The sequence below is a fragment of the Bradyrhizobium sp. F1.13.3 genome (assembly GCF_040548265.1).
Taxonomy (GTDB): domain Bacteria; phylum Pseudomonadota; class Alphaproteobacteria; order Rhizobiales; family Xanthobacteraceae; genus Bradyrhizobium.
The window spans coordinates 167104-391526 of the sequence record NZ_JBEPRI010000007.1 but is presented as its reverse complement, the minus strand read 5'-3'; the positions used below and the strand labels follow the sequence as shown (position 1 = coordinate 391526).

The following is a 224423-nucleotide window of genomic DNA, read 5'->3' as shown; positions in this document are numbered from 1 at the left end:
ACCGCCTGTTGCGGCTGCCGCCATTCCTGCGCCAGGGCGAGGTGCACGGCGACCTCACCGACGAGGATCTCCAGGACGGCTTTCGACTGACCGGCCTTTTCCTGCTGCGCCACGTGCTGGAGCCGCGCGGGCAGGGCCATTCCGACGCGCGGGCAGGCTTCATCAACGCGCTGATTCGACAGCAGGCAAAGGCCACAATGCCCGCGCCATGAGCCTGACGCGGCTCTGCATTGTCGCAATATGTCGGTCCGCTGTGGAACGAAACCGGGTTTCCCTGACTTGCCCCCGGGGTTCCAACCGGGGATATCCTGATGCTGATCAAGGGACTTGTGATATCGGCAGCGCTGATCGCGCTGGCGCCGGACGCCCTCGCGGGTGAACAGCCGGGCGTCTTTCGCCGTGCCTCCTGTACCGTCGTCAGATTCTATGTGGCCAAATATTCCGCTGCAGCCGCAGAGGCATGGGCCCGGTCCAAGGGCGCGACGGAGGCCGAGATCGAGACGGCCCGGCGGTGCCTGACCAATGCCCCGGTCACCGCGCAGGCTAAAGCCGCGCCACCCACCCAGACCTTCACCGCAGGCTGGGCCGGCCAGTAGGCCGCCTACAGGGAACCAATCGATCCTTGCCCGATTCGCTTCCACGGTTTAACCGGGCGGCATGGGAAAACGATTGATTCCGCCGGAGGAACCGGCCGAAATTCACGAGGTGCCGCTGCGTGAGGCGCTGGAAGAGCGCTATCTTGCCTACGCGCTCTCCACCATCATGCACCGCGCGCTGCCCGATGCGCGCGACGGCCTGAAGCCGGTGCACCGGCGCATCCTCTACGGCATGCGCCTGCTCCGGCTCGACCCGGGCACGGCGTTCAAGAAATCCGCCAAAATCGTCGGCGACGTGATGGGCTCGTTCCATCCGCACGGCGACCAGGCGATCTACGACGCCATGGTGCGTCTCGCCCAGGATTTCTCCTCGCGATACCCGCTGGTCGACGGCCAGGGCAATTTCGGCAATATCGACGGCGATAATCCCGCCGCCTACCGCTACACCGAAGCGCGCATGACCGACGTCGCGCGGCTTCTGCTCGACGGCATCGATGAGGACGGGGTCGAATTCCGCCCCAATTACGATGGCCAGTCGAAAGAGCCGATCGTCCTGCCCGGCGGCTTCCCGAACCTGCTCGCCAACGGTGCGCAAGGTATCGCGGTCGGCATGGCAACCTCGATCCCGCCGCACAACGCCGCCGAGCTCTGCGACGCCGCGCTGCATCTGATCGAGAAGCCCGACGCAAAATCCAAGGCGCTGCTGAAATGGGTGAAGGGTCCGGATTTCCCGACCGGCGGCATCTGCGTCGATTCAAAGCAGGCGATCGCTGAAGCCTACACCACCGGCCGCGGTTCGTTTCGCGTCCGCTCCCGATGGGAGCAGGAAGAGGGCGCGCGCGGCACCTGGGTCGTCGTCGTCACCGAGATACCCTTTCTGGTGCAGAAGTCGCGGCTGATCGAGAAGATCGCCGAGCTGCTGGACCAGAAGAAGCTGCCGCTGGTCGGCGACATCAGGGACGAGTCGGCCGAAGACGTCCGTATTGTGATCGAGCCGAAATCGAAGAACGTCGATCCCGCGCTGATGATGGAATCGCTGTTCCGGCTGACCGAGCTCGAAAACAAGATTCCGCTGAACCTCAACGTGCTGATCAAGGGCCGCATTCCCAAAGTCGTGGGGCTCGCGGAATGCTTGCGCGAATGGCTCGACCATCTGCGCGACGTGCTGATCCGTCGCACCAATCATCGCAAGGCCGAAATCGAGCGCCGTCTGGAGATTCTCGGCGGCTTGCTGATTGCCTATCTCAACATCGACGAGGTGATCAGGATCATCCGCAATGAGGACGAGCCAAAGCCGGCGCTGATCAAGGCGTTCAAGCTCACCGAGGTGCAGGCCGAAGCCATCCTCAACATGCGGCTGCGAAGCCTGCGCAAGCTCGAGGAGATGGAGATCCGCAGCGAGGACAAGGATCTTCGCAAGGAGCTGAAGGGCATCGAGGGATTGCTGGCGTCCGAACCCGAGCAGTGGAAGAAGGTCGGCGAGCAGGTCGGAAAGGTCCGCGACATGTTCGGACCGAAGACCCCGCTCGGCAAGCGCCGCACCACCTTTGCCGACGCGCCCGAACACGATCTCGCCGCGATCGAAGAGGCTCTGGTCGAGCGCGAGCCGGTGACGGTCGTGGTCTCCGACAAGGGCTGGATCCGCACCCTCAAGGGCCACGTCGAGGATCTCTCGGGCCTGGCTTTCAAGCAGGACGACAAGCTCGGGTTCGCGTTCTTCGCGGAAACGACCTCGAAGCTGCTGCTGTTCGCCACTAACGGCAAGTTCTATTCGCTCGATGTCGCAAAACTTCCGGGCGGCCGCGGTCACGGCGAGCCGATCCGCCAGTTCATCGATCTCGAGCCGGAGGCCGCGCCGGTCACGCTGTTCGTCAACAAGGGCGGACGCAAATTCCTGGTCGCGAGCCACGAGGGCCAGGGCTTTGTGGTCAACGAGGACGATTGCGTCGGCACCACCAAGAAGGGCAAGCAGGTCCTCAATGTCGACATGCCGAACGAGGCGCGCACGGTCACCGAAGTGCTCGGCGATACCGTCGCGGTCATCGGCGAGAACCGCAAGATGCTTGTGTTCCCGCTCGACCAGGTACCGGAGATGGCCCGCGGCCGCGGCGTGCGCTTGCAGAAGTACAAGGACGGCGGCCTCTCGGACATCGTCGTGTTCGACGCCAAGACGGGCCTGACCTGGAAAGACTCCGCAGGACGCGAATTCTCTGCGACCATGAAGGAGCTCGCCGAGTGGAAAGGCTCCCGCGCCGACGCCGGCCGTCTGCCGCCGAAGGGATTCCCGAAGTCGAACAAGTTCGGCAGGGTGATCGGGTAGGGCTGGCCGTCGCCATATCGACAGTGTCATGCCCCCGCGTAGGCGGGGCATCCAGTACGCCGCGACTTCTCGGCTCAATCATAGCTTTTTCTGGAATACTGGATCGCCCGGTCAAGCCGGGCGATGACAGTGAGGGTGTGGCGCGCAAACGCGCGGCAGATAGCCGTGTGCGCATGAGTGCTTTCATCGAACGGGCACGAACATTGCTTTTTCCTGGCGACTGCAAACGTTTCAGTCAAAACGGCAAAGGCACCAATGTCCAAACTGAAGGCTTTTATTCCAGCGCTGTTCGCCTTGGCGCTGACCGCGGCACCGGCGCATGCGGCAGGCAATCTCGTCGCGGTGCTCGAGGCGGAGATCGTCACGCTCGATCCGCATTTCTCCACGGCCTATATTTCGCGCACGTTCGGCTACATGGTGTTCGACACGCTGTTTGCGAAGGATTCCAAAGGCGAGATCAAGCCGCAGATGGTGCAGGACTGGAAGGTCTCCGCCGACGGCTTGACCTACAGTTTCACGCTGCGCGATGGCCTGAAATGGCATGACGTCCAGCCGGTCACCGCCGCCGATTGCGTCGCTTCGCTGCGGCGCTGGGGCACCCGCAGTGCGCTCGGCCGCCGCATCTTCGCGATTACGGCCTCGCTCGAACCGACCGACGCAAAAACCTTCGTGCTGACGCTGAAGGAGCCGTCTGGTCTCGTCATCGACGCACTCGGCAATCCCGTCAGCCCGGTCGCCTTCATGATGCCTGAGCGCATTGCCAAAACGCCCGGCGACCAGCGCATCACCGAGATCGTCGGCTCCGGCCCGTTCGTCTACAGCAAAGCCGGTCACCGCACCGGCGATCGCATGGTCCTGAAGAAGTTCGCCGACTATGTGCCGCGTCCCGAGCCTGCCGACTTCCTCGCCGGCGGCAAGCGCGTCAACCTCGATACGCTCGAGATCCGCGTCATTCCAGATGGCGCGACTGCAGCCTCCGCGCTGCAGGCCGGCGAAGTCGATTTCATGCAATACGCGCCGTTCGATCTGCTGCCGACCATGGAGAAGAACTCACGGGTGAAGCTGGTCAATTTCACCGGCGGCAACATGTTCGCCGGAGCTTATCGCCTCAATGCCGCATCAAAGCCGTTCGACGATCCCGCCATCAGACGCGTGCTGTGGAAGCTGGTCGATCAGCGCGAGGTGCTGGACGCACTCGGCCTGGACGCCAAATACGCGGCACCTTGCGCGACGTACTTCACCTGCGGCACCACCTATGACAGCAAGGCCGGGACTGACGCCGCAGTCAGCCCGTCGATCGAGGCGGCGAGAGCCGCGCTGAAGGCGACAAAATATGCCGGCGAGCCTGTCATCGTGATGGAGGCCAACGATCTTGAAGCCCCGCGCGTCTCGGCGCAGGTGCTGGCCGAGCGGCTGAAACAGGCCGGCTTCACCGTCGACCTCCAGGTGATGGACTGGGCGAGCGTGCTGGCGCGCCGCGCCAAGAAGGAGGGCTGGAGCGTCTATGGCGTTCACGCCGGCGGCTTCGACCTCGGCTCGCCGCTGACCAACGTGATGGTTGCCTTCAATTGCGCCGATTTCACCGGCTGGCAGTGCGATGCGCGCATCACGCCGCTGATGGAAGCCTTTGCCAAGGCGCCCGCCGAGGAGGGTCGCAAGAAGATCGCAGGCGAGATCCAGGCCGTCATGTACGATCAGGCACCCGCAATACCGTGGGGCCAATTCGCCCAGCCCGCCGCCTCTCGCGCCAGTTTGCGCGGTCTGATACCGTCCGCCATCCCGGTGTTCTGGAACGTTGAGAAGTAGCGCGATGTACGATGTCATTGTTGTCGGCGGCGGCTCCGCCGGCGCCGCTGTTGCGGCACGGCTCTCGGAAGATCCCGCACGGCGCGTCCTGCTGCTGGAGGCGGGTCTGGACTGGCGCGCCGACGAGGCGCCCTGGGAGGTGATGACGCCGAATCCCATCCCGATCATCCACAAGCGCGAGTACCAGGAGAAGTGGCAATGGCCTGATATTCTGACGCGCCGTGTGGCCGGCCAGGAGCCGCGCTTCTACTGGCGCGGCAAGGGGCTCGGCGGCTCGTCGATGATGAACGGCCAGATCGCCATCCGCGGCGTCGCCGATGCGTTCGACGAATGGGCCGCCAATGGCTGCACCGGCTGGTCGGCCAAGGACGTGATGCCGTTGTTCTCTGTGATCGAGGATGACCTGGAATTCGGCGACCTCGCAGGCCACGGCCGCGGCGGACCGCTGCCGGTCTATCGGGCGCCGCCGGAAAAATGGGGGCCGATCGATCGCGGCTTGCGCGATGCGGCGCTGGCGAGCGGCTATCCCTGGTGCGCCGACGTCAACGGCCCTGATGGCGAGGGCGTCGCTTGCTATCCCATCAACAGCCGCGACAGCCGCCGCATCACCACCAACGAGGGATATCTCGAGCCCGCGCGCGGTCGCGCCAATCTGGAAATTCGCGGGCATGCGCTGGTCGACCGCGTGCTGATCAGCGACGGAAGGGCGACCGGCCTCCGCGTCCACATCGAGGGGCAGGGCACCAGCGATATCAGCGCGCGCCAGATCGTGCTGTGCGCCGGCGCCATCCACAGCCCGGCGATCCTGCTACGCTCGGGCATCGGACCCGCGGATGAGCTGAAGGCGATGGGCATCGCGGTCGAGCGCGACCTGCCGGTCGGCAAGCACTTCTTCGACCATCCGCTGTTTCGCGCCACGATCCAGCTCCACGAAAACCTGCGGCCCACCGATCCCGACACCCGCCACACCAATTGCTGCGTGACCTATTCGTCGGGCCTCGCCGACGGCGGCAAGCGCGACATGATCCTGATCGCTTTCAACCACCGCGGCATCGGCGTGCCGGGCGCGATCGGCGCCGGGCTGTTCAACGCGTATTCTCGTGGCACGCTCAAGCTGGCCTCGACCGATCCCGCGATCGATCCTGTCGTCGAGGAGAACATGCTGGCCGATCCCCGCGACATGCTGCGCATGATGGATGCGGTGAAGCGGCTGGCCGTGATCACCTCCGAGCCGGCGCTATCAGGCATCGCCGACTGGATCCGGCTCGCCGACACGGATCTGACGCTGCCGCAGGCTGCGGCCTTGCCGGATCACGAGCTCGACGCGCTGCTGCGCCGTGAGACCGGCGATATCCAGCACGCTGCCGGCAGTTGCCGGATGACCGGCGTCAACGACGCCGACGGCGTGGTCAATCCTGATGGTACGGTGAAGGGCATCGCGGGCCTGCGCGTCGCCGACGCCTCGATCATGCCGTCGGATTGCCGGGCCAACACCCACTTCACGACGGTGGTGATCGGGGAAGCGATCGCGCGGATGATGATGCGTTGAGTTCAATCGCCGGTCCCGCCATGACGGTCTGACGAAACAGCGCGCAGACGAAGACCTACCGCTCGACGGCCAGGCCGAACAGCGGTCGGAGCTGTGTCCCCAGAATGTTGCCGACGAAAGCCGCGACCAGCCAGCACCAGCCATGCAGGCTGCCCGATGCGATCCCGCTGAAGTAGGCGCCGATATTGCAGCCATAGGCGAGCCGGGCGCCATACCCGAGCAGCAGGCCGCCGATGATGGCGGCGAGGAGCGAGGATGCGGAGATGCGCCAGGTCGGATGGAATTTGCCGGCGAGGCCAGCGGCCAGCAACGCTCCGAGGATGATGCCGAAATCCATCACGGAGGTGATGTCGGCGAAGACGCTTTGCTGCAGCGACGGAGCGCGCGGGCCCTGCCAATAGGGCCATGACGCGACGTCGACGCCGAGGCTCATCAGGATCTTCGATCCCCAGAGCGCGAAAGCGGAGGTGATGCCCCATGGGCGCCCTGCGAGATACAGCGTGGCGAAATTTCCGATCGCGAGCAGGATCGCGCCCCACAGCAGCGGCCACGGCCCCTGCATGAAGCGGCGTAGGCCTTGCAGCTTCGTCCGCGCTCCCGGCTCGAGTTCGCCGTGCCGGCCGATCTCGGCCCTGACGGTGGTGAGGTAGATCGCAGCCATCACGGCCCAGCAGAGCACGAGCGCCGGCAGCCATCCGAGCCGTTCGATCAACGAGACGGCGCCGATGTTCGGCAGCGCGCTCCACCACGGCAGATGCAACGCACCGAGCGTCGATCCGGCGATGAAGGCCGCCAGTGTCACCAGCATCCGGGTGTTGCCGCCGCCGGCGGTATAAAGCGTTCCCGACGCGCAGCCGCCGCCGAGCTGCATTCCAAGGCCGAACAGGAACGCCCCGGTCAGCATGCCCACGCCCACCGCGCCGAGCTCGCCATGCACGGCGACGCCGAACAGCGTACCTTGCGCGAGGGCCGGAAAGAACAGGGCCGTCGCCAGCGCCAGCATGACCATTTGCGCACGGAGACCGGCGCCCCGTCGCGCCACAATGAAGACGCGCCAGGCCGAGGTGAACCCGAACAGCGCATGATACAGCGTCAGGCCAAGTGCGCCTCCGAGAAGAAACAACAATCCCTGTTGCCACGAGATCGTGCCTGACAAGGCCGCTGCGCCCGCCAGAAGAATTGCCGCCGCGACAACGACGACCGTGAAATTGGCGCCGTGCCGATCATTGTCAGGGGCAAGCAGTCGAGCATCGATAGATAGATCGGTCATGGCACATCCAAGAAGCGGATTTCTTCGGCAGTGGGAGCTAACCGGGGCGAATTCTTCCCGTTCCAATCTTCCACCTTGGAACTGATGCGATGGCGCTAGGAAAGGCTGTCATGCCCCGGCTCGACCGGGGCATCCAGTACGCCGCGGCTTCTCGATCACGATCGTCTCGGAGTACTGGGTCGCCGGTCAAGCCGGGCGATGACACCGAGGGTGAGGTTCGCCCAGCCATCGCTCCGTTACACGTTTCAAACAGCGGACGAGAGTTCGCGATCTCGCGGCGCGTTCCGCCCGAGTTTTGCCCGATCGCATCACCCTCGTTGAGACAAGGGCGCAGGGAAGGCCGGGCGCCGGCTGGCACCCGCAGGTCCGTGCGCGACAGAAATGCACACGGGGTGGACCACAGGTTCGCCGGATCGCCCGGCCTTCCCTGCGCGATGGTTTTAACGTGTCCTTCGTGCTCTCCCCGGGGAGCGATGCACTATTGCCCCCGTCGCCATGCAGATGACTGATGCGCGCGCCCGGTTGGACCGCCACATCACCGCAGGACTTGACGCACAGACCCCGGGCGTCAGGACCACACGACTTGTTCGTCCGCGCACGTCCTCGCATGTCGCTTCGGGAGCTGGCGTGTGCTCGCACCCGAAGCCATGCGAAGACGCTGTCGGCGCCGTGTCGTAGGCACGAATGCCATTGCTCACAGCCGAAGCCGCCCTGCAATGCAATCGCGCCCGACGCCGTCGCGTCCATCGCTACCCAGCCCGCGGTTCGTGACGATCGCGATCCGCCCCTTGTCTCGGGCCAGGGTGTGTCGCTTGTACGTAAAATCCGAATTTCGGTAAAGTGGAATATTTCGCGGGGTGGGCTTGACAGGCGGTGTGGCGGAAATGGTCGCGGCTGTTTTGCCCGACGTGCACGGGGAGGCGAGGGGGACGAGCTTTGGCCCAAAGTGCTGAGAGACGGCAGCTTTTGAGGGCGGAGCGGGAGTTGTTCGGCTCCGACATCATCGACGGCTTGTGACCCGAAGCGGACTCTCGCATCGGCTACTAGTCAGCTTCAACGTAGCGAATGATGCTCTGGTTTTGAACGCTTGCGACCAATTCATCCGCGCGGGACAAAAGACGGCGGAGCAGGGGCGACGGATTGGTCCGATTGTATCCCAACGCTAGATCGACCGTCGGCGTGCCGCCCTCGAGCGCTCTGGCGACGACGTTCGGTGCAAGCATGTTCTGCGCATAGAGCGGAACGAGGCTAATTCCGCCTGTGGAAGCCACGAGCGACATGGCCGATGATATGTTTTCGCCTTCATACTTCGCCTTGAGGGTAATGCCGACCCGAGATGCGTAATTCTGTATGACCTCTTGCAAGACCGGCGATGTTCTTGCCGAGCTGACATAGATCTCGCGGGCGAGATCCTGCGGACGAATCTTCTTCCGTGATGCCAAGCGGTGTTCGGCTGGCAGCACGGCAATCAAGGGCTCCTTCGCTAATATCTTAAAGACGACGCCTTCGTTGTCCTTCTCCGGACGAAGGAAAGCGATGTCCAGCTTTCCCCGCATCAATGCCAGTGCGAGTTCTGGCGAAGATTGCGTGCTGAGCGTCACGTCGACATCCGGGGCTTCCTCGCGGAGGATGCGCAGCAACTGGGGGAGCCACATCACCTCCAGCCCGACGAGAAAGCCCATCGAGAGGACGGGCCTTTGCGGTTGCGCCGTCTGCCGGGCCCCTTCCGTTGCGGCCTCGACCTGCAGCAGCGCTAGCCGCGCATGATCGAGAAACACGCGTCCGGCAGCGGTCAGCGTCACGCCTCGCGCCTGGCGCTCCAATAACTGGACGCCGACTTCGGCTTCCAGATCGCGAATTTGCCGGCTCAAGGACGGCTGGGAAGTGTTCAGTCGCCGTTCGGCGGCGTTCAGCAGGCTGCCTTCTTCGGCGACGGCAACGAAATAGCGCAGGTGCCGGAGCTCCATGATCCCTCGTATATCTTCCAGGCATAGCTTGGAGCCTACAAGGTCTTGGTCAGGAGCCAAAGAGGGATTCCGTTTCGCGGTCTTCAACCAAAAAAGGACAACGAACAATGTCTTCGCCGAAGCGTAGTATCGACTTCAGCAGAGTGATCGCAACACTCCAGGCCGATAGGCACGGCGTGATCGCAATTCAGTACGGCCTCGACAATTCTGCAGCGGGATCGAGAGTGGTGTCCCTCATTTAGCGGGAAACGCGCACGAATGGGCAGGGGCGACGAATAGCGCCGTGCCGGATCCGGCGATAACGCGTCGGCGAACGGTGTCGCCACGGCAAGAGCTCACCGGCGAGGCGGCTGAACATCGTGTCTTTTGGAAAGCCAGGGGGCGCGGTCTGTGGCCTGATCAGCTTGGGCTTGCCTGCTTCTTTAGACCCCCGTCCGCAAACTTTTCAACAAAGATCTAACAGCGCAGATGGAGCGATTCGATGTCGACGATCACGACTAAAGACGGCGTAAGCATCTTCTACAAGGATTGGGGATCAGGTCAGCCGATCGTGTTCAGCCACGGCTGGCCGCTGACAGCGGACGACTGGGATGCCCAGATGATGTTCTTCCTTCATCACGGGTATCGTGTGATTGCCCACGACCGGCGCGGCCACGGCCGGTCCGACCAGCCCGTCACCGGCAACGACATGGACACTTGGGTTGCCGACCTCGCCGCCCTGACTGAACACCTCGACCTGCGCGACGCGATCCACATCGGCCACTCCACGGGCGGCGGTGAGGTGGCTCGCTATGTCGCTCGCCACCAGGAGCGCGTCGCGAAGGCGGCGCTGGTCGCTTCACTGACGCCGAACATGTACCGGAGCGAGGACAACCCGTCCGGTCAGCCGCCGGAGTGGTTCGAAGCGATCCGGGCAGGCGTGCTGGGCAACCGGTCGGAGTTCTACCGTTTCGTCCCTGAGAATCCGTTCTACGGCTACAACCGAGATGGAGCGAAGCCTTCGGAGGCGATCATTGCGAACTGGTGGCGTCAAGGCATGGCGGGCGGTGCCCTCGCTCATTACGCAACCGTCGACTCTTGGCTCGAAGATTATACCGAAGACCTGAAGAAGATCACCGTGCCGGTGCTGGTGATGCATGGCGAGGCTGATCAAGTCGTCCCGTTCGCAAGTTCGGTGCCGCGTGCGGTCGACCTGCTGAAGAAGGGCTCACTGAAGACTTATCCCGGCTATCCCCATGGCATGCTCACCACGCATGCGGATGTCCTCAACCCCGACCTGCTTTCGTTCATCAGGTCTTGACGACATCTCTCATCCACTATCGCCTCCCGCACGAAGGAGATGCCGTTTGCAAGGCGGCCTCTCCTTCCAGTTCAAGAGACGGTGTACGACAGCCGCTTTTTGGCCCATAGCCGCCATGCAATCTGACGGCTTAGTGACGCCTTCAAGGGCACCCCGGACGCAACGAACCACTGAGTTCGCGTCCTAGATCACCCCCGCCAGCCGCAACGCTACGCCCGCCGCGCAACTGCCAGCCAGCACCGTGAGCATCCCCAGCTTGAACCGGAAGATCGCGGTTGCGGCCGCCATCGACAGCAGCAGCGCCGGCACATCGACGCTGGTCAGGACCGGCATGTCGAAGGCAAACGGGAAGGTGTGCACCGGCACGGTCTCGCGGAATAGCGTGTGCAGCGCGAACCAGATCGAGAGGTTGAGGATCACGCCGACGACGGCGGCCGTGATCGCACTGAGCGCACCGCCGAGGCCCTTGTTGCCGCGCAGCCGTTCGACGTAGGGGGCGCCTACGAAAATCCAGAGGAAGCAGGGCGTGAAGGTGACCCAGGTCGCGAGCAATCCGCCCAGCGTGGCCGCAAGAATCGGCGACAGGCCGCTGGGATCGCGGAAGGCGGCCATGAAACCCACGAACTGCAGCACCATGATCAAAGGGCCCGGCGTGGTCTCGGCCATGCCGAGGCCGTCGAGCATCTCGTGCGGCTTGAGCCAGTGATAGTGCTCGACGGCCTGCTGGGCGACATAGGCCAGCACGGCGTAGGCGCCACCGAAAGTGACCAGCGCCATTTTCGAGAAGAACAGCGCGATGTGACTGAAGACACTGTCTTGTCCGACAGCGAGCAACAGCGCGATCACCGGCACCAGCCAGAGCGCCAGCCACAACGCGCCGACCCGGATCGCGCGCGCGGTGTTGGGGCGTACATGCTCGGGCACAGCGTCGCCGAGCATGCTGTCGATCACGGCGCTGCTGCCGGCAGGCCCGTGGCCGGCCGGCGCGAATTCCGGACGGCCCTGCTTGGCGCCGATGTATCCGATGATGCCTGCGGCGATGATGATGACCGGGAAGGGGATCGCGAAGAAGAAAATCGCGACGAAGGCGATCGCGGCGAGCGCGATCATGATGCGGTTCTTCAGCGCGCGCTTGCCGACCCGCACCACCGCCTCGACGACGATGGCGAGCACGGCGGCTTTCAGCCCGAAGAACAGCGCCTCGACGAAGCTGACATTGCCGAAGGCGGCATAGACGTAGCTCAGGCCCATGATGGCGATGATGCCGGGCAGGATGAACAGCCCGCCCGCCATCAGCCCGCCGGCGGTGCGGTGCATCAGCCAGCCGACATAGGTCGCAAGCTGCTGCGCCTCCGGGCCCGGCAGCAGCATGCAGTAATTGAGCGCGTGGAGGAAACGGGCTTCTGAGATCCAGTTCTTCTCCTCGACCAGGATGCGATGCATGACCGCGATCTGGCCCGCGGGCCCGCCAAAACTCAGGCAGGCGACACGGAGCCAGACGCGAAAGGCTTCACTGAAGCTGACGCCGTGGCCGGCATCAGCTCCTGTGTCGGTCGTACGGGTATCCATCAAGCCTTCGCCTTGTTGGTCGGCCAGTTATGGGTCTCAGACGTGGCGTCGCGGCACCAGCGATAGAAGGCGTCGTAGAGCAGCATGCCGGCCTCGAGCTGTTCGAGGTCGTCATCATACATCCGCGACAGCCCGAGCGAAGCTGCGAGCAGGCCGGGGGCCTCCGGCGCAAGGTCGGGGCGCGCGGTGTCGGCGCCGCGCACCAGCGTTGCGAGCCGGAGCAGCGCCGGCGCGGCAATCCCGAACTCCTCGATCATCACGTCGAAGGTGCAGAGCTCGCCACGGTGGCTCCAGAACACGTTCTCGATGTCGAACGGGGCTGCCTTGAAGCGTTCGCCGACGGCAACCACTTCGGACGGAGCCACGAACAGGAACACCGCGTTTGGATCGACGAAGCGTCGGATCAGCCAGGGGCAGGCGATGCGGTCCACCTTGGGCCGCGCCCGCGTCACCCAGACGGTTCGGCCCTTGGCGTCGCGCGGCGGCAGCTTGCGGGTATCCAGCAGCGGCAGCTTTGCGTCCTTCCATCCCTCGAAGCCGCCTTCCAGCGTCTCGGCCTGAACCCCGAGCTGCCTGAGCCAGGCCGCCGTGCCCTGCGCCAGCTTTGCGCCGCGCAGGCAGGAGACGATCGCGGTGCGGCCGGCGAATTCGGCACCCCATTCCGGAACATTGTCGTGGCTGAGCTTGATCGAACCCGGGATCAACCGCCGGTCGGCGGCAAAATCCTCGTCGGTGCGCACGTCGATCAGGGCAGGGGCATTCGCCGTGCCGATCAACCGTGCCAGTTTGTCAGATGATATCGTGGTGTAGGAAGACATGATGCGCCCTCGTGAAAAACAACGGGACGCGATACTTGGGCATGTCGCCTCGTGGGGAGATCGCTCAAATCCCCATGCACTTCATTACATCGAAACGTCACCTATCTGTCAATCGGCTCGTTTCGCCGGATTTTGTCCGGGACCCCCGCAGGTCTATATTGCGGGTCAACGGGCCGGACCTTTCGGAGACGTTGTGATGCATTCCCATTCCATCGAACAATGGACCCATGACCACGCCTTTCTGGGCGAAAAGCACGACGAGAACGAGCGGCGCACCTGGCTCGTCGTCGTCCTGACGCTGGTCATGATGGTCGGCGAGATCGTCGCCGGCTCGCTGTTCGGCTCGATGGCGCTGCTCGCCGACGGCTGGCACATGGGCACGCATGCGGCGGCGCTGGGGATTGCCGCATTCGCGTATCGTTTTGCGCGGCGGCATCTGGGGAGCTCGCATTTCAGCTTCGGCACAGGCAAATTCGGCGATCTCGCCGCCTTCGCTAGCGCGATCATCCTCGGACTGATCGCGGTCGAGATCGCCTATGAGAGCGTGCTGCGGCTGATCACGCCGGTGCCGATCGTCTATGGCGAGGCGATCGCGGTCGCTGCCCTCGGCCTGTGCGTCAATCTCGCCAGTGCCTGGCTGCTCCGTGACAGCCACGATCACCACCATCACGGCCATGCGCATGATGATCACGAGGATCATGAGCATGATCATCACCAGCATCATCACGACAACAATCTTCGCGCGGCCTATGTCCACGTCATGGCGGACGCAGCGACCTCGGTGCTGGCGATCGCCGCGCTCGTGGTCGCCATGTATTCGGGATGGACCTGGGCCGATCCGGCCGTCGGCCTGATTGGCAGTGCCGTGATCGCAAGCTGGGCGTTCGGCCTGATCAAGACATCGGGCGCGGTGCTGCTCGACGTGCGCGCGGACGAGAAGCTGGAGCGTGTGATCCGGGCGCGCATGGAGGTCGGCGACGACCGCGTCACCGATTTGCATCTGTGGCAGGTCGGTCCCGGCCATTGCGCGGTGCTGATCTCGGTGGTGTCGGACACGCCGAAGCAGCCGGCCGTCTACAAGAGGCGGCTCGCCGGGCTCAAGGGGCTGAGCCACGTCACCGTCGAGGTCGAGACCTGCCCGCATTAAATCGGTCTGCGGGAATTCTGCGAACTGGCCGGGGTTGACCCTCGGTCACAGCCGACAATGGCTGCAAGGGAGGAACGAATGACGCCAAAGATCACGCCGAGGATCGCGCGAAGGATCAAGCTCGCTGTCGCCGTCGCTGCACTCGTTCTGTCCGGTCATGCGGCGCTTGCGCAATCCGAAAAGACCGGTGTCGAAAAGCTCTACGTCCTCAATTGCGGGGAGGGCACCGCCGGCGACATCTCGCGCTGGACGCCCGGCCTCAATGAGGGCAAGACGATGGACTTCGTCGACAGCTGCTATCTGGTCAAGCACGCCAAGGGCTGGTTCCTGTGGGACACCGGCATCGCCGACGCAGTCGCCGCGATGCCGAACGGCCTCGCGCCCGCCGATCCCAAGGCGGTGACCTGGCGCCGGCCGAAGACGCTTGCCGCCCAGCTCGAACAGCTCGGCCTCAAGCCGGATGACATCAAGATGATGGCCGTCTCGCACACCCATCCCGACCACACCGGCAATGTCGAGCTGTTCCCGCACGCCACGCTCTACGTGCAGAAGGCCGAGTATGACTGGCCCGGCGCCAACAACGAGCCGCGCTTCAAGCCGTCCCATCCGGTCGAGCTGCTTGCGGGCGACAAGGACGTGTTCGGCGACGGCAGCGTGACCATCCTGTCGACGCCCGGCCATACGCCGGGACATCAATCGCTGCTGGTGAAGCTGCCGAAGACCGGCGCCGTCGTGCTGTCGGGCGACGCCGTGCATTTCAAGGATAATTGGGACAACCGCCGTGTGCCCAGCATGAATGCCAACAAGGACCAGAGCGCGGCCTCGATGCAGAAGATCGCCGACACGCTCGGCAAGGAGAAGGCGCAGCTCTGGATCAACCACGACAAGTCCCAGCGCGACAGCCAGAAGATGTCGCCTGAGTTTTATGACTGACGCGGCTAGCCTTTCGGCGCGGTCACGGCGGGCGGGCTCGCGTCCGGCGCCTTCTTCGGCTTCAGCGAGCCGGCGTAGAAGGAGATCAGCCAGACCAGGATGATGGCGAGGAGATAGACACCCCAGGCCTGCGGCGGCGTGGTCGCCCAGCGCAGGAGGCCTTTGAATGTGCGGGGCGGGCGCGTGTCGTCGGTCATGCTCCGCTTGTGCGCGAAAGCTTCCGCCCGGTCAATCCGGCCGCGGTTGCGCGCGGATCATGAATAGCGCGGCCAGTGCCGAGAGGCTGAGCGCGGACGAGACGATCAGCACCTTGGCGCCCATGACGTCGATGAGCAGGCCAAAGGCCAGCGGCGCCACGGCCTGCGCCATCCGTGCCGGCGCGCCGATGATGCCGAGGCGATAGCCGAAATCCTTGGGACCGAAGATCGACAGCGGCAGCGTGCCGCGCGCGATGGTCAGGATGCCGTTGCCAGAGCCGTGGAATAGCGCAAACGCGCTAGCCGCGGCGCCGCCGAAGATCGCCACGACCACCGCGCCGATCGGGTGGGTGAGGCAGGCGAGCCGCGTCGACCACAGCGGATGAAAGCGGCTGAGGAAGCCCGCTTCCAGAACCCGCGCGGCCACTTGCGCGGGGCCGATCAGCGCACCGGCCGCGATCGCCTCCACCGGCGTCGCGCCGGTGGTCTCCAGGATACGCGGGAAATGCGCGGCCATCGCGCCGGTGACGGTCCAGACCGCGGCGAAAACGAAGGCGAGCAGGATCATGGTGCGGTCGAGCGGCAGATGCGGCTTCTCTGCGGTCGCTGCGGCCTGCCTAGCGCCCTTGATTGTCGGCAGCATGAAGAAATTCAGCGGCAGGCCGATCAGGATATTGGCAGCGGCCCAGGCAAAGCAGGTCTCGCGCCAGCCGAAATGCGACAGGCCCCAGGCGGTGAGCGGCCAGCCGACGGTCGATGCAAAGCCCGCCATCAACGTGATGCCGGTGATCGGCCTGCGCGCCTCGGTGCCGTAGATGCGGCCGAGCGCGGCGAAGGCGGCGTCGTAGAGCCCCATTGCCATGCCGATGCCGAGCACGAGCCAGGCCATCGCCATCACCGCCACGGATTGCGAGAGGCCGAGCAGCATGAGGCCGGCGGCGATCGTCAGGTTCGACACCGAGAGCACCTGCCGGCCGCCGACCAGATCGATCTGTCGCCCGATGCGTGGCCCGAGCAGCGCCGAGATCACCAGCGAGGCCGAGAACGCGCCAAAGACCCAGTTGGAGGAGATGCCGAGATCGCGCGCCATGGGATCGGCGAGCAGCGCCGGCAGATAGTAGCTCGAGGCCCAGGCCAGGGTCTGCGTGGTACCGAGCGCCAGGATGATCGGAAGCTGGCGCTGGCTCATATCCCCGTATTTCTGATCGGCGGTGGCATCACTCGCATTTGCAGCGCGAGGCGGGAGCGCGTCAACAGCGTCCGCGACATATGCGACCTGCCGCGGGCGGGAGCCTCGGCCCTGAGCAGGAGCTTTGGCGACGCAAGGTCCGCGCGCCGCCTTTCGCTCGTCACGAATGCACGGCATAATGGCGCATGCAATTGACCTCGCGCCTTGCTCTGATGAACTGGCTGGCGGGCCAGGGGCTCACCGGCCTGCCCGAACCCGAACTGCTGCGCGGCTTCTGCGAGCGCTGCTGCGCCGAAGGGCTGGAGCTCTCGCGTGGGCTTGTCGTCATTGATACGCTGCACCCGATCTATGAGGGTCGCGCCTTCCGCTGGAGCGATACGCCGACCAACGAGAGCGATGTCGTCGAATACGGCTCGACGGCCGAGGGCGACGCGGCCAACAATTGGCGCCGGTCGGTGTTCTATCATTTGCTCGAGCATGGTCACGACGAGATGGTGATCGACCTCGCCGACGCGCCCTCGCTCGATTTTTCGCAGATCGGCGAGCTCGCCGAAACGGGTCACCGCCATTTCCTGGCCTTCGTGCACCGCTTCGGGGAGACCGGAGCGCTCGGGCAGATGGACTGCCTCTACTCCTCCTGGACAACCCGACGCGACAGCGGCTTCGCCGAAGGCGAGCTCGCGGCGCTGCGCGATCTCGTGCCGGTGCTGGGGCTCGCGATCAAGTCGGCGCAGCAGGTCGACATCGCGCGCACGCTCGGCCGCGTCTATCTCGGACGCGATGCGTCAGAGCAGGTCTTGAGCGGACGCATCTCGCGCGGCGTCACCGAGCGCATCAACGCCGTGCTCTGGTATTCGGATCTGCGCGGCTCGACCGGAATCAGCGAGAGCATCGGCCCCGACGAGATCATCCCGTTCCTCAACGACTATGCGCAGGCCGTGATCGATGCGATCCACGAAGCCGGCGGCGACGTCTTGAAGCTGATCGGCGACGGCGTGCTCGCGATGTTTACCGGCGAGGACATGGCGCACGCTCGGCGCGCGGCGCTGCGGGCGGAGCATCTGTTCCGCAAGAACGTGGCAGCGCTGAACCTGCGGCGGGGCGCCGAGGGCCGTCCCACCACGTCCGCCTATATCGGCCTGCATGTCGGCGAAGTCTTCTACGGCAATATCGGGAGCGAGGACCGGCTTGACTTCACCGTGGTCGGTCCGACCGTGAACGAGGTCAGTCGCATCGCCTCGATGAGCCGTTCGGTCGATCGCGAGCTGCTGGCGTCGGCGGAATTCTACAAGGGCCTCGATGCCGCCGGCCGCCGCTATCTCGTCTCCACCGGTCGCTACGCGCTCCGCGGCATCGGCCGCGCGCAGGATCTCTACACGCTCGATCCGGAAGTGGACGCGAGCGAGCCGGTGACGGGGAGCTACGAGCGGTATCTGGCGAACTAGGCTGGCTGCTCCCACAAACTCCGTCATTGCGAGGAGCTATTGCGACGAAGCAATCCAGACTGTCTCCGCGGAGAGATTCTGGATTGCTTCGCTTCGCTCGCAATGACGGTGCAGCTAACACCGCGCCGCCGCCTCATCGCCCACCATGTCGGGCTGCCGGTCCAGCGTCACCGCAGGCGAGAGCCAGATCACCAGGGCCTGCACGCCGAACACGGCGGCGGCGAGATAAAGGCACGCTTCCGCGCTCCAGAGGCCGCCGACGATCGCTCCCAGTGCCGAGCCGACCGGGCGGGCGCCGTAGCTCATGATGTTGATGGCGGAGACGCGGCCCAGGAGGCGCGGCGGCGTCACCGACTGGCGCAACGTCGTGGTCGAGATCACCCACAGGATCGGCCCGACGCCGAGCAGGAAGAAGCTCAAGGCCGCAAGCCAGGGCGAGGGGACCAGCACCGTCAGCGCCATCACCATTGCCGCGACGAAGCCGGTGACGGGGCCGAGGCCGACCACCGTGCCGAACGCGATGCGCTTCATCACGCGCGTGGCGAACAGCGCGCCGATCACCATGCCGACACCGTACATGGTCAGCACGGTGCCGACGCCGACCGCGTTTAGGCCGAGGTGACGTACGGCGTAAGGCACGAACACCGCGATCTGCAGGAACCATCCGGTATTGAAGATGAACTGGGTGATGAAGACCGGCCGCAGCAGCGGATGGTGAAACACGAAGGCTGCGCCCTCGCGGATGTCCTGGAACGGATGCCGCCGTGGAGCCGGCGTGCGGGCGGGCTCGTAGATGCCGGAGAGCAGCACGACTGCGATCGCGGAGAGCGCGGCCGCAAAGCCGAAGGCCGGGCTCGCGCCCCACCACCCCAACAGCGCGCCGCCGAGCGCCGGCCCGCTGGCGAAGGCGATGGTGCGTGCGAGCTCGATCCGCGCATTGGCCGTCGGCAACAGGTCCGAACTCACCAAGGAGGGCACCAGTGCCGGCGCGGCCACGCTGTAGACGACGGTGCCGCACACGGCGGCAAAGCCGAGCAGCGCCAGCAGCGGCAGATTGAGCGCGCCGAGCGCGAGCAGCAGCACGATCGCCGCAAGGGCCGCGGCCCGCAGCGCCTCGGCGCCTGCCATCAGCGAACGGCGGGAGATGCGGTCGGCCAGCAGGCCGGCCGGAATGGCGAAGAGGACGAAGGGCAGGGTCAGCGCAGTCTGGAGCAGGCCGGTCTGGCCTTCGGCGACGCCCAGCGTCAGCACCGCGACAATGGGGGCCGCGGCCAGCGCGATCTGTTCGGCCGACTGTGCCGCCAAATTGGACCAGGCGAGGCGGTTGAATGTGTCGGGGAGGCGCGGGGGATTTGACATGGCTCATTTCCTGCAAAGTCGGGTGGGCGCCACTATCCGCCTCCGATGACCGCCAAACCCACCCGCTTCCCGACAGGGGCGACACATAGCGACCGCCGAGGCAACGATGCGGTTAGATGCAGTTGCAAATGAGTTGCAATAAGGCTCGACTTCGGTATTCTCGCCCCATGGATGCTCGCTCTCCCGATCTGACCCAAGACGCCGCCGGCTGGCGCTCCGACGCGCCTGCCACCAAGAGCCTGGCCGAGGTGAATGCCTCGGTCGCCCTCCCCATCGCGGGGGTTTGGTGGCGGCGGCTGCTCGCCTTCGTCGGCCCGGGCTATCTGGTCTCGGTCGGCTACATGGACCCCGGCAATTGGGCGACCGACCTCGCCGGTGGGTCCAAGTTCGGCTACACGTTGCTCTCGGTCATTCTGCTCTCGAATTTGATGGCGATCCTGCTGCAATCACTGGCGGCACGGCTCGGCATCGTCACCGACCGCGACCTCGCGCAGGCCTGCCGCGCGACCTATTCGCCGGCGGTCAACTTCATGCTGTGGCTCGCCTGCGAGGCGGCGATCATCGCCTGCGATCTCGCCGAGGTCATCGGCACCGCGATTGCGCTCAAGCTCCTGTTCGGCATTCCCCTGATCGGCGGTGCGCTGATCGCTGCGCTGGATGCCTTTTTGCTGCTCATCCTGATGAACCGTGGCTTCCGTTTCCTCGAAGCCTTTGTCATCGCACTGCTCGTCGTGATCGCAGTCTGCTTCACGGTCCAGCTTGCCGCGGCCGCGCCGCCGGTGGCCGAGATGCTGAGGGGATTTGTGCCGAAGACCGAGATCTTCACCAACCCCGAGATGCTCTACATCGCGATCGGCATCATCGGCGCCACCGTGATGCCGCATAATCTCTATCTGCATTCTTCGATCGTGCAGACGCGCGCTTATGAGCGCAACCACACCGGCCGGCGCGAGGCGATCAAATGGGCGACAACGGACTCGACCATCGCCCTGATGCTGGCGCTGTTCATCAATGCCGCGATCCTCGTGGTGGCGGCCGCAACCTTCCACAAGAGCGGCCATGCCGACGTCGCCGAGATCGGCCAGGCCTTCGAGCTGCTTTCACCGCTGCTCGGTCTCGGCATCGCCTCGACGCTGTTCGCGGTGGCGCTGCTCGCCTCGGGCCTGAATTCAACGGTGACGGCGACGCTCGCCGGCCAGATCGTGATGGAAGGCTTTCTCGATTTGCGCCTGCCGAGCTGGGCGCGCCGGTTGCTGACGCGCGGCATCGCGATCGTTCCCGTGATCGTCGTCACCGCGATCTATGGCGAGCGCGGCACGGCGGATCTCCTGGTATTCAGCCAGGTGGTGCTGTCAATGCAGCTGCCCTTCGCGGTCATCCCGCTGGTCCGCTTCGTCTCCGACCGCCGCAAGATGGGCAAGTTCGCCATACCGGTCTGGGTGGCGGCGATCGCGTGGATCGTTGCCGGCATCATCGTGGTTTTGAACGTGAAGCTGCTGGCGGATACGCTGTTCGGGTGAACGATCAGCGCCTGAGGCGACGTCGCGGCTTGTAGGGGCTGCGCGGGTTCACGTCGATGTCTACGTCTTTCACACATTCCTGGCGTTTGCGGTGGCTAGCGCCCCCGTGCCACTCTCCAGAACGAAGCGCGACATTGCTCATTTCGGCGACGTTCAAACACTTCCATTGCCCTCCAGGCAGCAAACCTTTGCTGGAACTGCCAGCAAACTGAAAAGCGAGCGTGCGTTCCTGCCCATCAGTATGGCCCAGTATTGCGGGGCAGATTTCGCGCACGTGTCCTTGAGAGAAGCAGAGCACCTGGCATCGTTCGACAATCGCTCGCTCGAGTAATTCGTAGGCTTGGCTCGACAAGAATGCCTCCGTATCCACCCGCACGGTGGCAATACAACGACCGATACCGAGCACGGTTGCAGTGCTGGATCAATCCTGCGGCTCGGACGCGGCGTCGCCTTGCGCGTCGATGCGCAGCCAACCTGACGGCGCGAGGCGCTGCTGCGGCAGGAAGCGGGCCTTGTAGTCCATCTTCTTGGAGCCCTCGATCCAGTAGCCGAGATAGACGTAAGGCAACCCTTGCCGGCGGGCGCGGGCGATGTGGTCGAGGATCATGAAGGTGCCCATCGAGCGGCTGACTTCGCCGGGCTCGAAGAACGAATAGACCATCGACAGGCCGTCGCTGAGCACGTCGGTCAGCGCGACCGCGATCAGCTCTTCGCCCCGGCCGGTGATGCCGCTGTCGGGGCCGCGCTTGCGGTACTCGATGATGCGGGTTTCGACGTGGCTGTCCTCGACCATCATGGCGTAGTCGAGCACGGTCATATCGGCCATGCCGCCGTGGCGGTGACGGGAATCGAGATAGGCGCGGAACACCGAATATTGCTCGGAGGTCGGCACTGCGCTGCGCTGCTCGCCGATGATGTCGGCGTTGCGCGCGATCACCTTGCGGAAGTTGCGGGAGGGGCGGAACTCGTTGGCGATCACCCGGACCGAGACGCAGGCGCGACACTGGTCGCAGGCGGGACGGTAGGCGATCGATTGGCTACGACGGAAGCCGCCATGGGTCAGGAGGTCGTTGAGATCACCGGCGCGCTCACCTACGAGGTGCGTAAACACCTTGCGCTCGTGCCGGCCCGGCAGATAGGGGCAGGGGGAGGGCGCCGTGAGGTAAAATTGTGGGGTATCGCGCGAGTGCTGGGTCAAGGGACGTCGTGGGCCTCCAAAATGTGCATCAGCATCGCGCTACGAAAGCCCCCGGTCAATCGGTCTACTCGGCAGGTCAGGTCGGACAGCATAGCGGGTCCAGGTTGATAGGTTCTTGATCCAGGTTGGTTGATCAGTAGGTCCTTTGATCAGTAGGTCCTGGCGCCTTGAGGCACCGGCGCACGAACGGAATTGTTGATCACGACCGTTCCCAGCACGAAATCGTGCAGCAAGCGCCTGCGGCCGTTGAACAGGCCGACCAGGACCACGAAGGGCGACAGGAACGAGAACGTCACCCAGAACAGCACCGCGTGGGTGGCGCCCAGCACGAAATACCCGGGCGCGCCGTACCAGGTGCGGAGCTCCAGATCCATCACGCGCATTCCGATGGTCGCGGACGACGGACCGCCGATGCAGGCGCCGTAATAGACGATGGCCCAGATCACGGAGGCAGGCCAGGCCAGCCAGAACAGCGCCCAGCCGATGCCGAGCGTGACCACGCCGAACACCGCAATGAAGAGGTAGCCGAGGATCACCGGCACCGAGATCACGACCATGTCGATCAGGAAGGCGAACACCCGCCGCGTCGCAACGCCGCGGAACAGTTCCGGGTGCAGATAGGGATCGTAGGCGTGAGCCGCACCATCACTGCGCCAGGCATTGCCCGAGTCCGAATACGACATGACCGTCCTCCCGAGGGGAAACTCCCGTGGCAGCACATGGGAATAGGCCGTCCGCGTGCCAAGGGTGCCGCGATTAACAAGCCGAAATATTCCGGCGATTCGGGGGCGGCGGTAGCCGCGAGGAGAGGGAGCTGACGCCACAGCAACAGTGTCGTCCCGGCGAAGGCCGGGACCCATAACCACGCAGAGCAGTTTGGCGAAGACTTAGGGGTTGATCGCTTCCCCGGTACCAATACTGCGCGCTCTCGTTGGATCACGCGGTATGGGTCCCGGCCTTCGCCGGGACGACATTGGGGCCTACACCTGCGCGCGGAGCTTCTCCGCCGCCTTCGGTGCGAAATAGCTCAGCACACCGTCGGCGCCGGCGCGCTTGAACGCGAGCAGGCTCTCCATCATGGCGCGCTCGCCGTCGAGCCAGCCGTTGGTGGCGGCTGCGGCGATCATCGCGTATTCGCCGGACACCTGGTAGGCGAAGGTCGGCATCGCGAACGTGTCCTTCACGCGGCGGACGACGTCGAGATAGGGCATGCCGGGCTTGACCATCACCATGTCGGCGCCCTCGGCGATGTCGAGCTCGACCTCGCGCAGCGCCTCGTCGGTGTTGGCGCTGTCCATCTGGTAGGTGCGCTTGTCGCCGGTGAGCGTCTTGGCGGAGCCAATGGCATCGCGGAACGGGCCGTAGAAGGCGGAAGCGTATTTTGCGGCATAGGCCATGATCTGCACGTCGAGCAGGCCGGTACGATCCAGGCCCTCGCGGATCGCGGCGACGCGGCCGTCCATCATGTCGGAGGGCGCGATGATGTCGCAGCCGGCTTCGGCCTGCACCAGGGCCTGACGCACCAGCACGGCGACGGTCTCGTCGTTCAGGATCTTGCCGTCGGAGATCAGGCCGTCATGGCCGTGGCTGGTGAAGGGATCGAGTGCAACGTCGCAGAGAATGCCGATCTCCGGAAACTCCTTCTTGATCGCGCGCACCGCCTGGCAGACCAGATTGTTCGGGTTGGTGGCTTCCGAGCCCTCCTCGTCGCGCAGGGACGGATCGGTGTAGGGAAACAGCGCGAGGCAGGGGATGGTGAGCTTCATCGCGCGTTCGGCGTCGCGCACGGCCTGGTCGACGCTGAGACGCTCGACGCCCGGCATCGAGGCGATCTGCTCGCGCTTGTTGTTGCCGTCGATCAGAAACAGCGGCCAGATCAGATCGTCCGTCGTGAGCACGTTCTCGCGCACCATGCGCCGGGCCCATTCGGCCTTGCGGTTGCGGCGCGGGCGGACGGTCAGATCGAGGGCAGGGGAGGCCGCAGTGCCATCCCGGCGCGAGACCTCGCGCAATTCGATCGGACGTCCGTATTTGATCGCCATCACTCTTCCTCCGGCTGGAATTATTCTTATACCAGCTCGCATGGTTCCCGTCACCGCGGCTTGAGCTGCCGCAAGGCAAAGAACTGATTGGGCGCAGCCGATTGATTTTGCGGGGCAAAGCAGCCAGAAGGGGGCATGTCCGAGATCTCCACCCGCGATGCGGCCCGCGACGGCGCCAGGGACGCCGTCCGAGACAATGCCAGAGACAGTGCAATGTCGGTGGCGGCGATCTCGTCCGAGCGAGCCGAGTCCGACGACAATGTCTGGACGCGCCGGCTCGTGCTGTTCCTGCGGGTGATGGCGCTGCTCTCGATCCTCAAGGGTCTCTATCATTGGGCGCAGGTGACGGGCTTCGTCGGCGGCGAGGACGAGGCGTTCGAAAACCAGTCGATGGCCTGGCAGGCCTCGACCATCTACTTCGCCGTGATCGAACTTGTTGCCGCGGTCGGGCTGTGGCTGGCGACGCCCTGGGGCGCCGTGGTGTGGCTGACGACCGTGGTATCGATGGCGGTGATCGAGCTGATGTTCCCGGGCATCTACGGCGGCAGCCTGGTTGTGGTCGGGGTCGAAGCCTTCATGCTGGCCGCCTATCTCGCGCTCGCCTGGATGGCCGCACGCGAACGGCCGCCATAGCAAACTCTCGTGCCCCGGACGCAATGCAGCGCGCCGCACGCGCGGCGTGATGCGTTGCAGAGCCGGGGCCCATTTCTCCGCGATCTCGTCTCTGGCCTTCTGGGTCCCGGCTCTGCGCTCCGCTTCGCTGTGCTGGTCCGGGACACGAGAATGTCGCGCTTGGTTGACGGTTGGTTGCGTAAAATTCGACGTAAGTTTTCGCTAACCAGCGTGTTCCGCCACAGCTCTTACCCGGCCGTTTCGAAACGGGGCGGGGCTGTTCTGGAATGCGACAATCGCGGCGGACGGAGGGTGAACAGGACCTTGCGAGAGTCAACAGACTATTGCGAAAAGTGCTTGTGGCACAGGCTTAATCCGCAATTCACTGTCTTAAATTCATGATCTCTTTATTCTCTTATTTAAGCCGATCTTCAAACGAGCCCCTTAAGTTGCACCTATCAGACGGGACACAAGTTTCGTCGAATGAGTGTCGATAAAAACGACAACAGGGGAAGTGTCATGATGAAAGCCGTCGCAACTGCGGCAGATACCGCAGAGCGCGTCTCCGGCCAGCAGGGTTCGGTGCAGACGCTCTATCTGGAAGCTTTGACTCTGGTGGAGCGGCTGCATCGCCGGCTGCTCGACGTCATCAAGGACGAGTTCGATCGCCGCGGCCGTGCGGACATCAACTCGGTGCAGGCGCTGCTGCTCTACAACATCGGCGACAAGGAGCTGACCGCGGGCGAACTGCGCACGCGCGGTTATTACCTCGGCTCCAACGTCTCCTACAATCTGAAGAAGCTCGTCGAGCTCGGCTTCCTTGATCATCAGCGCTCGCGCGTCGATCGCCGCTCGGTGCGCATCCGCCTGACGCCGCAGGGCCAGGAAGTTCGCCGCATCGTCGACTCGCTCTACCAGAAGCACGTCAAGACGGTGGAGCAGGTCGGCGGCATCTCGGGCGAGGAGTTCTCGACCCTCAACAAGTCGCTGCACCGCCTCGAGCGGTTCTGGACCGACCAGATCCTGTATCGTCTCTGAGCTCTTTCCACGGGATTTGGCCAAGCCGGCCCACAACAAGACCGGCAAGCCTCCCGAACGTGCCTGAGCTTCCCCAAGCGCGCCGGCCCGGCTCTGTCTGGACCGGTGCGTTTTTCCATTTCGCGGTTGCGAAAAAAATCCCCAAGGGCAGGGAACGAGTTCCCGGTTCGGTGCTTATCCCCTTCGATCGGAGGGCGGACGATGCTGGTCGAGCGTGGCGTGGGGGTGATGAACGTGGAACTCGTGAGCGAGGCCTATGCCATCGCCGCGAACTATCTTCGCCGCTCGGGCGCGATCCGGGACACCCTCGTCACCGACGAACGCCTGCTTGAGATCGTCATCAAGCTGCTCCAGCGCGGCGAATTCAACAAGATCAGGCTGGCCAACAAGGCCATCGTCAGGTTCGAGGCGCAGTCCGAGGCCAAAGCAGTTGCCTGATCTCAACTCCCAAACGCGGCAAGAACCAGAGGGTGCCATGGAAGCTGCCATCGACCGGATCATGCATACCTACGATTTGCTCGCCAACCGCACGTCTGCGGCGAGCGCCGAGGCGCGGGAAAAGGTCACCAACTATCTCAATACGTTGATGGAAGCCGGCGAGAAGGACACCCACAGGTTGACGGTTTGCGGGCTGACCTATCTGCGGCAGCTCGACGGCAGCGTGGATCCCGTGAAGGCGGGGTATACCGGGCTGTGAGGGACGCTGGCCTCGGCCAGCGGGTCCAGCCGGAAGTTTGAGGCTCAAAGCGGCCTTATTCCTGAGGGTCGAATAAGGGGCGATTCCATAGAACCGCCCCGATGTCGAAAATCTTCGATCCCCACCATATCTTGCATAAATCTCAGGCCCGACCCGCAAACCCTTGGCCTGTTGCGGGCGATGTGGTAGATCGCGCTCGCCGCTTCCGATCGCCACACCAGACCCGCCCGTAGCCCGCCAAAAGGCTGCGGCGGTGGAGATATTCGCAAGATGACCTTCGCCAAAACCGCCTCCGCACCCGATTCGTTTTTCACCGCCTCGCTCGAGCAGGCTGACCCGGAAATCGCAGCCGCCATCAAGGGCGAGCTCGGCCGCCAGCGTCATGAGGTCGAGCTGATCGCTTCCGAGAACATCGTCAGCCGTGCGGTGCTGGAAGCGCAGGGTTCGGTGATGACCAACAAATATGCCGAAGGCTATCCCGGCGCGCGCTACTACGGCGGTTGTGAGTGGGTCGACGTTGCCGAGAATCTCGCGATCGATCGCGCCAAGAAGCTGTTCGGCGCCAACTTCGCCAACGTGCAGCCGAACTCCGGCAGCCAGATGAACCAGGCGGTGTTTCTGGCACTGCTTCAGCCCGGCGACACCTTCATGGGCCTCGATCTTGCGGCCGGCGGCCATCTCACCCACGGCTCCCCCGTCAACATGAGCGGCAAGTGGTTCAAGGCCGCGCACTACACCGTGCGCCGCGAGGACCAGATCATCGACATGGACGCCGTCGCCAAGCAGGCAGCGGAGGTCAAGCCGAAGCTGATCGTGGCCGGCGGCTCGGCTTATTCGCGCGCCTGGGATTTCAAGCGCTTCCGCGAGATCGCGGACAGCGTCGGCGCGTACCTCCTGGTCGACATGGCGCACTTCGCCGGTCTCGTCGCCGGCGGCGTGCATGCTTCGCCCGTGCCGTATGCCCACATCACCACCACCACGACCCACAAATCGCTGCGCGGTCCGCGTGGCGGCCTGATGCTGTGGAATGACGAGGCGCTGACCAAGAAATTCAACTCGGCGATCTTCCCGGGCCTGCAGGGCGGCCCCCTGATGCATGTGATCGCGGCGAAGGCGGTCGCCTTCGCCGAGGCGCTGCGGCCGGACTTCAAGGTCTATGCGAAGAACGTCGTCGAGAACGCCAAGGCGCTGGCCGAGGCGATGAAGAGCCATGGCTTCGATATCGTCTCCGGCGGCACCGACAATCATCTGATGCTCGTTGACCTCCGGCCGAAGGGCCTGAAGGGCAATGCTTCGGAGAAGGCGCTGGTCCGCGCCGCCATCACCTGCAACAAGAACGGCATTCCTTTCGACCCCGAGTCGCCGTTCGTCACCTCCGGTATTCGTCTGGGCACGCCGGCGGCTACCACCCGCGGCTTTGGTGTTGCTGAATTCCAGCAGGTCGGCGGCATGATCGCCGAGGTGCTGAACGCGATCGCGCAGTCCGACGACGGCAAGGCGCCGCTGGTGGAAGCCGCGATCAAGGAACGGGTCAAGGCGCTCACCGACCGTTTCCCGATCTATCAGTAAGGTTCAAGAAAACCGGTCAAGGTCAACGGATGCGCTGCCCGAACTGCAACAGTCTCGATACGCAGGTGAAGGACTCGCGTCCGACCGAGGACTCTTCCGTGATCCGCAGGCGGCGCGTGTGCGTCGCCTGCAATTTCCGCTTCACCACCTTCGAGCGGGTGCAGCTGCGCGAGCTCACGGTGATCAAGCGCAACGGCCGCCGCGTGCCTTTCGACCGCGACAAGCTGATGCGCTCGGTGTCGATCAGCTTGCGCAAGCGGCAGGTCGAGCCGGAACGGGTGGAGAAGATGGTCTCCACCATCGTGCGCGAGCTTGAGACCGGGGGCGAGGCTGAAATCTCCTCGGAGGTGATCGGCGAGACCGTGATGGAGCATCTGCGCACGCTCGATGACGTCGCCTATGTCCGCTTCGCCTCGGTCTACCGCAATTTCCGCGAGGCCAAGGATTTCGCCGACGTGCTCGGTGAGCTCTCCGGTGAGGAGGAAGCGCGGCTCGCCGCGATCCGCAAATGATCTTCCGCATCCTGGAGGATCAATTCGCGCAGAAGGCGCGCGAGTCCAGGGATGCCGACCGGCGCTTCATGGAGCTTGCGCTGGCGCTCGGCAGGCGCGGGCAGGGACGCGCCTGGCCCAATCCCGCCGTCGGCGCCGTCATCGTCAAGGACGGCGTGATCGTCGGCCGCGGCTGGACTCAGCTTGGCGGACGGCCGCATGGCGAGCCTGAAGCGCTGCGGCGCGCAGGCGAGGCTGCGCGCGGCGCCACGCTCTACGTCACGCTGGAGCCGTGCTCGCATTTCGGCAAGTCGCCACCGTGCGCCGACGCAGTGATCGGCGCCGGCATCAAGCGTGTGGTGGCCGCGATCGAGGATCTCAATCCTGAAGTCGCGGGTCAGGGCCATGCTCGGTTGCGCGCGGCCGGCATCATGGTGGATGTGGGTCTGTGCGCGCGCGAAGCCGCCTTCGACCACGCCGGGCATTTCCGCCGCATCAGGGATCACCGCCCGCATGTGATCCTGAAGCTCGCGGTCTCGCCCGACGGCAAGATCGGCGCGGCCGGAGGCAAGCCGGTCGCGATCACCGGCGAGGCGGCGCGCGGCCGCGTGCATCTTTTGCGCGCCCAGAGCGACGCCATCATGGTCGGCATCGGCACGGTGCTGGCGGACGATCCGCAGCTCGACTGCCGCCTGCCGGGCATGGCCGCGCGCTCACCAGTGCGCGTGGTGCTTGATCAGAGCCTGCGCATTCCCGGCGCGAGCAGGCTCGTGGGCTCCGCGCGCGAGATTCCGCTGTGGGTGGTGGGTTCTGAACTCGCGGAGGCCGCGGCCGCCACGCGGCTTGGTGCTGCCGGCGCCCAGGTGATCCGCGTGCCGCCCGGCAATGCCTCGGGTCTCGATCTTGCGGCGGTGCTGCATGCATTGGCCGGGAAGGGCATCACGCGGCTGATGGTCGAGGGCGGCAGCCGCGTCGCGGCATCCTTTATCGCCGCCGACCTCGTTGACGAGATCTGGCTGTTCCGCGGCGCGGAGGCGGTGGGCGCCGACGGGGTGGATGCGCTCGCTGCATTGCCCCTGTCGAAAATCACGCAGTCGCAGGCCTACAAGGTTCATGCTAGCGAGACCTTCGACAAGGATACTCTCACCATTTACGAGCGCGCGTAATGTTCACCGGCATTGTCACCGATATCGGCGAGATCGTCGGCTTCACGCCGACGGCGCAGGGCCAGTTGCACCGGCTGCGCATCGCCTGCCGCTACGACCAGACCACCATTGCGGACGGCGCCTCGATCGCCTGCAACGGCGTCTGCCTGACCGTGGTTGCTTCCGGCGTCGAAGCCGGCAAAGACTCTGCTCAAAGGACCTGGTTCGACGTTGATGCCGCGGCCGAGACGTTGGCGCTGACGACGGCAAAGCACTGGAGGATCGGCACCAGGCTCAATCTCGAGCGTGCGCTCAAGATCGGCGACGAGCTTGGCGGGCATATCGTCGCCGGCCATGCCGACGGCATCGCGACCCTCGTCAGCCGCGAGGACCTGCCCGACATGGCGCGGTTCGAGCTCTCCACGACGCGGGAGCTGGCACGGTTCATCGCGACCAAGGGCTCGATCACGCTCGACGGCGTCTCGCTGACGGTTAATACGGTGAAGGACGTGACCTTTTCGGTGCTGATCATTCCGCACACCCTGACGGTCACGACGATCGGCGGCTGGAAGGCGGGGGATGAGGTCAATATCGAGGTCGATCTAATGGCCCGCTACGCGGCGCGGCTGACGGAAATGAAGTGACGGTGATGAAACTTCGTCATGCGCGGGCTTGACCCGCGCATCCATGCTCTTAAGAGGTCCTGACCCAGGGATTGCCGGGTCAAGTCCGGCAATGACACAGTAGGCTTATGATGGCAGACGCGCGGCGCGCACCCCTGAAGGACCAGACCGACATCTCCGGCGCACGCGCGCTGATTGTCGAGGCACGGTTTTATGACGATCTCCAGGACGCGATGCTGGAAGGCGCGGTGGCCGAGCTGAAGGCGGCCGGCCTGACCCATGACGTCATCACGGTTCCCGGCGCATTGGAGATTCCTGCGGCGATCGCCATCGCGGTTGATGCCGCGGCCGCCAATGGCAAGCCCTATGATGCCGCGATCGCGCTTGGCTGCGTGATCCGTGGCGACACCATCCATTTCGAGATCGTCTCGCAGGAATCCTCCCGCGCGCTGATGGATCTGGCGGTGGCGCGAAAGCTGCCGCTCGGCAACGGCATCCTCACCGTCAACACCGAGGCGCAGGCCTGGGCGCGGGCGCGCGCCAGCGAGCTGAACAAGGGCGGCGATGCCGCGCGGGCCGCGATTGCGATGCTGCGCATAAAGCGCCGGCTGGCGCGGGCTTGATCATGGCCGATAACAACAAGAAGCCGCCGGCTGGCACGGAGAAGAAAGCGAACCGGCGCGGTGCGGCGCGGCTCGCAGCCGTGCAGGCGCTGTATCAGATGGATATCGGCGGAGCAGGCATCAACGACATTTTTGCGGAGTTCGAGAGCCACTGGCTCGGCAACGAGGTCGAGGGCGACACATATCTCCCGGCGGAAGCGGCGTTCTTCCGCGATGTCGTCTCCGGTGTCGTGCGCGACCAGAAGAAGCTTGATCCGCTGATCGACGAGGCGCTGTCGAAGGGCTGGCCGTTGAAGCGCATCGAAGCGATCCTGCGCGCGGTGCTGCGGGCAGGGGCCTACGAATTGGAACACCGCAAGGACGTGCCGGGCCGCGTCGTCATTTCCGAATATGTCGACGTCGCCAATGCCTTCGTCGACCGCGAGGAGACCGGCATGGTCAACGCGGTGCTCGACCAGATCGGCCGGCAGTTTCGCGGTGACGAGTTCGGGCGGGGGTAGATGGCGCGAGGGCGGTGAATTGATGCGATGTGGCTGCCCCATATTCCGCTGTCATCACCCGCGAAGGCGGGTGATCCAGTACGCCGCGGCCTATCGATGTCACGCGAGCGTCTCTGGAATACTGGATCGCCCGGTCAAGCCGGGCGATGACAGCGGAGTGTGTGGCTGACGCTGATGGCAAACCCACACGATTCCTCCGCCGAAGACTCCCTCATCGCGCGCTATTTCAAGCCGCTGGCGACTGATCCCGGCGCGTTGGGGCTGGTGGACGATGCCGCCATCCTGCAGGCACTCGGCAGCGACATCGTCGTCACCACCGACGCGGTGGTCGAGGGTGTGCATTATTTTGCCACCGATCCCCCCGACACCATCGCGCGCAAGGCGCTGCGGGTGAACCTGTCCGATCTCGCTGCCAAGGGGGCCGTGCCAGCCGGGTTCGTGCTGACACTGGCGCTGCGCAGCCAGGAAGACGCCTGGCTCAGGCCGTTCGCGGACGCGCTCGGCGAGGATGCGAAAACCTTCGCCTGTCCGCTGCTCGGCGGCGATACGGTGTCGACGCCGGGGCCGCAGATGATCTCGATCACCGCCTTTGGCCGCGTACCGCAGGGGCGGATGGTCGGCCGCACCGGCGCCAAGCCGGGCGACCGTATCCTGGTCACCGGGACGATCGGTGACGCCGCGCTTGGCCTCGATGTGCTCACGGGCGGCGCGGTGGCGAATGCGCTGGCCTCCGATCCGCACGCGCGCGAGACGCTGATCTCGCGCTATCGCGTGCCGCAGCCGCGCAATGTTCTCGCGCAGGCCGTGCGTGACCATGCGACGGCTGCGATGGATGTCTCCGACGGGCTTGCCGGAGATCTGACCAAGCTCTGTGCGGCATCAGACGTCTCGGCCACGATCGACGTGATGAGCGTGCCGCTCTCGGCCGCTGCGGCCGGCCTGATCGCGGGCAACGTCGTTTCCGTTGAAACGTTGTTTGCCGGGGGTGACGATTACGAGGTGCTGTGCACCGTTCCGCCGGCGCAAAGCGACGCGCTGATTGCCTTGGGGCGGGCGGCAGGCCTTGCCGTCACGGCCATCGGCACGATCGTCGCGGGCCATGAGCGGCCGCGCTTCCTGGACGGGCAGGGCCAGGAGCTGGTCTTGAAGCGGCTCTCCTACAGCCACTTCTAGGAATTGCTCCAAACCGGCGTCGGGACTCCCAGACCAGCCTAAATACCTGCCGACATCGGCCTTTTCGGCCTCATCTGGCGTTGCACCCTCAATTTGATTTTGGCAAGGTCGTGACCGACTAGGGCCGCGCCTTCGGGCAAGGAGCGGCCTTGTTCAAAATCAAGGCGCCGCACCGCACGACGGAAAAACAAAAGGCGCCGGGGGTACGTTCATCAAGGATCTGAGGCAAAAAATCACATGACAGCATTATGGTTGATTGTGCTCTGCGGAGTGCTTTCCGTCGTCTACGCGATCTGGGCGACCTCTTCGGTTTTGAGCGCGGATGCGGGCTCTCCGCGCATGCAGGAAATCGCGGCAGCGGTGCGCGAAGGCGCACAGGCCTACCTGCGGCGTCAATACACCACGATCGGGATGGTCGGCCTCGTCATCTTCGTGCTGCTTGCCTATTTCCTGGGGCTCTATGTCGCGATCGGTTTTGCCATTGGCGCGATCCTGTCGGGGGCGGCCGGCTTCATCGGCATGAACGTCTCGGTCCGCGCCAATGTGCGCACCGCCCAGGCGGCCACGACGTCGCTCGCGGGTGGTCTCGAGCTTGCCTTCAAGGCGGGCGCCATCACCGGCATGCTGGTGGCGGGTCTCGCGCTGCTCGGCGTGACCCTCTATTTCGGCTTCCTGGTTCATTCGTTGAAGCTTGCGCCTGACAGCCGCGTCGTCATCGACGCCATGGTGGCGCTCGGCTTCGGCGCCTCGCTGATCTCGATCTTCGCCCGTCTCGGCGGCGGCATCTTCACCAAGGGTGCGGACGTCGGCGGCGACCTCGTCGGCAAGGTCGAGGCCGGCATTCCCGAGGACGATCCGCGCAACCCGGCCACGATCGCCGACAACGTGGGCGACAATGTCGGCGACTGCGCCGGCATGGCCGCCGACCTGTTCGAAACCTATGCGGTGACCGCGGTCGCCACCATGGTCCTGGCGGCGATCTTCTTCGCCAAGACGCCGATCCTCGCCGACATGATGACGTTGCCGCTCGCCATCGGCGGCATCTGCATCATCACCTCGATCATCGGCACCTTCTTCGTGAAGCTCGGGCCGAGCCAGTCGATCATGGGCGCGCTCTACAAGGGCCTGATCGCAACCGGCATCCTGTCGCTGGTCGGCATCGCCGGCGTGATCTATTACCTGATCGGGTTCGGCAAGCTCGCCGGCGTCGACTATACCGGCATGGCGCTGTTCGAGTGCGGCGTGGTCGGCCTCGCCGTCACCGCGCTGATCATCTGGATCACCGAGTACTACACCGGCACCGACTATCGTCCGGTGAAGTCGATCGCCCAGGCCTCGGTGACCGGCCACGGCACCAACGTCATCCAGGGCCTCGCCGTCTCGATGGAATCGACCGCGCTGCCCGCGATCGTCATCATCGCTGGCATCCTGGTCACCTACAGCCTCGCCGGCCTGTTCGGCATCGCGATCGCGACCGCCACGATGCTTGCGCTCGCCGGCATGGTCGTCGCGCTCGACGCGTTCGGCCCAGTGACCGACAACGCGGGCGGCATTGCCGAGATGGCGGGCCTGCCGAAGGAGGTTCGCAAGTCGACCGACGCGCTCGATGCGGTCGGCAACACCACCAAGGCGGTGACCAAGGGCTACGCGATCGGCTCCGCCGGTCTCGGCGCCCTGGTGCTGTTCGCGGCCTACAACGAGGATCTCAAGTTCTTCATCGCGGACTCCGCGCACCACGCCTACTTCGCCGGCGTCAAACCGGACTTCTCGCTCAACAACCCCTACGTCGTGGTGGGCCTGTTGTTCGGCGGTCTCTTGCCGTATCTGTTCGGCGCGATGGGCATGACCGCCGTGGGCCGCGCGGCGAGCGCGATCGTCGAGGAGGTCCGCCGACAATTCCGCGAGAAGCCGGGGATCATGCAAGGCACCGACAAGCCGGATTACGGCAAGGCGGTCGACCTTTTGACCAAGGCGGCGATCAAGGAAATGATCATCCCCTCGCTGCTTCCGGTGCTGTCACCGATCTTCGTCTACTTCGTGATCTATGCGATCGCGGGGGGCGGGGCGGCCGGCAAGTCGGCGGCGTTCTCGGCCGTGGGCGCGATGCTGCTCGGCGTGATCGTGACGGGCCTGTTCGTCGCGATCTCCATGACCTCGGGCGGCGGCGCCTGGGACAACGCCAAGAAGTACATCGAGGACGGTCACTTCGGCGGCAAGGGCAGTGACGCCCACAAGGCGGCCGTGACCGGCGACACCGTCGGCGATCCCTACAAGGACACGGCAGGTCCCGCGGTGAACCCGATGATCAAGATCACGAACATCGTGGCGCTGCTGCTGCTGGCGATCCTCGCCCACTGAGGAGCGTCGGCGAGAAACACAAAACCCCGCGGCGAAAGCCGCGGGGTTTTTGTTTGATGGGTTGGACGCCCTCACCACGTCATTGCGAGGAGCTCTCGCGACGAAGCAATCCAGGGTCGTTCCACTGAGGAATTCTGGATTGCTTCGCCGCGCTCGCGATGACGGAAGTAGCGCCTACTGCACGTCCATCTGCAGCCCTTCCTTCTGGATGATGCCGGCGAACTTCTTCGTCTCGGCGTCCACGAAGGCGGCAAACTGGTCGGGCGTGCCGTAGTCGGCACGGGCGCCCATGGCCACGATGTTCTTCTTGATGTCGTCGCGCTCGAGCATCGCCTTCACTTGAAGGTTGAGCGCTTCGAGAACGGCGGGCTGCACACCCTTCGGCAGGAAAACCGAGAACCACGACGAGACGTCGAAAGCCGCAAGCTCGGGCGCGCTCTCGCGCATGGTCGGCAGGTTCGGTGCAAGGTCGCTGCGCTCGGTCGTGGTGACGCAGAGGCCGGTGAGGGTGCCGTTCTGCACCTGCGGCAGGCTCGGATAGAGGTTGTCGAACAGGATCTGGATGTCGCCGGCGAGCGCCGCCTGGAGCGCGGGACCGGCGCCGCGGAACGGGATATGCGTCATCTTCAGCCCGGTGAGCTGCAGGAACCAGGCGCCGGTGAGGTGAGGGCTCTGGCCGACGCCGGAGGAGGCATAGCTGAGCTTGTCCGGATTGGCCTTGAGATACGCGACCAGCTCGGCGATCGACTTGATGCCGGTCTTGGGATGCGCCGAGACGATGTTCGGGATCCGGATCATGTTGGAGACCGGCTGGAGCTGGTCCGGCTTGTAGGTGAGGTTCTTGAAGATGCTGTAGGCGATCGCGTTCGGGCCGGGATTGCCGATTAGGATGGTGTGACCGTCCGGCTTGGCGCGGACCACCTCGGCGGTGCCGATCGTGCCGCCGCCGCCGGAGCGGTTTTCCACCACGGCCGATTGGCCCCAGGCGGTCTGCAGATGCGCGGCCAGAAGCCGCCCCATTACGTCGGTCGAACCGCCGGCGGCTGCCGGCACGACGAGGCGGACGTTTTCGGTGGGCTTCCAGTCCGCCAGGCTCGATCGCGGCAGGATCGCTGCGGCCGAGATGGCGGCAGCGCCGGTGAGCACGCGACGGCGGGACAGCAATTTATTGGGCACGAATCCACTCCCCTGCATCTTGTTTTGCAGGAGCGTATGGAAGCGGATGCGCAACGGCAAGCCGCACGAAGCCGCAGGCTGAAGGCTCAGTTAAAGCTGAGCAGCTTGAAGATCGGCGTGAGGTAGCTCATCTCCTGGCCCGACGTCGGAGTGGTCCGGCTGATGAAGTCGAAGATCTTGCCGTCCTGGAGGCCGTAATTCGCAAGCCGGCGCACGCGTCGGTTCTTGTCGAAATAGACCGCGATGACGCGCTGGTCGACCACCCTCTGGTTCATGAAGGCGACCATGCGCTCGGAGCGCTGCGAGATGTAATAGAACACCTCGCCGTCGAGGGTTGCGACCGTGGAGGGGGTGCCCATCACGATCAGCACTTGGTCCTGGCTCGCACCGATCGGGATCTGCTCGAGCGCGTTGGGCGGCAGGATATAGCCCTTCTGGAACTGCTCGCCGGTGCAGCCCGCAAGCGCAGCGCCAACCAGGGCCGCAGCCGCGAACAGGCGCAAGCCGCGCCAACGTGCATGAAGGCCGCGCCGCTTGTTTGCACGCAGGCTGGTCTGGTTCGTTATCGTCATAGCGGAACTGATTCCGTCCCCTTGCGTCGCGCGAGGCGCTGAAGTACCGGGCGGAGGCTCTGAATGCAACACGCGCGCGCCCGCTTGCGGAAACCACAATGCTTTGGCCGTTCAATCACTTCAGGAAACCCCGCCTCGCCTCGCCGGGCACCATTGAAGCCATCTATGGCATGATCGTGACGCAGGCGCGAGAACCCATATTTTACCGCGACTTGGGCGTGCCGGATACCGTTAACGGGCGTTTCGATCTGTTGCTGCTGCACCTGTGGCTGCTGCTGCGCCGTCTGCGCACGGTTCGGGGCGCCACCGAGCTGTCGCAGGCGCTGTTCGACCGCTTCTGCGAGGACATGGACGACAATCTGCGCGAGATGGGGATAGGCGACCAGACCGTGCCGAAGCGGATGCGGGCCTTCGGCGAGGCGTTTTACGGCCGGGTCCAGGCTTACGATCAGGCCATGGAAAGCGGCGGCGAGGCGCTGGCATCGGCAATCTGCAAGAATATCTTGAATGGGGCCGGCATGGACCAGGCGCAGCGGCTCGCGGCCTATGCCAGGGCTGCCGAGGCCGACCTCGGCCGGACCGGCGAGGCCGCACTGCTGGGTGCGTCCTTCAAGTTTCCCCCAGCGCTCCCTGAGGATGTCACGCCATGAGCCGACCGATACCAGCATCCGGGCCCGATCCCTGGCGGGTGCCCGTCATCGTTGCACAGATCCCGGACACCGGCCTGCATCGCAAGCTCGAGGCCTCGGCCGCCGAGCGGCAAGCCATGGCCGAGACGGCAGGTTTGCGGGAGGTTGTCTCGGTCCAGGCCGATTTCGATGTCGTGCCGAAAAGCGGCGACCGGATCCAGGTCACGGGGCACGTCCGCGCCCGGATCGGCCAGACCTGTGTGGTCACGCTTGACCCCATGGAGAGCGAGATCGACGAGGAGGTGGACCTGATATTTGCCCCCGAGGCCGAGGTCCGCCGCCTGGCCGACCTGATGGAGGAGGGCAAGGACGATCAGGAGCAGGTCGCCGACCCGCCGGAGGCGATCGTCAATGGGATCATCGACCTCGGCCGGCTCGCCACCGACGCTCTGTTCCTGGCGGTCGATCCCTATCCGCGGAAGCCGGGGGTGGTGTTTGAGCCCGAGGTCATCGCCCCCGATCCGGAGGACCATCCCTTTGCGGTCTTGAAGGCACTCCAGGAGAGGAAGAAGGACAAATAGGTGCTGTCTTCCCCGGAGGACCGCTTTGCTACGGGGCGTGAGGTGTTTGCGATGATGGTTTGAAGGGTCAAATTATCTATTTGATTTTCATGTATTTCTTGTGAATTAGTCCGTCCGCAGCCCGATGTTCCCGAATGCAAAAGGCTGGGGGCAAGAGGTTGTTTCGGGGTAGCAAAACGCTATTGTCGCGCCCCGGTCCGGGTGCGGAGTGGCGCTTGACCGACCGCCATGTTCGTGGCGAACCCATTTGCGGCCCCGCTCGTTCAAGACCGCACCAGACCAGGTTTCCAGGACTTTTATGCCAAGCAAGGTTCGCATCGCGCTTGACGCCATGGGGGGCGACGCCGGCGCCGCCGTGGTCATTCCAGGCGCCGCCATCTCGCTCCAGAGGCATCGCGAGATCGAATTCCTGCTGATCGGGGACCGCGCCAAGATTGAGCCCGAACTCGACCGCCACCCCGCGCTGAAGGCCGCGTCGAAGATCATCCATACCGATGTCGCGGTCAGCGGCGAGGAAAAGCCGAGCCAGGCGCTGCGACGCGGCCGCAGGACCTCCTCCATGTGGCTTGCCATCGATGCGGTGAAAAAGGGCGAGGCGGATGTTGCGGTGTCCGCCGGGAATACCGGCGCGCTGATGGCGATGTCGCGCTTCCACCTGCGCACGCTGCCGGGCATCGACCGTCCCGCGATCGCTGGCATGTGGCCGACCAGGCGCGGCGATTCCGTCGTTCTCGACCTCGGCGCCAGCATCGGCGGCGATACGCACCATCTGGTGTCGCTCGCCATCATGGGCGCAGCGATGGCCAGCGTGTTGTTCAACAAGACGCGTCCCACAGTCGGCCTGCTCAATATCGGGGTCGAGGAGATCAAGGGGCACGAGGAGATTCGCGAGGCCGGCGAAATCCTGCGCGCCAGGAACCTGCCCGAGCTCGACTATGTCGGCTTCGTCGAGGGCGACGGCATCGGCAAGGGGGTCGCGGACGTCATCGTGACCGAAGGCTACGCCGGCAACATCGCTTTGAAGGCCGCGGAGGGAACCGCGCGGCAGATGGCGGAATTGCTCCGCAACGAGATGAAGCGGGGCTGGCTGTCAAAGCTCGGCTATCTCTTTGCGCGCAACGCCTTCCAGGCCCTGCGCAACAAGATGGATCCGAACAAATCCAACGGCGGCGTGTTGCTGGGGTTGAACGGGATCGTGGTCAAGAGCCATGGCGGAATCAGCTCCGAAGGCTTTGCCTATGCGATCGATGTTGGCTATGAGATGGTCAAATTCGATCTCCTCAACAAGATCAATCAGATGCTCAACCGCGAAGGTGGTGCACTCAATTCCGTGCAGGCCGCGCAGGAGGCTGTTTCGTGACTCAAATTCGTTCGGTCGTGCTGGGCTGCGGCTCTTATTTGCCGGAGCAGGTGGTGACCAACGCCCAATTGGCGGCGCGCATTGACACGTCCGACGAGTGGATCGTGCAGCGCACCGGCATTCGCGAGCGGCATATCGCAGCCGAGGGCGAGTTCACCTCGCATCTGGCGCTCAAGGCGGCGCAGGCTGCGCTCGCCGATGCCGGCGTGGACGCGCAGTCGATCGACCTGATCGTGCTCGCGACCTCGACGCCCGACAACACCTTCCCCGCAAGCGCGGTCGCCGTGCAGCACGGGCTCGGCATCAACCATGGCGCGGCCTTCGACCTTCAGGCGGTGTGCTCGGGCTTCGTGTTCGGGCTTGCCACCGCCGATAATTTCCTGCGCACGGGTGCCTTCAAGCGCGCGCTGGTGATCGGGGCGGAAACCTTCTCGCGCATCCTCGACTGGACCGACCGTGGCACCTGCGTGCTGTTCGGCGACGGCGCCGGCGCGGTGGTGCTGGAGGCGCAGGAGCAGCCGGGCAATGCCGCGACCGACCGCGGGATCGTGACCACGCATCTGCGCTCCGACGGCCGCCACAAGGCGAAGCTGTTCGTCGACGGCGGCCCGTCCTCGACCCAGACTGTCGGCCATCTGCGCATGGAGGGCCGCGAGGTCTTCAAGCACGCGGTCGGCATGATCACCGACGTGATCGTCGATGCCTTCGAGGCGACCGGGCTCAATGCCGACAGCATCGACTGGTTCGTGCCGCACCAGGCCAATAAGCGAATCATCGACGCGTCCGCGCACAAGCTCCATATCGCGCCGGAGAAGGTGGTGCTGACGGTGGACCTTCACGGCAACACGTCGGCGGCCTCGATCCCGCTGGCGCTGTCGGTGGCGCGCAAGGACGGCCGCATCAAGCGTGGCGACCTGGTTCTGCTCGAGGCCATGGGCGGCGGCTTCACCTGGGGCTCCGCGCTGGTGCGCTGGTAAGCCACAGTCGATAAAATTTTGCCCGAATCAGAGCGGATTATCGATGCGCCTGCATTGATGAGCGCTGTTGACCGCCGTATCGTAAGCTCATAATTTCAGACAACAATTGTTCGCCGTGATGTGGGGCAGGGCGATGACCGATCAAAGTAAAACCGTAACGCGTGTCGATCTGTGCGAAGCCGTCTACCAGAAGGTGGGGCTGTCGCGGACGGAATCGTCCGCCTTCGTGGAACTCGTGCTGAAGGAGATCACCGATTGCCTTGAGAAAGGCGAGACGGTGAAGCTGTCCTCGTTCGGCTCCTTCATGGTCCGCAAGAAGGGTCAGCGCATCGGTCGCAATCCCAAGACCGGCACCGAGGTGCCGATCTCGCCGCGCCGGGTCATGGTGTTCAAGCCGTCGGCGATCCTGAAGCAGCGCATCAACGCCCAGCACCGCACCAATGGCGACGCCAGCAAGGCGCAACCCGAGGCGTAATCCGCCCTCCGGATAAGGATTTGGCATTTGGACAAGGCGCCGGATGCGTTCCGAACCATCAGCGAAGTAGCGCAGGAACTCGACATTCCGCAGCACGTGCTGCGGTTCTGGGAGACGCGTTTCTCCCAGATCAAGCCGATGAAGCGCAGCGGCGGCCGCCGCTATTACCGCCCCGACGACGTCGACCTGCTCAAGGGCATCCGCCGTCTGCTCTACGGGGAGGGCTACACCATCCGCGGGGTGCAGCGGATCCTCAAGGAACACGGCGTCAAATCGGTGCAGGGCCTCGCCGACGGTGCGGCCGCGGTCTCGTTCGGCGCCATCGAGGACGCCGTCGGCGCCAGCCTGATGGAGCCCGAGGAGGAGACCGGCGTCCGCGGCGCCCGCGACAGCGACGATGACGACTACCAGGGCGAGGAGGAGGAGGGCATCGACTTCCGCTTCTCCGAGACCGACGACGAGGAAATCCTCACCACCTTCCGCAAGGGCGGCACCCCCGCCGCGGCCGCCGGCCCCAGCGCCATCGACCGGGAGCGCCTAGGACGGGTGCTCGCCGAGCTCATCGCCTGCCGCGAAATGCTGGATCAGGCGCTGAAGGACGCCTGACGCCGGATCTCCTCGGCTTTGGGGCAGTTCCAGTGCCTTTCGATGGCGACACCAAAATGGTGTCACCTCGCCTTGCGCAAACCGGCGATCCTAGCTAATGGAACGACGTTCGGAGCGTGGCGCAGCCCGGTTAGCGCACTAGTCTGGGAGACTAGGGGTCGGAGGTTCAAATCCTCTCGCTCCGACCATTTTTTTCAAAGCATCTATCGGGTGGATTGAGGGGCGGCGCGGAGCCAGCTGCCGCCGGTGACGCATGCGCCACGATCGGCAGCGGGGGCTGCTGCGGTGGCTGGTCAACCAAAATGCCGAAAACAACCCCATGCACAGTAGCGAAGTCATTGGCGGGGTGATGTTTTTCCGAAGCGGTTTGACGTGTCGGGCAAAACAGGGGTAGGATGTCTTCGTGGCGGCCTGTGGAGCTGGTAGAGCGGCTAGCTCAAATTCCCACCACTGTCCGCTTCGTCCGCACCATCCTCTCCGCGAGCATCTCGATCGGGTTCAGCACCGTGTTGTGCGCGACCGCCTCGATTGCGCTGACGCACATGGAGGCTGCGAGTCTCGGATCGAGCTTGCGCATCTCCTTGCGGCGGCTTCCGATATTGGTGCGCCCCACCTCACCTCAAGATTGGCGTGCCTCCACAGCATCTATCTGTTGAAAGATTCTACAGTAGAGCTTAGAGTTCTCGCTTAAGTTGTGGAATTTATTTTTATCTTTCGACGTTAGGATGTTGATGCGTATCTCGAATCTCAAATTGCTCTCGATCGTTTTTGATGCGCAGGAAGCGCGAAGCGACCGTCAGCGAAGGGCGGCGCATTATCGACTGCGAAAATCCAAAAGGCTCGCTGTTCAACGTTAGCCCGCGGCACGTTATGGATGTAAGCGATACTTGCCGGGCAAATCCGCCCACTGGGACGTGCTCAGAGAAGCACTTTTAGGCGTCCGCTTACTCGATTGATTTTAACTCGCACGCTCGTGGTTCGATGCATGACGAAAGATGCTGCCGTTACAAGAAAGTGGAGCAAGGCCCCCACGGTCCAACAAGCGCGTGGCACAATCGGCGAGGCTGAAGCGCCGGTCCCTGGCTTTCCGATCAAGTATATCTGGCATACCGGACCCTGGTACGACATCTTCGATCTACAGATACAGAAGCTTCGACGGGACATCCTTCGGGCAAAGGCCGAAGACAAGCTTGTTGTCTATCTGAGCTGCCCCATCAGTTCGCGTGGCGGCGGTTATTCGACCACAAACGTTGACGTCGCGCGGCACGTCGAGCGTGTGTTGCTGGAGAGGTGGGGCGAGGGGTTCTGGATACTCAATCCGGCGCAGTACCAGCTTGAGTCGAAGGCCGGCACCGGTTTGATGAACGAGCATGCTGATACGCTCGGAATCGATCTCAATCAGCTCATCAGCACCGCCGGCAGGCCGTTCGGCGGAGATTATATGCGTATGTGGACGACGGTGCTGGTCGAGAACGATACCAAGATCGGTCACCGCGATGTCGACAAGACCCTGGTCAATACGGGCCAGCATTTCGACGCCTTCTATTTCATTGGGCCGCGCGACGTACAATCGTTCTTCCTCAAGGAAGGCGAGACCCTGACAGATGGCATTCAGGCCTACTTCGCGCGCAAGTTCGCTTTCGATCCGGACTTCCGGGAGGAATACAGTGACCCGAATCCGTCTTGGGAGCGTTTGGGACCGCGGACCTCTGTCAACGACGCGCAATACCAATTACGCGACGGCTGGAGCACCAAGCGTCTCGATTTCTTCCGATTTTACAGCCTGAAAGCGGGTGTGAACTTCAGCCTCGGCTCGCACGATGAATGGCTGATCTTTCGCGCGCTCAACGCGGCGCGGCGCGACAGGACCAAGCATCCCGAAAAATTCATGATCGACGGCGATGTCGGGGACCAAATTGCGGGCTTCTTCGATGGCGGCCAGATCGATCCGGCTTCGACCGAAATGTCGGTCGCACGTGGCTACTCTCGTTAAACTTCGCCGGCCCGTGCCGGAGGCCAGTTTGATCAATCCGCGGTCGCGGCTCGCGGCCAATGAAAGATGTGGGAGGGGGCTCATGGATCATCTAGGACAATACGAATTCAGTGCGCTTTCGATAAAGGATCTGATCGAGGCAAGAGACCTTTATCATTTCCATCTCATGAGCAAGGACAACGTCGTCGGCACGGCTGTCGGCTCCTACCTTATCAGGGACACCGATCCGAAGGATGGCTCACCACCGCCCGACGAAAGCAAGGTGGTGCCCCGAACTCTCTTTCAATCGCACGTCCGCTCCTATTCATGGCCCTGCGTTCTGGTCTTCGTTCGCGAATGGTTTAGCGAGAGCGACTTTGGACCAAAAGGGAAAGCCAAGCCCTGGCAGGTCGTGCCTAAGACTTTGTTCTTGCCGGATGGACGTGCCGTACCAGTTTGCACCGTACTGGCGCAGCCTGTGGCCGCATCGCAAAAGGAGGGTCGGGTGGCGGTGCCGCGGCCAACCGAGACGTTCGGCGGAGGCTTGGCGTTGCATGTGGAGGTGCAGGGTGAGGAGCGCTTCGGAACGGCCGGGTGTCTCGTCACTGACGGACACCTGACCTATGCACTGACGGCGCGACATGTCTGCGGCGCGCCCGGAACCGAGCTTTCCGCGGAACTGCGTCAAGGCCAACAGCCGATCGGAGTTAGCGCTGAAAATCAACTGACACGACAGTTGTTCTCGGAAGTGTACCCGGCTTTTCCAATGCGCCAGACCTGGCTAGGGATCGACGCGGGGCTGGTTAAGCTCGAACGCCTTGGGGATTGGACCCCCAACATCTACGGTCTGCCTCCGATTCGGCCGATGCTCGACTTGTATGAGCAGAACCTGTCGTTGAAGATCATCGACAGCGACGTCGTGGCCATCGGCGCCGCCTCGGGGCTGGTGCGTGGCAAAGTCAAGGCGTTGTTCTATCGCTACCGCTCGACCGGCGGCTTCGATTATGTGAGCGATTTCCTGATCAGCCCGGAGGCCGGCGAATTGGGCCCCCGCCATGGCGATAGCGGAATGCTTTGGCAGATCGCAGACCGGCCCGAGGACGAGAAAGACATGCGGCCACCTGAGGCGCGTCCGTTGCGTCCGCTCGCCATCGAATGGGGTGCGCAGGTGTTCGCCAATGGAAACGTCAGATCCAGTTTTTCGGTGGCCTCCGCTCTGAGCACGGTGTGTCGCCTGATGGGCGTCGACCTCGTTGTCCCCGGAGACGACAGTGTTTCCGGTACATGGGGCGCCTTTGGACACTACAGCATCGGCCGGCTCGCCGTAGGTCTGGTCAAAGACGCCAAGCTCAAGCGACTGCTCGAAGCGAACATCGACGCGATCAGCGTTGGTCTCAAGGCGCTTGGCGACAAGGACGCGATCAAGGAGGGCACACTGATCGAATCAGGTTTCGTGCCGCTCGCTGACGTGGCCGATATCGTTTGGAAGAAGTTTCCCGAAGGTCACACCACACAGGCCGGCAAGGAGAACGGGGTCAAGGGCGGACGAGACGTCGCGCAAGCAGGGTTTCGCTCGACCGGCCCGGAGCATCCGCAGCATCATTGCGACGCGGACGGAGCGTTCGCCAACTACAGGACGCTGCGCGAGGCTTGCCTAAAGAATTCTGCATTGCTGTCCACGTCGGCGTGGATTGCCTATTACGAGGGTCGTGGCAAGCGCTCCAAACCCGACTACAAGAGTGGGGTTCTGCCGTTCCGGGTTTGGCAGTATTTCGAAGCGATGCGCGGCTATGCCGCTACGGACCTCGATGCATTTGTTGCAGCGGCAGGCACATTGGCACATTACGTCGGCGACGCGTCGCAGCCGCTACATTGCACGAGTATGCATGACGGTGATGAAGACCGCCTTGTTGACGGACGCATTAGCAAAGCACGTAGCCGTGGCAAGAACACCCCTGTCACATCCTATTGGGGCGAAGGGGTGCACAGTTCATACGAGACCCAGATGATCGGTTACGCCGCCGCAAAAGGCGAACTCTTGCCGGAGATTACCAAGAATTTTGGCGACGATCACGGGCTGGCGCTTGTCACAAGTGGCAAGGATGCGGCCATGGCACTAGTCCAGCTCATGGAGGACGTGGCCGATACCCTGCCGCCGGTCGAGCTCATCAGGATATTTGAGCAAAAGGGTGGTTTCGAGAACGGCACGAATGCGTTTAAGGCCGAATTTTGGAAAGCCACGCGAGACAAGACCGGCAAGGTGATGGCGTTAGGAGCCCGGTATCTGGCAATGATCTGGGATGCGGCCTGGGTGGCAGGCAACGGCCAATCTAACAGGGCATCCGACCTGGTTGAACGAGACAAAGAAGCTATGAAGGCGCTGTACGAGGATACGGATTTTGTACCCTCGTTGACAATTGACCAGATCGGCACCGCGCTTAATGCAGTAGGGAGTTTTTCTGCCAACCAAAAGCCCAATATGATCAAAAACGCAGCAAAAAAAGCTCCGAAGAAATCGGCCAAGAAGACCGCGAAGAAGACGCGCGCCTCGCGACCACGCGGGACCGATGATTGACTTTCTTGTACGAGCGCTGTTGAGGCGGAACTTCATATGCGCAGGGGCAGCGTCGGAGTGCCGCGCCCGATGTCGTGCGCGACGTTTGGTCAACCGTGCCGCCAGCACGCATGTTTGCGTTCGCCTCGAGATCAATCTCCTTCGCCGGATCAATAGTCGCTCAAATACCCCACCACCATCCTAGTCGTCTCGTCCACCAGCGTCCGCACCATCTTCTCCGAGAGCATCTCGGCCTGGTTCAGCACCGTGTTGTGCGCGACCGCTTCGATCGCGCTGACGCATATGAAGGTGGCCAAGCCAAGGTCGATCTTGCGGATCTCCTTGCGGCGGCTTTCGAGATAGGCGCGCACGAGGGTGTGGACTTCGCGGTTGAAGGCTTCGACGTCCTTGAGCTGGCCGGTGCGGGGGATCTGCTCGGCGAGGACCCGATGTAGTTTCGGGTTGATGCGGTGGGCTTCGATCGTGACGGTGACGAGCTTGCGCACGGCTTTCTCGATCGGCAGGTCGGCGACTTCCGCGAGCGCGACGCGGACCAGGCCCATGATCTGCTCGTTGTGACGGTCGATCACGGCGGCAACGAGCGCCTCCTTGCTGGGAAAATATTGATAGAGCGAGCCGACGCTGACGCCGGCGATTTCAGCGATGCGGTTGGTGCTGGCTTTCTCAAAGCCTTCCTTGACGAGAATGCGAGCAGTTGCCTCGACAAGTGCGTCGACGGTAGCGCGGGAACGCTCCTGCGAGGCGTTTTTCCGGGGGCTTGTGGGCGGTTTGCGGGCCACGGCCTTGTGATCTGAATGCGAGTAGGAAAAGCGAGTGAATGCTCGCATTATAGCGGCAAATGGCGGCGGGTCGGCAAGCCTCTTTGTCGCCGTGTCGAAAGAGCCAGATGGGGACGTGGCCATGAGCGTTGCAAGACTTGTGTCGGCCTTGCAGTTCTGTCCGGGCGGCTGCGTTTTCGGTACGCCGGCCCGGCGCGATCCCGCACCAAGCTTGCAAAGCCGTGCCTTCAACCTGCTGCTGCGGCAGCTTCCGTATAAGGAGCAGCTCGCTTCGGCTGAAGCGGTGCGGGCGCATGTGCAGAAGCTCGCGTTGCAGCCGGCCTCGTTTGAGCCGACGGGGCTCGGGCGCGGCGTCGAGGCGACGCTGACCAAGATGGGAGGATGGCCGGTCTATTACACGGCGCCGTCATCGGGTCATGAGGGCTGCAACTACGTCATGTTCCTGCATGGTGGCGGCTACATCAACGAGATCGTGACGGCGCATTGGCGCTTCGTTGGCCAGATGACGCGTGGGGCGCGCGTGTGCTGCGTCGTTCCGATCTATCCGCTTGCACCGCGCGCGACCGAAGGACGTCGTGCCGGCGACGGCCGAGCTGTTGCGGATGTTGCTGGAGGATGCCGGGTCCGCAAAGGTCACGGTGGTCGGCAATTCCGCCGGCGCCGGTCTCGCGCTCGCCGCATGCCAATGGCTGCGCGATCGCGGGTATCGGCAGCCGAACCGGATGGTGCTGATCTCGCCGGCGGCCGATGCATCGGTCAGCCGCCCGGAGCAGGTTGCGATCGCGGCGCGCGATCCGATCCAGGATATTCCGGGGAACCTCGAGGCGGGCCGCCTCTATGCCGGCGAGCTCGATATTGGCCATCGCTTCGTCAGTCCGCTCAATGGCGCGTTCCGCGCGCTTGCGCCTATGACGATCTTCTCGGGCACGCGCGATCTGCTCTTTCCTGATAGCGTCGAGCTCGCGGACCGCGCGACGGCGGCTGGCGTGCCGGTCGAGCTGCATCTGCTCCGTGACCAGCCGCACAATTACGCGCTGATGCCGACGCCGGAAGGGCGGCGTGCGCGTGCGATCATCTTGCGAGCAGTGGCTCAAGGGGGAGGTGTGATCGTTGTCACAAAGAGCGCCGCCGCAATGGGGTCTGGCGCTGTCGATGCCCGCGCGGAAAGACCATGCGGCCCCCGGGGCGTTTCCTCGTTTTTAGTCTTGGTCCGTCGTCTTGGTATCAGTAGTTTTGCGGAGCGTTAGGCGTGGCCCTTGATCTCGTAGTGTCCCGGCACGCATTTGTAGCGATCGAGCCGCCAGTTAGCGTGGTAGATCGGATGTTCGCCCATCCATTTTGCCAATGGGGCCTGTGCGCCGATCGCACACTGCATCATCGACATCTCGGGCGTCATGTTGCTGTCGGTCACGATTTCCTCGATGCAACTGCCTGAGCTGGCTGCACTCAGCCGGCAGAGCACGGCAACGACGGTCACGAACATTCCAGTCACCTCATCGGTAGTTTCTGACCACGAAGAGGATGCAAGCGGAGTGCCAGAGCCTGTGACGCAAACAACACGCTGGCATGGCCGACTCGACCCGGCGTCCGGAGTCCATTTGACGTTTCGGATTGTAAAAAAATTGCCCCTAAACCGAAGCCGGACAAATACGGGGAACCGGCGGGGGTGAGTCGCAGGGATGATCGATTGTGGGGGCAGCGCCGCGCCGGTGGCGCTTCACAGGCCGCGCGCAGCCGGTAGGCTCGCAGGACCGTGGGCACCCGCCAAAAGAGCGGGAGCGCCACAAGGGATATGGAAACGCGAGGGCAGACCATGAAGGCACGACCGACCGGCGTGATCCCGCCGATGACGACGCCGTTCCGCAAGGATGGCGAGATCGACTACACGCTTGTGGCGCCTCAGGTCGACTGGATGATCGGGGCCGGCGCGCATGGCGTCGCGGCCGGCGGCTCGACCGGCGAGGGGCACACGCTCGATCACGAGGAATATCGCGACCTGATGGAGGCGACGGTCGCCGCGGTGAAGGGACGCATTCCCGTGATCGCCGGCATCATCGTCGATTCCACCCGCGATGCGATCCGCCGCGGCAAGCTGGTGCGCGACATGAATGTCGCCGCGCTCCAGGTCACGCCGGTGCACTATCTGTTCAAGCCGGACGACGAGGCGATGGTGGCGCATTTCCGCGCCATGGCGGATGAGACCGGCATGCCCATCATCATCTACAATGTGGTGCCGTGGTCGTATCTTTCGCCGGCGCTGCTGACGCGGATCATGACCGAGGTGCCGCTGGTGGTCGGCGTCAAGCAGAGCGCGGGCGATCTGAAGCTGTTCGCGGATCTCATGATGATGGCGCCTGACAAGCTGATCTACAGTGCGGTCGATGCCCTGATGTATCCGTCCTACACTTTAGGGGCCCATGGCTCGATCGCCGCGATCCTGACCGCGGCGCCGCATGCCTCCGTCGCGCTGTGGGATGCGGTGAAGGCGGGTGACCATCCGCGCGCGCTCGACCTGCACAAGAAGCTGCTGACGCTGTGGAACGCCGTGATCGCCGACAATCTGCCGGCCTGCACGCGCTATGCGCAGACGCTGCAGGGCCTGCCCAGGACTTATCCGCGCGCGCCGATGCCGGAGGCCTCAAGCGCGCAGCAGGCGACGATCCGCAAGGCACTGGACGGGCTCGGCGCGTTGAACGGGCGGCGCGTCGAGGCGGCCGAATAGTCCACGCCCCGAAATTACTGATGAGCACGGCAGCGCCGATCCGCTTTTACCTGCGGATGCGGCGCTGCTACATTTTGCGCGCGCTCCGATGCGCGGCTTAGCCATGAAGAAACATACCGACAAGGGGAGGGGCCGAAAGTCCCATGAAGGATTTTGCAGGAAAGATCGCCGTCATCACCGGCGGCGGCACGGGAATGGGACGCGAGCTCGCGCGGCAGCTCGTCGCCGAGGGCTGCAATGTCGCGATGTGCGACGTCTCGGAAGCCGCGATGGCCGAGACCAAGCGGCTGTGCGAGGTCGAGAAGCTGCCGCAGGGCCTGCGCGTCACGACCCACATCGCCGACGTTTCGATCGAGGATCATCTCAAGCGATTCCGCGACGAGCTCGCCGAGCAGCAGAAGACCGACCGGATCCATCTTCTGTTCAACAACGCCGGCATCGGTGGCGGCGGCAGCCTGTTCACCAACACGCGCGAGCAGTGGGAGCGCACCTTCAACATCTGCTGGGGCGGCGTCTATCTCGGCGTTCGCACCTTCCTGCCGATGCTGGTCGCAGCCGACGAGGCCCACATCGTCAACACCGCGAGCGTCAACGGCTTCTGGGCCTCGATCGGCATGAACCAGTCCCACACCGCCTACAGCTCGGCGAAGTTCGCCGTGAAGGGATTTACCGAAGCGCTGATCAATGATCTCCGCCTGCACGCGCCGCACGTCAAATGTTCGGTGGTGATGCCCGGCCATATCGGCACCTCGATCGTCTCCAATTCGCGCAAGGTGCAGAGCGCCGACGGCTCGGAGCGGCTCAACCCCGACGAGGTCGCGCTGACCCGCAAGCGCATGGTCGCGGCCGGCGTGCCGGATGCCGACAAGATGTCGGACGAGGACATCCAGGCGGTGTTCGCCGAGCGTGCCCGCAGCTTCCTCGAGGATGCGCCGACGACGGCGGCGCAGGCCGCCAGTATCATCCTCGATGGGGTCAAGGCGGAGCAATGGCGCATTCTCGTGGGCGAGGACGCAAAGCGCCTTGACGAGCGCGTTCGTGCTACGCCGGAGCAGGCCTACGAAAGATCCTTCTACGAAAGTTTTACGCAAGAGGTCGGCTGGCGGCTCGGTTGAAGCGGGCGCCGAGCGCGCGCGGATATAGGTATGATGCTCATCATGGCAAGAGGCGCTCGGGCAATTTCGCGTGCCATCTCTTGCCAGTTCGCTGCCGGCGTTTCCTGCCAGTGTCGACCACTCATGACCAATTGGAATGTCACGCATGCGATACGTCCCTTCGTTCAAGCGATGGTGATCTCGAACGGCTCTCATTCGGCGCACGGCAGCTTGGTCAGGGAACCAAAATAGTTTAGTCAATCATGTGTAAGGCGATGACCAGAGCGTAGCTCCCGATGATACCCGCATGCCTCTCCGACGACTGGATCCTTTGCCCGGAGCGAGAGGACATCTCCGCTGAGTTCACGCGGCTCCTGACCGCGGCCCAGGAGGGCGGCGCCACCATCGCGGAATGCCTGATGATCGCGCGGCAGCTGAAGCGGGGCGAAGACCAGTCCTGGCATCGCGAGTGGAAGAATCTGGCGCAAGCCAATCGGCTTCGTGCGGAGGCCGCGTTCGCGGAAGGTCACAGGGCGACGGCGCAGCGCAACTGGCTCCGCGCCATGAATTACTACAGTGCGGCCGCAATGCCGCTCGATCAGGCGGACGAGCGCCGCTGGGTCGCGGTCCTCGCGATGCAGGATTGCGCCCGCCGCTTTCTCGCCGCGCGCGATCCGGCCGGGGAAGTCATGACGATACCCTGGCTCGACGGCCATTCGTTGCAGGGCTATTTCCTGCCCGCGCCGTCGGGACGCGTGCGAGCTCCGACCGTGATCTGCATCGGCGAGCCCGGTCACCGCAAGGAGGAGTTTCTGTTCAAGCTCGCGCCGCATGCGCGCGAGCGCGGCTTCTCGCTGCTGGCGCTGGACCTGTTCGGTGATCAGCGCGACGATTATCTCGACGGGCTGTTGCGGCGCCGGGATCTCGAGAGTGCGATTCCGTGCGTCATGGACTATTTGGAGACGTGCAGCGACGTCGATTTCGGGCGCGTCGCGATCGTCGCCGATGGCTGGGGCTCTTCTTTCGTGGCCCGCGCCGTGCTGCAGGAGCCGCGGCTTGCCGCCGCCGTGTGCGATGGCGGCCTGTGGGACCTGCACGAACGGGCCTTCTTTGCCAGCCGATTCGCGATGAGCGACGTCAGCATCGTTCCGGTGCCGCATGCTCCGCTGATGGCCTCCAGCGCCGACTGTCCGGTGCTGATCACGCTCGGCGAGGACGGCTGGCTCAAGGCCGATCGGGCGCGTCAGATCGTCCAGACGTCCCGGCTCGGCAGCTCGGATGTCATGTTGAAGGTATTCACCGCGGCGGAAACCGGCGCGGCGCAGGCCCATGCGGACAATCCAAGCCTTGCCAATGAATACATTTTCGATTGGCTCGAATCCCGGCTCGGCGCGGCGGGCCGCATCTAAGGACGTCGCCTCAGAAGTCGAGAGTCAGGCGGACGCAGGCCTTTTCGAGACGGGTTTTCAACATCGCGAGCTTGGTGGTGAATTCCGTCAGTTCTTTCTCGTCGAACTCCTGGAAGACGAATTCCTTGATCGTCTTGTACTGCTCGGTGAGGCTGGCCAGGTGCTTCTGGGTCTTCTCGGTCAGGGACAGCCGGACCACCCTTGCGTCGGTCGGCGAGGGGCGGCGGCGCAACAGGCCCTTCTTCTCGAGCAGCTTGGACTGGGTCGTGACGAACGACGGGTCGACGTGGAGGAGTTTTGAGACGACGTTGACCGGAATGCCGTCGTCCTTGTCGAGGTCGGAGATCGCCATCAGGATCAGCCATTGCGGGCCGCTGATGCCGAGCGTTCTCGCCCAGAACTGACGCAGCTCCTCCAGATACATGTTGATCGACGATATCTCCCAGGTGAAGCGCCTGATGATATCCAGATTGCCGATGGGGCGGAGGCGCGCCCCTTCTTTCCTCGTCGCTGACACAGCGTCACTCCCGTGATCTGGTTTGTATGCGGCCGGTGTGGTGCAAGCCATAGTCCACGCAAGCCTGCTCTGACGCAAGTGCAGAGCAGGCTAATTTTGTCACTCAAACTACAAAGATGATTTGCTCACGGATCGCTTCGCCTGAGTGTTGCGTATGGGGTACAGGTTTAGTGAAACCACAAAGCTGACTAAATAAGGTATTTTGATTAGTCAACGGCGCAGGCATATTGCTTCGTGACGGTGGGGGGTTCTCGATCGTCCCGTTGCAGCTGGTTCGCTCACGTCCCTCGCGTCGAAAGCGGGTGTGTCCGAAAGCGCAAAGCGGCCGAACGGATTTGCAAGACGGGGATCTGGGGGGCCTCACGGTCCGGTCTTCGTAAAATGAGCAACTTGGAGGTTTTAATATGAAAGTGGTGAAGAGCCTTTTGCTCGGCACTGCGGCGGGTCTGATCGCCGTCGGTGGAGCTCAGGCGGCTGATCTTCCGGTCAAGGCCAAGGCGGTCGAGTATGTGAAGGTCTGCTCGCTTTACGGTGCGGGTTTCTACTACATCCCGGGCAGCGACACCTGCATCAAGCTGGGCGGTTATCTGCGTGCCGAAGTGGCGCTCAATGCCGGCGGCAACTACAGCGCCCAGTACAACAACGTCTTCGCGGCCAATAACCGCCTGACGAACTATTACTCGATGCGCGCTCGTGAAGATCTCAACATCGACACGCGCACCGCGACCGAGTACGGCGTTGTCCGCACCTATTTCGATGCGGTCTTCACCTGGACGACCGGCAACTATGTCGGCGCCGGTTCGGGAACGGGTGCCACCCAGTACAGCAGCACGCTCGGCCTCAACGCCGCAGGCACGGGTCTGATCGGGTCCAGCGGCGGCGCCGTCAACGGCACCGACGGGGGGATCTCGGGCGGCGCGCTCGGCGTCTACTACGCCTTCATCCAGTTCGCCGGCTTCACCATGGGTAAGGCGGTGTCGCAGTTCGACGCGCCCTGGATCAACTATCCCGGCAACAACTTCGACCAGCTCGTCGGCGGTAGCGGCACCACCAACGGTGTCGCCCAGTTCACCTACACCGCCGATCTGGGCCAAGGCATAACGGCGATCGTCTCGGCGCAGGACCAGACGCAGGTGTTCCAGACCGCGCTGTGGAATACGGCCGGCATGTCCACCACCGGCGTCCTCGGCGGTGCCTACGGCTCCAACGATCTCGGCGGCTCCCGCGCCCCCGATCTCGTCGGTACGCTCCGCGTCGACCAGGCCTGGGGCCTGTTCCAGGCCTCGGTCGCGGCGCACGACAACCACGTCGGCTATTACGGCGCGAGCGAAGCCACGGGTCATCCTGAAGACAAGTGGGGCTGGGCCGTCCAGCTGGCTCTGTCGATCAAGAACATCCCGACCGGTGCAGGCGACGTGATCAACATCTCGGGCGTCTACACCGACGGCGCGAGCCGCTACAACTTCCAGGAGCTGGCAGCGACCAACTACTCGATGTTCGGCGGTTCGGGCGGCGCGTATCAGAGCATCGGCTTCGCCGGCGTGTCTGACGCGGTGTTCGCACCCGGCAGCGGCCTCGAGCTGACCAAGACCTACGGCTTCCGTGGTGCCTACACCCACAACTGGAGCCCGTACTGGAACTCGGCGCTCTATGGTGCGTGGGCTGCCGTCAACTACAGCGGCACGGCCAAGGGCATGATCTGCGGCAGCGCCGCGTTCGCGACCCTGACCGGTACCTGCAACCCGGACTTCAACATCGGCCAGATCGGTGTCATCACCCGCTGGACCCCGGTCAAGAACCTGACCTTCTCGGCTGACTTCACCTACAGCCACCTTGACCAGAAGTACTCGGGCGTGATCACGACGCCGGCGCTCACGAGCGTTGCCAAGCCCGCGGCGACCTATGAGCTGAAGGACCAGGACACCTATAGCCTGCTCGTTCGCGCCCAGCGCAACTGGTAAGCCTTGGTCTTCTTACCTGGGTCTTCAGACGTGGGTCTTCGGATATGACGCAGCCCCGGCGGGACACCGCCGGGGCTTTTTTTACTAAGATCGCTTTCGGAAAATCCAGCAGCCCGTGCGGGCAACGAAGACGAGCCATGCGATTCGACCGGCCCAAGTTTATTTACTTACCTGAGTTACTAAGCTATATAGCTCTCAGCCGATGACGAAAGTTGCGGCTCTGACTTGATGCTAAACCTCCAGGAACCTCCGGCAATGCCCTGCCGGAGGTTTTTCGTTTTGGGACACGGCTTTAGAACGTGGCTCTTGGACATGGCTCTAGCCGCGCATGACGCGCGCGCGGGAATTCGGCCGGTAGGCGATGCGGCTGTGGCCGGCGCAATAGGACTGGCCGTCGGGCGCGGAGTTGCCGCAGAAGCAGAAATCGTCTGCGCCAGGTGTGGATATCGGCCAGCGGCAGCGGTTCTCGGCAAGCTCCAGCAGCGAGCAGCGATTGGCGTCGTCGATCGGACCGGCGACCATCGGCGCACCGGTCTCGCCGTAGATCGTGGCGAGCATCTCGTATTGCAGGCGCGGCACGGTCCGCGGCGCGCGCGAAGGTGCCAAGCCCCTGTCCTGAACCTTGCGGTCGTCGATGGTCCGGCCGCGCGTCAGATTGAGGCGAGACAGCTTGCCGATCACGGCATTGCGGCTGACGCCGATGTCGGCGGCGATCTCGCGGCAGGAGAGGCCGGCCTCGAAGTGCTGCCTCAGCAGTTCAATGCGTTCGTCGGTCCAGGTTTGTGAAGAAGTCGGTGAGAGAACAGGCATTGGTGCGGTCCCAGGTTGCAGATGTCGGCCATCCGCTTCTCGAGATCCGTCCGCCTCACGTTCGGCGCGCGCTCACGTCCTGCCATTGTCGCGAATCGACAAAAGCCCGTCCTTGATGGCGAGACGGATGCCTTCCTCGATCAAGGTACGTGCGACGCCGGGAACGCTGGTGCCGTGGGTGCCCTGTCTCACCAGCTTCTCCAGATAGGTGATGGTCGAGAGCGCCAAGGTTACGGGAATGCGGTCAGTCTCGGCTTTTTCGGTGGCCATGCCTAAACGCTAGCCTCTTACGCAGGTACATAAAAGTGACGATTAAGAGTCTATTTAGGTTTGAAGGCAGAAGTCAATTGCAGGCTGCGGCGCTCGCTCAGCCCGTTGGAATCGCGAAGGAAATTAGGCATGACGAGGCACGCCGCGCGAACAGGCCGGCGGCTGCGTGGCCTCGACAGGTCAGGAGTGGGCGGGTCGGCTCAGCCGTGCACGATCGCCTTGTCGATCATGCAATGGATGCCCTTGGAGCCGTTGACGGTCTGGGTTACCCGCAGATCGGCCGCCAGGCTGCACAGCGTATAGGCGTCCTCGCGCGACAAATTGCGCCTCTCGCCGAGCAGCACGATCATGTCGCGCAGCGCCCGCACCACGCATTGGTCGAGGTCGGGGTCCATCGCCATGGTCATGTAATGCGTCGCCGTCTCGCCGCGGGGATAATCGAGCCTGAGGTCCTTGCGCAGCGTTAGGCGAAAGCGGCCCTGGAGTGCGGTCTCGATCGCGGTGACGCACACCTCGCCGTCGCCCTGCACGCCATGGCCGTCGCCGCAGGAGAACAGCGCGCCCGGGACGAACACGGGCAGGTACAGCGTCGCGCCGGCGCCAAGCTCCTTGTTGTCGAGATTGCCGCCCATGGCGCGCGGGACCAGCGAGGAGATGCGGCCCCAGGCGGGAGGAGGCGAAACGCCCATCACGCCGAAGAACGGCTTGAGCGGCAGGTCCAGCCCCCACGGCATGCGGGCAACCATCCGCGACCGGTCGAGCGGGATGTTCAGGATACGCGTCTCGTGAAAGTCGTCGGGCAGGGTGCCGGACAGGGGCTTGATCATGTTCCAGCCCCAATCCTGCCGGAGCTGGACGTCGAGGATCTCGACCGCGAGCACGTCGCCGGGTTCGGCGCCCTCGAGCGCTATCGGGCCAGTGAGGATATGGCCGGGCAGCATGCGCTCGTTCTTGGCATGAACCTCGAACATCTCGGGCGGAATGTGAAATGTGTCGCGGTCGGGCAGCATGTCCGGACCGCCGCTGATGGTATCGACCGTGACCTCGTCGCCACTCGCGACGGTAAGGACGGGTTTGAGCGCGGCTTCGAAGAAGCCCCAATGGCAGGTCTCGGGGCTGGAATGCAGGTGGTGATGGGTCATGTGGCGTCCGTCCGTTTCACAGGCCCGGGCTTGACCAGGCAATCGATCCTCTTCCAAGAAGCTTTCTGAAGATCGACGGGCGGGTCAAGCCCGCGCGCAACAGGCACGACCATTCCAGCGAGGCTCCCCTGCTTTTTGTCCTGTCAAAGACCCTCGGCACCGCGGTGCTGCCGATCAACTTCATGATCGAGCTCGGAATCGTCTCGGTCGTCCTGATGGCGACGCGCTTTGCCGCATTCGGCCGCAAGCTCGCCGCGGCCACGCTGATCCTGCTGGCGCTCGCCGCGTTCTCGCCGCTCGGCAACCTTTTGCTCTATCCGCTGGAGTCGCGTTTTGCGCCGTGGGATCCGTCGCGGGGTGCGCCCGACGGCATCATCGTGCTCGGCGGCTCCGTCGACACCGATCTGTCGGCGGCGCACCGCACGCCGGTCGTCGCGCACGCGGCCGATCGCCTGTTTGCGCCGGCTGAGCTCGCGCGCCGCTATCCGAGCACGCGTATTGTTTTCACCGGGGGCACCGCGAACCTGGTTTCGACGGACTCGCGGGAGGCCGACTACTCCGCGCCGATCCTGGAGAATCTGGGTATCGCGAAGCAGCGCCTGATCCTCGAGCGGGACTCTCGCAACACCTACGAGAATGCCATCTTCACCAAACAATTGGTGGCGCCCAAACCGGGCGAACGCTGGCTCCTGGTCACCTCGGCCTTTCACATGCCGCGTTCGATGGGGATCTTTCGCAAGGCAGGATTTGACGTCGAAGCCTATCCCGTGGACTGGCGAATGGGCGGGCGTGACGATCTTCTCTCTTTCACCAATGTCGCCACGGACGGGCTCCGCCGAACCGAGGTCGCCGTGCGCGAATGGATCGGGCTCGTCGCCTACCGCCTGATGGGCCGGACCGGCGAGTTGCTCCCGGGGCCGGCGAGGGACTAGAACCGTTCAAGAAACAAGAACAGCGCCGGCGCGCGACTGCCGGCCGGGAGGACGCCATGCAACAGCAGAGTGCAGACCGCATCGATCTTGCCGGCCTCGTCGCCGATCTCAACGGCCTGCTGCGGCTGAAGACCACGGTGATCGGCATGAAGCTGTTCGCGCGGACCGCCGACATGGAGGCAATCCCGAAAATCCGGCGGCCGACCGCGGTCCACACCACCGACCAGATCGTCAGCATGGCGGCGCGTCTGGGCTGGACCGTGGGCATCACCGCCGACGATCTCGTCGGCGCGCAATGCCGCGCGGTGATCGGCCTCGCACCGCAGGACGAGAAATGGCTCGCCGGAGAAAACTATGTCGGGGTCTGGCACGGCACGGCGGAGGACGCACGCAAGCGCCAGGAGGCGCTGGACGTGGTTCCGTTCGGGCAATATCAGGCGCTCGCGGTCAGTCCGCTGGCGAGCGGCCGGCTCGATCCGCCGGACATTTGTCTCGTCTATGCGACGCCGGGGCAGATGATCATCCTGATCAACGGGCTGCAATATACCGGCTACAAGAAGTTCGAATGGGGCGTGGTCGGCGAGACCGCTTGCGCCGATTCCTGGGGCAGGGCGCTCAAGAGCGGTGAGCCCAGCCTGTCCTTGCCATGCTATGCCGAACGGCGCTATGGCGGCGTGCCGGACGAGGAGATGCTGATGGCCCTGAAGCCGGAACATCTCGCCAAGGCGGTTGTGGGCATGAAGGCGCTGGCCAAGAACGGCCTGCGTTATCCGATCCCGCCCTATGGTATTCAAAGCGATGTCCGTGCCGGCATGGGCGTGAGCTACGCGAAGAAGTGAAGTAAAGGCGGACCATGAGCTCTGCGAAATTCGACATCGTCGTCTATGGCGCGACCGGTTTTACCGGCCAGCTCGTCGCCGAATACCTGACCCAGCACTACAAGAGCGACCACGCGCTGAAATGGGCGATGGCAGGCCGCAGCCTCGGCAAGCTGAAATCGGTGCGCGATGCGATCGGCGCGCCCGGGAATACGGAGCTGATTGTCGCGGATGCGTCGGATGCGGCTTCGCTGAAGGCGATGGCGGAGCAGACGATGTCGGTGATCACCACCGTCGGACCGTACCAGCTCTACGGCGAGGAGTTGCTCGCAGCCTGCGTGGCCACGGGCACGGATTATTTCGATCTCTGCGGCGAGCCGATCTGGATGCGCCAGATGATCGACAAGTACGAGGCGGCTGCAAAAGAGAGCGGCGCGCGGATCGTGTTTTCCTGCGGCTACGATTCCGTGCCGTTCGAGCTCGGTACGTTCTTCGTCCAGGAAGAGGCCAAACGTGTCTTCGGCGCGCCGGCCCCGCGCGTGAAGGGCCGCGTGCGCGACATGCGCGGCACGCTCTCGGGCGGCACCGCCGCGAGCGCGAAGGCGACCTTCGATGCCGTGGCGAAAGATCTCAGCCTTGTCGCCATTCTCAACGATCATTTTGCGCTGACGCCCGGCTTCAGCGGCCCGAAGCAGCCGAAAGGCAACAGGGCAGCTTTCGAGGAGGATCTGCAATCCTGGGCGGCGCCGTTCATGATGGCGCTGATCAACACGCGCAACGTTCACCGCTCCAACATGCTGATGGGATTCCCCTACGGCCAGGACTTCGTTTACGACGAGATGGTGCTGACCGGTCCCGGCGAGAAGGGCGAGGCCAACGCCAAGCTCGTGATGGCTGCCAATGCGGGCAAGACCGGCCCCGACGCTCCGAAGCCAGGGGAGGGGCCGTCGAAGGAAGAGCGCGAAAACGGTCTGTTCGATCTGCTCTATATCGCGATCGCACCCGATGGCCGCATGGTACGCGCCGGCGTCACCGGCGACCGCGATCCCGGCTACGGCTCGACCTCGAAGATGATCTCCGAATGCGCCATCTGCATGCTGCGTGACACGACCGACGTCGCAGCCGGCTTCTGGACCCCGGGCGCGGCGATGCAGCACAAGCTGATCAAGCGGCTGGTCGGGAACGCGGGGCTGACGTTCGCGGTGGAGGCCCAGACGTAGCTTCCGTAGGGTGGGCAGAGCGAAGCGTGCCCACCACGTCTGTCGCGATTGCGGGGAGATGGTGGGCACGGCGCGTTGCGCCTTTGCCCACCCTACTGCACCGTGCCACTACACCGCCCGCGCGTCGTACGCGTACATGAAATCCATGCCCTTCGCGCCCAGCGGCAGCAGCCATTTCATCATCTGATTGCGGATCCACGCGCCGGTGGCGCTGAACTCGCGCTTGCTGTTGCCGTTGCGGCGGGCCATGGCGACGATCTTTTCGGTGCGAGGGCGCCGTTCGGCCTCGAAGGCCTGGAAGGTGGCGCCGAGCTCCTGGCCTTGCTGCATCAACCGGGCAAGGCGCATCGCATCCTCCAGCGCGAGCGAGGCGCCCTGGCCGGCATGGGGGCTGGTCGCATGGGCGGCATCGCCGATCAGCAGCGAGCGCTTGCGCGACCAGGTCGGCAGGGTGGCGACGTCGAGCGTGTCGGTGACCACGATGTTCTCGGCTGCCTCGATGATGCCAGGGATTGGATCGTGCCAGCCGCGGTGGAAGCCGCGCAGGTGCTGCTTCAGCGTTGCAGGGTCGAGCGCGCGAAACATCGCCGCGTCCATGCCGTGCGCCGGCTGCGTGCTCCACCACATCACGCCGTCGTCCGGATCGGGGCTGCAATAGCCGTAGCCGAAGAAGCCGCTCTGTCCGAACGTGGTCTCGATGTGCCGGCCAATCGGCCGGCCGTCGAGGACGGCGCGCGGCACGAAGCCGCCGAAGCCGATCAGTCCGGTGTCGAACGGTTGCGGCCCGTCCGGCACCACCTGCCGCCGCGCCACCGAGTGTACGCCGTCGGCGCCGATCAGGAAGTCGCCTTCGGCCGTGGTGCCGTCGGCGAAGTAGGCGATGATCGGCTGGTCGCCGCGATCCTCGATCTTGATCAGGCGCTTTTCGAAATAGAGTGAAACGCACGCGCACCAGGCCTTGTCGATCAGCATCTCGTTCAGCGTGGCGCGGCAGACATTGACCGCGGGCTGGCCGAAGCGTCGCGCCATGTCGCGATTGATCGAGCCGAGCCTCTCTCCGCCTTGCGAATAGAAGTCGAACGATTCCGCGATCGAGCCGCGGCTTATCAGCTCGTTCGAAAGGCCGATCTCGTCCATGATCTGCATGCCGTTCGGCGCGATCTGAAGGCCGCCGCCGATGCCTTTCGAATAAGGCCAGGCCTCGTAAATCGCGGACTCGATGCCGGCACGGCGCAGCAGGACCGCCGCGACGGGCCCGGCGATACCGGCGCCGATGATCAGGGCCTTGCGGGGACGATAGGACATGGCTTGCTCCCGACGTTTCCGTGGTGCTAGGAGAATTACGGTCGCTAAATATCTTAGTGACTAAGATATATATCGACTAAGAGATGAGGTGGGCCTTGTCAAGGACGAAGGCGCGCGTTGCGCTGCTGCAGGAGCTCGAGGAGGCGATGCGCAGGTCGTCCGCGCAGGGCGTGCTCTATGGCCAGACCGTTGCGAACGTTGCCGGAATTGCCAATTCCGACCTCGAATGCATGGACATCCTCTATCTCGAGGGACGTGTCACCGCCGGCCGGCTCGCCGTGGTCACGGGCCTGACGACGGGCGCCATCACCGGCGTGGTCGACCGGCTCGAAAAGGCCGGCCTGGTGCGCCGCGAGCGGGATGAAAACGACCGGCGCAAGGTTTTCATTGCCGTCGTACCGGAAGCAGCCATGAAGATCGGCCAGTTCTACGTTCCGATGCAACGGGCAATGGAGAAGGTGTTCAACACCTATTCCGACCAGGAACTACGCCTGCTGCTGCGTTTCGCGACCGAGGGCTACAAGGGTGTGCTCGCGGCAACCGCGGCGCTGAAGGGCCTGCTCGATACGCCGCCGGAAAAGCGTCCCACTCTCAAGCTGAAGAAGCTTCGTCGCGAGCCCTAGCCTTGTAGATCTGCGCAGCCGCGATCATGCCCCACATCGCGCCCAGCATCATCCAGAAATGCCGCCAGTGGTCGGTGTCGATCACGAAGCTTTCGCCGACGGTGCCGACGAAGGCGGAGAACACCGCGAGATAAGCGCGCTGCCAGGGCACAGGCACGAAGATGTGCCTGACACCCACGATGACGGTCGTGAAGACCAGCGCGGGATAGCAGATGCCGGACAGCCAGCCGCCGGACATGAAGGCGTTGAGATAGGAGTTGTGGGTGTCTTCGGGGAAGAAGCGGTGGAATTGCAGAGGGCCGATGCCGAACGGCAGGTCGAGCGCCATCTCCGCTCCCAGGATGTGCCGGCCGAACCGGCCGAACCTGCCTTCGTCATAGCTCTGGTCGAAGCTCGCGCGCTGCTTGAACATCTCGGCGGTGGAATCGAACGACAGCAGCACCGCGATCAGCGCGAGGCCCAGCACCGCGGCCAGGATCGCCATGACGATGATGCGCGAGCGCTGCGCGTTGGTGCGGCTGGTCAGCACCATCAGCGCGAGCATGAAGGCGGATGTCAGCACCAGCCCGCCCCAGGCGGCGCGGGAGAACGCGAGCAGGATCGCCAGCGACATGATGCCGAAGGCGATGACGTTGCGGAACGCCTTGCCGGCCTTGTCGGAGACGACGCTCTGCAACGAGAACAGCGCCGGCAGGATCAGGAAGGCGCCGAGAACGTTCGGATCCTTGAAGGTGCCGCGCGCGCGTCCGTACAGGGTGAGGAGGTCGTCGCCGCCGGGCACCAAATGGAAGTAGCCGGCGACCGCCAGGAGCGAGGCGCCCATCGCGCCGACCACGAGCCCGCGGCGGAGCATGTCGAGCCGGGCCGCGGTGTCCTCCGACGTGACCATGGCGAAGAACACGACCGTCACCGCCATGTACCAGGAGGTCGCAATCCAGCTGACCACCTCGGACTGCTCGAACAGCGGAATCGCACTGATCATGTAGCCGATATTGAGCAGGACCAGCATCAGCAGCAGCGGCATCAAAGCGAGCCGCAGACGCAGGCCGGTGGCGAAGAAGGTGACGGTGGCCAGCAGCGTCACGATCTCGTAGGGGCTCGGCTCGATGAAGACGATCGCGCCGGAGGCGCCGACCAGCCATACCAGCGCGCGCTGGAGCGCCAGCACGCCGGGCGCAGCCCGAACCGCTGCATTCATCTCCCCGGCTGTTGCCGCATACGCCATCACACGCTCATACGTTTACGCAACTGATACGCCGACAAACACCGCTGTCATCGCCCGGCTTGACCGGGCGATCCAGTATTCCGCGGCAGCGCGGCTGAATCTCAGCGCCGCGGCGTACTGGATACCCCGCCCCAGTGCGCAACTACGCACAAGGCGGGGCATGACCACAAAACTCAATACGCGTTCTCGTTCTTGGTCAGCAGCGAGATCGGCGTCTTCAGCAGAATGACGAGATCGAACAGCACCGACCAGTTCTCGATGTAATAGAGGTCGAACTCGACGCGTTTCTGGATCTTCTCTTCATTGTCGATCTCGCCGCGCCAGCCGTTGATCTGGGCCCAGCCGGTGATGCCGGGCTTGACCCGGTGGCGGGCGAAATAGCCGTCGACGGCTTCGTCGAACAGGCGGCTCTGCAGCTTGCCCTGCACCGCATGTGGACGCGGGCCTACCAGAGAGAGATCGCCGGAAAAGACCACGTTGAAGAGCTGCGGCAGCTCGTCGAGGCTGGTCTTGCGGATGAAGCGGCCGACGCGGGTGACGCGCGAGTCGTTCTTGGTCACGACCTTCGAGGCGGTCGGATCAGCCTGATGATGGTACATCGAGCGGAACTTGTAGACGTCGATGCGCTCGTTGTTGAAGCCGAAGCGCTTTTGGCGGAACAGCACGGGCCCGGGGCTGTCGAGCTTCACGGCCAGCGCCACCAATCCCATCACCGGTAAGGCCACGAGCAGCGCGAGGGCGCCGACGACGCGGTCGAACAGCCATTTCATCACCAGGTCCCAGTCGGTGATCGGCGCCTCGAACACGTCCAGCGTCGGCACCTCGCCGATATAGGAATAGGAGCGGGGGCGGAAGCGCAGCTTGTTGGTGTGTGCGGAGAGGCGGATATCCACCGGCAGCACCCAGAGCTTCTTCAGCATCTCCAGGATACGCGTCTCGGCGGAGATCGGCAGCGCGAACAGCACGAGATCGACGCGGGTGCGGCGGGCGAACTCGACGATGTCGTCGACCTTGCCGAGCTTGCGCGCGCCGGCACAGGTGTCGAGCGCGCGGCTGTCGTTGCGGTCGTCGAACACGCCGAGCACGTGGATGTCGGAATCCTCCTGCTCCTTCAGCGCCTCGACCAATTGCTCGCCGTTGCGGTCGGAGCCGACGATGATGGTGCGGCGGTCGAGCCGGCCCTCGCGCCCCCAGGCGCGCACCAGCGAGCGCAGCACCAGACGCTCGCAGAGGAGCGCGGCGAGCCCGAGGACGTAGAAGGCCGCAAGCCACAGCCGCGATATTTCGCTGCCGAACTTGGCGAAGAAGGAGATGCCGATGAACAGCAGGAAGACGAACGACCAGGACGAGATCATCCGCGTCATCTGCCGGAGCTGACCGCGGAACAGCTGCACCTGATAGATGTCGGCGGCCTGGAAGCAGACCACGGCGGAAACCGCGACGGCGATGATCTGCGCGGGATAGATCCAGCTGAAGGAGCCGGCGTGCGGCATGACATAGCCGAGATAGAGGACGATGCCGACGAGGCTCAGCAGCGCGAAATCGGCGAGGCGTACGAAGCCGGTGATCACGATCGGCGAATAGGCGCGGGCGACCTTCTGGTTGACGACGTCGAGCGCGGCGGGCGAGAGCCGCTGGCGGCGCTCCACAAAGGGCCGGTCAGCCGGCTTCGCCGCAGCGCTGGTCGCGGCATCGAGCATCGAGCGTGCGTTGAGCGGTTCCACGGGCGTCCACGTCCATTCCAAAAACCCGCGGGGCGCATCCTTGCGCCCCGGGCGAGCATCCCCTGGGTCTCGGATTATCGGACAAATCGGAAGATTCTCTAAAGCGGCCTTAAGGATGGTTAATGATTGGCAAATGCGTCGCGATAGCCCGCGAGCACGCCGTCGACCATCGCCTGCTGGGAGAAATGCGCGGAGATGCGCTCGCGAAGGGACGAGGCGCGCTGCGCTGTTCCCAGCGGATTGTCCAGCGCGGCCGCAATTGCCTCCGCCATGGCTTCCGCGTTGCTCGGCGCAAACAGCGCCGGGTTCTCCGCACCGAAAATCTCGGGAATGCCGCCGATCTTGGACGCAATCATCGGAATGCCGGCGGCACCGGCCTCGATCACGACATAGGGCATGGAATCGCCACGCGAGGGAACGACGAGCAGCCGCCCCTTGGAGAAACCGTAGCGTGCCTTGACGTGACCGATGAAGCGGATGGCACCGGAGAGGCCGAGCCTTTCGACCTGCGCTTTCAGCGCCGCGGTCTCCTCGCCGTCGCCGCCGAGCGTCAGTGTGACCTTCCTGCCGCCCTCGTGCAGGCGCGCCACCGCTTCGACCAGCAGATCGGCGCCCTTGATGTGCCTGAACTCACCGACATAAGCGAGGTCGGTGGCGTCGTCGGCGATGACGACAGGTTCGAATTCCTCCGGCGTCACGCCGTTGAAGACGCAATGCACCACGCCCTTCGGCTTGCCGACGATGCGCTGATAGGTGTCGCGGGCAAACGCGCTCTCGAACAGGAACAGGTCGGTCGCGTCCATCAGCGTACGTTCGAGCCGCGCGTAAAACTCGCCCTTGAAGGTGTTGAGGGGATAATGCAACGAGCCGCCATGCGGGGTGTAGATGCGGATGGTATCGTCGGATCGCCGCCGCATGCGGATGAAAGCGCCGGCCTTGGCGCCGTGGCCATGCATGACGTCGGGCTTGAGCGTGGCGATCAGGCGCCGCAAGCGGAACCAGACCAGGACATCGTCAGGCGAGGGTTCGCGGCGGATCGCCATCCGGTGCACGCCGAGTTTCAGCCGCGGTGCGAGCTCGGCAAGGGCCTTGTCGGCGCGCTCACCGCCGGTGAGACTGTCGGCGAGGATGCCGACGTGATGGCCACGATCGACCTGGCCGTTGGCGACGTCGAGGATGTGGCGGAAGATGCCGCCGACCGGAGCGCGCACGGCGTGCAGGATGCGAAGCGGCTGGTCGGGAGAGGGGGGCATGATCAAAACCAGCGCTCGACGGCGAATGCTCGAACAATCTCACGAAATATCGAGACGGATTAAGAGCCTTCGTGGTTAACAAACGGTGACGGACGTGCACGCGCGAGTTGCCGCACGCCGCGATTAACCCAGCGGCAACCTTAATGGAGTGTAATCGCCCCGGTTGAGGTAGGTCGTGGCGTTGCGCCTGCGGGAGTGTTCGATGCGTTTAGCGTTCTGGCGTGCCGGCAAGGACAAGGCGGTGGTCGAGCGGGCTGTCGCGAAGGCCGCAGCCAAGCGGGCCGAAATCGAGCCCCGGATTGAAGCAAAGCCTGCGCCCATCGCTCCGAGGCCGGCGCCGGTCGAATCCGGTGACATCGACCTGCACGCGCTCAGTGCGGCATTGGCGCGCAAGCGTGGCTGGATCATCGTGCCGACGGTGCTGGCGCTCGTCGCATCCATCGCGATCGTCAATCTCATCACGCCACGCTACAAGTCCGAATCCCGCATCCTGATCGACGGCCGCGAGAACGTGTTTCTTCGCCCCAACAGCGACCGCGCCGAGGAGCGGCAGGCGCTCGACGCCGAAGCCGTCACCAGCCAGGTGCAGCTCGTGCTGTCGCGCGATCTCGCGCGCGAGATCATCAAGAAGAACAAGCTTGCGGAACGGCCCGAGTTCGATCCTGTGCTGCAAGGCATTTCGCCACTGAAGTCGCTTGCGGCGCTGGTCGGCATCGGCCGCGATCCGTTCTCGATGACGCCGGAAGAGCGGGTGCTGGACGCCTATTACGAGCGCCTCCAGGCCTACGCCGTCGACAAGTCGCGCGTGATCGTGATCGAATTCCAGTCTGCCGATCCCGATCTCGCCGTGCGCGTCGCCAATTCGATCGCCGACGGCTATCTCCTGCTCCAGCAGGATGCGCGTCAGGATCAGGCCCGGAACGCCAGCCAGTGGTATGCCGGCAGGATCGACGAGCTGCGACGGAATGTCTCCGAGGCCGAAGCGAAGGCCGAGGACTTCCGCTCCAAGTCGAGCCTGTTCGTCGGCACCAACAACACGACGCTGTCGAACCAGCAGATGGGCGAGGTTAACACCCAGCTCAACAATGCACGGGCACTCAAGGCCGATGCGGAGTCGAAAGCGCGCCTGATCCGCGAGATGATCCAGAGCGGCAAACCGATCGAGTCGTCGGAAATTTTGAACTCGGAATCGATGCGCACGCCTTCGCAGCAGCGCGTGGCGTTGCGGGCGCAGCTGGCCGAGCAATCGTCGACGTTGCTCGGCAACCATCCGCGCATCAAGGAATTGAAGGCGCAGCTCGCCGACCTCGACACCCAGATCCGCGACGAGGCCGCCAAGCTCGCCCGCACGCTCGAAAACGACGCGCGTGCCGCCAGCGGGCGTGTCCAGGAATTGTCGGTGAGCCTCGAGCAGCTCAAGAAGCAGGCGACAGCCACCAACGGCCAGGACGTGCAGCTCCGCGCCCTCGAGCGTGAGGCCAAGGCCCAGCGCGACCTGCTCGAAACCTATCTCGCGAAGTACCGTGAAGCCAACACCCGCGAGACCATCGACACCGCGCCGACCGATGGCCGCATCATCTCGCGCGCCATCGTCTCGAACACGCCGGCCTATCCGAAGAAGCTGCCGATCGTGCTGATCGCGACGATCGCGACACTGCTGCTCTCGTCCGGCGTCGTCGTCACCGGAGAGTTGCTGCGCCAGACTGCACCCCGTGCGGTCGCGGTGTTCGCGCCAGCGCTGATGCGGACGTCGGCTCGCCAGGAGCAAATCGTCCAACCGGTGGTCGTCGAGCCCTTCGCCGATCCGGTCGTCGATCCGGTCATGGCAGAACCTGCGCCGCTGCAGCCGGAGATGACGGCTGATGCCGATGTCTCCGAATTCGCGGAGATCGAGCATCTGGCCGACAGCCTGCGCGCCGCCGGAACCATGGCGAAGAAAGTCACGGTGCTCGGCACCGCAAGCGGCGAAGCCATCACGCTGTCGACGCTGACATTGGCCCGGCATCTCGCGCGCGATGCGCGGGTCGTCGTGGTCGATCTCGCCGCGTCCTCGCCGGCCATGGCCGCCGTGTCCGTCGATGCCTCGGCGCCCGGTCTTGCCGAATTGATGCAAGGCGAGGCATCGTTCGCGCAGATCATCACCCGGGACAAGCTCTCGCGGCTGCATCTGGTCATGGCCGGCCGTCCCGGCTTCGATCGCAGCCTGTTGCAGTCGCCCCGCGTGACGCTGGCGATCGACGCGCTGCTGCGCGCCTACGACCACGTGCTGCTCGATGCCGGCAGTGCCTCCGACCTTCCCGCTGAGCTCCTGACGGCGAATGCCCGCGCCGTCGTGGTGCCTGACGCGTCGATGGCGCCGGATGCGCGCGCGCTGATGTGCGAGCAACTCGGCGCCGTCGGCTTCAGCGAAGTGACGATGCTGAACAGGTCCGTGCAGCCGTCGGAAGCGAGAGACGCGCCGCGCGTCGTGGCGGCGTAGGCAAACGCGGATTACCCGAACGCTCGCCGCAGCCGCTGCGCCAGGTCGAACAGCATCTGGTTCTGTTTCACCAGCCGCTTGCCGTGGCTCAGCGAGGACATCGCCATCGCGGCGAGTTTTCCGCGTGACGTTAGCGGAACGAAGCTGTCGAAGATGTCCTGGTCGTCCTTGCAGAACATCCGCTTGTACTCGTCCGAGCCGATGCCGAGGTCGAGCGAGCGGTAGCCGCGCTCGGCGCAGCGGTCGATGATGTAGCGCATCAGGATCAGCCCGGGGCTGTAGCGGGCGTGCTCGGACATCGTGTAGGTGTTGAACATCATCGAGAAGCGCTGGCCGTCGGCGACGCCGGCGAAGATCGCGATCACCTCGTCGTCGCATTCGAGCGCATGGATGTCGATGACGCGGCCGTCACCGCGTGGCGCAAGGCAGGCGCTGCGGACGAATTGCTCGACGCCGGGCTCGGCGAAGACGTTGGGAAGCTTCTGTTCGGCCATCCGCGCCGGCTTGACGCGGAAGAACCAGTCGAGCAGGCGGGTGATGTCCGCGTCGGTGGTCGCCAAATGATAGCGATAGCCGGCGAGCGCCTGCAGCTTCTTCTCCTTGCTCTTGAGGCGGCGACGGAAGGAGTTGCTGATCCGCGATGCCGGCGGGCCGCCCGCTTCCATCGTGAGCAGCGGGCAGCCATTGATCGCGCTCTGGCGCGGCAAATGCGCGAACGGGTTCTGCAGGTCGTTCCAGTGCAGCGGCTGCTGCGTCAGCGCGAGCACGTCGGCATGTTCGCTAAGCGGTGCAAACAAAGCGTCGAGATCGCCGATGGCGATCTGCGCTGCAAATTCGGCGTTCCACAGGCCCATGTTGAAGGTCGTATGCTTGCCGCCCATGAAGCAGGCCGTGCGCACGCCGTGGTTTTGGCGCAGCGAGAGCGGCAGCAGCAGGAGCGGCTGATGCTCGGCGTCGCGGGCAACGACGATGAAAGGGCGGGCGCGTTCGTGCTCGCCGACTAGGCGCTGCCAGGGATTGAGCAGATCAAACCGCTGATAGGGCGTGAAGAGGTGACCGGGCTGCTCGAAGGCGCGCCAGACGGCCTCGGCCGTGCCAAGATCGGTCACGATATCGACATGCGCGATACGGCCCGCTTTCGACCGCGCTGGCAATTCTGCCGTCCGGCTTTGCATCGCCGCAGCCATGGTCATTCGCGAACCTGTCGAGAAACAAAAATATGCGTAATTCGGCCTGTGGCCGACCTTTGCAAAGAAATGTCAACAAAGGGTAATGACTATAAGAAGGGGAACGGCCGCCGACGGACGCGAGGTGGGACATTGGCATCCGACGACAGATGGCTGGAACGGCTGCGCCTCGAGCTGACCTGGTTCACAGGCCAGGCTGCGCTGCGCAGTCGTGGTGCCGGCGCCATCCTGCGCTTTGCGCATGTGCGGCCGCGGCGGCGCGGCGGGTTTCAGCCTTTGCGCGAGAACGAGATCACGCCGCATTTCCTCGATCGCGCCATTCGGGCGCTGAAGCGGTGGAAGTATGATTTTCTCGGCATGGACGAGGTCTGCCGGCGCGCGGTGACGCTGTCGGAACACCGCCGCTTCGTGGCACTCACCTTCGACGGCGCCGGCAAGGATCTGATCGAGTTTGCCTATCCGGTGCTGGCGCGCCACGCCGTGCCCTTCACGATCTATGTGCCCACGGCGTTTCCCGATGGCGTCGGTGAGGCGTGGTGGCTCGGACTCGAACAGGTGATCGCGCGCGAGAGCCGTGTCAGCCTGATGATGGGCGAGAAGGAACAGCGCTTCACTGTGACTGGCAACGCCGAGAAGCAGGCGTTGTTTTCGTTCGTCGAGGCCTGGCTGCGCTCGCTGCCGCCGGCCGATGTGTCGGCTGCGATCGCAGACCTCTGCACGCGCTACCGGGTCGACCTTGCCGCGCTCTCACGCGAGGCATCGATGAATTGGGAGGATCTGGCGAGGCTTGCGGCCGATCCGCTGGTGACGATCGGCAGTGCGACCGTGAACTATCCCGTGCTCGCCAACATGAAGGATGCGGCCGCCCTGCGCGAGATGACGATGGGCAAGGCCGTGGCGGAAGCAGCCTTCCAGCGCGATATCCGCCATCTCGCCTTTCCGTTCGGCGATCGCGCCTCGTTCCGGCGCAGCCATGTCCTCATGGCGGAGGAGGCCGGCTTTGCCAGCGCGGTGACGACGATCCCGGGCGTCGTGGACGCGGAGGGACGCACCAATCTGCGCGCGTTGCCGCGCATTTCCTGGGATGGCCGGGTGCGCTCGCTGCGCATCATGCGGGTGCTGGTGTCGGGGGTTGCTTTTGCGCCGGTGAAGCCAACGGGCGGAATTACGAGCTAGTTTTCGCGCGGTCGGGTCGCTGCATCCAGCTCACAATCGGCATCGCTGGCAGCACCCAGCCCATGCCGACCACCACATAATAGATTGCCTGCCGCCAGCCGGACTCGGCGATCCACGGCATCTGCGCCAGCGCCATGCCAAGCAGGGCCCAGACGGTGGCGAGCACCAGGAGCAGGATGGTGCCGAGGAACTTGCGGGTGCGGATCGTCATGACGGAATATCGTGGCTTTCGCGTAACTTGCGCTGCGGGAGCGGGGGACTATAAGGGGCACGCAGTTTGGTTCAAGCCTTGCCGGTTCAAGCTCTGGTTTTTGCCTCGAATGACGACGATTTCCACCCCGTCCGAGCCGCATCGCGCCGTGCGCTGGTGGCTGATCGCAGTGGCTGCGCTGATCGCGCTGATGGTGCTGGTCGGCGGCGCGACGCGGCTGACGGAATCCGGGCTCTCGATCGTCGAATGGAAGCCGGTCACGGGCAGCGTGCCGCCCCTCTCGGAAGCGCAGTGGACGGCGGCCTTCGAGGCCTACAAGACGATCCCGCAATATCGCGAGCTCAACGCGGGCATGAGCCTGTCCGAGTTCAAGGAGATCTTCTGGTGGGAATGGAGCCATCGGCTGCTTGGCCGTTTCATCGGAGTCGCCTATCTGTTGCCGTTCCTGTTCTTCCTCTGGCGCGGCGGCCTGTCCGGTGAGTTGAAGCGGCGGTTGTGGCTGTTGTTCGGGCTCGGCGGGCTCCAGGGCGCGGTGGGCTGGTGGATGGTGGCCTCAGGGCTGTCTGAACGCGTCGAGGTGTCGCAATATCGGCTGGCGACACATCTTGTGCTCGCGCTCGTGATCTTCGCCGGCATCGTCTGGACGGTACGGCGGCTCGCCGGGCGTGCGCAGATCGCAGCATCGCCGCGGCTGCGCTTCACGAGCGCCTTGCTCCTCGTCGTGACCTTTATCCAGATCTATTTCGGCGCGCTGGTTGCCGGCCTGCGTGCCGGCCGCGCCTACAACACCTGGCCGCAGATCGACGGCGCGTTCATTCCCTCAGGGGAGCGATTGTGGTTCGAGACGCCGTGGTGGCGCAACATGTTTGACAATGTGCTGACGGTGCAGTTCGAGCACCGCATGACGGCCTATGCGCTGTTCGCGCTGGCAGCGTTGCACGCGTTCGATGCGGTGCGTTCACGCGCGGGGTCCGCGGCAAGCGGGGCGCTTTTGCTGTTGGCCGCGGTGAGCCTGCAAGCATTGCTCGGCATCCTTACGCTGCTCAACCAGGTGCCGATCGATCTCGCGCTCGCGCATCAGGCGGTCGCGATCGTGGTGCTGACGCTTGCGGTGTTGCAGACAGAGCGGCTCGCGACGCGTGGCGCAACCGAAGCGCAGCCGCGCGCGGTTCCCGTCGGTCAACCCGGCTGATCACTACCAGCCCGGCTGATCAGCAATAGCCGTAGATGCCGCACGAATAGGGCAGGCGCCAGAAATAATCGACCTGCTTTCCGCCGTAATACGCGCCCTGATAATCGTAGTCCCAGGGACGGCCGTAATAGCCCGGCAGCGTGTGCGAGCCCGGCAGCAGTGGCGTACCCGGCAAATTGCGGATGTAGCTGCCGATGCCGTAGGCCGGCGAGATCAGCGCATCCGGATCGGTCTCGACATAGACCTGCGGCGGCTCCTGTGGCGGAACGGCGGCCCGCCGCCTCGGCGTGGCCGGCAGATCGGCGGCAAACGCAGCTGAGACCGTCAGCATTGCCGCAAGGGCAGGCACTATCCAGCGCAGCATCGTCGGCTCCGAATCAAAGGGGCGGTCCAGTGACGATATATGCGGCAGAGATGGTTAATGACTGTTAACTGACGGCGCCAAAACGGCTGCCGTCATTCCGGGGCGGTGCGAAGCACCGAACCCGGAATCTAGAGCTTATGCTGCGACGTCGAGATTCCGGGTTCGCGCTGTCGCGCGCCCCGGAATGACGGTGATGCTACGTACCCAGCGCCTGTTCCAGATCGGCGATCAAATCTTCCTTGTCCTCGATGCCGATCGAGAGCCGCACTACGTCGGGGCCGGCGCCGGACTTGACCTTGGCGGCGTCGTCGAGCTGGCTGTGCGTAGTCGAGGCCGGATGGATGACCAGCGAGCGGGTGTCGCCGACATTGGCCAGATGCGAGAACAGCTGCAATTTCGACACTAGGCTGACGCCGGCATCGTAGCCGCCCTTCAGGCTGAAGGTGAACACGGCGCCGGCACCCTTCGGTGCGTATTTGCGCGCGAGCTGGTTGTACTTGTCGCTTGCAAGGCCCGCATAGTTCACCGCGGCCACCGCCGGATGGCCGGCGAGGAATTCGGCGACCGCTTTCGCATTGTCGCAGTGCTTCTGCATGCGCAGCGGCAATGTCTCGATGCCGGTGAGGATCATGAAGGCGTTGAACGGCGACAGTGCGGGTCCGAGGTCGCGCAGGCCGAGCACGCGGCAGGCGATCGCGAAGGCGAAATTGCCGAACGTCTCCTGGAGCCGGATGCCGTGATATTCGGGCCGGGGCTCCGACAGCATCGGATATTTGCCGCCGGTCGACCAGTCGAAGGTGCCGGCATCGACGATGATGCCGCCGATCGAATTGCCGTGGCCGCCGAGAAACTTGGTCAGCGAGTGCACGACGATGTCGGCGCCGTGATCGATGGGGCGGATCAGATAGGGCGAGGCCAGCGTGTTGTCGACGATCAGCGGGACGCCCGCCTTGCGCGCCACCGTCGAGATCGCCTCGATGTCGGTGATGCTGCCGGCAGGATTGGCGATGGACTCGATGAAGATGGCCTTGGTGCGCGGCGTGACCGCACGTTCGAAGCTCGCAATGTCGTCGGGATCGGCCCACACCACGTTCCAGCCGAAGCTCTTGAACGCGTGCGTGAACTGGTTGATGGAGCCGCCATAGAGCTTTCGCGCGGCGATGAACTCGTCGCCGGGCTGGAGCAATTGCTGCAACACTACGACCTGCGCGGCATGGCCCGAGGCTACTGCGAGCGCGGCCGTGCCGCCTTCGAGGGCCGCGACGCGCTCTTCCAGCACCGCATTGGTGGGATTGCCGATGCGGGTATAGATGTTGCCGAACGCCTGCAGGCCGAACAGGGAGGCGGCATGGTCGGCGTCGTTGAAGACGAACGACGTCGTTTGATAGATCGGAGTCGCGCGCGCACCGGTGGTGGGATCGGGCTGTGCACCGGCATGCACGGCGAGGGTCGAAAATCCCGGAAGGCGATCGCTCATTGAGGGCGTCCTGTTCTCGTGGTCTGAAATCGCGCGGCATGCTGATTGGCGCCGCGGCTGCCGTCAAGGCGCGGCTTCACATCAGAACGATCGTGCTACGCATTGTCGCGTTCGCGAAATGAAATCTTCGCAACTGCGTCAGCTTTGCTCGCTCTTGTTCTTGGCGGCGCGGTCCGATGCCGCGGTATCGCCGCCGCCGACACTCATCCTATTGAGGGATAGTCGCATGCCCTGCGTCGGCACCGGGGCGCGTTTGGAGCTCAGCGTGCGCGAATTGACGCCCATCCAGGAGATTTCCGACGACAGGCGGCCATATTCGATTTTGGGGCAGCGGTTCATCACCACCTTGATGCCAACCGATTCCGCCTTCAGCGCCGCCGCATCGTCGCGCGCCCCCAGCTGCATCCAGATCACCATCGGCAGCGGATCGAGCGTGAGGGCTTCCTCGACCACCGGCATGATGTGACTGGAGTTGCGGAAAATGTCGATCATGTCGACGGGACGGCCGATGTCGGACAGCGAGGCGACGAAGGGTTTTCCGAGCAGCTCCTTGCCGACATGGCCGGGATTGACCGGAATCATGTCGTAGCCGCGCTGGGCCAGATATTTGAACGCGAAATAGCTCGGCCGCACGTTGACGGGCGAGGCGCCGACCATCGCGATCGTTTTCACGTTGTTGAGGATGCCCCGGATGTAATTGTCGGGATAGGCGTCGTGGTTCATTGGCTCATCTTTTTTGGCTCATCTTCTTGCTGTCATTGCGAGGAGCGAAGCGACGAAGCAATCCAGTCTGTCTCCGAGGAGGGATTCTGGATTGCTTCGCTTCGCTCGCAATGACGAATTACTCATCCCGCCATGTCGGCGTGCGCTTCTCGATGAAAGCGCCGATGCCTTCCTCGGCGTCGCGCGCCATCATGTTCTGGGTCATCACCTCTGCCGCATAGCGATAGGCGTCTGCAAGGCTCATCTCGGCCTGGCGGTAGAACGCCTCCTTGCCGAGCTTGACGGTATAGGCGGATTTCAGCGCAACCTTTTCGGCGAGCGCAATGGCGGCGTCGCGCTCGGTGCCGGCGGCGACGACGCGATTGACGAGCCCGATCTCGCGGGCGCGTGCTGCCGGGATCGGCTCGCCCGTCAGCAGCATTTCCATCGCCTGCTTGCGCGGCACGTTGCGCGACAGCGCCACCATCGGCGTCGAGCAGAACAAGCCGATGTCGACGCCGGGAGTGGCGAAGCTCGCTGCTTCCGAGGCGATCGCGAGATCGCAGCTTGCCACGAGCTGGCAGCCCGCGGCGGTCGCGATGCCCTGGACGGATGCGACCACGGGCTTGGGCAGGAGCACGATTGCCTGCATCATCGCGCTGCAGGCGGTCATCATCTCGGCGAAGAAGGCCCGGCCGCGATCCGGGTCGGTGCGGCGCGCGGTCAGCTCCTTCATGTCGTGGCCGGCGGAGAAGGCGGGACCGTTGGCCGCGATCACGACACCGCGGACGGCCTTGTCGTCGCGGATTTCGTTGAGCTCGGCATGCAGGCTTGCGATCATCGTCTCCGACAGGCTGTTGCGGGCAGCCGGGCGGTTGAGGGTCAGGACCGCGATGGGGCCTATGGTCTCGCGCAGCAGGATTGGCGATTGCGGGGAGGGGGCGCGGGCGGCCTGGACCGACATCAAAGCGTTTCCGGTTGGATTATTGCGATTGGATGACGCAGATAACTTAATGTAACAGGGGACGTGAAGCGAGGGTGAGGGGTAGCATGGCGTTAGCGAAAATGAGCGTGGCGGAGCTCGAGCAGTTCCTCCGCAACGAGTTTCCCCAGGCCTTCAGCGGCGACGACATCACGATCGAGAGCGCGGACGGTCAGGCCTGCCTTTTGCGTCAGCGCTATAGCGAAAAGATGCTGCGGCCGGGCGGAACCGTGTCCGGCCCGACCCTGATGGCGCTCGCCGATTTCGCGATGTACGTAGTGCTGTTGTCCGCGATCGGGCCGATCGGGCTCGCCGTGACCACCAATCTCAACATCAACTTCCTGCGCAAGGGGCAACCCGGGCAGGACGTGCTGGCGGAGGCGCGGCTGCTCAAGCTCGGCAAGCGCCTCGCAGTCGGCGAGGTGAAGCTGTTGTCCGGTACCTCGCCCGATCCGATTGCGCATGTCACCTCGACCTATTCCATTCCAAACGTTTGAGCTTTTTGCGGGTATCTCAATACCATAATTCTAAACCATTGATATTTAACATGTAAATTCCGCCTTTGGGCATTGACCGCGGCGCCGCTGTTCTCTAGAAAACCGCCCAGTCCGGTGCGGTGTTCGCGCCGATGCTCCCCGTCCACGGAAACTCTGACATGAAAACCTTTTCGGCAAAGCCGGCTGAGGTGACGAAGAAGTGGGTATTGATCGACGCCAAGGGTCTGGTCGTCGGCCGTCTCGCCACCATCGTCGCCATGCGCCTGCGCGGCAAGCACCTCCCGACCTACACCCCGCACGTTGATTGCGGCGACAACATCATCATCATCAACGCGCAGTATGCGGTTCTCACCGGCCGCAAGCGCGAGCAGAAGACCTATTACAAGCACACCGGTTACGTCGGCCACGTCAAGGAGCGCACCGCGCGCCAGATCCTCGAGGGCAAGCATCCCGAGCGCGTGCTCGAGAAGGCCGTCGAGCGCATGATCCCGCGTGGTCCGCTCGGTCGCGTCCAGATGGGCAACCTCCGCGTCTATGGCGGCGCCGATCATCCGCACGAGGCCCAGACGCCCGAGAAGATCGACATCGCCAAGTTGAACCGCAAGAACACGAGGGCCGCATAACATGGCCGAATCCATCCAGTCGCTCGACCAGCTCTCGCAGCTCAAGACGGCGGCCGCGCCCGACGCGCCCAAGCACGAGAAGAAGGTCGACAAGTTCAACCGCGCCTACGCCACCGGCAAGCGCAAGGACGCGGTCGCCCGCGTCTGGATCAAGCCGGGCGCCGGCAAGGTCACGGTCAACTCGCGCGAGGTCGATGTCTATTTCGCCCGTCCCGTGCTGCGCATGATGATCGAGCAGCCGTTCTCCGTAGCCGCGCGTTCCGGCCAGTATGACGTGATCTGCACCGTCGCCGGCGGCGGTCTGTCCGGCCAGGCCGGTGCCGTCCGTCACGGCATCTCCAAGGCGCTGACCTATTTCGAGCCGGAGCTGCGCACCGTGCTCAAGAAGGGCGGCTTCCTCACCCGCGACTCCCGCGTGGTCGAGCGCAAGAAGTACGGCAAGGCCAAGGCCCGCCGGTCCTTCCAGTTCTCGAAGCGTTAATCGCTTCGGTCGCATTCGCCGCGAAAGCGGCTTCAATGAGATGCAAAAGGGCGCTGATTTCAGCGCCCTTTTTGCTGTTCGTTTGTATGCAAATTGATGGCGTGTTTCCTGAAAACTTGGGCCCGCATGAAAACCTGAATGGAACCCGCCGGACATAGCGTCGCATTTGGAAGGGCGCGCAAATCGGCTGAGCCGATCGCGTAACTGCTATGTCTAGAAGGGGGCCGACATGATGTCGCTCGATAGCATCACGCTCTATTTGGTCGCCACCATGGTCGCCGCACTGCTCGGCGCCATGATGGTGTTTTTCGGAAGGCAGGAGAACAGCCCTGCGCTGAAATGGTGGGGCACCGCGTATCTGCTCGGCGCCGCATCGGTCGCGCTCTGGACGGCGGCCGGCGACAGATTGGGGCCGCATCTTTACCTTGCGCTGAACGCGGTCGGCTTCGTCGCCTGCGGCATGGTGTGGAATGCGGCGCGTGTCTTCCATGGTCGCAAGCCGAACTGGCCGGGTCTCCTGGTCGGCGCGCTCGCCTGGGCCGCTGCCGCCACGCTGCTCGATCCCACCGCGTCCATGCTGCGCATGATCATCGGCGCCGGCATCGTCTCGGTCTATGCGGCGCTGACCGCGAGCGAGCTCTGGGTCGAGCGGCGCAAGAGCCTGCAACGGCGCTGGCCGGCCGTTGTGGTGCCGGTGATGCACGGCTGCGTCTTGATGCTGCCGATCCTGCTCGGCAGTTTCCTGCGCCCGAACGATGCCGGCTTCTCCACCAGCATCTGGGTCACGGTGTTCGCGGTCGAACTCGTGCTCTATGCCGTCGGCACGGTGTTCGTGATCTTCATGCTGGTATCCGAGCGCACGGTCACCGCGCACCGGACCGCCGCGTCCACCGATCCGCTGACCGGCATGCTCAACCGCCGCGGCTTCTCGGAAGCCTGCGGACGCGTGATCGAGCGCGAGGCCAAGGCCGGCCGTCCCGTGACCGTGATGATCTTCGACATCGATCATTTCAAGTCGATCAACGACCGTTTCGGCCATCCCGCCGGCGACGAGATGCTGAAACTGTTCTCGACCGTCGTCGTCAGCAATCTGCGCATCAGCGACATGTCGGGTCGCATCGGCGGCGAGGAGTTCGCCGCCCTCCTCCCGTGTTCGTTGGAGGAGGGCGTGCTGGTCGCCGAGCGCGTGCGCGAGGCCTTCGAGACCTCCGGCGTCGTCGTCGACGAGGGCCCGGTCGACACCACCGTCAGTATCGGCGTCGCGGGCGGTCCGGCCGGCACCGAGCTCGAAGTGCTGCTGGCCTCGGCCGACACCGCGCTCTACCAGGCCAAGCGCGGCGGCCGTAATCGCGTCGAGGCGGCGGAGGAGCTGCCACTGTCGCTGGAGAATTGGCGCCGCCAGAGCGCCGCGCGGATCGGCGTGCCCAACGCGCAATCCAAAGCGCGGCCGGCGACCGCCTAGGTAAGGGAGGCCTCGCGGTAATCCCCTGTTTACCATTCGATCCCTACCATTGCGGACATGGAATCGATCCATCGACAGAACCCGCAAGCCGCCCTGATATCGCTCGAAGCCGCGGCGGTCTCGGCACGCGGCGGCTTCGCCTGCCTGTTCTCGACCGCTGACGAATACGAGAGCGCGCTGATCACCGAGCGCCGCGCCCAGGGGCGTTACACACAAGGCCGCAATTACTGGCCGCTGGCGCTGTTCGCCGGTTGTGCGCTGACGGTGGCGGGCACCGTTCTGCTGCTCGCCTGAGTGATCTGCATTTTTGGACCGGGCAGGGCGCCGTTTCGGCGCCTTTTTCTTTGGCGCGGGCTGCGGTAGACACGCCCATCGGACAAAAATGGGTGGAAACAGATGATCACCGAGATCGCGCAAATCGACGTCAAGCCGGGCAGCGAGAAGGACTTTGAGGCCGCCGTCACCAAGGCAAAGGCCGCTTTCGGTCGCTCCAAGGGTTTTCACGGTTTCGAGCTGCACAAGTCGATCGAGAAGCCGCAGCGCTATCGTCTGATGGTGAAGTGGGAGACGCTCGAGAACCATACCGTCGATTTTCGCGGCTCCGAGAATTTCGCCGAATGGCGCGGCCTCGTCGGCCAGTATTTTGCGGCACCCCCTGAGGTCGAGCACACCGAGACCGTGCTCACCACCTGAGGCGGCTCAGGCCGCCTCAGCCAGAGGCGGCGCTTCATACGTCTTGAAGTGGTCGATCATGACCTTGGCGATGGCGACCAGTGGCAGCGCCAGCGCCAGGCCCCAGATTCCGAACACGACGCCGAGCAGGATTTGGAACGCGAACAGCGTGGCCGGCGGAATGTCCAGTGCCTGCCGCTGAAGGATCGGCGTCAGCACATAGCTCTCCATCGCGTGCACGCCCATGAAGAGGAGAAAGGCCGACAGCGCCGGTATCCATCCCGAGGCGAGGCTCGCCAGCACGACCACGACGCCGGCTATGATGGCGCCGACGGTCGGGATGAAGGCGAGCAGGCCCGCCTGAATCCCCAGGATGAACGAGCCTGGAATGCCGATGACGGCGAGACCGATCCAGGTCACCACGCCGACCGCAAGCATCACGACGATCTGCGCGATCAGCCAGCGCTCCAGCGTCTCGCCGATTCGGTCGATGATCTGGGCTACGCGAGTACGATGTCTCGCCGGCGCGAGAAATAACAGGCCGTCGTGATAGACGCTGGGCTGGGCGGCGAAGGCGAGCCCCAGGAAAAGCACGATGAAGATGTTGCCGACCGCGCTGATGGTGCCGAGCAGCAGCTTGAAGGTCTGGCTCACGATCGCGCCGCCGCTCGAAGCCAGCGCACCCGCGCCCGGCAATCCGCCGTGCGAGCCCGAGTTCGGCGCGGGTGCCGGCGCCGCATCGCTGGCGGTGGGTGCGGCATTGCCGAGATCGAAGAAGCTGGTGTCGATGCCATGGTTTTCGAGGAAGGATCGGACGTTGGTGATCTGCGACTTGATCGTCTTGCTCAGCAGCGAGGCCTGCTCGGCAATGGTGGCGCCGCCGAGATAGGCAACACCTGCGAGCATCACCGCCAGCGCGGCACAGACGATGGCGAGCCGCACCGCGTGGGGCAAGTGCACGCGGCGGCCAAGCGCGTTGGTCAGCGCGTTCAGGCCAACGCCGAGCAGCATTCCGGTGAAGATCAGGAGCAGGGTAGCGGCAAAATACCAGGTGAAGACCAGCATTGCCGTGAACAGCACGATGCCAATGCCCCCGACCGAGATCGCCCAGGCCAGATCGCCGCGGGTCCGGCGCCGTTCATCTGCGGGAATGGTCACATCGGGTCCTTTTCAGCGCGGTGCGCACCGCACTCTTTCGACAAACGCGATCCGGATCAAGACCGCGTCAACGCGCTGGTTTGACGCTGGCGCGTGAACGGTGCAGAGCGATGAGGAAAGAACAGGTGAGGGCGCTTGAGTTTCATCAGCAAGTGGGCCGGTCTGCTCGGCCTTCTCGCCGTGCTCGTGATAGGCGACCAGATCCGGATCAACCGGCCCGGTCACAAATATCGCCTCGCGGTCGAGGTGACGACGCCTGACGGGATCAAGACCGGGTCGGGCATTCTGTCCGTCGTGCCCGATCGTGGCTATAGCCGGGGCGGCCGCACCACGATGCGCGGCGAGGCTGTGTTCGTCGACCTCGGCCGGGGAAAGAACGTGGTGGCATTGCTCGCGCATCAGCAGGGCGCGAAGCTCGATCTCGACGACATCAACTATGTCGCGCTCCGCGCTTATGGCGCCGCGCGTGGCAACCGCGTCTCGTTCAACGAGCTCAACCGGCAGACCGGCGTCGTCGCGGTGCAGGGGGACCTAATGCCCGTGCTCGTGAGCTTTGGCGATCCCCTCGACCCTGCGACCGCGCGCCTTGTCGCCGGCGACCATGCGGAGGCGGTCCTGGGCGACGGCTATGCACTCCGTGGCCTTACCGCCGAAATGGTGCCCAACGGGCTCTGGCCGATTGATTTCGGTGGCGTGCTCGGGGAGTCCGTGACGCGCGGGATCGAGACGAAACTGCCCTGGCTGGCCGCGCCGGGCGACGCGGCGGCGACCGCGCTGAAGGCCGCCGGCCTGCCCCTCGGCGGCCCGGCCGCGGCCGCGCCATTTGCGCGAAAATAGCATTGCCGTCCCGCGTACCCCTCTGTTGAATTTGTTCCCTCCGAGGGGCATGTTTGGAGAATCTTCTTACGGGAGAGGTCTGAACGGGAGATGAGAAAGCCGGTCGTCGGCGTGATCGGGAACGCCCATCGCGTTGAAAATCGATTTCAGGTCCAGATGGTCGGCGAGCGTAATCTGCGCGCCGTGGCCGAGGTTTCCGGCGGCCTGCCGGTGATGTTCGCGGGCTCGCCCGACATCACCGATATCGTCGCGCTGCTCGATACCGTCGACGGCATCGTGCTCACAGGCGCCCGCGCCAACGTGCACCCGACTCGCTTCAACGTCGATCCGTGTGAGGCGCACGAGCCCTACGACATCCACCGCGACGAGGTGGCGTTGGCGCTCTCGGTCGCATGCGTTGCCCGCGGTATCCCGCTGTTCGGCATCTGCCGGGGCCTCCAGGAGATGAACGTCGCCTTCGGCGGCTCGCTGCATCCCGAGATCCGCGAAATCCCGGGCCGCATGAACCATCGCATGCCCAGGCTTGAGAATGGTGAGATCCATCCTGACCCGACAGTGGTGTTCGCCGATCGTCACGACGTCGATCTGACGCCGGGCGGCGCGTTCGCAGAATTGCTCGGCTGTGACAAGATCCGGGTGAATTCGCTGCACGGCCAGGGCATCCTCGATCCCGGCAAGCGCGTGCTGATCGAGGGCATCGCCGAAGACGGCACCATCGAGGCGATCCGCATCGCGGAAGCCAAGGCCTTTGCGCTCGGGGTGCAATGGCACGCCGAATACGACCCGCAGCACAATCCGATCAACCGAAAGCTGTTCGAGGCTTTTGGCGAAGCGATGGTTGCGCGGCAGAAGGCGGCGGCGTAGGCGGACGCGCTGGAAGAAGGCAGGCACGCCCGCGCCACACCGTCATTGCGCTGGTGAATGGGCGCTGGTGGCGACGGAGATCGGGTGAACTTTCCGGACAAGTGACGCCGCGGGGAACGGGAGAGCGGCGTTCCAGCCTGCTACGCCGCCCGCTCCATCCGTCGCGCGCGATAGGCCTGCGGCGACATCAGGGTGAGCTTGCGGAACGCCTTGCGAAAGCTGCTCTCGTCCTCGTAGCCGGCCGATCTCGCGATGGTCTTGACCGGCTGCATCGTCGTCTCCAGCAACGTGCGGGCGTGCTCGACGCGCCGACGCATGATGAAGGCCTGCGGCGGCTCGCGGGTGAGTTCCTGAAACTTCCGGTTCAGCGTGCGCTCGCTGAGGCCGAGCGCATCGGCGAGCCGCTTCACCGTCATCGGACGTTTTCCGGAGCGTCGCACCAGCAGGTCGGCCTGGGTCAGCATCGGGTCCTGCGTCAGCAAATAGCCGACGGGCATGAAGATCGACTGGGTGCGCTGCGCGGTGTCGATGACGACGTAGTCCGCGCATAGTTTTGCGATCTCCTTGCCGTCGACCATCTCGATCAGCCTGAGCAGGAGATCGACCCACGACATCGGTCCGGCCGCGCAGACGATGCGGTCGGCGGTGGTGATGACGGCGTCCGGGGCGAGGTCGATGGCGGGATGACGCTGCCGCAGCTCGCTTTGCAGCCACCAGGTGATGGTGGCGCGGCGGTTGTCGAGCAGACCGGCGCCGGCCAGCAGGAACACGCCACTGCAGAACGCGCCGATCAGCCGTCCGTTCGCGTGCTGCTGCCGCAGCCAGGCGCCGGCCCGGGCATATTGCGGCTGCAGGCGTTCGGCCGTGACGTGATCGACAAGGTTGCCGGGGACGAGGATCGCGTCAAAGCGACCTCGTCTGCCAATGGCGCCGTCGACCGCGACCATCTGGCTGCCGCCGGACCGCACGGCCTTGCCGTCGAGCGAAAGCGTCTGCCAGGCGAAGCCGGGGTTGGCGCCGCTCTGCTGCATCACGTGGTTGGCGAGCGACAGGATGTCGGCGACGCCTGAGATCGCCGAATGCATGCAGCCTTCCAGCGCCAGTATTGCGAGCTTCATGGGACCTCCAGACAGGACGCGGCAATCCTACCCGATCGGCGCGCGGGCGCCATGGCGGAAATTGCCCGATCTCTGTCTTATCCGCCACTGCCGTCTCCGGCAGGCCCGGTTCAATCTCTCAACCATCGTCACACGACATATCGGAGAGAGACATGCCTTACGTCACCATTTCCACCGTCCGCGGCATCCTGGATGTCGCGCAGAAGAAGGCACTGCTCGAGCGCGTCACCGACCTCCTGGTCGAGGTTGAAGGGCAGGGCAACCCGGAATTCCGCCGCAACGTCTGGGTCAGGATCGAGGAGCAGGAGCCCTCACATTGGTCGCTCGGCGGCATGCAGCCGACGGCGGAGATCATCGCCGGCACGTTCGGCGCGATCGGGACGGATGGGGTGCGGATCGCGAAGACGTAGAACGGTAGGAGGGGTAGAGCGCAGCGAAGCCCATCGCCATCGCGAGTTGCGAGATGATGGGTTTCGCAAGGGCTCCACCCACCTACGGTTTCCCCAATACGAAAGGCGCCTCCTTTTGGAAGCGCCTTTTGCTTGTCGCAGGAATTTCGGGCGGCTTAGCCCGAATAGTACATCTCGAACTCGACGGGATGCGGGGTCATTTCGAAGCGGGCGACTTCGGTCATCTTCAGCTCGATATAGGCGTCGATGAAGTCGTCGTCGAACACGCCGCCGTTCTTCAGGAAGCCGCGGTCCTTGTCGAGGTTTTCGAGCGCCTCGCGCAGGCTGCCGCACACGGTCGGGATCTGCTTCAGCTCTTCCTTCGGCAGATCGTAGAGGTCCTTGTCCATCGCCGGACCCGGATCGATCTTGTTCTTGATGCCGTCGAGGCCGGCCATCAGCATCGCGGCGAAGCCGAGATAGGGATTGGCGAGCGGATCTGGGAAGCGCACCTCGACGCGCTTGGCCTTCGGCGAAGCGGTGTAGGGGATGCGGCAGGAGGCCGAGCGGTTGCGCGCCGAATAGGCGAGCAGCACGGGGGCCTCATAGCCCGGGACCAGGCGCTTGTAGGAGTTGGTCGACGGGTTGGTGAAGGCGTTGATCGCCTTGGCGTGCTTGATGATGCCGCCGATGTAGTGGAGGCAGGTCTCCGACAGGTCGGCGTATTTGTTGCCGGCGAACACCGGCTTGCCGTCCTTCCAGATCGACTGGTGCACGTGCATGCCCGAGCCGTTGTCGCCGAAGACCGGCTTCGGCATGAAGGTGGCGGTCTTGCCGTAGATGTGCGCGACCTGGTGGATGCAGTATTTGTAGATCTGCATGTGGTCGGCCATCAGCGTCAGCGTGTCGAACTTCATGCCGAGTTCGTGCTGGGCGGAAGCGACTTCGTGATGGTGCTTCTCGACCTTCACGCCCATCTTGGCCATGGCGCCGAGCATCTCCGAGCGCATGTCCTGCACGGAGTCCTGCGGCGGCACCGGGAAGTAGCCGCCCTTGGTGCGGACACGATGGCCGAGATTGCCGCCTTCGTATTCGGTGTCGGAGTTGGTCGGCAGCTCCGAGGAGTCGAGGCGGAAGCCGGTGCTGTAGGGGTTAGCGGAGAAGCGCACGTCGTCGAACACGAAGAACTCGGCTTCGGGGCCGACGAACACGGTGTCGCCCACGCCCATCGACTTCACCATCGCCTCGGCCTTCTTGGCGATGCCGCGGGGGTCGCGATTGTAGGGCTCGCCGGTGGTCGGCTCGAGCACGTCGCAGGTGATGACCATGGTGGTCTCGGCGAAGAACGGATCGATCGTCGCGGTCACCGGATCGGGCATAAGGCACATGTCGGACTCGTTGATCGCCTTCCAGCCGGCGATCGAGGAGCCGTCGAACATCGTTCCCTCAGCGAAAATGTCTTCATCGATCATGCTGATGTCGAAGGTGACGTGCTGCCACTTGCCGCGCGGATCGGTGAAGCGCAGGTCGACGTATTTGACGTCGTTGTCCTTGATCGATTTCAGGACGTCTTTGGCGGTCTTCATGCATACCCCTTTTGGCTCTGCGGGTCGGTTTCCAAGCTTCAAGCGACCGTGTTCACGCTTCTTGAGGCGCGCGAGGCACAAACAAAATGAGGCCGCCGAAGCAGCCTATTTCTTGTCAGAATGTCGCAAAATGCGGGATAGCACCCGGCTCAGATAGCGTCCAGCCCGGATTCGCCGGTTCGGATGCGGATCGCCTCTTCGATGTTGGAGACGAAGATCTTGCCGTCGCCGATGCGCCCCGTTTGCGCGGCGCGGCGGATTGCGTCGATGGCGCGCTCGACCAGATCGTCGCCGATCACGATCTCGATCTTCACCTTGGGCAGGAAGTCGACGATGTATTCTGCGCCGCGGTACAGCTCGGCGTGACCCTTCTGCCGGCCGAAGCCCTTGGCTTCGGTGACGGTGATGCCCTGAAGGCCGACTTCCTGAAGCGCTTCCTTCACCTCGTCGAGCTTAAATGGCTTGATGATGGCTTCGATTTTCTTCACTGCGCGCCTCCCGGCCTTTCGAACAAATAGCAACGTCTTCGTCAGGATGCGCTTTTCATGACGCACGATCTTGTCTTCGCTATGCCGGGATCCCTGACCAGTCCGGCAACAACGGCCGGCCACACCCTGATAAATGCCAGTGAGCACGACGAACCGAAGCGACTTCCGCGAAAGCAGGGTCTATGCCAATTTGCAAATGCCCTGATTGTTGGAGCGTTATCAGCCTTTTAACGTGCAGCTCTGATAGGTGGCGCCGACCCGCACAAAATACCGCAGACTACGAAATAGGCAAACGGTTCAATATCTGTGCAGATCGCTGTTCCGTCGGATAGCCCGGTGCGGAACGTGCCTCTTGAAAAGGCTTTTGGACAGGGAAGTGGCATGGAAGTTCTGACCAACGCCGAAATGCAGCGCGCCGACCAGCTCAGCATTGCGGCAGGCACCCCCGGCTTCAAGCTGATGCTCAGCGCCGGCCAGGCGGTCGCCGAGGCCGCCCACGCACTGGTGGAGGAGGGGCCGATCCTGATCGTGGCCGGCCCGGGCAATAATGGCGGTGACGGTTTTGTTGCAGCCGCCGAGCTGGCCGCGCAAGGCCGCGAGGTCTCGGTGATCCTGATGTGCGAGCGCGACCAGCTCCAGGGCGACGCGGCCTCGGCGGCGCGGGGCTGGAAGCACCCGGTGCTTCCGTTCAACCCGCAGGCGATCGGGCGACCGGCGCTGATCATCGATGCGCTGTTCGGCGCGGGCCTCAGCCGTCCTGTCGACGGCGAGGCGCGTGAGATGATCGAGGCGATCAACGGCAACGGTGCGCCGGTGCTCGCGGTCGATCTGCCGAGCGGCATCAACGGCACCAGTGCGGCCGTGCTGGGCGTGGCGGTGAACGCCACCGAGACCGTCACCTTCTTCCGCAAGAAGCCGGCGCATCTGCTGCTGCCGGGGCGGATGCATTGCGGACACGTCCGTGTCGCCGATATCGGCATCGAGGCGCAGGTGCTGGACGAGATCGCGCCGCAGATTTTTGAGAACGATCCGGACTTCTGGGGCGCCGCCTTTCCGGTGCCGCGCATCGACGGCCACAAATACGCGCGGGGCCATGTGCTGGCGGTCTCGGGCGATGCGGCCGCGACCGGTGCAGCGCGTCTCGCCGCGCGCGGAGCGCTACGCGCCGGCGCGGGCCTGGTGACTCTGGCCACTCCGCGTGATGCTCTCGCGATCAATGCGGCTGCGCTCACCGCGGTGATGGTTCGCCCCGTCGATACCGCCATCGAGTTCGGCGAGCTGCTCGGTGACAAGCGCTACAACACCTGCATGATCGGCCCCGGCGCGGGTGTCGGCGAGCGCACCTGCGATCTCGTCCACACGGCGCTTAACGCGCAGCGGCGCCTGGTGCTCGACGCGGATGCGCTGACGAGCTTTGCCGCCAATCCCGAGCGCCTGTTCGAATCGATCAAGACGTCGCACGACAAGGTGGTGGTGCTGACACCGCACGAGGGCGAGTTCCCGCGCCTGTTCTCCGACCTCAGCAACAAATATCCGGGACGCTCGAAGATCGAGCGCGTGCGCGCCGCCGCCGAGCGCTCCGGCGCGGTCGTGCTGCTGAAGGGCCCGGACACCACGATCGCCGCGCCCGACGGCCGCGCCACCATCGCCGCCAACGCGCCGCCCTGGCTCGCTACCGCGGGCGCCGGCGACGTGCTCGCCGGCATTATCGCAGGGCTGCTGGCGCAAGGCGTGCCGGCATTCGAAGCCGCCAGCATCGCCGTGTGGATGCATGGCGAAGCGGGGAGCGAGGCGGGGCCGGGCCTGATCGCGGAGGATCTCACTGAGACGCTGCCCGCCGTTCACCGGCGGATCTATGGTGCGCTGGGGGTGGAATACTGATGCTCAGGCAGCTCGCGCTCACCGATATGGGCGCGGCGGCGCAGGTTCACCGGGCTGCATTCGACCATGCGATGCCCTGGCTCGCTGGGCTGCATATGCCGGACGAGGATCGCTGGTTCTACCGCGAGCGTGTGTTCGCGACGTGCCGCTTGTGGGGACGCTTCGACGGCGATGTACTGAGCGGGATCATCGCTTTCCGTGACGGCTGGATCGAGCAGCTTTACGTGCTTCCTGCTGTTCAAGGGCGCGGCGTCGGCACCGAACTGCTCGATGTCGCCAAGCAAGCCAGCGAACGGCTGGAGCTCTGGACTTTCCAGCGCAACACGTTGGCGCGGCGCTTCTATGAAGCGCGCGGGTTCACGCTGATCGAGCAGACCAACGGGACCCGAAACGAGGAGAAAGAACCCGACGCTCGGTACCTCTGGATGCGTAGGCCACTTGATTTGTGAAAAATTGTAGTCTAAAAACTACATGTGATTGAGCTCAAGCAAACTGAGACGTTTCGGAAGTGGCGATCACGTCTCAAGGATGAGCGTGCAAGAGCGCTGATTGCGTCGCGATTGGATCGGTTGGCTCATGGGCACCCAGGCGACGTCGAACCGGTAGGCGACGGTGTTAGCGAGCTGCGGATTCATCACGGGCCCGGATATCGCATCTATTTTCAGAAGCGGGGCAACGCGATCATCGTTTTGCTGTGTGGGGGCGACAAGAGCACGCAGGTGAAAGACATCAAGGCGGCGAAGCGCCTTGCCGAGATGTGGAGCGAATGAGATGGGCGAGAAACTGACGACCTATGACCCGGCCGAAGACCTGCAGTCTGACGAGGCCATTGCCGTGTTCATGGAAGAGGCGTTCAAGACCGAGGATGCGGCCTATATCGCTCATGCACTTGGGGTCGTCGCCCGCGCCAAGGGGATGACGCAGATCGCCAAAGAGACTGGTCTTTCTCGCGAGCAGCTCTATCGCTCGTTCAGCACCAACGGCAATCCGACGCTGAAAACGACTATTGCGGTGATGAAGGCGCTCGGGATCGAACTCACAGCCAAGCCGCACGCCTGATCGGCGCGCCTCACTCCACCCAGTACCAGCGCACCAGTCGCGGCGCTGCCCAATCGGTTACGACGGATTCCATCAGCCATCGGCCGGGACCTCTGGCCTCGAATGCGATGCGCTGGGTCTGGCCGGGTTCGATCGCGAGCGTGTCGAGCCAATACGGCTTCCAGCCGTCGTCGAGCTTGTCGAGCAGGCGGAAATGGTGGCCATGGAGATGGAAGACGGTGGCGACGGGTGCGGGGTTCTTGAGGGCCAGCACGACGGAGCGGCCGGCCTTGGCGCGAAAGGCGGGGGCGGACGACGTCGAGAAATTTGCGGGCCGTATCCACCCGGCGTCGGCTACCCCGAGCGCGACATCGAATCGAAGGGCGCCTTTCAGATCAAGCCGGTCGGGCAGCTCATTCGGAGGGAGCGGCTGCGGTGGCAACAGCGGCGCGCGCCGGTCAAGCTTGCCTGGGACAGTAAGTCGGCCGACCTGACGCGCCTCCTTGCCGTCGTGCAGCAGGAATGGGGCCGAAGCGGCCGCATCCACAAAGGCGTCGGCGCGTGCGCCGGGGGCCAGCACCAGGGCGCCGTTGCGAGCCGTGAACGGCTCGGCTGGCTGTCCGTCCAGGGCCAGCACCTGGATCTCGTGACTTTCCAATTTGATCGCCAGAACAGAACGTTGCGAGCCGTTGATAAAGCGCAGCCGCAGCCGCTCATTCGCCGAAGCTGAGAGTTCGAATGAAGTCGTTCCGTTGATTGTATAGAGCGGGGATGTGTCCTTCGGGTCCCGGCCCGGGACAAGCGCGGTCCCATCCGGCCGCAGCCGCCATTCCTCGATCAAGAGGACCACGTCGCGATCAGCGGCGACCGCGTTGGTCTCGGTGGCGATAATCGGAAGGGGGCGGGCGGGCTGCTTCAGGCCGTCCTCGAACAGCCGGAAGTCGGCCAGCAGGGTTCCGGCGTTTGGCACTGAAATGATTGATGTTTCCGTCGCCTCCGGGGCCGTCGGCGCGCGTCCGCGAAGCGGGTCGGCGGCGGCCGGGCCATTCAGGCCGTACCAGACTGGTGCAAGCGGTACAGGCAGGTCGTTGCGAAAGACCACCTCGCAGCGGTCGCCACGTTTGAGACGGACGTCCCCCAGGTGGCTTACGGCGGCCAGCTCCCAGACGGGTGTCGGCGGTTGATTCGGCCTCAGAGCCAGCGTTGCCGGCCTTGCCTGCAGCGCGAGCTGGGCGGTCACGAGCGGACCTGCGCCGCCGGCGATCAGCCCGGCCGCAGAGGCCCCGACGCCGAGTCCAAGTCCGGCCAAAACCTCGCGCCTCGTCGGGTCGAATATCCGCGTTTTCATCGCCGATCCGGACCACGCCGTGCTGGATAAGTCCAGCCGTCGTGCCTAGGTGAAGCCTGCCTCGATCGGGCCATTTTTTTGCTGCGAACAGGCGGGCACATGCTATAAGCCCGCCGCCCGCGGCATCGCGGCCGGTCTTGATGCAAATTTACGCGGGCGTGGCGGAACTGGTAGACGCGCTGGATTTAGGTTCCAGTGACGAAAGTTGTGGGGGTTCGAGTCCCTCCGCCCGCACCAAGCGCTTTCAGCGTTTGCACGGATTACGCGATCTGCTCCCGCGCGGATGTTTGTCCGCCGGAAGCCGGTCCGATGAACCACCGGCGTTGAGGCGTTCGCCTCGCGCCGGATCGATTAATGACAGCGTCCCGACGCATGCGCGCCGGGACCGAACGAGAAGAAGATTGGACACCATGCAGGTCACAGAAACCCTCTCGGAAGGTTTGAAGCGCGAGTTCAAGATCAGCGTTCCCGCGTCTGATCTCGACGCCAAGGCCGGTGCCAAGCTCGTCGACCTCAAGGACAAGGTCCGCATCAACGGCTTCCGTCCCGGCAAGGTGCCGGTCACGCACCTCAAGAAGGTCTATGGCCGCTCGGTGATGGCCGAGACCATCGACCAGACCATCCGCGACACCAACACGCAGCTGTTCTCCGAGCGCGGCTTCCGCCTGGCGACCGAACCGAAGATCACCATGCCGACCGAGCAGGCCGAGGTCGAGGAGCTGCTCAACGGCAAAACCGATCTGACCTACACGGTTGCGATCGAGGTGGTACCGTCGATCGCGCTCGCCGACTTCAAGACCTTCGAGGTCGAGAAGCCCGTCGCCGAAGTCACCGACGCCGACGTCGACGAGGCGATCAAGCGCATCGCCGATTCGAACCGTGGCTATGCCGCGAAGGGCGAGGGCGCCAAGGCCGAGTCGGGTGATCGCGTCACCGTCGCCTTCAAGGGCACCATCAACGGCGAAGCCTTCGAGGGCGGCGCCGGCGAGGGCATCCAGGTCGTGATCGGATCCAACACCTTCATCCCCGGCTTCGAAGAGCAGCTCACCGGCATCGCCACTGACGAGACCCGCACGCTGAAGGTGGCGTTCCCCAAGAACTACATGAACGACAAGCTCGCGGGCCAGCCGGCCGAGTTCGAGACCACCGCGACGCTGATCGAGGCGCCGCAGGATCTCGCGATCGACGACGAGTTCGCCAAGACGCTCGGCCTCGAATCGCTGGACAAGCTGAAGGAAGCGGCACGCGAGCGGCTGGTCGCCGAGTTCGCGACCGCGACGCGCCAGCGCGTCAAGCGTGCGCTGCTCGACCGCCTCGACGAGGCCCATCGCTTCGAGGCTCCGCCCTCGCTGGTGGACGAGGAGTTCAATCTGATGTGGAACTCGGTGAAGGCCGAGATGGACTCCGCCGGCAAGACCTTCGCCGACGAGGACACCACCGAAGACGCCGCCAAGGAAGAGTACCGCAAGATCGCCGATCGCCGCGTGCGGCTCGGCCTCGTGCTCTCCGAGATCGGCGAGAAGAACAAGATCTCCGTGACCGACGACGAGGTCGGCCGCGCCGTGATCGAGCGGGCGCGCTCGATGCCGGGCCGCGAGAAGGAGGTCTGGGACTATTACCGCAGCAACGCCCAAGCGTTGGCCCAGCTTCGTGCACCGATCTATGAGGACAAGGTGGTCGACTTCATCCTCGAGCTTGCCAAGGTGACCGAGAAGAAGGTCTCGCGCGACGATCTCTACAAGGACGACGAGGCGGAAAAGACCGCCGCCTGAGGGCTGCAGGAGAGCCTTTAGGATAGCCGTGCATTAAGGATGATCAGCGAAGAGGTCGAGCTAGCCAGGTGGCCGGCTGGGCCTCTTTGTACGAATCAGCTTCAACTGCCGCACGGATTAAGCCTTAATTCGCTCCGCACTTGTCAGGAACGAATTGGGCTATATCTGTCGCTACGCCTTCTGCTTCTGCCAAGTTCTTCTACTAAGTCTTCTGCCAAGTTCCTGCATCACGGGACGTCCATCGGCCTTCCGGCAGATCCAGCCCCGACTGGCAGCCGGGACTGGCGGTGTCCGCCTCTTCAAAACCCTAGGTGACTCATGCGCGATCCGGTTGAAACCTACATGAACCTCGTGCCCATGGTGGTCGAGCAGACCAACCGTGGCGAGCGCGCCTACGACATTTTCTCGCGCCTTCTGAAGGAGCGCATCATCTTCCTGACCGGGCCGGTCGAGGACGGCATGTCGACGCTGATCGTCGCGCAGCTGTTGTTCCTTGAGGCGGAAAATCCGAAGAAGGAAATCTCGATGTACATCAACTCGCCGGGCGGCGTGGTGACGTCGGGCCTCGCGATCTACGACACCATGCAGTTCATTCGCCCGCCGGTCTCGACGCTGTGCACGGGACAGGCCGCCTCGATGGGCTCGTTGCTGCTCTGTGCCGGCGAGAAGGACATGCGCTTCTCGCTGCCGAACGCGCGCATCATGGTGCATCAGCCCTCCGGCGGCTTCCAGGGCCAGGCCACCGACATCATGCTGCACGCCCAGGAAATCCTGAACCTGAAGAAGCGGCTCAACGAGATCTACGTGAAACACACCGGCCAGACCTACAAGGCGATCGAGGATGCACTGGAACGCGACAAGTTCCTGACCGCGAGCGACGCCAAGGAGTTTGGCCTGGTCGACAGGGTTATCGACAAGCGCGCCGAGGAAACCGCGGCGCCGAAGACCCCGTAGCACTACTGTGACGGCGACCCCTTTGGGATCGCCGGCACCATCAGGGAGCGTTCACGTTAAGGACACGTGCGCGCGTCGCAAAACGCAGTTTTGCGCCCTGCGACAGGCAGAAAGTTCCGCTTTCGTGCTTGTTTTTCGTGGCAATCCAGCAACGCCGGGGTGATTTCGATCACTTCGCCCGTGCCAAGACCGGAAATCACGGTATTGTCACGGGTAGCCGGCGCCCCTCGATTAGCGAATTCTTGATAGTCGGGTGACAGCATGGTTCGCTACGACTGATCGGCTATGATCGCGGAGATATCGAGTGACCGTGATTCGCACGGCATGTAACGCGTAGGGTCTTTTTTGGTACGGAATTTGCTCTATTTGAAGGACTGTACCGGCTGTCGTGCCGGAATAGGGCGATCGAGCGGACGGGATCGAACCGCGGACGGAGACATGAATGAGTAAGGTCGGCACGAGCGACTCCAAGAACACGCTGTATTGCTCGTTCTGCGGCAAGAGCCAGCACGAAGTGCGCAAACTGATCGCGGGTCCCACGGTCTTCATCTGCGACGAGTGCGTTGAGCTCTGCATGGACATCATTCGCGAGGAGAACAAATCCTCGCTGGTGAAGTCGCGCGACGGGATTCCGACGCCGAAGGAAATCTGCAAGGTGCTGGACGATTACGTGATCGGCCAGAACCATGCGAAGAAGGTCCTCTCGGTCGCGGTGCATAATCACTACAAGCGCCTCAACCACCAGACCAAGCACAACGACGTCGAGCTTGCGAAGTCGAACATCCTGCTGATCGGTCCGACCGGTTCGGGCAAGACGCTGCTCGCGCAGACGCTCGCTCGCATCCTGGACGTGCCGTTCACGATGGCGGATGCGACGACGCTGACCGAAGCCGGCTATGTCGGCGAGGACGTCGAGAACATCATCCTGAAGCTGCTCCAGGCCGCCGACTACAATGTCGAGCGTGCCCAGCGCGGCATCGTCTATATCGACGAAATCGACAAGATCAGCCGCAAGTCCGACAATCCCTCGATCACGCGCGACGTGTCGGGAGAGGGCGTGCAGCAGGCACTGCTCAAGATCATGGAAGGCACGGTGGCTTCGGTCCCGCCGCAGGGCGGGCGCAAGCATCCGCAGCAGGAATTCCTGCAGGTGGACACCACCAACATCCTGTTCATCTGCGGCGGTGCGTTCTCGGGTCTTGAAAAGATCATCTCGGCACGCGGACGTTCGACCTCGATCGGTTTCGCCGCCCAGGTGCTCGCGCCGGAAGACCGCCGTACCGGCGAGATATTCCGTCACGTAGAGCCGGAGGATCTCCTGAAGTACGGCCTGATCCCGGAATTCGTCGGCCGTCTGCCCGTCGTGGCGACGCTGGAGGATCTGGACGAAGCTTCGCTCAAGAAGATCCTGGTCGAGCCGAAGAACGCGCTGGTGAAGCAGTACCAGCGGCTGTTCGAGATGGAGAACATCGAGCTGACCTTCGCCGACGAGGCGCTTGGCGCGGTGGCCCGAAGGGCGATCGAGCGCAAGACCGGTGCGCGCGGGCTGCGTTCGATCCTCGAGGCGATCCTGCTCGAGACCATGTTCGACCTGCCGGGCCTCGAAGGTGTGGAAGAAGTCGTGATTTCCCGCGAAGTCGTGGAAGGAACGGCGCGTCCGCTCTACATCTACGCCGATCGGTCCGATCGCGCCGTTGAGAACGCCAGCGCCTGATTTGCGGCGCTGGAACGCTCCAATCGTCTCCTCAAGCAAGGGCTGCGGAAAGTATCTCCGCAGCCGGTGTTGCGTCGCTTATTTGCGTGCGTAAGCGCCTGATGGCGCGCGTCTTCAATGACTTGACACCCCCCGGGTCGATAGCCACCTAATGTCGGCGGCGAGCAAAAATTCTCTTCAAGATTCGCCTCAGTTCCGATCCGGCGAGCCGGTCCAACCTCAAAAGGACCGACCGGTTTTGCCGATCACCTCGGCACCTTGTGGCGGTTGCGCATGAGCATGGCGGGCTGCGTGCAAGGGGGCAAAGCAAAAGGAAAAGGCCATGACCAATCCAAAACCCAGGCCAACCATCGTTCATGGCGAAACGCACGCTTATCCCGTGCTGCCGCTGCGCGACATCGTCGTCTTCCCGCACATGATCGTTCCGCTCTTCGTCGGCCGCGAGAAGTCGATCCGCGCGCTCGAAGAGGTGATGAAGAACGACGCGCTGATCATGCTCGCGACCCAGAAGAACGCGTCCGACGATGATCCGGCACCCGATTCCATTTACGAGACCGGTACGCTTGCCAGCGTGCTCCAGCTCTTGAAGCTTCCCGACGGCACCGTGAAGGTGCTGGTCGAAGGGCTCGAGCGAGCGCGCGTGCAGAAGTACACCGATCGCGCCGACTATTACGAAGCAACGGCGATTGCGCTCGCTGACACCGATGCGAAGTCGGTCGAGGCGGAGGCCATGGCGCGCTCGGTCGTGTCCGACTTCGAGAGCTATGTGAAGCTCAACAAGAAGATCTCGGCCGAGGTGGTCGGCGTCGTGCAGGCGATCACCGATTTCGCCAAGCTCGCCGACACCGTCGCCTCGCATCTCGCCGTCAAGATCGCGGATCGCCAGGGCATCCTGGAGACGCTGTCGGTCACGCAGCGCCTCGAGAAGGTGCTGGGCCTGATGGAGAGCGAGATCTCGGTGCTCCAGGTCGAGAAGCGCATCCGCTCGCGCGTCAAGCGCCAGATGGAGAAGACCCAGCGCGAGTACTATCTCAACGAGCAGATGAAGGCGATCCAGAAGGAGCTCGGCGACGACGACGGTCGCGACGAGCTCGCCGATCTCGAAGAGAAGATCTCCAAGACCAAGCTCTCCAAGGAAGCGCGCGAGAAGGCGCAGCATGAATTGAAGAAGCTGCGCCAGATGTCGCCAATGTCCGCGGAAGCGACTGTCGTGCGCAACTATCTGGATTGGCTGCTGTCGATCCCGTGGAACAAGAAGTCCAAGGTGAAGAAGGATCTGGAGGCCGCGCAGGCGGTTCTGGATGCCGATCACTATGGGCTGGAGAAGGTCAAGGACCGCATCGTCGAGTATCTCGCCGTGCAGTCGCGCGCCAACAAGTTGACCGGCCCGATCCTGTGCCTGGTCGGCCCTCCCGGCGTCGGCAAGACCTCGCTCGGCAAATCGATCGCGAAGGCGACGGGGCGCGAATTCGTTCGCGTCTCGCTCGGCGGCGTGCGCGACGAGGCCGAGATCCGCGGTCATCGTCGCACCTATATCGGTTCGATGCCCGGCAAGATCATCCAGTCGATGCGGAAGGCGAAGTCGTCCAATCCGCTGTTCCTGCTGGACGAGATCGACAAGATGGGCGCCGATTTCCGCGGCGATCCGTCCTCGGCGCTGCTCGAGGTCCTAGACCCCGAGCAGAACGCGACCTTCAACGACCACTACCTCGAGGTCGACTACGATCTGTCTAACGTGATGTTCATCACGACCGCGAATACGCTCAATATTCCCGGCCCCCTGATGGACCGCATGGAGATAATCCGGATCGCGGGCTACACCGAGAACGAGAAGGTCGAGATCGCGCGCAAGCACCTGATCCCGAACGCGGTGTCCAAGCATGGCCTGGACTCCAAGGAGTTCTCGATCGACGACGACGCGCTGCTGCTTCTGATCCGCCGCTACACCCGCGAAGCGGGCGTGCGTAACCTGGAGCGTGAGCTCTCCACACTCGCCCGCAAGGCGGTGAAGGAGCTGATGATCTCCAAGAAGAAGTCGGTCAAGGTCACCGAGAAGACTCTGGAAGAGTTCCTCGGCGTCCCGAAGTACCGCTTCGGCGAGATCGAGAGCGAGCCGCAGGTCGGCATCGTCACCGGACTTGCCTGGACCGATGTCGGCGGCGAGTTGCTGACGATCGAAGGCGTCATGATGCCCGGCAAGGGCAAGATGACGGTCACGGGCAATCTGCGCGACGTGATGAAGGAGTCGATCTCGGCAGCGGCGTCCTACGTCCGCTCGCGCGCGATCGTCTACGGCATCGAGCCGCCGCTGTTCGACCGGCGCGACATCCACGTGCACGTGCCGGAAGGCGCGACGCCGAAGGACGGTCCGTCGGCGGGCGTGGCGATGGCCACCGCAATCATCTCGGTCATGACCGGCATCCCGGTCCGCCACGATGTCGCGATGACCGGCGAGATCACGCTGCGCGGCCGCGTGCTGCCGATCGGCGGCCTGAAGGAGAAGCTGCTGGCTGCTGCCCGCGGCGGCATCAAGACGGTGCTGATCCCCGAGGACAACGCCAAGGATCTCACGGAGATTTCCGATGCGATCAAGGGCGGCATGGAGATCATCCCGGTCTCCCGCCTCGACGACGTCGTCGCCAAGGCGCTGGTGAAGAAGCCGGTGCCGATCGTCTGGGAAGAGGACACCAAGGTGACGGTGAAGCCGGACGGCGACGAAGCCGCTGGCGGCCTGACCGCTCACTGAGATCGCAGCTCGAAAAAGATGATAAAACGGCGCCTTCGGGCGCCGTTTTTGTTTGGGGGCAGCGGATGACGACAATGCACATCGACGGGCAATGCCATTGCGGCCAGATCACCTTTGAAGCGGAGATCGATCCCGAGACGGTGTCGGTCTGCCACTGCCGGGACTGCCAGACCCTGACGGGCTCGCCGTTCAGGGTGACCGCGATCTGCACCAAGGTCGACGTGAAGCTGACCAGCGGAACCCCCAGGATCTACGGCAAGCGTGGCGCCAACGGCCGGATGCGCTTTCAGCACTTCTGTGCCGAGTGCGGTTCCCCGCTGTTCACGAGCGGCGAGGGCGACCAGGAGGACGACTGGGGTATCCGCTGGGGCAGCATCCGCCAGCGCGACACATTGCGGCCCATCAGGCAGATCTGGTGCCAGTCGGCGGCGGTCTGGATCGACGCGGTGCCGCTGCTGCCGGGCCGGCCGGGGGATTGAGCTTCGGGTTGCCCAGCCGTAGCCCGCGAGCGAGCGAAGGCTGGTGGGCGGTCACGGATTCGAACCGCGGACCCTCTCGGTGTAAACGAGATGCTCTAACCAGCTGAGCTAACCGCCCCACGGCGCCTCTTTAGCGCCCCCGCGGGTGTTGGAGCAAGAGGCGGCCACACCGCAAACTGCTCTCATTTGGGCCGCTTGATGAGCTTCCGGCGTGGTATCACGACCGGCAAAACGACAGAGGCTCCAATGGAACAACCGAGCGGACACGAGCAGAACGCCGATCAGATCGCTTACTGGAATGGCCCCAGCGGGCAGCGCTGGGCCGATCGCCATGCGGCGCAGGAGAGCCTGCTCGGGCCCATTGCCGACGTGCTGATCGCCCGCGCCTGGCCGAAGCCGGGTGAGCGCGTCCTCGACGTCGGCTGCGGCTCCGGTGCGACGACGTTCGCGTTCGCGAAGGCTGTCGCGCCTGATGGCTTCGCGCTCGGGCTCGACGTCTCCGAGCCGATGCTGTCGCAGGCACGCGCGTTTGCGCCAAAAGGCCTGCCGCTCGATTTCGTGCTGGCGGATGCGACGGTGCATTCGTTCGAGCCGGCGAGTTTTGACCTGCTGGCCTCGCGCTTCGGCGTGATGTTCTTCGCCGATCCGATCGCGTCTTTCACTAATCTCCGCCGCGCACTGAAGCCGACGGGGCGGCTGGCGTTTGCCTGCTGGCGCGAGCCGAAGGAAAATCCCTGGATGATGGCGCCGTTGATGGCGGTCTACAAACATGTGCCCAAGATGCCACCGGTCGGGCCGGACGAGCCGGGCCCGTTCGCCTTTGCTTCCGAAGAGCACCTGACACGCATCCTGAAAGGCGCGGGCTTCGTCGACGTCGCGATGGAGCCGCACAATCTCGCGATGGATGTCGCGATCGGCGGCGGGCTCGATGCCGCCGTCGAGGGCTCGCTCCAGATCGGCCCGGCCAGCCGCGCGCTGCAGGGCCATCCTCCGGAGACATATACCGCGGCAAAAGCCTCGATCCGCGAGATGCTGGCGCCGTTCCTGAAGGGGCAGAGCGTGGCGCTCCAGGGCGCGATCTGGATCGTGACGGCGAAGGCGGCGTAGGCGTCGCTGTCTAGGCGTCGCCGTCGCCAAACACTCGGTGTCGTCCCGGCCTAGTGCGCAATTGCGCACGGGGCCGGGACCCATAACCCCAGCGAGAAGTTGCGGCACGAGGCTGATAACCACGAGTCTTCGTTAAACTACTCCCTGTGGCTATGGGTCCCGGATCAGCGCTCCGCTTCGCTGCGCTTGTCCGGGACGACAGCGGAGATTGCAGCCCCCACGCAGCTTCCTCACACCACATCATCCGGCGCCAGCGCGCAGCCGTTGTCGGGATGGGTCTCGACCTGAAGGGTGGTGTGGCCGATGCGGTGGGAGCTCTTCAGCATCTGCGCGGTCTCCATCAGGAAGGCATCGCCGGCGCCGGTGGGCATGACGAGGTGGCAGGTCAGCGCCGTCTCGGTGGTCGAGATCGGCCAGACGTGGAGATCGTGGATCGCAGTGACGCCGGGCCTCCCCAGCAGAAGGATCTTGATCGCGGCAATGTCGGTGCCCCTGGGCGCCGCCGCCATCGACATGTCGAGGGAGCCGCGCAGCAGGCTGGTGGTGCTCCAGAGGATGGTGGCGCAGATGACGAGGCTGGTGACGGGATCGAGCCAGAGCCAGCCGGTCCAGATGATCAGCGCCGCCGAGACGACGACGCCGAGCGAGACCGCGGCGTCGGCCGCCATGTGCAGATAGGCGCCTTCGATGTTGATGTCGTCCTTGCGTCCGCGCGCGAACAGCATGGCGGTAAAACCGTTGATGAGGATGCCGATGCCGGCGACGACCATCACGGTGATGCCGGCGACAGGCTCCGGTTCACGGAGGCGCAAAAACGCTTCCCAGCCGATCGCGCCGGTTGCGACCAGCAGGAACACCGCGTTCGCCAGCGCCGCCAGGATGGTGGAGGCGCGCAGGCCATAAGTGAAGCGTCCGCTCGGCGCGCGCCGCGCCGCGATCGATGCGCACCAGGCCACGACCAGGCCGAGCACGTCGGAAAGATTATGGCCGGCGTCGGCAAGCAGGGCAGTGGAGTTGCCGATATAGCCGTAGACGGCCTCGGCCACCACCAGCGCCGTGTTGAGCGAGATGCCGATCGCGAACGCCTTGCCGAAACTGGCGGGCGCATGGACATGCGCGTGGCTATGCCCATGACCATGCGAATGACCGGCATGATCATGGTGATGATGACCGTGATGGTCGTGGCTGCCCACCTCTAGCGCTCCCCGGAAGCTGCCAAATCAGGCGTCATTGTAGGCGTTTCGGCAGCCCCGTCACGGCGGAACAGCACGTAGAGCGCCGGCAGCACCAGGAGCGTCAGGACGGTCGAGGAGATGATGCCGCCGATCACCACGGTTGCAAGCGGCCGCTGCACCTCGGCGCCGGCCCCGGTGGCAAGGGCCATTGGTACGAAGCCGAGGGACGCCACCAGCGCCGTCATCAGCACCGGACGCAGGCGTGTCAGCGCGCCCTCGCGGACCGCGTCGGCGACGGGGTGCCCCTCGCTGCGCAGCCGCTCGATGAAGGCGATGATGACGAGCCCGTTGAGCACGGCCACGCCCGACAGCGCGATGAAGCCGACGCCGGCGCTGATCGACAGCGGGATGCCGCGCAGCAGCAGCGCCATGACGCCGCCGGTCAGCGCCAGCGGCACGCCGGAGAACACGAGCGCCGCATCCGCCGCCGATCCCATGCCCATGAACAGCAGCAGGAACACCAGCAGCAGCGCCACCGGCACGACCAGCGTCAGCCGCTTGGTCGCCGAGACCAATTGCTCGAACTGTCCGCCCCAGCCGATCCAATAGCCCGGTGGCAGCTTGACCTTCTCTGCGACGGCTGCCTCCGCCTCGGTGACGAAGGAGCCGAGATCGCGCGCGCGGACATTGGCAGTGACGACGATGCGCCGCTTGCCGTTCTCGCGGCTGATCTGGTTGGGGCCGGGCGTCGCATCGACGGTTGCGACCGACGACAGTGGCACATAGCGCATCTGGGCGAGGGGCGGGGCGGGCAATGCCGTCCGGATTGGCGCACCGACTGCTGCTTCCTCGCCCGGCGGCAGCGGGATCGGGATCGCCCGGATGGCCTCGAGATTGCCGCGCAGGTGTTCCGGCAGGCGCACGACGATGTCGAAGCGACGGTCGCCCTCGAACAGCTTGCCGGCCGACTTGCCGCCCACCGCGATTTCGACAATGCCCTGCACCTCGCTGATGCTGAGCCCGTACCGGGCGAGCGCCTGGCGGTCGAGACGGACGGTGAGGATCGGCAGGCCAGAGATCTGCTCGATCTTGACGTCGCTGGCGCCGCGAATACGGCGGATCGCCGCCTCCACCTGTTTTGCCGCGCCTTGCAGGATATCGAGATCGTCGCCGAAGACCTTGACGCCAACGTCGCTGCGCACACCGGAGATCAGCTCGTTGACGCGGAACTGGATCGGCTGGGAGATCTCATAGGCGCTGCCTGGGATGTCGTCTGCGGCACGGTCGATGGCCTCGATCACGTCCGACTTGGGCCTGCCCGGGTCGGGCCATTCGGCGCGCGGCCTCAGCATGATGTAGCCGTCGGTCTGCGCCGGCGACATCGGATCGGTTGCGATCTCCGCGGTGCCGATGCGGGTGAAGAACTCCTTCACCTCCGGAATCTGCTTGATGCGCTTCTCCAGCGCCTTTTGCAGGTCCAGCGACTGGGTCAGGCTGGTGCCGGGAATCCGGATCGAGGCCAGCGCGACGTCGCCTTCGTCCAGGCTCGGAATGAACTCACCGCCCATGCGCGCGGCGGCAACGCAGCTTGCGACCACGATGATGGCGGCCATGATTGCGACGCCGAGGCGATGGTCGATCGCAAGCCGGAGCAGGGGGAGATAGGCGCGCTTCGCCAGCCGCATGAACAGGTTTTCTTGTTCGGATACCTTGCCGGTGACGAAGATGGCGACCGCCGCCGGGACGAAGGTGATTGAGAACAGCACCGCGGCGCCCAGCGCCATCAGCACCGTCAGCGCCATGGGCGTGAACATCTTGCCTTCGACGCCGGTCAGCGTCAGCACGGGCAGGTAGACCACCGCGATGATCAGTGTTCCGAACAGGCTCGGCTTGATGACCTCGCTCGACCCGCGCCGGATCGCGCGCAGCCGTTCGGAGATCGTGAGCAGGCCGCCTTTCTCGCGCTGGGCCTCGGCCAGCATGCGCAGGCAGTTCTCGACGATGATCACGGCGCCGTCGACGATGATGCCGAAATCGATCGCGCCCAGGCTCATCAGGTTCGCACTGACCCTGGTCTCGACCATGCCGGTGACCGTCATGGCCATGGACAGCGGAATGACGCAGGCCACCACCAGCGCGGCGCGGATGTTGCCGAGGATCAGGAACAGCACGGCCACGACCAGCGCCGCGCCCTCCACCAAATTGTTCTCGACCGTGCGGATGGTGGCTTCGACCAGATCAGTGCGGTCGTAGACGGTCCGCGTCACGACGCCGTCGGGCAGCGATTTGGCTATATCCTCAAGCCGGGCCGCGACACGGCGCGCCACGGTGCGGCTGTTCTCGCCGATCAACAGCATGGCGGTGCCGAGCACGGTTTCCTCGCCATCGCGCGTCGCGGCTCCCGTGCGCAGGTCGCGGCCTTCGGTAACGGTCGCGATATCCCTGATCCTGACGGGATTGCCGCCGCGCGAGCCGATGACGATGTCCCTGAGTTCGCCGACATTGCCTACCTGGCCCGGCGAGCGGACCAGATATTGTTCGCCGTTGCGCTCGATATAGCCGGCGCCGACATTGGCGTTGTTGGCGGCGAGCGCCGTCATGACGTCGCGAAAGCCGAGCCGGTAGGCCATCAGCTTGCCGGGATCGGGCAGCACGTGGAATTGCCGCTCGAAGCCGCCGATGGTGTTCACCTCGATCACCCCCGGCACGTTGCGAAGCTGCGGCTTGATGATCCAGTCCTGCACGGTGCGCAAATCGGTCAGCGAATAGTCGTGGCCAAGTTGGGTCTTCGCGCCCGCCTTGGCCTCGACGGTGTACATGAAGATTTCGCCGAGCCCGGTCGAGACCGGTCCCATCGCGACCTCGACGCCGACCGGGAGCTGGTCCTTCACCTGCTGGATCCGTTCGCCGACGAGCTGGCGGGCAAAATAGATGTCCGTGCCGTCCTTGAAGACGACCGTCACGTGGCTCAGGCCGTAGCGCGACAGCGAGCGGGTGTAGTCGAGCTTGGGCAGCCCGCCCATTGCGGTCTCGACGGGAAAGGTGATGCGCTGCTCGGTTTCCAGCGGCGAATAGCCGGGGGCGCGGGTGTTGATCTGGACCTGGACGTTGGTGATGTCGGGGACGGCGTCGATCGGAAGGCGCTGGAAATTCCAGGCGCCGAAAGCGACGGCGCCGAGCGCGAGCAGCAGGACGAGCCAGCGCTGCTGCAGCGAGACGGCGATGAGACGCTCAATCATGCTCGGCCTCGCCCTTGCCCATCTCCGCCTTCACGACAAAGCTGTTTTCCGCGACGTAATGCTCGCCAGCCGATAGGCCGGCCCTGATCTCGACGTGGCGGGGATCGAAATCGCCAAGCTCCACCGGGCGCGCTTCGATCTTGTCGCCATCCTCGCGGACGAACACGATGGTCCTGTTCTCCAGCGTCTGGATCGCGCTTCGGCGCACGGCAACCGCGACGTTGCGCGCGGCGAGGATCAGCCGTGCCGTGACGAACAGGCCGGGACGCAAGCGTCCGTCCGGATTTGGCAGCACCACGCGCGCCAGCGCGGTCTGGGTCTCGCTGCTGCCGATCGGGGCCATGTAGGAGATCGTGCCCTTGATTTCGCCACGGCCGTCGTCGGGATCGATCAGCACCTCGTCGTTGAGGCGAACGCGCCGCAGGTCCTGTCGGTAGATCGACAGATCGACCCAGATGGTGGAGAGGTCGGCGACGACGAAGGCCGGCTTTTGCTCGGAGGCGTATTCGCCGAGCGAGATCTGCCGTTCGATGACGGTGCCGGCAATCGGCGCCTTGAGCTCGTAGACGGTGAGGCTCTGGTTGCTCTCGATCGCGGCGAGCAGATCGTCCTTGCCGACCTTGTCGCCGATGCGCTTCTGGATCGATTTGGCGACGCCCGGAAAGCGCGGCGTCACCTGCACCACGGCTTCCTGGTTGGCGCGCAGGATGCCGTTGAAGGCGAGCGTGTCGGTCAGCGTGACGCTCCCGGCTTCTGCCAGCGTCACGCCTGCGGCTGCGAGCTTGACGTCGGAGATGCGGATCCGGTCGGCGCCGTGCTCGTCCTGCTCGACATGGTCGTTCGGCTTCTCCGGCTTCTTGTCCGCGGCGTGTTGGGCGTGCTCCACCCTGGCCGGGCCTAGCAGGGAATAGCCGTATGCGCCGAGTGCGGCGGCAAACAATGCGACGAGGATGGTGGAGGACGTCTTCATCGTGCGCTCTCCCGCGCCAGCGTGAAGGGATTGCCGACGAGGCCTTCGATGGTCGCCACCCCCGCGTGGAAATTCTGCAGCGCCTCCTGCTCGCGCAGCCGCGCCTGGGTGACGCTCGCCTGGGCGTCGAGCACTTCGAGCAGGCTGAAGCGGCCCTGGCCGTAGCCTTGCGCGATGGCGTCAGAGGCTTCGGTCGCCTTGGGTATGGCGCTCTCGCGCAGCACCGCGAGTTCGCGCAGCGAGCCTTGGAGCGAGTCGTAGGCGCGGCCGGCGACCACGATCAGCGTGTTGCGGTTGGCCTCGCGCTCGGCCCTGGTCTTGGCGAGGCTTTCCTGCGCCGAGAGGATATTGCCCTGGTTCTGGTCGAACACGGGGATCGGCACCGAGACGGTGAGGCGCGCCGCGTCGTCATTGGTCTCGTTGAAATGGCGCCAGCCGGCGGCGATCCGGACGTCGGGGTAGGGCCGCAGCCGCGCCAGCAGCAGCTCGGCGTTGCGCTGGGCATAGATCGCGGTCCAGCGCACCAGCTGCGGATTGGCATCGATCGCGGCGACGACCGACTGGAATGTCGGGGGGCGTCCCATGGTGTCGAGCCGTCCGGAGACCTCGCCGAATTTCGGAGCCGCGTCGCCCATCAAGACCGCAAGCTCGCGCCGGGCGCTGGCCAGCGTCGCCTTGAACCGCTCGCGGTCGGCCTTTACGAGGGCGGATGCCACTTCCGCACGGCCGGTCTCGGCCGGCGAGGAGGCGCCGGCCTCGACGCGGCGGCGTAAAAGGGGTGTCAGCCGGTCAATGGCGGTGATCTGCTCGTCGAGGATCTGGATGCGCCGCTGTGCGCCGAGCACGCTGAGGAACGCGATCGCGGTCTCCGACAGCACCTCCAGCCTGACGGCCTTGCGCTGGATCGCGGCGACCTCGATGCCGGCGACACCAGCTGCAATCCGCGCGTCGCGCTTGCCGAACAGCTCGAAGGCCTGGCTGATCTGCAGCGTGGTCTCGGCCGATCGCGTGCCGCGATAGATGCCGGACCCGAACGAATTGTCCTGTTCGTAGGTCAGTTCCGGATTGAGAAGCGCACCTGCCTGGATGCGCTGGCCCGTGGCGATACCGACATCGCGCTCCGCCGCGGTCAGCCGCGGGCTTGTGGCCAGCGCGCGCGAGAGCGCACTCCGCATCGTCAGAGTCTGGGCGTGAGACGGCGCAAGCGCCGATCCGGCAATCAGACACGCTGCCGCGCACGCCAGGCGCGCGGCCATTCCCCTGCAAAACATGAAACCGACCTGTGAAGGATGAACCTCATGGGCGCGAATGGCGCCCGACCAAATCCGTTCAGGCGATCTGTTTGGGAGGCGGGGAGTCGGTATCGGGAACAATGCCGGCGAGCCGGGGTGCGGGTTGCGGGCGCGATGCGGACACGAGCCCGATCGATGTGGCCGGTGGCGCCGGCTGCGCCACCGTCACCGAGAAGCAGCCATGGCAATGATGCCCACCGATTGCCTTGTGGTCGTTGTGATCTGTGGAGCCGTCAAGGACCGCGCTGATCTCCGAGCCGCCACCCGGCGTGGTGACGTCGATGTCGTGCAGACCATGCAGCGCGCCCGCGAGCAGGTAGACAACCGCGATCAGCACAGACAGCAGCCCGCGCCAGTTGCGCGGCCGGCAAGATCCTGAGGGCTGGCGGTTGGCGAGCACGACGTCACTCTGGTTGCGGTCTGCGCCCGGCCTAGCATGGGGGCCGGAACAGTGTCGACCCGCAACATTGTTACGTGCCTGGAACAATTGCCGCAGCGATGGCGAAGACGGCAGCTCTTCTCATTGGCGCGTGATCAAACTCAGCTGAGCATCGGCTACCGCTCCGCGTGCTGCGTCCGGCATGTCGCCGGTGTGGCCGGCTTCGACCGTGACGACGGCGCGACAGCCGGCTTCCATGGCGCGTTCCAGCCATTTGATGGCTTCATCGATCCACTGGTCGTGGTGCTCGGGATCGGCGATTGCCTTTTCCCGGAATGCATCTGCCTGATGAAGGCACGCGGTCCTGCGATCCACGCTGCTCTCCCGATCCGGAAGTTCCGCCCCGACCGCATCCTTGATGATCGGCGAGCCGGCGTCGTTAACATAGGACAGGAACCGCCGCCCAACAAGAAAGCCCCAGCCGGGACTGACCGGCTGGGGCTTTCGTGCTCACAAACTTCATCCTTGGGACTTGGACAGATAATCCGCATCGCGCCGGTTCGTTCCCGCAGGTTCGGTCCAATTTGGAACGTTCCTTGTTCGTTGTGATTAGCGACGAGGAGAAACTGAGGAGGACAGACCATGGACGGATTGATTTATCTCATCGGCTTGATCGTGGTGGTCATGGCGATCTTGTCGTTCTTCGGCCTGCGTTGAGAGAGCGGCGATGACGATGGAAACTCTCATACGGGAAGACATCATGGAAGGTGGCGGGGTCGCTGCCGACGACCGGCGCACCATCCAGTGGAGCTCGGTCATCGCAGGCGCTTTGGCTGCCGGCGCAATGTCGTTCATCCTGGTCGGATTTGGAGTCGCCGTCGGCCTAGGCGTCAGTTCAGCCTCGCCGACATGGCGCGATGCATCGGCGGCACTGGCTTTGCTGTCGGGGCTGTACCTGATCATTCAGGCGATCGTCAGCTTCGGCTTTGGCGGCTATATCGCCGGCCGGACGACGCGACCAGCCCCGGCGGTCACAACGATCGAAGACGACGGCGAACGGCGGGATGGGCTGCATGGGCTGATGTCCTGGGCGCTTGCCGTGCTGCTTGGTGCCGCGCTGCTCGCCATGCTCGGCGCGGCTGCGGTTGACCGTTCGCCGATGCGCAGTTCGGCCAGCAATACGTCCGCGGCCGAGCCTCTGTTGAGCTACGAGTTGGACAAGCTGTTTCGTGTAGCGCGGCGGCCCCCCAACACCGACCTCAGGGAACCTCGTGCCGAAGCCGGGCGCATCCTGATGACGTCATCGAGCCACAGCGGCGTCAGCACCGATGACCGGACCTACCTGGTGCAGCAGGTGGCCGCGCTGACGGGCCTCGCGGCACCCGACTCGGAACGACGGGTCGACGCGGCGATTGCGGATTCGAGGACGGCGATCAACCGGGCACGGCGTAACTCCATCATCGTCGCCTTCTCGGTTGCGGCAGCAGCCCTGATCGGCGCTGCGGTGGCCTGGGCTGCGGCGGTGGCCGGCGGCCGCCATCGCGACGGCGAGCCGCTGCCGAACTGGATGGCGAGCTCGAACCGCTTCCATCGCTCTCCGCGTGCGATGCCGGTGCCTTGACATGCAGGACGATGGCCGGGAGCGATCCCGGCCATGTTGCCTTGACGAGAACGCCAATACTTCTGTTGCCAGATCACTCAGGTGGGACATCGGATCACGACGTCACGCGGGCTTTGGGCCAGTTGCGGTAGCGCGCGCGAAAGTCGTGCAGAGAAGGTCGACCTCGCCGGCCGCGATCGGCGCGCGGTGAAGGCGGCACCGAAGCTCCGTGTTTGTCCGCGCCCGGCCATGGGACGGCCGCTTTATGCCAGATTCGGCGAGAAACATGCAGTCGCGGCAGGCGCCCACCGCCGGCTGACGATCCGCGGTATCGATGCGATTCAAGATTTTGCCAAGCGAGTCCCTTAGCCTGAGACATTCTTCGGGAATCAGCGAAGTGATTGCGTCCAACAAACCGTTGAGCGGATCGTGCAGGGCCAGAAGCCTCTCACCCTGAGAGGTCACGACAAGTGTCGTCGAGCGCCCGTCTCGTTTTGAAGGTCTTCGCGCCAGGTAAGACTTTGCTTCAAGGATCTTCACGATCTGCGAAGCGGTTGCCCTGGCCGTGCCAGTGAGGGCGGCAACCGCCGAGGGAGTTCGTGAAAACCTGTTGGCGCGCGACAGAAAACGCAGCACCATCCATTCCCGATCGTGCAATCCCTGTCGATCGTTTCCGAAATAGCAGATTTTCACCGCTTGAACCAGCAGCTCAACCGTTTCACGCTCCAGCGCCATGGTCTATCTGGCCCGGGGCTTCGGTTCTTCAGGATGTCGAAGTGGTCTTTGCACTGCGGTCTCGCCCGGGGTCAGTTTCGTTGATCCAAATCAACGAAGATTGTCGTCGTCGCGATCCTGTAGAAACAGCGCGCGGGGCGATCGACCTCTCGTACGGGAGGATGGGAGGTCCGTCTTGCGATCAAGTGCCGAGAAATTGGCTTTTTGAGCCAACGTGCCAAGGCACGCCCTGCCATGCGCTATGTCAAACCCGATCGTCTCGGTGCTGTACCCAACTCGACAGGCGGGATTGCGAGGCTTGCGTGCGAGCGGATCCGCAAAGCCGGAAAGGACCTGGCGCGATTTGTGTCGAGAGCCGGATTGACGCTCGAGGTGATCGAGGATCCAAGTCATCGTCTCGGGGTGGAGACCCAGATCAAGTTGCTCGAAGCCGCCGCACGGGAGTTGCGTGACGATCATCTGGGGTTTCATCTGGCGCGGGATTTCGATCTCCGCCAGATCGGGCTGCTGTACTACGTCATGGCGTCATCGGAGAGTCTTGCCGAAGCGCTTCGGCACGCCGAGCGTTACTGCTCGCTCAACAATGAGGGCGTCCGCATCCGGGTCGGTTTCGGCCGCGCCGTCGTTGTCACGCTCGAGTACGTCAACGTGGAGCGTGGTTCGGACCGCCATCAGATCGAGTTCTGGTTCGCAGCCTTGATCCGCGTCTGTCGGCACTTGACCAACCGCCAATTGACGCCGCGCCAAATCAGAACGAGACACCATCGCACGACGGTGCCTCTCGACGTTCGTGCTCTTCTAGGCTGTGCCATCGACTTCGAAGCCGACGCCGATGAGATCGTGTTTGCCGCCTCGGACGCGTGCTTGCCCTCCGTCGGTGCTGACGCTTATCTCAATCGGCTGCTGCTCGACTACGCGAATGAGGCACTTGGCAAAGGAAAGCTTTCCCGATCAACCCTTCGATTCCGCGCGGAGCAGTTGATCGTCCAGCTGCTGCCCCACGGCACGGCGAACGTAGGGGAAGTGGCCGGCCGCCTCGGCATGAGCCGCCGCACGCTGGCGCGGGGGCTGGCGGCGGAGGAAGAAACATTCTCCGAGCTTCTCGACCGGATCCGAGCAGCTTTGGCCGAGCGATACCTGCGGGAGCGGGAACTACCGATCTCCCAGATTGCGTGGCTGCTCGGTTACCGGGAGGCCAGTTCTTTTACGAACGCCTTTGTCCGGTGGACCGGATCGACCCCAAGGCGGTTTCGGGCGGACCACGCAATATCGCAGTGGTAGCGAGCGTAAGGAAAGCGCCAGCCTAAGTCTAAGCGACTGAAGCTTGCCATGCTCAAGATGTCGGTCCTCGAGACTTTTCGCGAAACGCGCTCCGCCTGCGATGACGGCATCCCGTCAGCCCTTACGCCTTCTCCTCCCAGATCATGGCGAGGTGGACGATCGTCTGCACCGCCTTCTCCATGTCCTGCCGGCTGACCCATTCGAGCCGGGAGTGAAATGCGTGCTCGCCGGCGAAGATGTTGGGGCAGGGCAGGCCCATGAAGGACAGGCGCGAGCCGTCGGTGCCGCCGCGGATCGCGGTGCGCATCGGGCGCAGGCCGGCGCGGCGGATCGCTTCGATGGCGTATTCGAGGATGTGCGGGTGGCGATCGATCACCTGCTTCATGTTGCGGTACTGCTCCCGCACCTCGAATGTGTAGGTCGAGCGGGGAAAATCCTTCATCACGTCCTTGACGATGTTCTCGAGCAGGATCTCCTTTTCCTTCAGCCCTTCCTCCGTGAAGTCGCGCACGATGAAGGAAAGCGTCGCCTGCTCCAGCGCACCCTCGATGCCGATCGGATGCAGAAAGCCCTGCTTGCCTGATGTCGTCTCGGGCGAGCAGCCTTCGCGGGGCAGGCGCTCGACGATGGCGGCGGCGATCTTGATCGCGTGCTCCATCTTGCCCTTGGCATAGCCGGGATGGGCGCTGACGCCATTGATGGTGATGGTGGCGCCGTCCGCCGAGAAGGTCTCGTCCTCGACGCAGCCCGCGCTCTCGCCGTCCATGGTGTAGCCGAAATCGGCGCCGAGCTTCTTGATGTCGACGTTGTCGACGCCGCGGCCGATCTCCTCGTCGGGCGTGAACAGGATCTTGATGGTGCCGTGCTTCACTTGCGGATTGTTGATGAAGAAATGCGCGGCATCCATGATCTCGGCGACGCCGGCCTTGTTGTCGGCGCCGAGCAGCGTGGTGCCGTCGGTGGTGATGATGTCGTTGCCGATCTGGTTTTTCAGCGCGGGGTGTTCGGCGAAGCGGATCACCTGGCTGGTGTCGCCCGGCAACGTGATGTCGCCGCCACGATAGTTCTTCAGGATCTGCGGCTTGACGTCCTTGCCGGTGACGTCGGGCGAGGTGTCCATGTGCGAGCAGAAGCAGATCACCGGCACCTTCTTGGTCGTGTTCGCCGGGATCGTTGCATAGACGTAGCCGTAATCGTCGAGATGCGCGTCCGCAACGCCCATGGCCTTCAGTTCAGCGACGAGCACGCGGCCGAGGTCCTTCTGTTTCTCCGTCGAAGGCGAGCTCGGGGATTCCGGATCGGACTGGGTGTCGATGGTGACGTAGCGCAGGAAGCGCTCGGCCACGGTATGCGAAAAGGTGAGGGAGGACATTTCTGGTCAAACCGCCGGGTCAGGGGAGAGAGGCGGTATACCAGAAAACCGGGCCGCGTTGCGGCCGGAGGACGCGGATCAGGCTTAACGAAACGTGAGTGGTCAGATCGCCTCTTTCAGCTCCTTGACCGGGCGGAAGGCGACCTTCTTGCTGGCCTTGATGTGGATGGGCTCGCCCGTGGCAGGATTGCGGCCGGTGCGGGCGGCGCGCTTGCGGACCTGGAGGATTCCAAGCCCGACGATGCGGACCCGGTCGCCTTTCTTCAGGTGCTTGGTGACGAGCTCGACCATGTCGGTCAGGACGGCCTCGGCGCGCTTCTTCGACAGATCCTGGCTCTCCGCAATGTCGGCGGCGAGGTGCTTGAGCGTGATGGTGGCGGGAGCGGCAGCCTTTTTCCCCAAATCCTTCTTGGCCGAGTCCTTCTTAGCCATGTCCTTCTTAGCCATATCTGGGCTCCTCAATCACAAGGGGGCCCCGGAAAAGCCGGTAAAGCGTGGGGTCCCTCCAAGTCCTGGAAGGCCTAGACGATTCGGGCTTAGGCTGACTATGGCGCGAGTTCTCGACGGATGCCGGCAATCACCGTCAGAGCCGCGAAAAGCATCTAGAAGTTTGTTCTAAGGCTATGAAGGAATTGCCAAAATGGCGCGAGAGACGGGGCTCGAACCCGCGACCTCCGGCGTGACAGGCCGGCGCTCTAACCAACTGAGCTACTCCCGCGTGGTTCGCTGAAAGCGCGCGGAACGAGGGGGGACTTAAAGGCGGGGCTGGGTGAAGTCAAGGACGTTGCGCTTCGCCGGCAGGTCTCGGCTAAGCATTGCTCTGGAAAACGAAAAAAGGCCGCCAGGCGGCGGCCTCTGTCAGCCGGGAGCGGGGCGGTGTCAGCGGATCTCCGACATCCCGGCGCTGGTCACGACGACGGGCTTGCCGGCCTTGATTACGTGGGCGGACTGGGTGGTCTGGCTGTAATCGGCATTGGTGCGAGCTGCGATCCCGAAGCCGGCCACCGTAATGCCGGCCACCAGCGCCACCACCACGATCTTCAGGTGGGTCGCACGATCAGCGGAGTGAATTGAGTGGTTCATGTGAGCCTCCCGACGGGCTTTGCCGCCGTCTATGGCTCTTCTTGTAAGGACGGTCTGTTTCCGGATGGTTTCGCGGGTTCCGCAAAACGGTTTCATCCGGCCGTTTGTCTGGTTTCGCCTGCGGGCGGCGGGAGCGCCTTAAGCGATCTTACCTGGCGCGTAATCGCGGAGGTGATCCCGCCTTGTCATGATCGTTTTCATCGGCCGAGACCGATGGGCCGACAGATCCGCAAGGGTATCGGCAAGGGAGAAGCGCCATGAACCGTCGAACCGTCCTCGAAGCCACGTTGTTTGGGACCGCCTTCGCGGCAGCGTCTGGTGCGAGCGCGCCAGTGGCAGCAGCGGCCCAGCGGAATGAACGGCCGTCCTTTGTGACGGCCAGGGACGGCACAAAACTCTTCGTGCAGGATTGGGGCAGCGGCCGACCGGTGCTGCTGCTTTCGGCCTGGACGTTCAACGCTAGCACGTGGGGCAGCCAGATTGCCGCCCTCAACGCAAATGGCTTCCGCTGTGTTGCGCCCGATCGGCGCGGGCATGGCCGGTCCGAGATGCCGTCCTCGGGTTATGACCTGAACACGCTGACCGACGACGTCGCCGCGTTGATCGAGGCGCGTGACCTGCGCGACGTGACACTGGTCGGCTTCTCGATGGGGACCGCCGAGGCGGTGAACTACCTCGGGCGATACGGATCGGACCGGATCGCAAGGGTGGTGCTGGTTGCGCCGACGACGCCATTCCTGATCAAGACCGAAGACAATCCGGATGCGGTGCCGAAGGCAATGATCGAGGCCGACAACGCGGCCATCGCGCGCGACTTCCCCAAATGGATTGCGGCGAACGAAGCGCCGTTCTTCACTGCCGAGACACCCGAGATCAGGCGGACCTGGATCCGCGAGATGATGCTGAGCGTGCCGTTGCCGGTGGCGCTGGCCTGCCGCAAGGCCATCGCCTTCGCCGATCTCCGAGCGGCAGCCGCCAAGATCGATCGCCCGACGCTGATCGTTCAGGGCGACAAGGATGCCAGCGCGCCGCTGCCGTTGACCGGTGCAAAGACGGCAAAACTAATCAAGGACAGCAAGCTGACCGTCTACGAAGGCGGCCCGCATCCGCTGCCGCTGACGCACAGCGAGCGCCTGATCGCGGACATGCTGGCGTTCATGGGCGCCTAGCTCGCTCGCTTGATGTCGGTGCGGATGGTTTGCGCCGCCCAGACGAACAGGAGCGCCCCCAGCGTGGTCGTGACCGCCGCCGAGAGCAGGGAATAGCGCACGGCGTCGGCGCCGTAAGCGCCCTTCAGGGCATCATTGACCACGCCCACGGCGAGCGGACCGACGCCCTGGCCGAAGCAGGTGGCGGTGAGCGCGATGAGGGCGGAGGCCAGCGCGCGCATGCTCGGCTTGGCGACGGTCTGCGCGATCGCGAAGATCGGTCCGAGATGGAAGCCGACCAGAAACGAGGTCAGGGCCAGCATGGCGACCATCATCGCAAAGTCCTGAGTCAGCATGCAGAGCGCGAACACCGGCCCGGCGAGGCCCGAGGTGATGGCGGGAGCCCATAGCTTCCAGCGGTCGTCGCGGCGGCTGACCTGCGCCACCACGAAGCCGCCGAGCAGGGTGCCGGCCATGCCGGCGAGGCCCTTGAAGGTGCCGGCATAGGTGCCAATCTCGGCGCTCGACAGATGGTGCACGCGCGCCAGGAACGGCGGGATCCAGGCCGCGGTCGCGTAGTTCGTGTAAGTGGTGAGACAGAAGCCGATCAGCACGATGATGAAGCTCTGCTGCGAGGCCAGGAAGCGCAGCGTCGGCCCGAGCGGCTCGGGCACGAAATTCTCCTGCATGGCGCCGCGCTTCGGCTCGGAGATCGTCAGCCACAGGACAATAGCGAGCAGGATGCCGGGCAGGCCCGCGACGTAGAACGCCATCCGCCAGCCATGGTGCTGGTTGACGTAGCCACCGACGAAATAGCCGAGGAAGACGCCGAGATAGGTGCCGACGGCGTAGATGCCGAGCGCGCGCGGACGCTCATTCTTGGCGAAGAGATCAGCGACCATGGATTGCGAGGCGGGCGAGCCCGCGGATTCGCCGATGCCGACGCCGATCCTCGCCAGCGCCAGCGAAGTGACGCTCGAAGCAGCGCCGCACAACGCCGTCATCGCGCTCCAGAACGCAAAGGCGACGGCAACGATGTTGCGCCGGTTGAGCCGGTCGGCGACCCGCGCGATGGGAATGCCGAGCAGGGAATAGAACAGCGCGAAGCCGAAGCCCGCGAGCAATCCCATCATGGTGTCGCTGAGCTGAAACTCCTTCTTGATCGGCTCGATCAGCACGTTGAAGATCGTGCGGTCGAGGAAGTTCAGTGCGTAGATGATCGTGAGCAGGCCCAGCACGTAATAGCGCCGCGCCGAGGGCTTTGCCGCGGCGGCCGTTTGCACCGACATTTGTGACGTCACATCGACCATCGCTTCCCCCAATTAGTCTTTGTTATCGTTGTCGGTCCAGCCCTGATTGGAGCTGGCAGGTCAGCCCTCGCGGATGTAATTCCCCGCTTCGAATTCGACCGGAGGCGCGCTCACATCGAATGAGATTCCGATCGGATCGCGGCCTGCTTCGATCGTTTCGAGCTGGTCACTCAGCATGCGCCGGATCATGAGGATGCCGCGGTCGCTCTGGCCGAAATGTTCCTCGGAATGGATGGTCTGCGGTCCCTGGCCGACCTGAGCCTCGTAATCGCCCGGGAATTGCTGGTGCTCTTCCTCGGTCATCTCCCACCAGAATTTGCCGTTGAACTTCGAGCGCATGCGGCCGATGTCGCCGGCGTTCTTGACGCGGCCGGCGACGTAGATGCGGAACGAGGTGTCGTCGATCGGCAGCGTCCAGCCGATCGACTCGACGCGGGCGAATTGCGCCACGCGCGGGTTTGGAACGACCCGCAGGGTGGGGAGCGCCGCCTCGGTGACGCGGTAAAACACACGGCCGTCATCCTGCTTGCGGATCGAGCGCACCGCGATCCCGCGCGGCGTCTTGTCGAACGTCACCTCCGGCATCGACGCCATCATGTTGGTGAATTGCGGACCGGAGAACGAGCCGTGCAGCACCGGCACGTGGTAGGGATCGACCACGTTCTCGAAATGCTGGAGCCAGTTGCACGGGATGATCGCCGGCCCGCCGCCGCCAATCGAGGAATCGTCGGCCTCGACGAACTCGCTGTCGTCCATGGTCTCCAGGCATTGATAGGTCGGCAGCACCGGGCGTTTCTCGGCCGGGCCCATATAGGCGAAGATCAACCCGTAGCGTTCGTCGACCGGATACCAGGGCTGGCGCACTTTGTCCTTGAACTTGCCGCCGTCGGGCTCGCAGGGCTGCTCCAGGCAGTGACCCTCGGTGTCGAACTTCCAGCCGTGATAGCAGCAGCGGATGCCGTCCTCCTCGACCTTGCCATAATAGAGCGTGGTGCCGCGGTGGCAGCAGCGGGCGTGCAGCAGACCGGCGCGGCCGTGCCTGTCGCGGAACAGCACCAGGTCCTCGCCGAGCGCGCGAACCTTCTTCGGGGTGTCGGTGGCGTCGCTGATGAGCCCAACCGGATGCCAGTAACGTCGCAGCAGTTCGCCCATCGGCGTGCCGCGCATGACCGAGGTGAGCTCGGTGCGCGTCTGCGCCGGCTTCATCGCATAGGCCGTTCCGAGATCGCGATCCCGCTGGGTGATGCTCATACCGGTCCTCCCGTAGTCGGCCGCTCCGGCCGGGCTTTTTTTGATTGGGCTTGTACCTAGTGAAGGGTAGATCGATGACAATGTCAACGATACTCCAAGTGCCTCTTAGTCGCATTTGACGAGGCCGGCGAACGGCGGCCGCCTGGGTTTGGCCCCGCCCTGCCTGGGCTTGGCAGGCTTCGCCTTTCTTGGCAGAGGTGGATCATGAGCCAGACCGAGAGCAGGGGCGGGGCGTCGCCCGAGACGGACGAGAGCGATCCGCCGGCGCCGATCACCGTGATGCTGTCGTCGCGGCTGATGGTGCTGGCCAATCTGCTCAAGCGCGGCGCGATCCTGCGCTACAAGCGTCTAGCCGGATTGTCATCGGTCGAGTTCGGCCTGGTCGCCTCGCTCGGGCGGCGGCCGCCGATGAGCGTGGCGCGGCTTGCCGAAGCTGTCGGCCAGGACAAGGGGCAGATCAGCCGCGCGCTTGCGGAACTCGTATCGCGCAAGCTGATCGCGAAATCGGCCAACCCGAAAGACAGCCGCGAAGTTCTGGTCTCGCTGACTGCAACGGGCCTTGCGGCGCATGATGCGATCGTCGCCGGCGCGCAGGAGCGCAATCGGCGCTTGCGCGAACATCTGAGCGAAGCCGAGTTCGAGGCGCTGCTGCAGCAGGTCGATCAGCTGACGGCGATCGCCGCCGAGATGCTCGAGAGCGAGAAGATTTCGCGCTGACGTTTCCGCAATCCCGGACATGTGGGATCGCTTACAAGACCCTTTCCAAAACTCATTCTAAGACTCTTTCTAAGACTCTTTCTAAGAGGCTTTCAATTAGGGAATTCGCGCGCGCTCCCCTAAGCGTCACCGCAAGCACATGCCGTCACGGGACAGACGGCATGTGCAAATCAAAACACGAAGTTTTGGGGTTGCGCGTTGAACAGTCTTGGAATGCTGCGGTCGGCCGTATTGGCGACCGCATCCGCTTGGGTGTTGGCGCCGCAGGCATCGCTTGCGCAATCTGCTGCGCAGAGTGGCGCGCAGAATATTCCGTCGGTGACCGTCACCGCGCCGGAAGCGCGCCGCGGGGCGGCGCCCTCCGTCCAGCGCCGCGCGCCGCGACGTCCCAGCAGGCCGCCAACCGAAGCAGGCCGCAGCCGCCGCGCAATGTCGGTTTCGTCGAAACCCCGCTCGGCCCGGTGCACGGCTACGTCGCCGGCCGCAGCTCGTCCGGCACCAAGACCAACACGCCGATCATGGAGACGCCGCAGGCGGTGTCGGTGATTGGCGCGGAGCAGATCCGCGACCAGAAGGCGAACAAGCTCGACGAGGTCCTGCGCTATACCGCCGGTGTCCGCGCCGGGACTTTCGGCGCGGACACGCGCAACGACTGGTGGCTGATCCGTGGCTTCAAGTCCGACGATATCGGACTGTTCCTCGACGGCATGCAGCTGTTCTACACCTCCTATGCGAGCTGGAAGCTCCAGACGCCCAACATGGAGCGCGTCGAGGTGCTGCGCGGTCCATCGGCCGTGCTCTATGGCGGCTCGAGCCCGAGCGGCATCGTCAACGTCATCAGCAAGATGCCACCCGCGCAGCCCGTCCGTTTCATCGAGACCGGCGTCAACAGTTTCGGCAACGCCTATGTCGGCTTCGATGTCGGCGGTCCGGTCGCGACGAGCCCTGACAACGGCAAGCTGTTCTACCGTGTCGTCGGCCAGGTCCAGAACGGCCCCACGCAGGTCAATTTCACGCCGGACAACAACTACTTCATCGCGCCGTCGGTGATCTGGAAGCCGGACGCCGACACGACATTCACGGTGCTCGCTTCAGCTTCCCGGCAGGAAACCCGTGGCATCAACTTCCTGCCCTATGAGGGCACGGTGACCAACGCTCCATTCGGCAAGATCCCGACCAGCTTTTTCGCCGGCGATCCCAGCGTCGACAAGTTCACGCGCGAGCAGGAGATGCTGGGCTATCAGTTCGAGCGCAATCTCACCGACGATTTGACGTTCCGGCAGAATGCGCGCTTTGCCCATGTCGACGTGACCTATCGCGGCTACATCGGCAACAATTGGGCTGACATCAACACGGCCAGTCTCGGTCGCTATAATTGGTACGCGAAGAACACCGCCAACCAGGCCAATCTCGACAACCAGCTGGAGTACCGCTTCAACACCGGCGCGGTGCGGCACACGATGCTGTTCGGGGTCGATTTGAAGGGCTACCAGATCGACGACTATCAGGCGTTCAACTTCGGCACGGTTCCTCCGATCAACGTCTTCAATCCCGCCTATGGACTGGACATTCCGTTGACGGGCGCGCCGTTCCGCAACTTTCAGATTACGCAGAAGCAGGCCGGCACCTAGCTGCAGGACCAGATGAAGCTCGGCAACTTCACGCTGGTGCTGAGCGGCCGCAATGATTGGGTCGAGACGACGCAGGCTGCCCGTGATAGCGGCGCCACGCTTGCCAGCCGCGACGACAGCAGGTTTAGCGGACGCGCCGGGCTGATCTACAATTTCGACAGCGGCATCGCGCCCTATGTGTCCTACGCCACAAGCTACAATCCGATCATCGGCCTCAACGCGCAAAACCAGCTGTTCCTGCCGGAGACCGGGCAGCAGACGGAAATCGGCGTGAAGGTCGCGCCGCGGGGGTTTGACGGCTACTTCACCGCCTCGGTGTTCGACCTGAAGCGCCAGAACGTGGCAACCACTGATCCGGTCGTCATCACCTTGCAGAACCAGACCGGCGAGGTGACCTCGCGCGGCATCGAGCTCGAAGCGGTGGCGAACGCCACGCGTGAGCTGAAGCTGATCGGCTCGTTCACGGCCTACCATTTGTTCAACAGCAGGGATCTGGACCCGTCGTTGGTCGGCAAGACCCCGACCAACACGCCTGAGCTCCTGGTGTCCGGCTGGGCGGACTACACCTTCAAGGACGGGCCGCTCGCAGGGTTCGGTTTCGGCGGCGGTGTCCGCTATATCGGTTCGTCGTGGGCGGATACCGCCAATACCCTCGAGGTTCCCGCGGTCGTGCTCGGCGATCTCGCGCTCCACTATGAATGGCAGAACTGGCGCACCGCGCTGAATCTGGTCAACCTGACCGACAAGATCTACGTCGCGAGCTGCGCGGCGGCAGCCTCCTGCTTCTACGGCGACCGCCGGCGCGTCACCGCCAGCGTCTCCTACAAATGGTGAGGCAAATGACGAGAACAGGCGAGGGAAGGCCAGCGTGAGAGCCTGACCGGCTCGTCACTCGGCTTCCACCACGAGATCGATGAGCTCGCGGGCGATGCCCCCCGGCCCGAAGCTCATGCGAGCGCGGCGCGCGACGACCCAGCCACGTCGCCGCCGCGCTCGCCACCGATTTCCGCTGCGGCGGAAGCGGGCGCCGCCCGCCCGACGCATTCGCCAGACGAGCCCGGGTCCGATCGTGATGCATGGCTCCCGGATCGCTCGCCCGATAATGGGCGCGCCTGTCCTCGTTGTAATCTGGACTTTGCTGCGTCGCGGCCTAGATAAAGTGAGCCTTCCCAACCACGGACGTCACGGCCCAGCGCGTGTGGACTGATCGGGGCGCCCTTGCTGGGGCGGTCGATCTGCTCCATACCAGCCGCGGGGTGATTCCGGGATTTCCACCGTTCTGAGGGCGACAAAGGGCCTAAAAAGAGCGTGTCTTGCGCCCATTGGTGCACTGCGCTAAGGCTCAGAACAATTCCAAACTGGACGAATCCGTGGCTGTCCCGAGGCTGCGGGAAAAAGGGCTCGTCAATGAGCGGCATTCTGCAGAACTATCTTCCACTCGTCGTCTTCATAGGGGTCGCGGGCCTCATTGGCCTGGTGCTGCTGATCGCGCCGTTCATCGTGGCGTTCCAGCAGCCGGACCCGGAAAAGCTGTCGGCGTATGAGTGCGGTTTCAACGCCTTCGACGACGCCCGCATGAAGTTCGACGTCCGCTTCTATCTTGTCGCCATCCTCTTCATCATCTTCGACCTCGAGGTGGCGTTCCTGTTTCCCTGGGCGGTGGCGTTCGGCAAGCTTGGCGCGACCGGCTTCTGGTCCATGGTGGTGTTCCTCGGCGTGCTGACGGTCGGGTTCGCCTATGAATGGAAGAAAGGCGCACTCGAATGGGATTGAACCCTGTGTCGTCCGCCGGTCCGGTTCTCGCGCCGGCCCCCAAGGGCATCCTGGACCCGTCGACCGGCAAGCCGGTCGGGGCCAGTGATCCGTTCTTCCTCGAGGTCAATTCGGAACTGTCGGACAAGGGCTTCTTCGTGGCCGCGACCGACGACCTCATCACCTGGGCGCGCACCGGCTCGCTGATGTGGATGACCTTCGGTCTCGCCTGCTGCGCGGTCGAGATGATGCAGGTGTCGATGCCGCGCTACGACGTCGAACGCTTCGGCTTCGCGCCGCGCGCCTCGCCGCGCCAGTCGGATGTGATGATCGTCGCGGGGACCCTGACCAACAAGATGGCGCCTGCGCTGCGCAAGGTCTACGACCAGATGCCCGAGCCGCGCTACGTCATCTCGATGGGCTCCTGCGCCAACGGCGGCGGCTATTATCACTATTCCTACTCGGTCGTGCGCGGTTGCGACCGTATCGTGCCGATCGACATCTACGTGCCGGGCTGCCCGCCCACGGCGGAAGCGCTGCTCTACGGCGTGCTGCTGCTGCAGAAGAAGATCCGCCGCACCGGCACCATCGAACGCTAAGGTTTTACGTCATGGACGACGCCAAGCTCGACGCCCTGGGGCAGACGATCGTTAGCGCGCTTCCGGGCGCCGCAACGGGTCATTCGGTAGCCTTCAACCAGCTCACGGTCGATGTCGAGGCCAGCAAGATCGTCGAGGTGGTCAAGTACCTCCGCGACGACCCGAACTGCCGCTTCATCAACTTCACCGACATCACGGCGGCGGACTATCCCTCGCGCGAGAAGCGCTTCGACGTGATCTATCACTTCCTGTCACCAACCCTGAACGCCCGGATCCGGCTCAAGGCCCAGGCCGACGAGACCACGCAGGTGCCGTCGCTGATCGAGGTGTTCCCGGGCGCCGACTGGTTCGAGCGCGAGGCCTACGACCTCTACGGCGTGATCTTCGTCGGTCATCCCGACATGCGCCGCCTCCTGACCGATTACGGCTTCGAGGGCCATCCGCTGCGCAAGGATTTCCCGACCACCGGCTTCCTCGAGGTCCGCTACGACGACCAGGAGAAGCGGGTGGTGTACGAGCCGGTCAGGCTCAACCAGGAATTCCGCAAGTTCGACTTTTTGTCCCCGTGGGAGGGCGCCGACTATCCGGTCCTTCCCGGTGATGAAAAAGCGGGGCCGAAGGTCTGAACATGAACGAGCAACCCGAAGTCCTTCGCAACTTCACCATCAACTTCGGTCCGCAGCATCCGGCCGCGCACGGCGTGCTGCGCCTGGTGCTGGAGCTTGACGGCGAAGTCGTCGCCCGCGTCGACCCGCATATCGGTCTGCTCCATCGCGGCACCGAAAAGCTGATCGAGCAGAAGACCTATCTGCAGGCGATCCCTTATTTCGACCGCCTCGACTACGTCGCGCCGATGAATCAGGAGCACGCCTTCTGCATGGCTGCAGAAAAGCTGCTCGGCATCGAGGTGCCGCGCCGCGCGCAGCTGATCCGCGTGCTCTATTGCGAGATCGGCCGCATCCTGTCGCATTTGCTCAACGTCACCACGCAAGCGATGGACGTCGGCGCGCTGACCCCGCCGCTGTGGGGCTTCGAAGAGCGCGAAAAGCTGATGGTGTTCTACGAGCGCGCCTCCGGCAGCCGCATGCACGCAGCCTACTTCCGCGTCGGCGGCGTGCATCAGGACCTGCCGCAGAAGCTGGTCGACGACATCGACGCCTGGTGCGATCCGTTCCTGAAAGTGGTCGAAGATCTCGACCGGCTGCTCACCGCGAACCGCATCTTCAAGCAGCGCAACGTCGACATCGGCGTGGTGTCGCTGAAGGAGGCCTGGGAGTGGGGCTTCTCCGGCGTGATGGTGCGCGGTTCGGGAGCGGCCTGGGATCTGCGCAAGTCGCAGCCCTATGAATGCTACGCCGAGATGGATTTCGACATCCCGATTGGCAAGAACGGCGATTGCTACGACCGCTATCTGATCCGCATGGAAGAGATGCGCCAGTCCGTGCGCATCATGAAGCAGTGCATCCAGAAGCTTAACGCGCCAGACGGGAAGGGCCCCGTCGTCGTCGAGGACAACAAGGTCGCGCCGCCGCGCCGTGGCGAGATGAAGCGCTCGATGGAAGCGCTGATCCATCACTTCAAGCTCTACACCGAAGGCGTTCACGTGCCGGCCGGCGAGGTCTACGCCGCGGTCGAGGCGCCGAAGGGCGAGTTCGGCGTCTTTCTCATCTCGGACGGCACCAACAAGCCGTACAAGTGCAAGATCCGCGCGCCGGGCTTTGCGCATCTCCAGGCCATGGATCACATCTGCCGCGGTCATCTGCTCGCCGACGTCTCGGCGATCCTCGGCTCGCTCGACATCGTGTTCGGAGAGGTCGATCGGTGATGGCGCAGGCGCCGATCCAGTTTGACCGTGCCTCGGGAGCCCTTGAAGGGGCCAACCTGTGGGAGCGGACGGCTGCCTTGGCGCTGGTGACGGGATCGAAGATCTCGTCGCACTTCTCGCATATGGGCTATATCGCCTGCGCCAATCTGCTGCGCAAGACGCTGCCCGAGCGCAACATCGCGATCAAGCTCAACCCCGACGCCGTGTTCGAATTTCCCTACGGCGACGGCTATTGGAGCAAGCTGCTCAACCGCTCCTACAACTACGAGGACGAGCTGGAGCTGTTGTTCGCCGACTCCATCGATGTCGACTACACGCTGCTCGATTGCGGCGCGAATTACGGCTATTGGTCGGTGCTGGTGTCGAGCAAGCCGTTCGGTTCGCACAAGGCGATCGCGATCGAGCCGTCGGGGCAGAACTATCCGAAGCTCGCCAACAACGCCCGCATCAACGGCAGCCGCTTCGAGACCATGAAATGCGCGATCGGCGCGGCCCGTGGCACCGCGCGTCTGTCAGGCACCAAGCACGAGGCCTTCAGCATCGCCGGCGATGCGTCGGCGGGCGGCGAGGACGTGCCGGTCATCGCGCTCGATAACCTCATCGACGACGGCAAGATCGCCGCGAGCGGCAAGTACCTGATCAAGCTCGACGTCGAGGGCGTCGAGATCGAGGCGATCAAGGGCGGCGCCCGGCTGCTCCAGGCCGACAGCGTCGTCATGTGCGAGGAGCACGGCAGCGACCGCTCGCACGCGGTCTCGCGCTACATCCTCGAACACACCCCGCTGAAGCTGATCGTCTACGATCCCAGCACCCGGCGTATGGAAACGGTGACCGAGCTGTCGATCCTCGACCGCATCAAGGTCTCGACCCACGTCGGCTACAATGTTTTCGGCACCGCAAGCGCATTCTGGCAGGACAGGATCAATGCCCTGAATGCGAAAACCGCGCGCCGTATGCAGTGAGAGATTGAAGAGATGTCCGTTCGCCGATTAGCACCGAAGGAAGTCCAGCCCGCGAGCTTTGCGTTCACGGAGGAGAACCTCGCGTTCGCCAAGCAGCAGATCGCGAAATATCCGGCCGGGCGCCAGGCTTCGGCCGTCATCGCCATCCTCTGGCGCGTTCAGGAACAGCACGAAGGCTGGGTCTCGGAGGCCGCGATCCGCGCTGTCGCCGACATGCTCGACATGCCCTATATCCGCGTGCTCGAGGTCGCGACCTTCTACACGATGTTCCAGCTGGCCCCGGTCGGCAAGAAGGCCCACGTCCAGGTCTGCGGCACCACGCCGTGCCGCCTGCGCGGCGCCGAGGATCTGATCCACATCTGCGAGCACCGCATCCATCACGAGCCCTTCCATCTCTCCAAGGACGGCAATTTCAGCTGGGAAGAGGTGGAGTGCCTCGGTGCCTGCGTGAATGCGCCGATGGTGCTGATCGGCAAGGACACCTATGAGGATTTGACCAAGGAAAGCTTCGGCAAGGTGCTCGATGGCTTTGCTTCGGGCAATCCGCCCAAGCCCGGTCCGCAGAACGGCCGCCAGTTCTCGGCGCCGACCGGTGGGCCGACCACGCTGAAGGAGATCACCTGATGCGTGATCTCTCGTCGCCGCCAGATGAAGGGAGCAGTGTTGTGAAGAAGTGGGGCTTCGTCGCAATGCATTCCGCCGTGGCGGCCACGTTCATTTTTCTGCTTCAGCGCTTCGCCCTGAACGCGACGCTGGAATCCAGTCTGCTCTGGGCGCTGACCTTCGCCGTCTGCGCCGCCGGGCTTGCCTACAAGCAAGCCAACCGTTGATCGGAAAGCACTGACATGCTCGAGGACAAGGACCGCATCTTCAAGAACCTCTATGGCCTCCACGATTGGGGGCTCGAGGGCGCGCGGCGCCGCGGCGCCTGGGATGGTACGAAGAACATCATCGACAAGGGCCGTGACTGGATCATCAACGAGATGAAGGCCTCGGGGCTGCGCGGCCGCGGTGGCGCCGGCTTCCCGACCGGTCTGAAATGGTCGTTCATGCCGAAGGAATCGACCGACGGCCGGCCGAGCTATCTGGTCGTCAACGCCGACGAGTCCGAGCCCGGCACCTGCAAGGATCGCGAGATCATGCGGCACGATCCGCATCTCCTGATCGAGGGCTGCCTGATCGCGAGCTGCGCGATGAACGCGCACGCCTGCTACATCTATGTCCGCGGCGAATTCATCCGCGAGCGCGAGCATCTCCAGGCGGCGATCGACCAGGCCTATGAGGCCAAGCTGGTCGGCAAGGACAACGTCAACGGCTGGCCGTTCGACATCTACGTCGCCCACGGCGCCGGCGCCTATATCTGCGGCGAGGAAACCGCGCTGCTTGAGAGCCTCGAAGGCAAGAAGGGCCAGCCGCGTCTGAAGCCGCCGTTCCCCGCCAACGTCGGCCTGTACGGCTGCCCGACCACCGTCAACAACGTCGAGTCGATCGCGGTCGCGCCGGACATTCTGCGCCGCGGCGCGGCGTGGTTCGCCGGCATCGGCCGTCCGAACAATGTCGGCACCAAGCTGTTCTGCATCTCCGGCCATGTCGAGCGGCCCTGCAACGTCGAAGAAGCCATGGGCATCCCGTTCCGTGAGCTGATCGAGAAGCATTGCGGCGGCATCCGCGGCGGCTGGGACAACCTCAAGGCCGTGATCCCCGGCGGCTCCTCCGTGCGCATGGTGCCGGCCGAGCAGATCATCGACACGCCGATGGATTTCGACAGCTTGAGCAAGCTGCGCTCGGGCCTCGGCACCGCGGCCGTGATCGTGATGGACAAATCGACCGACTTGATCCGCGCCATCGCCCGCATCTCCTATTTCTACAAGCACGAGAGCTGCGGCCAGTGCACGCCGTGCCGCGAAGGCACCGGCTGGATGTGGCGCGTCTTGACCCGCATGGCCGAAGGCCGCGCCCACAAGCGCGAGATCGACATGCTGCTGGAAGTCACCAAGCAGGTCGAAGGCCACACCATCTGCGCGCTGGGCGACGCCGCGGCGTGGCCGATCCAGGGCCTGATCGCGCATTTCCGTCATGAGATCGAGGCGCGCATCGACCAGTATTCGCACAAGGCCGACATCGACGATGCCGGCGTCCGCGATCCCGTGAACATGGTCGCGGCGGAGTAGAGACAATGACCAAGCTCATCATCGACGGTAAAGAGATCGATGTCCCCGCCGAATACACGCTGCTTCAGGCGTGCGAGGCGGCCGGCGCCGAGATCCCGCGTTTCTGCTATCACGAGCGGCTGTCGATCGCCGGCAATTGCCGGATGTGCCTCGTCGAGGTGAAGGGCGGCCCGAAGCCGGTCGCGAGCTGCGCCTGGGGCGTGCGCGATTGCCGTCCGGGTCCCAAGGGCGAGCCGCCGGAAATCTCCACCCGTTCGCCGATGGTGAAGAAGGCGCGCGAAGGCGTGATGGAATTCCTTCTCATCAACCATCCGCTGGATTGCCCGATCTGCGATCAGGGCGGCGAGTGCGACCTCCAGGACCAGGCGATGGGCTATGGTGTCGACACCAGCCGCTTCGCCGAGAACAAGCGCGCGGTCGAGGACAAATATCTCGGCGCGCTGGTCAAGACATCGATGAACCGCTGCATCCAGTGCACCCGCTGCGTCCGCTTCTCGGCGGAAGTGGCCGGCGCTCCCGAAATGGGCGCGACCGGCCGCGGCGAGGACATGGAGATCACGACCTATCTCGAGCACGCGCTGACCTCGGAACTCCAGGGCAATCTGGTCGACATCTGCCCGGTCGGCGCGCTGACCTCGAAGCCCTACGCCTTCGCCGCGCGCCCATGGGAGCTCGGCAAGACCCAGTCGATCGACGTGATGGACGGCGTGGGCTCCGCGATCCGCGTCGACACGCGCGGCCGCGAAGTGATGCGTATCCTGCCGCGCATCAACGAGGCCGTGAACGAGGAGTGGATCTCGGACAAGACCCGTCACGTCGTCGACGGCCTGCGCACCCAGCGCCTCGACCGGCCCTATATCCGCGAAGCCGGCAAGCTGCGCGCGGCGAGCTGGCCGGAGGCCTTTGCCGCGATCGCCTCCAAGGCGGCGCGCACCGACGGCAAGCGGATCGGCGCGATCGCGGGCGACCTCGCCGGCGTCGAAGAGATGTTCGCGCTGAAGGATCTGCTGGCGAAATACGGCTCGGCCAATCTGGCGGTGCAGGGCGGCGACGCCTTCGATCCCGCGCTCGGCCGCGGCTCCTACATCTTCAATCCGACGCTCGCCGGCGTCGAGCAGGCCGATGCGCTGCTCATCATCGGCGCCAATCCGCGGAAAGAGGCGGCCGTGTTCAACGCCCGCATCCGCAAGCGCTGGCGCGCCGGCGGTTTCAAGGTCGGCGTGATCGGCGCCAAGCCCGACCTGACCTACGATTATGACCATCTCGGCGCAGGCACCGATACGCTCGGTGAGCTCGCGGCCGGCAAGCACTCCTTCATGGACGTGCTGAAGAACGCCAAGAACCCCATCATCCTGGTTGGTGCGGGCGCGGCCTCGCGCCACGACGGCGCTGCGATTCTCGCAGCCGCCGCCAAGCTCGCGCTTGATGTCGGCGCGGTGAAGGACGGCTGGAACGGGTTTGGCGTGCTGCATGAGAGCGCCTCGCGCGTCGGCGCGCTCGACATCGGCTTTGTCGCCGGTCAGGGCGGGCTGAACGCAGCGCAGATGACGACGTTCGGGACGCTCGATCTGCTGTTCCTGCTCGGCGCGGACGAGATCAAGCCATCGGACGGCACCTTCGTCGTCTATATCGGCACCCACGGCGACCGCGGCGCTCACCGCGCCGACGTGATCCTGCCGGCAGCCGCCTATACCGAGAAGTCCGCGATCTACGTCAACACCGAAGGCCGCGTGCAGATGACCGGACGGGCCGCATTCCCGCCGGGCGAGGCCCGCGAGGACTGGGCGATCGTCCGCGCGCTGTCGGAGGCGCTCGGCAAGAAGCTCGGCTATGACTCGCTCTCGGCCCTGCGCCAGGCGGTCTTCAAGGCTGTGCCGCATTTGATCCGTCTCGACCAGATCGAGGCCGGCTCGGCCGACCAGATCAAGAAGCTCGCGGGGAAGGGTGGCACGACGGAGAAGGCTCCGTTCAAACCGCTTGTCGAGGACTTCTATTTGACCAACCCAATCGCGCGTGCGTCCGCCGTCATGGCGGAGTGTTCGCGGCTTGCCTCCGGGCAGATGCTGACCGCAGCGGAGTGAGCTGATGGAATTCTTCGAAAGCGCATTCTGGACCGGGTTCCTCTGGCCGCTGATCATCATGATCGCGGAGAGCGTCCTGGTGCTGGTCGTCCTGCTGGTGGCGATCGCCTACATCCTGCTCGCCGACCGCAAGATCTGGGCGGCGGTGCAGATCCGCCGCGGCCCGAACGTGGTAGGGCCCTGGGGTCTGCTGCAATCCTTCGCCGACCTCCTGAAGTTCGTGCTGAAGGAGCCGATCATCCCGTCCGGCGCCAACAAGGGCGTGTTCCTCCTGGCTCCCTTGGTCTCGTGCGTGCTCGCGCTCGCCGCCTGGGCGGTGATCCCGACCAATCTCGGCTGGGTGATCTCCGACATCAATGTCGGCGTTCTCTTCATCTTCGCGATCTCGTCGCTGTCGATCTACGGCATCATCATGGCCGGCTGGTCGTCGAACTCGAAATATCCGTTCCTGGCTGCGCTGCGCTCCGCGGCGCAGATGGTGTCCTACGAGGTCTCGATCGGCTTCGTCATCATCACGGTGCTGCTCTGCGCCGGCACGCTGAACCTCTCGGCCGTAGTCGAGGCGCAGCACGTCCGGGGTCTCGCCAGCCTGATCGGGTTGCCGCAGCTCACCATCCTGAACTGGTACGTCTGGCCGCTGTTCCCGATGTTCGTGATCTTCTACGTCTCGGCGCTGGCGGAAACCAACCGTCCGCCATTCGACCTGGTCGAAGCGGAATCCGAGCTCGTCGCCGGCTTCATGGTCGAGTACGGCTCGACGCCGTATCTTCTGTTCATGCTCGGCGAGTATGTCGCGATTGCCACGATGTGCGCGATGGCGACGATCCTGTTCCTGGGAGGCTGGCTGCCGCCGGTGGACCTGCCGCCCTTCAACTGGGTGCCGGGGATCATCTGGTTCTCGCTAAAGCTGTTCTTCATGTTCTTCCTGTTCGCGATGGCCAAGGCGATCGTGCCGCGCTACCGCTACGATCAACTGATGCGCCTCGGCTGGAAGGTCTTCCTGCCGCTGTCGCTGGCGATGGTGATCGTAGTGGCCGGCGTGCTGCACTTCGCCGACATCGCGCCGAAGTGAGGGCCGTCATGGGTATCAACATCAACGCCACTGCACGTTCGCTCCTGTTGTCGGAATTCGTCTCGGCGTTCTTCCTCGCCATGCGCTATTTCTTCCAGCCGAAGCCGACGCTGAACTATCCCTTCGAGAAGGGCCCGATCTCGCCGCGCTTCCGCGGCGAGCATGCGCTGCGCCGCTATCCGAACGGCGAAGAGCGCTGCATCGCCTGCAAGCTGTGCGAAGCGGTTTGCCCGGCGCAGGCCATCACCATCGAGGCCGGCCCGCGCCGCAACGACGGCACCCGCCGCACTGTGCGCTACGACATCGACATGGTGAAGTGCATCTATTGCGGCCTCTGCCAGGAAGCCTGTCCGGTCGATGCCATCGTCGAAGGTCCGAACTTCGAGTTCGCGACCGAGACCCGCGAGGAACTGTTCTATGACAAGGCCAAGCTGCTCGCCAACGGCGATCGCTGGGAACGCGAGATCGCGAAAGCGATCGAACTCGACGCGCCGTACCGGTGAGATGAGAGCATGATCCTTCCCGCGCTGTTCTTCTATCTGTTCGCCGGCGTCTGCGTCGCCTCGGCGGTGATGGTGATTGTCTCGCGCAATCCCGTGCACTCCGTGCTGTACCTGATCCTGGCATTCGTCAACGCCTCCGGCCTGTTCGTGCTGATGGGCGCCGAGTTCCTGGCGATGATCCTGATCGTCGTCTATGTCGGCGCCGTCGCGGTGCTGTTCCTGTTCGTGATCATGATGCTCGACGTCGACTTCCTCGAGCTGCGCGAGGGCTTTATCGAGTACCTCCCGGTCGGCCTCGTGATCGGCGGCATCTTCCTGTTCGAGCTGTTGCTCACCGTCGGCTTCTGGGTCATCAACCCCGGCGTCGCCAAGACGATCACGGCGGCGATCCCGACCAACGTCTCCAATACCGAGGCGCTGGGCCTGGTGCTCTATACCAAGTACATCCACTACTTCCAGCTCTCGGGCATGGTGCTGCTGGTCGCCATGATCGGCGCCATCGTGCTGACGCTGCGGCACAAGGCGAGCGTCAAGCGGCAGGACATCAACGTTCAGAACGCGCGCACGCCCGAAATAGCGATGGCGATCCGCAAGGTGACGCCGGGGCAGGGGCTCCAGGACTCTGACGCGGCGGAGTGGGTGAAATGACGATCGGGCTCGGACACTATCTTGCGGTCGGCGCGATCCTGTTCACGCTTGGGATCCTCGGCATCTTCCTGAACCGCAAGAACATCATCGTCATCCTGATGTCGATCGAGCTGATCCTGCTCGCGGTCAACATCAACCTCGTGGCGTTCTCGACCTTCCTCGGCGACATCGTCGGGCAGGTCTTCGCACTCCTGGTGCTCACCGTCGCGGCCGCTGAAGCCGCGATCGGTCTCGCCATCCTGGTGGTCTATTTCCGCAACCGCGGCTCGATCGCGGTTGAGGACGTCAATCTGATGAAGGGCTGATCGCATGATCCGGAAAAGTGGATACCGGTTTTCCGACCAGATCATGCGGAAAGATTAAATCATGGTCCAGGCAATCGTCTTTCTGCCTCTGCTGGGCGCAATTCTGGCCGGCTTGATCGCGCTGTTCGGCGCGCATGCCCGCAACCCCTCGGGCGACACGGTCGAGCATCACGATGATCACGGCCATGGCGCGCACGCCCATGCGTCCGACACCATCACCGAGGATGCGTCGGTCATCCACGAGACCCATCACGAGCCCGGCGACGGCCACGACGACCACCACGTCTCCGAGCCGCCCGCGGCGGGCTCGCGCGGCGCCGAGCTGATCACCACGGCGTTGCTGTTCGTGTCGGCGGCGCTGTCCTGGATGACGCTGGTCGATGTCGGCTTCATGCACCACGACATGCGCATTCCGCTGCTGCCGTGGATCCTCTCCGGCGATCTTCAGGTCTACTGGACGCTGCGGGTCGACACGCTCACCGCCGTGATGCTGGTGGTCGTGACCACCGTGTCCTCGCTCGTGCACCTCTATTCTATCGGCTACATGGACGAGGACCCGAACCGGCCGCGCTTCTTCGGCTATCTGTCGCTGTTCACCTTCGCCATGCTGATGCTGGTGACCGCGGACAACCTCGTGCAGCTGTTCTTCGGCTGGGAAGGCGTGGGTCTGGCGAGCTACCTCCTGATCGGCTTCTGGTACCAGAAGCCGTCGGCGAACGCCGCCGCCATCAAGGCCTTCGTGGTCAATCGCGTCGGCGATTTCGGCTTCGCGCTCGGCATCTTCGCGATCTTCCTGCTGGCCGGCTCGACCGATTTCGAGACCATCTTCCACGCTGCACCCGGCCTCACCGGCAAGACCATCGACTTCCTCGGCTGGCACGCCGACGCGCTGACCCTGACCTGCCTGTTGCTGTTCATGGGCGCGATGGGCAAATCGGCGCAGTTCCTGCTGCACACCTGGTTGCCGGACGCGATGGAAGGCCCGACCCCGGTGTCGGCGCTGATCCACGCCGCGACCATGGTCACGGCCGGGGTCTTCATGGTGGCGCGCCTGTCGCCGCTGTTCGAGCTCGCGCCGAACGCGCAGGCCGTCGTGATGTTCTTCGGCGCCACCACGGCGTTCTTCGCGGCGACCATCGGCCTCGTCCAGAACGACATCAAGCGCATCGTCGCCTACTCGACCTGTTCGCAGCTCGGCTACATGTTCGTGGCGATGGGAGCAGGGGCCTATTCGGTCGGCATGTTCCATTTGTTCACGCACGCCTTCTTCAAGGCGCTGTTGTTCCTGGGCTCCGGCTCGGTGATCTACGCGATGCATCACGAGCAGGACATCCGCAACATGGGCGGCCTCTGGCGCAAGATCCCCTACACCTATGCGGTGATGGTGGTCGGCACGCTCGCGCTCACCGGCTTCCCGCTGACCGCCGGCTATTTCTCCAAGGACGCGATCATCGAGTCCGCCTACGCCTCGCACAATCCGTTCGCGATGTACGGCTTCCTGATGACGGTCATCGCGGCCGGCCTGACCTCGTTCTACTCGTGGCGCCTGATCTTCAAGACCTTCCACGGCGAGCCGCATGACGATCACCACTACGAGGCTGCGCATGAAGCGCCGATCTGGATGCTGATCCCGATCGGTGTGCTCGCGGTCGGCTCCATCCTGGCCGGCTTCCCGTTCAAGGAGCTGTTCGCCGGTCACGGCATCGAGGAGTTCTTCCGCGAATCCGTGAAGATGAACCCGCACATCATCGAGGAGATGCACCACATCCCCGAGACCATCGCCTTCCTGCCGACGGTGATGATGGTGCTGGGCTTCCTGGTGTCGTACCTGTTCTACATCCGCCGGCCCTATCTGCCGGTCGAGCTCGCGAACACGCAGCCGATGCTGTACAAGTTCCTGCTCAACAAATGGTACTTCGACGAGCTCTACGACATCATCTTCGTCCGTCCGGCGAAGTGGATCGGCTACCAGCTCTGGAAGAAGGGCGACGGCTTCATCATCGACGGGCTCGGCCCCGACGGCGTCTCGGCCCGGGTGCTGGACGTCACCCGCAACGTCGTGAAGATCCAGACCGGCTATCTCTACCACTACGCGTTCGCCATGCTGATCGGTGCCGCCGGCCTGATCACCTGGTTCATGTTCGGCTTTGGAGGCCAGTAAATGACGACCTGGCCAATTCTATCCGTCACGACGTTCCTGCCGCTGGTCGGCGCGCTGATCGTCTATCTCAGCCGCGGCGATGACGAGGCATCCCGGCGCAACTCGCGCTGGATCGCGCTGTGGACCACGCTGATCACCTTCGCGGTGTCGGTGATCCTGGTCATGCGGTTCGATGCGTCGAACCCCGACTTCCAGTTCGTCGAGAAGGCGAACTGGCTCGCCACCGGCATCACCTACCACATGGGCGTGGACGGCATTTCGCTGCCGCTGGTGATCCTGACCACCGCCATCATGCCGTTCTGCATCATCGCGAGCTGGAAGGCGATCACCAACCGCGTTCGCGAATACATGATGGCGTTCCTGATCCTGGAAACGCTGATGATCGGTACCTTTTCGGCGCTCGATCTCGTGCTGTTCTACCTATTCTTCGAAGGCGGCCTGATCCCGATGTTCCTGATCATCGGCGTCTGGGGCGGTCCGCGCCGGGTCTATGCGTCCTTCAAGTTCTTCCTCTACACGCTGCTCGGCTCGGTGCTGATGCTGCTCGCCATCATGGCGCTGTACTGGAACGGCGGCACCACGGACATTCCGACCCTGATGCACACCGCCGTGCCGCGCTCGCTGCAGACGTGGGCGTGGCTTGCCTTCTTCGCCTCGTTCGCGGTGAAGATGCCGATGTGGCCGGTGCACACCTGGCTCCCCGACGCCCACGTCGAGGCGCCGACCGCCGGCTCGGTGGTCCTGGCTGCGATCATGCTGAAGATGGGCGGCTACGGCTTCCTGCGGTTCTCGCTGCCGATGTTCCCGCTGGCCTCGCACGACTTCGCGCCGCTGATGTTCACGCTCTCCGCCATTGCCATCATCTACACCTCCCTGGTGGCGCTGATGCAGGAGGACATGAAGAAGCTGATTGCGTACTCCTCGGTGGCGCATATGGGCTTCGTCACCATGGGCATCTTCGCCGGCACCATGCAGGGCGTCGCCGGCGGCGTGTTCCAGATGATCTCGCACGGCATCGTCTCCGGCGCGCTCTTCCTTTGCGTCGGCATCGTCTACGACCGCATGCACACCCGCGAGATCGCGGCCTATGGCGGTCTCGTCAACCGGATGCCGCTCTACGCGCTGACCTTCATGGTCTTCACCATGGCCAATGTCGGTCTGCCCGGCACCTCCGGCTTTGTCGGCGAATTCATGACGCTGCTCGGCACCTTCAAGGTCTCGATCCCGACCGCGTTCTTCGCCACCTTCGGCGTGATCCTGTCGGCCTGCTATGCGCTGTGGCTCTACCGCAAGGTGGTGTTCGGGGCGCTGGTCAAGCCGTCGCTGGCGAGCATGAAGGATCTCACCTTCCGCGAGGGCCTGACGCTGTTCCCGCTGATCGCGCTGACGATCCTGTTCGGCATCTATCCGAAGCCGGTGCTCGACATGTCGGCGGCCTCGGTCCAGCAACTCGTCAACAATTACAACACCGCTGTGACGGCCGTGAAGGCCGCCGCACTGCTCAAGTGAGCGGGCAGGTCAGGATATCGCCATGAGCTTTGAGACTGCAGGTTATCAACTGGCGCCGGTGCTGCCCGAGCTCGTGCTCGCGGTGGGAGCCATGGCACTCCTGATGCTCGGCGCCTATCGCGGGCAGGAGACCACCAAGACGGTCACGACGCTTGCGGTGCTGCTCCTGATCGTGGTCGGCGCGCTCGAATACATGCTGCCCGCGGGCAAGCACGTGACCTTCGGCGGCAGCTTCATCGTCGATGATTTTGCCCGCTTTATGAAGATCCTGGCCCTGATCGGTTCGGCGGTGACGCTGGTGCTGTCGACCGAGTTCCTCTCGGATCCGTCGCGCCGTATCTTCGAATACGCGATCCTGGTGCTGCTCTCGACCCTCGGCATGATGGTGCTGATCTCGGCCGGCGATCTGATCTCGCTCTATCTCGGCCTCGAATTGATGTCGCTCGCGCTCTACGTCGTGGCGGCCTCGAACCGTGACAACGCCAAGTCGACCGAAGCCGGCCTGAAGTACTTCGTGCTCGGCGCGCTGTCGTCGGGCATGCTGCTCTACGGCTCCTCGCTGATCTACGGCTTCACCGGTACGGTCAGCTTCACCGGCATCGCGGCGGCCGCGACGATCTCGAATGTCGGCCTGGTGTTCGGTCTCGTGTTCCTGCTCGCCGGCCTCTGCTTCAAGGTCTCGGCCGTGCCGTTCCACATGTGGACGCCTGACGTCTACGAGGGCGCACCGACGCCCGTGACAGCCTTCTTCGCCTCGGCGCCGAAAGTGGCCGCGCTCGCGGTCTTCACCCGCGTCACGCTGACCGCATTCCCCGGCATCGTCTCGCAGTGGCAGCAGATCCTGGTGTTCGTGTCGATCGCCTCGATGGCGCTGGGTTCGTTCGCCGCGATCGGCCAGAGCAACATCAAGCGCCTGATGGCCTATTCCTCGATCGGCCATATGGGGTTTGCCCTGGTCGGCCTCGCGGCGGGCACGGTCGAGGGCGCGCAGGGCGTCTTGATGTACATCGTGATCTATGTCGCGATGACGCTGGGCTCCTTCGCCATCATCCTTGCGATGAAGCGCAACGGCCAGCCGGTCGAGCAGATCAGCGATTTCGCAGGTCTCTCGCGGACCAATCCGCTGCTCGCCTTTATGTTCGCGATGCTGCTGTTCTCGCTCGCCGGAATCCCGCCGCTCGCCGGCTTCTTCGCCAAATGGTACGTCTTCGTCGCCGCCATCAAGGCGAATTTGTTCACGCTCGCCGTCATCGGCGTGCTGACCAGCGTGGTCGGCGCCTACTACTATCTCAGCATCGTCAAGACGATGTATTTCGACGAGCCGGCCGGGCAGGTCGATCCGGTGCGCGTCGAAGTCAAGACGGTGCTGGCGGTCGCGGGCCTGTTCAACATCCTCTTCGCACTGTTCGCTGGCCCGGTGGTGAGCGTCGCCTCCGCCGCGGCAAAGTCGCTGTTCTAGGATGGCATTCGCGCTCGGTCCTCGTGCGGCGTCGGCGGGCTACAAGCTCGCAGCTTTCGAACGGACCGGCTCGACCAACACCGAGGCGATCGAGCACGCGAGGCGCGGCGAACGCGGCCCGATGTGGTTCGTGACGTCGGAGCAGACCGCCGGTCGTGGCCGCCGTCAGCGCGCCTGGATCGCACCAAAGGGTAACCTTGCCGCCAGCGTCCTCGAAGTCGTTGATGTCGCGCCTTCCGTGGCCGCGACGATCGGCTTTGCGGCCGGGCTGGCCGAGGAGGCCGCCCTGGAGAAGGTCAGCCTGGAGGCGGCACTGCGCCTCGGTGAGGGCCGTCCCCACTACGCCCTGAAATGGCCGAACGACGTGCTGGCCGGCGGCAAGAAGCTGGTCGGTATCGGTCTGGAGGCCGAAGCCATTGGCGACCGCCTTGCCATCGTCGTCGGCATCGGCACCAATGTCGTCGCCGCGCCCGAGGGCACGCCGACGCCGGCGGTGTCGCTCGCCGCGCTCGGCGTCCAGATCAGTGCGGAAGAGCTGTTCTCGGCGCTCTCGGACGCGTGGGTGGAATTCCGCGGTATCTGGGACAATGGCCGCGGCTTTGCCGAAATTCGCAGGTTGTGGCTGGAGCGCGCCGCCGGCCTCGGCGAGCGGGTCGCGATCCACACGGGAGTGATGACGCTGGAAGGCATTTTTGACACGATCGACGACACCGGCTGCCTGATCGTCCGCACCGCGGAGGGCCGGCGCGTGCCGGTGGCCGCGGGCGAGGTGTTCTTCGGCACGGCCGCCTCCGTGGGAGCTGCGTGATGGCGAAGCCTGAGGAACTGGTATTTGCACCGCTCGGCGGCGTCGGCGAGATCGGCATGAATTTGTCGATCTACGGCCTCGGCAACCGCCAGCAGCGTGCCTGGCTGGCAATCGATCTCGGCGTCTCCTTCGGCGACGAGGAGCATCTGCCGGGCATCGACCTGATCATGCCGGACGTCAGCTTCCTGGAGAAGGAACGGAAGAACCTGATGGGGCTGGTGCTGACCCACGCCCATGAGGACCATTTCGGTGCGATCATCGACCTGTGGCCGAAGCTGAAATGCCCGATCTACGCGACGCAGTTCAGCGCGGCGCTGTTCGAGGCCAAGTGCGCCGCCGAGCGCAATGCGCCGAAGATCCCGGTGACGGTGGTGCCGTCGGGCGGGCGCGTCGATATCGGTCCGTTCAATGTCGAGTTCATCCCGGTCGCGCATTCGATTCCGGAGTCGCATGCGCTGGCGATTCACACCGAAGTCGGCACGGTGCTGCACACCGGCGACTGGAAGATCGATCCGACTCCGATCATCGGCCGCCCCACCGACGAAAAGCGGCTGCGGGAGCTCGGCGATGCGGGTCTGCTCGCCCTGATCGGCGATTCCACCAACGCCGTGCGCGACGGCCGCTCACCCTCGGAAGCCGAGGTTGCCAGGTCCATCACCGAGCTCGTCAAGGCCGCCAAGGGCCGCGTTGCGGTCACGACCTTTGCCTCCAACGTCGCGCGCCTCAAGGCCGTCGCCATCGCCGCGAAGGCCGCCGACCGTGAGGTCGTCGTGGTCGGCCGCGCCATGGAACGCGTCGTGCAGGTCGCGCGCGAGACCGGCTATCTCGATGGCGTGCAGAGTTTCCGCTCCCCGGACGTCTACGGCCATCTGCCGCAGGACAAGGTGCTGGCGCTCTGCACCGGCAGCCAGGGCGAGCCGCGTGCCGCGCTGGCGCGCATCGCCAATGACGACCATCCCGAGATCACGCTCAACCGCGGCGACAGCGTGATCTTCTCCTCACGCACCATTCCCGGCAACGAGAAGGCGGTCGGCGCGATCATCAATGGCCTGGTTCTGCAGGGGGTGGAGGTCATCACCGACCGCGACCAGCTGGTCCATGTCTCCGGCCATCCCCGCCGCGACGAATTGCGCGACATGATCGCCTGGACCCGGCCGCAGCTCCTGATCCCCGTCCATGGCGAGGCCCTGCACCTCAATGAGCACGCCAAGCTCGCGCGTGCCGCCGGCGTGCCGCGCGTGCTGGTCTGCCGCAACGGCGATCTCGTCAAGCTCGGCCCCGGCGATCCCGGCATCATTGGGCAGGTGCCTGCGGGCCGCCTCTACAAGGACGGCACGATTCTGGAGGACTCCAAGTCCCGCGCAGTGGTCGAGCGGCGCCGCATGGCCTTCTCCGGCTGCGCCTTCGTCGCCATCGCCATGACGCAGCAAGGCGAACTCGTCGACGATCCCGAGGTCGATCTGATCGGTATCCCTGAGAAGAACAAAGCGGGCGAGCCCTTCGACGACATCGTCTTCGACGCCGTGGTCTCCACCATCGAAGGCCTGCCGAAGGCGCGCCGTCGCGACGCGGATGCGCTGGCGGAGTCGGTGCGACGCGCTGTCCGCTCCGTGATCAACGAACATTGGGGTAAGAAGCCCCCCTGTCTGGTACATGTGCTGACAGTCTAATTTGGGCATGATCTTTCTGGAAAACCGCTTCACACTTTTCCGGATCATGCCCTAGGGGAGAAGAAACATGCTGGGCCGGCTCAACCATGTCGCGATCGCGACCAAGGACGCCGTCAAGGCCGCCAAAATCTATGGCGCCGCATTCGGGGCCCAGATATCTGAGGCCGTCGCGCTGCCCGAGCACGGCGTCACCACCGTGTTCGCGACGCTGCCCAACACCAAGATCGAATTCATCGAGCCGCTCGGCGAGGCCTCGCCGATCGCAAAGTTCCTCGACCGCAACGCCGACGGCGGCATCCATCACGTCTGCTACGAGGTGGTCGACATCATCGCCTCGCGCGATACGCTGGTGAAGGAGGGCGCAAGGGTGCTCGGCGACGGCGTGCCGAAGATCGGCGCCCACGGCAAGCCGGTGCTATTCCTGCACCCGAAGGACTTTTCCGGCGCGCTGGTCGAAATCGAGCAGGCATAGGCCGAAGCCATGGCCATCCAGATCTCAACCGCAATCGCAATTTATTTCGTCATCTGGTGGGTCGCGCTGTTCCTGACGCTGCCGTTCGGCGTGCGCAGCCAGCACGAGGACGGTGTCGGAGTGCCGGGCAGCGACCCCGGCGCGCCGATCCTGACGCGGATGGGAGGCAAGCTGATCTGGACCACCATCATCTCCGCGATCATCTATGGGATCGCCATGGTCGCCTATCACGCCGGCTATTTGTCGATCGAGCGCCTGTCGAAATTGATGGGCATGCCGTTTTAAGAATTTTTGATTGGCTTTGTTGGGGGACCAATGACTTTTCAGAGGATCGTCGTGGCGCTTCTGGTGCTGATCGTCGCCGGCCTCGGTGCCATCGGCTATTTCGAGTGGAAGATGGCCGTGCAGGTGCGCACCCTGAAGGCGTTCGTCGAGGGCTACGTCTTCAACGAGGCCGTGATCGCCTGCGAGCAGGCCAAGAGCTCGACGCCGTTCAAGTGGAACGGCGGCAAGAGCACCTCGGTGATCGGCCTGAACTCGGTCAAAACGGACAAATACACCGTCAGCGCCAGCTACACGCTGGTGGCGGACAGCGTCTATTGTGATTACGATCCGATCAAAAGAAAGGCCGAGATCGGCTCGAGCTTCCTGGAGCGGGAGTAACGATCCGGCCATGCCAAGCATGGGATGGGATCGTCATGACGCAGGGGCAGGGGGACTACCGGATTCTGCATGAGGCGGCGTTGCGGGATTATCTCGCAAGCGTTGCAGACCTCAAGGCGCTTCTCGGGAGCGAGCCGGCCTCCTGGTCGATCACCGAAGTCGGCGACGGCAATCTCAATCTCGTCTTCATCGTAAAAGGCGGCCAGGGCGGCGTCGCCGTGAAGCAGGCGCTGCCCTATGTCCGCCTCGTCGGCGCGAGCTGGCCGCTGCCGCTGTCCCGGGCTCACTACGAATATCTTGCCCTGTCGCGGCAGGCCGAGCTCGCGCCCGGCCTCGTGCCGGCGCTGCTGCATCACAATGAGGCCTTGGCGCTGACGGTGATGGAGCTGCTCGAGCCCCACATCATCATGCGCAAGGGGATGGTTGCGGGCTCGCAATATCCGCGCTTTGTCGATGACATCACCACCTTCATGGCGCGGACCCTGTTCTTCACCTCCGACCTCGCGCTGTCGGCGGCCGAGAAGAAGCAAGGCATCGCGGCCTTCGCCGGCAACCATGCGCTGTGCAAGATCACCGAGGATCTGATCTTCACCGATCCCTACCGCATCGCCGAGCAGAACCGCTGGACCACGCCGTATCTCGATGCGCTCGCCGCAGAGCTGCGAGAGGATATGGACCTGCATGTCGCGATCTCCCGGCTGAAGCTGAAGTTCATGGCGAGCCCCGAGGCGCTGGTCCACGGCGACCTTCACACCGGCTCGATCATGGTGACGGACGGCGAGACGCGGGTGATCGACCCCGAATTCGCATTCTACGGCCCGATGGGTTTCGATGTCGGCGCCGTGCTGGCCAACCTCCTGATGGCCTATTTTGCCTCCGCCGGCCACGAACGCTCGTCGGGCGAACGGCGTGCGTTCGAGGGCTGGGTGCTGGAGACGGTCGAGCAGGTCTGGGACGCGTTCGCCCGCAAGTTCCTCGACCTGTGGAGCGCTGGCGCCGCAGGCGATGCCTATCCCGCCTCACTCTTTGCCGGCGACAAAGGCGCAGCACGCCTGGAGGCCGAGCGGCAGGCCTACATGCAGCGGCTGTTCGCGGACACGATCGGCTTCGCCGCGGCAAAAACCATCCGCCGTATCTTCGGCCTCGCTCACAACATCGACTTCGAGCTGATCGAGGATCCGCGCCGGCGCGCGATCAGCGAAGCACGCGCCGTGAGGCTGGCAAGGATGATGATGTTGGAGACGGGGGCGTTTCCGACCATGGCGGACGTCACCGCTGCAGCGCGAAAATTGCGCGATTGGCAGCCGGAGTTCTAGCCGGCTTCCGCACAAATCGGCGGTGCCCGCGCGCGACGCTCGCATACGTCAACCCCTTCAAGGCGCTTGCGCTCGACCTGCCGTGGATGGTCAACTCCCGGACCGGAGCACGGCTTGCGTTGTCGGAGGGACCATGATGTTCAGGATAGTGGCGATCGTCGCGGGTCTGGGGCTGGCACTGGCCGCCACGGCGGAGGCCCAGACCCCGCGCAAGGGCGGAACCATCCGCATGACCGCGCCTTATGGGTCGAGCTTTACAAGCTTGGACATTCATACGACGCAGCGCGCCCAGGACGAGATCTACGCAAAGGCGCTGCACCGGTCGCTCTACATTTGGAATTCCGCCGAAGGCAAGCCGGTCCTGGAGCTCGCCAAGGAAGACGTCGTCTCGGGCGGAGGTCTCGTTCACACCTTCAAGCTGCGCGACGACGCCTATTTCCACAACGGTCGCAAGATGACGGCCGACGACGTCATCTGGACCTACAACCGCATCATGGACGGCACCAAGGCTTATCCCGGCGCGCGCTATGTCCGCGTGATCGAGGGCGCGGCGGCGGTCGAGAAGGGCCAGGCCAAGGAGATCTCGGGCCTGAAGAAAATCGATGACTTCACGATCGAGATGAAGCTGACCGAGAAAGTCGATCCGGGTTTCTACTTCTGGAATGCGATCACGTCGATCTATCCCGCCGACGAAGCCGCCAAGGAGAGCTTTCTCCAGAAGCCGATCGGTCTTGGGCCCTTCAAATTCGTCGAGCACGTGCCGGGATCGCGCATCGTTCTGGAGCGGTGGGACCGGTTCTACAAGCCCGGCAAGCCCTACGCCGACAAGATCATCGTGTCGGTCATGGGCGAGGCCGCGGCACGCGATGTCGCCTTCCGCAACAAGGAGATCGACACCTCGGTACTGGGGCCGGCGCAATATGTCGCCTATCAGAACGACGCCGACCTCAAGGGCGCCGTGGTCGAAGTCGCCGAGGTCTTCACCCGCTACATGGGGATGAATCCCGCGTTCAAGCCGTTCGCCGACAAGCGGGTCCGGCAGGCGATCAATTACGCGATCGACACCGACCTGATCATCAACAAGCTGGTCAAGGGCAAGGCCTATCGCGCCACCAGCTGGCTGCCGCTGACCTCTCCTCTCTACGACAAAACCATGAAGCCCTACGCCTTCGATCCCGCCAAGGCCAAGCAGCTGCTCGCCGACGCCGGCTATCCCTCAGGCTTCGAATTCGAATGGACCACCAGCCAGAACGAGAGCTGGGGCTTGCCGATCGTCTCGGCCGTGATCCCCATGCTGGACAGGGTGGGCATCAAGGCGAAGGTCAAGCAGGTCGAGACCGCGGTGTTGGCGGAAGTGGTTCGCAGCGGCGACTACCAAGCCTTCATCTACTCCCAGGCGACCGGACCCGATCCCCAGGCCGCCCTCAAATGCTTCCACTCATCGACGCCGCAATCCGCCTGCAACTACATGAACTTCAAAAATGCCGAGTTCGACAAGCTGGTCGACGAGGCCGGGCAGTCCGATGACGCTGCGAAGCGTACCCAGCTGCTGCAAAAGGCCAATGCGCTCCTCTACGAAGAGGCGCCGGTCTGGTTCTTCAACTACAACAAGGCGGTCATGGCGGTGCAGCCGTGGCTGAAGGGAATTCAGCTCAACGCGACGGAGCTGACCCATCAGAACGTCGAAGACCTCTGGGTCGACGAGACCTCGCCCGCGAAGTGACACACGCTCTCGCGCTCCCTCCGTCGCCATGAACGACGGAGGGAGAGAGGAAAAGTGCCGATGCTCTCCTTCCTGTTCCGCCGCCTCCTGCAGACCATCCCGACCGTGCTCGCCGTGGTGGCTCTGGTGTTCGTGCTGTTCAGTGTCGTGCCCGGCAGCATCGTCTCGTCCATGAGCGACGATGCCGACCCGCAGGTCGAGTTGCGCATGAAGAAGCAGCTCGGGCTCGACGATCCCGTCTATATCCGCTTCGGCGCCTACATCGCCAAGCTTGCGATCGGCGATTTCGGAACCTCGTTCCGGACGCGCGAGCCGGTAACGTTCATGATCGCCAAACGGATATGGCCGACGCTCCAGCCCATCTTCGCCGCCATGGCGTTTTCCGTCGTGATCGGTGTTCCCCTGGGTTTCATCGCCGCACTGAAGCCGGGGGGCATCGTCGACACGATGGCCATGGTCGTGGCGGTATCGGGACTTTCGATCGCTAAATTCTGGCTCGGACTGGTGCTGATGTATTTGTTTGCGTTGAAGCTCGGCTGGCTGCCGAGTTTCGGCTATGGCGATGGCGGACTGAAATATTTGATCCTTCCGGCCGTGACGCTCGGCGTCTCGCCGATGGCGCTGTTCGCCCGGACGACACGCGCCGCTGTCCTCGAGATCATGACCGCGGATTTTGTCCGCACCGCGCGCTCCAAGGGCATGAGCGAGACCCGAGTCGTGAAATGGCATGTGATGCGCAACGCGCTCGTCATCATTCTCACCACCGTCGGCCTGCAGTTCGGTGCGCTGATGGGGCAGGCGGTCGTGGTCGAGAAACTGTATTCCTGGCCGGGCATAGGCTCGCTGCTGGTCGATAGTGTCCTGCAGCGCGACATTCCGGCCGTCCAGGGCTCCATTCTTGTCGTGGTGCTCTCCTTTCTCGCGATCAATCTGCTGATCGACGTGCTCTACGGCGTGATCGATCCCAGGATCAGATACGCATGAAGCTCCGCGCCAATCTCATCATCGGTGGCGCGCTGTTCGCGCTTGCGATCCTGGTCGGCCTGCTCGCGCCCTGGCTGGCGCATACCGATCCTGTCCTGGACGCCAATCTGCTCAACGCGGAAGAGCCTCCGAGCTGGACCTGGTGGTTCGGCACCGACGACCAGGGCCGCGACATCTATTCGCGCGTCGTCTACGGCGCGCGCGTTTCGCTGACGGTCGGCATCGTCTCGCAGCTCATCAACAGCGTCATCGGCGTGGCGCTGGGCCTGAGCGCCGGCTATTGGGGCGGCTGGTGGGACGATGTCGTCAACGGCCTGACCAATCTCATGCTCGCGATTCCCTCGCTGATCTTCGCGCTGGCCATCATGGCGGTGCTTGGTCCCGGCCTGACCAGCCTGCTGATCGCACTCGGCTTGACCAACTGGTCCTTCACGTGCCGGATCGCGCGGGCCTCGGCGCTGTCGCTGAGGAGCCAGGGCTATGTGCAGGCCGCGACCGTGCTCGGCTACGGCGATCTGCGCATCATGATCACGCAGCTGCTGCCGAACATGCTGGGTCCGATCGTCGTCATCGGCACGCTCGGCATGGGCAGCGCGGTCTTGTCCGAAGCCGCATTGTCGTTCCTCGGCCTCGGCGTCCGCCCGCCGTTTCCGAGCTGGGGCAGCATGTTGTCGGATGCCCGCGACCAGATCACGACGGCGCCGTGGCTCTCGGTGTTTCCCGGCCTTGCCATCTTCCTGACGGTGCTCGGCCTCAATCTGCTCGGCGATGGCTTGCGCGACATTCTCGATCCCCAATCGCGGAGCCGGCGGACATGACGGGCGCGCCGCTGATCGAAGTCGAGGATTTGCGCATCGATCTCGACGATGGCTCGAGGCGCGTTGCGGCGGCCGAGGGCATTTCGTTCCGCATCGATCGCGGCGAGACCTTCGGCCTCGTCGGCGAATCCGGCTGCGGCAAGAGCATTACGGCGCTCGCCTTGATCGGCCTGTTGCGGCGGCCTTTGTCGATCGGCGGCGGCGTGATCCGGTTTGAGGGGGGGGAGATCCAGCACCTTTCAGCCGCCAGGCAACGCGATCTGCGCGGCAATCGCATCGCCATGATCTTCCAGGAGCCGATGACGGCGCTGAACCCGGTTTCGCCGGTGGGCCGGCAGATCGCAGAAATGTTCGTGCTGCACAAGGGCAAGAGCTGGCGGGAAGCCGACAGACTGGCGGTCGAGGCGCTGGCGAGCGTCCGCGTTCCCGCGCCGGAGCGGCGCGTCAACGACTACCCGCACCAGCTCTCCGGCGGCATGCGCCAGCGCGTGATGATCGCCATCGCGCTCGCCTGCGGTCCGGATCTCCTGATCGCCGACGAGCCGACCACGGCACTCGACGTCACCGTGCAGGCGGAGATCATCGAGCTGATGCGGAATTTATGCGCCGAGCGGGGGACCGCAATCCTGATGATCAGCCACGATCTGGGGCTGGTCGCCAATGTCTGTCGCCGCGTGGCCGTGATGTATGCCGGCCGTATCGTCGAGGAGCGCGGCTCGGCCGATATATTTCGGGCGCCCTCGCACCCCTATACGCGAGGCCTGGTCGCCTCGCTGCCGCGGCTGGGCAGTCGCGCCGCGCTTGGCCGCACCCGGCTGACGGAGATCGCCGGTGTGGTCCCGGCCATCACGAATTTCCCTGACGGCTGCCGGTTCAATCCGCGTTGCGCGCAGGCGACCGATATTTGCCGGACCACCGCGCCGGGAGCGGATTTGCTCGACGCCGGCGGTCTGGTCAGGTGTCACCACCATGCATGAGCCGCAAGACAGGTTGGGTGAGACACGGCCGGACGACGATGTCATTCTCAGCGTCAGGGATCTCGCGGTCCACTTTCCGCTCGGAGGTGGCCTGCTGGGGCGCGGCCGTCGGCTGCTCCGTGCCGTCGACGGCGTCGATCTCACCTTGAAGCGCGGCGAATGCCTCGGCCTCGTCGGCGAGTCCGGCTCCGGCAAGTCGACGGTCGCATTGTCGATCCTCGGTCTCCTGACGCCGACGCGCGGCCGCATCGTGCTGGACGGACAGGTCGTGACGAACCGGCGATCCGTCGATCGAAAGGCGCTGGCCCGCATCGTGCAAATCGTGTTTCAGGATCCCTACGCCTCGCTCAATCCGCGCCAGACCGTTCGTCGTACGCTGGAAGATCCCCTGCGTGTGCATGGCGTCACGGCCAAGAGCGAGATCGAGGACCGCGTCGCGAAGATGCTGCGGCATGTGGGCCTGCGGCCGGAGCAGGCCGACCGCTATCCGCATGAATTCTCTGGCGGCCAGCGCCAGCGCATCGGCATTGCGCGCGCGCTGATCCTCAATCCCAAGATCGTCATCTGCGACGAACCGGTCTCGGCGCTCGATGTCTCGATCCGCGCCCAGATCATCAATCTGCTGCTGGAATTGAAGGAAACGCTCGGTCTCTCCTACATCATGATTAGCCACGATCTCGGCGTCGTCGAACACATGAGCGACAGGGTCGCCGTCATGTATCTCGGCCGCATCGTGGAGAACGGCCACTGGCGCGAGATTTTCGAACGGCCGGCGCACCCCTACACCCAAGCCCTGATCGCCGCCATCCCCGATCCCTTGCGCCATGCGCCGCTGGCGACGACAGGCGGCGACCTTCCCAACCCGCTCAATCCGCCGAACGGATGCGCGTTCAGCCCGCGGTGTCGGCATGCGGAGGCCGTGTGTCGGAGCGAGCCGGGGCCGGTGCTGGAGACGCGGGTGGACGGGCACGCGGTGAGGTGTTGGCGAAGCGAGGAGATTGCTGCGGCGAGCTTCGCTCCATCACCGCCACCCTGAGTGGGCGCCTCGAAGCTCCGGATCAGGTGCATTCGCATTGCTTGCTTCGTCCCTCAGCGATAATGAGTTCGCCGTTGTGCCGGAATGACGGCGTTGTTCAGACTCCTTGGGATAGTGAGACCTCTCTATTCCGTGCTCGGCGCCATGACGTCCCCGCCGACTGCGACGTGGAAAGGTGATGGCACGACCACGATTGTAGGCGCCGTTACGTACAATCAGGTTAGCGGTGTCTGGCGCTATCTAAACGTCACGGCCGCACATGCTTCGGGTTACTATCAGACCACGCCGAACACGGGCCAAGGCTTCATTGCCGACACTGAAACAGCCGCTGACGAGGTTGATCTGAGATTTTTGCGCTTCAATTCCTCGATCATGGTGGTCGTCAACCGACAGCCGATAGCATCGTCAAGCTTCACGACCGATGCAGCCGGCTCTGCAAACCTATTGCAGTTGCGTTTCGCCGGCACGCCTCTGTCCTTCCCTCCAAATAAGTGCCCGGCATTCTGCAAACGCAACAGCTTGCCTTCAGCTAGTCGCTGCAGGATGTTGCGCGAAAGAAAGTGCTCTCGGGTGATCTTGGTTGAACATCCACCCAGCGGATGCAGATAGCATTTTTCGTTTGAAACACCCGTTTCCGCTCGCTGCGTTAGTTGAGAGGACTGCTTCCTCCAACGATTGAATGTTAGCCAGCAGCATTTCTTCGCCGGGTACCCGCTGCCGAATGGGCAGTCGCCGTCGGAAAGAGTTCTTGACCAGGGAAGGATGGGAGAGGCTTTCAAGCCCATGCCGGTTCATCACATCTTTCGCTACACGGTGGCGAAAGCTACGAAAATGCCACTCCCGCGTCCACTCCCCTCAGGACTGCAGCTTAACGAGCCCCAGCTCAGGGGCGGGCAATGGGGAAGAGCTGGGGCCCGACTGCGTTACCCGCTTTCGGTCGGGCATTGGGAAAACTTGGTAATCGGTGAAGCGTTCCGACCTGTTTTTAGTGGCCGATGGGACGAATAGTTGCCGAATGAGGATCGCTTGCCTTGTGCCTTAGCGCTGACGTGCCACAAGCGAGCGCGCGTCGCTCCGCTTCTTCGACTTGAACTCGGAGATCTTCGACTTCTGCTAGTTGGGAAGAGAGCTCGTTTAAGCGTTGAGCAAAAAGGATCGTGCGCAAGTCCTGCATCAACGCCTCCACTGGGCAACTTGCACAGGGTAAAAAGGCGGCAGCGAGAGCACATTAAACCATGTGAATCTGCCCGGCGATTCCGCGTATTACCGATGGCATAGGTTCCGATTGACGGACGCATTCACTCGCTCAGGGTCGCGGCTTCGGCCAGCGCGTTCGATGACGCGTTCAGGAAATGTCGGCCGGCGCGGGCAATTGAGAGAGCAAAAGGAACCCCAGCTTCAGGGCGGTGAAGCTGGGGCTGTCTTGAGGCTGCCCCTTGGGGAAGGCAGCCACCCTTGGCAACGGGGTAACGGGAAAACAATGCAATCGGCAAGTCGTTCCAAGCTCGCTCGTCGGCCGCAGAATTCCCAGATTTGTTGAGGCAAACCGCTCCCTCAGGAATGTCGGCTCGGTCCCTTCAGGAGTGCATCTTCTGCCGGAGCTTCTCAATTCCCGGAGGTGTGCGGCATACTCTTCGATGATGCACTAGAAGGTGCCGCTCTCTCTTCGTTCGAAGTTCAAGCATAGAAGATCTATTTCGGCTTCGTTGAGATTCGCTCGAAAGTATCTGCACGTGTAGTCAGGCGTCCTTCTGCTCGCCAGTTTGGGGGCTTGAGTCAGAAAGATGCATTTTCTGCAATTGTCCGCGTGGTGACGATCCCGGCGTGCGTCGAGTTGCTCCAAAATATGGCGAAGCAAATCGCGAAAATTGTTTGCGCCAAGTTCAAGCGTAGCAATCGCATGGACGAGCTGTGTGATGGGATCGCCTGAAAGGAGTTTTTCTCCTCGCGGCGTCACATGAAGGATCACCGAGCGCTTGTCTTGATCGGAACTTCGGCGTTGAAGGTAGCCTTTGCCTTCGAGACGCTTGACTGTCTCAGAAGCGGTGGCGCGTGTCGTGCCGCCGAACTGAGCCAATGCGGAAGGGGTTCGCGAGAATCTGTTTGCACGCGCAAGAAACCGCAGCGCCATCCAGTCTCGATCACGCAATCCGCTGAGAGTGTCGTCAAACTGCCAACTGCCTGCGGCTTGAATTAGCAGGTCGACTGCTTCCCGCGCTGCCGTGATCATCCGCGCCCCACTCGTATGCTAACCCAACATATCGCTGATCAGAGGTCGCAACGCATCAAGAAAAGAATCGGACGTCTACATACGAAGGCTTGCAATCAGCGCTTGTGCGCCCGCGAGCGCCTATCTGGATTAGATTGTGTGGGGCAATACTTGCGCAGAATTGCGCTCAACCGCTGCCTTGCTGACGAGTGAGAGCTAATTCCTTACATGAACCTGACGACGTTTGTGCTCGCGGGCCGTCAGTTCTTCCAGAGGTTCACGTCGGCGGCCGAGTCCAAAGCCGATCTAGGATCGTGATTCCGCTAGGGGTCAAAAGCGGACCTGCGTCCACTCCCTCAGGGGGAGCTGCCACTGACGGCACCATCGCCACGATGAGCTCGTGCTCCTGTTTCGCCCGACCCATCAAACGCGGCCCCGGCAAGGCTATGGATTGCCGTTCAAGCCTATCGTCTGACACCAACCAGACGAGGGCGGCGATTTGCGTTCTCAGCCGGCAGCGCACGCAACCACGCGCGAAAACTGATGACCTCGGGGCAATCCGCGGTGCCTTCGGACGCAACCAGCCAATCACCCAGACCCGATCCCTCATCGATCCGGTCGCAGCGATAGCCCGGATGGTGGCCAAGCCCCCGGGCGATCAGCAGGTCGACCTTGCCTTCGACCAATTCGTGCAGGCCGGCCGGATGCAGCACCCGCAAGCCGATCTCCGCATGCGTGCTGCGAAACGCTGCCAGATCGAGGCGGCGGAGGTCGAAGCTGCCATGGACGCCCAATTGCAGCAGCACCGCACCTGTCGGTCTCAATTGCGAGGTCGCCTCCGCGATGTGGCGAAAGCCTTCGGAGACCCCGGGCAGATACGCCTGACCGGCGGCGGTGAGGATGAGCTGCTTATGCAGCCGCTCGAACAGCTGCACGCCGAGGCGCGCCTCCAGCGCCTTGACCTGCTGCCCCACGGCGGCGGGGGTCACGTGCAGCTCGTGTGCGGCCAGCTTGAAGCTGAGATGCCGCGCGGCGGCTTCGAACGCGCGGAGCGCGTTGAGTGGTGGAAGGATGTAGTTCATCGGGCTGCATTTTGACACTGATGGGCCGTGGCCTTGCAATAGATTTTCTTGCGCTGAACCGCAGCAATGATGCTTTGCGGAGCGGTGATGGCGCCGGATACGGTCGATCCGCAATCCGGAGAAACCCTATGCCGCCAGCTCACATCGTCAGCCACAATCCCGCAACGGTCCATCCTGCCGCCGGCGGCTACTGCATGGGACTTGAACTGACGCAGCATCGACGCCTGTTGTTCATCAGCGGCCAGGTGCCCGAGAGGTCCGACGGCGCCGTTCCTGACGGTTTTGAGGCGCAGTGCGAACAGGCCTGGCGCAATTTGATCGAGGTGCTCGCCGCCGCCGGCCTTGGCGTCGCGCATCTGGTCAAGGTCACCACGTTCCTGACCGACCGCAATCAACTCGTGACCAACCGCTCCATTCGTCGCGCGATGCTGGGCGAGCACCAGCCCGCGCTGACGGTCGTGATCGTCGAGACCGTCGACAGCAAATGGCTGCTGGAGATCGAGGCGATCGCCGCGGAGTGAAACCAGCCGACTTTGCAATGAACCAATCATATCAGGTGCCCCATGGCTGAGATCATCCATCCGTTTTACGAAGCGCATCGCAGTGCAACGCAGGCCGCCATGCGCGAGCGGCTCGATTTGGCCGAACCGATGTTGCGCGAGCGCGCGCAGCTTTCCGAGATCGACGGGATCAGGCGGGAGGTGATGGACGAATTCGAAATCGTGATCACCCAGATGCCCTATGTCGGCGGCGCGGCGAGCCGCATGAGCGATTTCTTCATGCGCCTCATGGGCTTCATGGCCATCAGCCGGGTGCTGCGACGCCACGGCGTGCCAGTGCCTGTGATCGGCGAGATCGAGCGAGAAACCTACAAGGCACAATTGCTAGCCGCGCCTGAAGCGGAGCGTCTTGCCTCGGGGCGTCAATTCATGTCGCCGGAGAACCAGGCTTTGCTGCGCGAGCAGGCGGCAAGAAGCGCGACAGAAAGCCATCAGACCGAATTTCCGGAAGATTTCGTCTACGATTTCGTCGAGCCTGATACGAGTGACAATTTTGAATTCGGCATCAACTACAAGGCTTGCGGCTTCTGCAAACTCGCGGCGCGCCATGGCGACAAGGACATTCTGCCGAATATCTGCGGGCTCGATTTCGTCGCCTACGCAGCGCGAGGCATCCGCCTGGAGAGGACACAGACGCTAGCGGGCGGTGCGAGCCATTGCAATTTCCGGTTCTCGCGGCTTGGGTCGGATGAGAAGGCAGAGAGTTAGGCGGCCCCCTCATGCTGTGCGATTGAGGTGAGCCTGGATTGCCCCTGCTGCCACATCGTCATTGCGAGCGCAGCGAAGCAATCCAGAATCGTTCCGCGGCGGCAGTCTGGATTGCTTCGCTGTGCTCGCAATGACGGAGGTTGGGGCGCTGTCCGGAGCCGACCCGCGTAGACCGCCACGATGACATCCTGCGCCTGTTTTGCCCGACGAGTCAAACGCCGCCACGGTGACGTCTACATAATTTCGGGTTTTTGTAACTCGTTGAATTCCCTCACGCTGTCTACTGTGCATGGGGTTGTTTTCGCTCTTTTTGTTTTGAGGGCGGCTATTCCGCCGCCTTTTCCCTCAGCCGCTGCGCGTAGACGTTGATCACCAGCGCCGCCAGCAGGATCAGGCCGCGGATCAGGATCTTCAGGAAGCTGTCGATGTTGACGTGGTCGAGGCCGTTGTTGAGAACGCCGAGGACGAAAAGCCCGACGATGGTGTTGCCGATGCCGCCGCGGCCGCCGAACAGGCTGGTGCCGCCGACCACGACGGCGGCGATGGAGTCGAGCAGATAGGTATCGAACTCGTTCTGCTGCGCGCTGCCGAAATGGGCGACACCGAGCATGCCGCCGATACCGGAGCACACCGCCGAGATGACCATCACCGCGCCGAGGATGAGCTTGACGTTGAGGCCGGAATATTCGGCCGCCTCGCGGTTGCCGCCGACCATGTAGACGTAGCGGCCGAAGCGGGTGTAGGTCAGCACCAGATGCCCGCCGAGCAGCATGATCGCGGCGACGATGACGATCCATGGGATGCCGCCGATCGATCCGGACCCGAGCGTGGTGATCACGCCGGGCACCTTGTAGGCGATCTGGCCGCGCACCAGCAGCGCCGAGATGCCGGCCGCGATCTGCATCATCGCCAGCGTCATGATGAAGGAGGGGATGCCGATCACAGTCAGCCCCAACGCATTGACGAGGCCGAGAAACGCGCAAAGCAAAATGGCCAGCAGGATCGCCGCGGCGCCGGGCAGGGGAATGTTGGGAATGCTGACGTAGGATTCCTGGAGCGTGAAGTAGGCGACCGCGATGCCCGTGACGTTGGCGATGCTGGCGATCGAAAGGTCGATCTCCGCGCAGAGGATCACGAAGGTGAGGCCGACGGCGATGATGCCTGTGACCGACACCTGCGTCAGGATGTTGCCGAGATTGTCCAGCGTCGCGAAGGAGGGGCTGGCGAGGGCAAAGAAGGCGGAGAGAAAGATCAGTGTCAGGAACGGGGCGATGTTGCGCATCTGCGAGCGCAGGAACGGCGCAAGCCCTCGCGCTCGCTGCCCCGCCGCCAAAGCCGTGTCACTGCTCACCATGGTGCTTCTCCGTCACGCCGCTTCCAGCAGGCGGTCCTTGCTGACCGGCTCGTTCTTGAATTCGCGCACCAATGCGCCGCGCTTGAGCACGAGGATGCGGTCGGCCAGCGACAACACCGTTTCCGGCTCGGTCGACAGCACGATGATCGCGAGCCCTTTGGCGCGGAGATCGCGGACGATGTTGATGACGTCGTTCTTGGCGCCGACATCCATGCCGCGGGTGGGCTCGCACAGCACGAGGAGCTTGGGCGGATAGGTCAGCCATTTCGCCAGAGCGACTTTCTGCTGATTGCCGCCGGAGAGCATGCCGAGATCGAGGCCGACGACCGGCGGCCTGATCTGGAGCTGCTCGACCTGGCGCTTTGCGATGTCGCGCTCCTGCGCCGGCTTGAGCAGCAGCGCCGAGATGCGATCGAGAATGCTGATCGAGATGTTCTTGTAGACCGGCTCCTGGTGAAACAGCATCGCGCGCCGGCTCTCCGGCACCAGCGCCACGCCGGCGCGCCGCGCCGCAGCCGTGCTGGCAAAGTGTTTTGGCTTGCCCTCGACCGCGAGCGTGCCGGCATCAGGCTTCAGCTTGCCGAACAAGATGCGCGACAATTCCTGCTGGCCGCAGCCCATGAAGCCGTAGATGCCGAGCACTTCGCCGGCGCGCGCCTCGAAGGAGATGTCCTTCAGGCTGCGGGCCAGCGACAGCTGGTCGACCTTCAGGACCACCGAGCTGTCGCTTGGCCGCGGCAGCATCAGATCGTCGCTATAGCTGTGCTCGAGCGCTTCGCCGCCGCGGCCGATCATGGCCTCGATCAGCGCGCCCTTGCTGGTCGCAGCACTTGCTGTCTCCGCGACCTTCCGCCCGTTGCGGAACACGGTCACCGTGTCGGACACGCGCAAGATGTCCTCGATGAAATGCGAGATGAAGACGATCGCCGTGCCTTCCTCGCGCAGCCGCCGCAGCGTCGCGAACAGCCGCTCGACCTCGGGCGGGGAGAGGGCGGAGGTCGGCTCGTCCAGGATGACGATGCGCGCGCCGGAGAACAGCACGCGCGCGATCTCGATCAGCTGCTGGAGCCCGATCGGGAGGTCACCCAGCCGGCTCATCGGATCGACGTCGATGCCGAAGCGGGCGAGCTGCTCGCCGGCCTCACGCGCCATCCGCCGCCATTGCACCAGGCCGAGCCGGTTGGTCGGCTGGTTGCCCAGAAACACGTTCTCCGCGACCGTGAGGTCGGGGGCGACGGACAGCTCCTGGTGTACCATGGCGATGCCGGCGCTGTGCGCGTCGCGGGCCGAGCGGAAATGCGTCTCCTGTCCCTCGATCAGGAAGCGGCCGGAGAATTCGGTGTGCACGCCGGCGATGATCTTCATCAGCGTGCTTTTTCCCGCGCCATTCTCGCCGACGAGACCATGGATCTCGCCGGGCAAGAGCGCGAAGTCGACACCACGAAGCGCCTCGACGCCGCCGAAGCTCTTCGTGATGCCCTGCAGTTCCAGAATGGGCGAACGATCCTCTCGCATGGAGGCTCAGATCAGGAAGTGATCCTGCATCCACTGCATCCCGGCGGCGTTGGCCTTGGTGACGACCGGACCGTCGGTGACGACGTTCTTGGGAATGCCCTGTCCGCTCTTTTCGCCGCCGACCACGGCGGAGACGCCCGCGATGCCGCCATGAATCCGGCAGGACGGATTGCGCACGGTGGCGAACATGCGGCCTTCGCTGACGGCCTGGATCGCCGGCGGCATCGCATCCACGCCGCCGATCAGGATGTTGGTGCGGCCCCGCGCCTTCATGATATTGGCGGCGGCGAGCGCCATGTCGTCATTGTGGAAGAACGCCGCGTCGATCTGCGGATATTTCGTCAGGTAGGTTTCCCAGAGACGAGCGGTCTTCGACACGTCCCAGTCGGCCGGCTGGGTGTCGAGCACCTCGATCCCGGGGAATTGCTTCACGACATTGTTGAAGCCCTTGGCGCGGCCCTGCGCGCCGGTGTGGCCGAGGGCTCCTTGCGTCATGATGATCTTGCCCTTGCCGCCCATGGCGTTGCACAGCGCCTGCGTCACGGAGGCGCCCATGAACTCGTTATCAGGGGCGAGGAAGGAGTGGACGTTGATCTGGTCTAGCGGCGCAATCAGCGTGTCCATGTCGATCACGGGCGTGCCGGCATCGATCATCTTCTGCACCGGCTGGGTGAGGGTGCCGATGCCGAATGCCTGGATCGCGACGAAGTCCCATTTCTGCGAGGCCATGTTGTCGATAGCCGCGCGCTGCTTCACGGCATCGAGCTGGCCGTCGAACCAGGTGACCTCGACATTGAACAGCTTGCCCCAGAATTCCGCGGCCTGCTTGCCCTGCGCGCACCAGGTCGCCTGGAGGCCTGCGTTGGAGAACGCCGCCTTCAGCGGCTTCTCGCTTCGTCCGACCTCGGCTGCGAGGGCGGGGTTTATGCCCATGCTGCCGAGGATGGCAGTCGCGGCGCCGGCGGTTGCTGCCGCCTGAAGAAGATCGCGCCTCGTCGTCGAGAAATCTTTCGTCCCGGACATCGCTCGCTCCCATACAAATTTATCTTCGGCGCGTCATTGATTGCGCGACCGATGTCCGAAAGTGTCTCACAAGAGTTGGTGCCACTCAATCTGCAATCAACGCGAGATTGCCGCAAGCCGCGTTGGTGCAGCGCAAAGCGCGTCAGGCCGGGACGCCCGCGAACGCGTCGATCTCGATGAGCAGTCGGTCCCAGGCCTGCGCGATGCCCGGCGACCATTCATCGCGCAGCAGATCGCGCAGCGTATCCCTGATGACGGCGAAGAAGGCGGTGAACAGCTCGCGCGGCGTGCCGTAGCCATCGTGCGATTCGACCTCGCATGCGATCAGCCGGAATTGCCCACGGCGATCACCGGCGAAGTCGAGAATCGCCTCGATCGTGAGTGCCAGCATCGAGCCCATCACGAGCTCGCTGCCTTGCGTGCGGAACATCGCCCGCGTTTCGGGGTGCTGTTCGAACAGCCGCTGATAAACGTGTGGCGTGAGATCCGTGCAGCGCGAGGCTGCAAGTTCAAAGCTCTGTTCGATCGGATTGGAAGAAGTATTCATCGGCGCTTCAGCCCCGCAGACAAAAAAAGAGCGGGGCCCTAGCCCCGCTCGAAAATTGTGTCGACCCTATTATCCCCGATTCTAAGATTTGATCTTGATTGGCGGGGCGACGCTGCATTTTGCGCGTCAGGGGCTCCTCCCGAGACTTGGACCACCAGACTTCGACCTCGCGGCCAGCCTGAGCAAGCGGATGCTAGATCAACTTTTCTCACTTGTCATCATTTTCGGCAACGAATGTTCAAAATTCGAGCAATTGACGAAATGATCGGGCATTCGGCCTTGTAAGCATATGACAAACATAAGAAATCTGTGGATAGGGCAGGGGTGCGGAACTGCCTAAATGCCGGAAGGTCCCCTCCCGTGGGCAGTCGGACCCCAGTTTCCAAGGACTTTGCGCTGGACCAAGAAGGCGCCGGAACCGGGCTCGACTCGGCCATGGCGCGGTGTTTAGTTACTAGACGAACGAATGGTTCGGCGGATGCGCGCACGGCTGCAAAAATTCCTACCCCTGGTCCTGCTCGCCTTGGTGATGCAGGTGCTGGCGCCGATTGCCGCCTGTCTGGCGGCCGGCCAAGCCGTGGCCGATCCGCTTTCCGCCGCCGTCATCTGCCACAGCGCGAGCGAGCAGGGCGGCCTGAACGATCCGGCGGGTACGCCGGTCGCACATGCCGGTGCCTGTGCCCTCTGTTGCTTGGCGCAATTGGGCGCGTCGCTGGATTCGCCGCCGCACGCCGCGCTTTCCGTTCCTTTCCGCCACGCCGAGCGTATGGTGTGGCATGCGGCGGAGGCATCCCTCGCCGCCGTCCATAAGGGCTCGAGTGCCCAGGCACGCGCCCCGCCTCAATTTTCCTGACGACTCTCGTGATCGCCGCGGTCCGCCGCAGGCGATTGATGCTGTCGAATGGCCGGAGAGAAAGCCCGGCGTCAGGAATGCCCCCATGTTACGTTGTCATGCCCGCCGTGGCGTGAGCATCGTTGCCGTTCAGGCCGCGCTGCTTGCGTCGTCGAGCGGAGCCTTTGCCCAAGGCAGCAGCGCAGTGCTGCCGCCAATCACCGTTGAGGCACCTCAGCAGAAGCGCGCGTCGGCGGTCCGAGCGCCACGCAATTCTGCGCGATCGGCGCGCGCGACGCGAAGCCCGCGAACGACCCTATCGCCGCAGCAAACCGCGAGCGAACAGAATGTAGGGGCTCCGGGCGCCCTGACGGTTCTGACTGCGCAACAAGCGCTGGCGGAGATTAACCAGACTCCGGGCGGCGTGGCGCTCGTATCGGCCGAGGCGTACAGGAACTCGACGCCATCCAACACGATCAAGGATGTTCTGGATTACGTGCCCGGCGTGTACGCCCAGCCCAAATGGGGCGACGACACTCGCCTTTCTATTCGCGGGTCTGGCCTGTCGCGCAATTTTCATCTGCGCGGCGTGCAGCTCTATATGGACGGCATTCCGATCAACACTGCGGATGGCTATGGCGATTTCCAGGAGATCGATCCGAGCGCCTATAAATATGTCGAAGTCTTCAAAGGAGGCAACGCGCTTCAGTTTGGCGCCAATTCGCTGGGAGGCGCGATCAACTTCGTGACCCCGACCGGCCGCGACTCGTTTCCGAATGGTGTATCCTTCGATGTCGGAGGATTCGGCTACAAACGACTTCAGGCGAACGCAGGAGGCGTCAACGGGCCATGGGACGGTTTCGTTACCGCTTCCACGCAGGCCGCAGACGGTTTTCGCGATCACAGCTTCGGCTCGAGCAACCGTTTGAGCGGCAATGTCGGGTATCAGTTCTCGCCGGATGTCGAGACACGGTTCTACCTCAATGCCAACGAAGTGCGGCAGCGAATCCCGGGTACCGTGACCAAGACATCCGCTTTGACCGATCCGGAAGCTGCTGCACCCGCGAATGTTGCGATGGATCAGCAGCGCAATATTGATACCGTCAGGCTCGCCAACAAAACCACCTTTCGTTTCGATGACACCAAAGTCGAATTCGGGGCCTTTGGCGTCGATCGCCATTTGATGCATCCGATCTTTCAGTGGCTGGACTACCGTTACAAGGACTATGGAGGATTCGCGAAGATCACGGATGACCGCACCATTGGCGGCTTCCGCAACAGGTTGGTCGCGGGCGTCCAGGTGCTGAACGGCAGCATTGACAACCAGCAGTTCGCCAACATTGGCGGGCAGAAGGGAGCGCTGCTTTCTTCGTCGATCGATCGGTCGGAGAATACCTCGGCCTATGTCGAAGACAGCTTCTACGTCATTCCAAATCTTGCAGTGATCGGCGGCACGCAATTCCTGTACGCGACCCGCAATCGGCAGGATCGTTTCCTCAGCGACGGGAATCAATCGGGGGCAACGCGCTTTAATATCTGGTCGCCGAAAGGCGGTCTGTTGTGGCAAATCGATCCGAGCTGGCAGGCCTTCGCCAATGTCTCGCGGAGCGCCGAGGTGCCGAGCTTCGGCGAAAGCGCGATTGGTCTCGGCATTCCGACGATCCCGTTCACCAGCATCCGCCCGCAGATTGCGACCACGTACGAAATCGGGACTCGCATGAAGCGATCTGATTACGCTTGGGAACTGACGGCCTACCGGGCCAACATTCGCGACGAATTGCAATGCCTCTATAGTGCTTTCGGCAACTGCAATGTGACCAATGCCGACCGCACCATCCATCAAGGCATCGAGGCCGGCGCGGGCGCGGCGATCTTTCGTGACATCTTCGTCAATGGCCCGGCGCCGGACAAGATCTGGCTGAATGTCGCCTATTCCATCAACGACTTCCGCTTCGACAAAGATCCGATCTTCGGAAACAATCGATTGCCGGGAGCCCCAACTCACTACCTGCGCGCGGAGCTTCTCTACAAGCACCCTGCCGGTTTCTATATTGGACCCAACGTCGAATGGGTGCCACAGGCCTACTTCATCGACAGCATGAACACGCTGACGACAGAGCCTTACGCCCTGCTGGGATTGAAAGCCGGATTCGACAATGGCGGCCCGATGTCTGCCTACATCGAGGGGCGCAATCTCACCAACAAGACCTACATAGCCAGCGCGAGTATCATCGATCGAGCGACAGCGACATCAGCATTGTTTGAGCCGGGTACGGGAAGAGCAGTGTACGCTGGAATGAGGTATCGATGGTGACGTGCAAATGGGCACTTGGGTCTATGTTCGGGTCCGCGGCAGGCCGGCATTCCGAATGCCGATGCTCACTGCGCGGAAGATCGTCGTGGAAGAATGCCGGGCCATTCTCGGCCCGATCATCGTGAAAGAGGCAATCAACATGAAGACTATCGGACGAACTCTCCTTACGATCTCACTATTGCTGACCGGCTGTGCCGCCGCACGGGCCGACGACGTCAAGGCCGGCGATCTCGTCATTTCGCAGGCATGGAGCCGGGCGACGCCGGGCGGCGCCAAGGTCGCCGGCGGCTATCTCACCATCGAGAACAAGGGCACAGTGGCCGACAAGCTGGTCGGCGTTTACGCCGATATCGCGGGGAAGGCTGAGGTCCACGAGATGGCGACGGACAACGGCGTGATGAAGATGCGCCTGCTCGACAAGGGACTCGTGATCGATCCCGGCAAGACGGTGAAGTTCGCCCCCGGCGGCTATCACCTGATGCTCCAGGAGTTGAAGGGCCCCTTCAAGCAGGGGGACAAGGTGCCGGTGACGCTTCAATTCGAGAAGGCCGGCAAGGTCGCCGTCTCCCTCGACGTCCAAGGCGTCGGCGCCCAGGCGCCCGGCGATAGCGGACACATGATGAAGAAAATGCCTGATCATTCGGGAATGAAGATGTGATGAAACAGATCAAGCCTTCCATGACCATGCATCGAATCCTTGCGAGTCTGATCGTCGCGCTCGCAGCGTCCCCTGCGGCGGCGCATATCACGCTAGAGACCAAACAGGCGGCGGTCGGCTCCTACTACAAGGCCGTCTTCGCTGTGCCGCACGGCTGCAAGGGCTCGCCCACGGTGAAGATCCGGGTGCAGATTCCGGAAGGCGTGATCGCTGTGAAGCCGATGCCGAAGGCGGGCTGGACCGTCGATATCGTCGAGGGCAAATACGCAAATGAGTACGACTACCACGGCAACAAGCTTTCCACCGGCGTCAAGGAGGTGGCCTGGTCCGGCGGCAAGCTGCCGGACCACAATTACGATGAGTTCGTCATCAGCAGCTTCCTCACCACGAGCCTGAAGCCGAACACGACGCTGTATTTTCCCGTCGTCCAGGAATGCGAGACCGGCGTCAGCCGCTGGATCGAGATCCCCGCGGAGGGAGCGAAGCATTCGCACGAAGGCAGTTCTCCGGCGCCTGGCCTGAAACTCCTGCCAAAACCCTGATGCGCCTGCTCGCCGCGCTCGCGACGCTACTCCTCGTTGTCGGCTTCTCGACCGGCGCCTCGGCGCACGCGGCGCTCGTCGCGGTCGAGCCGGCGAGCGGCAGCATGCTCGCGAGCGCGCCGAAGGCGGTGGAGTTGCGCTTCAACGAGACAGTGACGCCGGGCGCCATCCAATTGATCGACGGCGCGGGCAGGGCGCGGGATGATTTGCGCGTCGACGCATCGGGCGAGACCATCTCGGTTGCGATGCCGGCGGACATGCCGCAGGGCACGGCGGTCGTCAGCTATCGCGTGATCTCGCAGGATGGCCATCCCGTTGCGGGATCGGTGATCTTCTCGATCGGCATGCCGACGGGGACGCAACCTCCCACAAATGCCGATGGCGGATTGAACGAGCTGATCTGGCTGGCGCGGGTCGCTCTCTATCTTGGCCTGTTCGTCGGCGTCGGCGGCGTGTTCTTTGCGCGCTGGGTTGCGCGGTCGATGACCGGCATAACCGTTCCGTGCGTGGCGCTCGCCATCGGCATCCCGAGCACGGTGGTCTCCCTTGGTGTGTTGGGGCTGGATCTCCTCGGGCTACCGCTGTCGGCTCTCGCGACGATAGCTCCTTGGAAAGTCGCATCCGGGACCAGCGCGGGCCCAGCCTTGCTCGTGGCCATCGCCGCAATGCTGTTCGCGCTGCTGGCGCTAGCCAACCCGTGGTGCGCGCGCGCTCTGGCGATCATTGCCTTGGTCGGCGTCGGCTTGTCGCTGGCCATGACTGGGCACGCCGCTACGGCACCGCCCGAACTGTTGACCCGGCCGGCAATCTTTCTCCATGGCCTCGGTGTCGCCTTTTGGATTGGGGCTCTCGCGCCGCTGGTCGCCCTGTTGTCGAGGCGGCCCGCCGCGGCATTGCCTGTCGTGAACCGCTTTGCTCGCCTCGCCGCGCCGGTCGTTGGCGTTCTCGCATTGACCGGCCTCGCGCTCGCCATCGTCCAGCTTGAAAAGCCGTCTGCATTGGTGGAGACCCGGTACGGACTGATCCTCTCGATCAAGCTTGCGCTGGTCCTCGTGTTGCTGGCGCTTGCCACGCTCAACCGCTTTCGCCTGACCCCGGCGCTGGCGGGGGATCACAAGGCCGCGCAGACCCTGAAGCGCTCGATCGTGCTCGAATGCGTCATCGCGCTCGGCATCTTCGCCGACGTGGCCGGCTGGCGCTTCACGCCGCCGCCGCGGACGATCGTTCCGGAGACGCCGCTGGCGATCCACATCCATACGGACAGGGCGATGTTTCAGGTCCTGGTCTCGCCGGGTAAGGCGGGTATCGACGATTTCGTGCTGCAGCTCATGACCGGCGAGGGGGCGGTGCTCGAGGCCAAGGAGGTGACGCTGACGCTGAGCCTGCCCGAACGCGGCATTGAGCCGATGGAGCGGAACGCCTCGCGCGGGCCGGACCGCTACTGGCACGTGCGCAAGGTCGAGCTGCCCTTTGCCGGCCGCTGGCATGTGCGGATCGACGCTCTGGTGAGCGATTTCGAGAAGATCACGCTGGAGGACGAACTCGAGGTGGCAGCGCCGTGAATCGGGCTCTTCGGCACATCACGCGGAATCTGAAGTCGACGGAAAAATGACAGGAATTCCGCTGTGTTAGCGGGTTTTCCTCATTCCCGGTCTTGTGTTTTGGCTCCCAATCCGGTTTCACTGCAAGCCGTCACTGATTCCTCGAGTATTGCCATGCGGTTGTCGCGGTTCTTTCTGCCCATCCTGAAGGAAAATCCGAAAGAGGCGGAGATCGTCTCGCATCGGCTGATGCTGCGTGCCGGCATGATCCGGCAGGAGGCCGCCGGCATCTATGCCTGGTTGCCACTCGGCTTCCGCGTCTTGAAGAAGATCGAGCAGATCGTGCGCGAGGAGCAGGACCGCGCCGGCGCGCTTGAACTGTTGATGCCGACGCTCCAGCTTGCCGATCTCTGGCGCGAGAGCGGCCGCTACGATGCCTATGGCCCCGAGATGCTGCGCATCGCCGACCGGCACAAGCGTGAGCTGTTGTACGGACCGACCAATGAGGAAATGATCACCGAGATCTTCCGCGCCTATGTGAAGTCCTACAAGAGCCTGCCGCTGAATCTCTATCATATTCAATGGAAATTCCGCGACGAGCAGCGTCCGCGCTTCGGCGTGATGCGCGGCCGCGAGTTCTTGATGAAGGACGCCTATTCGTTCGACCTCAACGAGGCCGCGGCGCGCGTCGCCTACAACAAGATGTTCGTGGCGTATTTGCGCACCTTCGCGCGGATGGGGCTGAAGGCGATCCCGATGCGCGCCGAGACCGGGCCGATCGGCGGTGATCTCAGCCACGAGTTCATTGTGCTCGCCGAGACCGGCGAATCCGGCGTTTTCATCAATCGCGACGTGCTGGACCTGCCGGTGCCGGGCGAGGACGTCGACTATGAGAGTGATTTGACGCCGATCATCAAGCAATGGACCTCGGTCTATGCGGCGACGGAAGATGTTCACGACGCCGCGCGCTTCGAGCAGGAAGTGCCCGCGGACAAGCGGGTGAATACCCGCGGTATCGAGGTCGGGCAGATCTTCTACTTCGGCACGAAGTATTCCGACGCGATGAAGGCGCTGGTGGCGGGCCCCGACGGTGTCGACGTGCCGATCCATGGCGGCTCCTACGGCGTCGGCGTCTCCCGCCTGCTCGGCGCCATCATCGAGGCCTGTCATGACGATGCCGGCATCAAATGGCCGGAGGCCGTTGCCCCGTTCCGCGTGTCGATTCTCAACCTCAAGCAGGGCGATGCCGCGGTCGATGCGGCCTGCGAGAAGCTCTATGCGGAGCTGTCCGCCAAGAGCGTCGACGTGCTCTACGACGACACCGACCAGCGGGCCGGAGCCAAATTCGCCGCCGCCGACCTGATCGGCATCCCCTGGCAGATCATGATCGGGCCGAAAGGGCTCGCCGACGGCAAGGTCGAGCTCAAGCGGCGAAGTGACGGCGCCCGCGAGACCATGTCGCCTGCGGACGCGGTCGCAAGACTTGTGGGCTGATAAGGCTGGTCGGCTGAATATTGTTCATCGCCCCAGATTGCGGCCGCCAATCCGGCCACATTTGACCCCGAATCATGGGACTATCGAGCGATGGATGAGACCATGACCGAAACCGTTCAAACCGCGCCTTTTGCGCCCTTCGAGTGGATGCTGTCGGCGCGTTACTTACGCGCGCGCCGCAAGGAGGGATTCATCTCGGTGATCGCCGGGTTCTCCTTCCTCGGTATCATGCTGGGCGTGGCGACGCTGATCATCGTCATGGCCGTCATGAACGGCTTCCGCAAGGAGCTGCTCGACAAGATACTCGGGCTCAACGGCCACATCCTGGTCCAGCCGCTGGAATCGCCGCTGACCGACTGGAAGGACGTCGCCGACCGCCTCAGCCAGGTCCAGGGCATCCGGCTCGCAGCGCCCGTGGTAGATGGCCAGGCGCTGGCGTCATCGCCGTGGAACGCCTCCGGCGTCCTGGTGCGTGGCATCCGCTCCGACGACCTCAACAACCTCACCTCGATCGCCAAGAACATCAAGCAGGGCTCGCTCGAGGGTTTTGACGACGGGCAGGGGGTCGCGATCGGCCGGCGCCTCGCCGACCAGTTGTCGCTGCACGCCGGCGACAGCATCACGCTGGTGGCGCCGAAGGGCGCGGTCACCCCGATGGGCACGACACCGCGCATCAAGCCGTACAAGATCGCTGCGGTGTTCGAGATCGGCATGTCGGAGTATGATCTCGGCTTCGTCTTCATGCCGCTGGCGGAGGCGCAGGCCTATTTCAACCGCAGCAACGACGTCACCTCGATCGAGGTCTTCACCACAAATCCGGATCAGATCGTCGCGTTTCGTCAGGCCGTGACGGAGGCGGCGGGCCGGCCGGTGTTCCTGGTAGACTGGCGCCAGCGCAACTCGACCTTTTTCAACGCGCTCCAGGTCGAGCGCAACGTGATGTTCCTGATCCTCACCATGATCGTGCTGGTCGCGGCGCTCAACATCGTCTCCGGCCTGATCATGCTGGTGAAGGACAAGGGCAGCGACATCGCGATCCTGCGCACGATGGGGGCCTCGCAAGGCTCGATCATGCGCATCTTCCTGATCACGGGCGCCTCGATCGGCGTGGTCGGTACGATGGTCGGCTTCATCGTCGGGCTGGTGATCTGCCTCAACATCGAGTCGATCCGGCAATTCCTGTCCTGGCTGACCAGCACCGAGCTGTTTTCGCCAGAGCTGTATTTCCTGTCGAAGCTGCCCGCCGAGATCGACATCGGCGAGACCTCGGCCGTCGTCATCATGGCGCTGACGCTGTCGTTCCTGGCGACGCTGTATCCGTCCTGGCGCGCCGCGCGCCTCGATCCCGTCGAAGCGCTGCGGTACGAGTGAGGGGCTGATGGAGCAGCAGGGGGCGGAAGATGTACCGGTCATTTATCTCCACGAGATAAAGCGGCAGTACTTGCAGGGCGAGGTGCCGCTGACGATCCTCGACGGCGCCAAGCTCGCGCTGTGGGCGGGCCAGTCCGTCGCGCTGGTGGCGCCGTCCGGCTCGGGCAAGTCGACGCTGCTGCACATTGCGGGGCTGTTGGAAGCGCCCGATTCCGGTGAGGTCTACGTCAATGGCGCGCCGACCTCGCAACTGCCCGACATCGAGCGCACCCAGCTTCGCCGCACCGACATCGGCTTCGTCTACCAGTCTCACCGGCTGCTGCCGGAGTTCTCGGCGCTGGAGAACGTCATGATGCCGCAGATGATCCGCGGCCTCAAAAAGTCCGAGAGCGTCAAGCGCGCCAAGGAGATCCTCGGCTATCTCGGCCTCGGCGAGCGTATCACGCACCGCCCGTCCGAGCTGTCCGGCGGCGAGCAGCAGCGCGTTGCGATCGCGCGCGCCGTGGCCAATGCTCCGCGGGTGCTGTTTGCGGACGAGCCGACCGGCAATCTCGATCCGCACACCGCGGACCACGTTTTCCAGGCCCTGATGCAACTCGTCAAGGCGACCAAGGTCTCCATGTTGATCGCGACCCACAACATGGAACTCGCCGGCCGCATGGACCGCCGCGTGTCGCTGTCGAACGGCCAGGTGGTCGAGCTCGAATAAAAAACGCGAAAACAACCCCATGCACAGTAGCCAAGTGCTTGGCCGGACTGACGAAAAAAATGGCGTTCCTCGGGGTGCTCAAGGCCGGATCACCGTCAATTTGAACGGTCCGCCATTGGCGGCGGCATGGTCCACCGCCTCGTTGGCGTGGTCGAGATCGAAGGCGGTGGCCTCGTACTCCTCCAACCTGAGCAGTCCCGCGCGCACCAGCGCGATCAGGCGGCTTGCCGCATCCGGCGGATACATCCAGACGCCGTGGATGCTGATGCAGTTGCGCATGATCCAGGGGTAGGGCAGCTCGAGGCCCGCGCCGCCCGCCATGCCGACACCACCCATCAGCACGACGCGGCCGTATGCGCGCACCGTCATGATCGCCGCGCGCACCACATTCGTGCTCACGGAGGGCGGCATGATGTCGAGCACGCAGTCGATCGGCACGGGCGCCGCGCGCTTCATGCGCTCGCGGTCGTCGTCTTCGTTGCCGGTGAGTTTGACCGGCTTGACGCGATCGCCGAAGCGGCGGACGAGGTCGGCGAGAATGGGCTCGTTGCGGCCGGGCGCGACCACGCAGGCCGCGCCCATCGCGAGCGCGACCGAGACGGCCGCGCTGCCGAAATTGCCTGTGGCCCCGCTCACCAGAACGGTCTCGCCGGGCTGAAGGTTGGCGGCAAGGAAGCCGCCATAGGGCACCAGCAGCGTCCCCAGCGCGCACCATCGCGTGGCGTCCTCCCGCGTGATCGTGCCGAGCCGTTTGACGTTCTCCGTCGGCACCCGCATCTGCTCGGCAAACGAGCCGTGGCGAAAATGCTGTTGCAGGCGCATGGCGCCGGCACCGGGGGCGGTGAGTCCTTGCAGGGCAATATCGGGCGCTGCGGCGTCGTCGCGTGAGCGCACCGTCGGGTCGCAGAACACCCAGTCGCCAACGCTGAGCTTCGTCGCGTCCGGGCCGATGGCGCGCACCCGGCCGATGCCACCAGGCCCCGGGATAATCGGCAGGTCGAGCGCATAGTTGCGCGCCCCGCTGAAAACCTCGTTCATGTAGGACAGCACGCGCGTGGCGACGACGTCCACGATGACCTCGCCGGTCCCGAGCACCGGTTCGGGTGCATTCTCGATGACGAGCGGAGATCCCAGGGATTTGAGTACGGCGGCTTTCATGGTGGTCACCTCATGTTCGGGTGACACGTCATATGCGCCGCCTTTCCAGGCCGAGGAAGGCCTGGTATTATCCTAGTATTCCCCGGGCCCTCCATCGAGGCATGTCACCATGGCCGACCCACGCCGCATCGAATTCGGCGACTTCCTCAGGTCGCGCCGCGAAAAGCTGTCGCCGAAGACAGTCGGGCTTCCCGCCGGCCGGCGGCGCCGCACCGCGGGCCTGCGCCGAGAGGAGGTCGCGCAGCTCGCCGGCATCGGCGTCGACTGGTACATCCGGCTCGAGCAGGGCCGCACCGTCAGCCCTTCAGTCACGACTGTCGATGCGCTGGCGCGCGCGTTGCGCCTTAGCAAGACCGAGCATGCGCACCTTAAGGCATTGGCCCGCGACGGCGACAGGCGCGCGTTCACGCGCGAGATCGTGCCGCCGCCGATTCAGCGGATGATCGAGAGCCTGGCGCAGCCGGCCTACATCACGGGGCGGCGCTGGGACGTGCTGGCCTGGAACGCGGCGGCGGAGGAGATCTTCGGGTTCGGACAATTGCCCGAGCAGGACCGCAACACGCTGCTGCTGGTGATGACGAACAAGCAGACGCGAAAATTCTACGGTGCCGGCTGGGCCGACGTCGCCAAGAGCATGGTCGCGATGTTTCGTACCACTCACGACGTCTGGGCCGGCGATCCCGCTTTCGCGGAACTGCTGGCGCGGCTGCGCCAGGGCAGCCCGGAATTCGTGAAATTGTGGGAAGCACACGAGATCCGCAGCACTGCCGCGGGCCTCAAGATCATGAACCATCCGACCAGGGGCGTGCTTCGGTTCGAGCACACCAGCTTTCAGGCGAATGACAATCCGGCGCTGAAGCTCGTGATCTACACGCCGGTTTAGATTGCGAAAGCATAGGGCGTGCTCGTCACGTATGACGGTCGACGATCTGAAGGAGCCGGTCGCAGGATGCCTCGATCCTCTTGTGGGGAGATGTGGCGACCCCCAGCAACAGGCCGGATCGCGCCGAAGCCGGGGACGCATGCCATAGCGACAGGGGCGTGGGCGCCAATCCAAACGACGCCGCTTCCCTCGCGATCGCAAGGTCGGAGGTTCCGTCCGGCAGTCTCAGGACCGCGGCCAATCCGGCGATCGCCACGTCCTTGGCGCGTGCCTTCAAATATTTCAGCAGCGCATCGCCTTGCGCGGCATAGGCCCGCTTCGTGCGTCGAAGATGCCGTAGATAGTGGCCGTCGCGGATGAATTCGGCGGTTGCGATCTGTACGGACGGCCCGGGCGCCGGAGCGAGGCATGCCGCAACCTCGGCAAAACGGGAAGCCAGTGAGGCGGGTGCAACGACGAAGCCCAGCCGCAAGGCAGGAGTCAGGGTCTTGCTGAAAGATCCGATGTGAATGACGCGCCCGAAACGATCGAGAGAGGCGAGCGCCGGTGTGGCCCGACCCCTCAGCTGAAGCTCGCTCAGATAGTCGTCCTCGATCACCCAGACCCGTTCCTGGGCGGCCCAGTCGAGAAGACGCGAACGTCTTGCCAGCGACAATGTGGAGCCAAGCGGTGCCTGCTGTCCCGGGGTCACGACGACCAATGCAGCATCGGGAGCGTGTTTCAGGCCGTAATCGACATCAATGCCGTCCGCGTCGACCGGGATCGGCGTGATCAACAACCTTGCAAGCTCAAGGCCGTGCCTTGTGAAGGGGAAGCCCGGGTCCTCCATCCAGACCTTTCTCTGCTCGAGACAGAGAACCCGGAGTGCCAGTCCGAGCCCGCTGCTGAAGCCGGCCGTGATGATGATCTGCGACGGTGCACATTCGATACCCCTCGCCAGCGCCAGATACGCAGCGATGTCGCGCCTCAACTCCAGCTCGCCGCGGGGATCCCTGTAGATGGCCGGCGCGCTCGTCTCCGCGCGCACCGCCCGCGTGCGCATCCTCGAGAACAGCTTGGCAGGAAAGGTCTCGTGAGCGGGCACACCCATCTGGAAAACGGCCGGTCCCGCAGTGAGCTCCTGGTACATTTCCATGAACGAACCGGGGTGGGGAGCTGCTTCCTGCCGAGGAGTGAAGGCGGGTCGATCCGCAACATGCGTTCCGGTCGCGCGCGACGCGACGATCAGTTGCGCGGATGAGAGCTTTTCGTAAGCCGAACGCACGGTGCCGCGCGCGACACCCAGCTGAGCCGCCAAATCCTGCCAGGACGGCAGGCGAGCTCCCGGCGCGAGCACGCCGCTCTCGATGGCAGCTCCGATACCTCTGCGGATTTGTTCCGCCAATGGCGTCTTCGCAGACCGATCGAGCTCCAGCCGCAGCGGTTTGACCATGCCTCCGTAGTACACGATGTTTGTCCATTCCTGGTGCTTTTTTGTAGACCAGCGCGGGGACATTTATCGGACAAGGAAAGTACGCGGCGACAGCCGCCGAACAGAACCGATCATGGAGTATGAAAATGGCTAAGCGTCTCGATTACGACCGCATCGCACCCGCAGGGATGAAAGCGCTCGGCGGCGTCTACGGCTATGTCATGCAGAGCAATCTTCCTGCAACGCTTGTCACTCTGGTCTATCTGCGCATTTCGCAGATCAACAATTGCGCCTACTGCCTCGACATGCACACGCGCGATCTGCTGAAGAGCGGACAGAAGATCGAAAAGATCGCGCTGGTGCAGGCCTGGGCGGAAGGCGGTCATCTCTTCGACGAGCGGGAGCGTGCCGCCCTCGCATGGGCTGAAACGGTGACCCGTGTGGCTGAAACCGGCATCCCGGATCAAGCTTACGAGGCTGCCCGCGCCGTCTTCGAGGAGCGCGAGCTCGTCGATCTCACCATCGCGATCGGCCTGATGAACGCGTACAATCGCATGGCAATCAGCTTCCGAAATACGCCACAGGCCGCGAAGGAGGAGATGGCAGCCTGACGGCGGTGCCAGACGGCAAGAGGGTAAACACATGCCTTCGACTGTGAAGGATGTCCTGAGATCTCAGAGATGCAAGGCAGGAGCTTGAAATGACCTTTGCAATTTCCGGCGTGAAGATTCCCGACAGCAAGATCGCACGAGAGGCCGCCGAGCTGGTGCGCCAGTACGAAAACGACATGTTGTTCAACCACTCGGTCCGCGTCTTTGTGTTCGGCGCGATCAAGGGGCATCGGCAAAATCTAAAATTCGATCCCGAGCTGCTCTACATCGCGGCGCTGTTCCACGATCTCGGGCTCGTCGACCATTACCACACGCAGACCAAGCGATTTGAAGTTGATGGCGCCGATGCCGCCCGCGCATTTCTGAGGGGGCACGGCATTGACGAGCCAAAAGCCGATCTGGTTTGGGAGGCGATCGCGTTACATACGACGCCTGGAATTCCACAATACATGCGGCCGGAAATCGCTCTCACGAATGCGGGCGTTTTGGTCGACGTCGTGGGGATTGGCTATGATGAGTACACGCCAGAGCAGCGCAACCAGGTGACCACCGCATTTCCGCGCGGTGATTTCAAGAATGACTTCCTTCAGATACAAACCTGCTCAGCCTTGAAGAAGCCGCAGACCACGTTTGGCACGGTCAATTTCGAATACATCGAAGATCACGATCCCACATTTCGCAAGCCGAACGCGTGCACTCGCATCCGCAACACGCCCTGGCAGAGCTGAGCCCTTCGGCGCGGTGTTCGGGCTTTGCCACGTTGGCTTATGGCGCCGGTGCGGCCGGAGGCGTTGCGCTGGCGTTCGGCCGCTGAATGGCCGGCCAGGGTTTTTCGGAGTCGGCGTCACCGACGCGCATGACGCCGGGCGAGCATGAAACGACGGGGACCACGCGGGGTGAAAAGCAGACATTGATGCTACACGACGATCCGCGCTGCCACAACTTGCGGTCGCGCGTCCGCACGGGTCTGTCCGCGACGTCTGGATTGGCAATCAGGGGGCCCGATGGAGCTGGCCAGAACGGCAGTCTCCCAGGGGACGGTACTGACGGGAACCTAAATGCGATCATGCGGTTATCGCGCAGATAATTTGCGCGACCCGTCTGCATCACTTCGAAGTTCAGGCGGGCTACCTGGGGTCGAAGCGAACAGTAGCGGGACGATCAAACAGCTAGCTCATCGTGGAGTTAGGGAAGTGGCAGGGGAAGACCAATGACGACAGCGACCGGGGTCCGCTCGGCCGATCGCAATTCCGTCTTAGCCACGCTCGGCGACTACATCCGAGAGATCAACAATCCCGACGATCTCGCCTATGCTGCGGCGGAGCTGCTTGGCCGCAGCCTGAACGTCAGCAGGGCAGGCTACGGCACGGTCGATACCTCAGCCGAGACCATCACCATTGTGCGCGACTGGAACGCACCGGGCATCCTGAGCCTCGCAGGTGTGCTGCGCTTCCGCGACTATGGCAGCTACATCGAAGACCTCAAGCGCGGCGAGACCGTCATCTGTGCCGATGCGGAAAAAGACCCTCGCGTCGGCGATCGTGCCGAGGCCCTCGAGGCGATCTCTGCGCGCGCGCTCGTCAACATGCCGATCTCGGAGCCCGACGGGGTCGTGGCGCTGCTGTATCTGAACGATGCCAGGCCCCGGGAATGGAGCCCCGAAGAGCTGGATCTTATCCGCGATGTTGCCGAGCGGACGCGCACGGCCGTAGAGCGCCGCCGTGCGGAGACGGCCGTGCGGGAGAACGAAGCCCGGCTGCTTTTCCTGGACGCGCTCAACAAGGAGACGGCCAGGACTCGCGATGCCGACGGCGTGATGGCGGTCACGACCAAAATGGTCGGCCAGCATCTCGGCGTCTCGAACTGCGCCTATGCCGACATGGACCCGGACCAGGACGGCTTCACGATACGCGGCGATTGGGCCGCACCCGGCGCAATGCATATCATCGGTCACTACAGCCTGGCTGACTTCGGCAAGAAGGCGGTGCGAGAGCTCGGCGCCGGCAGGCCTCTCATCATCAATGACAATTTGAAGGAGCTTGCGCCTGAGGAGGCCGCCACTTTCCAGAACATCGGGATCGGTTCGACGATCTGCATGCCCCTGGTGAAAGAAGGACGACTTACCGCCTTGATGGCCATTCATCATCGGGGCCCGCACCAGTGGACGCCGCGCGAACTCGCCTTGCTCACCGAGGTGACCGAGCGATCGTGGGCCCACATCGAGCGCGTCCGATCGGAACAGGCAGCGCGGGAAGCCGCCGAACGACTGACGCTTGCGAACAACGCGGCTGGTATCGGCACCTGGGACTACGACCCGGTCAACAACGTTCTTCGATGGGATAGCCGCTGCAAGGAGGTGTTCGGTTTACCGCCGGACGCCGAAGCCAGCTATGAAGGGACGTTCCTGAAGGGCCTTCATCCCGAGGACAGGCAGCGCGCCCACGAGGCGGTGTCCGCAGCGCTGACGCCGCACGCGCCAGCACACTACAATATGGAATACCGAACCATTGGCATCGAGGATGGGGTCGAACGCTGGATCGCCGCGACCGGTCAAGCCATCTTCGCCAACGGTCAGGCTGTTCGGTTCATCGGAACGGTACTTGATATCACCGCGCAAAAGAAAACCGAGCGTCATCTCAGAATACTGAATGATACCGGGGCTTCGGTCTCTCGCGAGCGCGACCTCGACAAGATCGTCCAGATCGTCACGGATGCCGGCGTCGGACTCACCGGTGCTCAATTCGGCGCATTTTTCTACAACGTTCTGGCGCCGGATGGCGGCAGCTACATGCTGTATTCGCTGTCAGGTGCGCCGCGATCCGCGTTTGAAAACTTTCCGATGCCCCGCAACACCGCCGTCTTTGCCCCGACCTTCGAGGGCTCTGGCGTGGTGAGGTCCGACGACATCCTGCAGGACCCCCGCTATGGCAAGAACGCGCCGCGCAAAGGCATGCCCGAGGGTCATCTTCCGGTCCGATCCTACCTGGCGGTCCCCGTGATCTCGCGAACCGGCGAAGTCCTCGGCGGACTTTTCTTCGGTCACGCCGAGACGGCTAAATTCCAGGCAGAGCATGAGGCCGCCTTGCTTGGTATTGCGGGCCATGCCGCCACCGCTATCGACAACGCCCAGCTCTTGACCCGGCTCGAGGCGCTCAATGCCGGATTGGAGCAACGTGTTGCCGACGAAATCGCCGAACGCATGAAAGCCGAAGAGCAATTGCGGCAATCCCAGAAGATGGAAGCCGTCGGACAATTGACCGGAGGTATAGCCCACGACTTCAACAATATGCTGGCGGTGATTCTCGGCAGCCTGAATCTTGCCAAGCGGCGGCTCGGCAGGGGAGAGGTCAGCATAGACCGCTTCATCGAGGGCGCCATCGACGGTGCAAATCGCGCAGCCACGTTGACGCAAAGGCTGCTCGCGTTCTCGCGCCAGCAGCCTCTCGCGCCTGAGGTCGTGGACATCAACAAGATGGTCGGCGGGATGAGCGAGCTGCTCGAGCGATCGCTTGGCGAGCTTATCCGCCTCGAGACGGTGCTGGCGGCTGGCCTCTGGCGGGTCAAGGCAGACCCGGCCCAGCTCGAGAGCGCGATGATCAATCTCGCGGTCAATGCGCGCGATGCCATGCAAAAGGGCGGTAGGCTGACGATAGAAACCAGCAACGCCTCGATCGATCGAATGTATGCTCGCGAGTACGCACTCGCACCCGGGCAGTACGTTCTCGTGGCCGTGACGGACAACGGCACGGGAATTCCGGCCAATGTGCTCGGCAAGGTGTTCGATCCGTTTTTTACGACCAAGGTCGTGGGCAAGGGCACCGGCCTCGGCCTCAGCCAAGTCTATGGTTTCGTGCGGCAGTCGGGCGGCCATGTCAAAATTGACTCGGAAGTCGATGTTGGCACGACCGTGAAGATCTACCTGCCACGCTTCGCCGGCGAGGAGGCGGGCTCAGATCCGTCGCAGGAAGAGATACCTGCCGGTGCAAGCCATCAGAACGAAACCATTCTCGTCGTGGAAGACGACGAGCGCGTCCGCAGCATGTCTTCCGAGAGCCTGCGCGAACTTGGCTACACCGTCATCGAGGCAGCCAGCGCCAAGGAGGCGATCAGGACGATCGAAAATGGCTTCGTTCCAGATCTGCTGTTCACGGATGTCGTCATGCCCGACATGACGGGCGCCGAGCTTGCGGCCGAGCTGTCGAAACGATACCCGGAGTTGAAGGTGCTGTTCACCACCGGCTACACGCGTCATGCAATCGTTCACAATGGCGTGCTCGATGCCGGCAAGCATCTGCTTCCCAAGCCCTTCGCCATCGACGACCTGGCTGCCAAAGTCCGCAGCTTGCTCGACGATATCTGAACGCGTTTTGGAGACGATCTCTTCCGTTTGCAAGCCGCCTTCACAAGGGCTATGTCCCGGCTTTCGGAAGAGCATGACATGACAATCTCGGATGACAACGACCTCGCGCGCCTGAAAGAGATCGGGCGCATCGTCGCCAATATCCTGGAGGCAATGGGGAAGGCGCTCGAGCCGGGCATGACCACCTCCGAGCTCGACCAAATCGGGCGAACATTGCTGGAGGCTGCCGGCGCACGTTCGGCTCCGGAGCTGGCCTACGACTTTCCCGGGGCGACCTGCATCAGCGTGAACGAGGAGATCGCTCATGGCATTCCCGGCGATCGGCGGATCGCGCGCGGGGATCTCGTGAACATCGACGTATCAGCCGAGAAGAACGGCTTCTTTGCGGATACGGGAGCGTCGTTCGCCGTTCCACCCGCAACCCGCGCGGTTGAACGTCTTTGCAGGGATGGCCGGCGCGCGATGTGGACGGGCCTGCAGCAGGTTGGAGCCGGCAAACCGATCGCCGGAATCGGTCAGGCCATCGGGACCTTTGCGCGGAAGAACGGTTACAGCCTGGTCAGGAACCTTGCCAGTCACGGCGTCGGCCTGTCGCTCCACGAGGAGCCGACGGAGATCGCAACATGGCCCGACCGCTCCGAACGCCGCGTCATGAGCGACGGCCTGGTGTTCACCGTGGAGCCGTTCCTGTCCCTGGGCGCCGAATGGGCCCAGGATGGCGATGATCCATGGACGCTCTACAGCAGCCCCGAAGCGCCGACCGTTCAATACGAGCACACCGTGATCGCCACGCGAAGCGGACCGTTGATCGTGACGATGGCTGGTTAAGAAGGCGTCCTCAAGCTACCGGATCTCGGGCAGCATCCAAACGGCTTCGATCATCCGGCGCCAGCGGCGGTGCACGTCTCGCCGGAGGATTCTCCGATGGGGCGGTCTTGCTTCCTGAGCTGATATCGACCGGAACAGATCTGGCGTCACGATAGGCGACGATCCAGATCAGGAAACCCAGAACCGCCAGCGCGGCGCCAACGGGGCCCGTGGAGGTCCAGCCCAGCCCCTCGCGAATGGCGATGCCGCCGAGGAACGGGCCGAGCGCATTGGCGGTGTTGAACGCCGAATGGTTCAGTGCGGCGGCGAGCGCCTGCGCGTCGCCGGCGACGTCCATCAGCCGCGTCTGGAGGATGGCTCCGAGCGAGACGCCGGCGCCGATGGCGAAGACGTCTGCCGCCAGCGCCCAGGGATTGCCCGCGGCGAGCGGGAACACTGATAGGGCGACCGCAGAGAACAGCAGGATGGCTCCCGCCGTCGGCATCAGCGCGCGGTCGGCAAAGCGCGGCACAAACAGATTGCCGAGCGTCGCGCCGATGCCGAACACGGCTAGAAAAAGCGGTATGAGCGCGGGGCTGACCTTGGTCACCTCGATCAGCGTCGTGGCGAGATAAGTGTAGACGGCGAACATGCCGCCGAAGCCGATGGCGCCGATCGCCAGCGTGATCCAGACGCGGCCGCTTCGCAGCGCGCCGAGCTCTCGCAGCGGATCGGACCGGCCAGCCTTGTCGCGCGGCGCGAACAAGGCGCACAGCAGCACCGTGAGCAACGCCAGCACCGACACGAGGCCGAAGCTCGCGCGCCAGCCGATCGCCTGCCCAATCAGATTGGCCAGGGGCACACCGACGATAGTGGCGCCGGTCAGGCCCAGCATCACCTGGCCGATCGCCTGCGAGCGACGATGTTGAGGGACCAGCGACGCTGCGACCAGCGCGGCGATGCCGAAATAGGCGCCATGCGGCAATCCCGAGAGAATACGCGCCGCGATCATCGAGCCAAAGCCAGGCGCCAGCGCGGTGAGGGCATTGCCGACCGCGAACACGGCCATCAAGATCAATAGCTGCGCGCGCCGCGCCAACCGTGCGCCGAGCACGGCGATCAGCGGCGCGCCCAGCACGACGCCGAGCGCGTAGGCGCTGATCGCGTGTCCCGCGGTCGGCTCGTCGACCCCGAGGTCGGCGGCGAAAAACGGCAACAGGCTCATCGATGCGAATTCGGTGGTTCCGATCGCAAAGCCGCCCATCGCGAGCGAGAACAGGACGATGGCGAGATGAGGGGGCGTGGATGCCGCGGTCGCGCGGGGCGAGGTCGCTTGCTTCGATGTCGTCATGCGTCCTGCAATGGTGGCGTTAACGGGAACCAGCCCAGCGAACGTCGCCACCCCTGCAAGATTTCTCTGTCGTAGTTAAACCCGGATCGGTCGGCGTCAACGCTGCAAGCTCAACGCAGGGCAGGACGCATATCAGCATCCCGATTAGTGAGCCACGACGCGAACAACACCGTGCTTCTTGATTGCTCGTCCGCTGCAATCGGGCGAGCGCGGCGCATCTCAGCGCGGCACGTAGTAACCGGGTGAATAACCCGGCACCTGCGCGCGGGGCCTGTTCTGGTACGCATAGGCATCGTCGCTCTGGCCTGCGAAATACGGGTTCGCAATACAGGTGAGGGCGCGGCCCGACGAACTCGCCTGGCACTGCGCGTAAGTGTCGAACGTACAATTGCTGAGCCCCGGCCATTCATCGCCGGTGAGGCAGAAGGCATGGTGGGTCCCGAACGCGCGCGCGGGCACGCTTGCGCCAAGCGTGATCCCAAATGTGGCGAGAGCGACCGAAAATATGGCGACAATGGGGAGAGCAATTCGTCTGCGCATTCGATTCTCCAATCACGCGAACGTGCGCGCGACGGTGTCACGCGCGCGTGCCGCAGATGTCGTGTAGTCCACAATGGAACTCATGAAAATACTTGTTTCAAAGGGTTTCCGGCGCGCGTTGGTAAATCTTCATTAATGAAGCGCGATCCTTTGGCGCGAACTGTGGCGTCGAGGTTACAGCAATTCCGTCGAGCGCTGGTATGACGACGCCACGGCCCGGGGGCCTAACGACGAAACTGGAACGGGAATCAAATGAACAAGAATCTGTTGCTTGCTGCTGTGAGCCTTGTCGCGCTCGGCGCGGCTGCACCGGCGGTGGCTGCTGACCTCGCTGCGCGGCCTTACACCAAGGCGCCGGCGATGGTTGCCGCGATCTACGACTGGAGCGGCTTCTACATCGGTATCAACGGCGGCGGCGGTTCCGCCCATTCGACCTGGGATCTCGTCGGCGGTGGCCGCGAGGGTTCGCACGATGCGACGGGCGGCACGGTCGGTGGCCAGATCGGCTATCGCATGCAGTCGGGCCAGTGGGTGTTCGGCATCGAAGGTCAGGGCAACTGGGCCGACTTCTCGGGCGACAACGTCAGCGCGATCCCGGGGTTCGGGACTCGCAACCGCTCCAAGATCGACTCGTTCGGTCTGATCACCGGTCAGATCGGCTACGCCTGGAATAACGTTCTCGTTTACGCCAAGGGCGGTGCGGCTGTCGCCGGCAGCAAGTATGAAGTCTCGACCTTGGGCGGCGCACTGCTGTCCTCGGCCGATCAGACCCGTTGGGGTGGCACGGTCGGTGCCGGCCTTGAGTACGGTTTCGCCCCGAATTGGTCGGTTGGCGTCGAGTACAACCACATCTTCCTGCAGGACAAGGACGTCACGTTCGCGCTGGTGCCCTCGACCGATCGCATCCGTCAGGACGTCGACATGGGCCTCGTCCGCCTGAACTACAAGTTCGGTGGCCCGAGCCTCGGCCGCTACTGAGTAGAAGCCTGATATCGATCGCTCGACTTCGAGCGGTCGGCGAAAGCCCCGGCCATCGGCCGGGGCTTTTTTGTTGTTCAAATTCAGCGGGTTAACCATTCTATTCGGAGATGGTCGAGATAGCTTGACTCCTGAGAACGAAATGAGAACAATGTTCTTCATACGTTCTCACCATGGAGCAAGCCATGTTCAGGATTTTCGTCGAAGAAGCCGCCGCGTTGGCGTCGATCGCGCTGTTTGTCGGAATGATCGCGATCTGGGCCCAGGTACTCCCGCAGCTGTAGGCGCGGGCCAGGTTGGGGAAAAGCAGGACGACGCGGCCGATCGGCCGCTCCGGCGTGGACTCTGGCAGCGTGACGCCCCACCATTGTGAGGCGAGTCGGCTGGGCGAGTGCAGGATGCCTCCGGTGCCGGCGACCGCTCCATCCCATCTGCAAGAGGCCGTCACGCGACCATGCCGAGCGCCGGATTTGTCCACCTTCACGTTCACTCGGCCTATTCGTTGCTCAAGGGCTCGATCAAGATCGCCAAGCTCGCCGAGCTAGCGAAGAAAGATCATCAGCCGGCGCTGGCGCTGACCGACACCGACAACATGTTCGGTGCGCTGGAGTTCTCCGACAAGATGGCGGGCTCCGGCATCCAGCCGATCGTCGGCTGCGAGATCGCGATCGAGTTCGGCGACCAGGATCCCAATGCGCGCAACGTGCTTTTGCCCTCGCGCGTGGTGCTGCTGGCCGCGCAGGAGCGCGGCTATCGCAGCCTGATGCGGCTGAACTCGCGCGCGTTCCTGGAGACGCCCGACACTCATGCTCCTCACATCAAGTTCGACTGGCTCGAAGGCGAGACCGAAGGCCTGATCGCGCTGACGGGCGGTCCGGACGGACCGATCTCGCTGGCGCTTGCCGGCGGTTATACCGAGCTGGCGGCCGCGCGCTGCGAGCGTCTGGCGAGCCTGTTCGGGGACCGCCTCTACATCGAATTGCAGCGCCACAACACCGAGAAAGAGCGGCGGGTCGAAAGCCACCTGATCGACATCGCCTACACCAAGGGCCTGCCGCTGGCTGGGACCAACGAGCCGTATTTCGCCGCGACCGACGATTACGAAGCCCATGACGCGCTGCTCTGCATCGCCGGCGGGCGGCTGATCGCGGAGACCGAGCGCGAGCAGCTCACGCCCGATCACCGCTTCAAGACCCGCGCCGAGATGGCGGTGCTGTTCGCCGACATTCCGGAGGCGCTGGCCTCGACGGTCGAGATCGCCGAGCGCTGCTCGTTCCGGCCGATGACGCGCAAGCCGATCCTGCCGTTCTTCACGGTCGGCGCTGCCGCAAGCTCCGATGCCGCCTCGGTCGAGGCGGCCGAATTGAAGCGGCAGGCAGAGGAGGGGCTCGCCAACCGCCTGCGCGTACACGGCCTGTCGCAAGGCACAACGGAGGAAGATTACAGCGCGCGCCTTGCGTTCGAGCTCGACGTCATCATGCGCATGAAATACGCGGGCTATTTCCTGATCGTCTCCGACTTCATCAAATGGGCGAAGGGGCAGGGCATCCCGGTCGGGCCGGGCCGCGGCTCTGGCGCAGGCTCGCTGGTTGCGTGGGCGCTGACCATCACCGACCTCGACCCGATCAAGTTCGGCCTGCTGTTCGAGCGCTTCCTCAATCCGGAACGCGTCTCGATGCCGGACTTCGACATCGACTTCTGCCAGGACCGCCGCGGCGAGGTGATCAAGTACGTCCAGGAGCGCTACGGTCGCGACCAGGTGGCGCAGATCATCACCTTCGGTACGCTGCAGGCGCGCGGCGTGCTCCGCGACGTCGGCCGCGTGCTGCAAATGCCCTATGGCCAGGTCGACAAGCTGACCAAGCTCGTGCCGCAGAATCCGGCCGCGCCGGTGACGCTGGCCGCCGCGATCGAGAGCGAGCCGAAGCTCCAGGCGTTCCGCGACGAGGACCCGGTGGTGGCGCGCGCCTTCGACATCGCCCAGCGCCTCGAAGGCCTGACCCGTCACGCCTCGACGCACGCGGCGGGCATCGTGATCGGCGATCGCCCACTGAGCGAACTCGTGCCGATGTATCGCGATCCCAAATCCGACATGCCGGTGACCCAGTTCAACATGAAATGGGTCGAGCCGGCGGGCCTAGTGAAGTTCGACTTCCTCGGCCTGAAGACGCTGACCGTGCTCGACGTCGCGTGCAAACTGCTCAAGCCGCGCGACATCCATGTCGATCTCGCCACGCTGCCGATCGACGATGCCGAAAGCTACCAGATGCTGGCGCGCGGCGAGGTGGTCGGCGTGTTCCAGGTTGAAAGCCAGGGCATGCGGCGCGCGCTGGTCGACATGCGCCCCGACCGTTTCGAGGACATCATCGCGCTGGTCGCGCTCTATCGACCGGGCCCGATGGCGAACATCCCGACCTATTGCGCGCGCAAGCACGGCGACGAGGAGCCGGAATATCTCCACCCCGTGCTGGAGCCGATTCTCAAGGAGACCTTCGGCGTCATCATCTACCAGGAACAGGTGATGCAGATCGCGCAGGTGATGTCGGGCTATTCGCTCGGCGACGCCGACCTGCTGCGCCGCGCCATGGGCAAGAAGATCCGCGCCGAGATGGAGAAGCAGCGCGAGATCTTCGTCGCAGGCGCAGTGAAAAACGGCGTGCCGAAGGGGCAGGCCGACACCATCTTCGAGCTGCTGGCAAAATTCGCCGACTACGGCTTCAACAAGAGCCACGCGGCGGCCTATGCGCTGGTGTCCTACCACACCGCCTACATGAAGGCGCATTACCCGGTGGAGTTCATCGCGGCGTCGATGACGCTCGATCTCAACAATACCGACAAGCTGTCCGAATTCCGCGCCGAGGCGCAGCGCCTCGGCATCAAGGTCGAGCCGCCCAACGTCAACCGTTCCGGCGCGACTTTCGAGGTCGGCGACAAGACCATCTACTACGCGCTCGCGGCGCTGAAGGGCGTCGGCATCGCGGCCGTCGAGCAGATCATCGCGGAGCGGACCAAAAACGGCTTGTTCACCTCGCTCGCCGACTTCGCCGCGCGGGTGTCGCCGCGCGCGATCAACAAGCGCATCATCGAAAGCCTGGCCGCCGCGGGCGCCTTCGACACCCTGGAGCCGAACAGGGCGCGGGTCTTCGCCGGCGCAGATTCGATTCTCGCGGCATGCCAGCGGGCGAACGAAGCTGCGACCATCGGCCAGAACGACATGTTCGGCAGCTCGGCCGACGCGCCGACCATCATGCTGCCGCAGATCGAGCCCTGGTTGCCGGCCGAGCGGCTGCGCCGCGAATATGACGCGATCGGCTTCTTCCTGTCGGGACATCCGCTCGACGATTACGCCACCGTGCTGAAGCGGCTGCGCGTGCAGTCCTGGGCCGAGTTCTCGCGCGCGGTGAAGACCGGCGCCACCGCCGGCAAGGTCGCTGCCACCGTGGTGTCGCGGATGGAGCGGCGCACCAAGACCGGCAACAAGATGGGCATCATGGGGCTCTCTGATCCCACGGGTCACTTCGAGGCGGTGCTGTTCTCCGAAGGCCTCGCACAATATCGCGACGTGCTGGAGCCGGGCGCCGCGGTGCTGCTCCAGCTCGGCGCCGAGCTCCAGGGCGAGGATGTCCGCGCGCGCGTGCTGCACGCCGAGCCGCTGGACGAGGCCGCGGCCAAGACGCAGAAGGGCCTGCGCATCTTCGTGCGCGATACCAAGCCCCTGGACTCGATCGCCAAGCGTCTCGCCGGCCCCGACATGGCCGCTTCGAACGGCGCCGCGCCGAAGGTCGGCAGTCCGGGCACCGCGCCGCGCTCCAACGGCGACGGCGAGGTCTCGCTGGTCATGATGCTCGACCTCGAGACCGAGGTCGAGATGAAGCTGCCCGGCCGCTTCAAGGTCTCGCCGCAGATCGCCGGCGCCATCAAGGCAGTCGCTGGCGTCGTGGACGTGCAGCAGCTCTGATCGAGGGGGCGGCGCTGAAGTCGTGCGTGCTCCCTGCGGATGTTGTGGTTTCGTCACGTCATTGCGGCTATGATCGCGGCGATGCCATCGTCCACCTCGCCGGGAGGAAACGCGACATGTGCGACAAATGCTCTGAAGCTCTGCAGGGAAACACGGGGCCGTCGCGACGATCCGCGATGTTGTTTGGTGCCTCGGCGCTCGGCCTCGCGCTGACCGGCAGAGCCTTTGCCAAGGAGACCAAGGCGCCGCCCAAGCCGCAGAACGTGCTGTCGCCCGACGCATCATTGAAGCGCCTGACGGAAGGCAATGCGCGCTATGTCGACGGCGTGTCGCGGCGGCACGATTTCAAGCACGAGCGCGAGGCGTTGGCCGGCGGACAGAATCCGTTCGCGGCCGTGCTGAGCTGTGCCGATTCGCGCATCGCGCCGGAATATGCCTTCGACACGGGCCGTGGCGATCTGTTCGTCTGCCGCGTCGCAGGAAATTTCGCCGGCACGGAGACCATCGCCAGCATGGAATACGCGGTGGCCGTGCTCAACGCGCCGCTGATTCTGGTGCTGGGCCATGACAGTTGCGGCGCGGTCGATGCGACGCTGAAGGCGATCAAGGACAACAAGCCGCCACCGGGCCATATTCCCTCGCTGGTCGATGCGATCGCGCCCGCAGCGAAGGCTGCGATGCAGCAGGGTGGGGACGTCCTCGACAAGGCGATCCGGCAGAACGTCATCGACAATGTCGCGAAGCTTAAGTCGGCCGCGCCGATCCTCAATGCGGCCGTCGAGCAGGGCAAGCTGAAGGTCGTCGGCGGCATCTATCGGCTCACGACGGGAACGGTCGACCTGATCGCGCAGATCTGACGAGATGGACCGGCTCGCGCCGGTTCGTTGTCGCGAGGCTGACGCGGGCGCGCGGGCGCCATGCCGCCGCCTCAATCCAAGCCTTCGTTATTTGGAAGCCTTTCGTTCAAGTGCCATTCAGCTGGCGGCGCGTCTGATGCGCGGCGGCACCTCAACAACAAAAACGGGCAAGCAAGCCATGCGTGGGACGCTCAGAGCCTTCATTTGCCTTCTCCTGCCGATCGCGGTCCTAGCCGCCGGCGTACCGGATCCGGCGCGTGCGCAGCAGCAGGAAAAGCGTATCGCACTCGTGGTCGGCAACGGCGCCTATGCCAAGTCGCCGCTGGCGACGACGGCAAACGATGCCGGCCTGATCGCGCAGACGCTGCAGGCGGCGGGCTTCGACGTCGTCGGCGCCCGCGATCTCGACGGCGACACGCTGCGCAAGAGCTTTCGCGATTTCATCCAGAAGGCGCAGGCCTCCGGACCGGGCACCGTCGCGATGGTCTATCTCGCCGGCTATGGCGTGCAACTCGCCGGTGAGAACTACTTCATCCCGGTCGATTCCAACATCACCCGCGACACCGACATTCCGACCGAAGGCCTGCGCATCGGCGACTATCTCCGCCAGCTCGCCTCCGTTCCGCTCAAGGCCAATATCGTCGTGCTCGACGCAGCGCGGGCGCAGCCCTTCGTGGAGGGCGGCCAGCAGATCGCGGGCGGACTTGCGCTGGTCGAGCCCGACGCCAACATGCTGATCGCGTTCAACTCCGCGCCCGGCACGGTGGCGCCCGAGGAGCCCGGACCTTACGGCATCTATGCGCAATCGCTGGCGGAGATGATCCGCACCGGCGGCTTGCCGCTGCCTGAGGTGTTCGACCGCGTTCGCCTGCGCGTCAACGAGGCCAGCAAGGGCGCGCAGGTGCCCTGGAACGAGCAGAAGATATCGGCGCCATTCTCGTTCTTCGAGCGCGGGCCCGACGCGCCGCCGCCGGAGGCCGCACCCGACCAGGTCGCCGCGATCCGCAACAAGCCGATCCGCGATCTCGGCGTGCAGGATGCCTATGCCGCCGCGCTCACGCGCGACACGCTACCTGCCTACGAAGAGTTTCTCACCGCCTATCCGGGCGACCCGCTGTCGAAGCGGGTGATGGTGATCGTCGCGGCGCGCCGCGAGGCCATCACCTGGCGGCGGACCTATCGCACCGACACGCCGGAAGCCTATTGGTCGTATCTGCGTCGCTATCCGCGTGGTCCGCATGCGGCGGATGCGCGCCGGCGCCTGGCGATCCTCACCGCGCCGCCCGAGCCGCCGCCGAGCTTTGCGATGATCGACTACGACGTGCCGCCACCGCCGCCGGAGGAGGTGGTCTATGTCGACCGTCCCGTGCTGTATTTCAGCGATCCGGATTTTGGCTTCGCGCCGCCACCACCGCCGCCGGTCTACTATCTGCCGCCGCCGCCGCCGGATTTCGTTGTGCTGTCGCCGCCGATGCCGGTGATCGGCCTGTTCGTGCTGCCGCAGCCGATGTTCGTGCCGATCCCTGTGTTCGTCAGGCCGCCGGTCTATGTCGCACCGCCGCCGAACAATATCATCTATCAGAACATCCATAACAGGACGGTCATCAACACGGTGATCAACCAGCCGCCGGCACCGCCGGTGGGGGCGGGTGCCGGACCAGGCAATCTCACGCCGGCCATTGCCGGGCGCACCAATCCGGCTGGTCCAGCCATGCCGCAGGCGGCCGTGCAGCGCGCCACCCTGATCCAGCAGGGAAAGGCGCCGATGCCCCCGAGCGCGACGATGCAGCCGACGGCGAGGCCAGGAACGCCTCCGGCGCGGCCGGCCAATGTCGCGCCGACCGGTACGCCACCTCTCACTCCGCCTGCCAGTCCATCTGCCACTCCACTTGCAACCCCACCGGCCAAGCTGCCCCAAGCCAACACGCTGCCGGTTCCCGGCACCCATGGCGGCCCACCTGCACCGCCAGCGGGAGCCGGGCCATTGCCGGGCGGCAGACCCGGGCAGCCGACGGCCACCGCACCCGGCGCACCGCCGCCGACCCGTCCGGGAGCGCCTGCGGGGGTGCCGACGACTGCTACTCCCGGCGCTCCGCCGGCGGCTCATCCCGGTGCGCCGACCGCCGCCGCGCCGGCGACTGCGGCCACGCCGACAAACTCAGCCGCTGTGCCCGGCCAACTGCCGAAGCCGCCGGTGGCACAGGCCCCGCCCGGGACCGGGCCTGGGGACCATGGCAAGTCCGCGACCCGCGAGCCCGCTGGTTCGCCGGCGGCTGCCCGCACGCCTCCTGGCGCAATTGGACGACCGGTCACGCCGCCGCCCTCGGCGGCGCGGGAGCCGATCAGGCCGCAGCATCAGCCGAGCGCTGCTCCCGCCCAGGCTGCCCGGCCGTCGGCACCACCACCGCGGCCTCAGGCCGTGGCGCGGCCGACGCCTCCGCCTCCGTCGCGTATTGCGCCGCCGCCACCGGCGCGGGTGGCTCCGCCCGTAGCGGTCGCTCGGCCGGCGCCGCCGCCAATGGCGCGACCCGCGCCGCCGCCGCCGGTCGCCCGGCCGGCGCCACCTCCGCCGCCCCGGATGGCCGTCGCGCCACCGCCGCCGCCACGGCCGGCAGCACCGCCGCCAGCACCTCCGCCGCGTCCCGCGGCTCCGCCGCCGGCGGCAAAGAAGTGCCCGCCGAACCAGCCCAGATGCTAGGCAGGGGCTAGGCCGCCGCGCGGTCTTTAGGGAAGGGGGGCCTCTCGCGGGCGAAAGCCGCCCCGAAAGGCCCTTATTTCCTTGCTTCTGGCCGAAATCGCGCTATACACCGCGCCATCTCACACGGAAGCATGGCTCACAAGGCCGTCCGGTGGCAGCCGGGGCGACAACGCTCCGTTCTGCTCACACGCTTCCGGAGGAACCAACCGGAGAATTAGAACGATGGCACTACCCGATTTCACTATGCGTCAGCTCCTCGAAGCCGGCGTGCACTTTGGTCACCAGTCTCACCGCTGGAATCCGAAAATGGCGCCGTTCATTTTCGGCGCTCGCAACAACATCCACATCGTCGACCTCGCGCAGACCGTGCCGTTGCTGCACAACGCCTTGCAGGCGGTCAGCGACACCGTCGCCAAGGGCGGCCGCATCCTGTTCGTCGGCACCAAGCGCCAGGCGCAGGACGGCGTTGCCGACGCGGCCAAGCGCTGCGCTCAGTACTTCGTCAATTCGCGCTGGCTCGGCGGCACGCTGACCAACTGGAAGACGATCTCGGGCTCGATCAAGCGCCTGCGCCATCTCGACGACGTGCTCGCCGGCGGCGATGCCTCCTCCTACACCAAGAAGGAGCGCCTGACGCTTCAGCGCGAGCGCGACAAGCTCGACCGCTCGCTCGGCGGCATCAAGGACATGGGCGGTCTGCCCGACCTGATCTTCGTGATCGACACCAACAAGGAAGACATCGCGATCCAGGAAGCCCAGCGGCTCAACATCCCGGTCGCCGCGATCGTCGACACCAATTCGGATCCGAAGGGCATCACCTATGTGGTGCCGGGAAATGACGACGCCGGCCGCGCGATCGCGCTCTATTGCGATCTGATCGCGCGCGCTGCGATCGACGGCATTTCGCGCGCCCAGGGTGACTCCGGCATCGACGTCGGCGCTTCGGTTCGGCCGGTCGCAGAAGAGCTGCCCGCTGCCACGAGCGGCTTCCAGGGCCTCGCCGGTCCGCGCGGCACCTCCGACGACCTCAAGAAGCTCCCGGGCGTATCGGGCGCGATCGAGAAGAAGTTCAACGACCTCGGCATCTTCCACTTCTGGCAGCTGGCCGAGCTCGATCACGACACCGCGCACAAGATCGGCGAAGAAGTCGGCCTGCCGAGCCGTGCGGACGCCTGGGTGGCCAAGGCCAAGGCGCTGACCGCGGAAGCGGAATAGTCAAAAAGAGCGATGGGTTGGCCGGACAAGCTCCGGCCACCATTTCAGTTGACGCGAATTCCTGAGATGGACCGCGGCGAGGCGATCTGGCCGCGCCGCGGTAAACCGGCAGGCAAAAAGGATTTTGAACGATGGCAACGATCACAGCTGCGATGGTCAAGGACCTGCGCGAGTCGACCGGCGCAGGCATGATGGACTGCAAGGCCGCGCTGACCGAAAATGACGGCAACCTGGAAGCGGCGCAGGATTGGCTGCGCAAGAAGGGCCTGTCGAAGGCCGCCAAGAAGTCGGGCCGCGTCGCCGCGGAGGGTCTGATCGGCGCGCTCACCAAGGGCAACAAGGGCGTCGTGGTCGAGGTCAATTCCGAGACCGACTTCGTCGCGCGCAACGGCCAGTTTCAGGGCCTCGTCAAGATGATCGCCCAGGTCGCATTCAACGTCGGCGCCGATGTCGAGAAGATCAAGGCCGCCAAGGTCGGCGACGTCACGATCGAAACAGCGATCAATGACGCGATCGCCACCATCGGCGAGAACATGACGCTGCGCCGCGCAGCTTCGCTCGAAGTCAGCCAGGGCGTGGTGTCGAGCTACGTCCACGGCGCGGTCGTCGAGGGCGCCGGCAAGATGGGCGTGATCGTGGCGCTGGAATCGCCGGGCAAGGCCGACGAGCTCGCAACGCTTGGCCGCCAGATTGCGATGCATGTCGCGGCCGCCAACCCGCTGGCGCTCGATCCGTCCGGTCTCGATCCGGCGGTCGTCAAGCGCGAGAAGGACGTGCTCGCCGACAAATATCGCCAGCAGGGCAAGCCCGAGAACGTGATCGAGAAGATCGTCGAGTCCGGCCTGAAGACCTATTACAAGGAAGTCTGCCTGCTCGAGCAGGCCTTCATCCACGACACCGGCAAGTCGGTGGCGCAGGCGGTGAAGGAAGCCGAAGGCAAGGTCGGCGGCCCGGTGAAGATCGCGGGCTTTGTGCGCTATGCTCTCGGTGAGGGAATCGAGAAGCAGGAAAGCGACTTCGCGGCCGAGGTCGCGGCGGCCAGCGGCAAGAAGTAAGCGCCGGAACGTTCCTTCCGGCGTGCCGCCGGAAGCGGCGCCCGGACAAGGAAAGTGCTCATGACTGATCCGGTCTATCGTCGCGTCGTGATCAAGCTGTCCGGCGAATATCTCGCGGGACCGCAGGGTTTTGGCATCGATCAACCGACCATCGACCGGGTCGCCGACGATCTGATCGCAGCCCGCCATCTCGGCACCGAAGTGGCCGTCGTGATCGGCGGCGGCAATCTCTTTCGCGGTGTCGAGGTCTCCTCGCGCGGCGTGTCGCGCCCGACCGGCGACACCATGGGCATGCTAGCTACGATGATGAACTGCCTCGCGCTCGAAGCCACGATCGAGCGCAAGGGCACGCCTGCGCGCACGCTGTCGGCCTTCGTCATGCCCGAGATTTCCGAGCTGTTCACCCGCACCGCGGCGCACAAATACCTCGCCGAGGGCCGGATCGTGCTGCTGGGCGGCGGAACCGGTAATCCGTTCTTCACCACCGACACGACCGCGGTGCTGCGTGCCGCCGAGATCGGCGCCCAGGCGGTGCTGAAGGCGACCAATGTCGACGGCGTTTACTCGGCCGACCCGAAGAAGGACCCGACGGCGACGCGATTCGACCGTCTGACGCATTCGCAGGCGATCGAGGGCGGCTACAAGGTGATGGATGCGACCGCCTTCGCGCTTGCCCGCGAGACGTCGCTGCCTATCATCGTGTTCTCGATTGCGGAGCCGGGTTCGATCGGCGCTGTACTGCGTGGCGGCGGCCACGGAACCATTGTCGCCGGCTGACGGCTTGTCGTTGCGCCCTTTAGGAGGGGTGCGGAGAGGTCGCCGGGATTTTGAAGGAGAAACGTGATGGCCACGGATAATTTCGATCTCAACGAAGTGAAGCGCCGCATGCAGGGGGCGATCCAGTCGCTCAAGCACGAACTTGGCGGGCTGCGCACCGGTCGCGCCTCGGCCTCGATGCTCGATCCGGTGCAGGTCGACGCCTATGGCAGCCACATGCCGCTGAACCAGCTCGCCACCGTCAGCGTGCCGGAGCCGCGCCTGATTTCGGTGCAGGTCTGGGACAAGTCGATGGTCAAGGCAGTGGAGAAGGCGATCGTCGATTCCAATCTCGGCCTGTCGCCGGCGACTGAAGGCCAGGTGCTGCGCCTGCGCATCCCCGAGCTCAACGAGGAGCGTCGCAAGGAGCTCGTCAAGGTCGCGCACAAATACGCGGAAGCCGCCAAGGTCGCCGCGCGCCATGTTCGCCGCGACGGTCTCGACGTTCTCAAGAAGCTCGAGAAGAATCACGAGATGTCCGAGGACGATCAGAAGCGCCATGCCGACGAGGTGCAGAAGGCGACCGACGGCACGATCTCCGAGATCGACCAGTTGCTGGCCGCCAAGGAAAAAGAAATCCTCACCGTCTAAAGCGCGCCGGATCGCGCTTTAGGTTATTGTTCGCGCATGATCTTTTCGGAAAACCGCTTCGCATTCTTCCGGATCATGCTTTAAGGCAGCCTCATGTCCAACGCCGCCGCGCCCGCAACGGAAGGACCCGATCGGTCCGATGCGCCTGCGCATGTCGCCATCATCATGGATGGCAACGGGCGTTGGGCGGCCGCGCGCGGCTTGCCACGGGCGGAAGGCCATCGCCGCGGCGTGGAGGCCCTGCGCCGCGTGGTTCGCGCGTCGCATGAGCTTGGCATCCGCTATCTCACCATCTTCTCCTTCAGTTCGGAAAACTGGTCACGCCCGGCGAGCGAGATCGGCGATCTCTTTGGCCTGTTGCGCCGCTTCATCCGCAATGATCTGGCGAGCCTGCATCGCGACGGCGTCAGGGTGCGCATCATCGGCGAGCGGGACGGACTTGAGGGCGACATCTGCGCACTTCTCAACGAGGCGGAGGAACTGACGCGCGATAACACGCGGCTCACGCTCGTCGTCGCCTTCAATTACGGCTCGCGGCAGGAGATCGCGAAGGCGGCGCAGAAGCTCGCGCGCGAAGTCGCCGAGGGCCGGCGCAATCCTGATACGATCGACGCCGAGACACTGGGCGCTCATCTCGACGCGCCCGACATTCCCGATCCCGATCTCATCATCCGCACCAGTGGCGAGCAGCGTCTGTCCAACTTCCTGATGTGGCAGGCCGCCTATAGCGAGCTTGTCTTCGTGCCGATTCACTGGCCCGATTTCGACAAGGCGGCGCTGGAAGGCGCAATCGCCGAATTCGCCAGGCGCGAGCGCCGTTTCGGCGGCCTGGTCGCGAAAACCGCCTCGTGAGCGAACCCGACTCCGCACCGGCCGGCTCTCAGCCTGCCCCGAGCAATCTCGTGATGCGAATTCTCGCAGCGTTGGTGCTGGCGCCGCTCGCCATTGCGCTCGCTTATGCCGGCGGCTGGCTCTGGGCGCTGCTCGTCACCCTGGTGTCGATCGGACTGTTCGCGGAATGGCTGATGGTGGTGGGCGCAGGCTCGACCGCGTTGACCGGGGCGGGGACGATCGTCATCGCCACAATGGGCTTGTGCGTTGCCTTTGGCGCGCTGAAGACCGCAATCATCACCGGCCTCATTGGTGGCGCGGTCGTGACGGTGATCGCGCGGGGCAAGTTCGTCTGGGCGGCCTCCGGATTCGCCTATGCATCGGCGGCGCTACTCGCCTCGATCCTGCTGCGGAAGGATCTCGTGAACGGCTTCGCCGCGCTGATGTTCGTGCTGCTCGTGGTATGGGCGACCGATATCGGCGGCTATTTCGCTGGCCGCGGCATTGGCGGACCGAAGCTGTGGCCGCGCGTCAGCCCGAAGAAGACCTGGGCAGGAGCGCTCGGCGGCTTTGCCGCGAGCCTTTTGGTCGCGGCCGGCTTTGCCGCTTGCGGGATCGGAAAGTTGGCTCCATTGCTGCTCGTCGCCGCGGTCCTCTCGGTCGTGTCGGCCTGCGGCGATCTGTTCGAATCCGCGGTCAAGCGGCGCTTCGATGTCAAGGATTCCAGTCACTTAATTCCCGGCCACGGCGGGCTATTGGACCGTCTGGACGGTTTTGTCGCTGCCATCCTGGTGGCATGGATTATCGGCTTCCTCCGCCATGGTGTGCATAGCGCCGGAAGCGGTCTTATGGTTTGGTGAACATATGAGCGCGGTTCCATTGCGTAACAACAAGGCTGCGGCGTCGACCGTCCGCAGCGTCACGGTTCTCGGCGCCACCGGCTCGATCGGCGACAGCACGATGGATCTGCTGCGCGCCACTCCGGAGCGCTACCGTGTCGAGGCATTGACGGCGAACAGCAATGTCGAGGCGCTGGCAAAGCTCGCGAAAGAGTTTTCCGCGCGCTACGTCGCGATCGCCGACACCTCCAAGTTTGCCGAGCTCAAGGCTGCGCTCGCGGGCACCGCCACTGAATGCGGCGCCGGCGAAAGCGCGGTGATCGAGGCTGGCGCGCGTCCGGCCGAGTGGGTGATGGCCGCCGTGAGTGGCGCGGCCGGGCTGAAGCCGGCACTGGCCGCGGTCGATCGCGGCGCGCATGTCGCGCTCGCCAACAAGGAATGTCTCGTCTGCGCCGGCGATTTCTTCATGCAGCGCGCGGCGAAAGCGGGCGCCTGCATCCTGCCTGCGGATTCCGAGCACAATGCGCTGTTTCAGGCGCTTGGCTCTGGCAATCGCGACGAGCTCGTCCGTGTAATCATCACGGCCTCCGGCGGCCCGTTCCGGACCTGGAAGCCTGCCGACATCGAGCAGGCGACACTCGCGCAAGCCCTGAAGCATCCGAACTGGAGCATGGGCCAGAAGATCACGATCGATTCCGCCTCGATGATGAACAAGGGGCTTGAGGTGATCGAGGCTTCCTATCTGTTCGCTCTGAGTCCGGACGAGATCGACGTCCTCGTACATCCGCAGTCGATCGTCCACGGCATGGTCGAGTTCTCCGATCGCTCGGTCGTGGCCCAGCTCGGCTCACCCGACATGCGCACGCCGATCGCGCATTGCCTCGGCTGGCCCGACCGCATCAAGGGGCCGGCCGCCAAGCTGGATCTGGCCAAGATTGGCCAGTTGACCTTCGAGGCGCCGGATTTCGAGCGCTTCCCCGGGCTGCGCCTCGCCTTCGATTCGCTCCGGACCGGGAAGGGGGCGACCACGGTCTACAACGCCGCCAACGAGGTCGCGGTCGCCGCCTTCATCGCCGGCAAGATCCGGTTCGGGGCGATTGCCCGGCTGGTGGAGGCGACGCTGGACGACTGGATCCGCAGCGGGAACCAAGCCCCGCTGACGTCAGCGGACGATGCAATCGCCGTTGACCATGTTGCGCGAAATAGGGCTGCCGCCCTATTGCCTCAAATTGCCTTAAAGGCATCCTAGATGGTTCGGGGCCAGGGCCTTGCGGCGCTGGATGAGGGAATTCGATGATCGACTTTTTCGTCCATAGTTTCAATACGTTGAGCCATGGGCTCCTCGGCTACGCGGTTCCCTTCCTGTTCGTCCTGACCATCGTCGTGTTCTTCCATGAGCTCGGCCATTTTCTGGTCGCGCGCTGGGCGGGCGTTCGCGTGTTAACTTTTTCGCTCGGTTTCGGACCTGAGCTGGTCGGCTTCAACGACCGCCATGGCACCCGCTGGAAGATCTCGGCGATCCCGCTCGGCGGCTACGTCAAGTTCTTCGGCGATGAGAGCGAGGCTTCGACGCCATCGTCCGAGAAGCTTGCAGCCATGACGGCCGAGGAGCGCGCCGGCAGCTTCCATCACAAGAAGGTCGGCCCGCGCGCCGCCATCGTTGCCGCCGGACCGATCGCCAATTTCATCCTGGGCGCGCTGATCTTCGCCGGCATGGCGCTGTATTACGGCAAGCCAAGCACGATCGCACGCGTCGACGGTGTGGTCGCCGACGGCGCTGCGGCGGCAGCCGGCTTCAAGATTGGCGACGTCGTCGTCCAGATCGACGGCAAGCCGATCGAAAGCTTTGCCGATATGCAACGCATGGTTGCGATGAATGCCGGTTCGCCGCTTGCCTTCCAGGTCAAGAGGGACGGCACCATCGTGTCGCTGACCGCGACGCCGGCGCTGCTCGAGCGCAAGGATCCCTTCGGCAACAGCCATCGTCTCGGCGTGCTCGGCATCGAGCATAAGTCTCAGGCCGGCGAGGCCTCGACGTCGCCGGTCGGCGTCGGCGAAGCACTCAAGATCGGGGTTGAACAGGTCTGGTTCATCATCACCAGTACCTTCAAGTTCCTGGGCTCGTTGTTCGTCGGGAACGGCAATCCGAACGAGGTCAGCGGCGTGCTTGGCATTGCCAAGATGTCGGGGCAGGCCGCCAGCGCCGGGTTCCAGTTCGTGATCAACCTCTGCGCGGTTCTGTCGGTGTCGATCGGCCTGTTGAATCTGTTCCCGATCCCGCTGCTCGATGGCGGTCACCTTATGTTCTATGCGGCGGAGGTGGCGCGGGGGCGACCCCTGTCCGAGCGAACTCAGGAGATGGGGTTCCGAATCGGGCTCGGCTTGGTGCTGATGTTGATGGTGTTTGCCACCTATAACGACATCCTCCGGATGGCCTCGTCCTGATAGGGGCTTTTTTGTGGCGTTGCGGGGCGTTGCTCTTGGGCAACGTCTTGGAATGAAAATGAAATTACGGCGCGCTCGGCCGTTTGCGGCGTCGGTGAAATTGTCTACAAGCGGCTTGAACTTGGGGAATCTCCAGACCGGCTTTGGGGTTGGGTCTGGTACGGAATGATAAGGGCGCGTTGCGCAATGAAGTTTGGACTGCGACTCCGGGGGGGCTTGCTCGCAACCCTGATCATGTTCGGCGCGCCGGTGCTTGCCCCGGTTGGGGCTGCCTTTGTGTCTTCGTCTGCGCTTGCTCAGACCGTGCAGTCGATTTCCGTCGAGGGAAATCGCCGCGTCGAGGTGGAGACGATCCGCTCTTACTTCAAGCCGGGTCCCGGCGGTCGCTTGGATCAAGGCGCCATCGACGACGGCCTCAAGGCGTTGATCGAGACCGGCCTGTTCCAGGACGTCAGGATCAACCGCGGTGCCGGTGGCCAGATCGTCGTCTCCGTGGTGGAAAACCCGGTGATCGGCCGCATTGCGTTCGAGGGCAACAAGAAGATCAAGGACGAGCAGCTCACTGGTGAAGTCCAGTCCAAGGCGCGCGGCACCTTCTCGCGCGCCATGGTGCAGTCCGACACGCTGCGAATCGCCGAAATCTATCGCCGTTCCGGTCGCTACGACGTCCGCGTCACGCCTGAAATCATCGAGCAGCCGAACAACCGCGTCGATCTCGTCTTCACGGTCGAGGAGGGCGCCAAGACCGGCGTCAAGTCGATCGAGTTCGTCGGCAACAACGCGTTCTCGTCCTACCGCCTGCGCGACATCATCAAGACCCACGAGTCGAACCTGCTGAGCTTCCTCGCCAGCAGCGACATCTACGATCCCGATCGGGTCGAGGCCGACCGCGACCTGATCCGCCGCTTCTATCTCAAGAACGGTTTCGCCGACGTCCAGGTCGTAGCCGCGCTCACCGAATACGATCCGGAGAAGAAGGGCTTCAACGTTACCTTCAAGATCGAGGAAGGCTCGCAATACCGGGTCGGCTCGATCGACTTCCGCTCCAGCATTCCGAACTTCGATCCCACCTCGATGCGCAACTATTCGCGCGTCAATGTCGGCTCGCTCTATAACGTCGAATCGGTCGAGAAGTCGGTCGAGGAGATGCAGATCGAAGCCTCACGGCGCGGTTATGCCTTCGCCGTGGTCCGTCCCGGCGGCGACCGCAACTTCGAAGCGCACACCGTGTCGGTCGTATTCAACATCGACGAGGGTCCGCGCACCTATATCGAACGCATCAACCTTCGCGGCAACACCCGCACGCGCGACTACGTGATTCGTCGCGAGTTCGACGTCTCCGAGGGCGATGCCTACAACCGCGCGCTGGTCGACCGTGCCGAGCGTCGCTTGAAGAACCTCGACTATTTCAAGACCGTGAAGATCACGACGGAGCCCGGCTCGTCGAGCGACCGCGTGATCCTGCTCGTGGACATGGAAGAGAAATCGACCGGCGACTTCTCGGTCTCGGGTGGTTACTCCACCACCGACGGCGCGCTGGCCGAAGTCTCGGTCTCCGAGCGCAATTTGCTCGGCCGCGGCCTGTTCGCCAAGGCGGCGGTGACCTATGGTCAGTACGCCCGCGGCTATTCGCTGTCGTTCGTCGAACCCTATTTGCTCGACTACCGTGTCGCGCTGGGTCTCGACCTCTATCAGCGTGAGCAGAGGTCCAACAGCTACATCTCCTACGGCACCAAGACGCTCGGCTTCTCGCCGCGCCTCGGTTTCTCCCTGCGTGAAGATCTGTCGCTGCAGGTCCGCTACTCGATCTATCGGCAGGAAATCACGCTGCCGTCCACCTTGGCGAACTGTAATAACAATGTGGGCTCGGCGGCTTTTAACCCCAGCCCGGCCTTTGCCAACCTCAACGGCCTCGACCTGAGCTCGACCAATGGCCTGGGCTGCTACAGCGACGGTGAAGCCTCGCTGCCGGTGCGCAAGGAGCTTGCCAACGGCAAGACCCTGACCTCGGCGCTCGGTTACACGCTGACCTACAACACGCTCGACAACAACAAGAACCCCACCGACGGTCTGCTCGTCGACTTCCGTCAGGACTTCGCCGGCGTCGGCGGCGACGTCTCTTACCTGAAGTCGGTTGTCGACGCTAAGTACTACACTCCGCTGGTGTCCGACATCGTCGGCCTGGTCCGGTTGCAGGGCGGCATGCTGAACAAGATGGGCAGCGATCTGCGCATGCTCGATCACTTCCAGATGGGCCCGAACCTCGTCCGTGGCTTTGCCCCGAACGGCATCGGACCGCGCGATTTGAACCCCTTCGGTACGCAGGACGCACTTGGTGGCACCAAATATTGGGGTGCTTCGCTCGAACTGCAGATGCCGTTCTGGTTCCTGCCGAAGGAAGTGGGTCTGAAGGGCGCCGTGTACGCCGACGCCGGCGGGCTGTTCGACTATCAGGGCCCGACGACGTGGTCGGTGACCAACGAAGTGACCACGACCAGGAATTCGAGCTGCACGCCGTCGACCGTCAATCCAGCTTCGGCTGGAACCTGCACCGGCCTGGTCTATGACAACGGCAATGCCGTCCGGTCGTCGGTCGGCGTCGGCTTGATCTGGGCCTCGCCGTTCGGTCCGCTGCGCTTCGATTACGCCGTGCCGCTGACCAAGGGCAAGAACGACCGTACGCAGGAGTTCCGGTTCGGCGGCGGCACCTCGTTCTAATTCGAACAGCACGGCACGATCCGGACCACAGGAGCCGGTTTCCGAAAGGGATCGTGCCAATCCAGGAGATGAGGCATGATGCGGCTTGGCCGCTTCATGCCGAAGCCGGACCGCGACGGGGTGGAATGGCGCAGCCGACCTTCTTCACACAGCCGCCCGCCTCAGCGCTGGCTGACATAGCCACGCTGACCAAGGCGGAGTTGGTCGATCCCGCCAGGGGCGGCCACATCATCAGGGGTCTTGCTTCGCTCGACGAAGCCGGCCCGATGCACCTGACGTTCTTCGACAATCTCAAATATGCCGATGAGCTCAAGACGACCAAGGCCGGTGCTTGCCTGGTGAGCCCACGCTTCGAGGCCCGGGTGCCCGCGCATGTGGCCGTGCTGCGGGCGCCGCAGCCGTTCCGCTCCTTCGTCAGGATCGCGCGGGAGTGGCATGGCGACGCGCTCCGGCCGCAATCCTGGACCGATAACGAGGGCATCGCGCCGTCGGCCATCATCGATCCCACGGCGAGGCTCGAGGACGGCGTGATCGTCGATCCCCTGGCCGTGATCGGCCCTGACGTGGAGATCGGCAGCGGGACGGTGATCGGTGTGGGGGCCGTGATCGGCCCCGGCGTCAAGATCGGCCGGGACTGCAATGTCGGCGCACGCACCGCCATCCAGTGCGCGCTGATCGGCAACGACGTGCTGATCCACCCCGGCTGCTCGATCGGCCAGGACGGCTACGGCTTCATCTTCTTCGGCCCTGAGGGCCATCTAAAAGTGCCCCAGACCGGCCGCGTGCTGATTCAGAACAATGTGGAGGTCGGCGCCGGCACCACCATTGATCGAGGGTCCTTGCGCGACACCGTGATCGGGGAAGGCACCAAAATCGACAATCAGGTCCAGATCGGCCACAATGTCACCATTGGCCGGCACTGCCTGCTGGCAGCCCAGATCGGCCTTGCCGGCAGCCTGACCCTCGGCGACAACGTGGCGCTGGGTGCGAAGGTGGGCATCAACAATCACGTCAAGATCGGGGATGGAGCTCAGGTGACTGCCATGAGTGGCGTCAAGGACGACGTTCCTCCCAACGGACGCTGGGGTGGTTTTTTTGCCAAGCCGACCCGGCAGTGGTTCAAGGAAATTTTGGCGGTCGAGCGCTTGGCGCGCGACAGCAAGGCGGATCCGAAGCAGGAGGAACGGGAGTGACGGACGAAGCACCGGTCAGGTTCGAGCTTGTGGACATCAACATGATCCTGCAAACGCTCCCGCACCGTTTTCCGATGCTGCTGATCGATCGCGTGATCAACATCCGCACCGATTACAGCGGCATCGGCATCAAGAACGTCACCTTCAACGAACCGCCGTTCCAGGGCCACTTTCCCGATCGCCCGGTCTATCCCGGCGTCATGATGATCGAAGCGATGGCGCAGACTGCGGGTGTGATCGGCATCAAGTCGGTCGAGGGCACCGACAAGCCGCGCGCGGTCTACTTCCTGACCATCGACAAGTGCAAGTTCCGCAAGCCGGTGCTGCCCGGCGATACCATCGAATATCACATGCGCTCGATCGGCCGCCGCAAGGCCATGTGGTGGTTTCACGGCGACGCCAAGGTCAACGGCCAGGTGGTTGCGGAGGCCGACGTCGGCGCCATGCTGACCGACTGAGCGGGATCAACTTCTCTGGATACGCTCGCGTGCAGGACACGCGTACCGGACGCCGTTGACTTCGCGCTTGATGTTCTGGTTGAAGAACTGGCCCATGGACGGTGCGCCCAGCAGGCGCTCGACCGTGTCGATTGGCACGCCGCAATAGCGGTCATAAGCGCCGTCCACAGCCACGACGAGGGCCTGCTGCGCACGGTCGTAACAGACCCGCTGGAGCACCGTGCTGCGGCTGATGTCGCGGCATTCGAACGTCGCGAGGTCGATGGGGCGGTGTTCGCCGGTCTCAATCGTCTCGGACACGATCGGCGCGGTCACGAGCTGTGTGAGGAGAAGTGCCAGGGCCCTGACCACGATACCTGAAGCTCCGCATGAACTTGTTGATGAGCCGGGAAGGCTGCCTCATCCGGCACTTGAAACACGGAAAGATCATACGTCACTGGACAGATCGGGCATAGTCGCGCTAACCAGCGGAAAACCGAGCGACTTCAACACCTAATCAGACCTTCTTGATGAGTCAGATTGCTTGATGAGTAAGATTGATCCCACCGCACGGATCGCGGACGGCGCCGTGATCGGCGAGGGCACCGAGATCGGCCCCTTCTGCAACATCGGTGCGCATGTCGTGATCGGCAGTAACTGCAAGCTGATCGGACATGTGCATATCACCGCGCAGACCACGATCGGTGACGATTGCACCATCTATCCGTTCGCCTCGCTCGGCACGCCGCCGCAATCGCTCAGCTATCGTGGCGAATTGACGAAGCTCAAGATCGGTTCGGGCTGCACCATCCGCGAATCCGTGACCATGAACGCCGGCACGGTCGCAGGCGGCGGTATCACAGAGGTCGGCGACCGCAACTATTTCATGAATTGCAGCCATGTCGGCCATGACTGCCATGTCGGCAACGACGTGATCTTCGCGACCTCGGCCACGCTCGGCGGTCACTGCGAGATCGGTGATTTCGTCTTTATCGGCGGCTTGTCCGCGGTGCACCAGTTCACCCGCATCGGCCCGCAAGTTATGGTCGGCGGCGTATGTGGCGTGCGCGACGACGTCATTCCGTTCGGCCTCGTCAACGGCCAGTACGCCGTGCTCGAAGGCCTCAACCTGATCGGCATGAAGCGGCGCAAGTTCACCAAGCAGCGGCTTGCGACCGTGCGCGCGTTCTATCAGAAACTCTTCCATGGCCCCGCTACCTTTGCCGAACGCCTGGAGGCGGCGCGGCCGCTCGCCGGTGAAGATCCGGCCATCGGCGAAATCCTCGACTTCATCGGCAAGGGCAAGCGCCCGCTCTGTCTTCCCGCCGTCGCGAAGTGATGATGGGATGGCCGCGGGTATGACATCGGCGGCGGCTTCGGAGATTTCATCGCCGGTCGGCGTGGTCGCCGGCGGCGGCGCGATGCCGTTCGCGGTTGCCGAATCGCTCGCCGCTCGCGGCATCACGCCGGTGTTGTTTCCCCTTCGGGGGGCCTGCGATCCGGCGCGGGTGGAAAAATTCCGCCATCGCTGGATCTCGGTCGGCCAGCTCGGCCGTGCCATGCGGCTGTTTCGCGAGGAGGGCTGCCGCGACCTGATCTTCATCGGCACGCTGGTACGGCCTTCGCTCTCGGAGGTTCGGGTCGACTTCACGACGCTCCGGCTGCTCGGCAATGTCATTCGCGCCTTCCGCGGCGGCGATGATCATTTGTTGTCCGGCGTCGGGCGCATTCTCGAGCAGGGCGGGTTTCGCATGGTCGGCATTAAGGACGTCGCGCCCGACCTCTTGATGCCTGAGGGCTGCATCAGCCGCGCCTGGCCGAGCGACACCGGCAAGACCGACATCGAACGTGGACGCGCGGTGCTGACCGCGCTCGGTCCGTTCGACATCGGCCAGGCTGCGGTCGTGATCGATGGCCATGTTGTGGCGGTCGAGGATATCGAGGGCACCGATGCGCTGCTCGCGCGCGTGGCACGGCTGCGCGAAGAGGGCCGCATCCGCGCCGCCACCGGGCGGGGCGTGCTGGTGAAGGTCCCGAAGAGCGGGCAGGATCTGCGCTTCGACCTGCCGACGATCGGCCCGCGCACCCTCGAGGGCGTCGCCGCCGCGGGGCTGGCCGGGATCGCCGTCGTTGCCGGCAATACCATCGCCGCCGAGCCGCAGGCGATGATCGCGCTCGCCGACGCCAAATATCTCTTCGTCATCGGCCTGCCGGCGTGATGCAAGGCCGCGATCCCAAGCGCAAGATCTTCCTGATCGCCACGGAGGAATCCGGCGACCGGCTCGGCAGCGCCTTGATGAAGGTGCTGCGCCAGCGCCTCGGCGACGGCGTGCAGTTCGTGGGCGTCGGCGGCCACACCATGGCGCGCCAGGGGCTCGAGACGCTGTTTCCGATCGAGCAGCTCTCGATCGTGGGCTTCGCCGCGGTGGTGCAGCAATTGCCGAAGATCCTGCGGCTGATCCGCGAGACCGCGGAGGCCGTGACCGAAGCCGCGCCGGACGCGCTCGTCATCATCGACAGCCCCGACTTCACCCACCGTGTCGCCCGCCGCGTGCGGGCGCGCAATCCGGCGATCCCGATCGTCGACTACGTCTCGCCGCAGCTCTGGGCCTGGCGGCCGGGACGGGCGCGGACCATGCTCGGCTATGTCGACCATGTGCTCGGCCTGTTGCCGTTCGAGCCGGAGGAATATCGCAAGCTCGGCGGGCCGCCATGCAGCTATGTCGGCCATCCCCTGATCGAGCAATTGTCCTCGCTGCGGCCGAACGCGGAGGAGCAGGCGCGCCGCGACGGCGAGCCGCCGGTCTTGCTGGTGCTGCCCGGCAGCCGCCGCAGCGAGATCAGGCACCATCTCGAGGTGTTCGGCGCGACGCTCGGCCGATTGCGGACGGACGGCCGCGCGTTCCAACTGATGCTGCCAACCATGCCGCATCTCGAAGCCACCATTCGTGAAGGCATCGCGAACTGGCCGGTCAAGCCTCAAATTGTGGTCGGCGAGAATGAGAAGCGCGCCGCCTTCCGCATCGCGCGCGCGGCATTGGCAAAATCCGGCACGGTGACGCTGGAGCTCGCGCTATCGGGCATTCCGATGGTGACGGCCTATCGCGTCGGCGCGATCGAAGCCTTCATCCTGCGCCGCGCGATCCGCGTCTCCTCGGTGATCCTCGCCAATCTCGTGATCGGCAAGGATGTCATCCCGGAGTTCCTGCAGGAAGACTGCACGCCGGAGAACCTGGCGCCCGGGCTCTCGCAGCTTCTGACCGATTCACCGTTGCGCCGACAGCAGGTGGAAGCGTTCGCCCAGCTCGATACGATCATGTCGACCGGCAACAAGTCGCCGAGCGTGCTCGCAGCCGACATCGTGCTGGCGACCATGCGCAAGGGCAGGCGGGCTAGCTAGGACGTGTACTCACAAGCGTCGGCTTGCCAGCGCAAAGCGGAAGCCTCCTAACCTTGGGCGTGATCGGCGGTTTGTGACCCATTGCCGACGTGATCCGCGTCCGACATATTGATCGCATGCCTAGGAATGAGAGCTACCTTGAAAGAATCGCTGATCTTGCACCTCAATTGAGAGAGGCGCTCGCTAAGCTAAATGCCGAATGGTCGCCGGAAGTTGTGCCCATAACCCTCGCGGGTACCGGATTGGCAGAGGCTCTTGTTGAGCATTTCAATCGACTGCCAAAAAGCACAATACAATCCGTTTTTGAACTCTGCGAAAAAGCGCTCGAAGACGGCTCTGCTCAAGAACGTGCCGCTTTGGCAACCGGCTTTCTTGAATCACTACAGCACGCAGATGGCACGAAAGAATTCGATTTTAGGTCGGTAGCAAACTTGCTGGGGCCGAAGTCCAGAGAGCATTGCTCAGCCATGGATAGGTTTTGGAAAGTCACGTCGCGCGGATTGTAGAGGACCGCTTCTGGCCCAACTCGGACCAAGGGTGAGGTACGCCAACGCGACTGCTATCGGATGCGGAGCGGACCTCTACGAAGCAGCTCGGGTTTGTGAGTACACGCTTTAGCCGAGACCAGCGTCGACCTGAAAACACTGCCGCGTGATGCGCTGGCTCTCATCGGAAGCGAGGAATAGCGCCATGTTGGCGATGTCGTCGGGCGTCACCGCGTCGGGAATGGCCTGACGCGTGCGGAGTTCGGTGATCACCTGGTCGTCCGGATACCACAGCCGGCGCTGACGCTCCGTGATCACCATCCCCGGCGCTATCGCGTTGACGCGGATGCGGTCGGGCCCGAGCGACCGGGCCAGGGAGTTGGTGAAGCCGACGATCGCGGCCTTCGCCGCGGCGTAGACCGGCAGCCCCGGCGCGCCGCGCATCCAGGCAATCGACGACATGTTGATGATCGAACCGCCGCCGCGCGCCTGCATCTGGGGCACCACCGCTTGCGCGGCAAAGAAGACATGCTTGAGGTTGACGCCGATCATCCAGTCGAACTCGGCCGGGGTCACCTCGGCTAGCACCTGGCGTTGATCATTGGCGGCGTTGTTGACGAGAACCGCGGCGTCGCCCAACGATCCGTGGGCCTGTGCCATGCCGCCGCGCAAGGCGTCGATGTCGAGGAGGTCGCACGGCACGAACAAGGGTACGGTCCCGGACGCAGCTTTCACCTCCGCGACCAGCGCCCGGCCGGCTGCTTCATCGAGATCCAGGAACGCGACGCGCGCCCCTTGCGCCGCGAACGCCCGCACGAAGGCGGCACCGATGCCGCTGGCACCACCGGTGATCAACACCACGCGGTCGTTGAGACCGGCATAGCTCGTTCTTGTCATGCGATCAGTCGCTCCGTCTCGGGGTCGAACAGGCAGATGCGGCGCGTGTCGAGCGCGAACGGGGCGGCGGCGCCCGGTGTGGGGCGGATGTCCGGCGTGATGCGCGCCAGCGCGGGCTCGCCGCCAAGCCGCAGCAGCACGATCGTTTCGGCCCCCGTCGGTTCGACCATCTCCACCGGCGCGTTGACGACGACGGGCGGATCGGCGGAGAACACGCGGCTGCCCTCGGCGATGCATTCCGGCCTGATCCCGACCACCACGTCACGGCCGACAAAGGGGGCCGCCGCGTCGTATTGGCCAAGACGGAGGCGGACCTCGTCCGGCCGTCCCGCGCCGATCACGACCACCGGCCCGCCGGCGTCTGCCTCGAGCCGTGCCGGCATGGTGTTCATCGGCGGCGAGCCCATGAAACGGGCCACGAACAGATTGGCGGGATAGCGATACACAGTATCAGGGTCGGCAAACTGCTGCACCACGCCCCGATGCATCACGGCGATGCGCGTCGCCATCGTCATCGCCTCGATCTGATCGTGAGTGACATAGACGATGGTGGCGCCGATGCGCTGGTGCAGCCGCTTGATCTCCATCCGCATCTCGACGCGCAGCTTGGCGTCGAGATTGGACAGCGGCTCGTCGAACAGGAAGAGCAGGGGATCGCGCACCAGCGCCCGGCCCATCGCCACACGCTGGCGCTGGCCACCGGAGAGCTGCGACGGCTTGCGGCCGAGCAGCGGCTCGATCTGGAGCAGCCTGGCCACATTCGCCAGCGCCTTCTCCTGCTCCGCCTTTGGTACGTGGCGGCATTCCATGCCGAAGGTGATGTTCTGGCGCACCGTCATCGACGGATAGAGCGCGTAGGACTGGAACACCATCGCGATGTCGCGGTCCTTTGGCGGAACGTCGTTGACGATACGTCCGCCGATTTCCACGGTGCCTGCGCTCGGGAGGTCGAGCCCGGCGATGATGTTGAGCAGCGTGGACTTGCCGCAGCCGGATGGGCCGACGAGCACGGTGAATTCACCGCTCTCGATGTCGAGATCGATGCCCTTGAGCACCTCCAGATTGGCGTAGCGCTTGGACAGGGAGCGAATGCTTAGGGCTGCCATGACAATCCGATCATTTCACGGCGCCGGCGGTGAGGCCGCGCACGAAATACTTGCCGCCGATCAGATAGATCAGCAGGGTTGGCAGCGCGGCGATCATCACCGCCGCGCTTTGCACGCCATGCTGCGGGATGTCGGCGACCGCGGCGGATAGCGCGATCAGCGCGGCGGTGACCGGCTGCTGCTGACCGGTCGTGAATGTCACGCCGTAGAGAAACTCGTTCCAGATATGCGTGAACTGCCAGATCACGGTGACGACCAGAATAGGCGGCGAGAGCGGCAGGATGATGCGCCAGAAAATACGAAAGAACCCTGCGCCATCGATGCGTGCAGCTCTTATCAAATCCTGCGGGATGGCAGTGTAGTAGTTTCGGCAGAACAAGGTGGTAAAGGACAGCCCCTGGATCGTGTGGATCACGACCAGACCAGTTAACGTGTTCATCAGGCCCGTATCGCGCAACACGATGGTCCAGGGCAGCAAGCGCATCTGCTGGGGAAGGAAGAGGCCAAGGGTCACAATGCCGTAGATCCAGCTATCGCCGCGAAAACGCCAGAGCGACACGGCGTAACCGGCGACAGCACCCAGCAGGGTCGAAAAAATCGTCGCGGGAATCGTGACGAGCGCGGAGTTCAGCATGTACGGCCGGATGCCGGCACAGGTCTCGGCAACGCAGAAGCCGCTCCAGGCCGCGGCGTAGTTGCTCCATGCCCATTGCTTCGGCCAGCCGATCATCGAGGCCTGCGCGATCTCCTCGTTGGTGCGCAGCGAGTTCAGCACGACAACAGCCAATGGCGCGAGCCATGCTGCAGCGATCAGCGAGACGACGAGATAGATCAGAATCCGGCTTGGCGCGATGGTTCGCTCACGCATGGATCGCCCGCCGCCGCTGGACGTAACGCCACGCTGCATAGGGCAGCAAAACCGCGAGAAGAATGAGCAACATGAGCACTGCCGCCGCCGCTCCCCGTCCGAGCAGGCTGCGCTGGAACATCAGGTCGTAGACGACAAGAGCCGGCAGCTGGGTGGCGATTCCGGGGCCGCCGTTGGTGAGCGCGCGGACGAGATCGAAGGTCGAAATCGCGAACTGCAGCTGGATGACGATCACGGTGATGGTGATCGGCCAAAGGGTCGGCAGGATGACGCGCCGGTACATTCGGATCGGTCCGGCGCCGTCGATCTGCGCGGCCTTGATCAGGTCGGCGTCGACGGAGCGGAGGCCGGCGAGGAACAGCGCCATGGCGAAACCGGAGGATTGCCAGATCGCGGCGATGACGATGGTCCAAATGGCCATGTCGCGGTCGATCAGCCAGTCGAACCTGAAGGTGGTCCAGCCAAGGTCGCGGACCAGCTTCTGGATCCCGAGGCCCGGATTGAGCAACCAACTCCAGACCGTGCCGGTGACCACGAATGACACCGCCAGAGGATAAAGGAAGATGGACCGCAGCAGGTTCTCGCCGCGGATGCGCTGATCGAGCAGGATCGCAAGGATGAGGCCGGTCGCCAGACTTAGCAACACGAAGGCGCTGCCAAACAGCAGCAGATTGTCCAAAGCAATCTGCCAGTTCCGTGATGCGGCAACCGCAGAATAGTTGCGCAAACCGACCCAGCCCGAGACCGGGACCAGAGTGGACGGTGTGAACGATATCCAGATCGTCCACAGCGTAAACGCAATGAGGTGTGCGGCGGACAACAGCAGCGGCACCCAAATCGTCAGATATTCGGGCAGCCGGCGTACCCAGTCAGAGGCAGCCGGCCGGCCCGGTGTTGTCGAGACGGCGATCGTCAACGTGAGCTCTCGACGGCCTCGGCGAGGCGTACGGCCGCTTGCTCCGGCTTGATCGTCTTGTTCTTCACGTACTCCGTGATCACATCGATCATCGCTGCAGTCATGCCGTTTTCCTGCGCCATGTTGTGCGCGAGACTGAGGACGGCCTGATTGCTGGCGATCGCGTCTTTGAGGGCTGCTGCGGTCCGCCGTTGACCGTCCGACCAGCCTTCGCCCGACAGATCGACATCGGTGCGCACGGGGATCGATCCCGTGATCTGCGAATACATGGTCTGGATCGCTGGATCCATGACGAGCTGGGCCATCAGCGTCTGGCCGGCTTGCAGGTCGGGCTCCTTGCGCTGCCAGAATATGAAGGCATCGGCATTCAACAGGAAGACCGGCTTGCCATTGTCGCTCGGGCCCGGGGCGATGATGAAGTCCTCGAACTTGAAACCGGCGTTGCGCAATACGCCCTGCGCCCACCCGCCCATGATCATCATGCCCATGTCGCCGTCGACGAAGCGCTTCAGGTTGGTCGAAAAGTGCTGGGCGCCGACGTTGGGGTCCATCCAGTCGGCAATCTTGCGCACCTGTACGAAGGCCGCCTTTATCTCGGGGCCTTCCAGGGCCTTCTTGTCGAGATTCATGAGGGCTGCGCGGTATGCAGTGGGACTGATGCCTGCCAAAGCGGCCTCGAATTTCTGGCCGTCGTCCGGGCGGGTGCCACCGTTGGCGATGGGATAGGGAACTCCGCCTGCTTTCATCTTCTCGGCAAGGTCGTTGAACTCAGCCCATGTGACGGGGATCTTGTCGGCCTTGGCCTTGTCCATTGCGCGTTTGGAGAGAAACAGCATGTTGGTGCTGTAGATCTGCAACGGCAGCGCAATCCACTTGCCCCCCGGCTTGTGCAATTTTGCAAGGTCCGGAGCGATAACCTTTTCGTAGCCGGCGGCAGCGACGACGGCATCGAGATCGACGGTTGGGGCAATCTTCGACCAGGCCGCAATCTCGGGACCTTTGAGCTGCGAGCAGGCCGGTGGATCGCCGGCCATGATCTGGGCACGCAGCTTGTTCATCATCTCGGTGGTGAAGCCGGGGACGGGCGAGTGCTGCCAAACCCCGCCTTTCTCTTCGAATTTCTTGCCGAGCGCTGTGATGGCAGCCCCATCGCTGCCTGCGGACCATTGCGAGATCGCAGTCAGACGCGGCTTGATCGCGCCTTGCGCGCGGGCGAACGCCGGCAGCGCGAGCGCGGCGGCAGATCCGGCGAGCAGTTGGCGCCTTGTTGTCGTGATCGGCATGGCAAGTTCCTCCCGGTGTGAACTCTTTCGCGCGAGAGCCGCGCGGCATCAGGTATCTCAGGCGGCCTCGATCGATGCGGCCGGCATGCCGCCGCGGCAAGCGAGGCAGAAAGCCGCGAATGCCAGCGCCGCCCGCGGATCGTTGCCATTCGACGGCGGCACGAAAGCGAGCGACACTTGCGCGTGCTTGCGGCCGCCCAGCAGGCAGGCGTCGATCCCCGCGACGAGCGCGTTGCGATCGTCCTCGGCGAGAAGCGACGGCCAGCCGCTGATCGCGACGCCCTTGCAGGGCTTTACGTTCAGCGTGTTGCCGATCGCAAGGCCAAGCCGGAACAGCCGCTGGCGCAATTCCTGCCGCACCCGCGACGAGAGCGGCATCGCGGTCACCCATTCGCTGCCGGGTTGAAGCAACTCCGCTTCCGCGACGCCCAGAAGCTCGGCCAAGGCCGGAAGCGACGTATAGGCTTCGACGCAACCATGATGGCCACAGCGGCAAATTGGTCCGTCGGCTTCGAACACCATGTGGCCGAGCTCGACCGGCTGGAGGGCATCGTCCTCGATCGGATCATCCATCCAGGTGCCCGCGACGCCCTGACCGACGAAGACGAAGAGATGCGCGCCGCTGAATGGATAATTCTCCGTGCGGCAACGGTGAAAAATGGCGTGCGCGACGACCGAATTGGTGAACTCGACCGGCACGCCGGCAAAGTTCTCGCCGAACATATCGCTGATCCGCCCGACGTCGCAGGGAATGATCGGATTGCCTGACGCGCCCAGCCGGCCAAGACCCGGAATGGAGACGCCGATCTGCGCGAGGGAGATGCGCCGGCGCCGCGTCCAGTCGCGCAGCAATGTCATCGCCTCGCGAAACGCCCGGCCGACGGTCGCGACGGTTGGCGTCTTCGGCAGGGGCACATGCCCGGTGTCGTGCAATTCACCCGACAGGCCCCCGACGCCGACGCTGAGCCGCTGAGTATTGAGTTCGAAGGCCGCGAGCGCCACCGCCCCATCGAGCGACACGAGGCCGGTCGGGCCGCCGACATAAGGGGCAGGGCGCCGCACTTCCTCGATCAGGCCTTCGGCCTTCAGGTCGAACAGGATGCGCGACAGGCTCGCTTCCGACAGGCGCACGGCCTTGGCCAGCGGCGGCCGAAACGACCCGCCTGACTGAAGCAGATGAGTCAAAATGGCAGCACGCGTCTGCCGCCGACTTCTCGGCTGCTCCGGCATTTCCATCCCTGTCGTCATTCTTACTTAGAGTAAGAATTTGCGCGCGAAGCGTTTCGGCGTCAAGCGCCGGCCGAGCCATTGCGCCGACTTGTTGTTGTGCGCGGCAGCACGATTGTGTCGGCGCAAAACAAAAACGGCGCCATCTGGAGATGGCGCCGCTTCGAAAGCCGTGATGGGGTCGATCTTACTTCCGGTTGTTGATCGCGACGTAATCGCGGCGGGTGACGCCGGTGTAGAGCTGGCGCGGACGGCCGATTTTCTGCTGCGGATCCTCGATCATCTCGCTCCACTGGCTGATCCAGCCGACGGTGCGGGCGACCGCGAACAGCACGGTGAACATCGAGACCGGGAAGCCCATCGCCTTCAGCGTGATGCCCGAATAGAAGTCGACATTCGGGTAGAGCTTGCGGTCGATGAAGTACTGGTCGCTGAGCGCGATCTTCTCGAGCTCGAGCGCCACCTTCAGCATCGGATCGTCACCATGGCCGGTCTCCTTGAGCACGGCGTGACACATCTTCTGCATGATCTTGGCGCGCGGATCGTAGTTCTTGTAGACGCGGTGACCGAAGCCCATCAGGCGGACTTCAGAGTTCTTGTCCTTCACCTTGGCGATGAACTCGGGGATCTTGTCGACCGAGCCGATCTCGGCGAGCATCGCGAGCGCTGCTTCGTTGGCGCCGCCATGCGCCGGGCCCCACAGGCAGGCGATGCCGGCGGCGATACAGGCGAACGGGTTGGCGCCGGAAGAGCCGGCGATACGCACCGTCGAGGTCGAGGCGTTCTGCTCGTGGTCGGCGTGCAGGATGAAGATCTTGTCCAGCGCGTCAGCCAGCACCGGATTGATCTTGTAGTCCTCGCACGGCACGGCGAAGCACATGTGCAGGAAATTCTCGGCGAACTTCAGCGAGTTTTTCGGATACACGAAGGGCTGGCCGACCGTGTACTTGTAGGCCATCGCAGCCAAGGTCGGGATCTTGGCGATCATGCGCATGGAGGCGATCATGCGCTGCTTCGGATCGTTGATGTCGGTACTGTCGTGATAGAACGCGGCGAGCGCGCCGACAGCCGCCACCATGATCGCCATCGGATGGGCGTCGCGGCGGAAGCCCTGGAAGAAGCGGGCCATCTGCTCGTGCACCATCGTGTGATGGATCACGCGGTCGTCGAAATCCTTCTTCTGCGCGGCGGTCGGAAGCTCCCCGAACAGCAGCAGATAGCAGGTCTCAAGGAAGTCGCCGTTCTCGGCGAGCTGCTCGATCGGATAGCCGCGGTATTCCAGCACGCCCGCGTCACCGTCGATATAGGTGATCTTGGACTGGCAGCTCGCGGTCGAGGTGAAGCCCGGGTCGTAGGTGAACAGGCCGGACTGGCCGTAGAGCTTGCCGATATCGATGACGTCGGGCCCGACGCTGCCGCTGTGGATCGGAAGATCGAAATTCTTGTTTCCGACCGTCAGTGTGGCGGTCTTATTGCTTGGTTTTGCGTCCATCAGAGGTCCCCGATGTATGGTGAAACGGGCCGGACCCGGAGGCCCCGATGAGATATCGCAGGGCAGGCCGGATGTTCCAGAAGGTACGGCTGAGATGGGTATATTATTGCTGTGTGCGCTGCAAGATGGCGCCACGCATGGTCGACTTACGTCGTAGCCAGGTCCTTGGGCCCGTCCTTGACCGGTCCTCGGCCTAGTCCCCGGCCTGATCTTTAAGCCGGCCCAGGCTTTCCTGGCGTCCCAGGACATCCAAAACCTCGAATATGCCGGGCGACGTCGTCCGTCCGGTCAGCGCCGCCCGCAGCGGCTGGGCGACCGCGCCGAGCTTGAGACTATTTTCCTCGGCAAAGGCGCGCAGCGCGGCTTCCGCATTGGCCGCGCTCCAAGTCTCGACTTTCTCCAGCGCGGAATGAAGTTGGCCGATCAGCTTGCGGTTCTCGGGCGTCAGCAGCGCTGCCGCCTTCGGATCAAGCTCCAGCGGCCGGTCGGCGAAGATGAAATAGGCGCCGTCGATCAGCTCGATCAGCGTCTTGGCGCGCTCCTTCAGGGCCGGCATGGCCTTCAGGAGCTGCGCGCGCGTGGTGTCGTTTAACTTGGCCTTAAGCTCGTCGCGGCTGGGCACGACGTGGTCCAGCACGTCATCGAACATCTTCACGAGTGATTGATCGTCGGCATTGCGGATGTAGTGGCCGTTGAGGTTTTCCAGCTTGGCGAAATCGAAGCGCGCTGCTGCGCGGCCGACGCTGGCGAGGTCGAACGCCGCGATCATCTCCTCCGTCGAGAAGATTTCCTGGTCGCCATGGCTCCAGCCGAGCCGGACGAGATAGTTGCGGAGCGCGGCCGGGAGGTATCCCATGGCGCGATAGGCATCGACGCCAAGCGCGCCGTGCCTCTTGGAGAGCTTCGAACCGTCGGGGCCATGGATCAGGGGGATGTGGGACATGCTCGGCAGCGTCCAGCCCATCGCGTCGTAGATCTGCTTTTGGCGGGCCGCGTTGATCAGATGGTCGTCGCCGCGGATGACATGGGTGACGCCCATGTCGTGATCGTCGACCACCACAGCGAGCATGTAGGTCGGGTTGCCATCGCCGCGCAGCAGGACGAGGTCGTCGAGATTCTCGTTCTGCCAGACCACGCGGCCCTGGACCTGGTCGTCGATCACGGTCTCGCCGGTTTGCGGCGCGCGCAGCCGGATGGTGGGCTTCACGTCGCTTGGCGCTGTCGCTGGGTCGCGGTCGCGCCACAGGCCGTCATAGAGGCGGGTGCGGCCTTCCGCGCGCGCCTTCTCGCGCATCGCGGTGAGCTCCTCGGCGGTGGCGTAGCAGCGATAGGCCTTGCCCTCGGCGAGCAGCTGCTCGGCCACCTCGCGGTGGCGGGCGGCGCGGCTGAACTGATAGATGACGTCGCCATCCCAGCCGAGCTCCAGCCATTTCAGGCCGTCGAGGATGGCGCCGATCGCCGCTTCCGTGGAGCGCTCCCGGTCGGTGTCCTCGATCCGGAGCAGCATCTTGCCGCCGTGCTTCTTCGCATAGAGCCAGTTGAACAGCGCCGTGCGCGCGCCCCCGATATGGAGGAAGCCGGTCGGCGAGGGAGCGAAGCGGGTGACGACGGGAGAGGTCATTCTTGGCAAGGCCTATGCATTGGAGGCGGTGGTATATAACAGGACCGCTGCATAACTAAAGCCCGGCAGCGGACGGCGTAAGGCCTTGCTTAAGCCCTTGGCTCAGCGTCCCGAATTTGGCAGAAGGGCCGCTGATTTCCCTACAGGATTTTCGTAATGACAGAACCGGTGGCGACTGAGGTTGGGCGCGATTTCATTCGTGACATCATCCAGGCCGACCTCGATCAGGCCAAATACAAGGAGATCGTGACCCGGTTCCCGCCGGAGCCGAACGGCTATCTCCATATCGGCCACGCCAAGTCGATTGCGCTCAATTTCGGCATCGCCCAGGAGTTTCCGGGCCGCTGCCATCTGCGCTTCGACGACACCAACCCGGTCAAGGAAGAGCAGGAATATATCGATTCCATCCAGGCCGACGTGCGCTGGCTCGGCTTCGACTGGGGCAAGAACCTGTTCTTTGCCTCGGACTATTTCGACCGCCTCTACGAATGGGCGGAGCAGCTGATCCGCGACGGGCTCGCCTATGTCGACGACCAGACCCAGGAAGAGATCCGCGCCTCACGTGGCACGCTGACGGAGCCCGGCAGGAACTCGCCGTTCCGCGATCGCACCGTGGATGAAAACCTCGACCTGTTCCGTCGCATGAAGGCGGGCGAATTCCCGAACGGCGCGCGCGTGCTGCGGGCCAAGATCGACATGAGTGCGGGCAACATCAATCTGCGCGATCCCGTGCTGTACCGCATCCTGCATGCGCACCATCCGCGCACCGGGACCAAGTGGAGCATTTATCCGAGCTACGATTATGCGCACGGCCAGTCGGACGCCATCGAAGGCATCACGCACTCGATCTGCACGCTGGAGTTCGAGGATCACCGGCCGCTCTATGACTGGTTCATCGAGAAGCTGCCGGTGCCGTCGAAGCCGCACCAGTACGAATTCGCGCGGCTGAATTTGACCTACACGCTGCTGTCGAAGCGCGTGCTGACCCAGCTCGTCCGCGAGGGCCATGTCGCTGGCTGGGACGATCCGCGCATGCCGACGATGGCTGGGATGCGCCGCCGCGGCGTGCCGCCGGCCGCCCTTCGCGAGTTCGTCAAGCGCATCGGCGTGGCGAAAGCCAACAGCGTCGTCGACGTCGGCATGCTCGAGTTCTGCATCCGCGAGGAGCTGAACCGCACGTCGCAGCGGCGGATGGCGGTGCTGAAGCCGCTCAAGGTCGTGATCGAGAACTATCCGGAAGGGCAGACCGAGGAGCTCGAGGCGATCAACCATCCGGACGATCCCAGCGCCGGCACCCGCAAGATCACGTTCGGCCGTGAGCTCTATATCGAGCAGGACGACTTCATGGAGAACCCGCCGAAAAAGTTCTTCCGTCTGTCGCCGGGCAACGAGGTGCGGCTGCGCTACGCCTATTTCGTCAAATGCACCGGTGTGATCAAGAACGATGCCGGCGAAGTGGTGGAGCTGCGTTGCACCTATGATCCCGCGACCAAGGGCGGCAACGCGCCCGACGGCCGCAAGGTCAAGGCCACTATGCACTGGCTGTCGGCAGCAACATCCGTGCCCGCGGAAATCCGCATCTACAACCAGCTGTTTGCCACCCCGAGCCCGGACGCCTCGAACTTCGCCGCCGACCTCAATCCGCAGTCGCTGGAAATTCTCGCTGATGCCCGGATCGAAGCGTCGGTGGCCGAGAGCAATTCGACCGAGCCGATGCAGTTCGAGCGCCAGGGCTATTTCGTGCGCGACAAGGACTCGACGCCCGGCAGACCGGTATTCTCCAGGACCATCGGTCTGCGCGACACGTTCGCGAAGGAAGTTGCCAAAGGCTGAGGAACCACAATGAGCGACGAAGCCGACGCCATCGTTTCCGCCATGATCGCGAAGTGGCGCGCCGGCTTCGCCACGCTCGACGCCGCGGCCCTCTCGTCTCTGTATTCGAAGAATGCCTTCTTCTTCGGCTCCAATCCGAAGCTCTATCGCGGCAGAGATGGCGTCGCCGACTATTTCAACGGCCTGCCGCGCTGGCGCCAGCCAGCTGCGGTGTTTTCCGAGGTGAAGGCGGCGCAGGCAGGTCCTGACCTCATCAACATGGGCGCAACCATCTCGTTCGACCTCGCCGGCGAGCGCCCCGATCTCGTGGTCAAGATGAGCTGGGTCATCGTTCGCGAGGACGGCGACTGGAAGATCGTCAATCACCATGCTTCGTCGCAGGCGCCGCTGATCTGACCAGCGGGCACACGACTTCGTCATTCCCGTGAGAGAACGAACCTGCACCTCGCGCGTTGGGGTGGGCCCAACAAGGAACCCACCATGCAAAACATCGCAGAGCATATGGAAGTCATCGGCGCCGACGGCGTTCACGTCGGCACCGTCGACAAGGTCGAAGGCAATCGTATCAAGCTGACCAAGAAGGACAGCGGCGAGGGCAGCCACAAGGGCCATCACCACTTCATCGATAAGGGCCTCGTCGCCGAAGTCGAGGGCAACAAGGTTCGGCTGTCGGCCAAGGCCGATGTCGCCGTGACGATGGAAGAGGAAAAGTAGCGGTAGCGCCCTTTCGTTCCTGATCCGTACCGCTATCCGTCCGCCTGCACGTTCCGGTAGCTTCTGACTTCGTTGCGTATCATCGAGTGCAGGGAATGGCGGAGCCGGGCCGGCCGGTACGGTCGCAGGGGATCGCGGGGACGTGGCCCGCGGGCCGCGCCGCGTCCGCGGGCGGCCTCGCGCCTGCAGGCTTCGACTTCTTCTGGACATCGCTGGTTGAGACCTTGCGCGCGTGGCTACGCGCCGAGGCTGGCGCCGGGCGGCTGTTGCCGTGGGTGCCCGTCGCGTTTGGCTGCGGCATCGCGCTTTATTTCTCTGCTGATCACGAGCCGGTGCTGTGGGTCGTTGCAACGACCGCCATTGCGCTCCTGCTTGGCGCGGCTCTATTGCGGCGGAGCCGGCTGTTCGCCCCGGCCATCATGATCGCGGCGGTCGCGACCGGCTTTGCCGTCGCGACCTGGAAGACGGCGCGCATCGCCCACCCGGTGCTGGCTAAGACGCTCTATTCGGTGTCGTTGTCGGGCTTCGTCGAAGCCCGCGACATCCGCGAGCGCACCGATCGTTTCGTGCTGCGCGTCACCGCGATGGAGGCGCAGCGGAGCGACGTCAGGCTCGAGCGCGTGCGCCTGTCGGTCCGCAAGGGCACCGCGCCGGAGGTCGGCAGCTTCGTTCAGCTGAAGGCACGGCTGATGCCGCCGCTCGCGCCGGTACGGCCCGGCAGCTACGACTTTTCGCGAGACATGTTTTTCCAGGGCATTGGCGCCTCCGGCTTCGCGATGGGCGCCATCACGGTGGCGGCGCCGCCTGAGGCCGCCGGCTTGCGGCTGCGTTACGCGGCCTTCATGCAAGGCCTGCGCGATGCGATCGATGCCCGCATCCGGGCGACGCTCGACGGCGACAACCGGGCGATCGCGACCGCGCTGCTCACCGGGCGGCGCGATGCGATCACCTCGCCCGTCAACGACGCGATGTTCATCTCCGGCCTCGGCCACGTGCTTTCGATCTCCGGTTAACAGATAGCCTGCGCTCTCAGTAGCTCTCAGTAGCTATCAAAATCCACAGTTTTCAATGGGTTACGGGCAAAGGCACGTGACAGAACCGATCACTAGTGTTCTCTAGTAGTCATTGGTTTGCATCCCCCGTGCTTCCCAAAAAGGAAGGACTGCTTCCCATGCTCAAGATTTCCGACGATCGCATCCGCTTCACAGACGCTTACGTGCGCCGGCTCAGCCTGCCAGCCGGCAAGGCCGACCACATCGCGTGGGACCCGGACCTGCCAAGCTTTGGCGTGCGGCTCCGGCCCGGTAAGGCGTCCTACGTGGTCCAGTACCGCGTCGGGATCGAGCAGCGCCGCAAAAGCCTTGGCGACGTTCGCAAGGTCACCCTGGAGGACGCCCGCGGCATCGCCCGGAAGCGCTTTGCCCAGATCGAGCTCGGCATCGACCCCGACGCGGAGGAGGAGAAGCGCCGGGTCGACCAAGCGTCTGACGCCCTGACGTTCGAGAAAGCTGTGGAATTGTACCTGGAGGCCCAGAAGCCCCGGGTCAGGCCAAACACCTACATCGCCGAGGAGCGCTATCTGCGGCGGCACTGCCAGCCTATCCAACGGAAGCCGGTCAGCAAGGTCAGCTTCGAGGAGATCGCCACCCTCCTGCGCGCCCTGGTGCGGGACCATGGGCCGACATCATCTGCGCGGGCGAGGGGCGCGCTCCTGGCTTTCTTCTCGTGGTGCATGCGCCAAGGGTTGGCCAAGGCCAATCCGGTGATCGGGACGGAGAACCCGATCCGCGGGAAGGAGCCTCGAGACCGGGTTCTGACCGACGGGGAGATCCGCATCATCTGGCGGAACTGTCTCGAAGATGACTTCGGAAAAATTGTCCGGCTTCTGCTGCTGACCGCCTGCCGTCGTGACGAAATCGGCGGCCTGCGTTGGGACGAACTCGACCTCGCCGGCGCCAAGCTTTTGCTGCCAAGGGAGAGAACCAAGGCCAAGCGCCCGCACGAGCTCCCGTTAACGCCGACCGCGCTTGAGATCGTCCAATCAATCCGGCGGCGGAACAGCCGCGAAACGCTGTTCGGAGGTGGCGCAAGCGGATTCAATGCCTGGTCCTACAACACGCTCGCACTCACCGCGCGCATCACCGCGGCCGAAGGCAAGGCCTTGGCGCCTTGGCGGCTGCACGATCTTCGCCGGACGGTCCGCACTCGAATGGGAAAGCTTGGCGTTTTGCCGCACGTCGCCGAGCTGGTGCTCAACCATGCGGGCCACAAGTCTGGCATCGGCGGCGTGTACGATCACCACGATTACGGCCCCGAGATCGCCGACGCGCTTCAGAAGTGGGAGGCGCACCTGCTTGCGATCGTGGGCGCGGCCAAATGAAGCCGCTTCAACACAAGCCCCCGGGACTGTCACCGCAGGATGTTGTTCACGAGCTACTGCAGAGTTGCGCTTTTGAGGAAGCGGGGCACGTTCCGAGCGCGGCCTACAAGGCTGCCTATTATCTGTTCCGGGATATCACTGAGCGTATTGGTGTCGAGGAGGCGCGCGCGATCTTCATGCACTACGCCGAGCCACCCAGCGCGGAGGCGCGAAAGCAATGGCGGCATAAGGGCCTGCTTTGGCGATTTGATCAGATGGCCAAGTCGAATGTTCGGCAATTCGCAAAGATGATTGCCGCCGAGAACGCTAAACTCCCCCGCGAGGCCAGGCACGGCCCGTGGGGCACAGACGCTAGTAATCTCGAAAAGCTAATGCGCCGCTTGATAGCTGCGCGCAAGCGAAGTGCGAAGGCGGACATTCCAAAACCTAAAATGTCCAGGACAAAACCCAAAAGCAAATAGGGATTATCGCGGCCGTCGCGACGCAGCTACCGATTGCTCCTGACACTCAATTCAATTCGTTTCAGGAGAATGACAGTGAGCGACCGCCCCGAAGTGACTGCGCGAGCCGTACTCCATCAGGCCGGCATCGATGACGACCGCATGCTGACGTTCGACGAGTGGTGCTGTCTCAACGGCATTTCGCAGGCCACGGGATATCGATTGATTGCGAGCGGAAAGGGCCCAGCATTCGTTCAGTTGTCAACTCGTCGTAAGGGCGTCACGGTCGCCGAGAACCGCCGCTGGCAGGCGTCGCGCCTGATTGAGACGGCGGCTTGATCATGGGCACCCGCAAGCCCGAATTGATCGAGCCCGTCGTTGTCGACCGCTTCTTCCCGAGCCGCGACCGAAAGAACGTGATCACCACAACGTTGCAGACGTTCAAGGGGCACACGCTCGTTGATCTGAGGAAGCACGTCCACGACAAGGAAGGGAAGATCCATCCGACAGCCAAAGGCATCACCATGAAGGTGACGCGCTTGTCGGATTTGCAAAATGCGATCAACAAGGCGCTAGCCAAAGCGCAGGAGCTCGGCCTCCTCGACGGAGGCGAGACCGAATGAACGCGCCTGCAAAAATCCTCGATGGACAAGCGCTGGAAGACGCAATCTGGCTGCTCGAAACGCGCGCTCTCATCCGCGCCTTTCTCGAATACGAGCACCAGTACGAACATCTCGCCGACGCGATCGATCCGCTCCAGCAGTTTGCCGAGGACGCGGGGCTAGTCGCTGCTTGCGGGCAGGACGAAGTACAGCGGTTGATTGCGGCGCCTTTCGTTCGCTTCCGCGACATCGTGGCTGCGGGGGTGAATGCCGAGTTGCCTGATGCCGCGCGGGACCTGCCGTCCGACTATGCGTCGCAGCTCGTGATGCAGTGGGAATTGGACGACGAACGCGACCGCTGGCGCTGGACGGGTGAATTGCCGCCAGTGCCGACCTCAAACGGGAGGAAGGCTGCGACCTACAAGCCGGCGCACTCAACCGTGTGGGCATTCGAGTACGTGCTTGGCCTCGGCGATCCCGAACGGCTCGCGGCTTGGCTCCTCAATCATACCGACGACGCCGCATTGCTGCTCGAGACGGTGGAGGCCGCATAATGCTCACCGCCGCAAATAGGGCGATGGCCCTCCAGGTTTTCGAGGATCTTGGCTTCAGGGGTGAAGCCGCATCAAACGACGAGGCGCCACCCGTGGATTCCTTCGAAGCTTTCGGTGGTGGTGAGCCGACGGAGCGGGGGCCGGAGCCGGAAGAGCCACCGGTTGACGCGCGCAGGCCTACCTATGCTGCGATTACAACGGTGGGCTCTCTGGCACTTATCAGTCCCTCGGCCTGGCGCGGGGTCGCGCTGCTGCGCATGCGCTGGCTCGCCACAAGCCGGATCCCTGCGAGTGACGCCACGATCCTCTCTGGCGACGGCGGCGGCGGCAAGACAACCGTGGCGCTGCAACTTGCCGTTTCCGTCGCCTGTGGCCTCGGTGACTGGCTCGGCACCACTGTGGAGGCTGGGCCCGTGATCTTTTTCAGCGCCGAAGAGCCGGACCACGAAATGCGTCGTCGGCTGGTGCGCGTCGCCGAGAAGCGCGGCCTCAATCCGGACGAGATCGAGGGGCTGCACTTCCACTTCGCCAGCCCGGAACGTTGCCTGCTTGCTGTGTCACGGCCCGACGGGGGCATGGTCCCCACGCCATTGTTCGAGGCGCTGACGACTGCTGCAACACAAATCCGGCCGGCCTTGATCGTGGTCGACAGCATCGCCGCGACGTTCGGCGGCAACCAAAACGACCGCGTCAGCGCTCGCACCTTTGTCAGCCTTTTTCGGCGGCTCGCCCAGGACCTCGATTGCTCGGTGCTGCTCCTCGATCATCCAAGCTTGTCTGGCATCACCAGCGGCACCGGCCGCGGCGGCAGCATGGATTGGCAGAACGCGACCCGGGCGCGCCTGCATCTCGAGACTGTGCAGGGGGACGACGGCAGCAGCGGCCGCGTGCTCGAGGTGAAGAAATCGAACTACGGGCCGACCGGCGAGAAGGTGAAACTGCAGTGGGAGGATGGCTGCTTCGTCATGGAGGGCACCGCCAGCGCTCCGCACCAGGCCGCCGGCAACGCCGTCGCCGAGCAGCGCTACCTCGAATGCCTCGACGCACTTACGACGCAGGGCCGTCACGTCTGTCCCGGCAAGGGCCGCGGCTTCGCACCTAAGGAGTTCGCCGAGATGCCACAGGCCGATGGGATGACCGCGCGCGCCTTCCAGGCAGCCCAGGAGCGCCTGTTCGCCGCCGGCCTCATTGAGGCCGTCCCCTACGGCCCGCCGTCCCGCGGGACCAAACGCATCGCGCGAAGGGCCTGATCATGCCTGCGATCACCCTGCGATCCACCCATTTCACCCTGCGATCATGCTGTGATCACCGTACCGATCACCCTGCGGTCCGGCTTCGATCATCTGCGATCACCCTGTGTTCAATCCCCCCGTACCCCTGGGCGGATCGCAGCCCCGCCTTGGGCCGGTGGGCCCGTCGGTCCGGCGACCCGAAAAAGGGAAGGGAGGCAGGAGTGGGGAAAGCACCTCGTTGTCGGCATGCATGCCGTAACGCAGAGGTTGGTGTCGGCCGAGGCTGCATTATGCGCTCGCCTAGTCGCTCGGTTACGCCGTTACGGACACGACCATTACCAGGTCGAGCGCTTCCCATGCGCTTCCCGATCCCGCATGACGCACCGCGGTTGTTCGCCAACGCCTTGATTGCGCAGCGCAAGCGCGACAGCCGTCCGCTTTGTCCCAATCATGTGGCGTCGATCGCGAAGGGGTTTTCGCGCGCGCTCTCTCATGAACTTCAACACTCTTGGAAGCAGACGCGCGCGCGAGTTAGCCGGCCGATCGTCTGTCAGATCCCCATGGCTGAGCCAAATCAAATCCAGGATCGAGGGGGTGGGGGGAAATCTCACGCGCGTGTCCCAATTTTATGTCCCGCAAATCTTTCGCGCGAATTTTCCGGAAATTCGGGGGCGCCCTCTCCGAAAGCTTTTGTCCACAACTGCCTTCACTCGCACACGCAGGTCCCCTGCGATGAGTGAGCAGCTAGACCTTCTCGAAGAGATCGACGAGCAGACCACGTTCTCGACAAACGTCGGAAGCCACCAGAAAAAGCGCTGGCGCGCCGGGTGCCTCAGTGTGTCCCCGCAGTTCGAGCGTGCGAAGGTCGCCCGTGCGGCGCCGGATGACGGGACGCCCGAAGCACCTCCGGCGGCAGCGAGCGAGCCAGAGGCAGCCCCAGAGCCGCCCAGCGTGCCTGCGGCGGTGCCCCGGATCATCACCACCCGCGAAGAGCTGGTCGACATGCTCCGCCGGCGGCGCGACGAGCTCGGTCTGACGCATCAGACAATCGACGGCATAGCCGGCCTACAGGATGGCTACACCAGCAAGCTGCTCGCGCCAAAGCCGATCAAGAACCTGGGGCCCATGTCGCTGGAAGCGATGCTCGGCGCGCTGGCCTTGGGCATCGTACGGATCGAGTTTGTGGAAGATCCGGAGCTCGCGACGCGGATGCGCTCGCGCTGGACTAGGCGCACTCGTCCCAAGTTTCGGACGAAGCGCACACGCGGTGCGTTGCTAGCCGATTGTCCTCAGCAGACAGTGACGGCCACAACGGAGGACAACAATGTCGAAACCACACCTGAGTTTCCGACCGAAGGCTGAGCTCGCCGACGCAATCCGCGCCGCGGCTTCTGAGGAGCGCCGGCCCGTGTCGCAGTTTCTGGCAAACCTGATCGAGGACGCGCTCGCGGCGAAGACCGCTCCATGCGGGCAGTCGACGCAGGCATCACAAGCAGCGTAGGTGCGGGGATCATGACCATGTTCCGGAAGAAGCCAGCCGAGGAGGCAGCGGAGCACCCGTTGCCCCATGTCGAAACGCCAACCCGGCGCGCGCCGGCCGTCCAGGAGAAGCTGGATTGCGCCTTGGGGGCGCTGGCAGAGCTCGAGGAGCAGGTAGCCGAGTTCGCACTCGACGCTGCCGAGCGGAAGCAGGGCGCGGCCGACAAGCTGGCGGGACACCGGTCCAAGATCGAGGCCGCCCGAACGGCCGTGGCAGAGCTGCAATCGGCTTTGCGACTGGCACTGCGACAGGATGCCGAGGCCGAACTCGCCCAGCAGGCGGCCGCGCGTGATCAGCAATTGCGCGAGTTCGCGGCGACCGCAGAGGAGTGGACCCGCGTCGGCGTCGAGCTCGCTGGGTTGCTGGAGAAGGCGGCCAAGCTGCGCGTCAACCTCGGGACGCTGGCGGAGGACATGCAGCACAAATTTCCCACCGGCGTCGTTCCGCACCCGGTCGACTTCAAGTCGGTCGACATCATGGTCGGTGGCATCGCCAACCCGATCGCGGTCGATGCCTTGCTGGCGGGCGAGATGTTCAAGCACGGTCTGCCGAACGCATTTCTGCCCGGCGCGCGACCACCCCACGCATCGCTGGCATACGACCAGCCGAGCATTGAACCTGCACCGGTCGCCTTCCGGCGAGCCGCGGCCTATTTCGTCGGCCTTCTGCGCGACGCGCTCAAATCTCACACGTCGGAGGCAGCATGACTGATCAGATCCAGGCACCGGCGACGGCGGCGGAAGCGCGCGCGCAGATCGATGCGCTGACCACCAACGCAGATTTCGGGTCAAAGCTCCTATCCGGTGACGTCGCAGCGACGCAGCAGTGGAATGACTTGCATAGCGTGCTGGGAAAGGGCGGTGACGAGATCGAGAACGCCATGAACGGCGTGGTCCTCGGCGCCGATATGATCCCGGATGGCGACTCCAAGCGGCTTGCTGAGGGCGCCTCATGGATGCGAACTCTGGGCCTTTCTGATGGCGTGGTGCGTGAAGCGCTGGAAGGCGCCGGCGTGAGCAAGGAAGAGTATCGCGCGGTCAGTGATTGGCGGACCCGACAGATGAATGATCCGTCGTTTACGAAGCGTTTTCTCTCGAATGACGCTGAGGCCGTTCGACTGATGACGACGGCAAACGTGGTGATCGCGGGCGGCATCAAGGGCGAAAAGAAGGGGTTTTGATATGATTGGATATGAGATTGACGTGGTCAATCCGAAGACCAATGAGGAGCGGCAAATTACCGTGTCTGTCACGCCCGAGGAACGCGCGCGGGCGAAGTGTAGCAGCGACTGGATGCGCGTGATCCAGGAACTTGCGCGACCGCTGATCCCGGCCGGCTTCCTGCCGATCGGCAATCGCGTCCGCATGCTTCAGTGAACAGGGGGACAGACCATGGCTGATCATTTCATTGCAATCGCGCGCGGCGTCCAAGGGACGAAGCAGAACGATTTCGTTACGGGCACGTCCTCCAGTGCTGCGTCCGGCATCGAGCTGCGCATTCTCGATGGCGCGGGCTGGACGAAAAAGGACGCCGCCCTTGCGCTCAAGGCTTTCGAGCGCTTCATCGAAACGGCCCCTTGGGTCGCGTCCGCAGGTGTCGACGTGAAATTGTGAGCTCCAGGGCACGCTTGATCGCCTTTCATCCAGGCTTGGTGGTTCGCCTGGGGAGACTGAACCACCGCTAATTTGTGTACCGCGTAGACGCCCCGCGAAAGCGACAAGGCAGAAAGGAGAAGGCGGCCCCCCGATGAGGATAAGGCCGAAGTTGAGACGCTCGCCGGCAGCGGCCGCGTCAATTTTGGCCCCTCATCATGATCGCCCCGTACCTGAAGAGGCTCGCGCCGCTCTTCGCGCTGCTCGCCTATCTACCTTCGCTTTCCATTGCCCAGACTTACCCCACCGTTCCGTCCGGCACCGTGATCGGGCGGACCCAGATCGGAACGGGCCCGGCGCAGGCGATCCCTTTCTCGACGCTGATCGCCCTGATGCTGCAATCCAGCCTCACGATCCCGACCATCAATACGAGCACGGTGATCTACACGGGCGCGACCAGCGGCCAAGCCACGGTCAGCGCCCAGGCGATAGCCGGCACGCCAAGCATCAAATGGCCGACCACGTCTGGCACCGTGCCGAGCACCGCGACATCGCCGATCCTGCTGGACGCCGTCACCGGCGAAATCAGCTGCCCGACCTGCGCGACCAGCACCGCTGCGGCATCACCAATCGTGGCCTCGCGCGCGCTGGCGCAGACGCTCAACTTGTCATCGTTCGCCGGACTAGTGACGGTAGGCTACGCCGCCGCCGGTGATGGAGGCGGTGCCACGTTCAAGAACGTCGGCACCGCGGCATTCCTGGACTCGTTCGTCTCCGGCGGTTCACTCACCGCCGCTGGTTCAGCGTATACGAACGGCACCTATCGCGGCGTCTATCTTACCGGCGGTACAGGCAGGGGCATCCAGGCCAACATCACCGTGGCCGGTGGTGTCGTCATAACGGTGACGCTCGTCGGTAACGGCGGCAACGGGTACACGGTCGGCAACGTTCTCTCGGCCACGGCGGCGAGCGTCGGTGGAACCGGCAGCGGCTTCACTTGGACGGTCTCCACCGTCAGCACGCCAACCGGCAGTTTCACCGATTCCGTAGGCACGCACTTTCAGATCGTGGCTGACGCGGGCAACACCGTCAATGTGCGCCAGTTCGGCGCGAAGGTGGATTACACCGTCACAGCGGGTGACGCTGGATCGACCAACGACACGGTCACGATTCAAAATGCTCTCAATTTTTGCGCTCTGATCCTGCCGCCAACCGTAGACGCCTATGGGCTAGCGGGAACGACTTGTCTTCTGCCGCGCGGCTATGCGCTGGTGAGCGCGCTGACTATCCCGTTCGGTGTCAGGCTTCAAGGCAAGGGAGCCTATAGTTCTGGCTTAAAAATGGCTGGTGTTTTGAGTGACGGTTCGTCATGGATATCCATGTGTGACCCTAACATCCAGCTAGCTTGTTTCGGAGCCTTCATCAGCGACATGACGCTGATACATAACGGCAGTGGAAGTGCTGCTGGATCAACTGCGCTGATCTATAGCAACGCGATCCAGCAAATGAACTTCCTCGAGCGCGTGCAAATGTTCGGGGGCACCAGAAGCTGTATTTTTCTAGAGCATGGGTATGGTGGCGCGGCACAGGTCGGAATGTCCGACTTCGATTGCGTAATTAATGGCACCACCAATGCCGGAATTAAGATCGACCTCGGAGGATCGCAAACCCTAGTCAACATCCAAAGAGGCAATGTTCAGGCTGGCGGTGCCGGCGTAACGAACAGCGGCATCTTCATAGCAGGCGGCTTCGTTGAAGCCACCACCATGCATTTTGAAGGGGTTTCGACCGGAATTCTCCTGAATGTTGCAGTAAATAGCGGAGTAAGCGGCTTTCACAACCTCTCAGGCGGAGCGCATTGCACGAACCTCATTTTGCGACAGGGCGGATCAGCCGCGAACGTAAATGTTGCAGGCCGCCTAAATCCAAATGGATGCACGAACACGCTGAACAACGCCGGCGCGGCGACGACCGGCCTTGTTATCGCCGACACGGTCTTCTGAGACGACGCGAAGTGAATCCTTAAGGAGCGGCGATGGCTGAGCACAGTGAAGCGGCGGGACCGTGGGATGACTACGCCGGTGTGCCGACGACGGGGGTTGATCCGACAGCCGGGCCGAGTGATGCTCATCGCCAATGGAACCATCCGAGTCCTTGGCTGCGGCCGGGCCATTTGGCATTGACTTGAGCCCGAAGATGATCGAGCCCACGAGCTAAGCGCCAGGACATTGCTTTCTCCACAGAAAAAGCCGCCACAAGGCGGCTGTTGATCTGTTAAATCCTGTGCTAAATACTGCCCGTTTTGCGGGCAGGTTGAGCATGTCTGACGAGGCTAACCGGACGGATCAGGACTGGCGCGAGCAGCTCCGCGTTTTCGTCATAGTCTGGGGGGTCGTGTTCTCCTTCGCTGCGTTTCTAAAGCTCGGGGCCTTCGCGTATTTCACAAACAACGATCTCAAGAAGGCAGAGACTGGCGCTGCTTATTGGCAGAAACTGGCGAACGACTGTCAGCAGAGGACTCATCAATGAAGCTTCTTCCATTTAGAAAACCGGACCAGAAAAAGCCGGAACGCAAGCCGATCAAAGAACCGCGTGAGCCGAATTTCACGCCAGAGCCGCTAGACCCAACCAACCACCCGGACTGAACCTATGGTCGTCTTCTTGAATGTGATTGGCGGCTTGTTTTTATTGGCCGGCGGGATTGCGCTAAAGATTAGCAAGGAGTGCTGGAACGCTGTCGATCGCCGGAAGGCGCGTGCCGATGTCAAAATTCAAAACCGTTCCCACCGACGTTAGACGCCGACGCGACTTGCGCTGCCTAGCTTCAAGACACCGCAATGTCGTATGGCGGTCTACCCATGCTCATCCTTGACCGCAGCAAAAACGACACTTCGGTGGTCCTAGACCTCCTGCGCGCCTCGGCTGCACAGATTGTCTGCATTGGCCACGCCCTTAACTTCGCTGCGCTCGGCAAATCAACGCAGCTTCCGACCTTTGGCGTTTTGTTGTTCTTCCTGATCTCGGGATTTTTGATCGCCTACACATTGGCGACCAAATCACAGCGTCAAAGCTACGGCATCCTTGAGTACGGGATCGAACGCTTCGCCAGAATCTACACGCCATACCTTCCAGCGATTTTTCTGATCGCCCTCATAGAGTTTGTCATGCGCTCCAGCGGCTATTCGCTCGGAGGCGGCGCACACGATGCTTGGACGCTGTTCGGGTCGCTCATCATGAGGCAAAACATGCCCGGATGGCCTCATGTCTCCGACTACGGGACCGCTGGCCAAATGACCTCGGTGGCCGCTGAATTCCACATCTATTACTTTGTTGGCGGCCTGTTCTTCATACTCAAGGGCCGGAATGTCATCCTGTCCACTCTTGCGGCCGTGATCTTCGCCTCGGTCCCGCTGGCGTACTTTCTCAACATCCCAGGCAGCGACCGATCTCTTTTCGTGATGTGGCTGATCGGTTTTTCCGTCTGTTACGTCGTCTCTTCGATCACAATCGACCGGCGCCTCGCGGCGCTATCCTTGGTCGGCTTTGCCTGGTGCTCCTACCAATGGGCCACAAACAGAGGATCTAACGATTATGACCTGGCAAACTATCCGATGCTCGGACTTTCGTTCCTCTTCCTAATGATCCTGACGCAGTACACCAAAGGCATTCCGGAACTAGCCACGAAGATAATCAGCTTTTTTGCCGATTACTCCTACTCTCTGTTCCTGGTCCATCTGACGCTGATCCGCATGATGTTCGCATTAATGCCGCCGAGCGGATTATTTGACGTGCTTCTTGTCGTGGCGGTCACAAACCTTGCGGCCTACGTTTTTTACCTGATTTTCGAACGTCACTACCATCGTGTCGCCAGACTGCTAAAAAGGTCAGCGCGCGCGGGATATCAGTAGCGGCAAGTTCTCCGAAGAATGTGCCGGCTACTAGGCATGCCCCCGCTATCGCGAGCCAAAGCGCGACTTTGAGGGGCGCTCATCCTTTTGATTTCTTGGAGGCATGGAGCTTCGCTCGGCCAATAGCAGTTCACAGGTGATTGGAGCCATCAGAGCGCTGCCTCCGTGGAGGGCAATGCCCGGGGCGAACAGGCGCGCGCCGCGGCGCCCCGAAAGGGATAGACAAAATTCACCAAATCATGGTGGGATGGCTGTGGGTTTGATCACCCTGACCAGAGCTAGGCCGCATTCCCTTGGTCAAGGAAGCACTCGTTTGGCGACGAGCGATCGCGGCCGAATGAACGGACGCGCTTGGCGGCGCGGCTCCGATCGGCCATTTATGGCCGGGGGCGAGCGTGCTGTCCAGCGGGAAACCGTAAAAGCGTCTCGACCAGTCGCTCTGGCTGGTGATCAACCCCCGGCTGCCTGGTCTGACACCGGGCATGGCTTTGATCGGCCAAACCCAGAGCACCACTACCATGAAACCTACCCTAGAACGGCCAGCGGACTCCGCTGGTGAGCTTTGCCGTCCGACGGGCTGCAACGTCATCCAGTTGTCCGCCCGCCGTCCATCACGCGCGCTGCCTCCTGGCAACGTGGCCGAAGTCGAACTGACGCCGT

General features: G+C 63.9%; 213 protein-coding genes, 4 tRNA genes and 2 pseudogenes (2 of these 219 only partly in view). 150 read left to right on the top strand and 69 right to left on the bottom strand.

All coding sequences use genetic code 11. The annotated features are described in order from the left end of the window. From recO to ABIB66_RS21540, 5 genes are all read left to right on the top strand, one after another. Positions 1-212, top strand: partial view of a DNA repair protein RecO gene (gene recO / locus ABIB66_RS21560; RefSeq protein WP_354255491.1) — the 3' portion only. 541 nt of this gene lie to the left of the window's left edge; the window shows 212 of its 753 coding nt (coding positions 542-753); the start codon falls outside the window, past its left edge; its stop codon occupies positions 210-212. Positions 213-311: 99 nt separating this feature from the next. After that, a complete protein-coding gene (locus tag ABIB66_RS21555) occupies positions 312-596 on the top strand; it encodes a hypothetical protein (protein WP_354210743.1) in 285 nt (94 codons plus the stop codon). Between the two features lie 61 nt (positions 597-657). Next, positions 658-2916, top strand: a complete 2259-nt coding sequence (parC, locus tag ABIB66_RS21550) for a DNA topoisomerase IV subunit A (RefSeq protein WP_354210744.1) — start codon at positions 658-660, stop codon at positions 2914-2916. Between the two features lie 255 nt (positions 2917-3171). Next, positions 3172-4722, top strand: coding sequence for an ABC transporter substrate-binding protein (locus ABIB66_RS21545; protein WP_354210745.1), 1551 nt, complete (start codon positions 3172-3174; stop codon positions 4720-4722). 4 nt (positions 4723-4726) lie between these two features. Continuing rightward, a complete protein-coding gene (locus ABIB66_RS21540) occupies positions 4727-6271 on the top strand; it encodes a GMC family oxidoreductase (RefSeq protein ID WP_354210746.1) in 1545 nt (514 codons plus the stop codon). Positions 6272-6326: 55 nt separating this feature from the next. Here the strand turns inward: ABIB66_RS21540 and ABIB66_RS21535 are convergent, their stop codons facing one another. Both ABIB66_RS21535 and ABIB66_RS21530 read right to left on the bottom strand, forming a co-directional pair. Then, positions 6327-7541, bottom strand: a complete 1215-nt coding sequence (locus ABIB66_RS21535; RefSeq protein ID WP_354210747.1) for a YeeE/YedE family protein — start codon at positions 7539-7541, stop codon at positions 6327-6329. Positions 7542-8584: 1043 nt separating this feature from the next. Continuing rightward, a complete protein-coding gene (locus tag ABIB66_RS21530; protein ID WP_354210748.1) occupies positions 8585-9508 on the bottom strand; it encodes a LysR substrate-binding domain-containing protein in 924 nt (307 codons plus the stop codon). Between the two features lie 481 nt (positions 9509-9989). On the opposite strand from ABIB66_RS21530, the gene ABIB66_RS21525 reads away from it, so the two are divergent. After that, positions 9990-10808 carry an alpha/beta fold hydrolase gene (locus ABIB66_RS21525; RefSeq protein ID WP_354210749.1) on the top strand — a complete coding sequence of 273 codons (819 nt, stop codon included), beginning with the start codon at positions 9990-9992 and terminating at the stop codon, positions 10806-10808. A gap of 183 nt (positions 10809-10991) precedes the next feature. On the opposite strand, the gene chrA is transcribed toward ABIB66_RS21525, so the two are convergent. Continuing rightward, complete coding sequence (gene chrA / locus ABIB66_RS21520; protein WP_354210750.1) at positions 10992-12377, bottom strand: chromate efflux transporter; 1386 nt, start codon at positions 12375-12377, stop codon at positions 10992-10994. Further along, on the bottom strand, positions 12377-13195 hold the full coding sequence (locus ABIB66_RS21515; RefSeq protein ID WP_247298211.1) for a chromate resistance protein ChrB domain-containing protein: 819 nt from the start codon (positions 13193-13195) through the stop codon (positions 12377-12379). Before ABIB66_RS21515 ends, chrA begins: the two co-directional genes overlap by 1 nt. 196 nt (positions 13196-13391) lie before the next feature. On the opposite strand from ABIB66_RS21515, the gene dmeF reads away from it, so the two are divergent. Both dmeF and ABIB66_RS21505 read left to right on the top strand, forming a co-directional pair. Further along, complete coding sequence (gene dmeF / locus ABIB66_RS21510) at positions 13392-14342, top strand: CDF family Co(II)/Ni(II) efflux transporter DmeF (RefSeq protein WP_354101082.1); 951 nt, start codon at positions 13392-13394, stop codon at positions 14340-14342. A 78-nt stretch (positions 14343-14420) separates the two neighbouring features. Continuing rightward, complete coding sequence (locus tag ABIB66_RS21505) at positions 14421-15275, top strand: N-acyl homoserine lactonase family protein (RefSeq protein WP_354058897.1); 855 nt, start codon at positions 14421-14423, stop codon at positions 15273-15275. Between the two features lie 5 nt (positions 15276-15280). Here ABIB66_RS21505 and ABIB66_RS21500 read toward each other — a convergent pair whose 3' ends face one another. Both ABIB66_RS21500 and ABIB66_RS21495 read right to left on the bottom strand, forming a co-directional pair. After that, positions 15281-15472 (bottom strand): hypothetical protein, encoded by a 192-nt coding sequence (locus ABIB66_RS21500; protein WP_354058898.1) that lies wholly within the window; start codon positions 15470-15472, stop codon positions 15281-15283. Between the two features lie 31 nt (positions 15473-15503). Beyond that, the gene (locus ABIB66_RS21495) at positions 15504-16661 is read right to left on the bottom strand and encodes an MFS transporter (RefSeq protein ID WP_354058899.1); all 1158 of its coding nucleotides are present in this window, start codon (positions 16659-16661) and stop codon (positions 15504-15506) included. Between the two features lie 185 nt (positions 16662-16846). Between ABIB66_RS21495 and ABIB66_RS21490 the strand changes: the two genes are divergently transcribed. Beyond that, complete coding sequence (locus ABIB66_RS21490; protein ID WP_354058900.1) at positions 16847-18106, top strand: adenylate/guanylate cyclase domain-containing protein; 1260 nt, start codon at positions 16847-16849, stop codon at positions 18104-18106. A 114-nt stretch (positions 18107-18220) separates the two neighbouring features. Here the strand turns inward: ABIB66_RS21490 and ABIB66_RS21485 are convergent, their stop codons facing one another. After that, positions 18221-19465, bottom strand: a complete 1245-nt coding sequence (locus ABIB66_RS21485) for an MFS transporter (protein WP_354255487.1) — start codon at positions 19463-19465, stop codon at positions 18221-18223. A gap of 167 nt (positions 19466-19632) precedes the next feature. Between ABIB66_RS21485 and ABIB66_RS21480 the strand changes: the two genes are divergently transcribed. After that, positions 19633-20985, top strand: a complete 1353-nt coding sequence (locus tag ABIB66_RS21480) for an Nramp family divalent metal transporter (protein WP_354210752.1) — start codon at positions 19633-19635, stop codon at positions 20983-20985. 4 nt (positions 20986-20989) lie between these two features. Here the strand turns inward: ABIB66_RS21480 and ABIB66_RS21475 are convergent, their stop codons facing one another. From ABIB66_RS21475 to hemB, 4 genes are all read right to left on the bottom strand, one after another. Further along, positions 20990-21337 carry a hypothetical protein gene (locus tag ABIB66_RS21475; protein ID WP_354255484.1) on the bottom strand — a complete coding sequence of 116 codons (348 nt, stop codon included), beginning with the start codon at positions 21335-21337 and terminating at the stop codon, positions 20990-20992. Between the two features lie 69 nt (positions 21338-21406). After that, a complete protein-coding gene (locus tag ABIB66_RS21470) occupies positions 21407-22183 on the bottom strand; it encodes an arginyltransferase (protein ID WP_007603416.1) in 777 nt (258 codons plus the stop codon). Between the two features lie 149 nt (positions 22184-22332). Continuing rightward, the gene (locus ABIB66_RS21465; protein WP_275167864.1) at positions 22333-22866 is read right to left on the bottom strand and encodes an RDD family protein; all 534 of its coding nucleotides are present in this window, start codon (positions 22864-22866) and stop codon (positions 22333-22335) included. A gap of 297 nt (positions 22867-23163) precedes the next feature. Next, positions 23164-24225 (bottom strand): porphobilinogen synthase, encoded by a 1062-nt coding sequence (gene hemB / locus ABIB66_RS21460; protein WP_354210754.1) that lies wholly within the window; start codon positions 24223-24225, stop codon positions 23164-23166. 135 nt (positions 24226-24360) lie between these two features. On the opposite strand from hemB, the gene ABIB66_RS21455 reads away from it, so the two are divergent. From ABIB66_RS21455 to ABIB66_RS21400, 12 genes are all read left to right on the top strand, one after another. Further along, positions 24361-24858, top strand: coding sequence for a DUF6163 family protein (locus ABIB66_RS21455; RefSeq protein WP_354058904.1), 498 nt, complete (start codon positions 24361-24363; stop codon positions 24856-24858). Positions 24859-25356: 498 nt separating this feature from the next. Beyond that, positions 25357-25875 (top strand): transcriptional regulator LdtR, encoded by a 519-nt coding sequence (ldtR, locus tag ABIB66_RS21450; RefSeq protein ID WP_007603420.1) that lies wholly within the window; start codon positions 25357-25359, stop codon positions 25873-25875. 201 nt (positions 25876-26076) lie between these two features. Next, on the top strand, positions 26077-26313 hold the full coding sequence (locus ABIB66_RS21445) for a hypothetical protein (RefSeq protein ID WP_275167861.1): 237 nt from the start codon (positions 26077-26079) through the stop codon (positions 26311-26313). 37 nt (positions 26314-26350) lie between these two features. After that, the gene (locus ABIB66_RS21440) at positions 26351-26572 is read left to right on the top strand and encodes a hypothetical protein (protein WP_007603423.1); all 222 of its coding nucleotides are present in this window, start codon (positions 26351-26353) and stop codon (positions 26570-26572) included. Positions 26573-26842: 270 nt separating this feature from the next. After that, positions 26843-28141: a serine hydroxymethyltransferase gene (gene glyA / locus ABIB66_RS21435; protein WP_354210755.1), complete on the top strand. Its 1299-nt coding sequence runs from the start codon at positions 26843-26845 to the stop codon at positions 28139-28141. A gap of 29 nt (positions 28142-28170) precedes the next feature. Next, positions 28171-28653 carry a transcriptional regulator NrdR gene (gene nrdR, locus ABIB66_RS21430; protein ID WP_007603426.1) on the top strand — a complete coding sequence of 161 codons (483 nt, stop codon included), beginning with the start codon at positions 28171-28173 and terminating at the stop codon, positions 28651-28653. Next, complete coding sequence (ribD, locus tag ABIB66_RS21425) at positions 28650-29798, top strand: bifunctional diaminohydroxyphosphoribosylaminopyrimidine deaminase/5-amino-6-(5-phosphoribosylamino)uracil reductase RibD (RefSeq protein WP_354210756.1); 1149 nt, start codon at positions 28650-28652, stop codon at positions 29796-29798. Before nrdR ends, ribD begins: the two co-directional genes overlap by 4 nt. Next, complete coding sequence (locus ABIB66_RS21420; protein WP_354210757.1) at positions 29798-30421, top strand: riboflavin synthase; 624 nt, start codon at positions 29798-29800, stop codon at positions 30419-30421. Before ribD ends, ABIB66_RS21420 begins: the two co-directional genes overlap by 1 nt. A 110-nt stretch (positions 30422-30531) precedes the next feature. Then, entirely contained in the window at positions 30532-31023 is a 492-nt protein-coding gene (gene ribH, locus ABIB66_RS21415) for a 6,7-dimethyl-8-ribityllumazine synthase (RefSeq protein WP_007611095.1), read from the top strand. Positions 31024-31025: 2 nt separating this feature from the next. Beyond that, the gene (gene nusB / locus ABIB66_RS21410) at positions 31026-31523 is read left to right on the top strand and encodes a transcription antitermination factor NusB (protein ID WP_354210758.1); all 498 of its coding nucleotides are present in this window, start codon (positions 31026-31028) and stop codon (positions 31521-31523) included. A gap of 174 nt (positions 31524-31697) precedes the next feature. Then, complete coding sequence (gene thiL, locus ABIB66_RS21405) at positions 31698-32696, top strand: thiamine-phosphate kinase (protein WP_354210759.1); 999 nt, start codon at positions 31698-31700, stop codon at positions 32694-32696. 237 nt (positions 32697-32933) lie between these two features. After that, positions 32934-35054, top strand: a complete 2121-nt coding sequence (locus tag ABIB66_RS21400) for a sodium-translocating pyrophosphatase (protein ID WP_354210760.1) — start codon at positions 32934-32936, stop codon at positions 35052-35054. Positions 35055-35228: 174 nt separating this feature from the next. On the opposite strand, the gene ABIB66_RS21395 is transcribed toward ABIB66_RS21400, so the two are convergent. Both ABIB66_RS21395 and ABIB66_RS21390 read right to left on the bottom strand, forming a co-directional pair. Beyond that, entirely contained in the window at positions 35229-36248 is a 1020-nt protein-coding gene (locus ABIB66_RS21395) for a Bug family tripartite tricarboxylate transporter substrate binding protein (protein WP_502918330.1), read from the bottom strand. A gap of 68 nt (positions 36249-36316) precedes the next feature. Further along, complete coding sequence (locus ABIB66_RS21390) at positions 36317-36802, bottom strand: outer membrane protein assembly factor BamE (protein WP_354210762.1); 486 nt, start codon at positions 36800-36802, stop codon at positions 36317-36319. A 98-nt stretch (positions 36803-36900) separates the two neighbouring features. Between ABIB66_RS21390 and ABIB66_RS21385 the strand changes: the two genes are divergently transcribed. The 7 genes from ABIB66_RS21385 (at position 36901) to ABIB66_RS21355 (ending at position 41618) form a co-directional block, all read left to right on the top strand. Next, positions 36901-37452 (top strand): ubiquinol-cytochrome C chaperone family protein, encoded by a 552-nt coding sequence (locus ABIB66_RS21385; protein WP_354255479.1) that lies wholly within the window; start codon positions 36901-36903, stop codon positions 37450-37452. After that, positions 37449-38012 (top strand): YceD family protein, encoded by a 564-nt coding sequence (locus tag ABIB66_RS21380; protein WP_354210764.1) that lies wholly within the window; start codon positions 37449-37451, stop codon positions 38010-38012. Before ABIB66_RS21385 ends, ABIB66_RS21380 begins: the two co-directional genes overlap by 4 nt. 298 nt (positions 38013-38310) lie before the next feature. Then, positions 38311-39372, top strand: a complete 1062-nt coding sequence (gene plsX / locus ABIB66_RS21375) for a phosphate acyltransferase PlsX (RefSeq protein ID WP_354058912.1) — start codon at positions 38311-38313, stop codon at positions 39370-39372. Beyond that, complete coding sequence (locus tag ABIB66_RS21370; protein ID WP_219685259.1) at positions 39369-40349, top strand: beta-ketoacyl-ACP synthase III; 981 nt, start codon at positions 39369-39371, stop codon at positions 40347-40349. The genes plsX and ABIB66_RS21370 overlap by 4 nt, the downstream gene beginning before the upstream one ends. A 133-nt stretch (positions 40350-40482) precedes the next feature. Beyond that, positions 40483-40824: an integration host factor subunit alpha gene (locus tag ABIB66_RS21365; protein WP_018456841.1), complete on the top strand. Its 342-nt coding sequence runs from the start codon at positions 40483-40485 to the stop codon at positions 40822-40824. A 27-nt stretch (positions 40825-40851) separates the two neighbouring features. After that, positions 40852-41430 (top strand): MerR family transcriptional regulator, encoded by a 579-nt coding sequence (locus ABIB66_RS21360; protein WP_354058913.1) that lies wholly within the window; start codon positions 40852-40854, stop codon positions 41428-41430. Between the two features lie 110 nt (positions 41431-41540). Beyond that, positions 41541-41618 (top strand) — tRNA-Pro (locus ABIB66_RS21355). 248 nt (positions 41619-41866) lie between these two features. Here the strand turns inward: ABIB66_RS21355 and ABIB66_RS21350 are convergent. Continuing rightward, positions 41867-42043 carry a hypothetical protein gene (locus tag ABIB66_RS21350; RefSeq protein WP_354209940.1) on the bottom strand — a complete coding sequence of 59 codons (177 nt, stop codon included), beginning with the start codon at positions 42041-42043 and terminating at the stop codon, positions 41867-41869. A 372-nt stretch (positions 42044-42415) separates the two neighbouring features. Between ABIB66_RS21350 and ABIB66_RS21345 the strand changes: the two genes are divergently transcribed. Beyond that, complete coding sequence (locus ABIB66_RS21345; RefSeq protein ID WP_354255475.1) at positions 42416-43423, top strand: hypothetical protein; 1008 nt, start codon at positions 42416-42418, stop codon at positions 43421-43423. An 82-nt stretch (positions 43424-43505) separates the two neighbouring features. After that, positions 43506-45977 (top strand): hypothetical protein, encoded by a 2472-nt coding sequence (locus ABIB66_RS21340; protein ID WP_354255472.1) that lies wholly within the window; start codon positions 43506-43508, stop codon positions 45975-45977. A gap of 149 nt (positions 45978-46126) precedes the next feature. On the opposite strand, the gene ABIB66_RS21335 is transcribed toward ABIB66_RS21340, so the two are convergent. Beyond that, positions 46127-46756, bottom strand: coding sequence for a TetR/AcrR family transcriptional regulator (locus ABIB66_RS21335; protein ID WP_354255469.1), 630 nt, complete (start codon positions 46754-46756; stop codon positions 46127-46129). Between the two features lie 121 nt (positions 46757-46877). Between ABIB66_RS21335 and ABIB66_RS21330 the strand changes: the two are divergent. Together ABIB66_RS21330 and ABIB66_RS21325 are read left to right on the top strand one after the other, a co-directional pair. Then, a pseudogene (locus tag ABIB66_RS21330) lies at positions 46878-47261 on the top strand (esterase); the annotation flags it as partial. A gap of 43 nt (positions 47262-47304) precedes the next feature. Then, positions 47305-48003, top strand: a complete 699-nt coding sequence (locus ABIB66_RS21325) for an alpha/beta hydrolase fold domain-containing protein (RefSeq protein WP_354209936.1) — start codon at positions 47305-47307, stop codon at positions 48001-48003. On the opposite strand, the gene ABIB66_RS21320 is transcribed toward ABIB66_RS21325, so the two are convergent. Continuing rightward, complete coding sequence (locus ABIB66_RS21320) at positions 48000-48239, bottom strand: hypothetical protein (RefSeq protein ID WP_007611067.1); 240 nt, start codon at positions 48237-48239, stop codon at positions 48000-48002. The genes ABIB66_RS21325 and ABIB66_RS21320 overlap by 4 nt on opposite strands. Before the next feature lie 330 nt (positions 48240-48569). Here ABIB66_RS21320 and ABIB66_RS21315 point away from each other — a divergent pair, with 330 nt between their 5' ends. From ABIB66_RS21315 to ABIB66_RS21305, 3 genes are all read left to right on the top strand, one after another. Next, entirely contained in the window at positions 48570-49478 is a 909-nt protein-coding gene (locus ABIB66_RS21315) for a dihydrodipicolinate synthase family protein (RefSeq protein WP_275171367.1), read from the top strand. 143 nt (positions 49479-49621) lie between these two features. Beyond that, positions 49622-50593, top strand: coding sequence for an SDR family NAD(P)-dependent oxidoreductase (locus ABIB66_RS21310; RefSeq protein ID WP_354209935.1), 972 nt, complete (start codon positions 49622-49624; stop codon positions 50591-50593). Between the two features lie 275 nt (positions 50594-50868). Next, positions 50869-51981 carry an alpha/beta hydrolase family protein gene (locus ABIB66_RS21305; protein WP_354058917.1) on the top strand — a complete coding sequence of 371 codons (1113 nt, stop codon included), beginning with the start codon at positions 50869-50871 and terminating at the stop codon, positions 51979-51981. Between the two features lie 10 nt (positions 51982-51991). Here the strand turns inward: ABIB66_RS21305 and ABIB66_RS21300 are convergent, their stop codons facing one another. Continuing rightward, on the bottom strand, positions 51992-52498 hold the full coding sequence (locus ABIB66_RS21300) for a MarR family winged helix-turn-helix transcriptional regulator (RefSeq protein ID WP_354058918.1): 507 nt from the start codon (positions 52496-52498) through the stop codon (positions 51992-51994). 404 nt (positions 52499-52902) lie between these two features. Here ABIB66_RS21300 and ABIB66_RS21295 point away from each other — a divergent pair, with 404 nt between their 5' ends. Further along, positions 52903-54459, top strand: a complete 1557-nt coding sequence (locus ABIB66_RS21295; protein ID WP_354255465.1) for a porin — start codon at positions 52903-52905, stop codon at positions 54457-54459. Positions 54460-54777: 318 nt separating this feature from the next. Here the strand turns inward: ABIB66_RS21295 and ABIB66_RS21290 are convergent, their stop codons facing one another. The 3 genes from ABIB66_RS21290 to ABIB66_RS21280 form a co-directional block, all read right to left on the bottom strand. Next, a complete protein-coding gene (locus tag ABIB66_RS21290; protein WP_354209932.1) occupies positions 54778-55269 on the bottom strand; it encodes a GcrA family cell cycle regulator in 492 nt (163 codons plus the stop codon). A gap of 72 nt (positions 55270-55341) precedes the next feature. Next, complete coding sequence (locus ABIB66_RS21285; protein WP_007603456.1) at positions 55342-55539, bottom strand: hypothetical protein; 198 nt, start codon at positions 55537-55539, stop codon at positions 55342-55344. A 200-nt stretch (positions 55540-55739) separates the two neighbouring features. After that, a complete protein-coding gene (locus ABIB66_RS21280) occupies positions 55740-56681 on the bottom strand; it encodes an acetamidase/formamidase family protein (RefSeq protein WP_354209931.1) in 942 nt (313 codons plus the stop codon). A 164-nt stretch (positions 56682-56845) separates the two neighbouring features. Between ABIB66_RS21280 and ABIB66_RS21275 the strand changes: the two genes are divergently transcribed. The 3 genes from ABIB66_RS21275 to ABIB66_RS21265 are packed head-to-tail and all read left to right on the top strand — an operon-like array spanning position 56846 to position 59651. Beyond that, positions 56846-57613 (top strand): YdcF family protein, encoded by a 768-nt coding sequence (locus ABIB66_RS21275; protein ID WP_473320068.1) that lies wholly within the window; start codon positions 56846-56848, stop codon positions 57611-57613. A gap of 56 nt (positions 57614-57669) precedes the next feature. Beyond that, on the top strand, positions 57670-58452 hold the full coding sequence (locus tag ABIB66_RS21270; RefSeq protein ID WP_275171359.1) for a DUF169 domain-containing protein: 783 nt from the start codon (positions 57670-57672) through the stop codon (positions 58450-58452). Between the two features lie 14 nt (positions 58453-58466). Continuing rightward, positions 58467-59651 carry a saccharopine dehydrogenase family protein gene (locus ABIB66_RS21265; RefSeq protein WP_354209927.1) on the top strand — a complete coding sequence of 395 codons (1185 nt, stop codon included), beginning with the start codon at positions 58467-58469 and terminating at the stop codon, positions 59649-59651. A gap of 108 nt (positions 59652-59759) precedes the next feature. Here ABIB66_RS21265 and ABIB66_RS21260 read toward each other — a convergent pair whose 3' ends face one another. After that, the gene (locus tag ABIB66_RS21260) at positions 59760-60956 is read right to left on the bottom strand and encodes an FAD-dependent monooxygenase (protein WP_354209926.1); all 1197 of its coding nucleotides are present in this window, start codon (positions 60954-60956) and stop codon (positions 59760-59762) included. 146 nt (positions 60957-61102) lie between these two features. Between ABIB66_RS21260 and ABIB66_RS21255 the strand changes: the two genes are divergently transcribed. Next, a complete protein-coding gene (locus ABIB66_RS21255; protein ID WP_354209964.1) occupies positions 61103-61579 on the top strand; it encodes a MarR family transcriptional regulator in 477 nt (158 codons plus the stop codon). Here ABIB66_RS21255 and ABIB66_RS21250 read toward each other — a convergent pair. From ABIB66_RS21250 to ABIB66_RS21240, 3 genes are all read right to left on the bottom strand, one after another. Beyond that, a complete protein-coding gene (locus ABIB66_RS21250) occupies positions 61548-62804 on the bottom strand; it encodes an O-antigen ligase family protein (protein ID WP_354209925.1) in 1257 nt (418 codons plus the stop codon). The two genes, ABIB66_RS21255 and ABIB66_RS21250, sit on opposite strands and share 32 nt — an antisense overlap. A gap of 173 nt (positions 62805-62977) precedes the next feature. After that, positions 62978-64528 (bottom strand): undecaprenyl-phosphate glucose phosphotransferase, encoded by a 1551-nt coding sequence (locus tag ABIB66_RS21245; protein WP_354209924.1) that lies wholly within the window; start codon positions 64526-64528, stop codon positions 62978-62980. A gap of 119 nt (positions 64529-64647) precedes the next feature. Next, the gene (locus ABIB66_RS21240; RefSeq protein WP_354209923.1) at positions 64648-65781 is read right to left on the bottom strand and encodes a glycosyltransferase family 4 protein; all 1134 of its coding nucleotides are present in this window, start codon (positions 65779-65781) and stop codon (positions 64648-64650) included. A gap of 202 nt (positions 65782-65983) precedes the next feature. Here ABIB66_RS21240 and ABIB66_RS21235 point away from each other — a divergent pair, with 202 nt between their 5' ends. Further along, complete coding sequence (locus tag ABIB66_RS21235; RefSeq protein WP_354209922.1) at positions 65984-68260, top strand: GumC family protein; 2277 nt, start codon at positions 65984-65986, stop codon at positions 68258-68260. A gap of 11 nt (positions 68261-68271) precedes the next feature. Here ABIB66_RS21235 and ABIB66_RS21230 read toward each other — a convergent pair whose 3' ends face one another. After that, positions 68272-69453 (bottom strand): GNAT family N-acetyltransferase, encoded by a 1182-nt coding sequence (locus tag ABIB66_RS21230; RefSeq protein WP_354209921.1) that lies wholly within the window; start codon positions 69451-69453, stop codon positions 68272-68274. Positions 69454-69579: 126 nt separating this feature from the next. Between ABIB66_RS21230 and ABIB66_RS21225 the strand changes: the two genes are divergently transcribed. Continuing rightward, positions 69580-70623 (top strand): polysaccharide deacetylase family protein, encoded by a 1044-nt coding sequence (locus ABIB66_RS21225; protein ID WP_354209920.1) that lies wholly within the window; start codon positions 69580-69582, stop codon positions 70621-70623. Here the strand turns inward: ABIB66_RS21225 and ABIB66_RS21220 are convergent. Beyond that, positions 70613-70834, bottom strand: coding sequence for a DUF2842 domain-containing protein (locus tag ABIB66_RS21220; RefSeq protein WP_007611039.1), 222 nt, complete (start codon positions 70832-70834; stop codon positions 70613-70615). The genes ABIB66_RS21225 and ABIB66_RS21220 overlap by 11 nt on opposite strands. Positions 70835-70943: 109 nt before the next feature. Between ABIB66_RS21220 and ABIB66_RS21215 the strand changes: the two genes are divergently transcribed. Continuing rightward, entirely contained in the window at positions 70944-72026 is a 1083-nt protein-coding gene (locus ABIB66_RS21215; protein ID WP_354209919.1) for a COX15/CtaA family protein, read from the top strand. 19 nt (positions 72027-72045) lie between these two features. Here the strand turns inward: ABIB66_RS21215 and ABIB66_RS21210 are convergent, their stop codons facing one another. The 4 genes from ABIB66_RS21210 to ABIB66_RS21195 all read right to left on the bottom strand — a co-directional run bounded on the left by ABIB66_RS21210 (position 72046) and on the right by ABIB66_RS21195 (position 75533). Continuing rightward, complete coding sequence (locus ABIB66_RS21210) at positions 72046-72390, bottom strand: hypothetical protein (protein ID WP_354209918.1); 345 nt, start codon at positions 72388-72390, stop codon at positions 72046-72048. Positions 72391-72586: 196 nt separating this feature from the next. Then, the gene (locus ABIB66_RS21205) at positions 72587-73867 is read right to left on the bottom strand and encodes an O-acetylhomoserine aminocarboxypropyltransferase (protein WP_085353375.1); all 1281 of its coding nucleotides are present in this window, start codon (positions 73865-73867) and stop codon (positions 72587-72589) included. 138 nt (positions 73868-74005) lie between these two features. Continuing rightward, on the bottom strand, positions 74006-74590 hold the full coding sequence (locus ABIB66_RS21200) for a CoA-binding protein (RefSeq protein ID WP_275171347.1): 585 nt from the start codon (positions 74588-74590) through the stop codon (positions 74006-74008). Positions 74591-74708: 118 nt separating this feature from the next. Next, entirely contained in the window at positions 74709-75533 is an 825-nt protein-coding gene (locus tag ABIB66_RS21195; RefSeq protein WP_354209916.1) for an enoyl-CoA hydratase, read from the bottom strand. Positions 75534-75619: 86 nt separating this feature from the next. Here ABIB66_RS21195 and ABIB66_RS21190 point away from each other — a divergent pair, with 86 nt between their 5' ends. The 6 genes from ABIB66_RS21190 (at position 75620) to ABIB66_RS21165 (ending at position 79307) form a co-directional block, all read left to right on the top strand. Further along, entirely contained in the window at positions 75620-76048 is a 429-nt protein-coding gene (locus tag ABIB66_RS21190) for a PaaI family thioesterase (RefSeq protein WP_007603483.1), read from the top strand. Between the two features lie 158 nt (positions 76049-76206). Continuing rightward, positions 76207-76671 (top strand): 50S ribosomal protein L13, encoded by a 465-nt coding sequence (rplM, locus tag ABIB66_RS21185; protein WP_007611024.1) that lies wholly within the window; start codon positions 76207-76209, stop codon positions 76669-76671. A 1-nt stretch (position 76672) separates the two neighbouring features. Beyond that, positions 76673-77152, top strand: a complete 480-nt coding sequence (gene rpsI, locus ABIB66_RS21180) for a 30S ribosomal protein S9 (RefSeq protein WP_354209915.1) — start codon at positions 76673-76675, stop codon at positions 77150-77152. A 229-nt stretch (positions 77153-77381) separates the two neighbouring features. Further along, positions 77382-78614, top strand: a complete 1233-nt coding sequence (locus ABIB66_RS21175) for a GGDEF domain-containing protein (RefSeq protein ID WP_354209914.1) — start codon at positions 77382-77384, stop codon at positions 78612-78614. Positions 78615-78671: 57 nt separating this feature from the next. After that, positions 78672-78908 (top strand): hypothetical protein, encoded by a 237-nt coding sequence (locus tag ABIB66_RS21170; protein ID WP_275171342.1) that lies wholly within the window; start codon positions 78672-78674, stop codon positions 78906-78908. A gap of 102 nt (positions 78909-79010) precedes the next feature. Further along, on the top strand, positions 79011-79307 hold the full coding sequence (locus ABIB66_RS21165) for an antibiotic biosynthesis monooxygenase family protein (RefSeq protein WP_275171341.1): 297 nt from the start codon (positions 79011-79013) through the stop codon (positions 79305-79307). Between the two features lie 6 nt (positions 79308-79313). On the opposite strand, the gene ABIB66_RS21160 is transcribed toward ABIB66_RS21165, so the two are convergent. After that, the gene (locus ABIB66_RS21160; protein WP_275171340.1) at positions 79314-80444 is read right to left on the bottom strand and encodes an AI-2E family transporter; all 1131 of its coding nucleotides are present in this window, start codon (positions 80442-80444) and stop codon (positions 79314-79316) included. Positions 80445-80579: 135 nt separating this feature from the next. Here ABIB66_RS21160 and ABIB66_RS21155 point away from each other — a divergent pair, with 135 nt between their 5' ends. Both ABIB66_RS21155 and ABIB66_RS21150 read left to right on the top strand, forming a co-directional pair. Next, positions 80580-81281, top strand: coding sequence for a hypothetical protein (locus tag ABIB66_RS21155; protein WP_354209913.1), 702 nt, complete (start codon positions 80580-80582; stop codon positions 81279-81281). A 90-nt stretch (positions 81282-81371) separates the two neighbouring features. After that, the gene (locus ABIB66_RS21150; protein WP_354209912.1) at positions 81372-82145 is read left to right on the top strand and encodes a gamma-glutamyl-gamma-aminobutyrate hydrolase family protein; all 774 of its coding nucleotides are present in this window, start codon (positions 81372-81374) and stop codon (positions 82143-82145) included. 140 nt (positions 82146-82285) lie between these two features. On the opposite strand, the gene ABIB66_RS21145 is transcribed toward ABIB66_RS21150, so the two are convergent. Then, on the bottom strand, positions 82286-83263 hold the full coding sequence (locus ABIB66_RS21145) for a GlxA family transcriptional regulator (RefSeq protein WP_275171337.1): 978 nt from the start codon (positions 83261-83263) through the stop codon (positions 82286-82288). A gap of 152 nt (positions 83264-83415) precedes the next feature. Here ABIB66_RS21145 and ABIB66_RS21140 point away from each other — a divergent pair, with 152 nt between their 5' ends. Continuing rightward, positions 83416-83673 (top strand): tautomerase family protein, encoded by a 258-nt coding sequence (locus ABIB66_RS21140; RefSeq protein ID WP_275171336.1) that lies wholly within the window; start codon positions 83416-83418, stop codon positions 83671-83673. 155 nt (positions 83674-83828) lie between these two features. Here ABIB66_RS21140 and glnA read toward each other — a convergent pair whose 3' ends face one another. Further along, entirely contained in the window at positions 83829-85238 is a 1410-nt protein-coding gene (gene glnA, locus ABIB66_RS21135) for a type I glutamate--ammonia ligase (RefSeq protein WP_007603494.1), read from the bottom strand. A 149-nt stretch (positions 85239-85387) separates the two neighbouring features. Beyond that, a complete protein-coding gene (locus tag ABIB66_RS21130; RefSeq protein WP_007603495.1) occupies positions 85388-85726 on the bottom strand; it encodes a P-II family nitrogen regulator in 339 nt (112 codons plus the stop codon). 381 nt (positions 85727-86107) lie between these two features. Between ABIB66_RS21130 and ABIB66_RS21125 the strand changes: the two genes are divergently transcribed. Genes ABIB66_RS21125 through ABIB66_RS21110 form a run of 4 tightly spaced genes read left to right on the top strand, consistent with a single transcriptional unit; the run spans position 86108 to position 88666 of the window. After that, entirely contained in the window at positions 86108-87607 is a 1500-nt protein-coding gene (locus ABIB66_RS21125; RefSeq protein ID WP_354255459.1) for an NAD(P)H-hydrate dehydratase, read from the top strand. Continuing rightward, positions 87607-88056 (top strand): GNAT family N-acetyltransferase, encoded by a 450-nt coding sequence (locus ABIB66_RS21120; RefSeq protein WP_354209910.1) that lies wholly within the window; start codon positions 87607-87609, stop codon positions 88054-88056. Before ABIB66_RS21125 ends, ABIB66_RS21120 begins: the two co-directional genes overlap by 1 nt. Before the next feature lie 24 nt (positions 88057-88080). Further along, positions 88081-88377 (top strand): type II toxin-antitoxin system RelE/ParE family toxin, encoded by a 297-nt coding sequence (locus ABIB66_RS21115; protein ID WP_354209909.1) that lies wholly within the window; start codon positions 88081-88083, stop codon positions 88375-88377. A 1-nt stretch (position 88378) separates the two neighbouring features. Beyond that, positions 88379-88666 carry an addiction module antidote protein gene (locus ABIB66_RS21110; RefSeq protein ID WP_007603498.1) on the top strand — a complete coding sequence of 96 codons (288 nt, stop codon included), beginning with the start codon at positions 88379-88381 and terminating at the stop codon, positions 88664-88666. Positions 88667-88676: 10 nt separating this feature from the next. Here the strand turns inward: ABIB66_RS21110 and ABIB66_RS21105 are convergent, their stop codons facing one another. After that, positions 88677-89993: a multicopper oxidase family protein gene (locus tag ABIB66_RS21105; protein ID WP_354209907.1), complete on the bottom strand. Its 1317-nt coding sequence runs from the start codon at positions 89991-89993 to the stop codon at positions 88677-88679. Between the two features lie 152 nt (positions 89994-90145). Here ABIB66_RS21105 and ABIB66_RS21100 point away from each other — a divergent pair. The 6 genes from ABIB66_RS21100 to ABIB66_RS21075 all read left to right on the top strand — a co-directional run bounded on the left by ABIB66_RS21100 (position 90146) and on the right by ABIB66_RS21075 (position 97658). Beyond that, positions 90146-90230: transfer RNA gene (locus ABIB66_RS21100), tRNA-Leu, on the top strand. A 173-nt stretch (positions 90231-90403) separates the two neighbouring features. Next, positions 90404-91765 (top strand): trigger factor, encoded by a 1362-nt coding sequence (gene tig, locus ABIB66_RS21095; protein WP_354209906.1) that lies wholly within the window; start codon positions 90404-90406, stop codon positions 91763-91765. A 318-nt stretch (positions 91766-92083) separates the two neighbouring features. Next, positions 92084-92719 carry an ATP-dependent Clp protease proteolytic subunit gene (locus ABIB66_RS21090; RefSeq protein ID WP_007603501.1) on the top strand — a complete coding sequence of 212 codons (636 nt, stop codon included), beginning with the start codon at positions 92084-92086 and terminating at the stop codon, positions 92717-92719. A gap of 442 nt (positions 92720-93161) precedes the next feature. Continuing rightward, a complete protein-coding gene (clpX, locus tag ABIB66_RS21085; RefSeq protein ID WP_007603503.1) occupies positions 93162-94433 on the top strand; it encodes an ATP-dependent Clp protease ATP-binding subunit ClpX in 1272 nt (423 codons plus the stop codon). 322 nt (positions 94434-94755) lie between these two features. Continuing rightward, positions 94756-97179 carry an endopeptidase La gene (gene lon / locus ABIB66_RS21080; protein WP_275171332.1) on the top strand — a complete coding sequence of 808 codons (2424 nt, stop codon included), beginning with the start codon at positions 94756-94758 and terminating at the stop codon, positions 97177-97179. A 74-nt stretch (positions 97180-97253) separates the two neighbouring features. Beyond that, positions 97254-97658: a GFA family protein gene (locus ABIB66_RS21075; protein WP_354255525.1), complete on the top strand. Its 405-nt coding sequence runs from the start codon at positions 97254-97256 to the stop codon at positions 97656-97658. A 41-nt stretch (positions 97659-97699) separates the two neighbouring features. On the opposite strand, the gene ABIB66_RS21070 is transcribed toward ABIB66_RS21075, so the two are convergent. After that, positions 97700-97776: transfer RNA gene (locus tag ABIB66_RS21070), tRNA-Val, on the bottom strand. 128 nt (positions 97777-97904) lie between these two features. On the opposite strand from ABIB66_RS21070, the gene ABIB66_RS21065 reads away from it, so the two are divergent. After that, the gene (locus ABIB66_RS21065; RefSeq protein ID WP_354209905.1) at positions 97905-98765 is read left to right on the top strand and encodes a class I SAM-dependent methyltransferase; all 861 of its coding nucleotides are present in this window, start codon (positions 97905-97907) and stop codon (positions 98763-98765) included. 230 nt (positions 98766-98995) lie between these two features. Here the strand turns inward: ABIB66_RS21065 and ABIB66_RS21060 are convergent, their stop codons facing one another. The 6 genes from ABIB66_RS21060 to ABIB66_RS21035 form a co-directional block, all read right to left on the bottom strand. Next, on the bottom strand, positions 98996-99958 hold the full coding sequence (locus tag ABIB66_RS21060; RefSeq protein ID WP_354255456.1) for a cation diffusion facilitator family transporter: 963 nt from the start codon (positions 99956-99958) through the stop codon (positions 98996-98998). A 2-nt stretch (positions 99959-99960) separates the two neighbouring features. Further along, positions 99961-103179, bottom strand: coding sequence for an efflux RND transporter permease subunit (locus tag ABIB66_RS21055; protein WP_354255453.1), 3219 nt, complete (start codon positions 103177-103179; stop codon positions 99961-99963). After that, positions 103172-104149 (bottom strand): divalent metal ion exporter adaptor subunit IhpB, encoded by a 978-nt coding sequence (gene ihpB, locus ABIB66_RS21050; RefSeq protein WP_354209902.1) that lies wholly within the window; start codon positions 104147-104149, stop codon positions 103172-103174. Before ihpB ends, ABIB66_RS21055 begins: the two co-directional genes overlap by 8 nt. Continuing rightward, positions 104146-105420 carry a divalent metal ion exporter subunit IhpA gene (gene ihpA / locus ABIB66_RS21045; protein ID WP_354209901.1) on the bottom strand — a complete coding sequence of 425 codons (1275 nt, stop codon included), beginning with the start codon at positions 105418-105420 and terminating at the stop codon, positions 104146-104148. Before ihpA ends, ihpB begins: the two co-directional genes overlap by 4 nt. Before the next feature lie 58 nt (positions 105421-105478). Then, entirely contained in the window at positions 105479-105841 is a 363-nt protein-coding gene (locus ABIB66_RS21040) for a hypothetical protein (RefSeq protein ID WP_354209900.1), read from the bottom strand. Between the two features lie 120 nt (positions 105842-105961). After that, positions 105962-106195 carry a protein-tyrosine phosphatase family protein gene (locus ABIB66_RS21035; protein ID WP_354209899.1) on the bottom strand — a complete coding sequence of 78 codons (234 nt, stop codon included), beginning with the start codon at positions 106193-106195 and terminating at the stop codon, positions 105962-105964. 352 nt (positions 106196-106547) lie between these two features. Here ABIB66_RS21035 and ABIB66_RS21030 point away from each other — a divergent pair, with 352 nt between their 5' ends. Beyond that, the gene (locus tag ABIB66_RS21030) at positions 106548-107441 is read left to right on the top strand and encodes a hypothetical protein (RefSeq protein ID WP_354209898.1); all 894 of its coding nucleotides are present in this window, start codon (positions 106548-106550) and stop codon (positions 107439-107441) included. Positions 107442-107543: 102 nt separating this feature from the next. Here the strand turns inward: ABIB66_RS21030 and ABIB66_RS21025 are convergent, their stop codons facing one another. After that, the gene (locus tag ABIB66_RS21025) at positions 107544-108155 is read right to left on the bottom strand and encodes a MarR family winged helix-turn-helix transcriptional regulator (RefSeq protein WP_354209896.1); all 612 of its coding nucleotides are present in this window, start codon (positions 108153-108155) and stop codon (positions 107544-107546) included. 234 nt (positions 108156-108389) lie between these two features. Here ABIB66_RS21025 and ABIB66_RS21020 point away from each other — a divergent pair, with 234 nt between their 5' ends. Next, a complete protein-coding gene (locus ABIB66_RS21020; protein WP_354209895.1) occupies positions 108390-109436 on the top strand; it encodes an AraC family transcriptional regulator in 1047 nt (348 codons plus the stop codon). Positions 109437-109557: 121 nt separating this feature from the next. Here the strand turns inward: ABIB66_RS21020 and pepT are convergent, their stop codons facing one another. The 4 genes from pepT to ABIB66_RS21000 form a co-directional block, all read right to left on the bottom strand. After that, on the bottom strand, positions 109558-110808 hold the full coding sequence (gene pepT / locus ABIB66_RS21015) for a peptidase T (RefSeq protein ID WP_354209894.1): 1251 nt from the start codon (positions 110806-110808) through the stop codon (positions 109558-109560). A 102-nt stretch (positions 110809-110910) separates the two neighbouring features. Next, a complete protein-coding gene (locus ABIB66_RS21010) occupies positions 110911-111240 on the bottom strand; it encodes an HU family DNA-binding protein (protein ID WP_354209962.1) in 330 nt (109 codons plus the stop codon). A gap of 209 nt (positions 111241-111449) precedes the next feature. Beyond that, a tRNA-Asp gene (locus tag ABIB66_RS21005) sits at positions 111450-111526 on the bottom strand. A 161-nt stretch (positions 111527-111687) separates the two neighbouring features. After that, complete coding sequence (locus ABIB66_RS21000) at positions 111688-111891, bottom strand: hypothetical protein (RefSeq protein WP_354255450.1); 204 nt, start codon at positions 111889-111891, stop codon at positions 111688-111690. A gap of 257 nt (positions 111892-112148) precedes the next feature. On the opposite strand from ABIB66_RS21000, the gene ABIB66_RS20995 reads away from it, so the two are divergent. Further along, on the top strand, positions 112149-113060 hold the full coding sequence (locus ABIB66_RS20995) for an alpha/beta fold hydrolase (RefSeq protein ID WP_354209892.1): 912 nt from the start codon (positions 112149-112151) through the stop codon (positions 113058-113060). Here ABIB66_RS20995 and ABIB66_RS20990 read toward each other — a convergent pair. Next, complete coding sequence (locus tag ABIB66_RS20990) at positions 113057-114349, bottom strand: spinster family MFS transporter (RefSeq protein ID WP_354255447.1); 1293 nt, start codon at positions 114347-114349, stop codon at positions 113057-113059. The two genes, ABIB66_RS20995 and ABIB66_RS20990, sit on opposite strands and share 4 nt — an antisense overlap. A 60-nt stretch (positions 114350-114409) precedes the next feature. Further along, the gene (locus ABIB66_RS20985; RefSeq protein WP_354209891.1) at positions 114410-115600 is read right to left on the bottom strand and encodes a Rieske 2Fe-2S domain-containing protein; all 1191 of its coding nucleotides are present in this window, start codon (positions 115598-115600) and stop codon (positions 114410-114412) included. Between the two features lie 204 nt (positions 115601-115804). Between ABIB66_RS20985 and ABIB66_RS20980 the strand changes: the two genes are divergently transcribed. The 30 genes from ABIB66_RS20980 (at position 115805) to ABIB66_RS20840 (ending at position 145462) form a co-directional block, all read left to right on the top strand. Next, positions 115805-116317: a MarR family winged helix-turn-helix transcriptional regulator gene (locus tag ABIB66_RS20980; RefSeq protein ID WP_354209890.1), complete on the top strand. Its 513-nt coding sequence runs from the start codon at positions 115805-115807 to the stop codon at positions 116315-116317. A gap of 161 nt (positions 116318-116478) precedes the next feature. Next, complete coding sequence (locus ABIB66_RS43585; protein WP_502918329.1) at positions 116479-117948, top strand: TonB-dependent receptor plug domain-containing protein; 1470 nt, start codon at positions 116479-116481, stop codon at positions 117946-117948. 12 nt (positions 117949-117960) lie between these two features. After that, positions 117961-118782 carry a TonB-dependent siderophore receptor gene (locus tag ABIB66_RS43580; protein ID WP_502918328.1) on the top strand — a complete coding sequence of 274 codons (822 nt, stop codon included), beginning with the start codon at positions 117961-117963 and terminating at the stop codon, positions 118780-118782. A gap of 573 nt (positions 118783-119355) precedes the next feature. Next, positions 119356-119721, top strand: a complete 366-nt coding sequence (locus ABIB66_RS20970) for an NADH-quinone oxidoreductase subunit A (RefSeq protein WP_007603535.1) — start codon at positions 119356-119358, stop codon at positions 119719-119721. Then, a complete protein-coding gene (locus tag ABIB66_RS20965) occupies positions 119712-120299 on the top strand; it encodes a NuoB/complex I 20 kDa subunit family protein (RefSeq protein ID WP_354209888.1) in 588 nt (195 codons plus the stop codon). Before ABIB66_RS20970 ends, ABIB66_RS20965 begins: the two co-directional genes overlap by 10 nt. 11 nt (positions 120300-120310) lie before the next feature. Next, complete coding sequence (locus ABIB66_RS20960; protein ID WP_354209887.1) at positions 120311-120925, top strand: NADH-quinone oxidoreductase subunit C; 615 nt, start codon at positions 120311-120313, stop codon at positions 120923-120925. A 2-nt stretch (positions 120926-120927) separates the two neighbouring features. Continuing rightward, positions 120928-122124, top strand: coding sequence for an NADH-quinone oxidoreductase subunit D (locus ABIB66_RS20955; protein ID WP_275171315.1), 1197 nt, complete (start codon positions 120928-120930; stop codon positions 122122-122124). After that, positions 122124-123086 carry an FkbM family methyltransferase gene (locus ABIB66_RS20950; protein ID WP_354209886.1) on the top strand — a complete coding sequence of 321 codons (963 nt, stop codon included), beginning with the start codon at positions 122124-122126 and terminating at the stop codon, positions 123084-123086. The genes ABIB66_RS20955 and ABIB66_RS20950 overlap by 1 nt, the downstream gene beginning before the upstream one ends. 12 nt (positions 123087-123098) lie before the next feature. Beyond that, positions 123099-123710, top strand: coding sequence for an NADH-quinone oxidoreductase subunit NuoE (gene nuoE / locus ABIB66_RS20945; RefSeq protein WP_354209885.1), 612 nt, complete (start codon positions 123099-123101; stop codon positions 123708-123710). After that, the gene (locus ABIB66_RS20940; RefSeq protein WP_354209884.1) at positions 123710-123916 is read left to right on the top strand and encodes a hypothetical protein; all 207 of its coding nucleotides are present in this window, start codon (positions 123710-123712) and stop codon (positions 123914-123916) included. The genes nuoE and ABIB66_RS20940 overlap by 1 nt, the downstream gene beginning before the upstream one ends. Before the next feature lie 15 nt (positions 123917-123931). Continuing rightward, positions 123932-125257: an NADH-quinone oxidoreductase subunit NuoF gene (nuoF, locus tag ABIB66_RS20935; RefSeq protein WP_354255444.1), complete on the top strand. Its 1326-nt coding sequence runs from the start codon at positions 123932-123934 to the stop codon at positions 125255-125257. 5 nt (positions 125258-125262) lie between these two features. Further along, positions 125263-127338, top strand: coding sequence for an NADH-quinone oxidoreductase subunit NuoG (gene nuoG / locus ABIB66_RS20930; RefSeq protein WP_354255441.1), 2076 nt, complete (start codon positions 125263-125265; stop codon positions 127336-127338). Between the two features lie 4 nt (positions 127339-127342). Further along, on the top strand, positions 127343-128410 hold the full coding sequence (gene nuoH, locus ABIB66_RS20925) for an NADH-quinone oxidoreductase subunit NuoH (RefSeq protein ID WP_106944955.1): 1068 nt from the start codon (positions 127343-127345) through the stop codon (positions 128408-128410). A gap of 14 nt (positions 128411-128424) precedes the next feature. Beyond that, a complete protein-coding gene (gene nuoI / locus ABIB66_RS20920) occupies positions 128425-128913 on the top strand; it encodes an NADH-quinone oxidoreductase subunit NuoI (RefSeq protein ID WP_026232873.1) in 489 nt (162 codons plus the stop codon). A gap of 9 nt (positions 128914-128922) precedes the next feature. Continuing rightward, positions 128923-129561 (top strand): NADH-quinone oxidoreductase subunit J, encoded by a 639-nt coding sequence (locus ABIB66_RS20915; protein WP_007603557.1) that lies wholly within the window; start codon positions 128923-128925, stop codon positions 129559-129561. Then, complete coding sequence (nuoK, locus tag ABIB66_RS20910) at positions 129558-129866, top strand: NADH-quinone oxidoreductase subunit NuoK (RefSeq protein ID WP_015685769.1); 309 nt, start codon at positions 129558-129560, stop codon at positions 129864-129866. Before ABIB66_RS20915 ends, nuoK begins: the two co-directional genes overlap by 4 nt. Before the next feature lie 61 nt (positions 129867-129927). Then, positions 129928-132027 (top strand): NADH-quinone oxidoreductase subunit L, encoded by a 2100-nt coding sequence (gene nuoL, locus ABIB66_RS20905; protein WP_354209881.1) that lies wholly within the window; start codon positions 129928-129930, stop codon positions 132025-132027. Then, positions 132028-133536 (top strand): NADH-quinone oxidoreductase subunit M, encoded by a 1509-nt coding sequence (locus ABIB66_RS20900; RefSeq protein ID WP_354209880.1) that lies wholly within the window; start codon positions 132028-132030, stop codon positions 133534-133536. Between the two features lie 22 nt (positions 133537-133558). After that, a complete protein-coding gene (gene nuoN / locus ABIB66_RS20895; RefSeq protein ID WP_354209879.1) occupies positions 133559-134995 on the top strand; it encodes an NADH-quinone oxidoreductase subunit NuoN in 1437 nt (478 codons plus the stop codon). Between the two features lies 1 nt (position 134996). Next, entirely contained in the window at positions 134997-135803 is an 807-nt protein-coding gene (locus ABIB66_RS20890) for a biotin--[acetyl-CoA-carboxylase] ligase (RefSeq protein WP_354209878.1), read from the top strand. Beyond that, the gene (locus ABIB66_RS20885; protein WP_354209877.1) at positions 135803-137473 is read left to right on the top strand and encodes a ribonuclease J; all 1671 of its coding nucleotides are present in this window, start codon (positions 135803-135805) and stop codon (positions 137471-137473) included. Before ABIB66_RS20890 ends, ABIB66_RS20885 begins: the two co-directional genes overlap by 1 nt. A 67-nt stretch (positions 137474-137540) precedes the next feature. Then, the gene (gene mce / locus ABIB66_RS20880; protein WP_007603572.1) at positions 137541-137945 is read left to right on the top strand and encodes a methylmalonyl-CoA epimerase; all 405 of its coding nucleotides are present in this window, start codon (positions 137541-137543) and stop codon (positions 137943-137945) included. Between the two features lie 9 nt (positions 137946-137954). Next, positions 137955-138230, top strand: a complete 276-nt coding sequence (locus tag ABIB66_RS20875; RefSeq protein WP_275171305.1) for a DUF1467 family protein — start codon at positions 137955-137957, stop codon at positions 138228-138230. A gap of 30 nt (positions 138231-138260) precedes the next feature. Then, positions 138261-138608: a hypothetical protein gene (locus ABIB66_RS20870; protein WP_275171304.1), complete on the top strand. Its 348-nt coding sequence runs from the start codon at positions 138261-138263 to the stop codon at positions 138606-138608. Positions 138609-138643: 35 nt separating this feature from the next. Then, entirely contained in the window at positions 138644-139924 is a 1281-nt protein-coding gene (gene mtnK / locus ABIB66_RS20865; RefSeq protein ID WP_354209876.1) for an S-methyl-5-thioribose kinase, read from the top strand. Between the two features lie 133 nt (positions 139925-140057). Beyond that, positions 140058-141647: an ABC transporter substrate-binding protein gene (locus ABIB66_RS20860; RefSeq protein WP_354209875.1), complete on the top strand. Its 1590-nt coding sequence runs from the start codon at positions 140058-140060 to the stop codon at positions 141645-141647. Positions 141648-141707: 60 nt separating this feature from the next. Beyond that, positions 141708-142631, top strand: a complete 924-nt coding sequence (locus ABIB66_RS20855) for an ABC transporter permease (RefSeq protein WP_354255522.1) — start codon at positions 141708-141710, stop codon at positions 142629-142631. Further along, positions 142628-143449 (top strand): ABC transporter permease, encoded by an 822-nt coding sequence (locus tag ABIB66_RS20850; protein ID WP_007603580.1) that lies wholly within the window; start codon positions 142628-142630, stop codon positions 143447-143449. Before ABIB66_RS20855 ends, ABIB66_RS20850 begins: the two co-directional genes overlap by 4 nt. After that, a complete protein-coding gene (locus tag ABIB66_RS20845) occupies positions 143446-144426 on the top strand; it encodes an ABC transporter ATP-binding protein (RefSeq protein ID WP_354209874.1) in 981 nt (326 codons plus the stop codon). The genes ABIB66_RS20850 and ABIB66_RS20845 overlap by 4 nt, the downstream gene beginning before the upstream one ends. Then, entirely contained in the window at positions 144419-145462 is a 1044-nt protein-coding gene (locus tag ABIB66_RS20840) for an ABC transporter ATP-binding protein (RefSeq protein ID WP_354209873.1), read from the top strand. Before ABIB66_RS20845 ends, ABIB66_RS20840 begins: the two co-directional genes overlap by 8 nt. Positions 145463-145737: 275 nt before the next feature. Here ABIB66_RS20840 and ABIB66_RS20835 read toward each other — a convergent pair whose 3' ends face one another. From ABIB66_RS20835 to ABIB66_RS20825, 3 genes are all read right to left on the bottom strand, one after another. Further along, positions 145738-146247: a hypothetical protein gene (locus ABIB66_RS20835; RefSeq protein WP_354209872.1), complete on the bottom strand. Its 510-nt coding sequence runs from the start codon at positions 146245-146247 to the stop codon at positions 145738-145740. An 860-nt stretch (positions 146248-147107) separates the two neighbouring features. Further along, the gene (locus ABIB66_RS20830; protein ID WP_354209871.1) at positions 147108-147692 is read right to left on the bottom strand and encodes a MarR family transcriptional regulator; all 585 of its coding nucleotides are present in this window, start codon (positions 147690-147692) and stop codon (positions 147108-147110) included. Between the two features lie 443 nt (positions 147693-148135). Continuing rightward, entirely contained in the window at positions 148136-148753 is a 618-nt protein-coding gene (locus tag ABIB66_RS20825; RefSeq protein WP_354209870.1) for a LysR family transcriptional regulator, read from the bottom strand. 128 nt (positions 148754-148881) lie between these two features. On the opposite strand from ABIB66_RS20825, the gene ABIB66_RS20820 reads away from it, so the two are divergent. Together ABIB66_RS20820 and ABIB66_RS20815 are read left to right on the top strand one after the other, a co-directional pair. Further along, positions 148882-149274: a RidA family protein gene (locus ABIB66_RS20820; protein WP_354209869.1), complete on the top strand. Its 393-nt coding sequence runs from the start codon at positions 148882-148884 to the stop codon at positions 149272-149274. 42 nt (positions 149275-149316) lie between these two features. Then, entirely contained in the window at positions 149317-150021 is a 705-nt protein-coding gene (locus ABIB66_RS20815; protein WP_354209868.1) for an L-2-amino-thiazoline-4-carboxylic acid hydrolase, read from the top strand. Between the two features lie 325 nt (positions 150022-150346). On the opposite strand, the gene ABIB66_RS20810 is transcribed toward ABIB66_RS20815, so the two are convergent. The 4 genes from ABIB66_RS20810 to ABIB66_RS20795 form a co-directional block, all read right to left on the bottom strand. Beyond that, complete coding sequence (locus ABIB66_RS20810) at positions 150347-151375, bottom strand: ABC transporter permease (RefSeq protein WP_354209867.1); 1029 nt, start codon at positions 151373-151375, stop codon at positions 150347-150349. A 12-nt stretch (positions 151376-151387) separates the two neighbouring features. Then, positions 151388-152890 carry a sugar ABC transporter ATP-binding protein gene (locus ABIB66_RS20805; protein WP_354209866.1) on the bottom strand — a complete coding sequence of 501 codons (1503 nt, stop codon included), beginning with the start codon at positions 152888-152890 and terminating at the stop codon, positions 151388-151390. Between the two features lie 6 nt (positions 152891-152896). Next, a complete protein-coding gene (locus ABIB66_RS20800; RefSeq protein ID WP_354255436.1) occupies positions 152897-153913 on the bottom strand; it encodes a sugar ABC transporter substrate-binding protein in 1017 nt (338 codons plus the stop codon). A 142-nt stretch (positions 153914-154055) separates the two neighbouring features. Beyond that, entirely contained in the window at positions 154056-154460 is a 405-nt protein-coding gene (locus ABIB66_RS20795; RefSeq protein WP_354209865.1) for a globin, read from the bottom strand. A gap of 478 nt (positions 154461-154938) precedes the next feature. Between ABIB66_RS20795 and ABIB66_RS20790 the strand changes: the two genes are divergently transcribed. The 8 genes from ABIB66_RS20790 to ABIB66_RS20755 all read left to right on the top strand — a co-directional run bounded on the left by ABIB66_RS20790 (position 154939) and on the right by ABIB66_RS20755 (position 163921). After that, complete coding sequence (locus ABIB66_RS20790) at positions 154939-155313, top strand: DUF2946 family protein (protein WP_354255433.1); 375 nt, start codon at positions 154939-154941, stop codon at positions 155311-155313. An 85-nt stretch (positions 155314-155398) separates the two neighbouring features. Beyond that, complete coding sequence (locus ABIB66_RS20785) at positions 155399-157606, top strand: TonB-dependent receptor family protein (protein WP_354209863.1); 2208 nt, start codon at positions 155399-155401, stop codon at positions 157604-157606. A gap of 139 nt (positions 157607-157745) precedes the next feature. Beyond that, positions 157746-158264 carry a copper chaperone PCu(A)C gene (locus ABIB66_RS20780; protein ID WP_354059668.1) on the top strand — a complete coding sequence of 173 codons (519 nt, stop codon included), beginning with the start codon at positions 157746-157748 and terminating at the stop codon, positions 158262-158264. Next, positions 158264-158806, top strand: a complete 543-nt coding sequence (locus ABIB66_RS20775) for a YcnI family copper-binding membrane protein (RefSeq protein WP_473300891.1) — start codon at positions 158264-158266, stop codon at positions 158804-158806. Before ABIB66_RS20780 ends, ABIB66_RS20775 begins: the two co-directional genes overlap by 1 nt. Next, positions 158806-160368, top strand: a complete 1563-nt coding sequence (locus tag ABIB66_RS20770; protein WP_354255430.1) for a copper resistance CopC/CopD family protein — start codon at positions 158806-158808, stop codon at positions 160366-160368. Before ABIB66_RS20775 ends, ABIB66_RS20770 begins: the two co-directional genes overlap by 1 nt. Before the next feature lie 153 nt (positions 160369-160521). Next, positions 160522-161841: a proline--tRNA ligase gene (gene proS / locus ABIB66_RS20765; RefSeq protein WP_354209862.1), complete on the top strand. Its 1320-nt coding sequence runs from the start codon at positions 160522-160524 to the stop codon at positions 161839-161841. 90 nt (positions 161842-161931) lie between these two features. Then, positions 161932-163212, top strand: a complete 1281-nt coding sequence (locus tag ABIB66_RS20760) for a lipoprotein-releasing ABC transporter permease subunit (protein WP_007603606.1) — start codon at positions 161932-161934, stop codon at positions 163210-163212. Between the two features lie 7 nt (positions 163213-163219). Then, entirely contained in the window at positions 163220-163921 is a 702-nt protein-coding gene (locus ABIB66_RS20755; RefSeq protein WP_275171287.1) for an ABC transporter ATP-binding protein, read from the top strand. 78 nt (positions 163922-163999) lie between these two features. On the opposite strand, the gene ABIB66_RS20750 is transcribed toward ABIB66_RS20755, so the two are convergent. Next, the gene (locus tag ABIB66_RS20750; protein ID WP_354209861.1) at positions 164000-165079 is read right to left on the bottom strand and encodes an alcohol dehydrogenase catalytic domain-containing protein; all 1080 of its coding nucleotides are present in this window, start codon (positions 165077-165079) and stop codon (positions 164000-164002) included. Between the two features lie 109 nt (positions 165080-165188). Here ABIB66_RS20750 and ABIB66_RS20745 point away from each other — a divergent pair, with 109 nt between their 5' ends. Further along, entirely contained in the window at positions 165189-165962 is a 774-nt protein-coding gene (locus tag ABIB66_RS20745) for a helix-turn-helix transcriptional regulator (RefSeq protein ID WP_354209860.1), read from the top strand. A gap of 25 nt (positions 165963-165987) precedes the next feature. Here the strand turns inward: ABIB66_RS20745 and pdxR are convergent, their stop codons facing one another. Next, positions 165988-167394 carry a MocR-like pyridoxine biosynthesis transcription factor PdxR gene (gene pdxR, locus ABIB66_RS20740; RefSeq protein WP_354059010.1) on the bottom strand — a complete coding sequence of 469 codons (1407 nt, stop codon included), beginning with the start codon at positions 167392-167394 and terminating at the stop codon, positions 165988-165990. A gap of 125 nt (positions 167395-167519) precedes the next feature. Here pdxR and ABIB66_RS20735 point away from each other — a divergent pair, with 125 nt between their 5' ends. From ABIB66_RS20735 to map, 4 genes are all read left to right on the top strand, one after another. Beyond that, positions 167520-167984 carry a carboxymuconolactone decarboxylase family protein gene (locus ABIB66_RS20735; protein ID WP_354059670.1) on the top strand — a complete coding sequence of 155 codons (465 nt, stop codon included), beginning with the start codon at positions 167520-167522 and terminating at the stop codon, positions 167982-167984. A gap of 89 nt (positions 167985-168073) precedes the next feature. Beyond that, the gene (locus tag ABIB66_RS20730; RefSeq protein WP_354209859.1) at positions 168074-168712 is read left to right on the top strand and encodes an HD domain-containing protein; all 639 of its coding nucleotides are present in this window, start codon (positions 168074-168076) and stop codon (positions 168710-168712) included. 482 nt (positions 168713-169194) lie between these two features. Further along, positions 169195-172344 carry a GAF domain-containing protein gene (locus tag ABIB66_RS20725; protein WP_354209858.1) on the top strand — a complete coding sequence of 1050 codons (3150 nt, stop codon included), beginning with the start codon at positions 169195-169197 and terminating at the stop codon, positions 172342-172344. Positions 172345-172422: 78 nt separating this feature from the next. Further along, entirely contained in the window at positions 172423-173172 is a 750-nt protein-coding gene (gene map, locus ABIB66_RS20720; RefSeq protein WP_354209857.1) for a type I methionyl aminopeptidase, read from the top strand. 10 nt (positions 173173-173182) lie between these two features. On the opposite strand, the gene ABIB66_RS20715 is transcribed toward map, so the two are convergent. Then, a complete protein-coding gene (locus ABIB66_RS20715) occupies positions 173183-174502 on the bottom strand; it encodes an MFS transporter (protein WP_354209856.1) in 1320 nt (439 codons plus the stop codon). A 219-nt stretch (positions 174503-174721) separates the two neighbouring features. After that, positions 174722-175042, bottom strand: coding sequence for a DUF3551 domain-containing protein (locus ABIB66_RS20710; protein WP_354209855.1), 321 nt, complete (start codon positions 175040-175042; stop codon positions 174722-174724). Between the two features lie 252 nt (positions 175043-175294). Here ABIB66_RS20710 and ABIB66_RS20705 point away from each other — a divergent pair, with 252 nt between their 5' ends. From ABIB66_RS20705 to fabZ, 15 genes are all read left to right on the top strand, one after another. After that, the gene (locus ABIB66_RS20705) at positions 175295-176020 is read left to right on the top strand and encodes an outer membrane protein (protein ID WP_354059023.1); all 726 of its coding nucleotides are present in this window, start codon (positions 175295-175297) and stop codon (positions 176018-176020) included. Positions 176021-176474: 454 nt separating this feature from the next. After that, a complete protein-coding gene (dnaE, locus tag ABIB66_RS20700; RefSeq protein ID WP_354255426.1) occupies positions 176475-179978 on the top strand; it encodes a DNA polymerase III subunit alpha in 3504 nt (1167 codons plus the stop codon). 116 nt (positions 179979-180094) lie between these two features. Then, the gene (locus tag ABIB66_RS20695; RefSeq protein WP_354209852.1) at positions 180095-180835 is read left to right on the top strand and encodes a carbonic anhydrase; all 741 of its coding nucleotides are present in this window, start codon (positions 180095-180097) and stop codon (positions 180833-180835) included. Between the two features lie 178 nt (positions 180836-181013). After that, positions 181014-183533, top strand: a complete 2520-nt coding sequence (locus ABIB66_RS20690) for a caspase family protein (RefSeq protein ID WP_354209851.1) — start codon at positions 181014-181016, stop codon at positions 183531-183533. Positions 183534-183755: 222 nt separating this feature from the next. Further along, entirely contained in the window at positions 183756-184748 is a 993-nt protein-coding gene (locus tag ABIB66_RS20685) for a 30S ribosomal protein S2 (protein WP_007610895.1), read from the top strand. Between the two features lie 131 nt (positions 184749-184879). Further along, positions 184880-185803: a translation elongation factor Ts gene (gene tsf / locus ABIB66_RS20680; protein WP_354059032.1), complete on the top strand. Its 924-nt coding sequence runs from the start codon at positions 184880-184882 to the stop codon at positions 185801-185803. Between the two features lie 60 nt (positions 185804-185863). Next, on the top strand, positions 185864-186580 hold the full coding sequence (gene pyrH, locus ABIB66_RS20675; RefSeq protein WP_018455040.1) for a UMP kinase: 717 nt from the start codon (positions 185864-185866) through the stop codon (positions 186578-186580). A gap of 66 nt (positions 186581-186646) precedes the next feature. After that, the gene (gene frr / locus ABIB66_RS20670) at positions 186647-187210 is read left to right on the top strand and encodes a ribosome recycling factor (RefSeq protein WP_007603628.1); all 564 of its coding nucleotides are present in this window, start codon (positions 186647-186649) and stop codon (positions 187208-187210) included. 93 nt (positions 187211-187303) lie between these two features. Then, a complete protein-coding gene (locus ABIB66_RS20665) occupies positions 187304-188062 on the top strand; it encodes an isoprenyl transferase (protein ID WP_275171272.1) in 759 nt (252 codons plus the stop codon). Then, positions 188059-188901, top strand: a complete 843-nt coding sequence (locus ABIB66_RS20660) for a phosphatidate cytidylyltransferase (protein WP_354209850.1) — start codon at positions 188059-188061, stop codon at positions 188899-188901. Before ABIB66_RS20665 ends, ABIB66_RS20660 begins: the two co-directional genes overlap by 4 nt. Before the next feature lie 4 nt (positions 188902-188905). After that, positions 188906-190129, top strand: coding sequence for a 1-deoxy-D-xylulose-5-phosphate reductoisomerase (gene dxr / locus ABIB66_RS20655; protein ID WP_354209849.1), 1224 nt, complete (start codon positions 188906-188908; stop codon positions 190127-190129). 44 nt (positions 190130-190173) lie between these two features. Beyond that, complete coding sequence (gene rseP / locus ABIB66_RS20650) at positions 190174-191325, top strand: RIP metalloprotease RseP (protein WP_275171269.1); 1152 nt, start codon at positions 190174-190176, stop codon at positions 191323-191325. Between the two features lie 186 nt (positions 191326-191511). Then, on the top strand, positions 191512-194043 hold the full coding sequence (bamA, locus tag ABIB66_RS20645; protein WP_354209848.1) for an outer membrane protein assembly factor BamA: 2532 nt from the start codon (positions 191512-191514) through the stop codon (positions 194041-194043). A gap of 125 nt (positions 194044-194168) precedes the next feature. Then, on the top strand, positions 194169-195236 hold the full coding sequence (lpxD, locus tag ABIB66_RS20640) for a UDP-3-O-(3-hydroxymyristoyl)glucosamine N-acyltransferase (protein WP_354209847.1): 1068 nt from the start codon (positions 194169-194171) through the stop codon (positions 195234-195236). Between the two features lie 41 nt (positions 195237-195277). Then, complete coding sequence (gene fabZ / locus ABIB66_RS20635) at positions 195278-195694, top strand: 3-hydroxyacyl-ACP dehydratase FabZ (protein ID WP_051058562.1); 417 nt, start codon at positions 195278-195280, stop codon at positions 195692-195694. Positions 195695-195700: 6 nt separating this feature from the next. Here the strand turns inward: fabZ and ABIB66_RS20630 are convergent, their stop codons facing one another. After that, a complete protein-coding gene (locus ABIB66_RS20630; protein ID WP_275171266.1) occupies positions 195701-196045 on the bottom strand; it encodes a KTSC domain-containing protein in 345 nt (114 codons plus the stop codon). Between the two features lie 175 nt (positions 196046-196220). Here ABIB66_RS20630 and lpxA point away from each other — a divergent pair, with 175 nt between their 5' ends. The 4 genes from lpxA (at position 196221) to ABIB66_RS20610 (ending at position 199579) form a co-directional block, all read left to right on the top strand. After that, positions 196221-197012, top strand: coding sequence for an acyl-ACP--UDP-N-acetylglucosamine O-acyltransferase (lpxA, locus tag ABIB66_RS20625; RefSeq protein ID WP_354255422.1), 792 nt, complete (start codon positions 196221-196223; stop codon positions 197010-197012). Positions 197013-197019: 7 nt separating this feature from the next. Continuing rightward, positions 197020-197892 (top strand): LpxI family protein, encoded by an 873-nt coding sequence (locus ABIB66_RS20620; protein WP_473320130.1) that lies wholly within the window; start codon positions 197020-197022, stop codon positions 197890-197892. Then, on the top strand, positions 197889-199073 hold the full coding sequence (gene lpxB, locus ABIB66_RS20615) for a lipid-A-disaccharide synthase (protein WP_354209846.1): 1185 nt from the start codon (positions 197889-197891) through the stop codon (positions 199071-199073). The genes ABIB66_RS20620 and lpxB overlap by 4 nt, the downstream gene beginning before the upstream one ends. 116 nt (positions 199074-199189) lie before the next feature. Further along, the gene (locus ABIB66_RS20610; RefSeq protein WP_354209845.1) at positions 199190-199579 is read left to right on the top strand and encodes a DUF7674 family protein; all 390 of its coding nucleotides are present in this window, start codon (positions 199190-199192) and stop codon (positions 199577-199579) included. A 108-nt stretch (positions 199580-199687) separates the two neighbouring features. Here ABIB66_RS20610 and ABIB66_RS20605 read toward each other — a convergent pair whose 3' ends face one another. The 8 genes from ABIB66_RS20605 to gltX all read right to left on the bottom strand — a co-directional run bounded on the left by ABIB66_RS20605 (position 199688) and on the right by gltX (position 208968). Next, on the bottom strand, positions 199688-200455 hold the full coding sequence (locus ABIB66_RS20605; RefSeq protein ID WP_354209844.1) for an SDR family NAD(P)-dependent oxidoreductase: 768 nt from the start codon (positions 200453-200455) through the stop codon (positions 199688-199690). Beyond that, positions 200452-201561 carry an ABC transporter ATP-binding protein gene (locus tag ABIB66_RS20600; protein WP_354209843.1) on the bottom strand — a complete coding sequence of 370 codons (1110 nt, stop codon included), beginning with the start codon at positions 201559-201561 and terminating at the stop codon, positions 200452-200454. The genes ABIB66_RS20605 and ABIB66_RS20600 overlap by 4 nt, the downstream gene beginning before the upstream one ends. A gap of 10 nt (positions 201562-201571) precedes the next feature. Continuing rightward, complete coding sequence (locus tag ABIB66_RS20595; RefSeq protein WP_275171261.1) at positions 201572-202429, bottom strand: carbohydrate ABC transporter permease; 858 nt, start codon at positions 202427-202429, stop codon at positions 201572-201574. Further along, positions 202422-203345: a carbohydrate ABC transporter permease gene (locus tag ABIB66_RS20590; protein ID WP_354209842.1), complete on the bottom strand. Its 924-nt coding sequence runs from the start codon at positions 203343-203345 to the stop codon at positions 202422-202424. Before ABIB66_RS20590 ends, ABIB66_RS20595 begins: the two co-directional genes overlap by 8 nt. Then, complete coding sequence (locus ABIB66_RS20585; RefSeq protein WP_275171259.1) at positions 203342-204628, bottom strand: ABC transporter substrate-binding protein; 1287 nt, start codon at positions 204626-204628, stop codon at positions 203342-203344. Before ABIB66_RS20585 ends, ABIB66_RS20590 begins: the two co-directional genes overlap by 4 nt. Positions 204629-204685: 57 nt before the next feature. Continuing rightward, positions 204686-205864 (bottom strand): ROK family transcriptional regulator, encoded by a 1179-nt coding sequence (locus ABIB66_RS20580; RefSeq protein ID WP_354209960.1) that lies wholly within the window; start codon positions 205862-205864, stop codon positions 204686-204688. Positions 205865-206042: 178 nt separating this feature from the next. After that, positions 206043-207347: a citrate synthase gene (gene gltA / locus ABIB66_RS20575; protein WP_018458093.1), complete on the bottom strand. Its 1305-nt coding sequence runs from the start codon at positions 207345-207347 to the stop codon at positions 206043-206045. Positions 207348-207540: 193 nt separating this feature from the next. After that, positions 207541-208968 carry a glutamate--tRNA ligase gene (gene gltX / locus ABIB66_RS20570; protein WP_354209841.1) on the bottom strand — a complete coding sequence of 476 codons (1428 nt, stop codon included), beginning with the start codon at positions 208966-208968 and terminating at the stop codon, positions 207541-207543. 156 nt (positions 208969-209124) lie between these two features. Between gltX and ABIB66_RS20565 the strand changes: the two genes are divergently transcribed. The 19 genes and pseudogenes from ABIB66_RS20565 to ABIB66_RS20475 form a co-directional block, all read left to right on the top strand. Continuing rightward, a complete protein-coding gene (locus ABIB66_RS20565) occupies positions 209125-210801 on the top strand; it encodes a glutamine--tRNA ligase/YqeY domain fusion protein (protein WP_354209840.1) in 1677 nt (558 codons plus the stop codon). A gap of 9 nt (positions 210802-210810) precedes the next feature. Continuing rightward, positions 210811-211197 carry a YybH family protein gene (locus ABIB66_RS20560; protein WP_354209839.1) on the top strand — a complete coding sequence of 129 codons (387 nt, stop codon included), beginning with the start codon at positions 210811-210813 and terminating at the stop codon, positions 211195-211197. 84 nt (positions 211198-211281) lie between these two features. Continuing rightward, positions 211282-211515, top strand: a complete 234-nt coding sequence (locus ABIB66_RS20555) for a DUF2171 domain-containing protein (RefSeq protein WP_275171255.1) — start codon at positions 211282-211284, stop codon at positions 211513-211515. A 95-nt stretch (positions 211516-211610) separates the two neighbouring features. Continuing rightward, positions 211611-212525, top strand: a pseudogene (locus ABIB66_RS20550) (ComEC/Rec2 family competence protein); the annotation flags it as partial. Between the two features lie 161 nt (positions 212526-212686). Then, positions 212687-213895 (top strand): tyrosine-type recombinase/integrase, encoded by a 1209-nt coding sequence (locus ABIB66_RS20545; protein WP_354255419.1) that lies wholly within the window; start codon positions 212687-212689, stop codon positions 213893-213895. After that, positions 213892-214356 carry a hypothetical protein gene (locus ABIB66_RS20540; protein ID WP_354255416.1) on the top strand — a complete coding sequence of 155 codons (465 nt, stop codon included), beginning with the start codon at positions 213892-213894 and terminating at the stop codon, positions 214354-214356. Before ABIB66_RS20545 ends, ABIB66_RS20540 begins: the two co-directional genes overlap by 4 nt. Positions 214357-214431: 75 nt before the next feature. Further along, positions 214432-214674, top strand: coding sequence for a helix-turn-helix transcriptional regulator (locus ABIB66_RS20535; RefSeq protein ID WP_354255413.1), 243 nt, complete (start codon positions 214432-214434; stop codon positions 214672-214674). Positions 214675-214676: 2 nt separating this feature from the next. After that, positions 214677-214958, top strand: coding sequence for a transcriptional coactivator p15/PC4 family protein (locus ABIB66_RS20530; protein WP_354255519.1), 282 nt, complete (start codon positions 214677-214679; stop codon positions 214956-214958). Further along, entirely contained in the window at positions 214955-215491 is a 537-nt protein-coding gene (locus tag ABIB66_RS20525) for a hypothetical protein (protein WP_354255410.1), read from the top strand. Before ABIB66_RS20530 ends, ABIB66_RS20525 begins: the two co-directional genes overlap by 4 nt. Further along, positions 215491-216741, top strand: a complete 1251-nt coding sequence (locus tag ABIB66_RS20520; protein WP_354255408.1) for an AAA family ATPase — start codon at positions 215491-215493, stop codon at positions 216739-216741. Before ABIB66_RS20525 ends, ABIB66_RS20520 begins: the two co-directional genes overlap by 1 nt. Before the next feature lie 597 nt (positions 216742-217338). Beyond that, a complete protein-coding gene (locus ABIB66_RS20515; protein ID WP_354255405.1) occupies positions 217339-218085 on the top strand; it encodes a hypothetical protein in 747 nt (248 codons plus the stop codon). Between the two features lie 150 nt (positions 218086-218235). After that, on the top strand, positions 218236-218970 hold the full coding sequence (locus tag ABIB66_RS20510) for a hypothetical protein (protein ID WP_354255402.1): 735 nt from the start codon (positions 218236-218238) through the stop codon (positions 218968-218970). Beyond that, positions 218967-219443 (top strand): hypothetical protein, encoded by a 477-nt coding sequence (locus tag ABIB66_RS20505; protein WP_354255399.1) that lies wholly within the window; start codon positions 218967-218969, stop codon positions 219441-219443. Before ABIB66_RS20510 ends, ABIB66_RS20505 begins: the two co-directional genes overlap by 4 nt. 1 nt (position 219444) lies before the next feature. Next, the gene (locus tag ABIB66_RS20500) at positions 219445-219639 is read left to right on the top strand and encodes a hypothetical protein (RefSeq protein ID WP_354255396.1); all 195 of its coding nucleotides are present in this window, start codon (positions 219445-219447) and stop codon (positions 219637-219639) included. A 15-nt stretch (positions 219640-219654) separates the two neighbouring features. After that, positions 219655-219876 carry a hypothetical protein gene (locus ABIB66_RS20495; protein WP_354255393.1) on the top strand — a complete coding sequence of 74 codons (222 nt, stop codon included), beginning with the start codon at positions 219655-219657 and terminating at the stop codon, positions 219874-219876. A gap of 197 nt (positions 219877-220073) precedes the next feature. Next, positions 220074-221858, top strand: coding sequence for a hypothetical protein (locus ABIB66_RS20490; RefSeq protein ID WP_354255390.1), 1785 nt, complete (start codon positions 220074-220076; stop codon positions 221856-221858). Between the two features lie 316 nt (positions 221859-222174). Next, complete coding sequence (locus ABIB66_RS20485; protein ID WP_354255387.1) at positions 222175-222384, top strand: hypothetical protein; 210 nt, start codon at positions 222175-222177, stop codon at positions 222382-222384. Positions 222385-222713: 329 nt separating this feature from the next. After that, positions 222714-223763 carry an acyltransferase family protein gene (locus tag ABIB66_RS20480; RefSeq protein WP_354255384.1) on the top strand — a complete coding sequence of 350 codons (1050 nt, stop codon included), beginning with the start codon at positions 222714-222716 and terminating at the stop codon, positions 223761-223763. A 482-nt stretch (positions 223764-224245) separates the two neighbouring features. After that, a protein-coding gene (locus tag ABIB66_RS20475; protein WP_354255381.1) for a hypothetical protein crosses the window boundary here: on the top strand, positions 224246-224423 show its 5' portion. It continues 449 nt past the right edge of the window; only the first 178 of its 627 coding nucleotides appear in the window; the start codon lies at positions 224246-224248; its stop codon lies off the right edge, out of view.

Excerpts from the sequence above, each read along its gene's own strand:
- ABIB66_RS20530 (WP_354255519.1), top strand. The coding sequence starts at position 214,677 with ATGGGCACCCGCAAGCCCGAATTGATCGAGCCCGTCGTTGTCGACCGC.
- glnA (WP_007603494.1), bottom strand. The coding sequence starts at position 85,238 with ATGAAGACCGCCAAAGACGTCCTGAAATCGATCAAGGACAACGACGTC.
- nusB (WP_354210758.1), top strand. The coding sequence starts at position 31,026 with ATGGCCGATAACAACAAGAAGCCGCCGGCTGGCACGGAGAAGAAAGCG.
- ABIB66_RS20710 (WP_354209855.1), bottom strand. The coding sequence starts at position 175,042 with ATGCGCAGACGAATTGCTCTCCCCATTGTCGCCATATTTTCGGTCGCT.
- ABIB66_RS20750 (WP_354209861.1), bottom strand. The coding sequence starts at position 165,079 with ATGAAAGCCGCCGTACTCAAATCCCTGGGATCTCCGCTCGTCATCGAG.
- ABIB66_RS21000 (WP_354255450.1), bottom strand. The coding sequence starts at position 111,891 with ATGAACCACTCAATTCACTCCGCTGATCGTGCGACCCACCTGAAGATC.
- ABIB66_RS20885 (WP_354209877.1), top strand. The coding sequence starts at position 135,803 with ATGGCGAAGCCTGAGGAACTGGTATTTGCACCGCTCGGCGGCGTCGGC.
- ABIB66_RS21455 (WP_354058904.1), top strand. The coding sequence starts at position 24,361 with ATGTCCGAGATCTCCACCCGCGATGCGGCCCGCGACGGCGCCAGGGAC.
- gltX (WP_354209841.1), bottom strand. The coding sequence starts at position 208,968 with ATGACCTCTCCCGTCGTCACCCGCTTCGCTCCCTCGCCGACCGGCTTC.
- ABIB66_RS20610 (WP_354209845.1), top strand. The coding sequence starts at position 199,190 with ATGCCTAGGAATGAGAGCTACCTTGAAAGAATCGCTGATCTTGCACCT.
- ABIB66_RS20800 (WP_354255436.1), bottom strand. The coding sequence starts at position 153,913 with ATGTCCGGGACGAAAGATTTCTCGACGACGAGGCGCGATCTTCTTCAG.
- ABIB66_RS20805 (WP_354209866.1), bottom strand. The coding sequence starts at position 152,890 with ATGCGAGAGGATCGTTCGCCCATTCTGGAACTGCAGGGCATCACGAAG.
- ABIB66_RS21220 (WP_007611039.1), bottom strand. The coding sequence starts at position 70,834 with ATGACGATCCGCACCCGCAAGTTCCTCGGCACCATCCTGCTCCTGGTG.
- ABIB66_RS21545 (WP_354210745.1), top strand. The coding sequence starts at position 3,172 with ATGTCCAAACTGAAGGCTTTTATTCCAGCGCTGTTCGCCTTGGCGCTG.
- ABIB66_RS20545 (WP_354255419.1), top strand. The coding sequence starts at position 212,687 with ATGCTCAAGATTTCCGACGATCGCATCCGCTTCACAGACGCTTACGTG.
- ABIB66_RS21065 (WP_354209905.1), top strand. The coding sequence starts at position 97,905 with ATGGAACAACCGAGCGGACACGAGCAGAACGCCGATCAGATCGCTTAC.
- ABIB66_RS20555 (WP_275171255.1), top strand. The coding sequence starts at position 211,282 with ATGCAAAACATCGCAGAGCATATGGAAGTCATCGGCGCCGACGGCGTT.
- ABIB66_RS20775 (WP_473300891.1), top strand. The coding sequence starts at position 158,264 with ATGAAACAGATCAAGCCTTCCATGACCATGCATCGAATCCTTGCGAGT.
- ABIB66_RS20560 (WP_354209839.1), top strand. The coding sequence starts at position 210,811 with ATGAGCGACGAAGCCGACGCCATCGTTTCCGCCATGATCGCGAAGTGG.
- nuoG (WP_354255441.1), top strand. The coding sequence starts at position 125,263 with ATGACCAAGCTCATCATCGACGGTAAAGAGATCGATGTCCCCGCCGAA.
- ABIB66_RS21505 (WP_354058897.1), top strand. The coding sequence starts at position 14,421 with ATGACGCCAAAGATCACGCCGAGGATCGCGCGAAGGATCAAGCTCGCT.
- ABIB66_RS20695 (WP_354209852.1), top strand. The coding sequence starts at position 180,095 with ATGTGCGACAAATGCTCTGAAGCTCTGCAGGGAAACACGGGGCCGTCG.
- ABIB66_RS21250 (WP_354209925.1), bottom strand. The coding sequence starts at position 62,804 with ATGGCGTATGCGGCAACAGCCGGGGAGATGAATGCAGCGGTTCGGGCT.
- nuoL (WP_354209881.1), top strand. The coding sequence starts at position 129,928 with ATGGTCCAGGCAATCGTCTTTCTGCCTCTGCTGGGCGCAATTCTGGCC.
- ABIB66_RS20830 (WP_354209871.1), bottom strand. The coding sequence starts at position 147,692 with ATGATCACGGCAGCGCGGGAAGCAGTCGACCTGCTAATTCAAGCCGCA.
- ABIB66_RS21200 (WP_275171347.1), bottom strand. The coding sequence starts at position 74,590 with ATGAACCACGACGCCTATCCCGACAATTACATCCGGGGCATCCTCAAC.
- ABIB66_RS20970 (WP_007603535.1), top strand. The coding sequence starts at position 119,356 with ATGAGCGGCATTCTGCAGAACTATCTTCCACTCGTCGTCTTCATAGGG.
- ABIB66_RS21445 (WP_275167861.1), top strand. The coding sequence starts at position 26,077 with ATGCTGGTCGAGCGTGGCGTGGGGGTGATGAACGTGGAACTCGTGAGC.
- ABIB66_RS21105 (WP_354209907.1), bottom strand. The coding sequence starts at position 89,993 with ATGAAAACGCGGATATTCGACCCGACGAGGCGCGAGGTTTTGGCCGGA.
- ABIB66_RS43580 (WP_502918328.1), top strand. The coding sequence starts at position 117,961 with ATGAAGCTCGGCAACTTCACGCTGGTGCTGAGCGGCCGCAATGATTGG.
- ABIB66_RS20875 (WP_275171305.1), top strand. The coding sequence starts at position 137,955 with ATGGCCATCCAGATCTCAACCGCAATCGCAATTTATTTCGTCATCTGG.
- parC (WP_354210744.1), top strand. The coding sequence starts at position 658 with ATGGGAAAACGATTGATTCCGCCGGAGGAACCGGCCGAAATTCACGAG.
- ABIB66_RS21120 (WP_354209910.1), top strand. The coding sequence starts at position 87,607 with ATGCTCAGGCAGCTCGCGCTCACCGATATGGGCGCGGCGGCGCAGGTT.
- ABIB66_RS21420 (WP_354210757.1), top strand. The coding sequence starts at position 29,798 with ATGTTCACCGGCATTGTCACCGATATCGGCGAGATCGTCGGCTTCACG.
- ABIB66_RS20860 (WP_354209875.1), top strand. The coding sequence starts at position 140,058 with ATGATGTTCAGGATAGTGGCGATCGTCGCGGGTCTGGGGCTGGCACTG.
- ABIB66_RS20760 (WP_007603606.1), top strand. The coding sequence starts at position 161,932 with ATGGATGAGACCATGACCGAAACCGTTCAAACCGCGCCTTTTGCGCCC.
- lpxA (WP_354255422.1), top strand. The coding sequence starts at position 196,221 with ATGAGTAAGATTGATCCCACCGCACGGATCGCGGACGGCGCCGTGATC.
- ABIB66_RS20870 (WP_275171304.1), top strand. The coding sequence starts at position 138,261 with ATGACTTTTCAGAGGATCGTCGTGGCGCTTCTGGTGCTGATCGTCGCC.
- map (WP_354209857.1), top strand. The coding sequence starts at position 172,423 with ATGACAATCTCGGATGACAACGACCTCGCGCGCCTGAAAGAGATCGGG.
- ABIB66_RS20565 (WP_354209840.1), top strand. The coding sequence starts at position 209,125 with ATGACAGAACCGGTGGCGACTGAGGTTGGGCGCGATTTCATTCGTGAC.
- ABIB66_RS20510 (WP_354255402.1), top strand. The coding sequence starts at position 218,236 with ATGACCATGTTCCGGAAGAAGCCAGCCGAGGAGGCAGCGGAGCACCCG.
- ABIB66_RS20785 (WP_354209863.1), top strand. The coding sequence starts at position 155,399 with ATGTTACGTTGTCATGCCCGCCGTGGCGTGAGCATCGTTGCCGTTCAG.
- frr (WP_007603628.1), top strand. The coding sequence starts at position 186,647 with ATGGCCACGGATAATTTCGATCTCAACGAAGTGAAGCGCCGCATGCAG.
- ABIB66_RS21280 (WP_354209931.1), bottom strand. The coding sequence starts at position 56,681 with ATGACCCATCACCACCTGCATTCCAGCCCCGAGACCTGCCATTGGGGC.
- ABIB66_RS20690 (WP_354209851.1), top strand. The coding sequence starts at position 181,014 with ATGCGTGGGACGCTCAGAGCCTTCATTTGCCTTCTCCTGCCGATCGCG.
- lpxD (WP_354209847.1), top strand. The coding sequence starts at position 194,169 with ATGGCGCAGCCGACCTTCTTCACACAGCCGCCCGCCTCAGCGCTGGCT.
- lon (WP_275171332.1), top strand. The coding sequence starts at position 94,756 with ATGACCAATCCAAAACCCAGGCCAACCATCGTTCATGGCGAAACGCAC.
- ABIB66_RS21030 (WP_354209898.1), top strand. The coding sequence starts at position 106,548 with ATGACGATGGAAACTCTCATACGGGAAGACATCATGGAAGGTGGCGGG.
- ABIB66_RS21255 (WP_354209964.1), top strand. The coding sequence starts at position 61,103 with ATGCGCAGGTCGTCCGCGCAGGGCGTGCTCTATGGCCAGACCGTTGCG.
- ABIB66_RS20810 (WP_354209867.1), bottom strand. The coding sequence starts at position 151,375 with ATGGTGAGCAGTGACACGGCTTTGGCGGCGGGGCAGCGAGCGCGAGGG.
- pepT (WP_354209894.1), bottom strand. The coding sequence starts at position 110,808 with ATGTCCTCCCTCACCTTTTCGCATACCGTGGCCGAGCGCTTCCTGCGC.
- mce (WP_007603572.1), top strand. The coding sequence starts at position 137,541 with ATGCTGGGCCGGCTCAACCATGTCGCGATCGCGACCAAGGACGCCGTC.
- dmeF (WP_354101082.1), top strand. The coding sequence starts at position 13,392 with ATGCATTCCCATTCCATCGAACAATGGACCCATGACCACGCCTTTCTG.
- ABIB66_RS20890 (WP_354209878.1), top strand. The coding sequence starts at position 134,997 with ATGGCATTCGCGCTCGGTCCTCGTGCGGCGTCGGCGGGCTACAAGCTC.
- nuoF (WP_354255444.1), top strand. The coding sequence starts at position 123,932 with ATGCTCGAGGACAAGGACCGCATCTTCAAGAACCTCTATGGCCTCCAC.
- ABIB66_RS20845 (WP_354209874.1), top strand. The coding sequence starts at position 143,446 with ATGACGGGCGCGCCGCTGATCGAAGTCGAGGATTTGCGCATCGATCTC.
- ABIB66_RS20755 (WP_275171287.1), top strand. The coding sequence starts at position 163,220 with ATGGAGCAGCAGGGGGCGGAAGATGTACCGGTCATTTATCTCCACGAG.
- ABIB66_RS21090 (WP_007603501.1), top strand. The coding sequence starts at position 92,084 with ATGCGCGATCCGGTTGAAACCTACATGAACCTCGTGCCCATGGTGGTC.
- ABIB66_RS20835 (WP_354209872.1), bottom strand. The coding sequence starts at position 146,247 with ATGGGCTTGAAAGCCTCTCCCATCCTTCCCTGGTCAAGAACTCTTTCC.
- ABIB66_RS21270 (WP_275171359.1), top strand. The coding sequence starts at position 57,670 with ATGCAACAGCAGAGTGCAGACCGCATCGATCTTGCCGGCCTCGTCGCC.
- fabZ (WP_051058562.1), top strand. The coding sequence starts at position 195,278 with ATGATCCTGCAAACGCTCCCGCACCGTTTTCCGATGCTGCTGATCGAT.
- ABIB66_RS21305 (WP_354058917.1), top strand. The coding sequence starts at position 50,869 with ATGATACCCGCATGCCTCTCCGACGACTGGATCCTTTGCCCGGAGCGA.
- ABIB66_RS20745 (WP_354209860.1), top strand. The coding sequence starts at position 165,189 with ATGGCCGACCCACGCCGCATCGAATTCGGCGACTTCCTCAGGTCGCGC.
- ABIB66_RS20950 (WP_354209886.1), top strand. The coding sequence starts at position 122,124 with ATGGCGCAGGCGCCGATCCAGTTTGACCGTGCCTCGGGAGCCCTTGAA.
- ABIB66_RS20725 (WP_354209858.1), top strand. The coding sequence starts at position 169,195 with ATGACGACAGCGACCGGGGTCCGCTCGGCCGATCGCAATTCCGTCTTA.
- ABIB66_RS21215 (WP_354209919.1), top strand. The coding sequence starts at position 70,944 with ATGACGACGATTTCCACCCCGTCCGAGCCGCATCGCGCCGTGCGCTGG.
- gltA (WP_018458093.1), bottom strand. The coding sequence starts at position 207,347 with ATGGACGCAAAACCAAGCAATAAGACCGCCACACTGACGGTCGGAAAC.
- ABIB66_RS21170 (WP_275171342.1), top strand. The coding sequence starts at position 78,672 with ATGGAATCGATCCATCGACAGAACCCGCAAGCCGCCCTGATATCGCTC.
- hemB (WP_354210754.1), bottom strand. The coding sequence starts at position 24,225 with ATGGCGATCAAATACGGACGTCCGATCGAATTGCGCGAGGTCTCGCGC.
- ABIB66_RS20620 (WP_473320130.1), top strand. The coding sequence starts at position 197,020 with ATGGCCGCGGGTATGACATCGGCGGCGGCTTCGGAGATTTCATCGCCG.
- ABIB66_RS21385 (WP_354255479.1), top strand. The coding sequence starts at position 36,901 with ATGCTTTGGCCGTTCAATCACTTCAGGAAACCCCGCCTCGCCTCGCCG.
- ABIB66_RS21490 (WP_354058900.1), top strand. The coding sequence starts at position 16,847 with ATGCAATTGACCTCGCGCCTTGCTCTGATGAACTGGCTGGCGGGCCAG.
- ribD (WP_354210756.1), top strand. The coding sequence starts at position 28,650 with ATGATCTTCCGCATCCTGGAGGATCAATTCGCGCAGAAGGCGCGCGAG.
- ABIB66_RS21320 (WP_007611067.1), bottom strand. The coding sequence starts at position 48,239 with ATGTTCGTGACCGTCGTTGCCGTGCTCTGCCGGCTGAGTGCAGCCAGC.
- ABIB66_RS20490 (WP_354255390.1), top strand. The coding sequence starts at position 220,074 with ATGATCGCCCCGTACCTGAAGAGGCTCGCGCCGCTCTTCGCGCTGCTC.
- pdxR (WP_354059010.1), bottom strand. The coding sequence starts at position 167,394 with ATGGTCAAACCGCTGCGGCTGGAGCTCGATCGGTCTGCGAAGACGCCA.
- ABIB66_RS20605 (WP_354209844.1), bottom strand. The coding sequence starts at position 200,455 with ATGACAAGAACGAGCTATGCCGGTCTCAACGACCGCGTGGTGTTGATC.
- ABIB66_RS21125 (WP_354255459.1), top strand. The coding sequence starts at position 86,108 with ATGGAAGTTCTGACCAACGCCGAAATGCAGCGCGCCGACCAGCTCAGC.
- ABIB66_RS21140 (WP_275171336.1), top strand. The coding sequence starts at position 83,416 with ATGCCTTACGTCACCATTTCCACCGTCCGCGGCATCCTGGATGTCGCG.
- rpsI (WP_354209915.1), top strand. The coding sequence starts at position 76,673 with ATGGCCGAATCCATCCAGTCGCTCGACCAGCTCTCGCAGCTCAAGACG.
- ABIB66_RS21440 (WP_007603423.1), top strand. The coding sequence starts at position 26,351 with ATGGAAGCTGCCATCGACCGGATCATGCATACCTACGATTTGCTCGCC.
- ABIB66_RS20850 (WP_007603580.1), top strand. The coding sequence starts at position 142,628 with ATGAAGCTCCGCGCCAATCTCATCATCGGTGGCGCGCTGTTCGCGCTT.
- ABIB66_RS20685 (WP_007610895.1), top strand. The coding sequence starts at position 183,756 with ATGGCACTACCCGATTTCACTATGCGTCAGCTCCTCGAAGCCGGCGTG.
- ABIB66_RS20965 (WP_354209888.1), top strand. The coding sequence starts at position 119,712 with ATGGGATTGAACCCTGTGTCGTCCGCCGGTCCGGTTCTCGCGCCGGCC.
- ABIB66_RS20855 (WP_354255522.1), top strand. The coding sequence starts at position 141,708 with ATGCTCTCCTTCCTGTTCCGCCGCCTCCTGCAGACCATCCCGACCGTG.
- dnaE (WP_354255426.1), top strand. The coding sequence starts at position 176,475 with ATGCCGAGCGCCGGATTTGTCCACCTTCACGTTCACTCGGCCTATTCG.
- ABIB66_RS21390 (WP_354210762.1), bottom strand. The coding sequence starts at position 36,802 with ATGACGATAACGAACCAGACCAGCCTGCGTGCAAACAAGCGGCGCGGC.
- ABIB66_RS20820 (WP_354209869.1), top strand. The coding sequence starts at position 148,882 with ATGCCGCCAGCTCACATCGTCAGCCACAATCCCGCAACGGTCCATCCT.
- ABIB66_RS21345 (WP_354255475.1), top strand. The coding sequence starts at position 42,416 with ATGACGAAAGATGCTGCCGTTACAAGAAAGTGGAGCAAGGCCCCCACG.
- ABIB66_RS21110 (WP_007603498.1), top strand. The coding sequence starts at position 88,379 with ATGGGCGAGAAACTGACGACCTATGACCCGGCCGAAGACCTGCAGTCT.
- tig (WP_354209906.1), top strand. The coding sequence starts at position 90,404 with ATGCAGGTCACAGAAACCCTCTCGGAAGGTTTGAAGCGCGAGTTCAAG.
- chrA (WP_354210750.1), bottom strand. The coding sequence starts at position 12,377 with ATGGATACCCGTACGACCGACACAGGAGCTGATGCCGGCCACGGCGTC.
- ABIB66_RS21265 (WP_354209927.1), top strand. The coding sequence starts at position 58,467 with ATGAGCTCTGCGAAATTCGACATCGTCGTCTATGGCGCGACCGGTTTT.
- ABIB66_RS21195 (WP_354209916.1), bottom strand. The coding sequence starts at position 75,533 with ATGTCGGTCCAGGCCGCCCGCGCCCCCTCCCCGCAATCGCCAATCCTG.
- ABIB66_RS20770 (WP_354255430.1), top strand. The coding sequence starts at position 158,806 with ATGCGCCTGCTCGCCGCGCTCGCGACGCTACTCCTCGTTGTCGGCTTC.
- ABIB66_RS21365 (WP_018456841.1), top strand. The coding sequence starts at position 40,483 with ATGACCGATCAAAGTAAAACCGTAACGCGTGTCGATCTGTGCGAAGCC.
- ABIB66_RS21540 (WP_354210746.1), top strand. The coding sequence starts at position 4,727 with ATGTACGATGTCATTGTTGTCGGCGGCGGCTCCGCCGGCGCCGCTGTT.
- ABIB66_RS21480 (WP_354210752.1), top strand. The coding sequence starts at position 19,633 with ATGGATGCTCGCTCTCCCGATCTGACCCAAGACGCCGCCGGCTGGCGC.
- ribH (WP_007611095.1), top strand. The coding sequence starts at position 30,532 with ATGGCAGACGCGCGGCGCGCACCCCTGAAGGACCAGACCGACATCTCC.
- ABIB66_RS20735 (WP_354059670.1), top strand. The coding sequence starts at position 167,520 with ATGGCTAAGCGTCTCGATTACGACCGCATCGCACCCGCAGGGATGAAA.
- ABIB66_RS20705 (WP_354059023.1), top strand. The coding sequence starts at position 175,295 with ATGAACAAGAATCTGTTGCTTGCTGCTGTGAGCCTTGTCGCGCTCGGC.
- tsf (WP_354059032.1), top strand. The coding sequence starts at position 184,880 with ATGGCAACGATCACAGCTGCGATGGTCAAGGACCTGCGCGAGTCGACC.
- clpX (WP_007603503.1), top strand. The coding sequence starts at position 93,162 with ATGAGTAAGGTCGGCACGAGCGACTCCAAGAACACGCTGTATTGCTCG.
- ABIB66_RS21235 (WP_354209922.1), top strand. The coding sequence starts at position 65,984 with ATGCGTTTAGCGTTCTGGCGTGCCGGCAAGGACAAGGCGGTGGTCGAG.
- ABIB66_RS20485 (WP_354255387.1), top strand. The coding sequence starts at position 222,175 with ATGTCTGACGAGGCTAACCGGACGGATCAGGACTGGCGCGAGCAGCTC.
- ABIB66_RS21010 (WP_354209962.1), bottom strand. The coding sequence starts at position 111,240 with ATGGCTAAGAAGGACTCGGCCAAGAAGGATTTGGGGAAAAAGGCTGCC.
- ABIB66_RS20665 (WP_275171272.1), top strand. The coding sequence starts at position 187,304 with ATGTCCAACGCCGCCGCGCCCGCAACGGAAGGACCCGATCGGTCCGAT.
- ABIB66_RS21340 (WP_354255472.1), top strand. The coding sequence starts at position 43,506 with ATGGATCATCTAGGACAATACGAATTCAGTGCGCTTTCGATAAAGGAT.
- ABIB66_RS20985 (WP_354209891.1), bottom strand. The coding sequence starts at position 115,600 with ATGAGCATCACCCAGCGGGATCGCGATCTCGGAACGGCCTATGCGATG.
- ABIB66_RS20600 (WP_354209843.1), bottom strand. The coding sequence starts at position 201,561 with ATGGCAGCCCTAAGCATTCGCTCCCTGTCCAAGCGCTACGCCAATCTG.
- ABIB66_RS21075 (WP_354255525.1), top strand. The coding sequence starts at position 97,254 with ATGCACATCGACGGGCAATGCCATTGCGGCCAGATCACCTTTGAAGCG.
- ABIB66_RS21055 (WP_354255453.1), bottom strand. The coding sequence starts at position 103,179 with ATGATTGAGCGTCTCATCGCCGTCTCGCTGCAGCAGCGCTGGCTCGTC.
- ABIB66_RS20840 (WP_354209873.1), top strand. The coding sequence starts at position 144,419 with ATGCATGAGCCGCAAGACAGGTTGGGTGAGACACGGCCGGACGACGAT.
- ABIB66_RS21515 (WP_247298211.1), bottom strand. The coding sequence starts at position 13,195 with ATGTCTTCCTACACCACGATATCATCTGACAAACTGGCACGGTTGATC.
- ABIB66_RS21210 (WP_354209918.1), bottom strand. The coding sequence starts at position 72,390 with ATGCTGCGCTGGATAGTGCCTGCCCTTGCGGCAATGCTGACGGTCTCA.
- ihpA (WP_354209901.1), bottom strand. The coding sequence starts at position 105,420 with ATGTTTTGCAGGGGAATGGCCGCGCGCCTGGCGTGCGCGGCAGCGTGT.
- ABIB66_RS20955 (WP_275171315.1), top strand. The coding sequence starts at position 120,928 with ATGAACGAGCAACCCGAAGTCCTTCGCAACTTCACCATCAACTTCGGT.
- ABIB66_RS20505 (WP_354255399.1), top strand. The coding sequence starts at position 218,967 with ATGACTGATCAGATCCAGGCACCGGCGACGGCGGCGGAAGCGCGCGCG.
- nuoH (WP_106944955.1), top strand. The coding sequence starts at position 127,343 with ATGGAATTCTTCGAAAGCGCATTCTGGACCGGGTTCCTCTGGCCGCTG.
- ABIB66_RS21150 (WP_354209912.1), top strand. The coding sequence starts at position 81,372 with ATGAGAAAGCCGGTCGTCGGCGTGATCGGGAACGCCCATCGCGTTGAA.
- ABIB66_RS20900 (WP_354209880.1), top strand. The coding sequence starts at position 132,028 with ATGACGACCTGGCCAATTCTATCCGTCACGACGTTCCTGCCGCTGGTC.
- rplM (WP_007611024.1), top strand. The coding sequence starts at position 76,207 with ATGAAAACCTTTTCGGCAAAGCCGGCTGAGGTGACGAAGAAGTGGGTA.
- mtnK (WP_354209876.1), top strand. The coding sequence starts at position 138,644 with ATGACGCAGGGGCAGGGGGACTACCGGATTCTGCATGAGGCGGCGTTG.
- ihpB (WP_354209902.1), bottom strand. The coding sequence starts at position 104,149 with ATGAAGACGTCCTCCACCATCCTCGTCGCATTGTTTGCCGCCGCACTC.
- ABIB66_RS21230 (WP_354209921.1), bottom strand. The coding sequence starts at position 69,453 with ATGACCATGGCTGCGGCGATGCAAAGCCGGACGGCAGAATTGCCAGCG.
- proS (WP_354209862.1), top strand. The coding sequence starts at position 160,522 with ATGCGGTTGTCGCGGTTCTTTCTGCCCATCCTGAAGGAAAATCCGAAA.
- ABIB66_RS21485 (WP_354255487.1), bottom strand. The coding sequence starts at position 19,465 with ATGTCAAATCCCCCGCGCCTCCCCGACACATTCAACCGCCTCGCCTGG.
- ABIB66_RS21310 (WP_354209935.1), top strand. The coding sequence starts at position 49,622 with ATGAAGGATTTTGCAGGAAAGATCGCCGTCATCACCGGCGGCGGCACG.
- ABIB66_RS20480 (WP_354255384.1), top strand. The coding sequence starts at position 222,714 with ATGCTCATCCTTGACCGCAGCAAAAACGACACTTCGGTGGTCCTAGAC.
- ABIB66_RS20580 (WP_354209960.1), bottom strand. The coding sequence starts at position 205,864 with ATGGAAATGCCGGAGCAGCCGAGAAGTCGGCGGCAGACGCGTGCTGCC.
- ABIB66_RS20715 (WP_354209856.1), bottom strand. The coding sequence starts at position 174,502 with ATGACGACATCGAAGCAAGCGACCTCGCCCCGCGCGACCGCGGCATCC.
- ABIB66_RS21260 (WP_354209926.1), bottom strand. The coding sequence starts at position 60,956 with ATGTCCTATCGTCCCCGCAAGGCCCTGATCATCGGCGCCGGTATCGCC.
- ABIB66_RS20940 (WP_354209884.1), top strand. The coding sequence starts at position 123,710 with ATGCGTGATCTCTCGTCGCCGCCAGATGAAGGGAGCAGTGTTGTGAAG.
- ABIB66_RS20520 (WP_354255408.1), top strand. The coding sequence starts at position 215,491 with ATGCTCACCGCCGCAAATAGGGCGATGGCCCTCCAGGTTTTCGAGGAT.
- ABIB66_RS20825 (WP_354209870.1), bottom strand. The coding sequence starts at position 148,753 with ATGAACTACATCCTTCCACCACTCAACGCGCTCCGCGCGTTCGAAGCC.
- ABIB66_RS21240 (WP_354209923.1), bottom strand. The coding sequence starts at position 65,781 with ATGCCCCCCTCTCCCGACCAGCCGCTTCGCATCCTGCACGCCGTGCGC.
- ABIB66_RS21465 (WP_275167864.1), bottom strand. The coding sequence starts at position 22,866 with ATGTCGTATTCGGACTCGGGCAATGCCTGGCGCAGTGATGGTGCGGCT.
- ABIB66_RS20995 (WP_354209892.1), top strand. The coding sequence starts at position 112,149 with ATGAACCGTCGAACCGTCCTCGAAGCCACGTTGTTTGGGACCGCCTTC.
- rseP (WP_275171269.1), top strand. The coding sequence starts at position 190,174 with ATGATCGACTTTTTCGTCCATAGTTTCAATACGTTGAGCCATGGGCTC.
- ABIB66_RS21285 (WP_007603456.1), bottom strand. The coding sequence starts at position 55,539 with ATGGCCACCGAAAAAGCCGAGACTGACCGCATTCCCGTAACCTTGGCG.
- ABIB66_RS21205 (WP_085353375.1), bottom strand. The coding sequence starts at position 73,867 with ATGAGCGATCGCCTTCCGGGATTTTCGACCCTCGCCGTGCATGCCGGT.
- ABIB66_RS20495 (WP_354255393.1), top strand. The coding sequence starts at position 219,655 with ATGGCTGATCATTTCATTGCAATCGCGCGCGGCGTCCAAGGGACGAAG.
- ABIB66_RS21395 (WP_502918330.1), bottom strand. The coding sequence starts at position 36,248 with ATGCAGGGGAGTGGATTCGTGCCCAATAAATTGCTGTCCCGCCGTCGC.
- dxr (WP_354209849.1), top strand. The coding sequence starts at position 188,906 with ATGAGCGCGGTTCCATTGCGTAACAACAAGGCTGCGGCGTCGACCGTC.
- ABIB66_RS21495 (WP_354058899.1), bottom strand. The coding sequence starts at position 16,661 with ATGAGCCAGCGCCAGCTTCCGATCATCCTGGCGCTCGGTACCACGCAG.
- ABIB66_RS21400 (WP_354210760.1), top strand. The coding sequence starts at position 32,934 with ATGACAGCATTATGGTTGATTGTGCTCTGCGGAGTGCTTTCCGTCGTC.
- ABIB66_RS20795 (WP_354209865.1), bottom strand. The coding sequence starts at position 154,460 with ATGAATACTTCTTCCAATCCGATCGAACAGAGCTTTGAACTTGCAGCC.
- ABIB66_RS21190 (WP_007603483.1), top strand. The coding sequence starts at position 75,620 with ATGGCGTTAGCGAAAATGAGCGTGGCGGAGCTCGAGCAGTTCCTCCGC.
- thiL (WP_354210759.1), top strand. The coding sequence starts at position 31,698 with ATGGCAAACCCACACGATTCCTCCGCCGAAGACTCCCTCATCGCGCGC.
- nuoN (WP_354209879.1), top strand. The coding sequence starts at position 133,559 with ATGAGCTTTGAGACTGCAGGTTATCAACTGGCGCCGGTGCTGCCCGAG.
- ABIB66_RS20500 (WP_354255396.1), top strand. The coding sequence starts at position 219,445 with ATGATTGGATATGAGATTGACGTGGTCAATCCGAAGACCAATGAGGAG.
- pyrH (WP_018455040.1), top strand. The coding sequence starts at position 185,864 with ATGACTGATCCGGTCTATCGTCGCGTCGTGATCAAGCTGTCCGGCGAA.
- ABIB66_RS20980 (WP_354209890.1), top strand. The coding sequence starts at position 115,805 with ATGAGCCAGACCGAGAGCAGGGGCGGGGCGTCGCCCGAGACGGACGAG.
- ABIB66_RS20585 (WP_275171259.1), bottom strand. The coding sequence starts at position 204,628 with ATGCCGATCACGACAACAAGGCGCCAACTGCTCGCCGGATCTGCCGCC.
- nrdR (WP_007603426.1), top strand. The coding sequence starts at position 28,171 with ATGCGCTGCCCGAACTGCAACAGTCTCGATACGCAGGTGAAGGACTCG.
- ABIB66_RS20990 (WP_354255447.1), bottom strand. The coding sequence starts at position 114,349 with ATGGTCGATGTGACGTCACAAATGTCGGTGCAAACGGCCGCCGCGGCA.
- ABIB66_RS20780 (WP_354059668.1), top strand. The coding sequence starts at position 157,746 with ATGAAGACTATCGGACGAACTCTCCTTACGATCTCACTATTGCTGACC.
- ABIB66_RS21020 (WP_354209895.1), top strand. The coding sequence starts at position 108,390 with ATGCGCTATGTCAAACCCGATCGTCTCGGTGCTGTACCCAACTCGACA.
- ABIB66_RS21555 (WP_354210743.1), top strand. The coding sequence starts at position 312 with ATGCTGATCAAGGGACTTGTGATATCGGCAGCGCTGATCGCGCTGGCG.
- ABIB66_RS20815 (WP_354209868.1), top strand. The coding sequence starts at position 149,317 with ATGGCTGAGATCATCCATCCGTTTTACGAAGCGCATCGCAGTGCAACG.
- ABIB66_RS20525 (WP_354255410.1), top strand. The coding sequence starts at position 214,955 with ATGAACGCGCCTGCAAAAATCCTCGATGGACAAGCGCTGGAAGACGCA.
- ABIB66_RS21165 (WP_275171341.1), top strand. The coding sequence starts at position 79,011 with ATGATCACCGAGATCGCGCAAATCGACGTCAAGCCGGGCAGCGAGAAG.
- ABIB66_RS21025 (WP_354209896.1), bottom strand. The coding sequence starts at position 108,155 with ATGGCGCTGGAGCGTGAAACGGTTGAGCTGCTGGTTCAAGCGGTGAAA.
- bamA (WP_354209848.1), top strand. The coding sequence starts at position 191,512 with ATGAAGTTTGGACTGCGACTCCGGGGGGGCTTGCTCGCAACCCTGATC.
- ABIB66_RS21295 (WP_354255465.1), top strand. The coding sequence starts at position 52,903 with ATGAAAGTGGTGAAGAGCCTTTTGCTCGGCACTGCGGCGGGTCTGATC.
- ABIB66_RS21315 (WP_275171367.1), top strand. The coding sequence starts at position 48,570 with ATGAAGGCACGACCGACCGGCGTGATCCCGCCGATGACGACGCCGTTC.
- nuoE (WP_354209885.1), top strand. The coding sequence starts at position 123,099 with ATGTCCGTTCGCCGATTAGCACCGAAGGAAGTCCAGCCCGCGAGCTTT.
- ABIB66_RS20790 (WP_354255433.1), top strand. The coding sequence starts at position 154,939 with ATGCGCGCACGGCTGCAAAAATTCCTACCCCTGGTCCTGCTCGCCTTG.
- ABIB66_RS20595 (WP_275171261.1), bottom strand. The coding sequence starts at position 202,429 with ATGCGTGAGCGAACCATCGCGCCAAGCCGGATTCTGATCTATCTCGTC.
- ABIB66_RS20960 (WP_354209887.1), top strand. The coding sequence starts at position 120,311 with ATGGACGACGCCAAGCTCGACGCCCTGGGGCAGACGATCGTTAGCGCG.
- plsX (WP_354058912.1), top strand. The coding sequence starts at position 38,311 with ATGCCAAGCAAGGTTCGCATCGCGCTTGACGCCATGGGGGGCGACGCC.
- ABIB66_RS21535 (WP_354210747.1), bottom strand. The coding sequence starts at position 7,541 with ATGACCGATCTATCTATCGATGCTCGACTGCTTGCCCCTGACAATGAT.
- ABIB66_RS21175 (WP_354209914.1), top strand. The coding sequence starts at position 77,382 with ATGATGTCGCTCGATAGCATCACGCTCTATTTGGTCGCCACCATGGTC.
- ABIB66_RS21500 (WP_354058898.1), bottom strand. The coding sequence starts at position 15,472 with ATGACCGACGACACGCGCCCGCCCCGCACATTCAAAGGCCTCCTGCGC.
- ABIB66_RS43585 (WP_502918329.1), top strand. The coding sequence starts at position 116,479 with ATGTGCAAATCAAAACACGAAGTTTTGGGGTTGCGCGTTGAACAGTCT.
- glyA (WP_354210755.1), top strand. The coding sequence starts at position 26,843 with ATGACCTTCGCCAAAACCGCCTCCGCACCCGATTCGTTTTTCACCGCC.
- ABIB66_RS21525 (WP_354210749.1), top strand. The coding sequence starts at position 9,990 with ATGTCGACGATCACGACTAAAGACGGCGTAAGCATCTTCTACAAGGAT.
- nuoK (WP_015685769.1), top strand. The coding sequence starts at position 129,558 with ATGACGATCGGGCTCGGACACTATCTTGCGGTCGGCGCGATCCTGTTC.
- ABIB66_RS21145 (WP_275171337.1), bottom strand. The coding sequence starts at position 83,263 with ATGAAGCTCGCAATACTGGCGCTGGAAGGCTGCATGCATTCGGCGATC.
- ABIB66_RS20915 (WP_007603557.1), top strand. The coding sequence starts at position 128,923 with ATGATCCTTCCCGCGCTGTTCTTCTATCTGTTCGCCGGCGTCTGCGTC.
- ABIB66_RS21530 (WP_354210748.1), bottom strand. The coding sequence starts at position 9,508 with ATGGAGCTCCGGCACCTGCGCTATTTCGTTGCCGTCGCCGAAGAAGGC.
- ABIB66_RS21290 (WP_354209932.1), bottom strand. The coding sequence starts at position 55,269 with ATGCCTGTTCTCTCACCGACTTCTTCACAAACCTGGACCGACGAACGC.
- ABIB66_RS21380 (WP_354210764.1), top strand. The coding sequence starts at position 37,449 with ATGAGCCGACCGATACCAGCATCCGGGCCCGATCCCTGGCGGGTGCCC.
- ldtR (WP_007603420.1), top strand. The coding sequence starts at position 25,357 with ATGATGAAAGCCGTCGCAACTGCGGCAGATACCGCAGAGCGCGTCTCC.
- ABIB66_RS20540 (WP_354255416.1), top strand. The coding sequence starts at position 213,892 with ATGAAGCCGCTTCAACACAAGCCCCCGGGACTGTCACCGCAGGATGTT.
- ABIB66_RS20730 (WP_354209859.1), top strand. The coding sequence starts at position 168,074 with ATGACCTTTGCAATTTCCGGCGTGAAGATTCCCGACAGCAAGATCGCA.